Below are 191,994 nucleotides of genomic sequence, written 5' to 3'. Positions count from 1 at the left end.
GGTGCTGACTTTAGGCATGACCAACGGTGATTATCAGGAAGTGGTTTTGGGGTTTTATTACAGCCAGGATAAGTGTGAAGAAGCTGCAATTGAGCAGCATGTTAGTGGCGAATGTTATCCAGTTGATGAGATTATCCATTCTGGCGAACAACCAGCTATGACGGAATAGACTCCGGACAAATAAAACACCAGAAGTAATGTCGGCTAATAATGCGACGGGATTTCTACAAGCCAAATTTAAGAACTCCAAATATATGCCTTAATCGGCAGGGAATTACTCATTCTAAATAAAGGTTGGTTATGTTTTCTCAAATTTTTACGCTTAATAAAATCAGTCACGATGTTGCAGAAACAATTGCAGACGAAAATGTATTTTCTTATTTAGTTTTCAACAACGACAAAACTGTAACGGTTAAATTTCCAGGTGGGATTATTCACGACACATATCCCTGCCATCACTGCGCATTAGAAGAAGTAACTCGTATCTGGTTTTTAATTCGCGAGGCAGAAATTAAAGCGCAGCGCTGTACTACCTTGATTTTTAACTTAAGGAAATGGAAGCCATGAACAGAGCCTGTTCGTACTGCACCCAGGTCTTTGAGGAAGCAGCATTGACGAGTCGTCAGATTGGAAAGGGCTATTCCTGTAGAACAGTTTATTACTGCGCAGATTGCGTCGAAAAGAAAAACCAGCAAGCTCAATTAAAAGCCGCTCGCACAGCTAATAACAAATATGTATATGCACGCACGTTCCGTTAATTAAAAAAATCATTCAATGAAATTAATTAATACTGACCTTAAATCTAAAAAATAAATGATGCTCTTTCTGATTCCACTAAGAGGTAAATAACTGATGTACAAAATTACCGCCACCATCCTGAAACCTGGCGGGCTGCCTGTTGAATGGACCTGTATGTCAAAAGAAAGGCTAACCAGCACCCAATGCGAAAAGAAGTTCTCCCAGGTTAAAGAGGCCGGGAAAACTGCAGAAGAACGTGTGTTGGTGAAGAATTTTAAATGCGTCAGTGTGCCCCGCAAACGTAAGGCGGCCGCAAATGGCAAGTAAGCGCCGGCTGCGTCGTAAGCAATGCGATGGAAAGATGCGGCACCCTACTCTGGCAGGTGCGTTTATAGCGATAAAGATGCTTCACCGTCGTTATGGCCACCAGGGACAAATGCGAGCCTACCGCTGTCAGTTCTGCCACAAATTCCATATAGGGCATGCGCCAGGAAGAAATGGGATCGGTAGTGGCTGGCGGTAACGATACCCGGGCATCGGTAAATGTAGTGATTTTCAGTAATCAGTTTTACGCCGACCTGTGATTTACAGTACAGGTCGGTCATGAGGTGAATCATGGCGCAGATTGTTTTTAACGAAGAGTGGATGGTTGAATCTCGACTAACAGAGAGAACTGGCCTTAGTGAAGGCCAGATTAAAAACTACCGCCTGCAATTGTGGGTAGAAGGCGTGCACTTTAAGCACCTGACTGCAAAAGGTCAGACGGACAGTACCAAAGGCCTGCTCTGGTACAACCTCCCAAAGATAAATCAGTTAGTTCAGGATATATGATGAATTTCCCGACCGGCGTTGAATTACATAATGGCAAAATTCGCATTAGCTTCACTTATCGCGGCACTCGTTGCCGTGAAGTGCTTCGCGGATGGCTGGTATCAAACGCCAATATTAAAAAGGCAGGTAACTTTCGTGCGCTGGTCGTAAGTGAAATTCAAATGGGAACGTTTGATTATGCCCAGCGATTTCCAGAGTCTAAAGCCCTGAGCAAGTTCGGCACAAAAAAACGCATAAGCACCTTCGCAGAACTTTGCGATCTATTCCTCGAATCGAAATCTCTAGAAGTTTCCGCAGCATCTATGCAAACAATTACATCGTCAGTTAACACGCTTCGACGCACCGTAGGAAACCTGACATGCATAACAGACATTCAGCATGCTGATATGCTGAATTACAGGAGAGAGTTGCTGATTGGCCAGGTGCTAAACCCCGGGCTTCCAAATTTGAAAAAACAGGGCCGATCACCATCAAGAGTAAATACACTCATGAGTCTTTTGGCGGGAATGTTGAAGATAGCTAACCGCAGTCAATTTATCAGCCACTCTCCTTATGAAGGTGTCTCCGCGCTGAAAGTTTCAAAACGTTCGCCAGACCCTTTGAGCTTTGATGAATTCAATTCTTTTATGTCGGTACTCTCCCGGCATCATACGCTTATCTGGTTGGTAGCTATTCATACAGGCATGAGACACGGGGAATTGTGCGCACTTGCCTGGGAAGATATTGATCTACAGAAAGGTGAAATACGCATATCCCGCAACCTGACCCAAAGAGGTATTTTCGTTCCACCAAAAACGGAAGCTGGCATCCGTACGGTATCGCTACTGAAGCCAGCACTTGATGCTCTTACCGAACAGTTTAAAATCACGGGGGGTTTTCCGGGCCATGAAATTCTTTATCACCACCGTGAGCACGGTAGAACTGAAAAGCAAACCATCAGGACGGTTTTTGTCCCAACTTCGCACTCTAAGAAAAAGACGGGTTACTTTTCCCAGTCATCAATATCTTATGGATGGAGGTATGGGTTACGTCGCGCGGGTGTTCGTAGCCGTCACTCATACCAGTCAAGGCATACTTACGCATGCTGGTCGCTTTCTGCCGGCGCGAATCCTTCCTTTATTGCAAGCCAGTTAGGACATGAAGATTCACGGATGGTTTATGAGGTTTATGCCAAGTGGATTGGTGACATGGATCGGGATCAGGTGAACATGATAAACAATCGAATTCCATCAAGTTTGCCCCCATTACGCCCCAAAGGAGAATTGAAATTACTAAAAGTTGTTTAAAATTAGATGTATAAAATCATGAGCCGTAAATTTTCCTGATTTATTGATCCCACAGAGACTTATCACCTGTTTCATTCATCGCATATGGGTTAATCTTAATTTACAGACTGTGGTTAATCAGTTGTAAGGAGACCTGTATGGCAAAGTATCAAAACATGCTAGTCGCTATAGATCCTAATCAGGACGATCAACCCGCCCTGCGGCGTGCTGTTTATTTGCATCAACGGATTGGTGGCAGGATCAAAGCATTTCTGCCTATCTATGATTTTTCCTACGAAATGACCACCCTTCTGTCACCAGATGAACGCACAGCTATGCGCAAAGGCGTTATTAGCCAACGTGCAGCCTGGATAAAAGAACAAGCCCAGTACTACATCGATTCGGGTGTACCGATTGAGATTAAAGTGGTTTGGCATAATCGTCCCTTCGAGGCAATTATTCAGGAAGTGATCAGCGGTGGTCATGACCTGGTGCTCAAAATGACGCATCAGCACGATAAACTGGAAGCGGTAATTTTCACACCAACCGACTGGCATCTGCTGCGTAAGTGCCCAAGCCCGGTATGGATGGTTAATGAAAAACAGTGGCCTGAAGGCGGCCGAGCGGTCGTTGCGGTCAACCTTGCAAGTGAAGAGCAATACCACAACGCGCTCAATGAAAAGCTGGTTAAAGAGACCATTCGCTTAGCCGAGGATGTTAACCACACTGAAGTTCACCTCGTAGGTGCCTACCCAATTACTCCAATTAACATTGCCATTGAACTCCCTGATTTTGATCCAAGCGTTTATAACGATGCTATTCGCGGCCAGCATTTAGTTGCGATGAAAGCGTTACGCCAAAAATTTGGAATCGATGAGAAAATGACTCACGTCGAGAAAGGATTACCTGAAGAGGTTATTCCTGATCTCGCGGAACATTTGCAAGCGGGTATCGTGGTGCTCGGCACTGTAGGTCGCACCGGCCTTTCTGCTGCATTCCTTGGCAATACTGCCGAACAAGTTATCGACCATTTGCGTTGCGATTTGCTGGTCATCAAACCTGATGATTACCAAACACCGGTAGAAATGGATGACGAAGAAGACGATTAATAAGTCGTTTCCATAGAATGGAAAAGCCCGGTCATAATAAGTGACCGGTTTTTTTTGTTGGGAGGAGTGTTCAATCTCATATCAGGACTAGCCAACTAAAAAAAGCGGCATCAGGTATTTTGATACAAATCCCAGTGTTTCCCTGGTTGTGGAGTGTCTTTAACAAGTGTAGATCCAAGGTTGTTTGTGTAGTAATCAATTGCGCGATCGTAATCATCAACAACGATAGCCACATACCCCATGCATCTTTTCTGCACTCTCAAAATCCACTCCTACAATTTTGGATGAATCTACCAGCCATACTTATTTACGATAACGCTTCATTCCACACGCGTACCGAAATGAACTGCCGCCACGATTTACATCTTTTATAGCGAGGTGCTGACGAGATGCCAGCGAACATAGTCATAGAGCCAGTTAAAAACGACCGTATATGGCAAAAAGAAAAGTACAAGACCAATCTCTACTGCAAATGCACCAGCTAAAGGTAAGCTAAGCAAAAACATCGCAACTGGGGTCAGTACCAGGATTAAACCCGCTTCAAATCCCACAGCATGCAATATACGAACCAGCAGATTACGATTAAACTCATAGTGCTGCTGAAGACGGTCAAAAAGCATATTAAATATATAGTTCCATGCCATTGCAGTGAGCGCTGAAACACAGGAAAGGATGCTTGTTTTCAGCAATGGGATACGCAGAACGAATGCCATGACTACGGCAATGAGAATATTTGCAATAATCTCAAAAAGCACAGCATGAAATAACCGTTCTTTAGCACTTTTATTTAATTCAACTTTCATGGAGTTACAACTCTCAGATGTATAGATGGCCGATATATTACATTCAGCACCTTAGAAAAATCACTTCTTGATGCAACTGCAGTTATCCCCCTGCTTTTCCAAAGCGTCTAATTGTGCGCACCTCCGAAATTCCTTGCCGTATGAATCGGCCCCTTCGAGCTCTACGTATACAAGTACAGTTCGTAATGCTAAAGCTTTACTCCAGTAAAAAGCTGGCGTAAAAAAACCGCCACAACGGGCGGTTTTGGGAAGTCTCTCTTACGACTTAAAAACTAGAGCGCTTTAAGAATCGCTTCAACGCTGGCTTTGGCATCGCCAAACAGCATTTGAGTGTTCTCTTTAAAGAACAGCGGGTTCTGCACACCTGCGTAACCTGTGTTCATCGAACGCTTGAACACGATTACGTTTTGCGCCTTCCACACTTCCAGCACTGGCATACCCGCGATTGGGCTGCGAGGATCTTCAAGTGCTGCCGGGTTAACGGTGTCATTCGCACCAATAACCAGAACGGTGTCGGTATCGGTGAAATCATCGTTGATTTCATCCATTTCCAGAACCACATCGTACGGAACACGAGCTTCCGCCAACAGAACGTTCATGTGGCCAGGTAAACGACCAGCAACCGGGTGAATACCAAAGCGAACTTTGATGCCCCGTGCGCGCAGCTTCTCAGTAATCTCTGCCACCGGATATTGCGCCTGCGCAACAGCCATGCCGTACCCTGGAGTGATGATCACAGACGTTGAGTTTTTCAGCATGTCCGCTGTGTCTTCAGCTGTGATTTCACGATGCTCACCGACTTCGTCATCTTCACCAGTAGAAGAACCGTCAGTACCAAAACCACCGGCAATTACGCTGATGAAGGAACGGTTCATTGCCTTACACATGATGTAAGACAGAATCGCACCGGACGAACCAACCAACGCACCGGTAACAATCAGCAAGTCATTGCTGAGCATAAAGCCCGCTGCCGCTGCTGCCCAACCGGAGTAGGAGTTCAGCATTGAGACGACAACTGGCATATCTGCGCCACCAATTGACGCAACCAGGTGCCAGCCAACAATCAGTGCGATGATAGTCATCACCAGCAACGCTAATACTTGCAAGCCAACGCTTTCAGTACGCACGAAGATGATTAGCATAGCGAAGGAAACAACCAGCGCCGCGAGGTTCAGTTTATGACGATGTGGCAACATTAACGGTTTAGAGGAAATCTTGCCGCGCAGTTTACCAAACGCCACGATGGAACCCGTGAAGGTCACGGCACCGATAAAGATACCGAGGAAGACTTCCGTTAAGTGGATGTTTTCCATAATCGGCTCAAGGCCAGGAGCATGGTCCAGATAGCTGTTAAAGCCAACCAGAACCGCAGCCAGACCTACGAAGCTGTGCAAAATTGCAACCAACTCCGGCATCTCGGTCATTTCGACTTTCTTAGCAAGATGGATACCGATGGCGCCACCAATAACCATGGCAACGATAATCCAGACCACATTGCCAGTCTCTGGCCCGAAGATGGTCGCAACCAATGCGATACCCATACCGGCCATACCGAACAAGTTGCCTTGCTTAGATGTTTCGTGTTTTGACAGCCCCGCCAGGCTGAAAATAAACAGAATAGCGGCAACAATGTATGCTGCTGTAACTAATCCACCAGACATGTGTTACCCCTTAGTTCTTCCGGAACATTTTCAGCATTCGCTGAGTGACGGTGAAACCACCAAAAATATTGATACTGGCAATCAGTACGGCAACAAAGCTCAGGAAGCTAACCCAACCGCCATGACCAATTTGCAGCAATGCACCCACCACAATAATCCCTGAAATGGCGTTAGTGACCGACATCAGCGGGGTATGAAGTGCATGAGAAACATTCCAGACGACGTAGTAACCGACGACACAAGACAGCGCAAACACTGTGAAGTGGCCGAGGAACTCTTTAGGCGCAACGTCTGCAAGCCAGCCAAACAGAATGATCGCCAACGCCATAAACGCATATTTGCGCCATGGTGAAGCTGGTTTTTTATCTTCGACAGGAACAGCAGCTTTCTTCGCCGCAGCTTGAGGCTGTGCAGAAACCTGAATTGGCGGTGCCGGCCAGGTGACTTCACCATCACGAATAACCGTCACACCACGAATAACAACATCTTCAAAATCAATCACGGTATTGCCATCTTTCTCTTTGCAGAGCAGTTTCAGCAAGTTAACCAGGTTGGTACCGTAAAGTTGGGAGGATTGCGTTGGTAGGCGTCCTGGTAAATCGGTGTAACCAATAACTTTCACGCCGTTTGGCGTTACAGTCACCTGATCTGCAACCGTATATTCACAGTTACCGCCGTTCTGCGCTGCAAGATCGACAATCACGCTGCCCGCTTGCATGGAATCAACCATTTCACGGGTGATAAGTTTTGGAGCTGGTTTGCCTGGGATCAACGCCGTAGTAACAATGATGTCGACTTCTTTCGCCTGGGCTGCAAACAACTCCATTTCCGCTTTAATGAAGGCCTCAGACATCACTTTGGCATAGCCATCGCCGCTGCCTGCTTCTTCTTTAAAGTCCAGTTCAAGGAACTCAGCGCCCATACTTTGCACTTGTTCTTTCACTTCTGGACGGGTGTCAAAGGCGCGTACAATAGCACCAAGGCTGTTGGCTGCACCAATCGCCGCAAGGCCCGCAACACCAGCACCGATGACCATCACTTTAGCTGGTGGCACTTTGCCCGCAGCGGTAATCTGCCCGGTAAAAAAGCGGCCAAATTCATGAGCGGCTTCAACAATTGCGCGATAACCCGCAATGTTAGCCATTGAACTTAGGGCATCGAGCGACTGCGCACGTGAAATACGTGGCACGGAGTCCATCGCCATTACGGTGACATTTTTAGCGGCAAGCTTTTCAAGCAACTCAGGATTCTGAGCAGGCCAGATGAAGCTCACCAGCGTGGAACCTTCACGCAATAGCTCAATTTCGCTATCTTGCGGTGCATTCACTTTCAGAACGATGTCAGATTGCCAGACGTCAGCGGTATCTGAAATGGTCGCGCCAACTTGTACAAATGCTTCGTCATCAAAGCTCGCCAGTTTACCCGCTCCGCTTTCGACAGTGACGGTGAAGCCCAGTTTCAGCAATTGCTCCACTGTTTTTGGCGTGGCTGCCACGCGGGATTCGCCCGCCCACCGCTCTTTTGGTACCCCAATACGCATAGTATTCCCTTCCATCTGATTTTTTGTTGATGGTTTGTCAGACATTGCCTTGGCAATCGTCAGTTCCGTTACCAGTTCAATTAAAAATGCATCTGTAACAAACTATTTATAACCTACTGAAAATAACGCCTGTGATCTAGATCAGGATCTCAGTATTTGTATCATTATCGTAAAAATTTAGCTCCAGGGCCTTAAGACAGCTCTTTTCGACTAATTTTCATCTACAACACCTGATAATACGCTTCATCAGTGCGGCAATTCACGATTCTGCGCCGCTGCAAATTGCACATTTAACATTACGTTAACCAATTAAGTTGTAAGCTTTACCACTTTTACTGGTCAAAGCACTCTTTTATGAAGCTATAAATTTTCGTTATGGAAAATAGCTGGAATCAATAATTGCAGAGTGCAAGATGCCGCAGGTAGTTAGAGGTTGCAACCTTCAACCTTAAGCCTGCCAACTTACACAATTTTTTCCACTTTTCATGCCCCATTCGTCATAGAACACCGAATTCTAAGACCTTTTTCTGAAGCCCTAGTACGTGATAAAAACCATGAAACACACATTCTGTGAGCAATTAACACACACCATAAAGTTGCATGGATGACGAGAGAACATTACGATGAACTGATTAAAACACGCGCAATCTACAGACGTCTCAAGCAGCCGCCTTTTAGCAAATCCACTTTCAAATAAATTAGCCAATAAAAGCATGACCCTACAGTATCAATATCCAGAGCATCTCCGTCATACACTTAAAACTCTTCCATCAAGTCCTGGTGTATATATTTTCTACGGTTCGGATCAAAGCTTTCCTCTCTACATCGGGAAAAGCATCAACATTCGTAGTCGTGTTCAGTCGCATTTCAGAACGCAATCTGAAGCGAAATTACTGCACATGACCACTCGTATTGAATTTCACCAAACCATTGGTGAAATTGGCGCCCTGTTACTTGAGTCCCAGCTCATAAAGAATCACAGCCCACTCTTCAACAAAAGGTTACGGGTGACGAGAAAGCTTTGTTCTCTTCGTATTACTGATCAAACAACACAATTTGTATTCAGCAGCGAAACCGACTTCACAAATGTTAAGGGCTTATTTGGGCTGTTTAAAACCAGGCATGCAGCTATAGACCAGTTAAGAGAGTTGGCAGACAAGGAACAACTTTGTTGTGGGGTATTAGGCCTTGAAAAGTTGACTGCTGGCAGGCCGTGCTTCCGTTTCTCGTTGAACAAATGTGCGGGTGCGTGTTGCGGGAAAGAGACTATTGAGCGTCACCAGGAACGGCTTAGAAGTTCTCTTGAATCGATAAGAGTCCGGAGTTGGCCATACCCTGGACGCATTGCGTTAAAAGAGAAATCAGGAGATCAAACTGAGTACCATATATTGAATAACTGGTTGTATTTGGGAACGGTAAACTCTCTGGAGTCAGGTAAAGCAATGGTTACTCCTCCCTCACATTTTGACCGGGACAGTTACAAGATTCTTTGTCGATATGTTTTCCAGAGCGACGCTGTAAAAATCGTTGAGCTAGACTGACTCGCAAATTCTTCTGCTCTTTGCTTCACGTCTTTCTTGAGATAACCACCGTACTAACCAAACGCGTCATAAACACCCTTACAGGGCGCTTTCAGCTGGTGCAAATCCTGCTTTTATTGCCTGACAGTTGGGACATGAGAATGCGCAAATGGTATATACGGTCTACTCTGCATGAATTTCCGGATTGGACTCGGATCAAGTCAGCCTTTTGAACCGAAAAACAGCTAAAGTACATGACAGTTATTACACTATTAATATTCATTAATATCAATTAGTTAACCTGTCATGACAAGCTAAATCGATCAGTTGTAGATTAGCCACTATTTCAATGCAATAATCTGCGGCTAACAGGTAACCCTCAGAGAATGCGGTATTTGTATTCATTTTGCGCAAGGCGAAGGACTATTTTTATGAAGCTCAAGAACACCCTTCTGGCATCAGCACTGATTTCCTTAACGGCGCTGTCTGCTCAGGCAGCAACAGAACTGACACCGGATCAAGCTGCGGCTCTTAAACCATTTGATCGCATTACTATCACTGGTCGTTTTAATGCGATTAGTGACGCTGTCGATGCTGTTTCCCGTCGTGCAGATAAGATCGGCGCTGCATCTTTCTATGTTCAGAGCACTAACGATGCCAGCAACAGCGGTAACTGGCGCGTAGTCGCTGATGTGTATCATGCTGATGCCCCTAAAGCCGAAAATACGTCCAATCGCGTTATTAATGGTGTGACGGAGTTACCGAAAGACCAGGCATATGCGCTTGAGCCATTCGATACTGTGACCGTCCAGGGCTTCTACCGCAGCCAACCAGAAGTTAACGATGTGATTACCCGTGCAGCTAAAGAAAAAGGTGCGGACTCCTTCTTTATCGTGCGCCAGGTTGATGCAAACTCAGGTGGTAACCAGCGTATTACAGCTTTCATCTATAAAAAAGATGCGAAAAAACGTGTTCTGCAAAGCGCTGACGCGATTCCTGCTGATTCAGAAGCAGGTAAAGCAGCGCTGGCAGCCGGTGGCGCCGCAGCCGCCAAAGTTGAGATTCCAGGTGTAGCAAGCTCCAGCATGCCAAGCTCAGATGTTGGCCGCTTCTTTGAAACACAAACAAGCAAAGGTGGTCGTTACACTGTAACGCTGCCAGACGGCACTAAAATTCAGGAACTGAATAAAGTGACTGCCGCTCAAATGGTTCCATTTGATAGCGTGAAATTCACTGGCCATTATGGCAGCGGTACTGAAATTTCTTACCAGGTTGCAAAACGTGCGGCCAAGAAAGGTGCGAAGTTCTACCACATCACTCGTCAATGGGATGAACGTGGCGGTAACATGACAATTAGCGCTGATTTGTATAAATAAGCGCAGCTTTTGTAGCAAAAAGGGTGGCTATGCCGCCCTTTTTTTATTTCCCTGGCATTTTATGGCTCATGTCATTGCAAGCAGCGTCTACACTCCGTAAAATTCCGCGCCTTAGTGTTACCCACCATTTTTATGCATAAAAACATGATAATTATTCTGGGTCTTATTTGAATATCACGGGACTGCTATGGAAAAGAAACTTGGCCTCGCCGCATTAACTGCATTGGTATTGAGTTCGATGCTCGGTGCTGGTGTATTTAGCCTGCCGCAAAACATGGCGAGTGTGGCCAGTCCCTCAGCATTACTGATTGGCTGGGCCATTACGGGTGCAGGTATTTTGTTGCTGGCGCTGGCAATGTTGGTGCTAACCCGCCTGCGGCCAGATCTGGACGGCGGAATTTTTACTTATGCACGCGAAGGTTTTGGCGAACTGATCGGATTCTTCTCCGCATGGGGCTACTGGCTTTGTGCAGTGATCGCCAATGTCTCCTACCTGGTTATTGTTTTCTCCGCACTGAGTTTCTTCACCGATACGCCGGAACTACGCCTGTTTGGTGATGGGAATACCTGGCAGTCGATTATTGGGGCATCGGTGCTACTGTGGATGGTTCACTTCCTGGTACTTCGCGGCGTGCAAACTGCGGCCAGTATCAATCTGGTTGCCACACTTGCGAAGTTATTGCCTTTAGGTCTGTTTATCGTTCTAGCCGCTTTGGCCTTTAAACTTCGTACCTTCACCCTTGATTTTAGCGGGATTGCGCTGGGTGTTCCCGTTTGGGAACAGGTCAAGAACACCATGTTGATTACCCTTTGGGTATTTATTGGTGTTGAGGGGGCGGTGGTTGTTTCTGCTCGTGCGCGTAATAAAAATGATGTCGGGCGAGCAACACTTCTTGCAGTGACTGCTGCATTAGGCGTGTATCTGCTCGTCACATTGCTTTCGTTGGGGGTAATTGCCCGTCCGGAACTCGCCGGAATGCGCAATCCTTCGATGGCCGGATTAATGGTCGAAATGATGGGCCCTTGGGGTGAAGTCATTATCGCTGCTGGACTCATTGTTTCAGTATGTGGTGCCTATCTGAGCTGGACTATCATGGCCGCAGAAGTGCCATATCTTGCAGCCACACATAAGGCCTTCCCGAAGATTTTTGCTCGTCAGAACAAGAATAATGCACCGTCTGCTTCGCTGTGGCTTACCAATATTAGTGTCCAGATTTGCCTGGTTTTGATTTGGTTGACGGGCTCAGATTACAACACGCTGCTGACAATCGCTTCAGAGATGATTCTGGTTCCCTACTTCCTGGTCGGTGCCTTTTTGCTAAAAGTGTCGACACGCCCTCTGCATAAAGCAATTGGCTTTGGGGCATGCATTTATGGCTTATGGCTGTTGTATGCATCAGGCCCCATGCATTTACTGCTTTCGGTGGTATTGTATGCGCCGGGATTATTAGTCTTTATGTATACGCGCAGCACGCATACGCATGACATCAAACTTAACTTCAAGGAAAGATCTGTCATTTTCCTGATGCTGGTGGCTGCATTTCCTGCAACATGGGTACTGGTGAAGTAAATCACCAGATAACAACAGTAAGGAGTCGTCGATGGAGATAACATCATCCGCCAGCCCTATTTTGATTACTGGTGCCGGTAAACGAATTGGCCTGGCACTAGCGCGACACTTCCTGGCTCAAAAGCAACCCGTCATTATCAGCTACCGTACGCGTTATCCGGCGGTAGATGAGCTAGAACAGGCAGGGGCAACTTGCCTGTTCGCAGATTTCTCAACTAATCAGGGTATTGAGCAATTTGCCCTGAACGTCACACAGCGTTGCGACGGCCTGCGAGCCATTCTGCACAATGCCAGTGCCTGGCTTCCAGAGTCCTCTCACTCGTCGCACGCGCAGACGCTGGCTGAAATGCTACAAATTCACGTTAACACCCCCTATCTTCTCAATCATCTTCTTGAGCCACTATTGCGTGGAGGTGGGCATTCAAGTGCCGATATCATTCATTTCACAGATTACGTTGTAGAACGTGGAAGCGATAAGCACATTGCCTATGCCGCCAGTAAAGCTGCGCTTGATAATATGACTCGCTCATTTGCCCGCAAACTGGCACCTGAAGTCAAAGTGAATGCCATTGCGCCTGCAATGATCATGTTCAATGAGCATGACGATATCGAGTACCGAAAAGCTGCATTGAATAAATCTTTGATGAAAATAGCGCCTGGTGAACAAGAAATAGTTGGATTAGTAAATTATCTGTTGAACAGCAGTTACGTCACAGGCCGCACCCACTGCGTTGATGGCGGCCGCCCGCTTCGATAATTTTGTTTACCCTCGATTTATGGCATTAAAACCTTTTGCAGTGTATGTTTTCTTTTTGATCCAATGTATCGGGCTATGAACAAAATCGTATACGTAGAAGACGATCCTGAAGTAGGAGCGTTAATTGCCGCTTATCTCGGCAAACATGACATTGACGTTATTGTTGAAAGCCGCGGTGATTGCGCTGAGGCAACAATCCAGCAGCAGCGCCCTGACCTTGTGTTGCTGGATGTCATGCTCCCCGGCAAAGATGGTATGACATTGTGCCGTGACCTGCGTCCTCAATGGGATGGCCCGATTGTGCTACTGACTTCTCTGGACAGCGATATGAACCACATATTGTCGCTGGAGATGGGCGCTAACGACTATATCCTCAAAACCACGCCTCCAGCCGTTCTTCTTGCACGCTTACGCTTGCACCTACGCCAACGTGTTTCTGCACAACATACCGTTGAAAGTAGCCCTACAGCGCTTAAACCACACAAAGCTATGCGCTTTGGCGCATTGTGTATTGACCCGGTCAATCGTCAAGTTACGCTTGGTTCAGAGAACATCACGCTTTCTACTGCTGATTTCGATCTGCTTTGGGAACTGGCGACTCACGCAGGGCAAATTATGGATCGCGATGCGTTGCTTAAAAACTTGCGTGGGGTGACTTACGACGGTCTGGATCGTAGCGTTGACGTCGCTATTTCACGACTTAGAAAAAAACTCTACGACAGTGCTACTGAACCGTTTCGTATCAAAACAGTGCGTAATAAAGGTTATTTATTCGCCCCCCACGCATGGGAGAGCGAAGTTTAGGTGTTCTGTATTTTACTTGTTTAACGCTAGAAATAACCGTTCATTTAATGAGCGGTTATTTTGATTCAACGACTTCCTTTCGAAATCCTTCCTCATATATTTCACTACCCACCAGACTAGTTTTAATTCTGTAAACTTATGTATAGAAATACACCTAACTTATATGATAGATTTCTGTCTGTGATTTGCTTCAAAAAAATCAGATGAATTTTTCACAAAAAAACTATTTTCATTATTACTTTGTGTTCTTTTTGTTACTTATCTGAATTAACAAAAATAAGATTTAAACTTTATTCGCGGGAAAGCAACCGTGAATAATGTAGAAAAATAGCTAATCTCACCTTTCTGTTAACACCAGATAACTCGCTTTGACAACACAGTTATCTGTTTAAAAAACCATTACAAGCGTAATTGCTTCAGGTAATTTTGTGATAAAAGTGTGGCTACAAAACAATCTTTTACACCGTTTAAATAACAGCCAAATCAAGTTATTAAACAATCGCTATGCCCATGCCATTATTGCCAGCACTATGGCTATCGTTCCCTTATCGATTGTCCGTGGTTTAGTCATCACCGCATCGGTACTCTGTGAAACAGCAGGTTTTGACCAGGCAGCTCAGTGGTTTATACAGTTGCAAATTGGTTTTTTAGCGCTCGCTCCGCTGGTTATGAATATCTATGTGGCTGTTCACTGGGCTGTCAGAAACCGCCTGTCACAAATATACTGCATTGCGTTAAGTATCAGCACATTGATGATCTTCCGGCGAATACTGGATGATAATGCACAATTTTACCTGGATATCAGTATTCCTATGGCTTTGGCTTCCGGAATAATTGGTAATGTATTACAAGAAATAGTCAGTAAAAATCTGTTAAAACTTCGCCAGTGGCGCGATAACAATAACGTTACGATTGTTTCATTTTTTGTTACATTGATGATAGTTGCTCTATTCAGCAGCATTATAAAATTTGCTGCTGAAACTGGCTTGCATCATGCAATGAGTTTTTTCAGCCAACTGTCACTTTATTTTTACCCTACTAACTTTCTAAATGGCATTTTATACGTCCTGTTGCGCAGTGTTCCATGGTTCTTTGGTCTCCACGGCTATTATCTATTTATGGACATTGATGTTGCCTTTACTGCTGCTGCAAAATTAAATATTAATGATTGGTATTCAGGACGTGGTGCACTCAACATTCTCAGCCCAGTCTTCTACGACATGTGGTGTAATTCCGGTGGTACAGGAAATACGCTTAGTTTGGTGATCTGTATTTTAATGCAGAAAAACAGCCCACACCGCCGTCTGTTGACCATCGCTGGGCCGATGGCATTGTTTAACATCAACGAACCACTCATTTTTGGTTTTCCGATTGTTCTCAATCCGGTAATGATTATTCCGTTCGTCCTGACCCCGTTAGTCTCTTACATCGTGGCGTATGGCGCGACTTACTATAGTTTCATTCCAAGAATTACCGCTATCGTGAGCTGGTCAACTCCAGGGCCTATCAAGGTGTGGTTAGCCAGCGGAGAATCAAGTGCCGCCGTACTGCTATATATTGCTCTTGTCGCCCTGGGCGTGGCTATTTATTACCCATTTGTCAAAAGTACATTAAAACAAAAAAGCGCTGTAAATAATGACATGGACTTACTGACCGGTGAGATGAAAGTCGTTCAGCCGACTGATTTTGAGATGGTGCCAAATTATAGTCATATTGTTGAAGAAAACAGCTACATTGAAGCTCAGCGACAAATTGAAAAGCTACAATCCAGTGGTCAGTTCATTCTCTATTTCCAACCCCAAGTACGCTTATCTGATAACAAGGTTGTCGCTCTTGAAGTGCTGATCCGCCATCAGTGCGACAGTGGCAAGATTACTCCCCCTATTTTCCTGAAATATTATGAGCGTGCAGGTCTGATGCCAGAGATAGACTTCTGGGTGATGGAAAACGCACTGGATTACCTACGCGAAAATATGTCTGAGACAGAGAGCATGACTCTGTCAGTCAATATTTCGCCACAAACCTTAGTCGACTATCGACTTCTGCATATTGTGAACAAAGTGCTGGCCAAACCACTACCTGCTGGCTGGAGTCTGGAGTTTGAGATAACGGAGTCACAGAAGATTCAAGAGCCTGTACGTCTGGCAGAGGTGATGGAAAAGTTGCGCAGTCTAGGTATCAAAATCGCACTCGATGATTTTGGTTCAGGGTACTCGACGCTGCACTATTTGACCCGCTACCCACTAGACAAGATAAAGCTCGATAGATCGATGGTTCTCGGTCTGGCCAAGCCGGATGGCTTTAGCTTCCTGCAGCAGGTAGTTAAATTATGTATGGTGGTTCAGTGCGAAATACTTATCGAAGGTGTTGAAACTGAGCAAGAATTAGAGCTAGTAAAAATGGCCGGCATTGAGTTGTGCCAGGGATTCTTGTTCCACCGCCCTTTACCGGGAAAAATCGTGTGTCAACTTCTGGCGGAACAACACAAGATGGAAATGCAGCCGGGCCATTCTCTACCTGAGGTTGAAGCAATCGCTTAAGCCACCATTCTCATTAAACACCACACTAACACACACCAGATATTGTCAGCAGGGGCAAACCCTGCTTTCATAGCCTCCCAGATGGGGTATGAAAATTCTAGAATGACATCGCTCATATCCCGATAGCGCTCCTGTAAAGCAGGGGCCAGTCTTCAGATACGCAATAACCCGGTGATTTTCATTGAAAAAGTTATTTATACAATTCTATCTTTTACTGTTCGTCTGCTTTTTGGTGATGACCATGCTGGTTGGCCTGGTATACAAATTCACCGCCGAACGTGCAGGTCGCCAGTCGCTAGATGATTTGATGAAAAGCTCACTGTATTTAATGCGTAGCGAATTGCGAGAAATTCCTCCTCGCGACTGGAACCGCACCATTAAAGATCTCGACCTTAATTTATCCTTTAAGCTGCACATTGAGCCAATGGATAAATTCAAGCTTGATGAGATGACCATGCATCACCTGCGCGCAGGCGAAATTGTCGCTCTCGACGATGAGTATACATTTATCCAGCGCATCCCTCGCAGCCACTATGTACTGGCCGTAGGGCCAATACCGTATCTCTTTTTCTTACACCAAATGCGCTTACTGGACGTCGCACTGATGGCATTTATTGCCATCTCCCTCGCCTTCCCCGTATTTATCTGGATGCGACCGCACTGGAAGGACATGCTCAAACTAGAAACGGCGGCGCAAAGATTGGGGCAAGGACATCTGGATGAGCGAATTCATTTCGACAGTGCTTCAAGTTTTGAGCGTCTGGGCGTCGCGTTTAACCACATGGCCGATAGCATTAATGCGCAAATTGCCAGTAAGAAGCTCCTGATTGACGGAATTGCTCATGAACTGCGTACACCATTAGTCCGTTTACGTTATCGCCTCGAGATGAGTGATAATCTTACCGAAGCGGAGTCACTGGCGCTAAACCGCGACATTGGACAATTGGAAGCGTTAATTGAAGAATTGCTAACCTACGCACGTCTGGATCGCCCGCAAACGGAGTTACAACTGGCAAGTGTCAACGTTCCTCGGTGGCTTGATGAGCACATTGCCGACGTCAGAATTATTCATCCGCATCTCGATATCTTGTTGGATACCCCACCCAGCGGCAATTTTGGCCTGATTGACCTGCGTCTGATGGAACGAGTGACAGATAACCTGGTCAACAACGCACTGCGTTACAGTAACGAGAAATTACGCATTAGCCTGTGGCTTGATGGACAAACCGCGATTTTGCAGGTGGAAGACGATGGCCCAGGTATACCCGCAGAAGAACGCGAAAGAGTATTTGAACCCTTTGTTCGCCTCGACCCAAGCCGCGACCGTGCTACCGGTGGCTGTGGCCTTGGGCTGGCAATTGTGCATTCTGTCGCAACCGCTATGGAAGGCTCTGTAGTAGTTGATAGCGGTGCCTTGGGCGGTGCGCGTTTTCGCTTTAGCTGGCCAATTAAAACTGAATCCGCAATGACACTGGCATCCATCAAGCCAAGCCGCTAAAAATCACATTATCTCCTGCCTGACTATTGCAACACAGATGGTCAGGTTCATCTGCCTGTGTTATAAACAAACATTAGTATGTTGTAACTAATTTGGTGGCGAAATGACAAAATATGATTTGATTGAACGCCTTAACAGTACATTTCGCGAGCTCGAGCGAGATCTACGTCAGTTCAGTGAACAACTCGACAGCTACAGGTTGTTAGTTGGCCGTGTCTTTCAACTACCTACGGTTGATAAAGGGAATGAACACGATGCGGTAAGCAAAATCGAGGTGACACAACGACTAGGTAGAGAAGCACATCAGGCCACCCTCGCCCATTTCACTCATTTGTTTATCCAGCAGCAGTCCGAGAAAACCAGCAGTAAAGCCGCTGTGCGCCTGCCTGGTGCGGTTTGCTATCAGGTTGACGACACATCCCGCCTTCAGACTCAAACCCTGGTTCTTCGCATTAATCAGCGTAAACAGGAGCTTGAAAACATTATCAGCGTTGAGTCGGGACTGCCCAGCGTGCAGCGGTTTGAGTGGGTTCACCGCCAGCTTCCTGGGCTTATAACCCTTAATGCTTACCGCTCTATTACACTGTTGGAAAACCCTACTACGTTGAATTTTGGTTGGGCAAATAAACAAATCATCAAGAATTACTCACGCCGGGAAGTTATTGAAATACTGGAAAAGAGCCTCAAAGCGAATCGCGCTGTACCGCCCTATACCCGTGAGCAATGGGCGGAGCAAATTACCCGCGAGCTGAACTCCATTACCAACCTTTCAGATAACGTACGCCTGAAGATTAAACGCCCGGTAAAAGTACAGCCCGTTGCCCGCGCCTGGTACCAGGAGCGTAAAAAACAGGTACAACATGCCTGCCCGTCACCTTTGGTGGTGCTGTGTAATCTTGATAATGGCGAAATGCCACCGGATATGGGGGAGTTACTGAATTATGATGCGGAGAATATTCGTCATCGCTATAAGCCGGATGCGCAACCGCTACGGTTGGTAATCCCGCGCCTGCATTTGTACTGCGAGGAGTAAATGCAGGCGCGTCGGGCTTACTGTTTCATGCTGCCAACCATCTCTTCTGGCCGCACCCAGGCATCAAACTCGTCTTCACTCAGATAGCCAAGTTTCAGCGCTGAAGCTTTCAAAGTTAGCCCTTCTTTATGGGCTTTCTTGGCAATCTCTGCTGCTTTGTCATATCCAATATGTGGATTGAGTGCCGTCACCAACATCAGTGATTCGTTCAGTAATTGCGTAATGCGATCACGATTCGGCTCAATACCCACCGCGCAATGTTCATTAAAACTCTCCATGCCATCAGCCAGTAAACGCACCGATTGCAAGAAATTATGAATCACCATCGGGCGATAAACATTGAGCTCAAAGTTGCCTGACGCCCCACCCATATTCACCGCCACATCATTGCCCATCACCTGGCAGCAGAGCATCGTCACCGCTTCACACTGGGTAGGATTCACCTTACCAGGCATGATTGAGCTGCCCGGTTCGTTCTCAGGAATAGCGATTTCACCAATGCCACAGCGCGGGCCGGAAGATAGCCAGCGCACATCGTTGGCAATTTTCATAAGCGATGCCGCCAGCCCTTTTAGCGCACCATGCGCATGAACCAGCGCGTCACAGGTCGCCAGCGCTTCGAATTTGTTCGGCGCGGTGATAAACGGTTGCCCGGTAATTTCTGCCAGTTCTTTGGCGACACGTACTGCGTATTCCGGGTGGGTATTAAGCCCTGTCCCCACCGCCGTGCCGCCTAATGCGAGTTCGGCAACGTGCGGCAGACTGTTTTCAACATGCCTGAGATTATGCTCAAGCATCGCTACCCAACCGGAAATTTCCTGGCCCAGGGTAAGCGGGGTTGCATCTTGTAAATGAGTACGGCCAATTTTAACGATCTCGCGGAAGGCTTCCGCTTTACCCAGCAACGTCTCTCTTAATACGTTTAGCTGCGGGATAAGTTGTTCGCGTACCGCAATGACAGCGGCAACATGCATCGCCGTTGGGAAAACGTCATTCGAACTTTGGCTCTTGTTCACATCGTCGTTAGGGTGAACTTTTCGCTCCATGCCGCGCACGCCGCCGAGAATTTCGCTCGCCCGGTTTGCCAACACTTCGTTCATATTCATATTGCTCTGTGTACCCGAGCCCGTTTGCCAGATAGCCAGTGGGAATTCATCCGGGTGTTTACCCGCCAGAACTTCGTCGGCCGCCTTAATAATAGCGTTGCCCCGATCCTCCACCAGCAATTCGAGTTCCATATTTACCTTCGCGGCAGCTCGCTTGGTTAATGCCAATGCGTGGATCAGCGCCGTGGGCATTTTTTCGGTGGAAATACGGAAGTGCTCAAGTGAGCGCTGAGTTTGCGCGCCCCACAGTTTATCTGCCGGGACGTCGATTGGGCCCATTGAGTCTTTTTCACTGCGACTGGCTACCATTTCATTCTCCTTAGACGTTGAGCATCCCCCAAAATAATTCGAGGTGCGTCAAGGCGGCAAAGGAGCTTATCCCGATGAGCTTACATAAGTAAGTGATTCGGGTAAGCGAGAGCAGCCAACACAGACGTAACTCGAAGAATGAAGGGGGATAAAAAAACCGCCCTTGTGGGCGGCTTGAGTTATCTATTTCACACATCGCGTACATTGCGAGGCGTGTATTTTCTGGAAGAAGTCATTGCCCTTATCATCCACCAGAATAAAGGCCGGGAAGTCTTCAACTTCAATCTTCCAGATGGCTTCCATACCCAATTCCGCATATTCGACGCAATCAAGGCTCTTGATGCTCTGCTGCGCCAGAACTGCCGCCGGGCCGCCGATACTACCAAGATAGAAACCACCATGTTTATGGCAGGCATCCGTCACTTGCTGGCTACGGTTGCCTTTTGCCAACATCACCATACTGCCGCCGTTGGCTTGCAATAAGTCGACATAGGAATCCATACGCCCGGCTGTTGTTGGCCCAAGTGAACCTGATGCATAACCGTCTGGCGTTTTAGCTGGCCCCGCGTAATACACCGGGTGATCCTTGATGTATTGCGGCAAACCTTCGCCGTTGTCGATACGTTCTTTGAGTTTAGCGTGGGCGATGTCACGCGCCACAATTATCGTGCCGCTTAAAGAAAGGCGAGTTGAAACAGGATACTGCGCCAGTTGTTTTAGGATCTCACTCATCGGGCGGTTCAGATCGACTTTTACTGCCTCCCCTTCACCCGCCTGACGGAGTTCCTGCGGGATAAACTTACCTGGGTTGTGTTCGAGTTTTTCGATCCAAATACCATCGCGGTTGATCTTTGCTTTGATGTTGCGATCGGCTGAACAAGAAACACCCATGCCAATCGGGCATGACGCACCGTGGCGCGGCAAGCGCACAACACGGATATCGTGGGCAAAATACTTACCACCAAACTGCGCGCCAAGGCCAAGGTTCTGAGCTTCTTTTAATAACTCGTCTTCAAGTGCTACGTCGCGGAATGCCTGGCCATGTTCGTTACCTTCGGTTGGCAGACCATCATAGTATTTGGTTGAGGCGAGTTTTACGGTTTTAAGCGTCGCTTCAGCCGATGTACCGCCGATCACAAACGCCACATGATACGGAGGACACGCGGCAGTCCCGAGGCTACGCATTTTATCGACCAGGTAATCTTTAAGGCGGCCAGGACTCAGCAACGCCTTCGTTTCCTGATAGAGATAGGTTTTATTTGCTGAACCGCCGCCTTTGGCGATACAGAGGAATTTGTATTCAGCGCCATCAACACTGTAAAGGTCGATTTGCGCAGGCAGATTTGTGCCGGTATTCACCTCTTTGTACATATCCAGCGCCGCGTTTTGCGAGTAGCGCAGGTTATCTTCAATAAAGGTGTTATAGACGCCACGGGACAGCGCTTCTTCATCGCCACCGCCGGTCCAGACGCGTTGGCCTTTTTTACCCATGATAATTGCCGTGCCGGTATCCTGGCAGGTTGGCAAAATACCTTTTGCAGCGATTTCGGAGTTACGCAGGAATTGCAGCGCGACATACTTATCATTTTCGCTGGCTTCAGGGTCATTGAGGATATCGGCTACTTGTTGCTGGTGGGCCGGGCGTAACATAAACGAGGCATCGTGGAAGGCGTGTTTGGCGAGTAACGTGAGGGCTTTAGGATCAACTTTCAGGACTTCCTGCCCTTCGAACTCTGACACGGAAACATAATCGCTGCTGAGCAGGTAGTATTCTGTTTCGTCTTTTTTTAACGGGAACGGCTCTTGATAATGAAAGGCTTTGTTAGGCATTGTTCTCTCACTTACAACATCAAATACCCTTCATACTTCAAGCTGCAGGCGCGTTGGCTGCACTCAGTCGCCCGAATCACTTACTTCAGTAAGCTCATCGGGACTCCATCAATTGCCGCCTTCCTGCACCTCGAGTTATTTTGGGTATACGTTAGTTTTTATCTTTTCTGCGCAAAATGACACGCTGCGTTAGTAACACAAGTCAAAATATCCTACACAAATTTTTAACAAAAACTGAGACTAGTACGACTTTTTACTCGCCTGGTTACTTCATCTCAGATAATTGGTTTAATAGTCGGAACTTTATATACCTTACAACAGGGCTTGATAATGCAAAAACTCATTAACTCAGTGCAAAACTATGCCTGGGGAAGTAAAACTGCGTTAACGGAACTTTACGGCGTGGAAAACCCAGCAAACCTGCCTATGGCAGAATTATGGATGGGGGCTCACCCGAAAAGCAGCTCAAAAATTCTTGATAACGGCAAAGCTCGTTCACTGCGTGACGTGATTGATGCCGACAAACCCGCACTGTTAGGCAAGGCCGTTGCAGAGCGTTTTGGTGAGTTACCGTTCCTCTTCAAAGTGCTGTGCGCCGATCAACCCCTTTCTATTCAGGTCCATCCTAATAAAAAAGCGTCTGAACTGGGTTTTGCCAAAGAGAACGCAGCAGGCATTCCATTAGATGCCGCCGAGCGTAACTACAAAGATCCTAACCACAAACCAGAACTGGTGTTCGCATTAACGCCGTTCCTGGCAATGAACGCTTTCCGTGAGTTTAGCGATATCGTCTCTTTGCTCCAGCCAGTTTCCGGGGCTCACCCGGCGATTGCTCATTTCTTACAAGAGCCAAATGCGGAACGTTTGTCACAACTTTTCGCAAGCCTGCTGAATATGAAAGGCGATGAGAAATCCCTGGCACTCGGCGTGTTGAAGGCAGCGTTGAATAATCAGCAAGGCGAGCCGTGGGAAACCATTCGCGTGATTTCCGAGTTTTATCCGGACGACAGTGGCTTATTCTCACCACTGCTGTTGAACGTGGTGAAATTACAGCCGGGCGAAGCGATGTTCCTGTTTGCAGAAACCCCACACGCTTACCTGAAAGGTGTGGCTCTTGAGGTGATGGCAAACTCGGATAACGTCCTACGCGCAGGGCTCACGCCAAAATACATCGACATTCCTGAGTTGGTCGCAAACGTTAAGTTTGAGCCAAAACCTGCCGCTGAATTACTGACTCAGCCAGAGAAAAATGGCAGCGAACTGGACTTCCCTATTCCAGTTGATGACTTCGCCTTCTCATTGCACGATCTCGGCTCTCACCAAGTGCAGCTTGCCCAACCAAGTGCGGCCATTGTGTTCTGCACTGAAGGTGAAGCAATTTTAAGCAAAGACCAGCAGCAATTGACGCTCAAACCTGGTGAGTCTGCGTTTATTTCTGCGCAAGAATCACCGGTATCTCTCAGCGGTGTAGGTCGTGTGGCTCGTGTATTCTCTAAAATCTGAGTTTAAAGCAACTTACTGATCTTTTTGGGTAGGATTGCTAAGCTGTGTAGAATCAGTTTCTTCAATGCCCGCGGGCATTTCAATCATCTGCCGGAGGACTACCGGCAGATGCACTTAATATGGACTACGACAGAATGAAAAAATCACTGGTTGCAGTAGGTGTTATTGTTGCTTTGGGTGTGGTGTGGACTGGCACAGCCTGGTACACCGGTAAACAGCTCGAAGGCCGTATGGCGGAGATGATCAGCAACGCTAATACCGCATTGAACAAAGCCTCGCCCGAAGCTGGCTTGACGCTGGGCTACCAGGATTATCATCGTGGTCTGTTCAGCAGCACCATGCAGTTAGTCATCAAGCCAACCGCAGGAATGACAAGCGCGCTCCTCAAGCCTGACCAAACTATCGTATTTAACGAAACCATAGATCATGGCCCGTTCCCGTTCGCGCAACTGAAAAAATTCAATCTGTTGCCTTCCATGGCGTCAGTTCATACCACATTGATGAATAACCCAACCACCAAACCATTGTTTGATATTGCTAAAGGCCAGTCCTTTATTGATGCCCAAACGCGTATTGGCTATAGCGGTGACACCTCTTCTGATATCAACTTGCTGCCACTGAATTATGAAAATGGCGAACAAAAAGTTGCCTTTAGCGGTGGTGAGTTCAAGGCTGATGTGGATGCCCAGGGTGATAAAATTGCCGTGAGTGGCGAAGCGCAAAGCGGCCTGGTCAATACCGTCAACGAATACGGCCAGCACGTACAGATGACCTTTAACGGTATCAAAACCGAAGGCAATAGTGCGCGTAGCGAATTTATCGAGCGAATTGGTAGCCAGAAAGCCTCGATCGATAAGTTATCCATTTCCATCGAAGGAAAAGAAATGGCCGTTGTGGAAGGTTTTAACATCAACGCCAAATCTGAGCTTCAGGAAGATAAAAAGCATCTTACCGGCCAAATCGATTACGCGATTAATTCTTTGAAGATACAGAACAAAGATATTGGTAGCGGTAAGCTAACGCTCAAAATAGGCAATCTTGACGGAGCTGCGGTGCGCGAATTTAGCCAGAAATATAACGCTGAGTCGCAAAAATTACTGGCAGATCCTGCTTTCGCGCAGAATCCTGAAGCTTATCAGCAGCAAATTGTTGAGCTGTTTGCCGCCAACCTGCCGCTATTGTTGAAAGGTGATCCGGTGATTACCGTTGCGCCATTAAGCTGGAAAAATGCTAAAGGCGAAAGCAGCTTCAATCTCTCTTTGTTCCTGAAAGACCCGGCGCAATCAAAGGCTGAACCAACAACTCCGGAAGAACAACTGAACCGTGTGGTTAAATCTCTCGACAGTAAACTGGTTATTCCAGTCGATATGGCGACTGAGTTGATGACGCAAGTTGCACAGTTTGAAGGCTACCAGCCTGCCGAAGCAGCTAAACTTGCCGAGCAGCAAATCAAAGGTCTGGCCGCAATGGGCCAAATGTTCCGCGTGACCACTATGGAAGGCAACAATGTGGTTTCCAGCCTGCAGTACTCTAACGGTCAGGTGACACTGAACGGCCAGAAAATGGCACTGGGCGATCTGTTAGGAATGTTTGGCATGCCGACTATGAGTGAACCAGAAGCTGCCCCAGCACCAGAACTTGCAGCACCTGCCGCACCAGAAGCGCCAGCTGTTCCTCAGCAATAATTGTGAGCAATGCCTGGCTAAAGCCTCCCTTTAGGGAGGCTTTTTTAATTTTTTCTCACCACCAATCGTGCTGACATAATCTGACTGAGCGCACTGGTATCACCTTTCTGTGTACGTTGCAGGATACGCTGCCCAGCCATACGGCCTATCTCACGAGCAGGTGTAGAAACCCAGGTTAATGGCAAGTCATCCAGTTCATCGTCCATCACTTCAGCGAAAGCGGCCAATGCCACATGGCGGTCATAGTAACTATCGATACTTCCCTCGCCACTTTGTCTTCCAGCGCGCAGTAAACCAAACCATGCCCCCATCGCTACAGTGCTGTTGTGGCAGAGCACAGCAGTAATGGGCGGTGCCGAGAATATTGTTTCTCTCGATAACTGCATCACCCTCCTGCATATGTCATTGAAAGATATGGATTTGGTCGACAGTGCAGCACTGAAAAACCTCCGTGCCATCGGTGTGGTGCAACTCAACCAGTACAATCTGCAAGTGGTGATTGGTCCGCAGGTCCGGTCGGTGAAAGATGAAATGGCGCATCTGATGCAAACTGCTCAGGCGTAAACCATAACGGGCGCTACGGCGCCCGTTTGTTGCGAGGTAATATGTTCGATTTTTCCACAGTCGGTGACCGCCACGGAACCTGGTGTACTCAGTGGGATTATGTCGCTGACCGTTTCGGTGCCGCCGACCTCCTGCCCTTTACCATCTCCGATATGGATTTCCCTACCGCTCCAGTCATACTTGAAGCTCTGCAACAACGCTTATCTCACGGTGTATTAGGTTATAGCCGCTGGAAGAATGACGAGTTTCTTGGTGCGATCGTGCGTTGGTATCACACGCGTTTTAACAGTGTGATTAATAAAGAGTCGGTAGTGTACGGCCCGTCGGTTATCTTCTTGCATGGATAGATTTACGCCCATTGGGTATTGATGACAATGCGCTGCAAAAAGTGCTTATCGAGCAGCAAAAAGTCGCCATCATGCCGGGATATACCTACGGCGAGCAAGGAAAAGGATTTGTGCGACTGAACGCCGGCTGCCCACGAGTTAAGATTGAAGAAGGTGTGAAGCGCCTGATTGCGGCGATTAAATCTCTCCAGTGAAGTTAAGGGGAGAAAACTCCCCTTTTTGTTTGCGCAACGTAGCTATTTAGGTGCGTTTGTTCTTATACTGTTGCGCACTTAAATCAAAAAAAGAGTGCGACCATGATTGATACCACCCTGCCGTTAACCGATTTGCACCGCCACCTTGATGGTAATATTCGTGCTCAAACTATTCTCGATCTGGGACGCCAGTTTAATTTGCCGCTCCCGGCTGACTCCCTTGAAGCACTTCGTCCTCACGTACAAGTTGTGGAAACAGCACCTGACCTGGTGAGTTTCCTGCAAAAACTGGATTGGGGCGTTAAAGTCCTCGCGGATCTCGATGCCTGCCGCCGCGTAGCATGGGAAAACATTGAAGATGCAGCCCTGAATGGCCTGCATTATGTCGAATTACGTTTCTCCCCAGGCTATATGGCCATGACCCATAACCTGCCGGTTGCGGGTGTGGTGGAAGCGGTGATTGAAGGTATTCGCCAGGGTTGCCGTGATTTCGGTGTTGAAGCCCGCTTAATTGGCATTATGAGCCGTACTTTCGGCGAGGCTGCATGTCTGGCTGAGCTGGAGGCCCTGCTAGCACATCGCGATAGCATTACTGCCCTTGACCTTGCCGGTGATGAACTCGGTTTCCCGGGTAGTTTGTTCCTGAGTCACTTTAACCGTGCACGTGATGCGGGTTGGCATATCACCGTTCATGCCGGTGAAGCCGCTGGCCCGGAAAGTATCTGGCAGGCAATTCGTGAGCTGGGCGCCGAGCGTATCGGACATGGTGTTAAGGCAATCGAAGATCCGGCGCTTATGGATTTTCTTGCGGAACATGGGATTGGCATCGAGTCCTGCCTGACGTCCAATATCCAAACCAGCACGATAGCCTCAATGGATAAGCACCCGTTGATTACCTTCCTGGATAAAGGCGTGCTGGCAACGATAAATACTGATGACCCAGCCGTCCAGGGTATCGATATTATTCACGAATATAATGTGGCTGCACCGCAAGCAGGTTTGAGTGCGGCACATATCCGTACCGCACAAGAGAACGGTTTAAGAATTGCCTTCTTATCTGATGCAGAAAAACAGGCGCTGATTGCTAAGGTTCGCGCCGCGTAGCGCCAACAAGAGCTTGAGTCAGGAAGCTGACTCAAGCTCTCTTTTGTTGTTTGCGCGTAAATCCAATGCCATTAACACGAGTTTTTACCCTAAGTATCAATAATAATTGATGCTATTTTTAATCGTAAAACTTTCAACCTTCGGCGGTTTGACACTTTCATCGGTGATATTCAGTACACATTCCAGAGGGTTGAAATACCCGTCATAATCACAAGTTTGTTTGACCAAAGCGATAGACTTGCCGTTGAGGGTGCTTTCAGAGGTGTAATCGAGTTTTTTCTTATTGTCGCTACCGGATTTCGCCTTGATAGCCAAGGTGTCAGTTTTTGCTTTAGTTACCTTACCTAACGGATATCCATCAGCGTCGTAGTTGTAAACAATGGATGTCGCTTCACTGTGTGCTGCCACCACAAAACCTTTATCATCCGTCTCATAGGTAATAGCGCCACTCGGCAATTCTGCCAACTGGCATTTCCCCTGAAGCTTTACCCGTTTTTCACGGGTGATGGCGTCAAGATAGTAATTAGCATCCAACACCAGGGTTGCACCGGTATTGTTTTCCAGATCGTGAAATTCGAGCTCGTTGAAACACCCTTCTTCCGATATCAGGCCAACAATGCGTTTAACGACTTCGCCTTTTTCATTGATTAATGTCTGGCTGAAGTCTTTTACCGGCCCACGCAACGGGTCAAAATCAAATTCATTCGAGAAACTCGCCATTTCTGGCGTGTAAGAAAGCGTATTGTTCTGATTGTCACACCCGGCAACAGACGCTGCCAGCGCACAGAGGATAATGATTTTCTTCACGTAATTCCTGTCCCCGACTTGAAATGTAACAACAATGATATAAGCAAATACAACAATTTACACTGCAGATACTATTCTTACTACAGCCCCTCAACAGAAGGAAGATACGATGAAACGTTCAATTTGGCTTGGTGTATGCCTGTTGGTTGCAGCAACTCCCGTACTGGCCGCACAGACTTCCTGCGATACGGTCAAGGCTGACATTCAGCAAAAAATAATCAATAACGGTGTCCCTGAATCAGGCTTTAGTTTAACAATTGTTCCTAACGATCAAGCTGATAAGCCTGATGCCCAAGTTGTTGGCCATTGTGGTAATGATACGCAAAAAATCCTTTATACGCGTACCAGCAGCGGAAACTATCCGGTAAGCGGTGGTAGTACGCAGGATGGGTCACAAAGTGAGCCACAATAGCTATTAAAACGGATGTAGATGTCTAATGCATAGCAATTGCCAGGCAATCCGTAGAGAATGCGCGGCATAACTCGCGCAACAAGGAAGAGAATGATGTCTGAAACAACGCAACGACTGGCGACAATCGCCCTGACAGGAAGAGTGCTCGGTGCGCTTTTTTATCAAGAACCTAAAAGCCGGGATGTCGCATCACTGTATGCCTCACTTCAGGATCCATCCTGGACTGAGCAATGGCCAGTACAACATGAAGAACTGGCGAGTATCGCGCAGCGTATGGCGGAAGGTTTTAACTATGAGCCTGAGTCTTTGAGTGAAGCCTGGCAGCGCCTGTTCATCGGCCCGGATGCTTTACCTGCCTCGCCTTGGGGTTCGGTCTATCTCGATAAAGAACAAGTGCTTTTTGGTGATTCGATGCTTGAATTACGCCGCTGGATGCGTAAAAACGACATCTCCAACGAGCAAGATAACAACGAACCCGAAGATCACTTCGGTTTGCTACTGATGCTGGCCGCCTGGCTTGCTGAAGAAAGATTGCAGCCGAAAGTTGACGAACTTCTTGCCTGGCACATCCTGCCGTGGAGCGGGCGTTTCCTGGAGTTGTTTATCGCTAATGCTGAACATCCGTTCTATCAAGCGTTAGGCGAATTAACTCACCTGACACTTGCTCAGTGGAGTAAAGGTTTACAGATTCCTGTCGCACAAAAAGAGCTCTACTCCTAAGAATCTGAGTAACGGTGGAAGGCGTTCGCGCTTATCCACCGACTACTTTTCTCTTATCGATCCCGCGTATTAACCCCACATTATCCTACAGTTTCTCTCCGTCACTTCCCCTGCAAAAGTTACAACGTAACTTCACTCAGCTAATTTTAAGACAATTCTTTACAACCACGCTTTAAGCGAGGCGGCACAAGGCTAACTCGTTAATTTACACGCTAATCATTCACCAGGTAATTTCCCCATTTACTGGAATCATTCCCGCTGCGTTGCTATAGGTCAAAACACCCTGCCGACACAAGGCATAACAACAAGCGACCTCAAGGTTGCTATAACGTGCACCCAGGGAGACACACTGCAATGCATAATACTTCCATCGTAAAACGCACTTTTTTTGGTGCACTGGCAATAATCGTCGTCCTCGGATTATTGATTTGGGGAATTGGCCCCGAAACCATAGTCGCTCGTAAAGTGGATTTGCTTTATCTCGGGCAACAACACTTAATTTTGGTGTTTAGTTCGATGGCGCTGGCTCTGCTAGTGGGGATCCCAAGCGGAATTCTGCTCAGTCGCCCTGCTGCTCGCCGTTTCGCTGAATATGCGATGCAAATCTTTAACGTCGGAAATACCTTGCCACCGCTGGCCGTCTTAGCGTTGGCGATGGTGTTTATCGGGATTGGCGACAAACCTGCAATAATCGCGCTGTTCCTCGCCTCGCTGCTGCCAATTGTCCGTAATACCTACTCGGGTTTATCCGGTGTCCCTTCTTCGCTTATCGAAGCTGCCAACGGCATTGGCATGACTAAATGGCAACGCTTGCGCCAGGTTGAGTTACCCAACGCATGGCCAGTCATGCTTTCGGGCATCCGTATTGCAACAGCAATTAACGTGGGTACTGCGCCGCTGGCGTTTTTGATAGGTGCCAGCAGTTATGGTGAGCTTATTTTCCCGGGCATCTACCTCAATGATTTCCCGACACTGATTTTGGGTGCAGCTGCCACAGCGCTGTTTGCCCTGATCCTTGATGTTGCACTCGCGGGCTTAGGTCGCGTGTTAAGTCCCCACACAGTGAAATAAAAACAATAAAAAGGAGCCCGTCATGAAACCGTTTAAACCGTTACTTGCCGCACTCACCACAACGCTGCTATTCGCAGGTACTGCAAAAGCTGAACCTATCGTGCTGGCAACAAAAAGCTTTACCGAACAACATATTTTGTCTGCCATGACCACACAGTACCTGCGTAAGAAAGGCTTCCAGGTGACGCCGCAGACCAACATTGCCACCGTGATTTCCCGTAATGCGATGATCAACAAACAGGTGGATATGACATGGGAATATACCGGTACCTCATTGATTATTTTTAATCACATCAACAAACGTATGACCCCACAAGAGTCCTACGACACCGTTAAGAAACTTGATGCCAAACTCGGGTTGGTGTGGTTGAAACCTGCCGATATGAACAACACCTACGCCTTCGCGATGCAGCGCAAACGCGCTGAAGAAGAGAACATCAATACCATGTCGCAACTGGTGGCAAAAATTGAACAAATTCGCAAAACAGACCCGGATAAAAATTGGATGCTAGGACTGGATCTGGAGTTTGCCGGGCGTAGCGATGGCATGAAGCCTTTGCAGCAAGCCTACAACATGCCGCTCGACCGCCCGCAGATTCGCCAAATGGACCCGGGTCTGGTCTATAACGCGGTGCGCGATGGGTTTGTGGATGCAGGGTTGATTTACACCACTGACGGGCGCGTAAAAGGCTTTGATCTTAAGGTGCTGGAAGACGATAAGGGCTTCTTCCCAAGTTATGCCGTGACTCCTGTTGTGCGTAAAGAGACGTTAGCGGCGAACCCTGGGCTTGAGGAGGCTCTCGACACCCTCTCCGCATCACTCAATAACGACGTGATATCCACCTTGAATGCCAAAGTGGATATCGACCATGAAACCCCACAAAAAGTTGCGCAAGAATTCCTGCAGCACAAAGGCTTGCTCTAAGGAGGCATCATGGAAACGTTGCATTATATGATTGATAACGCAGGTTATCTTGGCAGCCTGACACTACAGCACTTGTGGTTAGTTTTATTAGCCGTGGGGCTGGCGATAATTATTGGCGTGCCGTTGGGGATTTTAATTGTGCGCCATAAATGGCTCGCCACACCGGTACTGGGTATCGCCACCATCGTGCTGACAATTCCTTCTATCGCACTGTTTGGTCTGATGATTCCGCTGTTTTCGCTGGTTGGACAAGGGATTGGCGTATTCCCCGCCATTACCGCCGTCTTCCTCTATTCGCTCTTGCCGATTGTGCGCAACACGCACACCGCTCTCGACAGCTTGCCTCCGGGCTTGCGTGAAGCCGGGCGTGGTATCGGCATGACCTTCTGGCAACGCCTGCGTTGGGTTGAAATCCCGATGGCCCTGCCGGTCATTTTTGGCGGCATTCGTACCGCAGTGGTCATGAATATTGGCGTAATGGCAATTGCTGCGGTGATCGGTGCTGGCGGCTTAGGTTTGTTATTGCTTAACGGTATCGGCAGCAGCGACATCCGTATGTTGATTGCCGGTGCGGTGATGATTTGTGTTTTGGCTATTGTGCTTGATTGGTTACTGCATCGTTTACAAGTGGTGCTGACTCCTAAGGGGATTCGATAATGATTAAACTGGAAAATCTCACCAAACAGTTCGTTCAGAAGAACGGCCAAACATTTAACGCGGTTGATAACGTCAGCCTGAATGTGCCTGAAGGCGAAATGTGCGTGCTGCTCGGCCCTTCTGGCTGTGGCAAAACCACCACACTGAAGATGATTAACCGCCTGATAGCCCCAACCGGCGGCAATATTCTGATTAACGGTAAAAACACTAACGAGCTGGATACCGTCACGCTGCGCCGCAATATTGGCTACGTTATCCAGCAAATCGGTCTGTTCCCGAACATGACGATTGAAGAAAACATTACCGTCGTCCCGCGGATGCTGGGTTGGGATAAAGCGCGCTGTAAAGAACGCGCCAGCGAATTAATGAGTATGGTGGCGCTCGACCCTAACCGTTTCCTGAACCGTTACCCACGTGAAATGTCAGGCGGGCAGCAACAACGTATTGGCGTGATTCGGGCACTGGCGGCGGATCCTCCGGTACTGCTGATGGACGAGCCGTTTGGTGCGGTCGACCCTATCAACCGTGAAGCTATACAGAATGAATTTCTGGAAATGCAACGTCAGCTGAAGAAAACCGTCATGCTGGTGAGCCATGATATTGATGAAGCTCTGAAATTGGGTGACCGTATCGCCGTGTTCCGTCAGGGGAAAATTGTGCAATGCGCCAGTCCCGATGAACTCTTAGCTAAGCCTGCCAATGAATTTGTGGGGTCGTTTGTTGGCCAGGATCGCACCTTGAAACGTCTGCTGTTGGTTCAGGCTGGTGATGTCACCGACCAACAACCGACAATTACCGCGCGTGAGTCCACACCGTTACCGGAAGCATTCTCTACCATGGATGATAACGACATGCGCTCGATAACCGTGGTGGATGGTGAAGGTAAGCCATTAGGCTTTGTGAAGCGCCGGGAAGCACGTGGTGCTATCGGCCCATGCTCTGAGTTACTGCACCCGTTCCGCGTGACCGGACGTGCGGAAGATAACCTGCGAATCGTGCTATCTAAGCTCTACGAGCACAACATGGTGTGGATGCCGATTACTGACGAAGATGGCCGCTACAGCGGTGAAATTTCGCAAGATTATATCGCCGATTACCTCAGTTCAGGCCGTACCCGCCGAGCGCTGAATATTTCGTAGTTTCAACGCCAATATTACTCTACTCCAGGTCGGATTAGCGCCAGCGACATCCGACAAAACAGCAACAAACGGTGGATGACGCTCACGCTTATCCACCTTACAATGCTTTGATGCGCCATCTAAACCACTTCCCCGATATGAAAGGCATGCTTCGACGGCTAATTTTCGCCGTCTGGATTGGCGTTGCCTCTGCATTGGTCGTCTGGCTGTTTCGCCAGTCAATGTATTTTCTTGAAGGCCTTTTCCTTGGCGATCATAGCGGAAGCCTGGTTGCCGCCGCTGCTGCACTATCGCCGTGGCGCAGATTACTCACTCCGGCTATTGGTGGTTTACTTGCGGGCACCTTACTTTGGGGCTGGCAACGCGCTACACGCCAGCGCCCTTCTGCTCCCACTGACTATATGGAAGCCATAGAAACCGGCGACGGGCGTCTTGATGTATCCGCAAGTCTGGTCAAATCGGCCGCGTCACTGATTGTGGTAGCAAGCGGTAGTGCCATTGGTCGCGAAGGCGCGATGGTATTATTGGCCACCGTTTTTGCTTCGGTATTTGCCCAGCGTTTCTCAAATAAAGATGAATGGAAATTGTGGGTCGCCTGCGGTGCCGCAGCCGGGATGGCAAGCGCCTACCACGCACCACTGGCTGGCAGTTTGTTTATCGCAGAGATTCTGTTTGGCACGCTGATGCTCGCCTCACTTGGCCCAGTAGTAATTGCTGCCGTCAGCGCCTTGTTGATGACTCATTTACTCAATGACGAACAAGCGTTGCTGTATACCGTGCGAGCGTTAAGCGCTCCGCAACCTATACAATACTTGCTGATGGCAGCATTCGGCCTGCTTGCAGGTCTTGCCGGGCCACTGTTTCTTTGGCTGATGTCACATAGCAGCAAGCTATTCCAGCGTTTGCATTTAATGCCTCCGCTACAGCTTGCGTTAGGGGGGTTGCTGGTTGGACTGCTTTCGCTGATTACGCCATTGGTTTGGGGAAATGGTTATAGCGTAGTGCAATCGTTCCTCTCACAGCCCCCGGCACTGCTGTTTGTCGCCGGTATTTTGGTTTACAAACTGGCGGCGGTGCTGGCAAGTAGCGGTTCTGGTGCGCCAGGTGGTGTCTTTACGCCAACGCTATTTGTTGGGGCGGCACTGGGAATGGTGGTCGGTCAATGGTTTGGAGTTTGGGAGTGGAGTGGCGATAGCATCGCTATTTTGTTGGCATTAACCGGAATGGCAACGCTTTTAGCGGCGACCACGCATGCACCGATTATGTCCACATTGATGGTTTGTGAAATGACCGGGGAATTTACTTTACTCCCCGGCTTACTGCTGGCGTGCGTAATTGCTTCTGCGCTTTCGCGCTGGTTACGCCCGCAAACGGTCTACAGTCAGAACGCTGCTAAGACGGGATAAATCGATGTAATTTGCCAGTTCACGCTGCTCTGCTCGAGGCAAATAAGGCAGTTCGCCCACCAGCGGTGCAGGCAATTTCTTGCTTAATACATCAATAATTTCTGCGTAGTGTGCAAGCCCTGGATTGATACGGTTTGCCACCCAACCAATCAGTGGCAAGCCATCATTGGCAATCGCCTGCGCTGTCAGCAAGGCATGATTGATGCACCCTTCCTGAATCCCAACCACCATCAACACCGGTAACTGTTCCTGAACCACCCACTCCGACAATGGACGTAAGTCGTTCATCAGGCTGCGCCAGCCGCCAGTGCCTTCGACAACAACATGATCCACCTGCCCGGCCAAACACTGCAGCCCATCAGACAGCAGCGAATAGTTAATCTGGCAGTTATGGCTCACGCTGCTTTCTTCTTCGCTAAGAGCGATAGGATTGATGGCTTCATAAGGTAAATTGACAGTGGAAACGCTTTGTAGAACTAACGCATCTTTGTTGCGTAGGCCCTCTGGCGTCTCTTTACTGCCTTTGGCTACCGGCTTATAGCCGACGACACTTTTGCCACTGGCTGCAAGAGCCTGCAACAAGGCGCGAGAAACCACAGTCTTCCCGACTGCAGTATCGGTACCCGTTATAAAGAAACGCGTAAGCATGACTAACTCCCAAGGTAATGCTTTAAGTACCCATCTAACTTCAAGTCGCAGGGACGGATATAGCCCGCCTGCAACTCAAATTATTTAGGGTATGAGTGATTAAAAATTGAATAATTCAGGAGTGAAAGTCTAAAAGAATAGTCATTCGACCAGATTGAGATAGCGCAATTTTTAGTGGATCAGGCAATGACATTAACCTTGCAGCAAGCGAATCAATAATGAACCGTTATACATTGCATCTTTTACCAGCGCCGCTCCTGCCATTGTTCCGCGATGATTGTACTGGGTACTTTCAACAACCATATGCTCGCTATACGCAGGGAGTGCTTGTTGGCGAATACAACTGGTGATTGCCGGATGCAGAATCTCTGCGGCTCGGTTAAACGGGGAACCAATCAGGATTTTTTGTGGATGGAACAGATTCACCATTATCGCAAGGATACGGCCAACGTTAGTACCAATACCGAGAATGATATCTTTCGCTAATAGATCGCCACTTAACGCAGCGTCACAGAGAGATTCGACCGTCAGAGGTTGTTCATGCAGCATGGAACCCATCGACTGACTCATGCGAAGCTGTGCTAATTCAAGCACGCTGTCGATACTGGCAATCGTTTCCAGGCAACCGTGGTTACCGCAATAACAAAGCTTGCCGTAAGGATCAACTTGCGTATGGCCAATCTCAACCAGGCTGCTACTGCCCGCATGGAGCAGGCGTCCATCGGTAATCACACCGGCACCGACGTTATTATCAATAACAACCTGAATCACATCACGAGCGCCCTTTGAAGCGCCAAACAGCCCTTCCGCCATCGTCCAGGCGCTGATGTCATGCTGAATATAGACCGGCACACCGGTGTAGTTTTCCAGAATCTCACCGAGCGGCATATCGCAGACTTCATAAAACGGCATCCGATGCACGATGCCGCGCTTGGTGTCGATAATACCCGGCATAGTGATAGCTATCGCCGTCAGGCGCTCAAGCTTTTGCTGATGGCGGATAAAGAACTGGTCAATCTGCGCGATGATGCGTTCAATAAGCGGTTGTGAGTCGTTAATAGCAAGGTCAACCGTATCTTCAACAATCAGCTTACTGCTTAAATCATGCAGGCCAAGGGAGATTTCCCCACGGCTAATACGCACGGACAAATAGTGCCATGCTTCAGTTTCCAGCATCAAGCCCACAGCTGGACGGCCCCGGCTACCAGGGTCTTGAATTTCCGTTTCCTGCACCAGATGAGCTTCAATCATTTCACGAACAATTTTCGTGATGCTGGCAGGCGCAAGTTGCGCCAGGCGAGAAAGATCGATGCGCGACACCGGCCCATGGGTATCAATCAAGCGATAAACTACGCCCGCATTGGTGGTTTGCTTGATCTGATCGATATGGCCCGGTTGACTATCAGCAACCACTTGCGACTCCCTTTATTTTCGCGCTTCGAAATAAACTTTGGGCTATGGTGAAACACTTCAAGTGAAGGAGTCAAATATTTAGGTAGGGTTGTGATTTACCGCACATAATCTGCTGTATTAACCACCTTTTAACGTCGTTATTGACTCAGTCAGCAGCGCAGAGATGCGAAGTGCCGCCGCAGAAAGTTCACGATGCTTTGGCCAAACGAGCCACATTTCAGATTGCGCTTCTGGCTCATCAATGGGTAGCCACACCACTTCCGATAGACGGACACGTTTAAATGACGCCGGAAGTATCGATACCCCTAACCCGGCGGACACCAGTCCAATGATGGTCATGGCCTCGCCCACTTCCTGGGTGATGTAGGGTGAAATCCCGTGGCGTTGCAGCAAGCCAAGAATATCTTCATACAGCCCCGTCCCAACGAGCGGATCAAAGAAGACAAAAGGTTCATTTGCGAGCTGTTGCAGAGAAACTTTTGACCAATGGGCTAACGGATGGTCACGGTGCACCATTGCCAGTAGTGGCTCACGCAGAACCAGACTCCAGTCGAGCGTATCCGGGAGCCGCGTGTTGCGCATTAAACCGAGTTCGAGTTCGCCGTCGTTTAACGGTGCAATTTGCTTGCGAGTGTTGATTTCCCGCATCTGGAGATGTACGTCCGGGTAGCTGCGGCGAAATGTCGAAAGGCTATCGGATACCGTTTTAATAAAGGGCGCGGATGAGGTGAAACCAATACGCAACTCGCCGGTCTCCCCTTGATGAAGCCGGGCTGCGCGCCCTGCCGCTGCATCAACCTGGCTTAAAATCTGCCGGGCATCTTGCAAAAACTGGCTACCTGCGGCGGTCAGATTCACGCTGCGATTAGTTCTCGCCAGTAGACGCGCACCAATTTGCTGTTCAAGGATTTGAATTTGCTGGCTCAGAGGTGGCTGAGAGATACGTAAACGCGCGGCAGCTCGCCCAAAATGCAGCTCTTCAGCAACGGCAATAAAGTAACGCAGGTGACGCAATTCAATATTCATACTTTTAAAATATCAATTGAGATTATTAATATATTAGACAGAACAATTACAATTTTCTACTCTGAAAAGAAGACTTCATTTGTGTATTTTTAAGGACCGATTTTGAGCCGTACAACCCTCGTCAACACCGCCCCGGCAGCAGATATTGACGAAAGACGATCTCCCCAGCCGGTCACTTACATCAAGCGTGGTTCACCTCAATTTATGCGCGTTACGCTTGCGCTCTTTTCCGCAGGACTTGCCACCTTCGCGCTACTTTATTGTGTACAACCGATACTGCCGGTTCTTTCTCATGAATTTGGTGTCTCACCGGCCAGTAGCAGTATTTCGCTATCTGTTTCAACTGCTATGCTGGCGATTGGGCTGCTCTTTACTGGCCCACTGTCCGATGCTATCGGTCGTAAACCCGTAATGGTTACGGCGCTATTACTCGCCTCATGCTGTACGCTGCTTTCAACCATGATGACAAGTTGGCATGGCATATTGGTGATGCGTGCCCTGATTGGGCTGTCTCTTAGCGGTGTTGCCGCGGTGGGCATGACCTATCTGAGTGAAGAAATCCACCCAAGCGTGGTGGCATTTTCGATGGGGCTGTATATCAGTGGGAACTCAATTGGTGGCATGAGTGGCCGCCTGTTAAGCGGCGTGTTGACCGACTTCTTTAACTGGCGGATTGCGGTTGCGGCTATTGGCTGTTTCGCTCTGGCATCAGCGTTAATGTTCTGGAAAATACTGCCCGCCTCAAAACATTTCCGCCCCTCTTCGCTGCGGCCCAAAACGCTGTTTATCAACTTCCGGCTGCACTGGCGCGATCAGGGGCTACCTCTGTTATTTGCGCAGGGCTTTTTGCTGATGGGGGCGTTTGTCACCCTGTTTAACTACATTGGTTATCGCCTGATGCAGGGGCCATGGTATTTAAGCCAGGCGGTGGTCGGGCTTCTGTCTGTAGCGTATTTAACCGGAACATGGAGTTCGCCAAAAGCCGGGGCCATGACCGCAAAATTTGGCCGTGGCCCGGTGATGGTCTTTTCCACCGCGGTGATGCTGGCAGGCGTGGTGTTAACTGTCTTTTCACCGTTGCCGATTATCTTCATCGGCATGCTGCTCTTTTCAGCTGGATTCTTCGCCGCACACTCTGTTGCCAGCGGCTGGATTGGCCCGCGAGCTAAACGCGCTAAAGGGCAAGCCTCGTCACTTTATTTATTCAGCTATTACCTCGGTTCAAGTCTTGCCGGAACGCTCGGCGGAGTGTTCTGGCACCAGTTTGGCTGGCCGGGAGTCGCCAGTTTTATTGGCTCACTTTTGGTCATATCCTTACTGGTGGGGACGCGTTTGCATCATCGCGCACAATAACCCCGTTACGGCCTCGTTTTCGGGATGGCTTTTTGCTATTTTCGCAGCGTAAACCATCTCTTTATGAGGCCCTATGGAAAAGCAAAACTATAATCATCTCACCCGCACCTTCCAGCGTCTTTCACGTTTTGGACATCTCTCGGCCATCGCTGGCTGGGATATGTTCACCAATATGCCACCAAACGGCAGCACAGCACGCGGCGAAGCCCTGGCCGAACTGAGTGTTTTGCAGCACCAAATCCTGACCGATAAAAAAATCGCTACGCTATTGCAGGCCGCGGTTCAGGAAAATTTGGATGATGTTGAACGTGCAAACCTGCGTGAAATGACACGCCAGTACCAAGAAGCCATTTTATTACCCGCATCACTGGTAGAAGAAAAATCGCTGGTTGGGACGCGCTGTGAACATGGCTGGCGCACGCAACGCCCAGCCAACGACTGGCAGGGTTTTTCCACCAATTTAAAAGAAGTGGTTCGTGTTAGCCGTGAAGAGGCGAAACTGCGCGCAGAAGCAAAGGGGAAATCCCCCTACGACGCGCTGTTAGACATTTATGAACCAGGGATGACCAGCTCTAAACTTGACGTTCTGTTTGGCGACTTGCGCACCTGGCTGCCTGAGTTGCTGCAAAAAGTTGTCGATAAACAAGCAAAAGAGTCGGTTATAACTCCTGTTGGCCCATTCGCTACGCACGATCAGCGCGAGCTTGGTCTGGAAACCATGAAGCTGCTGGGCTTTGATTTTAACGGCGGCCGACTTGATGTCAGTGCGCATCCGTTCTGCGGCGGCGTGCCGGAAGATGTACGCATTACCACGCGTTACGATGAAACAGATCTGGTAAGCGCACTGTTTGGCGTTATCCACGAAACGGGCCATGCGCGTTACGAGCAGAACCTGCCACGTGAATGGCTCGGCCAGCCTGTTGCTCTGGCGCGTTCCACGGCGATTCATGAGTCACAAAGTCTGTTCTTTGAGATGCAATTAGGGCGTAGCAAAGAGTTTCTTAAACTGCTGCTACCGATGGTCACTGAGCGTTTTGGCAAACAACCCGCATTTGAAACAGCAAACTTTATTGCCGTTAACCAGCGTGTCGAGCGTGGTTTTATTCGCGTTGATGCAGATGAAGTCAGCTATCCGGCCCACGTAGTTTTACGTTACGAAATCGAACGTGCGCTGATTGATGGTGAAATTGAAGTGGAAGACATCCCGGCACTGTGGGATGAAAAAATGCAGCAATGGTTGGGGCTTTCCACCAAAGATAACTTCCGTAATGGTTGTATGCAGGATATTCATTGGACGGACGGTGCTTTCGGTTACTTCCCTTCGTACACGCTGGGCGCAATGTATGCTGCTCAACTGTTCAATGCGGCAAAACTCGCACTGCCACAGCTCGAAAGCGATATTGCGGAAGGAAACTTCAGCGCATTGTTCGATTGGCTACGTCAGAATATCTGGCAACACGGCAGCCGCTTCACCACTTCAGAGTTGATTACCAACGCTACCGGTGAAGACCTTAACCCGTTGTATTTCCGCAAACATTTAGAAGCGCGTTACCTTTAATCTTCCTCACCTGTCCGCGCCCTAAATAATTCGGGTTTTATAGGGGGGGATTAGCGTTAGCGTTAGCGACATCCACCATTGACGCAGGTTATGTCGGATGTCGCTGCGCTAATCCGACCTACCACGAAATTTCTTCATCAATTCCCCGGCGTGTACAAACCGTTACACGCCGAAACCAATCACTCACTGAACGCGTTGATCCACAAGTCTATAGTTCATCTCAACGGCCCCGCAGGGCTTCAAACAAACATGAATTCAAACATGAATTGAGGATGTCGAGATGAATAAAGTATTAGCTCTGGTTGTTGCCGCTGCAATGGGTCTGTCTTCTGCTGCTTTCGCTGCTGAGACTACTGCGACTCCAGCTCCTGCTACCACTTCTGCTGCAGCTAAAGCTCCTGCTGCAAAAACTACTCATCATAAAAAACACAAAAAAGCAGCTACCGAGCAGAAAGCACAAGCCGCTAAAAAACACAAAAAAGAAGTGAAGAAAACTGAAGCAGCAAAACCAGCTGCACAGAAAGCCCAGTCTGCTAAAAAGCACCACAAAAAACCTACCGCTAAAACTGAAGCAGCAAAACCTGCAACTCAGCCAGCTGCATAAGGTTATCGGGGTTATCCCGAAAGCATAGCCACACTACTAACCTGCATAATTTGAGTTGTCGGCAGGTGGCAAGCAAGTGAGTCCCCAGAAGCGTAGATAACTATGTGACTGGGATGAACTACCGACGCCAACACACCGATAACGTGAAGTATGACGGTTAAAAACACCCGGTTCGCCGGGTGTTTACTTCCGGAGTCTGGATGATGTTGCGACGCTACAGCTTTGAAATCATCCTCACGCTGCTTATTCTTTGCGGCATTATTACGCTAAGCTTCTGGCTGTAATGACTTTTTACTCCCACTTTTTGTGCGACCCGTCTATAGTTAGTCCATTCGCTGGGTTTATATAACAATCAAAATTAATCGCCCCACAGAGAGTGATATGCGCAAAAAAGTTGTGATGTTGTTAGGTGTACTGTGTTTGTTGCCTGCCCTTTCTCATGCTGATGACGAAAGTGCTGCGAATGTCAAAACGCTGTTTTTTGGCAAGGATGACCGCACAAGAGTGAATGATCCCGCAACACCGCCGTGGGATGCTATCGGTCAACTTGAGACGGCGAGCGGCAATCTTTGCACCGCGACCTTAATTTCCCCTCACCTGGCACTTACCGCCGGGCACTGTTTGCTGCAACCACCCCATGGGAAACCCGATAAAGCCATCGCTTTGCGCTTTGTGTCTAATAAAGGCAAATGGCGTTATGAAATTCATGATATTGAAGGTCGGGTTGAATCAACGCTGGGTCGTCGCCTTAAACCCGATGGCGACGGTTGGATTGTCCCTGCCAGTGCAGCACCTCATGATTTTGGTCTGATTATTTTGCACAACCCGCCTTCAGGTATCACGCCGTTGCCATTGTTTGAGGGTGATCGTGACGCACTAACCGAAGCGCTTAAAAATCAGAATCGTAAAGTCACGCAGTCGGGTTATCCCGAGGATCATCTGGACGATCTCTATACGCATAATGATTGCCTGATTACCGGCTGGGCACAGAAAACTGTTCTCTCGCATCAGTGCGATACATTGCCTGGTGATAGTGGCTCACCCTTGATGCTGAAAACGGAAAATGGTTGGCAGCTGATTGCGGTGCAGAGCTCAGCGCCTGCGGCGAAAGATCGTTATCGTGCAGATAATCGGGCGATTTCTGTGACGGGGTTTCGTGACCAGCTACAGAGTTTAGCCAGCCAATAATTTCACCGCCGGGTATCACGCCCGGCGGTTTGCTTTTATGCAAGTTTGATAAGCACCATGCCCGCTAGTAATAAAACCAGCCCCACCCAGCCTTTATGGTTAAGACGCTGGCCGAATAAAATCCAGCCAGCCGCCACGGTAGCGATAATGCCGAAGCCACCCCATAGTGCATAAGCGACCGACAGTTCAATTCCTTTTACTGCCTGCGCCAGCGCGCTGAAAGCTGCCAGAACTGCACACAGCGACAATATGCCGTAGCCAAAACGGCGAAAACCATCAGAGTGTTTCAAGAAAATATTAGCGGCAATTTCTAACACGATTGCCAGGAACAGCCATAGCGCGTGAACCCATTCAAACGATTGCATGTTCGCTCTCCTTTGCTGGTTTTACCGTTCGCGTTTTTTTAGCGCTGGTTCCCGATTTAATCAAAGCAATCCCCACCACTAACGTGGTCAGACCGATGATTTTCAGTAGTGAGATCGATTCGTCGAACAACAAAACACTGAAAAGGGTAATAAATAAAATACCAATTCCTTCCCACATGGCATACGCGACACCAAGGGCGATTTTTTTAACCGAAAATGATAATAAAATATAAGACAAGGTGATCATCAACAGCATAAAAATATAGCCGAGATTATCATCACTGACGCTGGACCATTTCATGGATAACGTGCCGGTAATTTCGGCAATAATAGCCAATGCTAATAATATCCAATAGATCATGATTCCTCTCCTGATAGAGAAAATAGCCGTACTAATGCTTGTAAGGTGCTAAATAAAGCGCACAAGCTGAATAAAAAATAAGCTTATTTACCCGGAATAATTCGTGTACCAGTAAGGCGACAAGACCGTAAGCAAGCCGGTGCAGTCAACGCAACTGGGCGCGAAGTATCAAGGGAAAAACAGGAGAGTGAATCTACAGCGCGTTACGCCAGTGTTGTTCACCGGAAAGCGAGAAAGCAGAAGAGAAAGATGGGGCTTGATGGGTTAATAACGTTTTGAACAGCTTGTTCGTAAGCATAATGTCCATAGTTTTCACAACGTATCCGCGGTGTTGCTTCTCATCAGTTGCGGATAGTAAATTGTCCTCAGTAGTCAAACACGCTGAATTTGTACCATATTTCGCAAGATGCCTGACTTCCATTTTCAATTCTTTACGCTTGTGTGGCAGAAAATAAGTGTATACCCCTCCTTTCCCCCCCCCGTACTATATAGCCAATTAAGGAACGGATTATTCTGATGGAGACCGTCAATAATGGCAAAACCCATAATTACGTTAAGTGGATTAAAAGTAGTCATTATGTTGGGGATGTTAGTCATCATCCTTGTGGGGATAAAAGTGGCTGCTGAGATAATCGTGCCATTTATTCTGGCACTGTTTATTGCCATTATCCTCAACCCAATGATTCGTCGTCTGGAGCGCATACGTGTCCCGCGAGTGCTGGCGATCACCTTCGTCATTTCAGTAATTATTTTCTTCATGGCTGTACTGCTCGCCTACCTGGGAACCACGCTTAATGAGCTGACGCGTACGCTGCCGCAATACCGTTCCTTGTTAATCTCCCCTCTGCAAACACTTGATCCGTGGCTACAACGGGTCGGGATTTCTGTGTCGGTGGATGAACTGGTTAAGTATATCGACCCGAATGCGGCAATGACGTTAGTCACAAGTCTTATCACTCAGCTTTCCAATGCGATGACCTCAATCTTTTTACTGCTTCTGACCGTAGTATTTATGTTGATTGAAGTACCGCAATTGCCGGTAAAACTTCAACAATTGATGTCCCGACCGGCAGAAGGTATGGGTGCTATCCAGCGAGCTTTGGACAGCGTCAGCCATTATCTAGTGCTAAAAACCGCTATCAGTTTGGTGACGGGGTTGGTGGTCTGGATAATGTTAGCCATGCTGGATGTGCGTTTTGCCTTTGTCTGGGGGCTGCTCGCCTTCTCACTCAACTATATTCCCAATATTGGATCCGTTCTCGCCGCAATCCCACCGGTTGCGCAGGTGCTGGTATTTAGTGGACTGTATGATGCACTGCTTGTCGTTGCCGGTTATCTGGCCATCAACCTGGTGTTTGGCAATATCATCGAACCACGCATGATGGGGCGAGGATTAGGTTTATCTACTCTGGTGGTTTTCTTGTCGTTGATTTTTTGGGGCTGGCTGCTGGGCCCGGTGGGAATGCTACTGTCGGTTCCACTGACTATCGCGGTGAAAATAGCACTTGAACAAAACGAGGGTGGCAAGAGTATTGCCGTGCTGTTGAGTGATGTGACCAATAACTAAAGAGCCATAGCCGCTCCGGATAACAGAGCGGCTATGTAGTGACACTACATACTGTAACCCGGTTTTTTGGCCAAAGTATCCAGTGCCGGAGCTATCTCTTTATCGTAGACATCCTCTTTCCAGCGATCTTTCTGGATAGGGGTTAGCGCAACAGAGAGCGACTCGTCAGATGAATCAAAGTGCTTCTTCAGCACGGCACAAATATCAGCGGCAAGCGCTTCTTTTTGTTCTTCAGTCAACTCACGCGGAAAGTGCTTTACGGTAATATGCGGCACAACAAATCTCCTTTGAACGGCGAACTCTATTCTTACGTTAAAATACCAAGTTATAGCAATAGAAAATCATTTGGGGCAGATGGAGGCAAACTCATCAAAGCTGATGCCGTACTGCTCGTGGTCCAACCGCAAGCCAAACTTTTCTTGCAGTAGTTGATACACCGCCCTCTCATCAGCCATATCCTCGCGTTGCTCGCCGCTAAACTGCCGGTTACTCAGCGTTAACGTCGTGCCATCGGGTTTATGCAAACACAACATTAAATGATGACGGAAATGCGATTCAGGCCAGGTCGAAACATAGTGATTTGCGACCTGAAAATCACTGAAATATTGGGGTTGCAGATCAAACCGATACAGAGGCATCCAGCCATCTTGTTGTTTGATGCTCAGCAAGTAATCGCCGTCCAGATGCGTTAAGCGATAGACACCATGCGCCGTAGGCTGCTCAACATCAGTTTCCAGCCGCAAAGGGGAAGTCAGTGTTTTCCCACCAAATCCTACATCTGCCAGATAACGCTGTTTATTTATCGTCACCAGCAATAGTCGGTGCGTTCTTGCTGGCATTTCAGGCGGTTGCGTGATCAACACTCTCGCCGCCAGGTCTTCCACTCCAAAACCAATGTCTTCAAGCGCTGCGCGCAGCAAGGCATTTTGCTCATAGCAATAGCCTCCTCGCCCAGCGACAACAAGCTTTTCAAAAACATTATCGAGCTCAAGCCTGATGGTTCGACCAAGAAGCGCATCCAGGTTTTCGAAAGGAATGGAACAAGTATGCAGCAGATGAATATGTTGCAAGGTTTCTAAGGTGGGTACGGCTTCACCATGAAAACCGATACGCGCAAAATAGGTTTGTCGATCGAAAGTCATCATCTCAACCTCTTAAAATCCGATGTCTTTACTATAAAGCGTTTTTTTCATGGCAAATGATCGATAATGCTCTGGCTACAACAGGCCTGTAGACTATTCCCCGGAAATTAAGTGCCAGAAGGATGCGCCATGAAACCCAAGTCGATGACTCTCTATGATGTGGCAAAACATGCCAATGTTTCCTATCAGACCGTTTCGCGGGTTATCAATCAGGCAGAGCACGTTTCTGATAAAACGCGCCGTAAAGTCGAAGCAGCGATGCTGGCACTTAACTACGTTCCTAACCGGGTGGCGCAGCAACTAGCCGGAAAACTGAGCCATACGATTGGGCTTGTGACCAGCAATTTGTCCCTCCATGCCCCGTCGCAAATCGCCGCAGCCATTAAGTCTCAGGCCAGCAAACTCCACTTTAACGTGGTGATATCGATGATTGAGCAGCCTGATTTGAGTGCCTGCAAAGGTGCAGTGAATAGCCTGCTTTCCCAGCGGGTTGATGGGCTGATTGTGAATATTCCTCTGGAAGATGACCAGGTTCGAGCCATCACTGACATGTGCGGCAATGTGCCGGTATTGTTCCTCGATGTATCCCCGACTCTCAATATCCACAGCATCACATTTGATGCCACCACCGGCACGCAGTTGGCAGTAACTCATCTCGTCCAACAAGGCCACCAGCATATTGCTTTACTGAGCGGGCCGTTGACCTCAGTTTCAGCCCGCCTGCGCCTGGAAGGTTGGCAACTGGCTCTGGCAAAGCATCATCTGATGGCTGTCGCACAATTGCAGGGCGACTGGAGTTCAATCTCAGGTTATCTCCAGACACTGGCGCTCATTAGTACGGGATCGAAGTTCACCGCCCTGCTGGTCGCTAACGATCAAATGGCGTTAGGTGCATTACGTGCACTCAATGAATCAGGGTTATCCGTTCCTGGGCAAGTCTCAGTGGTGGGTTATGACGATACCGAAGACAGCGCCTGTTTTATCCCGCCGCTCACTACCATCAAGCAAGACTTTAAAGCACTGGGGAATACCAGCGTTGACCAACTGATTGCCCAAATCCACACGCCCGCTTTACCGGGCCATGCCACCGTCCTTCCCGTCACACTTATTGAGCGTAAAACGACGGCGGCACCAGATTCTGAAGCTGTGTCACCACAAACCCTGGCCGACGCGCTTGCGGTGCTTGCCCGTCAGGTCGCGCGTCTAAAGTAATTTTTGTGAATCGCCTCACCTGAAGTTGTTTTACTGCTTTACATCTGCGCAGGTAAAAAACATATTAATTAATAATTGTGAGCGCTTCGCAAAATGTAAAGGAACATCAAGTATGACCATCAGATCGGGTTCTGTTGCGGCCACTTTGGCCGCGATCCTTGGGCGACGCGACTGGGAGAACCCAGCAGTGACGCAATTAAATCGCTTGCCTGCCCACCCACCATTTTCCAGTTGGCGTGATGCGCTCGCCGCGCGCGACGACTCATCATCTGAAAGTCTGCGCAGTCTTAATGGTGAGTGGCAGTTTAGCTACTTCACTCAGCCCGAGTGTGTTCCCGAAAGCTGGCTTGAGGATGATTTAGCCGATGGTCAAATCTTACCAGTCCCATCAAACTGGCAAATGCATGGCTTTGATGCCCCGATTTATACCAATGTCACTTATCCCATCCCGGTTACACCGCCATTTGTGCCACAAGACAACCCAACTGGATGTTACTCGCTCACATTTAATGTCGAACAATGCTGGCTTGATCATGGTCAGACGAGGATTATTTTCGATGGTGTGAATTCGGCATTCCATCTTTGGTGTAACGGCCACTGGATTGGCTACGGTCAGGATAGTCGCCTGCCCTCTGAATTTGACCTCAGTGAAGTCCTGCACGCGGGGCAAAACCGCATTGCGGTGATGGTGCTACGTTGGTGCGATGGAAGTTATCTGGAAGATCAGGATATGTGGCGTATGAGCGGTATTTTCCGCGATGTGACACTACTGCATAAACCTTCCACCCAGTTGAGCGATGTGCATATTGCCATCCATTTAAACGAAGATTTCAGCCATGCGATACTGGAAACAGCTGTTGCGGTGAAAGGCGAAACCGACGGCGCGTTACAGGTAAAAGTGCAGCTGTGGCGCGGCGAAGAATTCGTGAGTGAGCGGCAACAAACGCTGGTCAGCGAGATTATTGATGAACGTGGAGCCTATAACGACCGCACCACTATCCGAATGCCTGTCGCAAACCCTTTGTTGTGGAGTGCGGAAATCCCCAACCTCTATCGTGCTGTCGTTATTTTGCTGGATAGCGCAGGCGTGACAATAGAGGCAGAAGCCTATGACGTGGGCTTTCGTAAAGTCGAAATCCATCAAGGGCTGTTAAAACTCAACGGCAAACCTTTGCTCATTCGCGGTACCAACCGCCATGAACATCACCAGGAATTTGGCCAGGTGATGGATGTCGAAACCATGCGCCGCGACATTATTTTGATGAAGCAGCACAACTTTAATGCGGTGCGCTGCTCGCATTATCCGAACCATCCGTTGTGGTATCGCTTGTGCGACCGTTACGGTCTTTACGTGGTGGATGAAGCGAACATTGAAACCCATGGCATGGTGCCGATGAATCGCCTGAGTGACGATCCTGGCTGGCTGCCCGCGATGACGGAACGTGTCACTCGTATGGTGAAACGCGATATAAATCATCCATCAATTATTATCTGGTCGCTTGGTAACGAGTCCGGTCACGGTGCCAATCATGATGCACTTTATCGCTGGATAAAATCTGTCGACCCCGCCCGCCCGGTGCAGTACGAAGGTGGTGGTGCCAACAGCGCGGCAACCGATATTATTTGCCCTATGTATGCGCGTGTTGACCAGGATCAGCCCTTCCCGGCAGTGCCTAAATGGTCCATTAAAAAGTGGATTGGCATGCCCGATGAAACCCGTCCGTTGATCCTTTGCGAATATGCCCACGCCATGGGCAACAGTTTTGGTGGTTTCCATAAATACTGGCAGGCATTCCGCCAGCACCCGCGTCTGCAAGGTGGTTTTGTCTGGGACTGGGTCGATCAGTCGCTGATTAAACACGATGAAAATGGCGAGCCCTTCGCAGCCTACGGCGGGGATTTTGGCGACAAACCTAACGATCGTCAGTTCTGCATGAACGGCCTTGTCTTTGCCGACCGCACAGCGCATCCGGCACTGTATGAAGCACAACAAGCACAACAGTTTTTCCAGTTTGAACTTCATCGTGAAACCCCGTTACGCCTCGAAATAACCAGCGAGTACCTGTTCCGCTACAGCAACAACGAACGCCTGGTTTGGCAGATTTCGCAAGTAGGTGAATCCCTCGCAGAAGGTGAAATGCTGCTCGATATTGCGCCAGAAGGTAAGCAGACGATGACGTTCGATTCCCTCCCTGCAATCAGCGGTAGCGGTGATGTGTGGCTGACGGTAAAAGTACTGCAAACCAACGCCACAGACTGGTCTGATGCCGGTCATATTTGTGCATGGGATCAGTGGCAACTGCCGAGTATCCTCAGCGCAAGCCCGCTGCCTTTTAATGGTAAAGCGCCTGAACTGGTAACCAGTAACTGCCATTTCGATATTCACCTCGGCCTGCATCACTGGCAGTTCAACCGCGAAACTGGTTTGTTAAACCAGTGGTGGAAGGCACAGCAGCCTGCACTATTAAAGCCACTACAAGATCAGTTCACCCGCGCACCGCTTGATAACGATATTGGTGTCAGCGAAGTGACGCGCATTGACCCGAACGCGTGGGTCGAGCGTTGGAAGGCAGCAGGAATGTATGAGCTTGAGCCACGTGTGGAGAGCTGCGAAGCGGAGGCTTTGGACAATGAAGTGCAGCTGCGCACCGTTCATAGCTGGCAGCACAACGGCAAAACGCTGTTTATCAGCCGTAAGCTCTGGCGAATTGATTGCCAGGGCGAACTCCACGTCAATGTTGATGTTGAAATTGCTTATGGCACACCTCCACCTGCGCGCATCGGTCTGACCTGCCAACTGGCGGAAGTCTATCCTGAAGTGAACTGGCTTGGTCTGGGTCCACATGAAAACTACCCCGATCGCAAGCAATCTGCGCTCTTCGATAGTTGGCAGCTTCCACTTGACGAACTGTACACACCGTATGTTTTCCCAACGGAGAATGGCTTGCGCTGCGATACCCAAATACTGGAATACGGCGACAACCAGTGGCGCGGGAATTTCCACTTCAATATCAGCCGCTTTAGCCAACAACAATTGCGCGAAACCTCGCATCGCCATTTGCTTGTCGCAGAAACAGGCACCTGCTTAAATATGGATGGTTTCCATATGGGTGTTGGTGGCGATGACTCCTGGAGCCCAAGCGTTTCACCGGAATACTTGCTTGATAAGCAGCATTATCACTACCAGTTAAGTTGGCAGCGCCGCTAACATCCCTCCTTCAACAATGGCCTGTGTAGTCGCAGGCCATCTTCGAATAACCGCTACAATCTCTACTCTTTGAAAAAAGGCATTAGCGTCCTTAACCATTTATGGATAGGATCTGTCGCCCGATTTTGTCATGGCGTGGAAGTTATAAAACGTCAGGCATTACGTAGGGGTCTTTTTAACAAAGGAACAGGGTCTACATGAACACAACACACAAAACGGAAGCGGAAAAGCACGCAGCTAAACGCCGCTGGCTAAATTCGCATGATTCCGGGTATCACAAAGCAATGGGTAACCGCCAGGTACAGATGATTGCCATCGGCGGCGCAATTGGCACAGGGCTTTTCCTGGGTGCTGGCGCACGTCTACAAATGGCTGGCCCGGCTCTGGCACTCGTCTATCTGGTCTGCGGCATCTTCTCTTTCTTTATTTTACGCGCGTTAGGCGAACTGGTGCTCCATCGCCCTTCGAGCGGTAGTTTCGTTTCTTATGCCCGTGAATTTCTCGGTGAGAAAGCCTCCTACGTGGCAGGCTGGATGTACTTCGTGAACTGGGCAATGACGGGCATTGTCGATATCACCGCAGTGGCACTTTATATGCACTATTGGGGCGCTTTTGGTGATGTGCCACAGTGGGTATTTGCTCTCGGTGCGCTTGGTATTGTCGGTGCCATGAATATGATCGGTGTGAAATGGTTCGCAGAAATGGAGTTCTGGTTTGCGCTGATAAAAGTCCTCGCAATCGTCGGCTTCCTGGTAGTGGGAACGGTGTTCCTTGGCAGCGGGAAAATGCTTGATGGCAACACGACAGGTTTCCATTTAATTACTGATAACGGTGGTTTCTTCCCGCATGGGTTACTGCCTGCATTAGTGCTTATTCAGGGCGTGGTGTTTGCTTTTGCTTCAATCGAACTGGTGGGTACCGCGGCGGGTGAATGCAAAGATCCAAAGAAAATGGTGCCAAAAGCGATTAACAGCGTTATCTGGCGTATTGGGCTTTTTTACGTCGGCTCCGTGACATTGCTGGTTTTATTGCTGCCATGGAACGCCTACCAGGCGGGACAAAGCCCGTTTGTGACATTTTTCTCTAAACTCGGTGTGCCATACATTGGCGACATCATGAATATGGTGGTTCTGACTGCTGCGCTTTCCAGCCTAAACTCTGGCCTCTATTCCACCGGGCGTATTTTGCGTTCAATGTCGATGGGTGGTTCAGCACCTCAGTTCATGTCGAAAATGAGCAAGCAGCACGTACCCTATGCCGGGATATTGGTTACGCTTGGGATATATGTGATTGGTGTGGTACTGAATTATCTAGTGCCATCACAAGTGTTCGAGATAGTCCTCAACGTTGCCTCGCTGGGGATTATCTCTTCCTGGGCATTTATCATGGTTTGCCAGATGCGCTTGCGTAAAGCGATTAAAGAGGGGAAAGCTGAAGACGTTAGTTTTAAATTACCTGGCGCACCGTTCACCTCATGGTTAACCCTGCTCTTCCTGTTTAGCGTATTGGTGTTGATGGGATTCGATTACCCGAACGGAACTTATACCATTGCATCTATTCCGCTGATTGCTTTGTTGCTGGTGATTGGCTGGTTTGGCGCACGTAAGCGCGTTCAAGAACTTGCCCACAATCCCGACGCTACCCCTGAGGAAGCGCCGCACAAGGTCAAGTAAACCCATACTGAGCCAATGTTTCGTAGCGAAAAAGGGCAGAATATTTTCTGCCCTTTTTGCTGCTATTTACAATGTCCCGCTAAATATCACTGGCCCGGTCGGTTGCCCCGTTGGAGAGCCGCCTTGCGGTTCGAGGCTGATTGCAATCGTCGTGCCTGGCGATAAAGCCACATTGGTTGCAGTAAGTTGTGTCGGCTCGCTGGCATTCACTAAGCCAAGTGAAATCGGTTTTGCACCCGAAGGTATCGCCCATAACTGCAAGCTGTTATTGGCCGCAATGGTGCGAGGCTGAACCGAAACCAACTGCAGCGTTTTACGTTCACTGTCAGCACTGACAACCCATTGACCTTTGGTTGCATCGCTACTGTTTAACACCACCAGCGGTGTGAGATCGGGTGATCGGCTGGTGAAATACGGCACCAGAATAACCGCGGCAAGTCCAGCTGCCAGCGCCCATCCCAGGTAATTCCAGTTCCACAATGACGTAGGTCTTTGCGGCGGTAAGCTGAGCTGTATTTTTTTCCATACTCGTTCTGGCGGAATCTGTTGCTGTGTATTGTTTTCAAATGGTGCCAGCAAGGTTTGCCAACGACCAAGTTGCTGTGCCAACTCTTGTTCCTGCGCAAGGCGTTTTTCGAAACGCAGACGCGCATTACCACGCAGGGTGCCCAGGGCATACTGCGCGCTCAATGCGCTGTCGATATCGTGTCTGCTTTTCATAATCCTACGCAGTCCTTAAGGTGGTCCAGAGCCCGGCGCACCCAACTTTTTACTGTACCAAGCGGTTGATGCAACCAGGTCGCAATTTCGCTGTGAGACATCCCCTGATAGTAGGCCAGCACCACGCTTTGCCGTTGTTCTGGCGGCAGATGAGCAAGGCAATGTGTCAGTTTGTCGACCTGCTTATCATCGTGCTGGCTATCTTCATTTTGATAACTCGTTACTGGAGTATATTCAGTCAGTTCATCTTCCAGTTCACTACTACGAGCGGTGCCACTTCTTAGCCAATCGATACAACGATTGCGCACAATATGCGTAAGCCAGGTCATCGGGGAGCTGGAGGCAGGATCATAAGTTGCAGCGCGATTCCAGACGGCAAGAAAACTGTCATGCAGAACTTCTTCGGCCCATGATGAGCGGCGCAACATACGTAACGCTACCGGGAAAAGCATCGGTGACGTCTGGCGATAAAGTTGTTCAAAGGCGCGGCGGTCACCATCGGCAACCGCCCGCACAAGCGCTACCTGTTGTTGCACTTGCTGATTATCCATATCTTTCCTGATTGGGTGTGAGTCAGTCACTCACACCGAGTATAGACAGGATTTATTTAGGCATCAGGACAGTATCAATAACGTCAATTACACCGTTTTTCTGATTTACGTCATAAGTACTGATATTCGCGATATTTCCCTGGGCATCTTTCAACTGGATGTTATGCGGGCCGTTACTCATTACCCATAAAGGTTGCCCGTTCACGGTTTTCAGTTCCGCATGGCCACCACCCTCTTTAATTTTTTTCTCAAGCTGCTTCATGTCGTATTTTCCAGCCACGACGTGATAAGTCAGAATGTTGGTCAGTACCGCTTTGTTTTCCGGTTTCACCAGATTCTCAACGGTCCCTGCGGGCAGTTTTGCAAACGCTGCATTAGTTGGCGCAAACACCGTAAACGGCCCTGTTCCCTGAAGGGTATCGACCAAACCCGCGGCTTTTACCGCTGCAACCAGGGTTGTGTGGTCTTTAGAGTTGATCGCATTTTCTACGATGTTTTTTGAAGGATACATCGCAGCGCCACCCACCATCACGGAGTCTGACATCATGGCAGCCATGCTGGCGGCACTAAACAGTAACGAGGTAGAGATAGCAGCAGTAAGGATTCTGTTCATGGTTATTTCCTCATTGAGTCAGGAGCACGTTGTTGGCTCACACTCTGATATACGTACGAGGAAATGAACTGGATGCAGGAATATGAAAATATTTTTTCACTCCGGAAAAATCGCTCCAATCGCCGCGGAAATCCTCACAAAACACTTTCGCTAATAAAAACTTGCATTAACTTTATGTGCCGTTAACACTTTTCAAGCATTCATCACAAGTATTAACATAGCCTCTTGAATGTTCCAGATGGTTCGTCCGGAACGTAAAATGCTCCCACCTGTGAAAATGTCTGATGAAAATTGTGTACCATGGAAAGATCTCCCTGCCACTGATATTAGTCCCGGCCCTTTCGTCTTTTGCCCTTCCGGCACTTGCCGCCGAAGAGACGATGGTCGTTACCGCAACACAAGGCACGATTTCCGAGCTGGATACACCAGCGGCGGTGAGTGTCGTCAATGGCGACGATATGCGCCAGGCGGCGCCACGCGTTAATCTTTCAGAAAGTCTTAGCAGCGTACCGGGTCTGCAAGTCCAGAATCGCCAGAATTACGCGCAGGATTTACAGCTTTCTGTTCGTGGCTTTGGTTCGCGTTCCACTTATGGTGTGCGCGGGATACGCATGTATGTTGACGGTATTCCTGCCACCATGCCTGACGGACAAGGGCAAACCTCAAATATCGACATCAACAGCGTTGAAAGCATTGAAGTGCTGCGCGGGCCATTCTCCGCGCTTTACGGCAACGCGTCGGGTGGCGTGATTAATGTCACGACCACAACAGGCACGCAGCCGCCAACACTGGAAGCCAGTACCTATTACGGGAGTTTTGCAAGCTGGCGCAATAGCGTTAAAGCCACTGGCGCTACCGGCGACGGCACCCAGGCGGGCGATGTTGACTACGCTATCTCAGCGTCACGCTTTACCACTCACGGTTATCGTGACCACAGCAGCGCACAAAAAAATCTCGGCAATGCCAAACTGGGCGTGCGCCTTAACGAAGCGAGTAAGTTAACGCTTCTGTTCAATAGCGTGGATATTGATGCCGACGATCCCGGCGGTTTAACCGAGCAGGAATGGCATGACAATCCAACTCAGGCTCCTCGCGCTGAACAGTACAATACGCGCAAGAGTACTCAGCAGACTCAAGCCGGACTGCGTTATGACCGCCAGCTCAGTGCCAATGACGATCTGAGCGTGATGATGTATGCCGGTGTGCGAGAAACCACGCAATACCAGTCAATTCCTGTGGCTCCGCAGTTGAACCCTACCCATCCAGGCGGCGTGATTGAGTTGTCCCGGCATTATCAGGGGATTGACTCACGCTGGACGCATCGTGGAAACCTGCTCGCGGTTCCGGTGACGTTTACCACCGGGCTGGATTACGAAACGATGTCGGAAAAACGCAAAGGCTATCAAAACTTTGTCGTCGAAAATGGTACGACGGTTTTGGGCGAGAAAGGCGACCTGCGACGCGATGAGCGTAACCTGATGTGGAATGTCGATCCTTATTTGCAAACCGCATGGCAATTCACTGACAAGCTCAGTCTTGATGCTGGGGTGAGGTTTAGTTCGGTCTGGTTCGACTCGAATGATGAATATATTGTCGGTAAAAATGGCGATGACAGCGGAGACGCGAGCTACCACAAATGGTTGCCAGCGGCAGCGCTGAAATACGCAGTCACCGACGCCTGGAATATTTATACCTCTGCGGGCCGGGGCTTTGAAACACCGACCATCAACGAGCTTTCCTATCGTGATAACGGGCAATCAGGTTTGAATTTCGGTTTAAAACCGTCCACCAGCGATACGGTTGAGATCGGCAGCAAAACGCGTGTCGGCAATGGTCTGTTGAGCGCGGCACTTTTCCAGACCGATACCGATGATGAAATTGTCGCCGACCAGAGCAGCGGTGGGCGTACGACGTATAAAAATGCCGGGAAAACGCGTCGTCAGGGTGTGGAGCTTTCTGCTGATAGCCAGTTTGCCAATGACTGGCGCGTGAAAATGGCGTGGACTTATCTGGACGCGACTTATCGCAGCAACGCCTGTGGCGCTGAAAACTGCGAGGGTAATCGCATTCCGGGTATCGCTCGGAATATGGGGTACGCGTCGCTTGGGTACGCCCCGCCTGAAGGTTTCTACGCAGGTGCCGATGTGCGTTATATGAGCGATATTCAGGCTAATGATGAAAACACCGCAAAAGCGCCTTCATATACCGTCGCGTCGCTTAACAGCGGCTATAAATTGCGTATTCAGGAAAGCTGGTTGCTGGATATTTGGGGGCGCGTTGATAACTTGTTCGACCGCGAATACGTCGGTTCCGTTATCGTTAATGAAGGTAATAATCGCTATTACGAACCGGCACCAGGCCGCAATTACGGTGTGGGCGTGAACCTGAGTTATACCTTCATGTAAGGTTATAGAGTAAGCATAAAAAAACGGAACCAGCTGGTTCCGTTTTTTTATGGCCAAAGAGTGTGATTACTCCATGGTCGCACTGCCGTTAAGCTTGAATATTACGTTAACCGTCATGCCACGCGAAGGCTTACCACTTTCGTAGCGCCACTTTTTCACTGCCATTTTCACTTCGCGCGCAAACAGGTTTGAGTTCTTCCCTTCCAGCACGTTGATGTTAGTCACGCTGCCATCAGGTTCCACATCAAATTGCACGCGGACGTTACCGTCAAGGCGCAGTAAGCGCGCGCGCGCAGGATACACCGGCGAATTGCGGCTCAGCGCGCGAGGCCCTGTTGCAACTGGTGCCGTGGAAGTCACAGGTGCAGCTTTCGCCACCGGTGCCGGGCGTGCAGGTGCGGTATTTGTCTGAGCAGCCGGACGCGGTTCAACAGGCTTAACGTCGCGTTTCGGCTCTTCAACCTTTTTCACCGGTTTCGGTTTTGGCTTAGGTTTAGGCTTCGGCTCTGGCTTATGAATGACGACCGGCGCTTCTTTCGGCGGCTCAGGGATCGGTTCAGGCTCAGGTTCGGCTACCGGCTCTGGCGGTGGCTGAACAACTTCAGGTTGTGGTGGTTCTAGCTCAGCCGGAGTCACCATAGTGATACTGATAGGCTGCGCAGGTGCTGGCAACTCAACAACCTGATGATGTACCGAGGTATAGAGAGCCGCCGCGACAATAGCACCATGAAGTACGACAGAAAGTGCGGTCGGCCACGGAAAGCGGCGGCGAGGTAAATCAAGGGTCATTGACGTCATAATGTCTTAGGTCTCTTAAACAGGCGTCAATTTTAAATGCAAATAGCAATCATATTCAACAACGCATCGAACAAAGTCGCTCATTTTCCTGCCAGGCGCTGGATTTTCCCACATTCAACGTAGTGATTTAACATCTTGTTAATACGCAATAGATTTCAAGTTGCAGTCTTAGCTCCATTCACTTACCGTGTTTTACATATCTCATATCTATATAAGGAGTGCTGCACGTGCTGTATGTCATTTATGCGGAAGATAATGCCGACTCTCTCGAAAAACGCACGGCTGTGCGCCCTGCCCACCTGGCCCGTCTACAACTTTTACGCGATGAAGGTCGCCTGTTAACTGCCGGGCCTATGCCTGCTGTTGACAGTAATGATCCTGGTGCTGCGGGTTTTACCGGTTCAACGGTGATTGCTGAGTTTGCATCTCTTGAAGATGCCCAAGCCTGGGCTGAAGCAGATCCTTATATTGCGGCGGGTGTGTACAAGCAGGTGGCGATCAAACCATATAAAAAGGTATTCTGATTCAACTATTCGTACGGTGAATGAAGTTATCAGGAATTTTTTATGGATTTGTTTGATGAGTCTTATGAGCGCCACAAGCAATCTGTGGGTAATCAGGAAGCGCGCTGGAACGCCTGGCTTGCCAAACATCCTTTGGTGATTGTCGCGGCGGCATCGGTCACAGTGCTGATTATTTTACTGGCAATGCATTTCTCGTAAGACCGAGATTTTGAAGATACTGGGCACCGCAAGCGGTGCCCTTTTCTTTACGACGCCCATTGATCGTGAATGGCAAACAGCAAGGAGTTACGCTGGCGGTTTGTCTGGCACTTTCTGATGGCGTGAATGCGCATGTTACGGCGTGACTGACCTTCCAGCCAACGCGATCTGCGCCGTTGTGTCTGACGCAGCATCCGCCACCGTCCGACCTCAGTTCTACTACGCCTCATTTTTACGACTCGGGTTGCATTTAAGACGCGCCATTATAGAGCGTTCTTCACGCCAGACCAGTCGTTTTACGATTATACCCGTCATACTTAAGTTGTCGGTTCGCAGTCTTACTACAACTCAAATTATTTTGGGTATAGTTTTAGTGTCAACCTCTGGCGGTTGTGCGTAAACTCAAAAGCATACGGTTTCTAAAGGATTTTTGAACTATGACAACCTTCTATACAGTTGTTAGTTGGCTGATCATTTTAGGTTATTGGCTTCTAATAGCCGGCGTAACGCTGCGAATTTTAATGAAGCGCCGCGCAGTTCCTTCGGCCATGGCATGGCTGCTGATTATTTATATTCTTCCTCTGGTAGGGATAATCGCCTATCTCTCGTTTGGTGAGTTGCATCTGGGCAAACGTCGTGCCGAACGCGCGCGTGCTATGTGGCCATCAACGGCAAAATGGCTTAACGACCTTAAAAGCTGCAAACATATTTTTGCCGAAGAAAACAGCGAAGTCGCGACATCGTTATTCCAATTGTGTGAACGTCGCCAGGGGATTGGTGGCGTTAAGGGCAACCAGCTACAACTGCTCACCACCTCTGATGAAACGATGCATGCGTTGATTCGTGATATTCAGCTGGCTCGCCATAACATCGAGATGGTGTTTTATATCTGGCAGCCAGGAGGGTTAGCAGACCAGGTGGCTGAATCGCTGATGGCCGCAGCTCGCCGTGGTATTCACTGCCGCTTAATGCTCGACTCAGCTGGCAGCGTCGCCTTCTTCCGCAGCCCTTGGGCGAACATGATGCGTAACGCCGGCGTGGAAGTCGTTGAAGCACTCAAAGTTAATTTGATGCGTGTGTTCTTGCGCCGTATGGATTTACGTCAGCACCGTAAGATGGTGATGATCGATAACTATATCGCTTACACAGGCAGTATGAATCTCGTCGACCCACGCTTCTTTAAACAAGATGCAGGCGTTGGGCAATGGGTCGATTTAATGGCGCGTATGGAAGGCCCGGTTGCCACAGCAATGGGGATTGTCTATTCCTGTGACTGGGAAATCGAAACCGGTAAGCGCATTTTACCTCCCGCGCCAGATGCCAATATCATGCCGTTTGAAGAAGCGACCGGGCATACTATTCACACGATTGCTTCAGGCCCAGGCTTCCCGGAAGATTTGATTCATCAGGCACTGCTGACGTCAGTTTATGCGGCACGTGAATACCTGATTATGACGACCCCCTATTTTGTGCCGAGCGACGATTTGCTTCACGCGATTTGTACTGCGGCACAACGTGGCGTCGACGTCAGTATTATTGTGCCACGCAAGAACGACTCATTACTGGTGGGTTGGGCAAGCCGGGCATTCTTTACCGAATTGCTGGAAGCTGGCGTTAAGATTTACCAGTTCGAAGGCGGCCTGCTGCATACTAAGAGCGTACTGGTCGATGGGCAACTCAGTCTGGTGGGTACGGTTAATCTGGATATGCGTAGTCTTTGGCTCAATTTCGAGATAACCCTGGTTATCGATGACTCCGGTTTTGCCAGCGACCTTGCCGCCGTACAGGACGATTATATCTCCCGCTCACGGCTGGTTGATCTACGCTTGTGGTTGAAACGCCCAATGTGGCAACGTGTGGTAGAGCGACTGTTTTACTTCTTTAGCCCGTTGCTGTAAAACGTGGCGCATCAGCACTCGATAAGTGGAAATAGACATGGAAATGGATCTGAACAACCGCCTGACAGAAGATGAAACTCTCGAGCAGGCTTACGATATTTTTCTCGAACTGGCGGTTGATAACCTCGACCCGGCAGATGTGATTTTATTTAACCTGCAATTTGAAGAGCGTGGCGGTGCCGAGCTTTTTGACCCCGCTGAAGACTGGCAGGAGCATGTAGATTTCGACCTGAACCCTGACTTCTTTGCCGAAGTAGTGATTGGCCTTGCCGACACAGACGGTGGCGAAATCAACGATATCTTTGCTCGTGTGCTGCTGTGCCGCGAAAAAGATCACAAGCTCTGCCATATTCTCTGGCGCGAGTGATGCTTTTTAGCGCGGCACTGCTGCCGCGCTACTCTTCTTTCCCTATTAGCGGTAATCGCCCACCACACGACTTACAATATTGAGCGTTAGTCTCATGATCTTGCTGGTGACATAACGGGCATTTTCGCTCCAGCCTTTTGCGTTGTAATTCCGTCGTCATTTGCGCGGTCAAAATCCCCGTTGGGATAGCAATCACCGAGTAACCAATCAAGATAAGTAATGACGCCACGAACCTTCCTAACGGAGTATGAGGCGTAATATCGCCGTAACCTACTGTCGCAACCGTCACTACAGCCCAATAAACCGAAACGCCAAGACTTGTAAAGCCGTTAACAGCCCCTTCAATTCCATACATTAATGCGCCAGCGGTGACTAATACGATGGCGATAAATGAATAGAATAGAATGAGTTGGTGACGGGAATTGACTACCGCACGCCATAAGCTATTTAACGCAGGCATTAAGCGCAGTAATTTCAGGATACGTAGTACGCGAATTGCCCGCATGGCACGCCATGCAAAGAAATAGTGTATCGCCAGCTCCGGCCACAACCATAAAACATAAAGCGGCAGAATTGTCGCAAGATCGATAAACCCCCAGAAACTGAATACATAGCGCACTGGCTCAGGCCAGACAAGCACGCGCAATACGTATTCAAGGGTAAAGACCAGGGTAAAACCGATTTCGATGGCGATAAACATCCGCCACTGTTCAGGTGTGAAAGTGACTTGATTGCCGATGCTGGATTCAATAAAAACAGTGATGACACTAAGCAGCGCCAGCAAACCCCATAATACTTCGGAGCGGCGCCCTGAGCGGGTTCGTTGGTCAAATAAAACGTGGTAACAACGTTGTCTTAAAGAACTCTTATTCCCTGTCACGAAAACCTCGCCTGTAAAAAAAGGGCTGGCGTAATGCCAGCCCTGCGAGATTATAACGGGTCAACCTTCAGACAGGAAACGGCATGCTTGAAACTGCCTTCCAGAACTGGGCGAGTTTTCGCACATTCTGGCCCTGCAATCGGGCAGCGCGTACGGAACACGCAGCCTGACGGCGGGTTGATTGGCGAGGGCAACTCCCCTTCGAGAAGTTGTATCGTTTTATTTCTTTCCAGATCCGGGTCAGGAATTGGTACCGCAGACATCAACGCTTTGGTGTAAGGGTGCAGCGGGTTGTGATACACCTCATCATAGGTGCCCAGCTCAACGGCATGGCCCAGATACATCACCAGAACGCGGTCAGAGATGTGTTTTACCACTGCTAAATCGTGCGCGATGAAGATCAGGGAAAGCCCCATTTCACGTTGCAGTTTTTGCAGCAGGTTCACAACCTGAGCCTGGATTGATACGTCGAGCGCAGAAACCGGTTCGTCACAGATAATCAGTTTTGGCTCAAGGATCAAAGCACGGGCGATCCCGATACGCTGGCACTGGCCACCTGAAAACTCGTGCGGGTAACGGTTGATGAGGTTTGGCAGCAAGCCCACTTTCATCATCATCGCTTTTACGCGGTCACGAACTTCCTGGCGCGGCATTTTCGGGTGATAGGTGCGCAGCGGCTCAGCGATAATATCGCCGATATTCATACGCGGGTTGAGCGACGCGAGCGGGTCCTGGAAAATCATCTGGATGTCGCTACGCACATCGCGCCACTCGTCCTGATTCATGCCCAGCAAATCTTTACCCAGCCATGCAACGCGGCCTTCCGTCGCTTTCACCAGGCCGATAATCGCACGGGCAAATGTCGATTTTCCGCAGCCCGATTCCCCTACCACGCCCAGCGTTTCGCCTTCGTATAAACGCAGCGTCACGCCATCAACCGCTTTCAGGGTTTTAGAGGGTTGCCAGAACCACTGCCTGCCGTCTTTGATATCAAAGTGAACTTTAAGGTCAGCGATTTCTAAGAGGACTTTTTTCTCTTGCGTCACGGCGTTCATACTAACTCCTCCACTGGCTTAAAGCAGGCGCGTAAGCGGCCCTCACCAAATTGTTCCAGCGGCGGTGCTGTGTTACAGATTTCCATCGCATGTGGGCAACGAGGCTGGAACGGGCACCCCTTCGGCAAACGCAACAGGTTTGGTGGGTTGCCAGGAATAGTCAGCAGTGATTCACCTTCAGCATCCAGACGCGGTACCGCATTTAGCAGACCGATAGAATACGGGTGAACCGGGTTGTAAAACACATCCCGCGCCTGACCATACTCCATAGTACGGCCAGCATACATCACCAGTACTTTGTCGCAGATCCCGGCAACAACACCTAGATCGTGGGTGATCATGATAATCGCGGTGTTGAACTCACGTTTAAGCTCGTTCAGCAGCGTCATGATTTGTGCCTGAACGGTCACATCCAATGCTGTCGTTGGCTCATCTGCAATCAACAGTTTTGGACGGCACAGTAACGCCATGGCAATCATTACGCGCTGGCGCATACCGCCGGAAAACTCATGCGGGAACATACGCATGCGTTTCCGTGCTTCAGGCATTTTAACCGCATCGAGCATACGAACAGATTCTTCAAACGCTTCCGCTTTGCCCAATTTTTTGTGCAACATCAGCACTTCCATTAACTGCTCACCTACACGCATGTAAGGATTCAGTGAGGTCATTGGGTCCTGGAAGATCATCGAAATCTGTTCTGCACGCAGGCGGTTAAGCTGGCTTTCGGGCAGGTTCAGAATCTCTTTGCCATTAAACTTCGCTGAGCCACCAATACGGCCATTTGCCGCCAGCAAACCCATCAAAGCAAAAGCCGTTTGCGATTTACCGGAACCGGATTCGCCCACAATACCCAGTGTTTCACCGGCACGCAGGCTGAAATTCAGATCGTTTACCGCAGTAACATCACCGTCTGGCGTACTGAAGGTGACGCGCAGATCTTTTACGTCTAACAACGTAGAAGCCTGGCTCAGTGGAGTAACCACCGCAGGATTTTCAATTGTGCTCATCGCGGCACTCCTTAACGATCTTTCGGGTCGAGGGCATCACGCAGACCATCGCCGATAAAGTTGAAACAGAACAGAGTGATAACCAGGAAGCCTGCCGGGAACATCAGCAACCATGGGGAAACTTCCATGGAGTTGGCACCATCGCTCAGCAATGCACCCCAGCTACTTAGTGGCTCTTGTGTACCCAGCCCCAGGAAGCTCAGGAAAGATTCGAACAGGATCATGCTTGGCACCAGCAGCGAGGCATAAACCACCACTACGCCGAGTACGTTTGGCACAATGTGACGAACAACAATGTTAACGGTAGAAACACCGCCAACCTGGGCTGCTTCAATGAACTCTTTACGTTTCAGGCTCAGCGTTTGGCCACGCACGATACGTGCCATATCCAGCCAGGAAACCATGCCGATTGCGACAAAAATCAGCAGGATGTTTTGCCCGAAGAATGTCACCAGCAAAATAACGAAGAACATGAATGGGAAGGAGTTGAGGATCTCGAGCAGACGCATCATCACAGAGTCGGTTTTGCCACCCAGATAACCTGCAAGCGAGCCATACAATGTGCCAACGACTACCGCGACCAGTGCCGCCGCAACACCCACCATCAATGAGATACGGCCACCGATTGCGACACGAACCAGCAGGTCACGACCTGAAGAGTCCGTACCGAAATAGTGACCAGAGGTCATGTCCGGTGCGGCCGACATCATTCCCCAATCGGTATCAAAATAGCTAAACTGCGACAGCATTGGCGCGAAGGTCACGAACAGCGCGATAAGTGCCAGGACAATCAGACTCGCTACCGCTGCACGGTTATGCATAAAGCGGCGACGGGCGTCTTGCCAAAGGCTACGGCCTTCTACTTCTAGTTTTTCACTGAAGTTTTCCAGCGCCTCGCTGTTTTTATTACTCAACATCATGGCGTACTCCAGCGTCAGTAACGGATTTTCGGATCGATAACGGCATACAGCACATCAACAATCGCGTTAAAGAGAATAGTTAGCGCGCCAACCAGAATGGTCAGGCTCAGAACCAATGAATAGTCACGGTTCAACGCTCCGTTTACGAACAACTGGCCGATACCCGGTAATCCGTAAATGGTTTCAATAACCATCGAGCCTGTGATGATACCGACAAATGCCGGGCCCAAATATGACAGAACGGGTAGCAGTGCAGGTTTCAACGCGTGGCGCAAAATAATGCGGCGCATCGGCAAACCTTTCGCACGGGCGGTACGGATAAAGTTGGAGTGCAGAACTTCAATCATTGAGCCACGAGTGATACGCGCGATACTGGCAATATAAGCCAAAGACAACGCGACCATCGGCAGGATCATGTATTGAATAGCCCCTCCGTTCCACCCGCCTCCGGGCAACCACTTGAGGGTTATCGCAAAAATCAGAACCAGTAATGGCGCAACCACGAAGCTCGGGATAACTACCCCGGTCATGGCTATCCCCATTACGGCGTAATCCCATTTAGTATTTTGATTCAGTGCGGCAATAACCCCAGCGAAAACCCCTAAAACAACGGCAAAGATAAATGCAGCAGCACCCAGTTTTGCCGAGACTGGGAAGCTTGAAGCCACCAGGTCGTTCACTGAATAATCTTTATATTTAAATGACGGGCCAAAATCACCGTGCGCCAGTTGTTTCAGATAGCTGAAATACTGGGTCGAGATCGGATCGTTTAAATGGTATTTGGCTTCAATGTTCGCCATAACTTCCGGCGGCAGTGCGCGTTCGCTGGTAAAAGGGCTACCTGGCGCAAGGCGCATCATGAAGAATGAAATTGTTATAAGAATAAATAGTGTCGGAATTGCTTCCAGACAACGACGCAGAATAAATTTCAACATTGCCCGTACCTTCTGGCTGTGCCTTTAGAGTGCGATAAAATAAGACACGATGGGGCAAGCTCTACCCTTTTATCTTAAATAATTCACGTTGCAGGAAGGCGACAAGCTCATGAATCCCCAGGAACATAGACAAACTATGTGACTGGGGTGAATGAGCGCAGTTAACGCACCTGCAGCGTGAAGTATGAGGGATAAAACTTGCCCCACGAATTGCCATTAATGTTTGATGATATACATATCTTTAGTATAGATATTATCCATCGGGTCTTTACCGGTATAACCGCCAATCCATGGTTTCACCAGACGGGCATTCACATAGTAATAAACCGGAACGATTGCAGAATCTTTGCCCAATTGCTGTTCCGCTTTATCGTATGCGGCAGAGCGTTGCGCATCATCAGTCGCTTTCAGCGATTCAGCCATAATGGCGTCAAAGGCTGGGCTCTTATAATGCGCGGTGTTCATTGAGCTTGTAGACAGCATCGTATTCAGGAAGGAAGTCGGTTCATTGTAATCCGCACACCAGCCAGCACGCGCAACGTTATAGTTGCCCTGATGACGCGTATCGAGGAAGGTTTTCCACTCCTGGTTTACCAGCTTAACGTTCACACCGAGGTTTTTCTGCCAGATAGAAGCAGCTGCAATAGCCAGTTTCTTGTGCAGATCGGAGGTGTTGTACAACAGGTCGAAGGTCAGCGGTTTATCTTTGGTGTAACCCGCTTCAGCCAGCAACTTCTTAGCTTCTTCGTTACGTTTTTCCTGAGTCCATGAGAACCACTCAGGTTTTGTCAGTTTTGCACCGTCAGTATAAGGAGGGGTATAGCCATATGCTGGCAGATCGCCCTGCGCCTTCACTTTATTAACGATAATGTCACGATCCAGACCCAGTTTCAGCGCGGTACGGACACGCGCATCGTTAAATGGAGCTTTCTGGTTGTTAATTTCGTAGTAGTAAGTACACAGATACGGGTCAACGTGTACTTCAGTTGGAATTTCTTTTTTCAGCTTCTGGAACAGCTCGATTGGCAGGTTGTTATACGTCATGTCAATCTCACCGCTGCGGTAGCGGTTAACATCCGTGACTTCGGAAGAGATTGGCAGATAGGTAATTTGCGAAATAACGGTTTTCGCGTTATCCCAATAATTGGTATTACGCTCCATGACGATGCGTTCGTTAACAACCCAGTCTTTCAGTTTATAAGCACCGTTGCTCACGATGTTTGCAGGCTGGGTCCACTTCTCACCAAACTTCTCAATGGCGGTTTTATTCACCGGGGACATCGCCGGGTTAACCAGAAGTTTATAGAAGTAAGGAACAGGCTCGCTCAAAGTGACTTCCAGAGTGTGGTCGTCAATGGCTTTTACGCCCAGTTCACTTGGTTTCATTTTTCCGTCGATGATAGCATCAACGTTTACGATATGGCCGTATTGCGGGTAGCTTGCGTATGGGGAAGCAGTATTTGGATCAACCAGACGCTGCCAGCTATAAACGAAATCTTGTGCTGTGACTGGCTCGCCGTTAGACCATTTCGCATCTTTACGCAGATGGAAGGTCCAGACTTTGAAATCTTTATTATCCCAGGACTCTGCTACGCCCGGAATTGGGTGACCGTCTTTTGGAGAAGTAATCAATAAACCTTCAAACAGGTCACGGCTCACGTTTGACTCAGGAACACCTTCAATCTTATTTGGGTCCAGAGACTGTGGTTCAGCACCGTTATTTCGGATCAACGTTTGCTTTTCTGACAGTTGAACACCTGCAGGAACTTCGGCCGCCATGGCCACATTGCCTACGATTAGCGCGGATAAAATACTTGCTGCTACCAGACTTTTTTTTGTGATGATGGACATTGTGTTGTTACTCCACTCATTATAATTACCGACCCGAAAGCCAGCCTCTTCCCCTTAGGGTTCCTTAACAGCGCAAGAGCGTTATGCGACTGTCCGGATTAACTTCTTGTCTTACTTGCTATCACCGACTTTATTTTTGGGGACGCTCTTATTGGCACCCTGCTCCGTCGATTCTTAATCAACCTACCCTGTACTCAGGTTGATTTTTATGAGTCATCTGTAAATGAAACATTTCTCAGATAATTGTGTTGCCCGGAAAGTATCAAAAGCCTCTGACGCTCGCCAATACAATTTGCAAATTTGTTAACCATTTCTCTTTTATCTATTCGGAGACTGGTTCGTAACGATGCTTTTTCCGTGTAAAACACTCGGTTAACTCTTTAAAAATAAAAGATATACCGGTGATCAAAAAGATGAATTTCGCGCAGACTGACGGCACCCACCCCTAATTCACGAAAAATTAACAATTGGTTATTTTCTAGCACATTCATCTGCTGGATAGCATGATTAACTAATATCATCTCAATAAAGCGGCAGCAAGCATCATTGTGTAGTGTGAGTTAAATAACGAACTGATTGTCAGTTTTATGTACAGCGGGGAAAAGTGAAGGTAGTTAATACGCGGTTTCCAAAGCATTTTCTTATGAATAATTTTCTTATGAAAACTGAAAAAATGCTTATGCTTTATTGGTATTGGTGTGAAATTAACAAAAAAAAGCAGAATAATTATTCTGCTTTTTCATACGAACCTTTCAGCAGAACTAACTTAACAGTCCCGGGAAGATCGTTTTCAGGCCAGTCACAATAAACTCTATACCCAGAGCCATCAGCAACAGACCCATTATACGGGTAATGACGTTGATGCCGGTTTGACCTAGCAGGCGTACTAGCCATGGCGCAAGGCGGAACACCAACCAACAACAAAATGCAAAGAGTGCAATAGCGATTGTAAAACCGACCAGATAATTCCAGCTATGGTAACGCGTGCCCCATACGATGGTCGAACTTATTGCACCAGGACCTGCCATTAGAGGCAATGCTAATGGCACAACACCTACACTTTCACGAATGGCGCTTTCTGATTTTTCTTGTTTGTTCTGTTTATCTTCCCCAAGCTTACCGCTGATCATCGACATCGCAATGGTGACTACCAGAATACCGCCGGCAATGCGGAAAGAATCAATTGATATACCAAATAATTGCAGAATACCGTCACCGAGGAACAACGATGTCCATAAAATAATCGCTACCGACAGGTTGGCGGTAAGGTTTGTTTTATTCCTGGCCAACGCCGTTTGGTAGCTGGTCATACTAATGAATACAGGAATGATCCCCACTGGGTTTACCAGCGCGAACAAGCCAATAAAGAACTTAAAATAGGTAGGCAAATCGAACAAGGGTTGGGCCACTCAAAACTCCGCGAATGAACGTAGCAAAGGCCGGCGTAATGTAATGGAAAACAGGTGCTGGCGCCACGCACTTTCGCAGCATAGATAACTACTTTTATTAGCAAATGCGATATTAAACGATATTGTTACCCACTTGTTGAAATTATGGTAATTTGTTTTATCTTTGCTGTGACTAAAATTTTAAAGACTTATCCGTTACCTGAATCCTCCCTGCTGAATGGAGTCAGCCTTAAAATATTGTGATTTACATCACAAAAAACCTACTCAGAAGTGAGTACTCTTGATGCATCTGAAGAGCAAATGATTCAGAGGATGAATAGGTTTTTTTAGGTAGGCTCTTTTAGTAAGTCAGTAAGATGTTTTGGGAAGTTTTTGGATAGTCGTGGCTCGTGTCTTACGCAAGCTGTTGCCCGCTGACTATACTGTCGTCTCGAGCAGCTCATTTACTAAAAGAGTTTAAACATTATCAGGAGAGCATTATGGCTGTAACTAATGTCGCTGAACTTAACGCACTTGTAGAGCGCGTCAAGAAAGCCCAGCGTGAATATGCCAACTTTACTCAAGAGCAAGTTGATAAAATCTTCCGCGCCGCCGCTCTGGCTGCCGCAGATGCTCGAATCCCTCTCGCGAAACTGGCCGTTGCCGAATCTGGCATGGGTATCGTTGAAGATAAAGTGATCAAAAACCACTTTGCTTCAGAGTATATCTACAACGCCTATAAAGATGAAAAGACCTGCGGTGTTCTGTCTGAAGACCACACGTTCGGGACTATCACCATCGCTGAGCCAATCGGTATCATCTGCGGTATCGTGCCAACGACTAACCCAACTTCAACGGCTATCTTTAAGTCTCTGATCAGCCTGAAGACTCGTAACGCAATCATCTTCTCTCCACACCCACGTGCAAAAGACGCGACCAACAAAGCAGCGGACATCGTTCTGCAAGCTGCGATCGCTGCTGGTGCACCTAAAGATCTGATCGGTTGGATTGACCAGCCATCTGTCGAACTGTCAAACGCTCTGATGCACCACCCAGATATCAACATGATTCTGGCTACTGGTGGCCCTGGCATGGTTAAAGCAGCATACAGCTCCGGTAAACCAGCAATCGGCGTAGGCGCAGGTAACACCCCTGTTGTTGTTGACGAAACTGCCGACATCAAACGTGTAGTTGCTTCTATCCTGATGTCTAAAACCTTCGATAACGGCGTAATCTGTGCTTCCGAGCAATCAGTTATCGTTGTTGACTCTGCTTACAACGCAGTGCGCGAACGTTTTGCATCCCACGGCGGCTACATGCTGCAGGGTAAAGAGCTGAAAGCTGTTCAGGACATCATCCTGAAAAATGGTGCACTGAACGCAGCTATCGTTGGTCAGCCAGCAACTAAAATTGCTGAACTTGCAGGCTTCACAGTACCGGCTGACACCAAGATCCTGATTGGTGAAGTTAGCGTTGTTGACGAGTCAGAGCCATTTGCTCACGAAAAACTGTCTCCAACCCTGGCTATGTACCGTGCTAAGAGCTTCGAAGACGCTGTTGTTAAAGCTGAGAAACTGGTTGAGATGGGCGGTATCGGTCATACCTCTTGCCTGTACACAGACCAGGACAACCAGCCAGAGCGCGTTAAGCACTTCGGCGACAAAATGAAAACTGCACGTATCCTGATCAACACCCCTGCTTCTCAGGGTGGTATCGGTGACCTGTACAACTTCAAACTCGCGCCTTCCCTGACTCTGGGTTGTGGCTCATGGGGTGGTAACTCCATCTCTGAGAACGTGGGTCCTAAGCACCTGATCAACAAGAAAACCGTTGCTAAGCGAGCTGAGAACATGTTGTGGCATAAACTTCCGAAATCTATCTACTTCCGCCGTGGCTCTCTGCCAATCGCGCTGGACGAAGTGATTACTGATGGTCACAAACGTGCGATGATCGTTACCGACCGTTTCTTGTTCAACAACGGCTATGCAGACCAGATCACTTCTGTTCTGAAAGCAGCTGGCGTTGAAACTGAAGTATTCTTCGAAGTAGAAGCTGATCCGACTCTGTCCGTAGTACGTAAAGGTGCAGAACTGGCGAACTCCTTCAAACCAGACGTGATTATCGCGCTGGGTGGTGGTTCACCGATGGATGCTGCGAAAATCATGTGGGTCATGTACGAGCACCCAGAAACTCACTTCGAAGAACTGGCTCTGCGCTTCATGGACATCCGTAAGCGTATCTACAAGTTCCCGAAAATGGGCGTAAAAGCGAAAATGATCGCGGTTACCACCACTTCCGGTACTGGTTCAGAAGTGACTCCGTTTGCAGTTGTAACTGATGATGCAACTGGCCAGAAATACCCACTGGCTGACTACGCTCTGACTCCAGATATGGCGATTGTTGATGCCAACCTGGTGATGGATATGCCTAAGTCCCTGTGTGCATTCGGTGGTCTTGATGCCGTAACTCACGCACTGGAAGCTTATGTTTCTGTTCTGGCGAGCGAGTTCTCTGACGGTCAGGCTCTGCAAGCACTGAAACTGCTGAAAGAAAACCTGCCAGCATCTTACAACGAAGGCTCTAAAAACCCAGTTGCTCGTGAGCGTGTACACAACGCTGCGACCATCGCGGGTATCGCGTTTGCGAACGCCTTCTTGGGTGTGTGTCACTCAATGGCTCACAAACTGGGTTCTCAGTTCCACATTCCTCACGGTCTGGCGAACGCCCTGTTGATCTCCAACGTTATCCGTTATAACGCGAACGACAACCCAACTAAGCAGACTGCATTCAGCCAGTATGACCGCCCACAAGCGCGTCGTCGTTATGCTGAGATCGCTGACCATCTGGGTCTGAGCGCACCGGGCGACCGTACTGCTGCTAAGATTGAGAAACTGCTGGCATGGCTTGACAGCATCAAGGCTGAACTGGGTATTCCTAAGTCCATCCGCGAAGCTGGCGTTCAGGAAGCTGACTTCCTGGCTCACGTTGATAAACTGTCTGAAGATGCGTTCGATGACCAGTGTACCGGTGCTAACCCACGTTACCCGCTGATCTCTGAACTGAAACAAATTCTGATGGATACCTTCTACGGTCGTGAATTCTCCGAAGAAGGCAACGAAGCACCATCTGCTAAAGCAACTGCAGCTCCAGCCGTTAAAGCTGACAAGAAAGCGAAGAAAACCGCTTAATTGTAAAGCCTAATAAAAAACCCGCTTCGGCGGGTTTTTTTGTTTCTGTTTTCTAAAAACGTCGCACAAAGCCTCTCACGACGATGATTGAGAAAGGCAACCCTTTGCCCTTCCCGTTTAATTTTATTCGCTCTGAATGCCTTCCAGAGAGCCTGTCTGCAGTGCTTCTTTATAGTGTTTACGGCAAACAGATACATAGCGCTCGTTCCCACCAATCACAACCTGCTCTCCCTGGTTATACGGGCGACCTTCCTGGTCGAGGCGCAAAACCATGCTGGCTTTACGTCCACAAAAACAGATAGTTTTTAATTCCACCAGTTTGTCTGACCACGCTAATAAATATTGGCTTCCGCCAAATAACTCGCCCTGAAAATCAGTGCGTAGGCCATAACATAATACGGGAATATCTAATTCATCTACGACGTCTGATAACGCCAAAACTTGATCACGTGTGAGGAATTGGCATTCATCTACCAGAACGCAATGCACAGCGTCCCGCTGATGCTCTTCACGTATTTCATTGAATAATTGGGTTGAGCCATTGTAGAGCTTTGCAGGAGACGATAATCCAATACGCGAACTCACCTTTCCAGAACCAAACCGATTGTCAATTTCTGCGGTATACACCAATGTGCGCATTCCGCGCTCTTGATAGTTGTATGACGATTGCAGTAATGCCGTAGATTTACCCGCGTTCATTGCGGAATAGTAAAAGTAGAGTTGTGCCATTGGTCAGCTAGCCTGAGTTAAAATGTAAATATTATTAACACAGGATTATATCATAAGCCGTTAGGGAGTTGCTTTTACCTTATGACTCCTGGAAAAATTCATAGAGTGTTCGAGAGATATATAAACCATAGCGTGGAATGCCTGAAATCGGCAGAGGGTTGATGTTCATCACGTTGCACTTAACTTACGGAGTTTTCAGTGTTTTTGCTGCAATTCCAAGAAACCTATTGAATCGCTAATAATAATTATCTATTAAAAATATCCACCATTACAGGCAATAATACCAAAGGTTGATATTTCACCATTAATGCGTTTATGTCTCAATTTACTCCTTCGGCAACCCTGAAACTATCAGGGTTGTTGTAGAAAAAGTGAGTTCCCCACGTTTTGTTTACCTTAGATGCAAGCCAAAATTTAAGTTAATACCCTTTTATAAATCGACAAAATATTATGGAATTTTGAATTCCTTACATTACTTCCTATTGCAGAACTTAATTTAAGCCTCTATTATTAGCCCAACAAGCCAACCATCAATATAAGTTTGAGATTACTAAAATGAGCGAAGCACTTAAAATTCTGAACAACATCCGTACTCTTCGTGCACAAGCCAGAGAATGTACCCTGGAAACGCTGGAAGAAATGCTGGAAAAATTAGAAGTTGTTGTTAACGAACGCCGTGAAGAAGATAACGCTGCTGCTGCAGAAATTGAAGAGCGTACTCGTAAACTGCAACAATACCGTGAAATGCTAATTGCTGACGGCATTGATCCTAATGAATTACTGAATAGCATGGCTGCTGTTAAAACTGCAGGCAAAGCAAAACGCGCTGCACGTCCAGCTAAATATCAGTACATCGACGAAAACGGCGAAAGCAAAACCTGGACTGGCCAGGGCCGTACTCCAGCTGTAATCAAAAAAGCAATGGAAGAGCAAGGCAAGAAACTGGAAGACTTCCTGATCGCCTAATTTTCGCTTTTAGTGCTGCTTATTAAATCCCGCTTCGGCGGGATTTTTATTTTGGGTACATCATTAGCAAAATCTTTGTTGCTACAAATAGCGCTCATAAAAAAGGAAGCCAGGCTTCCTTTTTCTTTTAACTTCTCAGCAATCTCAGCATCAGCTGACTTTATAGAATGCCTTATACCAGTCTACAAAGCGCTGTACGCCATCCTGAACCGATGTCTGTGGTTTAAAGCCAATGACATCATACAACGCCTTCGTGTCCGCACTGGTCTCCAGAACGTCTCCTGGCTGCATAGGCATCATATTCTTCTGGGCAACCTTACCTAACGAGGTTTCAAGCGCAGTAATATAATCCATTAACGTAACTGGATTACTGTTCCCAATATTATAAACTCGATAAGGCGCTGAGCTTGTCGCCGGAGTTCCTTCCTCTACTGTCCACATGGCATCGGCTTGTGGAATGACATCCTGCAAACGAACAATCGCCTCTGCAATATCATCAATATAAGTGAAGTCACGACGCATTTGCCCATGATTATAAACGTCGATACTCTTTCCTTCGACAATCGCACGGGTAAATTTAAATAACGCCATATCCGGGCGGCCCCATGGACCATAAACGGTGAAAAAACGCAAGCCGGTCGTCGGTAACCCATATAAGTGAGAGTACGTATGCGACATCAACTCGTTAGCTTTTTTGGTTGCCGCATATAATGATATTGGATGATCAACAGTGTCATCAGTTGAGAATGGAAGTTTGCGATTTAGCCCATATACTGAACTTGACGAAGCATATAACAGATGCCCCACTTTATTATGGCGACAACCTTCAAGAACATTTAAATGCCCCACAAGGTTTGAATCGGCATAGGCGTGAGGGTTATCGATGGAATAACGTACACCTGCTTGAGCAGCAAGGTGAATCACACGATCAAATTTCTCTTTGGCAAATAACTCTGCCATGGCATTACGATCGGCAAGGTCAATTTTATCGAAACGGAATGAAGAATGTGGTGCGAGAAGATCAAGGCGAGCTTGTTTAAGATTGACATCGTAATAGTCATTCAGGTTATCGATACCGATAACCTGGTGACCGGCTGCCAGCAGACGTTCACTGACATGAAATCCAATAAAGCCTGCACTGCCGGTAACCAAAAATTTCATATAATCCTCATTTATACCCGTCATACTTCAAACTGCATCTTTGTTGGTTTTGTGAACTTACCCGAATCACTTACTGATGTAAGTTCATCGGGATGTGTTCACTTGCCGCCGCGATGCAGCTTGAATTATTTAGGATATATTACGCAATATTGATGGACGCTCCGCGGCCGATTGCATAATAAACAAAGCCGCGTTTGTTAAGTCTCTCAGGATCATACAGGTTACGACCGTCAAAGATAACTGGTTGCTTTAGGGATTTCTTGATTGCATCAAAATCAGGTGCACGGAAACTTTGCCACTCAGTACAAATAACCAGAGCATCTGCATCTTGTAATGCAGCTTCTTTAGTTCCCATCAATTTCAGATCTGGGCGATGTCCGTAAATGCGCTGAGCTTCGTCCATTGCTTCCGGGTCATACGCCTGCACCTGAGCACCGCGTTCCCACAGCGCTTCCATCAGGACGCGGCTAGAGGCTTCACGCATATCGTCGGTATTCGGTTTGAAGGAAAGTCCCCACAGCGCGAAGGTTTTACCTTTCAGATCTTCACCGAAATGACGAGTAATAAACTCAGGGAGTTTTAACTTCTGGTCGTGGTTGACCTCTTCTACCGCTTGCAGAATACGTGGCGTGTAGCCAATCTGCTGAGCGGTACGAATCAGAGCCTGCACATCTTTAGGGAAGCAGGAGCCACCATAACCACAGCCAGGGTAAATAAAGCTGTAGCCGATGCGGGAGTCTGAACCAATACCCATACGCACTTTTTCGATATCTGCGCCCAGGCGTTCTGCCAGGTTAGAGATTTCGTTCATAAAGCTAATTTTAGTCGCCAGCATGCAGTTAGCGGCGTACTTGGTCAGCTCGGCACTACGGATATCCATCAGGATCATGCGATCGTGGTTACGGTTGAACGGTTCGTATAGTTCACGCAGCAAATCCACCACATCATCGTTATCAGTACCAATAACGATACGCTCAGGGCGCATACAGTCAGAAACTGCCGCACCTTCTTTCAGGAATTCAGGGTTAGAAACCACATCAAATGGAATGTCTACGCCACGGGCTTTCAGCGTCTCTTCCATTACGTTGCGCACTTTGTCTGCGGTTCCGACAGGAACGGTAGATTTATCGAGCACAACTTTGTGGGATGTCATGTGCTGCGCGATAGTACGCGCCACAGCGGTGACATATTTCAGGTCAGCAGAACCGTCTTCATCCGGTGGCGTACCAACGGCAATAAATTGCATTTCACCATGATGGACGCCCAATTCAGCATCGGTGCTGAACTGTAAACGGCCTTCTTCATAGTTTTTCTTCACCAGCGGCGTTAAGCCGGGTTCAAAAATTGGGATCACGCCGTTTTTCAGATTTTCGACTTTCTTCGCATCGACATCTATGCACATTACATCGTGACCAACTTCCGCAAGCACTGCTGCCTGAACAAGTCCAACATAGCCGATACCAAATACAGTAACTTTCATCTTTCTATCCTGCGTTGAAATGAATTACTTTTTCGCGCCAACTGTCTCTTCTAGCCAGGCTTTGAAATCTGCGCCCAAAGTGCTGTGACGGATACCGTACTCCACAAACGCCTGCATATAACCGAGTTTGTTACCACAGTCATGGCTCACGCCTCTCATGTGATAAGCTTCAACAGTCTGTTTTTCCATCAACATAGCAATGGAGTCAGTCAGCTGAATTTCATCACCTGCACCTGGAGGTGTTTTGGACAGCAGCGGCCAAATATCAGCAGTCAGCACATAACGGCCTACAACTGCAAGATTAGATGGTGCAACGTTGGCTTTAGGTTTCTCAACGATACCGACCATTGGCACGCTATCGCCTTCGTTTAACTCAACACCTTTACAGTCAACAACACCGTAAGCGGTAACATCTTCTACCGGCTCAACCATGATTTGGCTGTTGCCCGTAGCGTCAAAACGTTTGATCATTTCTGCCAGGTTATCCTGGGAAAGATCGGATTCGAACTCATCGAGAATTACATCTGGCAGAATAACGGCTACTGGCTCATCACCCACCACCGGGTGCGCGCACAAAACAGCGTGACCCAAACCTTTCGCCAGGCCCTGACGAACCTGCATAATAGTGACATGCGGAGGGCAAATAGCCTGGACTTCATCCAGCAACTGGCGCTTAACACGTTTTTCCAGCATGGCTTCAAGTTCAAAGCTGGTATCGAAGTGGTTTTCGATGGAGTTTTTCGAAGAGTGCGTCACCAACACAATTTCAGTGATGCCTGCAGCGATACATTCATTTACCACATACTGAATTAATGGTTTATCAACCAGAGGCAACATCTCTTTTGGAATTGCTTTGGTCGCCGGTAACATACGCGTACCTAATCCCGCGACAGGGATTACTGCTTTTCTTACTTTAGAATTAATGGCAGCCATTGAAAAATCTCCTGGACTGTTCAAGTTTTCACTTGCAAGTCAATTAAAAAAACGTCTCGAGTATATCAGCTTAAAAGTGAGATCTACGGCTGTTTACCCGTTGCGTTGGCAATTTAAGATAAATACGAATGAGTTGAATACGATATTACCACCAGCAATGATAGGGGAGAAAACCTAAATGATTTCAACCATTCAAATGCTCACTCCGCAGACAACATCAGGCGTAATCTCCCGCCCGTCCCCCATACCTGACACTGCCAGGACTCACAACGCTGGCTGATTTGGTTGAGATAAGTATTGCCCAGCGTCCCTAATGGCACACCATTGCTGACCTGAATTTGATGCTCACCGGTATTTAAGGTGGCATTTAGCCCCGCAGATACCAGAATCAGGTTTTTTAACTCACTATGATAATAGCCGACCATCAGGGGAAACTGCCCCGTGAGATTGGCCTGGCGTAATAATTGATTCACTTGTTTGAGTAAATTACCGAGCTCAGGTAAACGTTGGTTTTGTTTAGAAAGTTGTTCCTGCAATAGCCCGTTAAATAGTGCTCGTAATAACAGTGCCGCCAGCACCCCATTATCCCCTGCTCTTGTCACATCAAGGCAATAAAAAGCCAGGTCGTTCTCTGACAACGCAGCAATATCCAGAACAAGTCCTGGTTGATTATGAGTAATTAACTGGCGGTAATTCACCCGGCAATGCGAAATCACCTGTTGTACAGGAGGTTGAAGTTCTTGCAGTAGCGTTGATGCAGCCTGCGGGTCGCTGACTAACGCATCCCAGTCCTGAAATAGCCTTTCTTCTTCCTCAACACGCGAATTAAACATGTTGGGATAGAGGCAGGCGAAAACGGTTTCACGCAGACGATTGAGGTCTTTAATTGGCTTGAGTAGGACATCCTGTACCCCAAAGCGCAACGCTTTAGCGATATCAGACATGTTTTCGGTGGCGGAGATCACCAGTATTGGGGTCTGCACGCCTTCATTGCGCAAGTGCTCTACCAGCTTCAACCCATTCATGCGAGGCATAGCCAGATCGCAAATCAGCAGATCGGGCGCAAAACTGGTCATCTTTTCCAGAGCATCTATACCATCAACGGCAACAACAATGACCGCACCTAAGGAAGAGAGATAATTTTCCAGTAAAGAGCGGAAAACGGGCTCATCCTCAACAATGAGAATCAGTTTTCCAACGAGTGGCTGTGTCATTTTCGCTCCCCTGACTGGCGATAGATCAATAGTGGCATGGTATGACAATCACCGCCTGTCAGAATTGCCTGAAGATGCGAGTTTTCACCATACTCAATCATGGGTACGAACCAATGGTAGCAACTCATCCATCTTTTTCTCGACAGCTAAACTACCCGCACTTATCGCTTCCGCGGCACGGTGGAAATCAAGTGTTGAAATCTGGGGGCAAAAAGGTTGCAGCAAAATATCGGGTGGGTCACCTGCCATACGGTTACGCTTTAAGCGGTTTTCCAACACCTGTATGGAGGTGGTCATGATTTCCATGGCCGTTGGCGTGGTATTGGCACGACGAGTAGTGATTTTGCCGAGTTGTTCGCGCAAACGACCACGCCATGAATCAGGCTGCACCAGGTTTTCCGCCAGTGGAGTCGTCATATTGACGGAGAGTAAATCTTGCTGCATCAAATGCGCATCATGTTGCAGGTCGACGGCAATCACGATATCGGCACCCAACGCACGGGTCAGCGAAACAGGCACCGGGTTAACCACTGCGCCATCCACCAGCCAGTAGCCGTTATACCCGACAGGCGACAATAGCCCCGGCATACTGCAAGACGCTCGAACAGCCTGGTGCAAATCACCATCCGTGAACCACAATTCACGTCCAGTACTTAAATTGGTGGCAACAGAGCCAAAACGCAGCGCGCAATCTTCAATTTTCTCTTCGGTAATGATTTTGCGGACGTTATTGAACACTCTTTCGCCACGCAACAAACCGCCACGACGCCAGGAAAGATCCATTAGTCGCAGTACATCCCAATAGCCGAACGAGCGCACCCATCGTTCCATCATAGGTAAGCGATTACTTGCATACGCGGCACCGACCAGTGCCCCAACCGAGCAGCCAGCAACGATATCAACCTGAATGCCAGCCCGCTTTAACGCATTAATGACACCAATATGCGCCCACCCTTTTGCTGCTCCCGACCCTAATGCAAGGCCGATCTTTACCTGTCTCATTTCGCCTCGGTCTTTCTTCCCCGGTTTATACCCATCATTTTTCAAGCTGCGGGGGTGTTGATTGCAACTCAAATGCCAATGGATATATCACCTCGTGGCGAACTCGCCACAGCTCAGTTAACATAACTACCCCGCGTATTTACGCCGACTATTTTTTTGTAACCAAGGAGATGCTGTGTCGCAACTTTGCCCTTGTGGTAGCGGTCAGGAGTATAGCTTATGTTGCCAGCCTTACCTACGCGCGGACCAGCTTGCGCCAACCCCATCGCAGCTCATGCGTTCACGTTATAGCGCTTATGTGATGCAGGATGCAGACTATCTTGTTGCCACCTGGTACCCGCAAACACGCAGTCCTGCTCTGACAACAGATCTTTTGGGAAGTTTTGGGAATACTCACTGGTTGGGCCTGACAGTTTATGAAGCCGCCGCAGGTGAGAATGAAAACGAAGGTTACGTTAGTTTTGTCGCGCGCTTTGAAGAACAGGGCAAAGAAAGTGCGATTATCGAGCGTTCTCGTTTCTTAAAGGAAAACGGCCGGTGGTACTATGTTGATGGAACCCGCCCGCAGTTTGGTCGAAATGCCCCCTGCCCTTGCGGTTCTGGAAAAAAATATAAAAAGTGTTGTGGGTAATGACTCGTCATGGCACAAATCAATTAGCAAACACACGTACAACAGGACTTAGCCTGCAATGCAAGCATTACAACGAAAAGTACTACGCACCATTTGCCCTGACGCAAAGGGCCTGATCGCCAAGATCACCAATATTTGTTACAAGCACGAACTGAACATTGTTCAGAACAATGAGTTTGTCGACCACCGCACCGGGCGCTTCTTTATGCGTACCGAACTCGAAGGTATTTTTAACGACAATACGCTGCTGGCAGATTTGGATGGCGCATTGCCTGAAGGTTCGTTGCGCGAACTGATTCCTGCGGGCCGTCGCCGCGTGGTGATTCTGGTCACCAAAGAAGCGCACTGCTTAGGTGACCTGTTAATGAAAGCTAACTACGGCGGCCTGGATGTCGAAATCGCTGCGGTAATTGGTAACCACGAGACTTTGCGTACCCTGGTTGAACGTTTTGATATTCCGTTCGAACTGGTGAGCCATGAAGGGCTGACGCGTGAAGATCACGATAAACAGATGGCTGACGCTATTGAAGCGCACAAACCTGATTATGTGGTACTGGCTAAATACATGCGCGTGTTAACTCCTGAATTTGTTTCACGCTTCCCGAACCAGATTATCAATATCCACCACTCATTCCTGCCTGCATTTATCGGTGCTCGTCCTTATCACCAGGCCTATGAACGCGGAGTGAAGATCATCGGTGCCACTGCGCACTATGTGAATGACAATCTGGATGAAGGCCCAATCATCATGCAAGATGTTATTCACGTCGATCACACCTACACTGCAGAAGATATGATGCGTGCCGGGCGTGATGTTGAGAAAAATGTTCTCAGCCGCGCACTGTATCAAGTACTGGCCCAGCGTGTGTTTGTATACGGTAATCGCACGATTATTCTGTAGATCAATCATGTAATTGCTTAGGTTTGCGACGTTACGTGTAAAAAAACGGCAAACGATTCATTTTCTTACAGTGAATGCTTTACAGCGGCGCTTCATTTGATATGATGCGCCCCGCTTCCAGACGAAGGAGGCGAGTAAGAAAGCCAACAAAATGTTATACCCCTGGCGGGGTTCCCGAGCGGCCAAAGGGAGCAGACTGTAAATCTGCCGTCATCGACTTCGAAGGTTCGAATCCTTCCCCCGCCACCATTCTTAACCACTGGCTGTGGTTAAGACGATAAGCTCTCATCAACATGAGCACTTATCAAAATTCAGTAGTACCTATACCCCTGGCGGGGTTCCCGAGCGGCCAAAGGGAGCAGACTGTAAATCTGCCGTCATCGACTTCGAAGGTTCGAATCCTTCCCCCGCCACCATCTTCTGGTAATACCTCCAAACAAATCCAAATCGCACAAACTTTCATATTCCCGTTGGGGAAGAAGTGTAGGCTGGTAATAGCTGTCTTTACATCGCAGGCAATCGCCGCGTAACTGGCGAACTTTTCACAATCGCCGTATTAGACTGAGCCTGTTCGGCAAGCCCATCGAGCAGCGTGTCCAACTGCGCAATATCTTTTACTACCAGTCTCACCACAAAACAGTCTTCTCCAGTCACTTTGTCACACTCAATGCATTGGGGCATGGCTTGCAGATATTTTTCCACCTTCTGCAGCATTCCTGGCAGCGGTTTCACTCTGACCAGAGCCTGCAATGTATACCCCAGCGCCGCCAGATTCACTCGCGCGCTATAGCCCTGAATAATCCCCCGCTCTTCTAAACGCTTCAGTCGCTCTGCCGTACTCGGCGAGGTTAGCCCCACTCGCGCACTCAGTACTTTAAGCGACAACCTGGCATCCTGCGCCAGGCAGGTCACAATCGCCCGGTCGATATCATCAATAAGGAATTCCATCTAATTTACCTTCATAAAAAAAGAAATTATCTCTTTTTACCTTACAACAACTCTGTAAAGCACACGTCGATTTTTTCACAATAGAGACATCTGATTCGGGAGGTTTCTATGAGTGAATTTAAAACGGGTATCTGGCAAATGTGCCTGGCAATGCTTATTTCAGGCTCCATTGGCGCATTTGTATTGTTGTCAGGTTTACCCGTTATTGACGTCGTATTCTGGCGTTGTGCGATCGGCGCTGCAGCGCTTGGATTTTTTATCCTGGTGAGCAAACAGCCTTTCAGCCACTTTACACGTCGCACGTTATTGCTGTCCGTAATCGGCGGGGTGGCTTTGGTCATCAACTGGTTACTGCTGTTCGCCGCCTACGACCAGATTTCCATCGGCATGTCGACCGTGGTCTACAATACCCAGCCGTTCATGCTGGTTCTGATAAGCATTTTAATGGGTGAGCGGGTGACACTGATAAAGTGGGGTTGGCTGCTGCTGGCGTTTATCGGCGTGGCGATTCTACTTTCTAGTGAGCTTATTAAGGCGCATAACGCTAACTTGATAACAGGTATTGCCATGGCGCTTGGTGCCGCTTTCTTCTACGCGTTGACGGCAATCATCACCCGCAAATTACGCCCTCTTCCACCGCAACATATTGCCTTTATCCAGGTGCTGGTTGGTGTGGTTATATTGTTGCCGCTGGCCCATTTCGTCACTCTCTCGGAAAGTTTCCCATGGGGAATTTTACTGACGCTCGGAATCGTTCACACCGGAGTGATGTACCAGTTGCTTTATAGCGCGATTCAGAAACTACCAACGCCGATCATCGGCTCACTCTCTTTTATTTATCCTTTGGTGGCGGTCACAGTAGATAGCCTGATGTTTGGTCATACGTTGAGCGTGGTGCAATTTATCGGGGGTGCGCTGATTTTGCTGGCTGCGGCAGGAAATAATCTCGGCTGGGGCACAAAAGAAAAGGCCCTGCTCTCGCAGGGCCTGGAACAAAAAACGCGATAATTAGCGGCGTGCGCGAACAACCTGATACTTACGCGTCAAATACTCAACCGGTGCACTCCACACGTGCACCAGACGGGTGAACGGGAACAATAAGAACAACGTCATCCCCAACACCAAATGCACGCGGAAGATAAACGCCACGCCATCCAGGTGCTCAGATGCACCACCGTGGAATGTCACCACCGCCTGCGCCCAGCCCACTAATTTCATCATTTCGCTGCCATCCATATGCTGCGCTGAGAATGGAATGCTAAACAGACCGAGCAGGCACTGAATGACCAACAGGCTAAGAATCAGAATATCCGCCACGCTCGATGTCGCACGGATACGTGGATTAAACAGACGGCGCTTGAGCAACAAGAAGCCACCCACCAGCGTCATCACACCGCTCGCGCCACCGGCAAACATCGCCATTTTCTGCTTCACATCAATTGGCAGGAATGACTCGTACATCCAGTGCGGCGTTAACATGCCAAGGAAGTGACCGGCGAAAATCCCCAGAATCCCGATATGGAACAGGTTGGACGCCAGATTCATCCCTTTGCGATCCAGCATCTGACTGGAACCGGCTTTCCACGTGTACTGCCCGTAGTCATAGCGCAGCCAGCTGCCCAGCAGGAATACCGTCCCGCAAATGTACGGATACATGTCATAGAAGAACACATTGAGAAAATGCATGATTACTGTCCTCCGATATTCAAATACTGCGGAGCGACAGCTCCGGCAAAACGACGCTGATGGCTGCTGATTTCAGACTCGCCACACCCTGCGTCTGCCACAAATTTCACCTGCTCTTCTTCCCACACCGCATCCAGCGCCTGCGGCGTATCATCGCGGGCTTCGTTGGCGATTTGCTGGCTCACACTTTCCACCGCCACATCGCTTTGCGATAACCCCAACAGCACATCAAACAACACCGCATAATCACTTTCACGCTGTTTCAGGCGTGCTGCCAGCAGCGCCAGAATCGGCGCTACATCCTGCAAACCGCCACGCGCTTCACTTTCCTCGCGCTGCGACAGATATTCCAGATACAACGGCAAATGGTCCGGCAACTCACGGCTGTCGATTTCCATTCCCGCCTGCTGATACTGGTTCATCAGGTTGACCATCGCCTGCCCACGGTCGCGGGATTCCCCGTGTACATGTTCAAACAACAACATAGAAGTGGCACGACCACGATCGAACAGCTCGCTGTAGCTTGCCTGCGCATCCAGCAAATCACCGCCACACAGCGTCGAAATAAAATTATTAAGCTGAGCGGCCTGTTGCAAATTAAGCGCCCCGCCCTCGGCTAACGCATCGCGCAACTCCTGTTGGTGCTGCCATAAGGCAGCATCCGGGTACTCGAGCAGACGGGAAATCACCAGAAGTTCAATCATGGTTTTGGCTCCGTTTTGCTGGACACATCAATCGCATCAATGCGTTTACTGTTGAACAGGTTGAATTTGCTGTCTGAGCCGTGGCAACCATCGCCAAAGCTGAACCCACAACCTTTACTTTCAGGGAACGCATCCGCCGCCAGTTCACGGTGGCTCGATGGCACCACGAAGCGATCTTCGTAGTTCGCAATGGCCAGATAGCGATACATTTCCTGCGCCTGAGCTTCAGTCAAACCTACTTCTTCCAGCGCGCTAATATCGTGAACACCTTCCACCGTTTCAGCACGTTTGTAATGACGCATCGCCATCATGCGTTTCAGGGCGCGCAGAACCGGCGCGGTGTCGCCCGCCGTCAGCAAGTTCGCCAGGTATTCCACCGGAATACGCAGGCTTTCAACATCAGGCAGAATACCGGTATGCGGCAGTTCACCTGCGTCAGCCGCAGACTGAATTGGCGACAACGGCGGCACATACCACACCATCGGCAGCGTGCGATATTCCGGGTGCAACGGCAGCGCCAGTTTCCAGTCCATCGCCATTTTATAAACTGGCGACTGTTGTGCGGCGTCAATAACACTCTGCGGCACGCCATCTTTCAGTGCCTGCTCGATAACCGCTGGGTCATTCGGGTTAAGGAAAATACCCAACTGGCGCTCGTAGAGATCTTTCTCGTTCTCGGTACTCGCCGCCTGTTCAATGGCATCTGCGTCATACAACAACACACCGAGATAACGAATACGGCCCACACAGGTTTCAGAACACACCGTTGGCTGGCCCGCTTCGATTCGCGGATAACAGAAGATGCACTTCTCAGATTTACCGCTCTTCCAGTTGAAGTAGATTTTTTTGTACGGGCAACCGGTAATGCACATGCGCCAGCCGCGGCACTTGTCCTGGTCAATCAGCACAATGCCGTCTTCTTCACGCTTGTAAATGGCACCGCTCGGGCACGTCGCCGCACACGCCGGATTCAGACAGTGTTCGCACAAGCGCGGCAGGTACGCCATAAAGGTGTTTTCGAACTGGCCGTACATCGCCTTTTGCATATTCTGGAAGTTCTGGTCTTTGGAGAGCTTTTCGAACTCGCCACCCAGATCGTCTTCCCAGTTCGGGCCGGCTTCGATTTTGTTCATCCGTTGGCCGGTAATCAGCGAGCGTGGGCGCGCAATCGGCTGATGTTTGCCTGCGGGCGCGTTATGCAAATGCTGATAGTCGAAATCAAACGGCTCGTAGTAATCGTCGATACCCGGCAGATGCGGGTTAGCGAAGATTTTACCCAGCAGCATCGCTCGGTTACCCATGCGCGGTTGCAGTTTGCCGTTGATTTTACGGATCCAGCCGCCCTTCCATTTTTCCTGGTTTTCCCAGTCAGTTGGGTAGCCGGTTCCTGGTTTGGTTTCGACGTTGTTGAACCACGCGTACTCCATCCCTTCGCGGCTGGTCCAGACGTTTTTACAAGTCACAGAACAGGTGTGACAGCCGATGCATTTATCAAGATTCAGCACCATGCCGACTTGTGAACGAATTTTCATTTTACGCTCTCCTGTACCTGGTCACGCCCTTCACCGTCTAACCAGTTAATGTCTTTCATCTTACGCACCACGACGAACTCATCACGGTTTGACCCGACGGTGCCGTAGTAGTTAAAGCCGTACGCCAGTTGCGCATAACCGCCAATCATATGCGTCGGTTTCGGGCTAATACGGGTGACCGAGTTATGGATACCACCACGCTGACCGGTAATTTCAGAACCCGGTAGGTTCACGATACGTTCCTGCGCGTGGTACATCATGGTCATGCCTTCCGGCACACGCTGGCTCACCACCGCACGTGCGGTCAAAGCACCGTTATTGTTGAACACTTCAATCCAGTCGTTATCGACGATACCCAACGCTTTGGCGTCGATTTCACTCATCCAGACAATCGGCCCGCCGCGCGACAGCGTCAGCATCAGCAAGTTGTCGCTGTAGGTTGAGTGAATGCCCCATTTCTGGTGCGGCGTCAGGAAGTTCAACGCCTTCTCCGGGTTACCGTTGGATTTTTTACCCATCACACCTTTGACGGAGCGGGTATCAATCGGCGGACGGTACACCAGCAGGCTCTCGCCAAAATCACGCATCCACTGGTGATCCTGGTAAAGCTGCTGGCGGCCTGACAGCGTGCGCCACGGAATCAGTTCGTGAACGTTGGTATAACCGGCGCTGTAGGAAACGTGTTCATCTTCCAGACCCGACCAGGTTGGGCTGGAGATAATTTTGCGTGGCTGCGCCTGGATATCGCGGAAGCGAATCTTTTCATCTTCTTTATTAAGCGCCAGGTGCGTGTGGTCACGACCGGTAAATTCGCTCAGCGCCGCCCAGGCTTTAACAGCAACCTGGCCGTTAGTTTCAGGTGCCAGGGTGAGGATCATTTCAGCGGCGTCGATTGCCGTGTTGAGAGTCGGCTGGCCTTTTGCCGGGCCTTCGGTTTTGGTGTAATTGAGCTTACGCAGCAGATCCATTTCAGACTGCGTATTCCACGCAATACCTTTACCGCCGTTGCCGATGGTTTCCATCAACGGACCAACCGAGGTGAAACGCTCGTAAGTCGCCGGGTAATCGCGCTCAACCGTCACCAGATGCGGGGCGGTTTTGCCCGGAATCAGGTCACATTCGCCTTTTTTCCAGTCCATCACGCCAAACGGCTGCGCCAGTTCTGCGGCGGAATCGTGCTGAATTGGCAGCGTCACCACATCGGTTTCTTTGCCCAAATGGCCGACGCACACTTCGGAGAATTTCTTCGCGATGGCTTTATAGATTTCCCAGTCGCTTTTTGAATCCCAGGCTGGGTCAACAGCTGCAGAAAGCGGATGAATAAACGGATGCATATCCGAGGTATTCATATCGTCTTTTTCATACCAGGTGGCCGTTGGCAGCACGATATCTGAGTACAGACAGGTGCTCGACAGGCGGAAGTCCAGCGTCACCACCAGATCCAGTTTGCCGTCCAGCCCGTTATCTACCCACTCAACTTCTTCCGGCATGACGCCGCCTTCTTTACCCAGATCTTTACCCTGAATACCGTTCTCAGTACCGAGCAAATATTTGAGCATGTACTCGTGGCCCTTACCGGAAGAACCCAGCAGGTTTGAACGCCAGACGAACAAGTTGCGCGGATGGTTGTTGCCCGCATCCGGCTGTTCTGCGGCAAAGCGTATATCGCCACTTTTCAGTTGCTGTGCGGTGAAATCAGCCGGGCTCATGCCCGCCGCTTTCGCCTGCTTCGCGATGGTCAGCGGGTTGGTATTGAGCTGTGGTGCAGATGGCAGCCAGCCCATGCGTTCAGCACGCACGTTAAAGTCAATCAGGTGGCCGCTATAGCGGGATTTATCCGCCAGCGGGGAAAGCAATTCTTCCGCGGTCAACGACTCATAGCGCCACTGACTTGAGTGGTTATAGAAGAACGAAGTGCTGTTCATCTGGCGCGGCGGGCGCTGCCAGTCGAGTGCGAACGCCAGTGGTGTCCAGCCGGTTTGTGGGCGCAGTTTCTCCTGGCCGACATAGTGTGCCCAGCCGCCGCCGCTTTGGCCGACGCAACCGCAGAAGATCAGCATATTGATCAGACCGCGGTAGTTCATGTCCATGTGGAACCAGTGGTTCATCCCGGCACCGACGATAATCATCGAGCGGCCATGGGTTTTATCAGCGTTATCGGCAAATTCACGCGCAATGCGGACGATGTTCTGGCGAGAAACACCAGTGATTTGCTCAGCCCACGCAGGGGTATACGCTTTTACATCGTTATAACTGGTCGCGCAGTTTTCATCATTCAGGCCGCGATCGAGGCCGTAGTTCGCCAACGTCAGGTCATAAACGGTGGTCACCAGTGCGGTGGAACCGTCAGCCAGTTGAATGCGTTTCACCGGCAGTTTGTGCATCAGCACGTTATCAAGTTTAACGTTGCTGAAGTGTTCAGTGCTTTCGCCACCAAAATATGGGAAGCCAACATCTGCCACTTCGTCGTGGCTGCCCAGCAGGCTCAGGCGCAATTCGGCTTCTTCACCGCTGGTGCCATCACGCTGTTCGAGGTTCCACTTGCCCTTCTCGCCCCAGCGGTAACCGATGGAACCGTTTGGTGCCAGCAGTCCGCCATTCTGGCTATCCATCGCCACCGTTTTCCACTGCGGGTTGTTTTCCTGGCCAAGACCATCCACCAGGTCAGAGGCACGTAACATACGGCCTGCGGCGTAGAATCCTTCACGCTCCTCTAACATCACCAGCATTGGCATGTCGGTGTAGCGGCGTACATAATCGGTGAAGTATTGGCTTGGGTTATCGAGGTGGAATTCACGCAGCATCACGTGGCCCATCGCCAGTGCCATCGCGGCATCGGTACCCTGTTTTGGTGCCAGCCACTGATCGCATAATTTAGCGATTTCAGCGTAATCCGGCGTCACCGCTACGGTTTTGGTGCCTTTGTAGCGCACTTCGGTAAAGAAGTGGGCATCTGGTGTACGGGTCTGCGGAACGTTAGAGCCCCAGGCGATGATGTAGCTGGAGTTATACCAGTCGGCAGATTCCGGCACGTCCGTCTGCTCGCCCCAGGTCATTGGCGACGCTGGCGGCAAATCGCAATACCAGTCGTAGAAGCTCAGGCAAGTCCCGCCAATCAAGGAAAGGTAACGTGCACCTGACGCGTAAGAAACCATCGACATCGCCGGGATCGGCGAGAAGCCCGCGATACGGTCCGGGCCGAAGGTTTTTGCGGTAAACACGTTTGCTGCGGCAATCAGTTCGTTTACTTCAGCCCAGCTTGAACGGACAAAACCACCGCGACCACGGGCTTGTTTATAGCTTTTGGCTTTTTCCGCGTCGTTGATGATGGAAGCCCAGGCATCGACCGGGTCTTCATGCAGGGTTTTCGCTTCACGCCAAAGTTGGATCAGGCGCTTGCGCATCAATGGATATTTCAGGCGGTTGGCGCTGTAGAGATACCAGGAGTAGCTGGCGCCGCGTGGGCAGCCGCGTGGCTCATGGTTTGGCATATCCGGGCGGGTACGCGGGTAGTCGGTTTGCTGCGTTTCCCAGGTCACCAGGCCGCTTTTAACATAGATTTTCCAGCTACAGGAGCCCGTGCAGTTTACACCGTGAGTGGAACGAACCACTTTATCGTGCTGCCACCGCTGGCGATAACCTTCTTCCCAATCACGATTGGTATCGAGCAGTTGGCCATGTCCATCGGCAAAAGTTTCGCCCTTCTGTTTGAAGTAACGAAACCGGTCAAGAAATTTGCTCATCGGGGTTCTCCTGATGTGGAGCCTGGAGGCTCTATCTTATGAAAACGAGATTACTAACGATGGCGGCACGGTAACGCGCGCATATGAAGGGAGAATTGATAACGATCAACTGTGGCGGAGGAAGATTTGCACGCGAACGGTCGATATACCACCAAAGTGGCAATCGAATATTTATAATTAATTAATTGATATATAAACAAAATACCCATTATCTACATTCTGTAAGGAGTAGAAATCAGGGCGACTGGGTATTAAGGGGTAAGTCCGCCAATATGGAGGGCGTGAAACCAAAAATGGGGCATCCCCTTTCAGAGAAGCCCCATGTTGAATGGTGTCACAATCAGACAGAGATTAGCGGTTCAGCTTTGCGCTGCGCACGAATGTTTTTGATAAGCAGACCCGAAATCACAATCCCGGCGCAGGCGAAAACAGCCATCAAACCAAACACGATTTTATAGCCCAATAACCCTGGGTTGGTATCTAAGATGTAGCCATACAAGCTGTAGCAGAACATCGCTGGGGCATAACCGATAAAACTTCCCAACGCCATTGCCGCACCGGTGTTTTTCTCACTGATTCCCGCCTCACCGATAGGGGCGAAGAATACCGCTCGCTGAGTAAAAATGACCGCGCCAAACATCAGGGTACAGGCCATGCCTAAATAAACAGGCATTTGTTCATGCGGCAATAATATCAAGGCAACCAACGCCAGAGCGCTAATAATAAAGGTATAGAACAAATACTGGCTTGGAGACTTTAAAACCTTGTCAGCAATTAAACCACCAATAGGGCCGCCTACCATTTTCAAACAATATTGATTTATAATCCCATATGCCCCTACCAATGCAATCGGTAGCGCGTAGACATTTCTTAAGAATGGAATAAAGAATGTCAGACCACAATACACCGCATAAACACAGAACACGCTAAAAGCGATTAACCAGACAGTTTTGTTTTTTAATACATTACCCAAGCCTGGATTAGCTTCTTTTTTCTCTGCTTTCTCTTGTTTAGCCACTTGTTCTTCCGGGCTTTCTTTTAATACAAAGAAAATAACCACGCCGACCAGAATTGCGATGAAAGAGTAAAACAATATTGCGGCTTTAAACCCGAAATAGTCGCTACCAAACCAGGTGAACACCGCCAGGGCGCTAAATGCGATAACGGTATCGACAATCCCTCGCCCGGTTTCAAAGAAGCCAAACAAGCGCCCCTGTTGAGTGTTGTCACCCAGCAAACTCACCGACTTTAGCAACACCGGCCAGTTGAGCATGTCGCAAGTCACGCCAAACAACGCCCAGACAAAGAGTATCCCCCAGTAGCCCGGCATCGTAGAGAGGTAGATGCCCAGCAGACCCGTCGCAATCAACGAAAGCGACATGGTAAAGCGGCGCGGTAATTTGTCAGAAAAGTAAATTGATAAGAAGAAACCAATGGTCGTGACAATGGAGTTAACCGACATCGCATTACCAATCTCACCGTTGGTCAGGTGAAAATACTCCTGCATAGGAACATAAAATGCGTCTTTCAATGACGGCAATTTATATATTGTGCCACCGCACAGAACCAACAAGCTAAATATAGTCCATCTTTTTTTGGATAGCATAAGACACCCCACCCCTGAATTAGCGGAATTAATTATTATATTGAGAGCACAGTGACCTCACGAAAGGTGAGACAGCTGAATTTAAATGTTTTGGATTAATTATTATCTTAAAATAGCTACAGCATCTTTATGAAGATCGCCAAGAATATTACGCACATGCATTATTTGATTCATAGCGTCGTCAATTTCTTTATTTAATCTTTCTTCCAGTCCGGAGGTTGGCAACGGGGTTTCACTCATCTGGCGCAATGGAATCCACGGGTTTTTATCTTCGTTGGTAAAACGAAATGCCGGAGCGTAATAATCCACTTCTTCTTCCAGACCGAATGCGGTGACTTGCGGTTTATCTTCGCCCAAACAAATTAATTGCAGTAATAACTCTTTAAACGGTAATTCACCTTCCCCAGAAATACAGGCCGTATGCCCGCGCCCTTCACCTTCGTGATTGATTAACGCATCTTTGATATGCACCTGAGTGACTTCTTTTCCCATCACCGCCAGCGCGTCAAGCGGCTCTTCGTTGGCATTAATCATGTTGGCAAAGTCAAACAGCAGGGAAAGCTGTGGAAAGTCAGCCTGTTGAACCAGCTTCACCAATTCGTGGCTTTGCAAATCTTCGTGTTGCTCAAGCGTAAATGTCAGGCCGCTATGCTGGTATTTCGCTTTAATGTATTGAATATCCTGGGCAATGATTTCCATTACCTCAGAAAGTGTCCCTTCATAGCGCGGATAAAACCGCACCGAAGTCGCACCCGATTTCAGCGCAATTCTCACGGCCTCGTCAATCGTTCGGGCATCTGAGGCGCTGGTTTCGATGTGAACATCCAACCCCAACTGGCGCGATTTATCTGCAAAATTCGCAAGCCGCTCATCACTGGCATGCCTTAAAGACTGGCTTTCTCCATCCACAACATGAATTTTCACCCCTTTCAGTTGCTGTTGGCTGGCAATATCCAGCAAGTCTTCCGGCAGAATCTTCTCCATACGCATGTTTAAATGAAACGCATAGGCATGCAGATACAGCGGCAAATTTGCAGCGCGATCGACAATTTTTGTAGCCTGGATGTTGTTCATGGAAACTCCTATAAATCGATATAAAACTCTACTGATTCAAAACGCCAATATTCGATATCAACCTGAATAACTTGCCCGGCTTCGTCGGCGCGGTATTTTTCAACCCGGATAGACGGAGTCCCCGCCGTGCCGCCCATCCCCTTGCAAGCGCCTGCCGAAAGTCGTGTCGGTTTAAACGCTAAATGCTGCGTGTGCGAGCTTTTGCCGAAGGCTTCTTGCCACACATCAACAAAAGAACGATCGCCTAATTTGTCGATAAAACCGGGAGCGGACTGCGCGTTGATAAAGGTTTCGTGATAGAAAACTTTATGGTTATCAAGCGCTCCCCAACCGCAGATTTTGTAGATTTCATCACCGTCTTTTACATTCAGCTGCGACAAAATCTCCGGTTCCGCTGCGTAAACCCGTTCTTTTTCCAGAAAGCCCCAGGACGGCAAACGCCCCTGCTCCAGAGCTGCTTGCTTAAAACTGGTCGAAGTGTTCGGGGTGTATTTGAAACACGGCAAGGCCACAAACCAGCCGCGACGATCTTTACGAAAGATCTTTTCTTCCCCTTCAAGAAACAGCAACGCCTGTCGCAGTGTCATGCGCTTGATGCCCAGTAATTCTTCCAGCTCACGCTCGGAAGGTAATTTACCGCCCGGCTGGACGACCCCTTTGCTCAGCCAGTCATTGAGCATCTCTTTTGCCGTCTCTACGGTGGAATGGCTTTTCATGCTTTAATCCATTTGGTTTAAACCAGATTTGTCGTCACGGTACTCTTAGCCAACGAATGTGACAATGGTGTCTGGTGGGGTAGTTATTCTAAATGTGAGGTTTCTCTCAGAATAAAGGTGGATCGAGGGGGAATTAGAAACAAAAAAAGCGCGACCGAAGTCGCGCAAGGGATAACCAAAATGGTCAAAACTTATTTCGCTGATTTCCGGCCATAAACAGCCCAGGTAATCACCACGCAAACAATGTAAAACACGAGGAACACTTTCATCGCGCCCGCAGGCGAGCCGGTTAGCGCGAGGGATGTACCAAATGCTTTAGGAATAAAGAACCCGCCAATTGCGCCTATTGCCGAGATAAAGCCCAGTGCTGCGGCTGTATCGGTTGCCGCTTCACGCAATGCACGCTCTTCAGTGCCGCCCTGCGCTTTCACGCGGTCCATGGTCAGCTTGCGGAAGATAACGGAGATCATCTGGAAGGTAGAACCACTCCCCAAACCGGCCGTCAGGAACAGCATCAGGAATACGCCGAAGAAGGCAATAAAGTTACCGCCCACGCCATTGTGTGGCAGCGTGGTAAACAGCAGCGCACTGAAAATCGCCATAAAGATGAAGTTCAGCAGGGACACACGAGTACCACCAAAACGGTCAGATATCGCTCCACCCGCCGAACGCGCCAGTGCGCCAAACAGCGGGCCGAAGAAGGCGAAGTGCAGAATATTGATATCAGGAAACTGGGTTTTCGCCAGCATCGCAAAACCGGCAGAAAAACCGATAAATGAACCGAAGGTCGCCAGATACAGCACACCCATAATCCACAAATGCGCACGTTTAAGAACCGGCAACTGCTCTTTTAAAGAAGCTTTGGACGTTGCCAGGTCGTTCATTCCAAACCAGGCTGCAACGGTAAAGATTGCCAATAGTGGTACCCATACCCACGCCGCATTTTCCAGGAACAGCATAGTGCCGTCGGCCTGCTCAACACCTATTCCACCGAACACAGCAAACATGGAAAGTGAAATCACCAGTGGTGCAACCAACTGCATAACACTCACACCGAGATTACCCAGGCCGCCGTTGATACCCAGCGCTCCCCCCTGCTTCGCCTTCGGGAAGAAGAAACTGATGTTCGCCATACTGGAAGCAAAGTTTGCGCCCGCAAAACCACACAGCAATGCAATGATGATAAACACGCTAAATGATGTTGATGGGTCTTGCACCGCAAAACCCAACCACACACAAGGGATAATCAGAATCCCGGTGCTGAATGCCGTCCAGCGGCGGCCGCCAAATACCGGCACCATAAAGGAGTAAGGCACACGCAACAATGCGCCGGAAACAGACGGCAGCGCGGTTAACATAAAGAGTTGGTCAGTGGTGAAGCTAAACCCTACTTTGTTGAGGTTTACCGCAACCGCACTGAAGAGCATCCATACACAGAATGCCAGCAGCAAACAAGGAACGGAAATCCATAAATTGCGGCTGGCAATACCATGGCCTTTGCTTTGCCAAAATACTGGGTCTTCAGGTCGCCATTCGGTAATGAGCGATCCCGTTTTTGGGCTGTGATCCGGGGACTGAGACATAAACACCTCAAAAAAGTGAGAGTAATTGCCGCCACCTTAGGTGCTAATGGGGAATAAAAATTGATGTGAATCAAGGGATAAACCATCTTGCAGACGGCTAAAAATCAACTGTCATTCTTTATGGGTAACCATAAAAAACATAAATAGTGTGGCTTTTCACAAACCTGAACGCAGGTGTTAGTAACCTTACAGCGCTTCATGCTCCTTCCGGCAATTAGTGGGTAATCCTTAAGGGGTATGGGTATACTCCTGGGGATGGCTGAGAATACCCGCAATAGATTTCCTTTACCCCGGAGTAGACCTGTCAATGCTAAAACGCCTGCTTTCCCCCCTCACTTTGTTCAACCAATTGGCACTGATTGTGCTGTTGTTGGCACTGTTGGGGGTCGCGGGGATGAGCCTTGCAGGCTGGTTGGCACAAGGTATTCAGGGAAACGCGCACGCTATCAATAAAGCTGGTTCGATGCGCATGCAAAGTTATCGCCTGCTGGCCGCCATTCCGCTAACCGAGAAAGACAACGTTCTGTTAGATGAGATGGAACAAACCACCTGGAGTACCGATTTACAAGAGGCGGCACAGCAAGACGGGCAGGAAGCAAAATTAGCTGCACTGCAGCACTACTGGCGTGAAGAGTTAGAACCCGCTCTGCGCAAGGCACAAAGTGCAGAACAAGTTAAGCCGCATGTGGCCGGATTTGTCGGGCGAATCGATCAGTTGGTCACCACTTTTGATCACACCACAGAAATGCGTCTACACCGCATTATCCAGCTGCAGATGGGAATGGCAGCCTTAATGGGCTTGCTGATTATTTTCACCGTCATCTGGTTACGCAAGCGATTGTTGCGCCCGTGGCAGAAATTATTGACGATGGCCCAGGCCATTGGGCAGCGAGATTTTACCCACCGGGTGAACGTTCGTGGGCGCAATGAAATGGCGACTCTCGGTGCTGCACTAAACAGTATGTCTGCGGAACTGGCCGAAAGTTATGCAAGCCTTGAGCAGCGTGTGCACGAAAAAACCGCCGGGCTTGAGCAAAAAAACCAGATACTCTCATTTCTCTATCAGGCTAACCGCCGGCTGCACTCTCAGGCCCCACTGTGCCAGCGCTTATCTCCCGTACTCAGCGAACTACAACACTTAACACCGCTGCGTAATATCGAACTACGGGTTTATGAGTATGAGGATGAAGAGAATTACGAAGAGTATACCTATCAACCTGATAGCAGTTGTGAAGCCAGCGGCTGTAATCTTTGCCCGCGCGAACCCATCCTGCAACCTTGCGAAACCACCGCACAAAAATGGCGTTTAACAGACAACCATATTCAGTACGGTTTGGTGTTGGCCCAATTGCCAATTGGCCGCAGCCTGACACACGATCAGCAACAGTTAATTCTGACACTGATGGAACAGCTGACAGCGACACTTGCGCTAGAGCGGCAATATGAACATCAGCAGCAGTTGGTGGTGATGGAAGAACGTTCCGCTATCGCCCGCGAGCTGCACGACTCCATTGCTCAATCGCTCTCTTGCCTGAAAATGCAGGTGAGTTGTCTGCAAATGCAAGGGGCGACACTGCCTGAGCAGATGCAGACTCTGCTGGGTCAAATGCGCAGCGAACTCAATACTTCGTGGCGTCAACTCAGAGAGTTACTGACCACGTTCCGCCTGCAATTAACCGAACCTGGACTGCGCCCGGCACTAGAAGCAAGCTGCCGCGAATTTAGTGAGAAATTGGGTTTCCAGGTGACTCTTGATTATCAAGTGCCACCACGCCTTGTGCCGTCGCATCAGGCAATTCATCTGGTACAAATCACTCGAGAAGCACTTAATAACAGCCTGAAACATGCCTGTGCCAGTTCATGTGGAGTCAGTGTTTTATATCACGACAAGCAAATTACCTTAACCATATGGGATAGCGGTCAGGGCATTGCCGACAACGGTGAGCGCCGCAACCACTACGGACTTATCATTATGCGAGACCGCGCACAAAGCTTGAAAGGTGATTGCCAGGTGCAAACGCGCCCGGGTGGCGGTACCCAGGTCATCGTGAGTTTTATCCCCGAAATAGCCACAGGAGCAAATCATGAGTAACCCGGAAGCTTCAACCATACTGCTTATCGACGATCATCCCATGCTGCGTACTGGCGTTAAGCAGCTCATCAGTATGGCTCCTGAACTTGCAGTTGTTGGTGAGGCAGGCAATGGTGAGCAAGGAGTGCTGCTTGCCGAAGAGCTCGACCCTGATTTGATCCTGCTGGATTTGAATATGCCGGGGATGAACGGACTGGAAACACTCGATTGTCTGCGTGAAAAACCGCTGTCTGGTCGCATTGTGGTATTCAGCGTTTCAAATCATGAAGAAGATGTGGTTACCGCGCTAAAACGTGGGGCTGATGGCTATCTGTTAAAAGATATGGAGCCAGAAGATTTGCTCAAGGCACTGCAACAAGCCGCCGCTGGCGAGATGGTTCTAAGCGAAGCGTTAACGCCAGTATTGGCCGCAAGCCTGCGTGCCAACCGCGCCACCTCAGACCGAGATGTGAATCTGTTAACGCCACGCGAGCGCGATATCCTGAAGCTGATTGCCCAGGGTTTGCCAAATAAGATGATTGCTCGCCGCCTGGATATCACCGAAAGCACGGTGAAAGTGCACGTTAAGCATTTGCTGAAGAAGATGAAGCTAAAATCCCGCGTTGAAGCTGCGGTTTGGGTGCATCAGGATCGGATATTTTAAGTTTACCAATGGTGAATGTGGTGGATGACGCCTGCGGCTTATCCACCCAACAATACCAAACCGTATCCCGACATCACACGTTACTTCGGTAACAACTCATAACGCGGATCGTCCACAGGGCTGACCACCAGCGGCTCCGCCAGTTTCAGCGTAATCCAGTTCGACGTGACCTTCTGGCCTTTATCATCCTCAATCACCACCGAAAGACGATATTCATTCGGGCCGTTTTCGTTCCACATCGGCATGATCATGCTCCAACCGCTGGTGTCGCGGTTATCCGCAGGCGGCGTCAGGCTTAACGCCTGGGTATCGCCCTGCCAGGTAATATTGCGAATCTTGTGGCTGGCACGGATTTGCAGCTTAAGCGCCACGGTTTCGCCCGCGTGCAGTTCCCAAGGCGGCGTCGCCAGAAACACCGATAAAGTTTTGCGCTGGCGATACTCCATCACCGGCAGAGAATCACGTTCCACGTTGTCATAACGGCTGCCGCGTAATGAACTGGTGGTCGCCACTTCGGCGGCAGAAAGCTGTTTTGCCACCGGGACGCCAAAACGGTAATTCAGCTTCAGACCAAGATTGTCCTGTGAAACGCCGCTTTCCCCCTGTTTATGCTGCGCGGTAAGCGTCAGCAGCGGGATCGGCGTGTAGCTGAGTCCCATAGTTACCGCCACCGGGTTGCGATAACCGGTGCCGCTATCAAACAAATCCACACTGTTACCGTAGTATTTCTCAAAACTGAGGCTGGTATTGATATGTCGATAAAACGGCAGCCACGCCTGCGCGGTAATGTCATAGCCCCGCGCCAGGCGTTGTTCCAGCGTTTCATTATCGCCGTCCTGCCAGCTGGTTAACGGCTGATAATAGTTCGCGGAGAGACGTAAATACTCGCCCCATGCTTCGGTACCGAATCCGGCACGTTGTAATTGAGTGGCAAGCTGATTGTCATAAAACGCGTTGTAGCCCAGCAGCCAGTCGCCCGCCACCCAACGCTGCCCGGCACCGATATTGCCAATCGTGCCTTCGTCTTTCTGCGTAAAACCCACCTGGCTCCAGGTCAGATAACGATTGTTATCTTCCCACGGCGTAAATACCGAGGCACTGCTGCCGTTCCAGTTTCCGTGTTCATCGACCAGTAAATTGATGTTTGCTTTGCCGAGCGGCGATAGCAGCGACTCCGCTTCACTGGTTACTTTGTCGGTCAACACATCACGCAGACGAGTAAACGCCAGCAAGCGCGCCTGATCCCCTGCATCCAGCCCGTCATCAACCATACTCGCTTCGCCGAATTTCTTCGCCATCGCAGCAATTTCACGCGCGGCGGCATCGGTTTCTGGGGCAATGCCCATATCGGGAAGCTGTTCGGTAGATTGACTGAATGGGTTTTGGGCTTTCTCGGTAAAGGTCTGCTGGGTACTGGCAGCTCCTCCCGAGCTGAGGAGTGCAAATGATACAGTGACAAATGGAACAGCTTTTCTGAACATCTGGAAATTATAACATACTGTATTTCCGGATTTCAGTAACGTACAGCCTGGGTGCTGATTTCAGATAACACTCAATGTAGGATATGCACAACCGTCATAACTGATAAGACAAGGAGAGAAAATGCAGAAGATTGTGATTATTACCAATGGGGCTGCTTACGGCAGCGAATCTCTGTTTAACAGCCTGCGCCTGGCGATTGCGCTATGTGACCAGCAGCCACAACCAGAAGTGAAATTGTTTTTGATGTCTGATGCGGTGACTGCCGGATTAAGCGGTCAGAAACCGGCTGAAGGTTATAACATCCAGCAAATGCTGGAGATTTTAACCGCGCAAAATGTGCCGGTGAAATTGTGTAAGACCTGCACCGACGGGCGTGGCATCACGTCATTACCGCTGGCTGATGGTGTGGAAATTGGCACGTTGGTGGAATTAGCTCAGTGGACATTGAGTGCGGATAAGGTTTTAACGTTCTAATAAACGAGCTTATAACTCTGGCCTGAAACCAAATTTAATGATGACCTGACGCTAATTATCCGTATAAAAAACCATCAGCTGAATGGTTTCAGGTACATCTGCATTTTTGTTTAATCCTTATGGCATTTTTTGATCAAAGTCAGCATTTGTGAGGCTGGGGTCTGGTGTTATGCATGAAGTGTAATTTGTGAGCAGCATCACTGATTGCAAGGATAACCCGGCGCATGGATGTCTAACTTTGATGTGATAGCGGAGTATAAAAATGCCAGTAGTGAAAGCCAGTTTGCATCTTTTTGGCGGTGACACAGTGGTGGTTCACTGTTCAAACAAAAGCCATATTCATTTGATGAGCGACACCAGTTCTGCGGGTAAACCACAAGCTGATATTCTTAGCGTGGAAGATAAGCAGACTGCTTACTTGACGGTGCCGTACAGCGGGACGTGGAAAGTGTTGATTGATAGCCACAGTAAATCGCTTGAGCACTCAATCAGTTATGTAGCAGCATAAAAACCTCATCCCGGCCCTCTTTTTGAGGGCTACTTTTTTGCAGGATGAGGCTCAGAAATGGTCAGGCAAAGCCGGGCTGCAACTCCCCATCCTCACCTTTCGGTTGCAACCAGTCTCTGACTTTATTCACCAGTTCATCAAGACAATCATCGTGCATGCCCCGCTTTATCAGTTCTTGTTCAAGTGAGAACAGATACTGTGCGTTGGTACCCAATGGACCACTGGCGGCGGCAATCAACGGCGCGATAATGTCAGCACGCGTGTCAGCTTCATAGAGTGGATGACGCGGGTCCATAATAAACACCAGCGCATTCACCACGCGACTATCATCCAGCTCGAGTTTGCACCAGGTAGGCAAATAACAGCCGGTGATCATTTCACGCTTCCACACCAGCGTCAGTTCGTCTTCAAGAATGGCCTCTGGCAAACGGTAAGCAAGCCCTGTAGTGCGCCCACCTTCTTTCAGGGCGAGCATGCGACCAGGCTGGCATGCAGTTCCGCGCCCTGCCGTCAAACGCAGACAAAAGGCCCGATGCCAGCCAACAAGTGTACCTGCCGCTGACTCTTCATATTCAAATGCAGGGTTCCACATCAGGGAACCATAGCCAAAAATCCACACAGGACTGCTATCGGGACGGCAAGCGAGCGTTGCGGCGAGTGATGCCGATCGCTGCTCAGGGGTCCACAACAGCGATTCCTCAATGGAGCCAAAAGCTGTCTTACAATCTGCTTTAATTAAGAAATCACGCGTTAACACCATACACCTCCGCCACTGTATACTTCCGTGTGACTACGTCAGATGCGCCTTCCGGGCTTTTTAGTTACTGCTTACTATTAGAGCAGCATATCAGTGAACATAAGCAATTAGCGACACGCTGGCAAGTTTGATGACGATCACAAAACAATAAAAATGTCATATTAACTTGCCATACTGGAGTGTGAGGGGAAGATTGAAGATGAATATCAATACATTGTGCAAGGTTTAAGTTTTCTTATGCCATTTATCATCATCACCCTTTTGGTAACTGTGTTTCACGGCAGCCCACGCAACTTTATGGGCGGTTTCTTCACGGGTGGCATCATCCCGCCGGTCTTCTTTATCTTTGTACTCATCCCACGCGCTGTTAAACGCCTCTTTGTAGATATCCTGGGCATGAGCGGGAAGGACATTTTGTACGCTTTCCGGGAGGTCATTTCGGCTTTTATAAGGCATCACGTTATCCTGAATCAGTTAAACCTAAAGTTTGAAACACGAGGTCCGATCCTGCCAGCTAAAATCAATAATTGTGTTTATTGAAAATACATCATTATGTTTTGTATTGATTAATATCAGAAAACATCTATTTTCATTCATCAGAAATACTATTGCTGTCAAAGCGGTAAAACTGAGTAAATTTTCTCAGAAAACGCCCGTTCTTTGCTATTTTAACGGGGACATAATGTCCGACTATAATCAATAAATAGCTTAATGCCTGCACAGATGGAGATGTATTTTGACCAAAACACAACATGAGGCGGTGAAAACCCGTCATAAGGAGAGTTCGCTCATTTTCCCGGTATTAGCGCTGGTCGTACTGGTGATGTGGGGAGGGAGCCAGTCTTTTCCAGCGGTTATTGGGATCAATATTCTGGCCCTGGTGGGCATTTTAAGTAGCGCATTTAGCGTCGTTCGTCACGCAGACGTACTCGCCCACCGTTTGGGTGAACCTTACGGTTCTCTAATTCTTAGTCTGTCCGTTGTTATTCTTGAAGTCAGCTTAATTTCCGCATTAATGGCGACAGGCGACGCAGCGCCAACACTGATGCGTGACACGTTGTACTCGATCATTATGATTGTGACGGGGGGGCTGGTCGGTTTCTCTCTTCTGCTGGGTGGAAACAAATTCGCGACGCAATATATGAATCTGTTTGGCATCAAACAGTACTTAATTGCTTTGTTCCCACTAGCAGTCATCGTGCTGGTTCTTCCAACTGCACTGCCAGAAGGTAACTTCAGTACCGGGCAGGCATTAATGGCTGCGGCCATTTCCGCTGCAATGTATGGCGTGTTCTTACTGATTCAGACTAAAACACACCAAAGCCTGTTTGTTTACGAGCATGAAGACGAGGCTGACGATGACGACCCGCATCATGGTAAACCATCGGCACACAGCAGCACCTGGCATGCCATTTGGCTGATCGTGCATCTGATTGCCGTAATTGCCGTCACCAAGATGAACGCAGTGCCACTAGAGTCATTGCTCTCGACGCTCAATGCGCCAGCGCAATTTACCGGTTTCCTGATAGCGTTGTTAATTCTCTCCCCGGAAGGTTTAGGGGCGCTGAAAGCAGTGCTAAATAATCAGGTTCAGCGCGCAATGAACCTGTTCTTCGGCTCTGTACTGGCAACTATCTCACTAACAGTTCCGACTGTGACGATAATTGCTATGCTGACGGGCAACGATCTGACCTTTGGTTTAGGAATGCCGGAGTTGGTTGTGATGTTGACTTCGCTTGTGTTGTGCCAGATTTCATTCTCGACAGGGCGCACAAATGTCCTCAACGGCACCGCGCACCTTGCGCTGTTTGCCGCTTATCTGATGACGATATTTGCCTGACGGGTCAGCATCATAAAAAAAGCCCTTATCGTGAGATAAGGGCTTTTTGTTTTGGTGGCTAACAGCAACGCCAACCGCGATTCATTCATTCTTACTTGCTGGTATCCAGCGGCTCGAAGTTCTTCACCAGGTCATCAATAGCTTTAATTTGCTGGAGGAACGGCTCAAGTTTCGCCAGTGGCAGTGCTGATGGGCCATCGCAACGCGCTTTATCTGGATCCGGGTGTGCTTCGATAAACAGACCAGCAAGGCCAGTCGCCATACCCGCACGTGCCAATTCAGCAACCTGCGCACGACGGCCGCCAGATGCTGCGCCAAACGGGTCACGGCATTGCAGTGCGTGAGTCACGTCGAAGATAACCGGTGAGCCATTAGAAACTTGTTTCATCACGCTAAAGCCCAACATGTCGACAACCAGGTTGTCATAACCGAAGTTCGCACCACGGTCACACAGGATGATCTGGTCGTTGCCACCTTCGTGGAATTTATCAACGATGTTACCCATTTGGCCAGGGCTTACGAACTGAGGTTTTTTGACGTTGATAACCGCGCCAGTTTTCGCCATCGCTTCAACCAGGTCAGTCTGGCGAGCAAGGAAAGCAGGCAACTGAATCACATCAACCACATCCGCAACAGGTTGTGCCTGGCTTGCTTCATGAACGTCGGTGATGATTTTCACGCCGAAAGTTTGCTTCAGCTCCTGGAAAATCTTCATCCCTTCTTCCAGGCCGGGACCACGGTAAGAGTTGATGGATGAACGGTTGGCTTTATCGAAAGACGCTTTAAATACGTAAGGGATGCCCAGTTTCTGGGTCACAGTGACATAGTGCTCACAAATACGCATCGCCAGGTCACGTGATTCCAGCACGTTCATGCCGCCAAACAGTACAAATGGCAGGTCGTTTGCGACGTTAATATCGCCAATGCTTACGACTTTCTGTTTCATCTTAATCTCGCCTTGTTGGGAAACATTTAAAAATTTGGCATCAGTGCAGAATGATCTGTTTTTGCGAAATAGAGTTAATTTGCGCTTTGATCATCTCGCTTATCGGGTCTTCCGGGCATTGTTCAACAAAGTAGCTGAGGTCGTTGAGTGCCACATGTTCGCAATCGAGCTGAGCATAGATCAAGCCACGGTCACGAATTTCATAAGGATCTTCCGGGTTAAACTGGAGCAAGGCCTCGCTTGTGCGCAGCGCCAACTCCATCTGACGCTCTTCCATCAGCGCGGACTTCATGGTGTCGAGCAATTTACGCACCACTTCCGCGTTGTCTGCTTCATCTAAATCTTCATCGAACAGCTCGGCTGTCGGCCCGACATTACCTTTCAACCACACTTCCAGCGTGTGTTCGTTAAGCGTGTCACCGTTGAATGGGTTGATGAGCCACATTTCACCGTCCATCCAGTCGCCGCGTAAAATCAGCTGAGTGGGGAAAATTACCGGATTCAACGGGATATCAAGACGGTCGGCTATCCACAATAGAATAGCACCCAGAGACACTGCACTGCCCTGACGCTTGGTCAGTACGTTATCGAGCCACAGTGCATCGGATAAACGGTAAACGCCGCTGGAGTCTTTAAAACCCCAGGTGCCATAAAACAGTTCGACTAATTTTTCGAGCTGCACATCCTGGTGGAGACCTTCGCAGATCTCTTCACGCGCAAGGCGGGCCAGGCTTTCCAGTTGTGCTCGCACTTCTTCTGCCGGGAAATCATCACGGATCAGCTGCGAGACTAAAATCATGCCCTCGCATAACGGCGCCTGATTGAATTCGAAATCGGCTAACGACCTCATGACTTACCCCAGTAATGGTATTTTTGTGGTGGCGAGTTTAATGATGATGTAAAGCACCACCAGGGCCAACAGAAAGGCAAACCACCGTATCTGTTGGCTGCGTGGGCGTTTGCCCAACACGATAAACCCTAAAACGATATAGATAATAACGCCAAATAGCTTCTCAGTCAGCCATGCACCTTGTGGCGTGAAGGGATAGAAATGCGTAATCATCACAAGAGCGATGCCGCTGACCAGCAATACGGTGTCATTCACATGCGGCACAATGCGCACCCAGCGCTTGTTTGACATGGTTGATTCACGGTATTGCCACCAGTAGCGCAAAACGAACAGACTCACGGAAATGAAGACCGTCAGAATATGCAAATGCTTGAGCGCGAAGTAAGTAGCCATTTTGCTCAGTTCCTTATTTAGAAATAGCGTCCTACTGTCAGTCGGTCATTACCACCGTAATCCTGACAGCTTTGTATCTCGGTATATCCTGCTTGTGTAAACAATTCGCGGACTTGCGCAGCCTGAAGCCAGCCGTGTTCGAGTAATAACCAACCACCAGACTCAAGGAAATTGCGAGCTGATTCGACAAGAATGCGCAGATCAGCCAAACCGTGATTATCTGCCACCAGAGCGCTACGCGGTTCAAAACGAACATCACCCAGTGAAAGATGCGGGTCTTCCTCGTCGATGTAAGGCGGGTTGCTGACTATCACGGAGAAACGTTGGGTATTGAGAGCACTAAACCAATTGCTTTGCAAGACCTTAACATTGGTTATTCCGAGGCGGCTCGCATTATCACCCGCAAGTTCTACCGCCTCAGGAACCAGATCAAGTGCTGTCACATGACAATCCGGGCGCTCACTGGCAATCGCCAGAGCAATTGCGCCTGTACCCGTGCCTAAATCCAGCACGGAACATGCAGCTGCAGGCATTCTGGCGAGGGCTTGTTCGACAAGGCATTCCGTATCCGGGCGCGGGATAAGCGTCACGGGAGAGACACGCAGCGGCAGCGACCAAAACTCACGCTCGCCCACCAGATGCGCGATGGGCTCCCCTTTCACACGGCGCGCCAGCAAAACATCCAGCTGTTGCTGTTGTTGCACGGTCAATTCGGTCTCACCGAATGCCAGAATGAAGGTTCGCGCTTTCCCGCAGACAAAACCCAGCAGGATTTCCGCGTCACGACGCGGGCTTTCACTATCCTCAAGCTGGGCAATTGCCTGTTTTAACCAGTGTTGAAAATCCATTAGTCCTGCTCAGACAGCGCCGCTAGTTGGTCTGCCTGGAACTCCTGTACGATTGGCTCAATAAGTCCGTCGAGCTTGCCTTCCATCACTTCATCCAGACGATATAACGTCACGTTGATGCGGTGGTCTGTTACGCGGCCCTGCGGGAAGTTATAAGTGCGGTTACGGTCTGAACGATCGCCACTGCCAAGCAGGTTACGGCGCGTTGACGCTTCTTCCTGTTGACGTTTAGCCATTTCGGCAGCACGAATACGTGAGCCCAATACAGACAACGCTTTGGCTTTGTTTTTATGCTGTGAACGTTCGTCCTGACATTCGACCACGATGCCAGTTGGCAAGTGTGTGATACGGATTGCAGAGTCGGTGGTGTTAACGTGCTGGCCGCCCGCCCCCGAAGAGCGGAAGGTGTCGATACGTAAATCACCAGGATTGATATCTGGTAATTCCGCTTCAGGAATCTCTGGCATTACCGCAACGGTACACGCTGAAGTATGAATACGCCCTTGGGATTCAGTCGCAGGAACACGTTGCACGCGATGGCCACCGGACTCAAATTTCAAACGACCATACACACCATCACCGCTGATTTTGGCGATCACTTCTTTGAAGCCGCCGTGCTCACCTTCGTTGGCACTAAGAATTTCGACTTTCCAGCGACGCGACTCCGCGTAACGGCTGTACATACGGAACAAGTCACCAGCAAAAATTGCCGCTTCATCACCACCAGTACCTGCGCGAACTTCAACAAACGCGTTACGCTCGTCATCCGGGTCTTTTGGCAGCAACAACACTTGCAGTTGTTGTTCTAATTCTTCGCTGTCGCTTTTGGCCTGGTTTAACTCTTCTTGCGCCATTTCGCGCATTTCTGGGTCGTCGAGCATGCTTTGTGCGGTTTCAATATCTTCCTGCACCTGGCGCCATTGCAGGAAGCAACGGGAAACGTCGCTTAACTGGGCGTATTCGCGGGACAATGCGCGAAAACGGTCCTGGTCGGCAATGGTGGATGCATCTCCAAGAAGCGCCTGAACTTCTTCATGGCGCTCTTGCAGGGCTTCTAGTTTGGCAACGATAGAAGACTTCATGGGCGGTGTTTCACCTTGTAATAAGAGTTTATTTGCTAATCCAGCCCGAGGCTGTTGCGCAGAATCTGCAGGCGTTCTTCATCCCCGTCACGGGCAGCCTGCGTGAGCGATTTAGTTGGTGCATGGATCAGGCGATTGGTTAATTTCCACGCCAGATCCTGGAGAACGGTTTCGGCATCGGCACCCTGTTGAAGAGCGGCGATAGCCCTGGCAGCCAGGTCATCACGAACCTGTTCAGCCTGACTGCGATATTCGCGGATGGTCTCTGTGGCGCTTTGAGCGCGCAGCCAGGCCATAAATTCACTGCATTCCTGCTCAACGATAGTTTCGGCTTCAACTGCAGCAGCTTTGCGCTGCGCAAGATTGCTTTGAATAATCGCTTGCAGGTCATCAACGCTGTAGAGATAGGCATTCGGCAGTTTGCCGACTTCGGGTTCTACATCGCGAGGAACGGCAATATCCACTAACAAAAGCGGCTGGTTGCGGCGAGCTTTCAGGGCGCGTTCTACCATACCTTTGCCAATAATAGGCAACGGGCTGGCGGTGGAACTGATAATAATATCGGCTTCCTGTAACCGTGAATCGATGTCACTCAGGCTAATAACCTCTGCGCCAACTTCATCTGCCAGTACTTGAGCACGTTCCCGCGTGCGGTTGGCGATGATCATTTTCTGGACATTGTGTTCGCGCAAGTGGCGCGCCGCCAGTTCGATAGTTTCACCGGCACCGACCAGCAGCACCGTCACAGTCGATAAGGATTCAAAGATTTGACGTGCCAGGGTACAGGCCGCGAAGGCTACGGATACAGCACTCGCGCCGATCTCTGTTTCGGTTCGTACGCGCTTGGCAACCGAGAAGGATTTCTGGAACATGCGCTCCAGTTCGTTGGAAAGCGAATGTCCTTTTTGGGAGTCGGCAAAGGCTTTTTTGACCTGCCCTAAGATTTGTGGCTCGCCGAGCACCAGGGAGTCAAGACCGCTGGCAACGCGCATTAAATGCGTTACCGCTTCATTATCGTGATGCCAGTAAAGGCTTTTACGCACTTCCTCTTCTTCAAGGTTGTGGTAGTTACAAAGCCAACGCACCAGTTGTTCGTGGAGGTTTTCCTGTTCTTCAACACTTAGATATAGCTCGGTACGGTTACACGTCGACAGCACCACCCCACCCTGTACCATCGGTTGTTCGAGTAGGCTGTTCAATGCCTGGTCGAGCGTGTCCGGCGAAAACGTAACACGTTCTCGCAACGATACAGGAGCTGTTTTGTGGTTGATACCAAGAGCTAAAAGGGTCATTGAGCGACTGTGAGTAACACCGACGTTGATAAGGATTAACTCGGCGCATCATACAGGATGCGCGCAGTCAATAAAAGGGAGCCACCCCATGGGGAGTATCGTCGCAATTTATGATTTAAGACAACTTGAACGTAGACGACCTCGCTATGCGCCGCTAGCATAAACAGTTAACAACTAAAATTAATGAGAAGGATCCGCTGCCACTATGTTTATGACGAAAGCCCGTCTGCTGCGCCTTGCGCCACTGGCAAGCCTTGTTTTGGCTGCTTGTTCTATTCATCAACCAAGCGGTCCGGCAAAAAGTCCTGACTCTCCGCAATGGTTACAACACAAGCAACAAGTACAAAAAATCACCCAATACCAGACGCGAGGTGCTTTTGCTTATCTTTCCGATAGCCAAAAAGTATATGCACGTTTCAACTGGCAACAGACTACGCCAGAACGCTATCGCTTGCTGCTGACTAACCCATTAGGCAGCACTGAGCTTGAACTGAATGCGCAACCGGGCGTTGTACAACTAACCGATCGCAATGGTAAAAAATACGTTGCTGATAACGCCGAAGAGATGATTGGCAAATTGACCGGGATGCCAATTCCGCTCAACAGCCTGCGCCAATGGATTCTCGGCCTGCCAGGCGAGGCGACCGACTATAAAATCGACTCGCAATATCGCCTGAGTGAAATCAACTACACCCAAGACGGTAAAACCTGGAAAGTGGTTTACAGTGATTATGACGACAAGGTGCAACCTGCCCTGCCATCTAATATGGAACTGCGCAAAGGGGATCAACGCATCAAACTCAAAATGGACAGCTGGACGGTTAAATAATGAGAAAGCGTTGGCCATCACCAGCAAAACTGAATCTTTTTTTGTATATCACGGGTCGTCGTGAGGACGGCTATCATAATTTACAAACTTTATTTCAGTTCCTCGATTATGGCGACACAATCATCATTGAGCCGAGAAACGATGGTCAAATTCGTCTTGCGACACCGATTGAAGGCGTGCCAGATGAAGAAAATTTGATTGTCCGCGCCGCCCGATTATTGCAAGACACAGCATTGTTAATGGGCACATTACCGCAAGGTGCTGGAGCCGATATCAGCGTTGAAAAACAGCTGCCAATGGGTGGTGGATTGGGTGGCGGTTCGTCAAACGCAGCAACAGTTCTGGTGGCGCTTAACCATATCTGGAACACCGGCCTGACTGAAGATCAGCTTGCTGCACTGGGAGTGACTCTTGGTGCTGATGTGCCGGTATTTGTCCGTGGGTTTGCCGCTTTCGCAGAAGGTGTTGGTGAGAAGCTCACGCCGGTTTCACCAGCGGAAAAATGGTACCTTGTTGCACATCCCGGAGTCAGTATTCCCACTCCGGTCATTTTTAAAGATCCAGAGCTACCACGAAACACCCCGATCAGATCAATTGACACGTTATTAAACTGTGAATTTGGTAATGATTGTGAGGTTATCGCAAGAAAACGTTTTCGTAAGGTTGATGAGCTGCTTTCCTGGCTGTTAGAATACGCGCCGTCGCGCCTGACCGGCACCGGCGCTTGTGTGTTTTCTGAATTTGACACCGAGGACGCTGCCCGCCAGGTGCTTAAGCAAGCCCCGGAATGGCTGCATGGGTTTGTTGCGCGAGGCGTTAATGTCTCCCCGCTGCATCAGGCCATATCCGGGAAAGCTGAGTATTGGTGACAACGTCACCTTGTTTCAGACGTTGCATCAAGCTCTTTATACACCGCCTGGATGGCGCTACCCCGCCCGCATAAGCTGCGGTAGTACCATCCGCCACTGGACGCATGCCTGAGGTTTTTCTCGTGCCTGATATGAAGCTTTTTGCTGGTAACGCTACCCCGGAACTAGCACAACGTATTGCCAACCGCCTGTACACCTCCCTTGGTGACGCCGCCGTCGGTCGTTTTAGCGACGGAGAAGTAAGCGTACAAATCAACGAAAATGTACGCGGTGGTGATATTTTCATCATCCAGTCCACCTGTGCACCAACGAATGACAACCTGATGGAATTGGTTGTTATGGTAGACGCCCTGCGCCGTGCTTCTGCAGGTCGTATCACCGCTGTTATCCCTTACTTTGGTTATGCTCGTCAGGATCGCCGTGTGCGTTCTGCCCGTGTGCCGATCACCGCGAAAGTGGTTGCTGACTTCCTCTCAAGTGTTGGGGTTGACCGTGTTCTTACCGTGGACTTGCACGCAGAACAGATTCAGGGATTCTTCGATGTACCTGTAGATAACGTCTTCGGTAGCCCAATCCTGCTAGAAGATATGCTGCAAATCGGCCTGGAAAACCCAATTGTGGTTTCTCCAGATATCGGTGGCGTTGTGCGTGCTCGTGCTATCGCAAAACTGCTCAACGATACCGACATGGCTATCATCGACAAACGTCGTCCTCGCGCTAACGTTTCTCAGGTTATGCATATCATCGGTGATGTATCTGGCCGTGATTGCGTACTGGTAGACGATATGATCGATACCGGCGGCACTCTGTGCAAAGCAGCTGAAGCTCTGAAAGAACGTGGTGCTAAACGTGTATTTGCTTACGCAACTCACCCGATTTTCTCTGGCAATGCGGTTCACAACCTGCGTAACTCCGTTATCGACGAAGTTATCGTATGTGACACCATCCCACTGTCTGAAGAAATCAAAGCACTGCCAAACGTCCGCACCCTGACTCTGTCCGGTATGCTGGCTGAAGCAATTCGCCGTATCAGCAATGAAGAATCAATCTCTGCGATGTTCGAGCACTAATAGAACTCGCATAAAAAAACCCGCTGCGGCGGGTTTTTTCTTTTTATAGCATGTAAAGCCACAAGGTAACTGGAGCTGTAGCAAGGTCGCTACGGCGCTAAGTAGTATGTAATTAAGTTTAGCCTCCTTCACCTGCCTTAATGACAGATGATGCGCTCACGGATGGAATCAAAGTGAAAAACGTATCTTCTTCTGTATTACCTTTCCGCGCTCTGGTAGACGCTTGTTGGCGCGAGAAATACACAGTTTCCCGTTTTAGTCGCGATATTATTGCCGGTATTACCGTTGGGATTATTGCCATCCCGCTCGCGATGGCTCTGGCTATCGGCAGCGGTGTCGCCCCACAGTATGGTCTATATACCTCGGCTATCGCCGGGATTGTTATCGCATTAAGCGGCGGCTCACGCTTTAGCGTCTCCGGGCCGACCGCTGCGTTCGTCGTGATCCTCTACCCGGTTGCTCAACAGTTTGGCCTTGCCGGTTTGCTGATTGCGACACTGATGTCTGGCGTATTTCTAATCTTATTTGGTCTGGCGCGATTTGGCCGTCTGATTGAATACATCCCACTTTCTGTGACACTCGGTTTTACCTCCGGGATTGGGATTACCATCGCCACCATGCAGGTAAAAGATTTCTTTGGTCTGACGCTGGAACACGTGCCGGAACACTACCTGAATAAAGTGGCTGCTCTGGCGATGGCGATGCCAACGATTAATCTTGGTGATGCCGCAATTGGTGTGGTAACGCTCGCCGTGCTGATTCTATGGCCACGCCTGGGTATCCGTTTGCCGGGTCATTTACCAGCGCTTTTGGCTGGCTGTGCGGTAATGGCGATTGTCCATGCTGCAGGTTTCGATGTAGCAACTATCGGCTCTCGTTTTCACTATGTGCTGGCTGATGGCACACAAGGTAACGGTATTCCGCAATTACTGCCGCAATTGATGCTGCCATGGAACATTCCTGACTCGAACTTTACCCTGAGCTGGGATTCACTTAGTGCCCTGCTGCCTGCGGCATTTTCTATGGCGATGCTCGGCGCGATTGAATCGCTGTTGTGTGCCGTGGTGTTAGACGGCATGACCGGCACCAAACACAACGCCAACAGTGAACTAATTGGCCAGGGGCTGGGTAATATCATTACGCCATTTTTCGGTGGAATTACGGCTACTGCGGCCATTGCGCGCTCGGCGGCAAACGTGCGTGCTGGTGCAACATCACCTGTTGCCGCAATTATTCATGCGCTGCTGGTAATTATGGCGTTGTTGGTGCTAGCCCCATTACTTTCATGGCTACCACTTTCCGCCATGGCGGCTCTGCTGCTGATGGTTGCGTGGAATATGAGTGAAGCGCACAAGGTACTGAGCCTTCTTAGGAGGGCACCAAAAGATGACATCGTGGTAATGCTTATCTGTATGTCGTTGACGGTGCTGTTCGATATGGTCATTGCTATCAGTGTTGGGATTGTACTGGCATCGTTGCTGTTCATGCGCCGTGTCGCGCGTATGACGCGGCTCGCCCCTGTCAATGTCCATACACCGGAAGGCGTGTTGGCGCTGCGTATAACAGGCCCGCTGTTTTTTGCCGCAGCCGAGGGATTATTCAATGACCTCGCCCAGCGTGTTGAGCAAAATCAGCTGATCATTTTGCAATGGGATGCCGTGCCGGTGCTTGATGCAGGCGGCCTTGATGCGTTTCAACGCTTTGTAGAAAAATTGCCGGATGGCTGCGAATTGCGGGTGACGAATCTGGAGTTCCAACCTCTAAAAACGCTGGCACGTGCTGGTGTTCAGCCGATTCCAGGTCGTCTTGCTTTCTTCCCGGATATCCATGCAGCTCTGGCTGAATAAGATTTTTGCCAAAAAAAACGGTTCATGACCAGAACCGTTTTCACTTCCAGACTTTTTTAGCTGTGGCGATGATTATCGTCGCGGCGGCAACGTTTATCAAAGTGGCGAACCCACCAATAACGGTCACCAACTTGTTCATGCCCACCTACACGAGCACCTGCCAGCCAAAGAACCGCACCAACAAATATGCTTAAAACAGCACCGTGGGCGAAATATTGCGGGAAGTTGAATTGAGGGAGTTGGTTTAAAATGGAATAACCTACGCCACCCACCATAACGACAAGCCCCAACCCCATGAAAATGTTGCCGAGTAATGAAGCGTTTTTGCGTTTCATATGTCACCTCCGGGTGTTCTTGGGTCGGTGGGGAAAATCCCCATTCCTTGTGTGTAAAGTATAGACAACACCGCTTCGGATGATGTGCGTCAGCGATCACAATAACGAATGAAAAAGCTACAAAAGTTTACAAATAACTCGCTGAATAGCATCAAATTCTAATGGTTCATTCATTGAACTATTCAAGAATTCAATAGATGACACATTGGCTCTTTGTCAACGCGTCTTGAGCACAGTAAACTACGCGACTCTGGTCTGTTTTCAGGAAATTAAACGTGAGTATTAAATTAATAGTTGGCCTGGCAAACCCAGGTGCGGAATATGCGGCTACCCGCCATAACGCTGGAGCCTGGTATGTGGATTTGCTGGCTCAGCGCCATAACCAGTCGCTTAAAGAAGAAAGTAAATTCTTCGGCTACACGGCGCGCATAAACCTTGCCGGAGAAGATGTTCGCCTGTTAGTGCCAACCACGTTTATGAACCTTAGCGGTAAAGCGGTCGGCGCGATGGCGACCTTTTTCCGCATTGCCCCCGATGAAATTCTGGTCGCACATGACGAGCTAGATCTCCCTCCAGGCGTTGCGAAATTTAAGCTCGGTGGTGGTCACGGCGGACACAATGGTCTGAAAGACATCATTAACAAATTGGGTAATAACCCTAACTTTCACCGCTTACGTATCGGAATTGGCCATCCGGGTGATAAAAACAAAGTTGTCGGTTTTGTATTAGGTAAACCGCCACTCAGCGAACAGAAGCTGATTGATGATGCGGTAGACGAAGCGGCACGTTGTACTGAAGTTTGGCTAAAGGAAGGCTTAACTAAAGCCACTAACCGTCTGCATACCTTTAAGGCGCAACCCTAGCCTGAACAACCGCCAACGAGGATTTCTGCGCCCGTTATATGCTGTTTGCGTGTATAATGTGGAAAGTTATGATCATTTTATCAATGAGGCATCATCAACTCATTGAATATCAAGTAATTAAGGTAAATTAAACCATGGGATTCAAATGCGGTATCGTCGGCTTGCCGAACGTTGGTAAATCAACCCTGTTCAACGCGCTCACCAAAGCGGGAATCGAAGCAGCAAACTTCCCGTTCTGTACTATTGAGCCGAACACTGGTGTGGTACCAATGCCGGACCCACGTCTGGATAAACTGGCCGAAATTGTTAAACCACAGCGCATCCTGCCTACTACCATGGAATTCGTCGATATCGCCGGTCTGGTAAAAGGCGCTTCCAAAGGTGAAGGCCTGGGCAACCAGTTCCTGACCAACATTCGTGAAACCGAAGCTATCGGCCACGTGGTGCGTTGTTTTGAAAACGACAACATCATTCATGTAAATAACAAAGTCGACCCGGCTGACGATATCGAAGTTATCAATACCGAACTCGCTCTGTCTGACCTCGATACCTGCGAACGCGCCATCCATCGCGTGCAGAAGAAAGCTAAAGGTGGCGATAAAGACGCAAAAGCTGAATTGGCTGCGCTGGAAAAATGTCTGCCACAGCTTGAGAACGCCGGTATGTTGCGTGCGCTTCCTCTGACTGAAGAAGACAAAGCAGCTATCAAATACCTGAGCTTCCTGACGCTGAAACCAACTATGTACATCGCAAACGTCAACGAAGACGGTTACGAGAACAATCCTTACCTCGACAAAGTGCGTGAAATTGCCGCCGCCGAAGGTTCTGTGGTTGTTGCAGTGTGTGCCGCTGTTGAGTCTGACATTGCTGAACTCGACGATGCTGACCGTGATGAATTCATGGCAGAAATGGGCCTGGAAGAACCAGGTCTGAACCGCGTAATCCGCGCGGGTTACGAGCTGCTGAACCTGCAAACTTACTTCACCGCTGGCGTGAAAGAAGTACGAGCATGGACTATCCCTGTTGGCGCAACCGCTCCACAAGCCGCAGGTAAAATCCACACTGACTTCGAAAAAGGCTTCATCCGTGCTCAGACCATCGCCTACGAAGACTTCATCACCTACAAAGGTGAACAAGGCGCGAAAGAAGCAGGCAAAATGCGGGCAGAAGGCAAAGACTACATCGTTAAAGATGGCGACGTAATGAACTTCCTGTTCAACGTCTAATAGTTTTGTTACCTCATGAGATTTCATTGAATCTCGTGAGGACTGACAAGCACCATAAAACCCACGCAATTGCGTGGTTTTTTTTATTTCATCGTGTCTCACATAATATCGAGAAAGCGTATTCCCGGTGAGTACAGCAACGGTATCAATAATGGGGGGTATACCCCCATTTACTACTCCGCAGTCTTATGCTTTTCGAATAATAGTATTAATATTTTTGATATACATTATTAGAACCATTCCCGCAGCCAGAAGATGCCAGAGATATTCTCCATCGCTTGCGCCTGAAAGTGTCTGGCTAAACAACATCACACTGGTAACAAATAGTGACGCCACAGCACTTTTCATCAGCCATGGACGGGCATTAGCATCCGTCAGGAATTCCAGTTTCAGAATAGAAACAATAATAAAGATGAAAGGAAGGCACTGCAGAATAATCAAAACAGGGAAAAGCGCATCAAATAACGGACTTAATACTACATGGGCAACCTGACTCTTATCCCAGGTTCCAACGATGTACTCCTTCCAGCCAGCCCATGTATCCCCATGGTAAGCCGTCGCTGGCGAGATGAGACCATTGAAAATGCCACAAACCTTATCAATGAACCCATTTTTAAACCAAAAGATACCAAGGAAAATTTGTACCGGGATAATGTGAAAAGAGAGTTTTTTAAACATATAGGTAACATCCTCGTAATACAGATAGAGTACAGTTAAAGTAATGGCTGGATACTTTTATAAAATTAAAATGCATTTTAGCAGGCGTTTATCCTGAGTATTAAGCATACATCCTTAAAAATTTTAAATATATTCTCTGCAATAGGTAATAATAGACATGACTTTATTCATGCAATAGACAAAAACAGCATATTAATAAACCAGACATCGAACCAACCTATCTAAAAATATCTTTCAAAGTGCTTTTTTGTTAACTTAATGTAGCGAAATGCCCATATAAAAGATAAAGCCTCGCTCAGTAAATGTAATCTCACATCATTTAATTTTTGCGTAAGTTAATACGAGTATGGAGCACTGATTATATTGGGAGTAATATTAACTCAATTCATCATACAAATGGTTTATCATGAAATTCCGCGCAACCTCTCTCCTGGTCATTGGACTCCTGGCCTCACAGTCTTCATTCGCCTCAACATTTACTCTCCCTTCTGACGGCAGTCGTTTGGTTGGGCAAAATGCTGTTGAGCAAATCCCTTTCCTCAACCAGCAGCCGCTGGAAAATTTTGCAGTTAAGTACCATGTGGGTTTAAGCAATATGCTGGAAGCGAACCCAGGTATAGACCCCTGGTTGCCGCAATCGGGAACTGTTGTCACTTTCCCTCTCCAAGTGATTCTGCCTGATACGGTACATGAAGGAATCATCATTAATACTGCTGAAATGCGGCTTTACTATTACCCGCAAGGCAAGAATGCAGTTGAAATTTTCCCGGTAGGTATAGGTCAGGTTGGCCACGATACACCTGATCATTGGGTGACAAGCATACAACGCAAAAAAGCAGGGCCAACCTGGACTCCTACGCCAAATGAAAGGGCTGAGTTTGCAGCAGAAGGACAAATATTGCCTGCGGTTGTTCCTGCTGGGCCAGAAAATCCAATGGGTTTATATGCGATGTATATCGGTAATCTTTTTGCCATTCATGGCACAAACGCAAACTTTGGGATTGGCCTGAGAGTCAGCCACGGTTGCGTTCGTTTAAGGGCTGATGATTTGAAAAAACTCTTTAATGAAGTCCCTGTCGGCACTCGCGTTGAATTGATTAACGAACCGGTGAAAGCCACTGTTGAGCCAGATGGATCTCGTTATGTAGAGGTTCATAACCCACTGTCTTCAAATGAAGCAGAATTTAACACGGCAAACGTATCACCTCTTCACCTGTCTCAGAAAATTGAATCCGTCTTGCGGGATAAACAGGTGCAACCTGACGTTGTAGAAAAAGCATTGGCAATGCGCGCAGGCTTGCCTGTACAAATTAACATCACAAAATAAATCTCATCACGGCTGATCATAGGCTGGCCGGCAGAATAGGTGGCGTTGATATGGTTGTTTAAACCAACACCCACCTTTTTGTTATATTTTGTTGCACTTCACCTTAAAATAACACACCTGTCTTAATTATGTTTCTTTTGTGCATTGGCATGTTTCAGATAAATTTATTCAGAATTACCAATGTTATTTTTTTTGTGTTTATTATTCCTAATTAAACCCCTGACATGCAAAATACATAGCCTTTTTGATTAAGGTTTCTGGCTACTGGTTTAGCTCATTTGCATAAGAAAATAATTAGGAATATACATCCATTCAAATTCAGAGAGTCAACTATTTAACAAAGCAAGAGTAAAATGCTATACACCCATCTTTCCGGGTATCCCTTGCTTAGCAACACCACCTTTAATAAGGGGAGCGCATTTAGTAACAGTGAATGTAATGAATTTAATTTACATGGCCTTATCCCAACAATTGATGAAACAATAGATGAGCAAAGCGATCGAATACGCTTCTAGCTAAATAAGTTCATTAATGATGAAGACAAGCATGTTTTTTTGCGTAGCCTGCAAGATACAAATGAGGTTCTTTTTTATCATTACATCACATCTGATATCGAAGCTTCCCTGCCGTTAATTTATACGCCAACGGTTGGTTATGCCTGTCAGCATTTTTCGAATATCTGGCGTAAAAACCGAGGAGTATTTATTGCCTGGGAGTCCGCGACGCGCGCATTTCCGAAGCAGAATATTTTGAGTTCATTGATATTTTCGTGTCGGCAATCGAGCGTCGTTGGTCAGGTGTGTTATTGCAGTTTGAGGATTTTGCATTGCAACATGCAATGTCATTGTTAAAAGAATATCAGGATAAATTATGTTGTTTTAATGATGATATTCAGGGAACTGCAGCTGTAGCATTAGGTTCTGTTCTCGCGGCCTGTCTGCGTAATAAAGTATCGCTTTCCGAACAGCGTATTATGTTCGTCGGCGCGGGATCTGCTGGCTGCGGCATTGCCGAGCTAATTGTTTTAGCACTTAAGTGCCGATGGCGACGATAGAGGAATTGCTTTAATCATATAAAATCGCATCTGGTGGCGGAGGTGCTGCTTCATAGCGCGAGGGCGATACGCCAAATAATTGGCGGAATGCATAGGTATAAGCTGACGTACTACCGTAACCCAGCATTAACGCAATCTCGGTCACGCTGCGCGACTGGCGTAGTAAAATAATTGAATGCAGTAAACGATGGCGTTGCTTCCAGTTACTGAACGTTATGCCGGTTTCTTTAATGAAATGTCGTGAAAAAGTACGTGGCGACATTCCTATGCGCTCAGCCCACTCTTCCATTAAATGGGGTAAATCGGGTGATTCACTGATTACCTGGCACATTTCCAGCAACGCCGGTGCCGTAGGCCAGGTCATTGCAAATCCTGCGGCGGGAAGATCGTTTAGCACGTCGATCAAAGTGGACACCAGGCGCCCTTCTTTACCGTTAGCATCATAAAACTCAGGGATAGTCTGCGTTGCATGGTGGATAAAACTGCGCGCAAAGTCAGAGACAGTAACCAACTTTAGCTCCGCTGTACAACCCGTAGCAGCATAGTAATCCGGGTCGATATCAAGGTTCTCCAGCATCACTTCACTGGCAGTTTGCACCCGATGAGGCATAAATGCGGGTATCCATAACCCATAACAGGCAGGAATAATGTATGAATTATTCTCCACGGAAATGTATAGGGAGCCTTCACGGGCGTAGTGGAACTGAATGAAAGGATGAGAATGTAGTTCTGATTGCACATTTTCCGCCAGCATAAACGAACGGAAGAAAACAGGGCGGGCAAGTTTAGCCCCTGTTACATCGCCCGTGTAGCGGAATGAGTGCAGTACCTTTTTTGTTTTAACCATCTACCCCACCTAAATTGACGCTTATTCGACACAACTTGGCATCCCTTCATGATACACAATCCCTCTTAGCTGCGATAATTAATTCATCAGCCCAGTCAATGAGTAATCAATAAAGTAGTAACGTGCAATATTTAATCGCACTCAGAATAAAGCGTTGATTGACATCGCCATTAGTTTAGCCAATAAAAAATTCAGAGGTATTTAAAATAAGCCACTCTACTATTTATAAAATAAATAGTTAGCATGAGTTAATTATTTATATCGCAGCAGTCAATCAATAACAAATTTAAATATTTGTTATTCAATCTTTCTTTTAACGAAACATAAATGAGTTCAGATAGTCGAGTAGAAATTTAGCTTAGGCTTTTATTGAGGATGAGATATGAGTGTTGAAGTTGAAAGTGCACCCGTCGTACGCAAAGACAACTGGTATCGGATTGCGGAAGAACTTTTGAACCAGGCTGATGTCCGTTTTAACGGCAGTCGCCGCTGGGATATTCATGTAAACAATCCAGACTTTTACAAACGTGTTTTGCAGGAAGGTTCTATTGCTCTTGGTGAATCCTACATGGAAGGTTGGTGGGACTGCGCCGCGCTGGATGTTTTATTCGAGAAAATCCTTCGTGCAAAGCTCGATGAAAAAGCACCAAAAAACTTCAAGGATTTAGCCCGGGTCGCGGGTATGCGTTTGTTTAATTTACAGACACGCAAACGTGCCTGGATTGTCGGCAAAGAACATTACGATATCGGCAACGACCTGTTTGCTAAAATGCTAGATCCGTATATGCAGTATTCCTGCGGTTACTGGAAAGATGCAACCAATCTGCGCCAGGCACAAGAAGCCAAGTTGAAAATGTTATGTGAAAAATTGCAGCTTAAATCCGGTATGAAACTGCTGGATATTGGCTGCGGTTGGGGCGGTTTGGCGCAATACGCCGCAGAACATTACAACGTCCATGTTACTGGCGTAACCATCTCCGAAGAACAGCAGAAAATGGCGCAGGAGCGTTGCACCTGGCTGGATGTTTCCATAAAGCTGATGGATTATCGCGATCTTGACAGCCATTTTGACCGCATCGTTTCGGTCGGGATGTTCGAACATGTTGGGCCAAAAAATTACGACACCTATTTTGAAGTGGTAAATCGTTGCCTTAAACCGGACGGAATTTTCCTGTTGCATACTATCGGCGCAAATAAATCAGTTAACAACGTCGATCCGTGGATTAACAAATACATTTTCCCTAACGGTGTCCTGCCTTCTGTAAAACAAATCGCCTGCGCCTCGGAACCCCATTTTATCGTCGAAGACTGGCATAATTTCGGTGCCGATTATGACTTGACGTTAATGGATTGGCACCAGCGTTTTAATAGCTTCTGGCCTGAAATTCAGGAAAATTACAGCGAGTCTTTTAAACGCATGTTCAATTATTACCTAACGTCTTGTGCGGGGGCTTTCCGTGCGCGTGACATTCAACTTTGGCAAGTCTTATTTAGCCGTGGTGTTGATGGCGGCATGTATGTTTATCGTTGATATTGGTTACTGTCTGAGCCGTAAAATTAACTTCGATAATATAGCCCTCTATTTTTATTATCAGAATTAAAGAATTTAGTTATTAATTTAAGGATTTTGTATGTCACAACAGTTATTCACCTCAGAATCTGTTTCTGAAGGGCATCCTGACAAAATAGCCGACCAAATTTCTGATGCCATTCTCGATGCCATTATTCGACAAGACCCCAAAGCACGCGTGGCCTGCGAAACGCTGGTTAAAACCGGCATGGTTTTGGTGGGTGGGGAAATTACTACCGACACTTGGGTCGATATAGAAGAGATTGTGCGCCGCACGATCCACGACATCGGCTATAACAGCTCAGAAATGGGGTTTGATTCCCACACTTGCGCAGTCTTAAGCGCGATTGGTAAGCAGTCTCCCGATATTAATCGCGGAGTAGATCGTGAAGATGAAGCGAATCAAGGTGCAGGCGATCAAGGACTTATGTTTGGTTATGCGTCCAACGAAACCGATGCACTAATGCCTGCGCCTATTACCTTCGCTCACCGTTTAATGGCACGCCAGGCTCAAGTGCGGAAAAGCGGTTTATTGCCATGGTTAAGGCCAGATGCGAAAAGTCAGGTCACCTTTGAATATGACAACGGTAAAATAATCGGTATTGATACGGTAGTTATTTCCACTCAACACAGTGAAGCAGTCACTCAGCAAACCCTGCGTGAAGGCGTGATGGAAGAGATAATTAAACCTGTGTTACCGCAAGAGTGGCTGACGCGAGATACCAAATATTTTATTAACCCAACAGGCCGATTTGTTATTGGTGGCCCAAGGGGTGACTGCGGACTCACTGGACGAAAAATTATTGTTGATACATACGGCGGTATGGCGCGTCATGGTGGCGGCGCATTTTCCGGTAAAGATCCTTCTAAAGTTGATCGTTCAGCCGCATATGTTGCCCGCTATGTCGCTAAGAATATTGTCGCAGCCGGGTTAGCTGACCGCTGTGAAATTCAGATTTCTTATGCCATTGGTGTTGCGGAACCCACCTCAATAATGGTGGAAACCTTCGGTACTGGAAAACTGGATAATGAAAAACTGATTATGATTATTCGCGAGTTTTTCGACCTCCGCCCACATGGGTTAATTCGCTCGCTGAATTTGCTGCAACCGATTTATCAGCAAACAGCGGTCTATGGTCATTTTGGACGTGATATTTTTAGCTGGGAACAGACCGACAAAGCTGACCTGCTGCGCCGCTTCCTTTAAGTTTTCACGCTCTATAGGGCCAGGTTTTAGCGCGAATTAATTCTCATAGCGAACAGTTAACATCAGGAAATCCACGCTTTTGCGTGGATTTTTCTTTCATTCAGTCAGACTGCGGCATTTCCATTTGATATAAAAGTCACTCGAACACCTCTGGATATATACTGCACAAATAATTTTAGTTAAGTAATTAATAAACTCCAGAGAGTGCGAGATGAACCACCGAGCCGGCACTGTCTGCCAATGAATTGCATCAAGTCCTGGTTTCACTGAGGAAAAATGGAAAAAATCGCCCACGGTAACGCCGGGAAGTTGTTCACCCTAAAAATAGACCGTGTTTCCGGGTGTGCTTGAGGTAGGCAAGCACGGCGGCACTGGGTTCGTCTTTACGACTAACCATCATCAAATTAGCCGCCAGCTCCTTCGAATCAAGAACCCTATACACCACCCCGGGAATCGCCACCTGTGCTAATGGTGCTGGGACCAGGGCGATACCCAACCCGGCTCCGGCCATGGCGAGCACACTCAGTGAACTGGATATCCGATAAGCAATATGCAAAGAGTCGCCAAGCAGTTTACGGAGTTGCGTATCCAGTTGTGAATCCATGTCATTGATTGCGTAAATAATCAAAGGTTCATGGGCCAGCATATCTACCGTCAGACTCTCTTTACCGGCGAATCTGTGCTCGCTGGACATCACCACAACCCGCCCCCATTCGCCCACAGACTCGTAGACAAGAGTTGATTCATGGTCCGGGTAGTAATCAGGCATATAGCCCACATCCAGCGTCCCGTTCTGAATGGCTTCATTTTGAAGCTGTGGCGCAAGCTCCTGGCAGATTATTTCAGCGTCCGGGTATGCCTGATGAAAAGATCGCACATCCTGCATCAGCCTTCCGCTGAAGACAGCATTACCGGCGAACCCTATCCGCACCCGGCCTGTTTCACCGCGAATAGAACGCTCCACGGCAAGCCGGGTATTTTCCACTTGCTTCAGCGTACGCGTGGCCTCCACCTGCAAGAGCATGCCGGCTTCGGTCAGTTCGACACGACGACTGGTACGAATTAACAGTGGGCCACCCAGCTCAGCCTCAAGGGCTTTAATCTGCATGCTCAACGCGGGTTGCACAATGTTGAGCCGTTCTGCCGCCCGGCCAAAGTGCCGTTCTTCTGCGACAGCCAAAAAATACTTCAGGTGGCGTAAATCCATCAATGGCTCCATTAATCATTAAAAATGATTAATCAGTAAAATCTATATATTTGAGCTTATCTTACTTTGCGTCCAAACTGAATCCAGTCAACTAAACAGGAACTAAAAATATGCAAAACCAACTTCAAGACCGCCAGCAACTTAACGACCTGATGAATGGCTGGATGCACCGTGATTTAGGCGAATGGGATCAGTTACGAAACTTGTTCCACCCTGACGGCACGATTGAAATAACCTGGTTTGAAGGCTTGGGAAGCGATTTTGTTGATGGTTCAATGCGTATGGGTGCTTCCGACCTGCGCACCAAACATCTTATCGCTTCTCCTGAGGTGACGTTCAATGAAACCGGAAATAAAGCCATCCTTCAAACTAACGCCATCATCATCGCTGAGAACGTAAAACTGAACATTGGTTGTGAGTGTCATAACCGTTTTTACGACCTGGCAGAAAAACGAGATGGAGTGTGGAAGTTGTTCCACCGTCAGAGTGTTTACGATATCGGCACCTTCACCTTCCCTTTAGGTCCTGTGGAAATTGACCAGGCGGTTGTGACGAAGTATCCGCGTGAATATGCAGCACTGGCCTATTTACTAGAGCAGAGCGGTTTCCCACTTAGCCGCGTATTTGCCACCCGCGGCAGCGAACTGGAAGCAAAAATGAAAGTTGAAGGTAAGCGCTGGTTGGCTGCCTGATCCAGACTCAAAAAGAGGTGAGCATATCACCTCTATCCAAGTGCCTAAATTCAGTGTATCACTCCACTTCAATGACCTAATATTTACCGAAGTTATTTGTTTAAGAGTTCTCTACGTACAATTTCCGCGCCTGCACTTAATGCACTTAACTTGCCTCTTGCGACCTGGCGAGATAACGGGGTCATGCCGCAGTTAGTGCTTGGATAAAGCTTGTCTGCATCTACAAATTGCAGTGCTTTTCGTAGCGTGTTAGCGACTTCCTCTGGTGTCTCAATGATATTGGTTGCCACATCAATGGCCCCGACCATGACTTTTTTGCCCCGGATGAGTTCAATGAGATCCATTGGAACACGAGAGTTTTGACATTCAAGCGAAATGATATCGATATTAGAGGCCTGCAGCTTCGGGAAAAACTCTTCATATTGCCGCCATTCCGAGCCCAATGTCTTTTTCCAGTCTGTATTGGCTTTAATGCCATAGCCATAGCAAATATGCACCGCAGTTTCACATTTAAGCCCTTCAACGGCTCTTTCTAAAGCGGCAATCCCCCAGTCATTCACCTCGTCAAAAAACACATTAAATGCCGGTTCATCAAACTGGATAATATCGACACCTGCAGCCTCTAATTCTCTGGCTTCTTGATTAAGAATTGTGGCAAATTCCCAGGCCAGCTTTTCACGACTTTTATAATGGCTATCATAAAGCGTATCGATCATGGTCATCGGACCTGGCAGCGCCCATTTAATAGGTTGGCTGGTTTGCTGGCGTAAGAATTTGGCATCTTCAACAAACACAGGCTTCTGGCGGGATACAGGGCCAACAACCGTAGGAACGCTGGCATCATAGCGATTGCGAATTCTAACTGTTTCACGTTTTTCAAAATCAACGCCACTGAGGTGCTCAATAAACGTAGTGACAAAATGTTGGCGCGTTTGCTCGCCATCACTGACGATATCAATACCGGCCTGTAGCTGATCTTGCAGGCACAAACGCAGAGCATCTTGCTTGCCGTCAATTAATTCATTGCCCTGCAATTTCCACGGTGACCAAAGTGTCTCAGGTTGTGCAAGCCAGGAAGGTTTCGGTAAACTACCCGCAGTCGACGTCGGTAATAATATTTTCATAATAGATGACCTTATATTTTTAGTTAATCAAAGAACGTAGTTAGCGGACCATTGCTCAAGGAGAGTTCGGTATGGTTTGATGAAGTTCTCTTCTGTAAACCTGCCCTGTTCAATCGCTAAATGGCTGCGTTCTTCTCGATCATAAACAATTTGAGTTAATGAATAATCCTGTTGATTCAAGCTAGGTTGATACTCTTTTCCTGCTACAGAATTAGCATTATAAATTTCAGGACGATAAATCTTTTGAAAGGTTTCCATCGTACTAATAGTACCTGTCAGTTCAAGATCCGTGTAATCGCCAGTTAAATCACCTACAAAATAGAAAGCCAGCGGCGCAACACTATTTGGCGGCATAAAATAGCGTGCCTGTAAGCCCATTTTATTGAAATAGTGGTCGGTCATAGAGGGTTCATTTTGTTGATACTCTACGCCCAATACAGGATGCTGATTATCAGTGCGGTGGTAAGTGTTTTTACTGGACACGCTTAAACATATAACCGGCGGTTTCTTAAAGCGCTCTGTGTAAGCACTTGAGTTAATGAAGCATTTGAATATGTTGCCATGCAAATCACCAAAATTATCTGGCGTGCTAAATCCAGGTTTATTCTTGTTATGATCTAACAGCAATACGCTAAAGTCGTAATCTCGTACATAAGAGGAAAAGTTATTCCCCACAATGCCTTCAATACGCGCGTTAGTTTTTTGATCGACAATATTCGTTTTCAATATTTCAATCACCGGGAAGGTGTCGCCCTTGCCTTCAACATCTATCTCAACGGAAATGATTTCAAGTTCGACGCAATAACGGTCCCCTGCTGGGTTATCGGAATGCGCTAGAGAATTGAAACGGTCATCAATCATCTTTAAGGTATTGCACAAATTCTGCTGGCGTTGACTTCCTCTGGCTAAATTAGCGAAGTTAGTCGTAATGCGTGTATTTTCAGATGGATTGTAATTCTCATCGAAAGAAAGGCTTTTAATAGTAAAGGTAAATTCTTTATTCATCGCGATGGTTTCCTGATTTCTGATAAAACCTGAATTTATTTTTGCTTTTTCAGCATCGCCAAATTTCTTTTCAGGTGATTTATTCAGTACTTTTCATATTGTCTGTAGCGAATTGCAGTGGGTAATTTATGCCAGAGTCATTGATTGAGGAAAAGTGATTAAATTTCAGCGAACATGAATTATCTTCATGTTGAGGGGAAAGGTTATAGTCGATATCAGGAACGTAGTCTCCTTCCCATAGGATTCACCGCTGGAATCCATCGGGCCGGGAGCGGTTAACTGGGTAGACTTGTGGGGAGGTTACAAGGGAATGCGCAACCGCCTATTATTATGATATATATAATTATATCATCTTATTATCGAACGTCCTCGCCCTGAAGCAAGACCATAGCCTCACCCCGATTCAGCCCCAGTTTAATAATAACCATAAATAACCAAGGGTATTAATCGCCTTCTGATTCTAAGTGAAAAAAGCGCAGATAATGGAGGTGAATTTTATTCTGCTTTAATTTCATCAAGAGTTGGAAAAATGAAAACCTGCTGGTACACCTCAGCTTTAAACCTTATTAGAAACATGGATAAAGCCACGTAGGTAAGCAAAACATCCTTCACTTGATGCTTGAGAAGTGCTGAAGGCGGTAAAGCATGAGCTCGAAAAAGTGAGCTAACAGCTACTATTTCAAATGCAAATGAACCTTAGCCTCGCTCAAATTATAGAATTTCAATCAACTTAAACTCTTCTGCAACAAGTTCCATATCATCAGAATAATAGCCTTCCCGGGTGAAAAACGCTTTATGCTCTTTCCTCCAATATTCAAGGCTCATATCCCCCTCACCTTCTTTTCTGGCAAATTCTTCAGTTATGTCAGAAAAACACATCAGGCTCATCGAAATTATTCTGATGACACATACCGGGGCACCTTCTCCATTGAGAACAATATTATAACTGCCTATTTTTGGGGAAGGTTCTTCCGACAGAAAAGAGGAAAGAGAACCACATGACGCAGTTTTAATTCCTTTCAAGACTAAGTCGGCAAGCTCATTTGCCATATCAGGATTGTCACCAAAGGACCACGCCGGTGCTCCCGGATATTTCGTCTTCAATCTTTCAATCACACTCATTATAAGGTCCCTTACCAGATTCAGTTAATTCAGGTTTCCATAACCCGGTTATTGTTCGTGTCTTTATTCACCTAAGGGAACTATATCCCAACTCTTGTCGCAAAATCTCAGTCGAACTGCCAGTAAAGCGGCGTGCCATAAACCTCTACGAAATAATCAATGACTGCCCGAACATTAAGCGGGGGATGGCGCGCGTTGGGATAGATAGCTGCGATATGCTGTGGCTCGGTATTGATCGCGGCCTCAAATCCCTCCATCAATCTGACAAGGTCACCTTTTTTAAGACTGTCACCAATAAGCCAGTCGGGAAATAACACCATTCCCATGCCGCTAAGTGCGCTGGTAAGAAGAGATTCAGCATTGTTGGAGGTCAGTAACCCAGTAATGGGATAGTGAGTCCAGGAGCCAGCAGGTTCCCTGAACAACCATCGGTTAGGACCCGATGACCCTCTGTAAACCAGGCATTTATGGTCATTCAGTTGGGCTGGGAATTCCAGTTTTCCAAATTTTTTTATATAGCCGGGAGAAGCGACCAGATGATAGCGCTGAGTTCCAAATACGCGTGCGTGGAAAGAAGAATCCGTCAGCGTGCCGATTCTGAAAATTACATCTGAGGCATCCCTGAGAGGATCGATGTAATCATCAGTCTGCGTCAGTTCAATCAGCAATCGGGGATAGCGAGCTGAAAGTTCGCTAAGCCAGGGGGCAATATGACGCTGGCCAAAAAATACAGGCGCATTAATCCTTATCAGCCCTGCAGGTTCAAGGGCTCTATCCTGCATCTCTTTTCGGGCTTCGCTCAGTTGCTCAGTCATGGTACGGGCATAGCTAATAAATAACCGCCCAGCTTCAGTGGGAATAACTGCTCGGGTATTTCGATAAAAAAGCTGCTGACCGAGCGCGTCCTCCAGTTGAAGGATGACACGTGAAATCATTGATACTGAAACCCCTTCACGCCTTGCTACGACTGAAAAGCTTTGGGTATCAAAGACACCGATAAAAAATAACAGTGTGCGAAAATTTATGGCGCTTGGGTCGTACATTATCCCGCCTTCTGCAAAGGTGTTTCCTGGATTATACCGTTTTTCATTACACTTCACTGCTATAGGATTCTCCACCTCAACCATTGGAGACTGTTTTAATGCAGCTTTTATTTATATTACTCGTCGTTGCAGGCGGGATGGGGCTATCCGTAGAAGCCGGATTGTTAGGACCACTGGGCGGCGAAGTCGGAGACTTATGGGCGACGTTCAGTATTTTCGGAGTCGGAGCTGCGCTGACATTCTTGTTAATGCTGTTCTTTAGTCCACGAAACAGCCCTTCCTTCTTTACCCAACCATCATGGACTCTGCTGGGCGGCATACTGGGCCCTGTGTATGTCGTGATCCTCACCATTGCCGTTCCCACTATTGGTATTGCGATGACCATGATTGGTATTTTGGCAGGGCAGGTCTCCAAAAGTCTGGTCATTGACCATTACGGGCTGTTTGGTTCTTCTCATCGAAAAATTGACAGTAAGCGTATTATCGCGCTGATTTTTATTATTGCCGCCCTATTCCTCATGGCAAAGGGCTGAGGTGAACTCGTGAATATATTAATGATCATTTTGGCTGTCGTTGGCGGTGCGTTTCTTAGCATGCAGGCTGCAATTAATGGCAAGTTGGGTAGCAATGTTGGAGTATTTCGCAGTGCATTTCTGACTTTTTCGGTTGGCGCACTGGTGACTGCCCTGCTCATTTTCTTCTTCGAACCAAAGCATGCTGTGACCTTGCTGGATGTGCCGAAATGGCAATTGCTTGGCGCTCTTTGTGGTGTTCCTTACATTGTCATTATGGTTCTGGCTGTTCAGCGAATTGGAGCGGCTGTTGCTACTGTTGCGGTTATCTTTGGCCAACTGGCAATGAGCATGCTCATTGATAATTTTGGCTGGTTAGGAAATGAAGCGATTCACTTTTCTGGGACGCGCCTTGGTGCAGTGGTCTGCCTGGGAATAGCGCTTTTCTTTATTTACTCCAGTAATAAAGCCAATGCAATGCCCGCGAAAAACATCGCCAACTGAACGATAGCTATCGGCAGGTCCATTACATTGAAATAACAGGATCTAACATTTAGACGGTCACCACAAAATCATAACCAGTTTGTGGTGACCGCAGATTAACACTGCATCAGGTTATTAACTGCTCCGCACGGCTGGCTTCTGCCCTCGGGTATGTCGCCTTGCCAGAAGTGGGAAAATGAACCCCAGCCCAACCAGCACTACTGGTGTGGCAATGTTAAGCGACAACTGGAAAATCCACTCAGGCGTAAATGCATCCAGCTTTTTCGGGAAAATCCCCGTCAGGCAGGCAAAAGCCGTAAAAGCAAAACACCAGATACCAACGGTGAGTGCCAGCTTGCGATTTCGGATAAAAACATACTCTGGTGAGTATTTCTCCGCGAGGCGTAGTACCGCAATAAAGGCCACAAAGACCCATAGATAACGCAATGGCATAACCACGGAATTAAGGTTCAGTAGCCATTTATACAGGTCGTTCATATCCCCGATACCCAGCGTTGGCAGCATTATCAAAATAGCAACCAGTACCAGTGTCATCAGATAGCCATTCACAGGCGTACCCGCATCATTTGTCCGGCATAGTTTCTGAGGAATATAGCGGGAGTCAGCGTCGCCCAGTAATACTTTCAGCGGCGCATCAATGGAGAATACCAGTGCAGCAATTTGACCAAGCGTGTTAGCCACCGCGTAGATAACCATTAACCAATTCCCCAGATGATAATATTCGCCCAGTTTCTGGAAGGCGTAGTATTGGCCATTCGTCATCAGGTCATCGGGAATATTATTCGAATCGAACATCATCCCCATCGCCAAAGAGCCAAGGATCGCGCAGACGGCCACCATCACGGCTAGTATTAGCATTCCACGGGGAAACTCACGGCCCGGGTTGCGGGTACTGTTGACATAAGGAGAGATTTTTTCCGCTCCACCGACAGCAAATACCAGCATCGAAATGGTCGTGATATAGGTGAAATCAATATGAGGGATGAATGTCTCCCATGTGATATTGGTCGTGGCAATATGCACCTCTGTGATGGCGGGTGCGGTTACTGCCATCACAACATACAGTAGCGACATGACAAACATGGCGATACCGGCAACCGATCCCACTATCTTCAGTGATTTCATTCCTCGGGAGGCCACCCACATAAACAGGACAAATAGCGCAAGCGTAATCCCCTGCAAGGCAACCACACTGTATTCTTTGATAAGCGAACCATCGCCATTAATGGCCCACCCCAGGGCTATCAAAATTGCCTGCGGTTTTTGCGCAAGATATGGAACATGCACCACCCAGTAAGTCCATGCCGCCAGATAAGCCAGACCAGGACCCATGGTATGTTTGATCCAGGTACTGACGCCCCCTTTACCATCTTTAAATGTTGCCCCCAGTTGCCCAACAATCAGCGCGTAGGGAATAAAGTAAAGTGCAAAAATAAACACCCAGGAGAAAACAACCACCAGCCCTTGGTTGGCATAGTTATTGACAACATTGCCAAATCCCCAGACGGTAATAAACGACATCAGCGCGATGTTGTACCATCGCAACTGTTTTTGCTCTGACTGCGCCATAAACGACATCCCTTAACTGTATATTTATTATTACTTGCAGTAATTTATTGACCGGGGGAATTATGCACATTAATAGTGGGGACAATATAACTATATCGTGTAAAAGTTCGGCTCTCCGCACAATATATTTCAGTATCAAGGTTAGAAACAGCCCAACAGAGTGTTGGAACTGCCACTATGCCCAGCCTTTGCGGTTTTCTGCTAATCTTGATGCCGTGGATTGTGGCATAGCCAGACGCTCCAATTTTTTAACATGCCTGTAAAAAACATAAAACATCAGGTGGATTTACTTCAAGTCATGACCGAAACTTAAATATAGTCATGTTTCAAGAGTTTTGTTACCAAACCCACCTATAAATAAATCACCTCTGAATAAATGTGTATTTTTGGATAAGAAACACATCAGGTCGGATGACTGTTCAAACAATATAACGAATAATCAATAACCGCCTTGCTTAATTAGCACCAGTAATAAAATTCAATATCGTCACTTGGCATATGGTGATATAGTAACTTTTGACACTGTAACAACAATAACAAATCAACCCACAATTAAGTAACGAATGAATTACACTATAACTAAAAGAAACGCGATTAGCATATTTCACAAATTAAAATTAAATTTCATTAACAATCGTATTTCACAAGCAGTCCTCAGTTGCACTATGGCAATTATGCCATTTTCTGTGTTACGAGGATTGGTTATTGTTGCAAGCACGTTATGTCTGAATTTTCACTGGGTTAAAACTTCAGTTTGGTTAGAAAACCTGCAACAAAGCATGTTGGTATTCCTTCCTATACTTTTAAATATCATTTTTTCCCTACAATGGGCTGTCAGATATCGTTTATCTATAATGCTCAGCATTTCTCTTAGCCTGACTGTATTACTTGGTATTACCGGTCTTGAGCATAACAATAATGAAGCTAACTTTTTTATTGGTGTAAGCCTGCCAGTCGCTCTATTGGCTGCGATCTTTACCAACTTAATTTTAGAAAAAAACATCAAGCTATTCCGCACCAATAGAATAAAATTTAACTGGATTTCAATAAAAACATTATTAATATTTATCAGTAAACTGCTTGCTCTTGTACTGGTTGGTCATCTCATTTTACATGCTAGTGATTGGCTGACTCAGGATATTTCCAAAGTAATATATCCTGATAATTTTACTCATGGACTTTTTTATGAGCTAGTGCGTGAAGGCGCCTGGTTCTTTGGTGTGCATGGTATTTATATCTTCCAGGATATCGGTTTGAGATTATCGAATGAAACGATATCTAATATAGCCGCATGGAAAGCTGGCAAAGAATCATTAAATATATTAAGTGTTCCCTTTTATGAGACATGGTGCGCATCTGGTGGCAGCGGAGGCACGCTTAGCCTCTTAATTTGTTTACTCATTAGCCGCAATCCTTCGAATCGACATTTAATCAACGTCTCCTTGCCTCTGGCCATCTTCAATATCAATGAGCCCCTCATCTTTGGTGTACCGGTAGTATTGAATCCGGTGATGTTTATCCCCTTCGTAATGACTCCCGCAGTGGATTACATCATTGCCTACTACGCTACCTTTTGGCACATTGTACCGCCTCTTCAGCAAATGGTGGGTTGGGCAACGCCTGCCATCATTAACGCCTGGTTGGGCACAAATGGCGCAATAAGTGCCGTGTTGTTCCAGATGTTTTTAATTTGTACCGGAATTGGGATTTACTGGCCTTTCCTGCGTTATATGGAAAAACGTGATTATAAAGAGATCACTCTGCCCTCTGGCAATACAAGCTTTGTTCCATTGAAAGGAAATCAGTTTCAATTACCTGTGCCTGGCTATCGTGAAGCTGAATCACCACATCATTATCTTTCCGAAGTAAATGAGTATATAGATGCAAGGCGTAATATTAATGACCTGCAGAACAGTGGTAATTTTGTACTATGGTATCAACCACAGATAACTGTTGATAGTCAGAAAATTGTAGCCATGGAAGTGTTACTTCGTCATCAAAGTGATGATGGGAAAATAACACCGCCCTACTTTTTAAAATATTATGAACGAATTGGTATGATGCCGGAGGTGGATTTTTGGGTACTTGAGAATGCTGTTGAAGCCATTCATCATGAACTATCTCGTTTTCCAGGCATGACACTTTCGGTGAATATTTCGCCACAAACATTACTTGATCCTAGTTTCCTAAGTCTGGTGAGTAAGTTATTGCGCAATCCGTTGCCATCAGGGTGGAAGTTAGAAATGGAGATTACTGAATCACAAAGAGTTAAAGAACCCGAGCAAATTATTGAGGTTCTCGCTGAACTACGGCGATTGGGTATTAAAATTGCTCTTGATGATTTTGGTTCAGGCTATTCCACATTGTCTTATTTAACACAATATCAGCTGGATAAAATCAAACTAGACCGTACGCTTGTGCTCGGATTAGCACGTGAAGGCGGTGAAGCATTTCTCCACCATGTTGTGCAACTTTGCAAAAGCTCAGGCAGTCAGGTATTGATTGAGGGTGTAGAAACAGATGAAGAACATCAAATAGTTAAGAACTGTGGTATCCATTTAGCACAAGGGTTCCTGTTTCATCGACCACAGCCCATTAACAAATTATGTAACCTTTTAGTAGTTAATACTTAACTCTGTTCATCGTGAATAATGGATATTCTCATTTTCAATAAATCTATTTTTTGGATATTTCGTTTGTTATGAGAAATTTAAAATGTATGTGCAGAGTCATGGATATGTTAATGTTTATCGTTGACGCATTAATTAGCCAACTCTATACTCCGTGTTTTATAATAAACCTACGACCTGGCCGTACGAGCATGTCTTCTAAAAAGCATGACTCACTGGCAAGTTCACAATGCGCTAACATTGAAAAAATAACGCATTAACAAATATCGTCATATAAACCACAATGAAAATAATAGTTTATATAATTAAATATCCCTCTTGAGCCTTCTTTAGTCGCTTAAAAAAGAGTACGAATAGAAAAATGGTAGATAAAGAGCTCATTCAACATGAGGTTGTTCCTCCTTGTAAAAAGGATTCTAGCTTACGTGGGGAATATCACTGGTATCATTCGATTACTGGAAAAGTTGCTATCTACCTTATGTTGGGGATTCTAATTGCCTATGGAGTTGGCTCTGGGGCGGGCCTTTTCGAGGTTAACCGAATATCTCATGAACAATGGTTTAAACAGGCATCAACTAATTCGCAAATTACCAGTTATATCATCCGCAATATCTACACCTCAGTAACGGTAAAATCCAACCACGAAGGGCAGGTCATTTCCATCGAATCCGAACGCCCGCTCTGCGATGACGAGACCGTAATCCAGACAGGCTTTGATCCAGCCGATATGCTGACCCTGGTTTCAACACAAACCCATAATCCGACGTGGCTATTGCTGTACGACAAAAACAAAGGTTTTACCGACACTCAAACAGTGCAAAAAATTACCGCCGTTGACGACACCGCAAATGGTGCTGCACTAGAAAAGTATTACCGAGGCTTTGTATCTATTGGTGGGAAAGAGTACTTCGTAGGCTCAATTCCCATCGTTAATCTTTCAGGCGAGTTGATCGGTGCAGTTGTCAGTAGCATTGGTGAGCGCAATGCCCTGTTTGCTACTCATAATCAGTTGTTGAAAAATACCTTACTGATGCTGATTTTGATCCTGGGTATTACAGTTGTGGTCGTTAATTGGCTAGTGCGTAATCTTTTCCGCCCGGTACCTCGCCTTGTGCAGGCAGTGACGTTGATAGCTGATGAGCAAACTGACCAGGTCACCCCGTTCCAGAATCAAGAAGATGAGATAGGTGAACTGGCAAAAGCGATTGAAAAACTACGCGTGGCAATGGTTGACCGCGGTTATCTACAACGCATGCAAGAGATGGCGCAAAAGATGGAGTACATGGCACACCATGACTCTCTGACATTGCTGCCAAATAGAGTGGCTTACCGCAACTCCATCGACGATAGGCTAATAAGATTAAGAACTGAAGGCTGTATCTTCAATCTGCTATTGATAGACCTGGACAATTTCAAACCCGTTAATGACACCTATGGCCATGTCGTAGGTGATGAACTGCTGGTCGAATCTGCGACACGTCTAACGGACTTACTTAATGATGGGGATATGGCAATCCGTCTCGGTGGAGATGAATTTGCGATTCTTCAGAGAGTTAACAAGGACTCGATTTCTGAAGCTGAAACATTGGCTAGAAGAGTTTTAGAGGCGCTCAGCCAACCTTTCACCTGTAGTGGGCATACTTTCTCTATCAGTTGTAGCATTGGGATTTCCTGCGCACCTCGGCATGGTAATACCCGAGAAGATTTGTTCACTCACGCAGACCTTGCGCTCTATACGTCCAAAAGTTTCGGGCGAAATTGCTTCCATTTCTATTCCCACGGAATGACGATGAATCCATCCAATAACCTGCTCTTTAGTCAGGAAATTGAAGATGGCATCAGAAATAATGAGTTCTTCCTTCATTATCAAAAAATTACCAGCCTCGGAAATTACGCCATCGAAGGTTATGAAGCTCTGGTTCGCTGGCAACATCCGACTAGAGGCCTGCTACAACCACACCACTTTATTTCCGTCTCTGAAGATATTGGACTTATCACCAGGTTAGGTGAATGGCTGATCCGCAGCGCCTGTATGGACGCCGCTAACTGGCCAACGGCTAAAACAGTGGCGGTGAATGTCTCTCCACACCAACTGCGTAGTCCAAGAATACTGGACATCATTCGCAACGCATTACAAGAAAGTGGTTTAGATCCCGCGCGGCTGGAAATTGAAATTACGGGCTCTGAGCAACTCGATCGCGAAATTATCCTGCCAGCCTTGAATGCAATTCAGGCATTAGGCGTTGGCATTGTACTGGACGAATTTGGAACAGGTTTCGCCACACTGGACTACCTGATTATTTTCCCATTCAGCCACATTAAAATTGCTCGCTCTCTTATTGATGTACTCGACAAGTGCGAAGACAGCCAGGTGTTGGTAGGTATGCTGGTTCGTTACGCACTACAGCGCGGGTTGAAAGTCACCGCCAAAGGCGTTGAAACACAACAACAGTATGAGTTTTTAGCCACCCTTGGTGGAGAAGAAATAACTGTTCAAGGATATTATTTTAGCCGGGCGGTAGAGAATGCCAGTGTCGTGGCTGAACTGGAGCTAGAGCTGGAGCTGGAGAAAATGGAGAGCACATGCAACTTATAACCACTCATTTGTATCAGACGCTATTTTCTCTGGCAGTAACCATTTTAATCAGTGTTGGCCTGCTGACACCTTCCGATAGCCGCGCCGATGACCTTTTATCACGTATCGTACAAACCAGGACTATCACGCTTAGTTACCAGACTGATGTATTTCCATTTTCATATGTTGAAGGTCATAAACCGCAAGGCTTCTCCATTGAAATATGCAATCGACTGGTCGATATGCTTAAGCAGGAGCTACAAATCCCAGCATTGAAAATTAATTGGGTGCCTGTCACCACAGCAACTCAATTTTTAACCATTGAGAACAAAACTATCGATATGGGGTGCATTCCCACGATCTACACAGCGGAACGCCAAAAAATAGTGACGTTCTCGGAACCCTATTTTTTCTCCGCAACCCGTTATGTATCACGCAAAGAAGATCGGATTTCGGCTATCAGCGAGCTCAATGGCCATACCGTGTTGGTAAAAAGCGGCACCGTGTTTGTCAGACACATCCAGCAAGCTAATTCTGAGCATCAACTCTCACTGAATATTGATCTTGGAACCGACAATATTAAAGCTTTCTCCGCGCTTGAAAGCGGGCAAACTCCCGCGATAGTCTCAAGCGATATTCTGTTACTTGGGCAAATAGCACTTTCTGGGCACCCCCAGGCTTTTGCTATATCGGCTGATACCCTTAGCCCACAACTGCCCATTGGTATGCCGATGCAAAAAGATAATGACCATTTTGCCGATCTGATTAACCACTCCATGAAGCAGCTGATGTTGAGCAAAGAGTTCATCAGCATTTATAATAAATGGTTTTTTGAGCCCATCATGCCTCAAGGGATTACTCTCAACTGGCCAATGCCACCTGAATTAAAACAGTCACTTTCCTCGACGGAACTTTATTCTTATTAGCTATTATTCGCTTATACTCCACCGAGAAGATAGCGATCAACCATAAAAAAGATAAATGAAAAAGAAACACTTTCTTAACTACGTACTGAGCTTATTATTGTTTTGCTACGCCGTCTTTTTGAAGGCAGAGACGAACATGTCCACGCTGGAAAGAATATCTAGCCATAAAGTTGTTAATATTGGTTATCGTGATGCACCGCCCTACTCTTATAAAACTAGTGAGGGGCATGTGGTGGGTTATGTCATTGACTTATGCAAAGATGTAACTGAATCTATGAAAAAAGATCTGCATATTAAAGATTTGGTTGTTAATTTCATTCCAACACCAGTAACTATGCGTACCACGATGCTAAATCATAATATTATTGATATGGATTGCTCCGTTAATACGGATACAGTGAGTCGGGAAAACGTCGTTCTGTTTTCCCGTCATTACCTGTCCGTTTATACGCGATTTGGTTCATTTAAAGGAAATATTAGTTCCTATTCAGATTTAGCAGGCAGAACGATCAGCGTAGCAAAAGGTACAACTGATTTAATTAATATGAATAGCCTTAACCGTTTGCAGAAGCTTAACATTATGGTCTTTACTCAACCCACGATGAAAGACGCATTTGCTGCGATGAGTAGCCATAAAAGCTACGCCACTGCGATGAATGAAGTTTCTCTATGACAACTCATTGAAACTAGTGAAGATATGAAAGAATATCAGATATCTACACTGACATTAGGGACGCCGCAAGACTTAGGTATAATGCTGCGTCATAATGACATTGAACTAAAAAATCTTGTTGATAAGAATCTTGCTGCACGCTTCAATCGTAGCGATTTTAAGCAATTTTATGAGCAATGGTTTAACAGTACGTTACCTGGGAAAAATATTAATCTACACCTTCCTCTTTCCACGGAAATGTATCATTACATTACTCGAAAGTCTTAACCCTATTCCGTAACTTCCCCATAATAAAAAAGGGAGAAAGGTAACTTTCTCCCATAATACATCGATGCTAATTACATCAATTGTAGAAGCATGCAGAATGACATTCCGCACAATACACCATATAACAAATTATTCTGGGCCGTTTTACGTACGCGTTTTTGAGAATGGATGGTGACATCTTCCAGTCTTTTACGCACGTTACGAGATGCCTGAACATGGTGCGTTATTACATCTTTTGAACAGTGCCGGAACCTTGCGATATCATCCCGAATAAACTCATCAACAACGCCTTTATTAGCTTTGAGTTCGCGGACAATCCCTTCAAGCATTTTTTCCATGCCTTTTACCCGCAGGACAACATCTTCTTCCATTTCCAGTGACAGCATAATCCAAATCCATGATTAATATTAACACTTGGGGGTAATTCATTTACCGCCCTTCCCTTACAAGATAATAATGTAGTTAAGAAATAACCTTATCAAGCTAATAAACATTAATAAAACTTAAGTTGAAAATATTTCAGGTGGATTGGCGTTATATTGTTCACTTAGAAATAATCTTTAATCACGCTCCCCGTTGGTTATGGCATCAATGCTATCGGGTAACAAACGAATTTCTGCCGCACGGCGATGAGCCTGCATCCCTTCAGTACGACTTTGACGCACGGCGGGTTGCGCTACAGCCGCAATGCCTTGGTCGTCAATCCACTGATGAGTGCAAATCTTCACATACGCGCCCACCCACAATCCGCCGGTATAACGAGCGGCTGCCATAGTCGGCAAAGTATGATTGGTACCGCAGCATTTGTCGGAGAACACCACGCTGGCGTTTTGCCCGATAAACAACGAGCCGTAGTTGCGGATTTTGCTCGCCGTTGCGTGCGGGTCGCGGGTATGCACCTGCAAATGCTCTGTTGCCATATGGTCGGCCCACGCAATCAGTTGCTCTTCATCGCGGCAGATAACAATTTCGCCCTGCCGTTTCCAGGCTTCACCGGCGGTTGCCGCCGTTGGTAGATTCATTAACTGGCGTTCAATTTCAGCAAGCGTAGCGCGGGCGATTTGCGGGCTGGTTGTCGCCATACCGACACGGGTATGTACATCATGCTCGGCCTGAGCCAGCAGGTCGGCGGCCAAAATACGCGGGTCGGCGCTGTCATCTGCAATCACATAAATCTCGCTTGGCCCCGCCAACGCATCAATACCGACTTTGCCAAACACCTGGCGTTTAGCTTCATTAACAAACGCGTTGCCCGGCCCGACAACTTTGTCCACCACCGGGATAGATTCCGTTCCCCAGGCCATGGCGGCAATGGCCTGCGCGCCGCCCACTTTAAAGATGCGATGCGCGCCCGCAAGGTGACAAATGGCGATCATCGCCGGATGCGCACCCGGTGGCAGGCAGGCTATAATCTCATCGCAGCCTGCGACCACCGCCGGAACAATGGACATCACCGGCGCGGATAAAATCGGGTAGCGCCCGCCAGGCACATAACAGCCCACAGTTTGAATCGGGATAATACGGTGCCCCAAATGCACGCCCGGCAGCGTTTCAATCTCCAGCGGCTGCATGGTTGCCAACTGCGCCTGCGCAAAACGCTTGACCTGGGCAATGGCAAACTCACTGTCCTTGCGAGTTTGCGGATCTAGCCCCGCCAGCGCGCTGGCGATTTCATGCTCTGAAACTTCAAATTTGTCCGGTGTCTTTTTATCAAATTTGGCCGAATAATCGCGCAGCGCGGCATCGCCACGCTCGCGCACCTCGTCAATAATATTTTGTACCGTCTCGGTTAGCGTGCGGTCAGCCTGAACATCTTGCCCCTGAGGGTGTTTGATAAACTCAACATCAGCTTCAGAAATCGTACCCATCTCTTATTCCCCCATTTGTCCCAGTTTGATTTGCGCCAGCAGTGCCAGATGATCGTAAACCACCCATTCGTCGATGATTTTGCCATTGACGATGTGATAGTGAGACATGCCCATCACGAACAGGCGTTCACCGGTTGGTTTGCCTAATTCGCCATAGCCGAGGTGATGGCCTTCCATAATCCAGCGCACCGCCACTTTGGTGCCGCCTTCGTCGCAAGGGTTAGAACAGATGTGCTGCGGCATCCACGCACCGTCCGGGATCATGCCAATCAGCGCCAGCGTCTGGTGGATAACCGCCGCCTGGCCGTAAAGCTCTTTCATTAATGGACCGTGCCACTGCACGTTCGGCGCATAGACATCTTTAATTTTGCCGAGCATGCGGCGGTTATAAATTTCGTGCAGCCAGCGCAGGCACTGTTCTTCGGTATCGGTGTGGGCGATTGAAACGTCGCATTCCGTTTCCGGCGGATATTGCCCGACCATGCGGCGGTTTTCGCCAATATCGGTGACGCGGAAGCCCTTATCGAACTGCTCTTTAGCCATGCCGTGCGCTATCACATCGGTATCAAGCCCCAACTGGCGCATCATCGCCATGTTGTCACTGACCACCCACTCACGGTAAATCTTGTTTTCGTGGATCATGCAGTCCGCCACGGTGCGGGTAACAAAAGTGCGGTTGGTCGGCTTACCGAGATGGCTGTATTGCGTGTGGCGGCCCGTGCCGGTCACCAGGTGGGAGGTGTAAAAACCTTCAACGTCGTTACCATTCCAGATAACTTGAGTCGCCATGCCGCGGCGTTCCGGGAAGGCAATTAAACGCTGTAGGGTATCCTGTACTACCTGTTCGCGGTTATACATGGTGCCAAGCGCATTATATAAAACGCAGTTGTGAGTGTAATGGGAATAAATTAAACCAACATCGCGTTCGTCCCATATTTTATGGGTGCAGCGCACGATGTAATCGACAATATCGGTATAACAATCGTCAAAGCCGCGTAATGATTGCACGCGCGGGCGTTTCTCAGGGACTAAATCCACAAAGTCGCGGCGTTCGACTTGTAATACAGGTTCATCGCGAGTGGGTTTGGTATTACTTTTCTCTGAAGCTACTGGCGTTTTATTGGTTGTTTCAGTTGAAGACATATGACCTCCTGCGTTATTTGAATACACTGAGGTTATTACAGTGCATATTATTTGGGGATGAAGATGCCCCTCACCTGCAATGGCGATAATCATTAATTAAATATTCAGGCGATAGAAACACCTGACAAATTAATTGTCATTATCAAGTGTTTTATTTATTTGGGGATGGCCTCCCCACAACTAATTTTAATTCAGAATCTGAGACCAGATAGCTAATTCATCTACACCCAGATATTCACGGATAATTAAACCATCACGTAATTCCAGCTGGCTTATACCGGTAATAGAAACCGGGCGACGCGTCGGCGTACCGAATTTCCCGTATCCGTCGTGCCAGGTTAACAGCGACCAGCGCAACGAAAGACGCACCGGTTCATTGGCGTCGCGGCGCACAACCAAATGATGGAGATGCGTTTCGCTGTCGGCAAACGACGCGCGGTATCCCGACAGGAAACCGCCGATATCCTGCTCGCCGGTGCATAAAGCATGGCCTGGCCCATGCAGCGTTGCTGCTGGGTGGTACAGCCCCGGCACCACGCCGCTGTTGCCGCCCGCCCACATAGACAAATAGCGCTCTACCAGTCCCGCCAGCGGGCCATCGATGTCATCGCCTTCCGGACCGCCCGCCCAGCGCGCGTCCATCTCTTCGGCGCTGATATTTTCCAGCCCGGCTTCACGGCGCGAATCTGCGAGTTGTCTCGCAAAATCACGCACTTCTATTCCGGTTTGCAAAATGATGGCGGCACGATCCTGTAGCAACCATTCCTGGCGCACCGCGCCATCTGCACACACTCGATCGGCCCAGGTACGCACCCAAATAGATTTGCCGCTCGGCTTCCCAAAGAACCCTTCGCCCTGGTGCTGAATACAGGCCACGGTGCGCTGGGCGGCGTAATGTTCTGAATGCGGTGAATGGGAGCAGAGAATATCTTCGGTCAGCACCGTGCGCTGTGGAAAGCTGTGCATCGCTTCAAGCGTCAGGCGCATAAACTGCGAAAGGTCGTTGAGCTGTTTTTCAGGCGTATTAAACACCACCGGAGTGGCGTAAAAATCCGCCAGTTGGCCGATGTCTTTTTGCTCCCACACCACATGGGTCAGCGTCAAAATAAACTGCTGGATAGAGTCAAACTGAGGGCTAAAGCCCGGCAACCTGGTCATTCAACCTCCTGCGGCTGGAATAAAAACAGCCCATCTTTTTCGATAACGCCAGAGCGTGGACGCCTTGCGGAGTGTCGCACCACCAGCACGCCGGGAACCACAACCTGTTCCGGCTCAATGTTTTCACTTTCAATTTGTTTCATCAGCAGTGCTAACGTGGCACTGACCATGGCATCCACCGGCTGCGAAGCCGATGTCAGCGCATAAGACGGCCAGCCGGACGGGCCGGTGTCGTCATAGCCAATTACCGAGAGATCTTCAGGAATGCGCAGGCCAAACTCAAAGCGGGCGACATCCATAACGGTGAGCGCCATATGATCGTTGGCGGCAAAAATGGCATCTGGCGGATTGGGCGATGAAAACAGCTCCCACGCCGCTTTTGCCGTTGTTTTGGCATCGTAATCGCCCTGCACCACGCGTACATCCTTGATTCCATTGCGTTCTAAAGTGCTGATAAACCCGTTCTGGCGCGCCACGTTAACCGAAGAATCGGAAAGCCCGGCGACATAAGCAAAGCGCTGGTGCTCCCCCGCCAGTAAAAATTCGGCAATCTGACGCGCGGCGGCTTCGTTATCGGTATTCACGCTCGAGGCCGTGGCATTTTCTTCACTGCGGTTAAACAGCACCACCGGGATCCCGGCAGCGACACACTCTTCTGAAAGCTCAACGGAAAGCGAAACCGAAGCCAGCACGATACCGTCAACCCGGTATTGCATGATCTGGTCGAAAATCCGGTCGACATTACCATCGCGGTCACCCACAAACAGCAGCAGGTGGTAGTTCAGCTCATCGAGCTTTTGCGCCAGCGCTTCCAGCACCTGCGGGTAAAACTGGTTATCAAAATAGGACATCACCACGCCGACGATGCGCGAACGAGCCGTGTTCAGCGAACGGGCGATGGCATTTGGCCGATAGCCCAGTTCACGCGCCGCCTTCAGAACCTTTTCACGGGTGGCTGGCGAAATGCTCGCCCCCGGAGTGAAAGTTCGCGATACCGCCGATTGTGATACTCCCGCCACTTGCGCCACCTGCTGTGAAGTCACGGGGCCAAAAGTCTTACGTTTCATGATTTGGTAGTCCTTATCCACATCCCTCTGGAATGCCTGTTTTTTATACTTACACCATCTTTGCATGCGTATGCAACAGACAAAATTATTTTTTTCACATTTACATTATCAACCTTTACAAATCTGAAACCTTTTCGTAACTTCAACTTTTGAATACGTATGCAGAAAACAAAAAATACGCCGTCAGTTTTACCGGTGACGCAAATGAGCGACAAAGGACTGCACCGGTTAATGCCGTACTTGATTGGTTATAACCCATTAATATTTAAGAGGTTCACCACATGTTTCGTGCACTCTTTAGTCGTTCCGAAGTCAGACTTTTTTTTACCATTAGCGTGTTGTTCTTCATTTGCATCCACAGTATTGATGCCTTCCTCGCCCCGATGTTAATCAGCGAAGGAATGCAGCCAGAAGTGGTGGGAATGATTATGGGCGCCAGTGGGTTAGCCACGTTGTTTATCCGTTTCCCGATTGGCATTTTGTCGGATGTGGTAAAGAGCCGAAAAATATTTATCCAGTTCAGCCTGCTGCTACCGATGGTGACCTGGCCGATAGCCTACCTGGAACCCACCGCCATGACGTTATACCTGGCTAAAGCCGCCGATGGATTCACTGCGGCGACATGGGTTTTATATAACATCCTGTTTATTCGCTATTTTGATAAAAAAGATGCGCCTGCCGCTGTGGCATTACTGGCACTTGCCGGGCCATTAGGGGTATTCCTCGGCAACTGTATTGGTGGCGCGTTAATCCACTTTTTTGACAAGAACATCGGTTATTTTGTCTCAAGCGTCTCGGCGCTACTGGCATTGATTCTGACGTTTCGCATTAAAGAATTTCACGATGCTGCCCGCGCACCCACACTTAAAGCCTGTATCAATAGTGCGAAGCGCCAGCTCGCGGACTCTTCCGTATGGTTTATTGGCCTGCTGGCCACCATTGTCATCCTGGTGCCTTTCGCCACACGCGACACGCTAACGCCAATTTACGCACAGCAGCTCGGCGCAAAAGCAGGTATTTTGACCTTGCTCAGCAATATTCATCTGATTTTCTACGCGCTGGCGATAGCGATGTGTAGTTCTGTGTTTTATAAACGCCTCGGGCTGGTGAAAACCGCCGTTATCGGCATTATCCTGCAAGTGATTTCCAGTATCGGCATTCCTTTCACCAGCAATATGTACCTGATCTATTTCTTACAGGCGATGGCGGGCTTCTCGTTTGGTATGGCGTTCGCCGTGTTTATGTCTTTAAGCGTGGTGAATACGGTTGAGGATGAACAATCAACGCGCATGGGCTTATTCCAGACCATTTATTCTGTCGGCATGTTTGTCGGCCCTGTAGCAATGGGTTTGATGTTGCAACACATTAACTTGTCTTCCGGGTATCTGATGATTGGCGCGCTGTGCGTGATTGCAGCTTTCCTCACACCGATGGCGGCACGCAGTGTGGAGCAGCGCCAGATTAAAGCGGCGCAAAAGAGTCTACCGAAAGTTTCATCGGCACAGGAATATGCCAATAAAACCAGCCAGTAAATTTAACCCGTAGTCATTTATTTAATCCGATTCACCCCATTCACCCGCGATGCCGGGCGGGATAAACACGCATTAAAAATCAAAGGAGAGCGTCATGGCGCAATATTTAAAAACCAGTAAGTCTTTATCTGAACGTCAGCAGGCCAATAAACAAATCAGTATTGTGGTTGAAAATACGCTGGCCGATATTGAGCAACGCGGTAACGAAGCAATTCGTGAGCTATCCATTAAGTTCGATAATTACGACCGCCAGGATTACCGTTTATCGCAAAGTGAAATTAATGCCTGCATTAAACAATTAAGCCGTCAGGATATTAAAGATATTGAATTTGCCCAGCAGCAAGTTTTCAATTTCGCCACGGCGCAAAAAGGTTGCCTGACCGATCTTGAAATTGAAACGCGCCCCGGCGTTATTCTTGGCCACAAAAACATTCCGATTAATGCGGTCGGCTGTTATGTACCTGGTGGTAAATATCCGCTATTAGCCTCCGCGCATATGTCGATTATTACCGCCAATGTCGCCGGTTGTTCACGCATTATTAGCTGCGCGCCGCCGTTTAATGGTCGCCCTGCCCCGGCGATTGTTGCCGCACAGGCGATGGCAGGCGCAACCGAGATCTACGCACTCGGCGGGATTCAGGCGATTGGCGCGATGGCCCTCGGCACCGACACTATTGCGCCTGTTGATATGCTGGTTGGCCCGGGTAACGCTTTTGTAGCAGAAGCCAAACGCCAGCTGTTTGGTCGCGTGGGAATCGACTTGTTCGCCGGGCCAACGGAAACGCTGGTGATTGCCGACGAAACGGTAGATGCCGAAATGTGCGCCACCGACCTGCTCGGCCAGGCCGAACACGGTGTAACCACGCCTGCGATTTTGCTCACCAACTCGCTAAAACTGGCGCAGGAAACGATGCGTGAAGTCGAACGACTGCTGACTCAACTGCCAACCGCAGAAATTGCCCGCCAGGCGTGGCGCGACTACGGCGAAGTGATTGTCTGCGACAGCTACGAAGAGATGTTGCAGGAAGCCGACCGCATCGCCTCCGAACATGTGCAGGTGATGACTAACCGCGATGACTGGTTCCTCGCCAATATGACCAACTTTGGCGCTCTGTTCCTGGGGCCGCGCACCAACGTCGCTTACGGCGATAAAGTTATCGGCACCAACCACACTTTGCCAACGCAAAAAGCCGCGCGTTATACCGGCGGACTGTGGGTCGGCAAATTCATGAAAACCTGCACCTGGCAGAAAGTGCTCAGTGATGAAGCTTCCACGGAAATTGGCAGCTACTGCTCGCGCCTGTGCCAGTTGGAAGGTTTTTCCGGCCATGCGGAACAAGCCAATATTCGCGTACGTCGCTATGGCAACCAGGATGTGCCATACGCTGGTAGCGTTCCGGCAGTGGATATCGAGAAGGCGTCGTAATGATGGCGCTTCCTCGCACACCGGAATTTCGACTCGATAATCACCGGGCTTTAGTGACTGGCGGTTCCCGTGGTATCGGTTTTGCGGCGGCCATAGCTCTTGCGCGAGCTGGGGCGCAGGTGTGGATTATCGCCCGCCAGCCCGAACAGCTTGACGAGGCGGTCAAAAGCGCCGCCGCAGAAGGCCTGCAATTAAACAGCGTGGCGCTGGATATTACCGATACCACGCAGGTTGGCAAAACGCTGATGGAGTTGCCGGGCTTCGACATTCTGGTGAACAGCGCCGGGCTTGCGCGCCATCAACCCTTCCTTGAAGTGAGTGAAGAAAATTTTGATGCGGTGATGGCGCTGAATTTGCGGGCCACTTTCTTTGTGAGTCAGCAAGTTGCCCGCAGTATGAAGCTGCGCCAGGTAGCCGGTTCCATCATTCATATTTCTTCGCAGATGGGCCATGTCGGCGGGCCACAGCGCAGCGTGTATTGTGCCTCTAAGTTTGCCCTTGAGGGTTTGACTAAAACGATGGCACTGGAGTTGGGCGAATCAGGGATTAGGGTGAATACCTTGTGCCCGACGTTTATCGAAACCGAGCTGTCGCGCGCGAATCTCGCGGACCCGGCGTTCAGTCGCTATGTGCTGGATAACATCAAGCTGAAACGGCTGGGAACGCTGGAAGATGTGATGGGGCCGGTGGTGTTTCTCGCCTCGCCTGCTTCCGCCCTAATTACCGGCACAGCATTAATGGTCGATGGCGGGTGGACAGCAACATGAATACTTCTCCTTTGCTGGAAAATCATGACGCGCCACTGATTCTGCTAGGCGGAACGCTGTGCAACGGGCGGCTATGGCAGCCGCTCATCGAGCAGCTAAATGTCGCGCATTATAGCTGCGTCACGCTGAACGACGGCAATTCCACTCACGCGCTGGCTCAGCGATTACTTGACGTGCTACCACCGCGTTTTTGCCTGGCGGGATTTTCCCTTGGCGCGATGGTCGCGCTGGAAATGGTGGCGCTGGCACCGCAGCGAATTGCCGGGCTGGCATTGTTGTCTGTCAATCCGCTGCGGGATTTGCCGGAAAATGTGGCCACGCGCCGGGCAGCAATAAAGGAAGCCGCAAGCCTTGGGATCACATCGTGGCTCACTAAAAATTTGTGGGCGAAGTATGTTGCGCCGCATCGTCTGGATGATGCGGTACTTCACCAAACGATAGTTCAGATGGCGGAAGAATGCGGTATCGACGTTTTTGCAAGACAAACAGAAGTGGCGATTTCCCGCGATGATCGTCGTGCAGCGTTGGCAGCTTTTAACTCGCCGATTCTGATTATCAACGGCGCTTATGACGCTATTTGTACCCCACAACATCATCAAGCGGTTGTTGCCACCGCTCCGCAATCCCGCTGGTTAACGCTACCGGAAAGCGGACATTTCCTCCCCCTTGAGTCGCCGCAATTAGTGGCAATCGCCATGCGCAACTGGATACAGGAGTCAGCATCATGAGAAAAAATCCGCTCAAAGCGGCCTTTCGTCAGCAGCAACCGATTATTAACGGCTGGCTGGCGATCCCTTCAGGCTATAGCGCCGAGATAATCGGCCATCAGGGATATGATTCGGTCACCGTCGATATGCAGCATGGCATGATTGATTTCGCCAGCGCGTTGTCGATGCTTCAGGCGATTTCCGCGACGCCTGCCACTCCGCTGGCGCGTGTGAACACTAACGAACCGGCACAAATTATGCGCCTGCTTGATGCTGGAGCCTGGGGAATTATCTGTCCGATGATTTCGACGGCAGAACAAGCGCAGCAGTTTGTTTCAGCCTGCCGCTACCCACCGCTCGGTAACCGCTCTTTTGGCCCGGCGCGCGCCCTTTTATACGGCGGTAAAGATTACCCGCAGTATGCCAATGAAGAGATCCTGACGCTGGCAATGATTGAAACCCGCGATGGCCTGCAAAACCTCGATGCGATTCTGGATATCGACGGGCTGGACGGCGTGTTTATCGGGCCGAACGACCTTTCTTTAACACTCACGGGCAGCGCGAGTGCTGAGTCGCAGCACCCGGAAATGCTGGCGGCTATTGAGTTAGTGCTTGGTCGCTGTCGCGCCCACAACAAGCTCGCCGGAATTTTTTGCACTTCCGGGGAGGCAGCCGCGAATCGAATTGCGCAAGGCTTTAACTTTGTCACCCCGGCAAATGACGTCATGCAACTCGGCAGTGCTTCGCGCATTGCCATCGCCGCCGCACGAGGTGAAACCCCGCCAGCTAGTGGCGCATCTGGATATTAATGGAGAACATTATGCAAACCATCACTCTGACCCAGGAAGAAGCCCAACGCCGCCTGGTACGCCCTGAAGATCGCGTTTCCTGTAGCGTGGCATTTATCGACTGCAAGCTGCCGGGTTCGCACCTCAAGCAAAACTATTCATTTATTGGCCCAGGCGTGACGCAGTCGGCTTCACAGGTGGTGAATATTCCCGAGCCGCACGGCTTTAATATCGGTGCGGCGGCGATGCCAAAAGGCGTGACCAACAATCTGCATCTGCATTTCACCGCCGAAGTGTTTTTGATTCATGAAGGAAGCTGGCGTTTCCGCTGGGGCGCTAACGGTGAACATCAGGCAGAATTTAGCGCTCCTGCTATTTTGTCGATACCAACGTGGATTTTCCGTGGCTTTACCAACGTCAGCCCAACGGATACCTGCGGTATGGTGTTCACCGTGTTGGGCGGCAATAACACTGGCGGGATTATCTGGCATCCGTCGATTCTCGACGCGGCTCGCGAATACGGCCTGTATCTGAGCCGCGACAATATGCTGATTGATGTCGAGACGGGGGGTAAAACCCCTGATGAAGCTGACTTGTTAAAGCCGCTGGGCGAGGAGCATATCGCCGCGTTGCGCGATTATTCAATAGAGGAAATGAGCCAGCGTGCTGTGACTGGCGAGCAGCGGACATGGTCGGCAAATGCACTGCTGGATTCCGTTCTGCCGGGCCACGGTGGCGAAATCGCACCGGTGATTGGCTACGGAATTTCGCAGGACTTACATAACACGCCGCCGATTATTAACCCACATGGTTTCTCTGTTGAGTGGTTGCGCATTCAGGACCAACATCGTGTTGGGCTGCATTCCTGCCCGGATGTTCAGGTGCTAATGGTGTTTAAAGGGACGCTGGAAGTCACGTGGAATCGACCAGGTGAAGAAGTGACGATTGTGGCGGAAGAAGGCTCGGTGATTTCAGTTCCTGCAGGGAGCTGGCGGAAATACCGCGCGGTTGACGGCGTAATGGAGGCGACGCTGACTACTCAGGGCGATCAGCGTAAGAAAATTTACTGGGATGCCGAAATTATTGACCAGGCGCTGGAGCGGGATCGCTGTCTCGATCCCGATGGCTATGTGGCTACGGCAAGTATTTTGCCTGCAACCGCACGTCGGGCGGGTGAGAAAATCGCTCGTATGCCGTAAGCGATATTTTCACAAGTTCGCCAAGGATGCATGGAGGCTGTAAGAAACCCGCGTACCGGCTTACTTCTGAGCGGTAACGCGGCTTGCAAGTGTTGATAGGTCGTTATCGGGGAATGGGCTTTCCATGGAAAAATCCCATTCTTGCGCAGCACAAACGCCGTCACTGTTGCCGTGGTTCTCACATTGCGCAATCCGTTTCGCCGGGGCATTCCCACAAGCAACAAAAAAAGCAACTGCGATGACAGCAGGAACCATAAACTTAATCATTAATTGTTTTCTTCATTTAATAAAAACACTGAATGAGGAGGGCTGTTTGGTTGCTGATTAACTCATTCAAAAAAATATTATATTATACAAATATATTTTAAGTAAGTTTTCTTATAAGAAAAAAACCGCTTCCTACGTTTTTGCCTACCAATTTAATTCATGTTTTTGCAACCCACCGATAACACCTCGCTGTATTTATGCGCATTCTGAATTTGAAACAGCGTTTTCAATTCCTTTCAGTGCAAGTTACCTCTATAATGTGCGCGTCTTGACTTGAATGGTTTCAGCGCATTGAACTGTCCTAATACAATAGAAAGCAATCAATATCCTCGGCAGGCTGAACCGCAAGCACACTTTCCTCTGCACGCTTTATTTCTGTCACCTATCCTTACCGGGTGGCACATGAACAATACCAGCTTTAGTTTGCGCTCCGGCGCCCGTATCGACCGGAACCGAATTTTCACAATCCTTCTCAACTTACAGATAAGACTGTCATGAAAAAGACTAAAATTGTTTGCACCATCGGTCCAAAAACCGAATCCGAAGAAATGCTGAGCAAAATGCTTGATGCTGGCATGAACGTTATGCGTCTGAACTTCTCCCACGGTGACTACGAAGAACACGGTCAGCGTATCAAGAACCTGCGCAACGTGATGGAAAAGTCTGGTAAGAAAGCAGCTATCCTGCTGGACACCAAAGGCCCTGAAATCCGCACAATCAAACTGGAAGGCGGCAACGACGTTTCCCTGAAAGCGGGCCAGACCTTTACTTTCACCACTGACAAAACTGTTGTGGGTAACAGCGATATCGTTGCTGTAACTTACGAAGGTTTCACCAGCGACCTGAGCGTGGGCAACACCGTACTGGTAGACGATGGTCTGATCGGTATGGAAGTAACTGCAATCGAAGGCAAAAACGTTGTTTGTAAAGTACTGAACAACGGCGACTTGGGCGAAAACAAAGGCGTTAACCTGCCAGGTGTTTCTATCGCTCTGCCAGCACTGGCTGAAAAAGACAAGCAAGACCTGGTCTTCGGTTGCGAGCAAGGCGTTGACTTCGTTGCTGCGTCCTTTATCCGTAAACGTTCTGACGTTGTTGAAATCCGTGAGCACTTAAAAGCTCATGGCGGCGAAAACATCCAGATCATCTCCAAAATCGAAAACCAGGAAGGCCTGAACAACTTCGACGAAATCCTCGAAGCTTCTGACGGCATCATGGTTGCTCGTGGTGACCTGGGCGTTGAAATCCCAGTTGAAGAAGTTATCTTCGCTCAGAAGATGATGATCGAGAAATGTGTTCGCGCTCGTAAAGTTGTAATCACTGCAACTCAGATGCTCGACTCCATGATCAAAAACCCACGCCCTACCCGTGCAGAAGCTGGTGACGTTGCTAACGCCATCATCGACGGCACCGACGCAGTAATGCTGTCTGGTGAGTCTGCTAAAGGTAAATACCCACTGGAAGCTGTGACCATCATGGCTACCATCTGTGAGCGTACTGACCGCGTGATGACCAGCCGTCTGGATAACAATCAAGACAGCCGTAAACTGCGTATTACTGAAGCAGTTTGCCGTGGTGCAGTAGAAACTGCAGAAAAACTGGATGCTCCAGTTGTTGTTGTTGCCACTCAAGGCGGTAAATCTGCTAAAGCTGTGCGCAAATACTTCCCTAACGCAACTATCCTGGCTCTGACTACCAACGAAGTCACTGCTCGTCAGTTAGTTCTGAGCAAAGGCGTTATTCCTCAGCTGGTTAAAGAAATCGCATCTACTGATGATTTCTACCGTCTGGGTAAAGAAGTTGCACTGGAAAGCGGCCTGGCTCGTAAAGGCGACATCGTAGTGATGGTTTCTGGTGCTCTGGTACCAAGTGGCACCACCAATACTGCGTCTGTTCACGTACTGTAAATTTCCTGTGAACGAATAATTTGCTTAAAAAGCGCCTTCGGGCGCTTTTTTTATTCGGTTAAATAGACAATTTGCACTAAAAAGCAAATCGGCTTGCTCTATTTAAGTCGCAATTTAGTAAGATGAATCCGATTAAAATCCTCTGTTTTTTCTATTTTTTTAGTTTTTAGCCCCGGTTCGGTGCTTCTTTGAGCGAACGATCAAATTTAAGTGCATTCCCATCAAAAATTTATTCTCAAGATAAAAAACTTTGTGTAATACTTGTAACGCTACATGGAGATTAACTCAATCTAGAGGGTATTAATAATGAATCGTACTAAACTGGTACTGGGCGCGGTAATCCTGGCTTCTACTATGCTGGCAGGTTGTTCTTCTAACGCTAAAATTGATCAACTGTCTTCTGACGTTCAGACTCTGAACGCTAAAGTTGATCAGCTGAGCAACGACGTGAACGCAATGCGTTCTGACGTTCAAGCTGCTAAAGACGACGCAGCACGCGCTAACCAGCGTCTGGACAACCAAGCTCACTCTTACCGTAAGTAAGAGTACTTGTATTAAAATGGCGCACATTGTGCGCCATTTTTTTGCCTGAAATTCCTGCAACACGAAATACCCCGCTAATTCATCACCACGCTGCTTTGCTCACTTATCACACTTGCACCACTACTTGTTACGGGCGCACTGCCTGTCGTCGTCCTGACGCTCTGTATTGGCGTGATATTCACCGGTTGTGACGGCACACCCTGCGGCGCGTTCACCAACACCGGATAACCCGACCTTCTCGAGATAGCACTATCGACCTGCGCTTTGTCACTCATTGGGCTGTCGATAAACGACCCAAACGAAGCTGAAATCGCAATCGGGACGGTCTGTGGGTTTTCCCAGTCGTTGCGCGACAGTGGCTGATGCACTTCCACATAGCGCCTGCCATCAGGCTCAGTGCTAAATTTCACCGGTTCGTTGATGATTTGCACACGCGTGCCCCAGGCCACCTGGCTAAACAGTGCCTTAATATCGGGTGCTCGCATGCGCATACAACCCGAACTCACCCGCAAACCGATGCTATTACGCGCATTAGTGCCATGAATCAGGTATTCACCACCGCCCTGCTCAAGACGTAAAGCATAGCGACCCAACGGGTTATTTGGCCCCGCAGGCACGACAGCAGGCAGCGTAATACCCTGCGCTGCGGAACGCGCACGAATGTTAGCAGTTGGTGTCCAGGTTGGATTTGGGATCTTTTGGCTGATACGGGTCACCATCACGGGGGTTTCACGCCCCAGTTGACCAATACCCAATGGATAAACCTCAACACGATTCTGTCCTGGCGGGTAGTAATAGAGCCGTAACTCAGCAAGGTTAATAACAATCCCCTCTCGCGGCGTATCTGGCAGGATCATTTGCGATGGAATCGTTATCTCACTGCCCGCTTTTGGCAGGAAGGGATCGACCGTATTGTTTGCCTCAAGCAGTAATAACACGCCGGTATTATATTTCGCGGCAACCGCTTCAAGGTTTTTACCATCATCAGGCACGATATAAGTCTGGTTTTCGCCGATTATCCGGCTACCCGGCGGCGGGAGTAAATAATCGACAGCCCACGCCGACTGGTTTGCCGCCAGGGCGCTAATCAAAAGTAATGTTATTTGAGAGAACGCGCGTTTCATACTGAATTCCTGTATTCACCGGCTGAATGCCGGAATGCTGAAAGCCATGCGAGGTAATAGAATTACCTCGCGTTAACAGGATGAAAGCTGTTCTTTGAGTTTAGCTAAGATTGGCGGATTTGGTGCGAATAGCACGGATCATTGCTTCAAGCCCTTGAGAGCGAGACGGCGTAAGATGTTGAGCCAGTTCAAGTTTCTCAAACCACGGGCGAACATCAAACGCGACAATATCCTGCGAAGTCATCTGTTGGTAGAGAATAAACACGATAGCAATCAGGCCTTTGACGATAGCAGCGTCGCTGTCACCCTCAAGGGTAATCACGCCATCGGGTTGCTGATGCATCACAATCCATACCTGACTCTGGCAGCCCTGAATGATATTTTCTGGCTTGTGTTCAGCTTGCGCTAATTCAGGAAGGCGCGCACCCAGCTCAATAATATAGAGATATTTCTCTTCCCAGTTGCTACAGCGGCTGAAGTTTTTCAGCAATTTATCTTTATCTGGCAACGTAGCCATGGCTTTCTCCCTGTTAGCCCAGAAGGCGATGAATGCGCTGTAAACCTGCCACCAGGCGGTCGACTTCTTCTTCGGTGTTGTACATAGCAAATGAAGCGCGGCACATTGCTGGCACTTTGTAGAACGCCATCAGCGGCATCGCACAATGGTGGCCGGTGCGCACTGCAATGCCGTAGTTATCAAGGAAGCTGCCCACGTCATAAGCATGATGCTTACCAAGATTAAAGGCGATAACCCCAAGACGATGTTCAGGGCCATAGATGGTCAAATCAGGAACCGCCTGTAGTACCTGCTGAGCGTAGCGCATTAGCGAGTGCTCATACTCACTGACCTCGGCAAGATTCAGGCTCTCCACGTAGCGTAGAGCCGCTCCCAGCCCGATAATCCCGGCAGTATTAGGTGTGCCAGCCTCGAAACGCCACGGCGCTGCGGCATACGTGGTGCCTTCTGTCAGACTAACGCTTGCGATCATCGACCCGCCCCCTTCCCACGGTGGCATGTTTTGTAGGATCTCCTCGCGCGCATACAGCACACCAATCCCGGTCGGCCCATAAATTTTGTGGCCGGAGAAAAGATAGAAATCGCAATCCATCGCCTGCACGTCAATGGCGTGGTGCATAATCGCCTGGGCGCCATCCACCAGCACTTTCACGCCTGCCTGATGCGCGGTAGCAATCATTTCACGTACCGGGTTTTCGGTGCCGAGCACATTGGAAACCTGGGTAATCGCTAACAGTTTTGTGCGCTCATCAATCAACGTCGGGAACACATCAAGCTGCAAGGTGCCATCTTGATTGAGCGGAATAACGCGCAGCGTAGCGCCCGTCTGCTCGCAGAGCATTTGCCATGGCACGATATTGGCGTGATGCTCCATCGCGGAAATAATGATGTTATCCCCGGACTGGATATTGGCGCGCCCCCAGCTATTAGCAACCAGATTAATCCCTTCGGTTGTCCCGCGAACAAAGACAATTTCTTCCGGGGTTCGTGCATTAATGAAGCCTGCAACCTGATTACGCACGTTCTCCATCAGCTGGGTGGCTTCTGCACTCAGCGTGTGGATACCGCGATGCACCGCCGCGTAACCATGGCTGTAAAAATCCAGTTCGGCATTAATCACCGCCTGTGGTTTTTGCGCACTGGCAGCACTGTCTAAATAGACCAGCGGCTGCCCATTCACTTCCCGGCTCAGAATCGGGAAATCAGCACGCACCCGTTCTATGGAAAAACTCATGCAACGCCTCCTGCAAAGCGCTGGCCGATACGCTCCAGCACCTGCTGTTTTAATGCCCCGTCACTGATGCTTTCCGTAAGCTGCGCGGCAAAGGCAAAAATAATCATCTGAAGTGCGGCTTGTTCTTTGATCCCACGTGAGCGCAGATAGAACATCTGTTCGTCGTCAATACGGCCAATCGTGGCACCGTGACTGCATTTCACATCATCGGCGTAGATTTCCAGTTGCGGCTTGGTGTCCACTTCCGCAAGTCGCCCGAGCAGCAGGTTATTGTTGGTCATCTGCCCGTCGGTTTTAATCGCGTGCTGCGCCACTTTGATCATACCGTTAAATACCGCACGACCTTTGTCACGCACGATAGTTTTATGTAACTGGCGGCTATTACAGTAGCCCTTGTTATGTTCAAGCCAGGTGCGGGTGTCGCACACTTCGTTGTTGATTGGCAACGCCAGGCTGTTCATATGCAGTTGTGTGTTCTCGCCGTTTAATTGCGAACTGGTGTTGTGGCGTAATACCGCAGCCCCCAGCAAGAAGCTGTTGCTTTCAACTGTCGCATCCTGACCAACGATTAAATCATTATGGGCAAAGTGGTAGCTTTGAGCATTTTCAAAAGCCATTTTGTCGTGATGCAACTGGCTGTTTGCACCAACTTCAGCCGTAAAACGCGCCCCGGTAAAATGGGCGTGCTCATCGAGGCTGACGTAATGCTCAATCACCGTTGCCTTAGCACCTTCGCCAAGCGACAAGTGGTGGCGATAATGCGCGGTATTCATCTCGCCCTGCTCACTGCCCCGGCTAATGTGCATCAGCAACAGTGGTTTCGTCGGGCTGTGATTACGCGCCACGCGAATGTGGGTCACCGTTTCTGCCAGGCTTTCAGTCAAATGCAAGAACACTTCGCCCTGCACTGCCGCCGGTAGCGAGTCGCGCGCTTCGTCAACCGTCACCTCAAAACCACTTTGGGTTAAGTCGTCACTCAATTGCGCACTGAAGCGCCCGTCAACAAACACCAGCCGCCACGCATCCACTGACAACGCCAGCGCATCGCGTTGAATCTCAGTTAATGCCTCTGGTGCAGGCAAGACAAACTGGTTATTGAGCAGCCCATCAAGCGGGGTGTATTTCCAGTTCTCATGTTTACGAGTCGGCAGACCCAGGCGCAGCATTTGCTGCATATGTTCCTGAGCTTCTTTGCTGCGTTTCTCGCCCTGCGTTTCAAACAGGTGGTGCCACTGTTGCAGGGCGTTGCCGTTACTGCTGTTCGGTAAGCCAGCCATAACCCTGCTCCTCCAGTTGTTTCACCAGACTGAAATCACCCGATTTCACAATTTTCCCCTGATACAACACATGAACAAAATCAGGCTTGATGTAATCAAGAATACGCTGGTAGTGAGTAACGATAATGAACGAACGGTTGCCATCACGCAGGGAGTTAACCCCTTCCGCCACGATTTTTAAGGCGTCAATGTCCAGCCCGGAGTCGGTCTCATCAAGAATGCAAAGTTCAGGTTCAAGAACCGCCATCTGCAAAATATCGTTGCGTTTTTTCTCACCGCCAGAGAAACCCACATTCACCGAACGAGTCAGCAAATCTTCCGGCATTTTCAGCAGTTTGATCTTCTCTTCCATCAAATCCTGAAAATCAAAACGGTCGAGTTCTTCAAGGCCTCGATACTCTCGCACCGCATTCAGCGCGGTTTGCAAGAAGAACTGGTTGCTAACGCCGGGAATTTCCACCGGGTATTGAAACGCCATAAAGATGCCTTCGCCCGCGCGATCTTCAGGTGATAACTCCAGCAGGTCTTTGCCTTTAAAATGAACCTCACCCCCGGTGACTTCATAGTCATCACGCCCGGCAAGCGTTGCGGAAAGCGTACTTTTCCCTGAGCCATTCGGCCCCATAATGGCGTGCACTTCGCCGGGTTTCACTTCAAGGCTCAAACCGCGCAGGATCTCTTTGTCCTCAACGCTTACCTGTAAATCTTTAATGCTCAGCATAATTTTCCCTTAATCCTTAACCAACACTGTGCTCAAGGCTAATCGCTAATAGTTTTTGTGCTTCCACCGCGAATTCGAGCGGCAACTCTGAGAACACGTCTTTACAGAACCCGTTGACGATCATTGAAATGGCATCGTCCTGGGCTATCCCACGTTGCAGGCAATAGAACAGCTGGTCTTCACCAATGCGCGATGTAGTTGCTTCGTGCTCAAGCTGGGCGGTGTTGTTGCGGCATTCAACATACGGGAAAGTATGCGCGCCGCTGTCCGGCCCAATAAGCATGGAATCGCACTGGGTGAAGTTACGGGCATTTGTCGCCGTTGGCATAATTTTCACCAGGCCGCGATAGCTGTTCTGGCTGTGCCCGGCGGAGATCCCTTTCGAGATAATGGTCGAGCGGGTGTTTTTACCAATATGAATCATCTTGGTGCCGGTATCGGCCTGTTGATTCCCTGCCGTCAGTGCCACCGAGAAGAACTCACCAATCGAGTTATCGCCGCGCAGAATCACACTTGGGTATTTCCAGGTGATCGCCGAGCCGGTTTCAGACTGCGTCCAGGACATTTTGCTGTTCGCCCCTTCGCACAAGGCGCGTTTGGTCACGAAGTTCAGAATGCCGCCAGTGTTGCCGTCGCCCGGGAACCAGTTTTGCACCGTGGAATATTTCACTTCAGCATCTTTATGGATGATGACTTCCACCACTGCGGCGTGAAGCTGGTAGCTGTCGCGCACCGGTGCCGAGCACCCTTCGATATAGCTGACGTAACTGCCTTCGTCGGCCACTAAAATGGTACGTTCGAACTGGCCTGTTTTCTCAGCGTTGATACGGAAATAGGTGGACAGTTCCATCGGGCAACGCACACCTTTCGGCACATAAATAAACGTCCCGTCGGATGCCACTGCTGCGTTGAGGGCCGCAAAAAAGTTATCGTTACTCGGCACGACGGTGCCAAGATATTTCTGCACCAGCTCCGGAAATTCATGAATGGCCTCGCCAAAAGAGCAGAAAATAATGCCCTGTTCAGAGAGTTTTTCACGGTACGTGGTCGCCACAGAAACAGAGTCAAAAATCGCATCCATGGCGATATTCGAGCCTTCGCGCACCGGAACACCGAGCTGTTTAAATGCCTCTTCCACTTCACCGGTCAGATAAGCGTTGCTACCAGGCTTCTGGACCGCGCCGGGTTGCGATTCACAATTATCATCGCAACTGCCGCACGACGGTGCCGAGTAGTAGCTGTAATCCTGATAGTTCAGCTTATCGTAATGTGCCTTCAGCCAGTGCGGCTCTTCCATCTCAACCCAGGCGCGATATGCACTCAGACGAAACTCAAGCATCCACTCAGGCTCATTACGCCGCGCAGAGATTGCCCGCACCACATCCTCATTGATGCCGTGAGCCATTTCGTCGGTTTTCAACTGGGTGAAAAAGCCTTCTTTATAAGAGTGGCCACCCGCCCAGGTTTGCACTTCTTCAGACGTTTCAGTATTACGTGACATAATCCCGCCTACACCCCAAAGCTTTCACCACAGCCGCATTCGTGCTGTGCTTTCGGGTTGTTGAATTTGAATATTTCGTTTAATCCTTCGCGCACATAATCGACTTCCGTTCCGTCGATGAACGGCATTGCTGAAAGTGGCACCCACAGCTTTGCACCGTCCGTTTCAAATAGGAGGTCGTCAGATTTAGGCTCTTTGACGGTATCCAGCACATAGCCGAAACCCGCGCACCCGGTCTGTTTAATGCCCAAACGTACACCGAGGAAATCCGGCTGCTGGCTGGCCAGTTTGCGAATATGAGCCACAGCATCAGGGGTTAACGTCAGTCCCTTCCAGGCAAACTCACTGGGATCGAAGCTACCGGTTTGCACATCCATAGTTCACCTCTTTATGTTTTGCCGCCCAAAGGCCAATACCCTATGTTAATGATAACTATTATCAATACAACATCCTGATAACAGGGGTATTCACGAAATGCGCTATTTTTAGGCGTCTTAACTAAGGATAGACCCTGCTGAAAGTCTTGCAGGCGGTGAAATGAGCTATTTAACCCAATGAAATTAAGAGAATTTAACTGGAATAAGAAAGCTTAGGTGATAGAAAGTAAAAGATGTATAGAGAATACCGATTTATGCGATTGGTAGCTCCAGTGAGCACGATGATGTTCATCGACAATGCATACATGCGCATTCTAATAAACGTCAGGCACATGATGTTCACCTGGCGGAGTGGTGCACAGTCACAACTTAGGCTATTTTCATTTTCATCAAATAAATCTCACCCTTATTTTGTTTAGGGGTTATCTGGCTAGAAATGGGGCTTTAATGAAAAACTTGATACTGGGTGTGATAGCAAAAATTTCTAAAATGGATGCCGAAGCCAAGCAACTGGCGGCAAAAGTCGAAGCTCAATCTTTGCTTATAGGAGCATTGTTACTGACCATTGGTAAAAATGGCGGTATGAATGAAATGCTTGAGAACGTCAGAAAAGCAATCAATGCAGCTTTAGATGCGGCTGATACTCCCCTGAAGACTGACGCTGAGATACTTTTAAATGAATTCAATAACCTACTTTTGTTAACGCAACTGCTGGAAACAAACGATGCTGAGATTGATCTTGAAGCTTTGAAAAGTATGCCTGGTGAAACGGCTGCTGAATGAGTTTACCCCCAGGCTAGAAGTCATGCTTTTAGCCCTTTACTCAGAACGTCGAGGCTGGGTAATGAAAGCGAGATGGGATTACTTTTTAGACTAGAAAGCCCTGTTTTTTTGGATAAAAACGTAAAAGATAAATTAATGACAATCATTGAAACGGAAAGATTAATTTTACGTCCTCAAACCATTGCAGATTTTGATGTGTGGTTGCCCATGTATGCGGACCCTGAAATTTTCCATGTGACCAATTCTCCAGGGTTTACACCGGAAGAAGGATGGAATCGTATTTTGAGAAACATCGGGCACTGGTCAACATTTGGATTCGGGATCTTCTCCATCTTCCAAAAATCTGATGGTGTTTTTTTAGGGGAAACGGGGCTGGCTAATTTTCATCGCAACGTTGATGAAGCGTTTGATAAGTGCGCTGAAGCTTCATGGGTCATTACGCGCGCGGCCCAGGGCTGCGGGATTGCAAAAGAGGCTGCCGATGCCGCACACCATTGGTATGTCGATTCGTTTTCGCCATCCAAAACCGTGTGCCTTATTGTGAAGCATCACCCGGCTTCAATTCGCGTTGCTCAACATATCGGTTACCGTATTTATGATGAGTGCTTATATAAAGGAGCGCAGTGCTTCAAGCTCGAACGCTTATATGAAAAATAATCAGCTTTTCAGACGCAATTAACTTCATCAATATTCCTCTTCTTACCCAACACGTTCAGAAGAGGAATGACTTAATCCACTTTTATAGTTTGTTTAAATCTTATGGTTTGAAATCTAATGGCGCATTTTTGAAAACTTCATATATAGCCTTATTTGGTGGTGCTGGTATATGAGCCTGACTGGCTGCCTTTAGGGCTGCCTGGCACAAAGAAGCGTCACCACGTTCTGCTCTGATTACCATGAGTAAGCCATCAGGTGCCAGATTAACTCGGACATAGCAGGTCATTCCATTAAATGAAACGTGATCATAAAACTTGCTCTCTATTGCCGTTTTAATCTCGCCAGCGTAACTCCCAACCTCACTATTTAATTTGTTATGATCTTCGCTCGATGAAAGATCACCTAATAAATCATCCACTTCTTTAGGTGATGGGTATTCAATTGAAGCACCGCCTTGCAGTTTAAATGTCACCGTTCTCCAGACTTGTGCTGCCGTTCCTTCAGGAAACTTGCACCGTTTAAGTGCGTTTACAGTCTCACGGAAAAATAACTCATCACCTGATGTGTCCACTGAAGTAACTTTCCCGCCAGAATCGACATGCATTACGGCATGAACAATACCTTCTTGTTTCGTTGCATGTGCCCTGGCTGGATATTGAACCTGTGGGCAGGCACGCCATTCTAGAGGCTGCAACAAAGGGGTGCTTGGTTGACGTTTAACACATCCAGATAATATTACGGTACAGGCAATCACGATTAATACCAGGCCAGACCCGCTGAATCTGAAATTAAAATTCTTCACTTTCCCTTCCATAAAAAAAGCCACAAAGAGGGATTGTCAGCGAAATGAAATACTCACGAGTAGATTGAAATCAACTTTTGTATCCAATTGAAATAATTTCACTTTTATAAAACTGTCACTCTCGAGCAGAACCGCATAAGGCGGGTTCGTGCTTATCACGTATTGCCAGTGCATAGCCCAATGAGTTCCATGAGTTCCATTCGAAGCATTGAAGATGAACTCTCAACTTTCAAAGGCGCTTGATAGCGCCTTTTCCCATTTTATAGTGGACTATTTTCAGTCACTTCTTTAATCGTCCAAACTTTTTCTTGTTCTGACAATATCTGATATGTCCTTAAAGATGCATATGTACCGGAGAGTGGGAAAGAAGATAAAGTTATAAATGAATACATCTTCCCGGCACTATCTTCGAAAGCCCGACGATTCCAAACCATGTAGCCGCTATCCGTTTTTGTAGAAATCATGCGCCCACCGTCGGATTTTAAATCTGGCGCAGTATCAATAATTGTCTTGCCGATAAAGTTCTTTTTCAGTTTTGCAACTTCTTCATCACTTATCGCCAGGGCAGCTTGAGCTGGAAAATGTTCAACAACGTTTGCTACCGATAAAGTCGTCAATGAAGGCGTAACTTCCTTTAAACCATTTTCATTGGCATATGCATCCAGATAACAATTTTTCAGTGCATCCTGCGCCTCCCTGAAATCCGGGTCAGAAAGACCTGGGTAATCGTTGACCGTCCCGCCCTCCTTTCTCAACGCAACGTATTCAGCACAGTTTGAGATACTTGCCGTACCTTTGTTGCTTAAATTAACTGATATGGGCTGACCATTAGACATTAGTGTCTCACTATAGGCATTACCCACAGCAGCCATCAAAAACAGGCCTGTAACTAGTTTGAGCTTCATGATTCCTCGCGCATAAAATGTTATTAACACAATGATAGTTATGAGATTATTCGTATGCTTTAATTTTACACATCGTATAATACGAAGACTACCAGCACTTGTCATTACAAATAACATGGATATAACCCAAGCCGGGCAACGTTTGTCTTATCGCTCTCGTCTTCTCTTTTTGCGATAATGTTGTAGTCAGTCAATTGTTGCTCAGAGATATGAGAAATATGTTTCCCATATGAGCAAAATATATGAGCAGATGAATTTAAACGGCAATAATTGCCCGGTTTAATTACATTACTTTAGTGGTAGATTTCATCTACGGAAGGATATTTAATGCGCTATATACTTTTTATAATTGTGCCTTTATTAAGCGCCTGTAGTTTTAGCTTTATGAAGTTTGATAATGAACCTGTGGTGCAAGCAACATACGCAAATAGCGCGACAAAAAGTACGGTTATTGCTGCAGGAGGGGAACCAGATAGTGAGATGAATGTTCCAGAAATCAACGGAACTTGCATTAACTACAGACTAAAAAAAGATACAGAGACAATGCCTTTCTATGTCGCTTTCGATAAGAATGGAAACCGAAAGCATTATGGCTATATCTCGTGCCAGGAGGCGAGAGCTAAGGGAGTATTTAGTCAGTAAAAGATCATTCCTCTTCTTACTCAATACGTTCAGAAGAGGAATGACTTAATCCACTTTTACAGTTTGTTTAAATCTTAATAACCCGCAGCTTTGTTAGCCGCTTTTATGCGCTTATTTCTTGAATCTTTTTCACTTTTATCAGTAGCCTGCATTATTCCACCAGCAGCATCGACCCAATCGCTCGCGGTGCATCCGGATAATGTCAGACTCAACATAAGCGCGAATATATACTTCATTTTAACTCCCTTACTTCTCATCAATGTATAAAAAACGTCCGTGTAATACGCAAAGTATTTGACGCTGAATACATTATTTTGACAAATAATCTCAACAGGGGCAAAGAAGAATATGTTGCACAAGTGGATTTACGCATGACGTTGCACGCCACAATACGCCTACAACGTCATGAAACTCGATATCAGGATGCGTTGAGGGCTGCTTTATTTGCCTCTAGCGCATCAACGGCACATTGCTGATGCAAATGGCCGCCTGGTGCACCGCCAATACCAATGGCACCGATGGTTTGGTTATCAACTTTCACCGGTATTCCGCCGCCCAATAATAAGAAGCCCGGGATAAATCAATTAACAAAGAACCTTGTGGTGAATTTCTTCTGCACTAAGGCCGGGTCGCTACTGTTTGAAAGCAAGGCGAGAATGACATCGTTTTGCGCAAGTTTGACCGTGATATCGCGATACAAAATACGGAACTCAGCGCTTTGTTCCTCATACTGCTGATGCAGAGCATAGACCACCACGCCCCGACACAAAGCGCAGTGAGAATCAGCCAGATGAGGACTTTACGCATCGGGTTCCTTAATTTCGGAGCTGTACAATAGAGATCAAAGCCAGCCTTTTTTGCTGAAGGTCGCTCGTGTCGCTTCATTCAAATCATAGTTGCCCAGTTCTGAATGTTTAACCCAGGCGATCTCCTGAAATTCTTCGTTAAACGTGACATGGCGATTGGCGCTCACGCAGTCAAACAACAGATAAATCATGTAGATTTCTTCTTTGCTGCCATCAGCATAGGTCTTCACTCGCACGTCGTCGGCAAAGGTCCAGGGCTTAATGGTGATTATCTGGAGTTCAACGCCCAACTCTTCACGAATTTCTCGTAGCAACGCCTCTTCCATTTGTTCACCCGGCTCCATCCCGCCGCCGGATAACGCCCATTGCCCGGGAAACACTCCGCGATCGTCTGCCATCTTACACAGCAGTACTTCACCGTTATTTTCAATAATTGGACAAACGATAACTCTCTGGCGCATACGACCTCCTGATGTCTTTAGTTTTTCTGACGTTAGCAGAAATGCGCTCGTGAGTCTCAGCGAGAATAATGGCTCTGACGATGATAATTAGATATTTGCGAGGAGAACGGTAATTAGAATTTATCGAAATGATCAGAAATTTTGGCATTCTAAGCATACGCCAGAATGCCCAATTTAATTATTACGCTAGTTATTTTTAATGACGTCGACAGTATTAGAGACATTATGACCCACGCTTTGAACGTTCGCTTTTGTCTGCTTCACATCAGAAACACCATTTTTCACCGCATCAGGTGTCTGGTCTTTTACGGTTTCTTTTGCATCACAACGGCCGCCTACGCCGACAGTCGCTTTCATCGCGGTGCTTTTTGCCGCTTTAGATACGGTGCAGTCTGGGTTGATTACACCGGCATAGCAAAATTGAGTGGCAGTAATTAAAAGCGTGGCGATGAGCAATGAACGGTGGTGCATAAGAGATTCCTTCATGAGTCTATTTTTTGAACAGCAATCGTTGATAATCTCATAGCAACTTTAAGATTGCAGGCCAGTTTATATGGCAAAATGTGATATTTATCACATTTTAAAACGTATTGGGTTGCTGTAACTCTTTATGATCTAATGATTTTACTGATCTTCATATTTCACGAATCATTTATGCTATTTATTGTTAGAAATATTTTATTCGTCCGAATACGCTAATTTTTACTCAACGAAAAGTGGATATCGCTTGCACTAATCCACCTTGTATCTTGAAACGGTTTCGGGTTAGCGCAGCGTCATCCAACATTAGTTCCTTCTATCGCTGCCATTCACGACCACGCAAATGCAATGTCTCAGAAGGCTTTTCCAGGAACAAGCGTTGATAGTCAGTGGCGAACTGTCCGAGGTGCCAAAAGCCCTAATGCATCGCCGCCTTCACCGTATTCCACCGATACCCAGTACTGCATGGAAACCATTTTGCAAAGTACGGCGGCTAACATGTAACTCATTGCACAGTTTCTAGTACCGTTACCTGCGCGACTGCCTCACTCGTCAAGCCATGAACTGGCTGTAACTGCTCCTGCGCTTCAACAAAAAGCCTTCCGTCGTCATCCTGAAATTTCACCAATAAATGGCGAGCGTCAATCAACTCACGGGCAGATGGCGTCATACGACTGCCAGCAGGCAGACGAATTTCGCTCCCTTCGCTGAGGGTATGGTTTGCCCGCAGCCAGTCTTCAGTGATGAAGGTGCCATCAGGCTTTCCGTGAACTTGCCCTCAGGTAACTGAGAGATGATTTCTTCACGAATACGCTGGCGTTCAGAACGAGGCGGCGTATGGTCTGTTGCCACTGGGCCTGCACCCTCTTCGACTAAGGTTATCTCGAGTTGGTCGGCAACCACGCGGGCTTCGGGCGTGATAATCGATTCTTTTAGCACGAAAGCGATAGTTTTAAGGCAAGGAGCCTGGGCTTCACGAACATCGTTTGCAGTAATCAGCTTTTTCATTGAACAGGTTCCTTCAGGCCTGCGACTTCGGCCAGATAATCCTCAAGCTGCCTGACGCTCTCAGCATTCAGGCAATTCAGTGCAAATATTGGCGACGTAAATCCTGAGTCAATTAACATCGCCTGCGTTTGGGCAATATTTGCATCGGGCAAATCAATTTTGCTTATTACCGCAACCTGTTGCAGGTGCGGGTAAATACCCAGTAAACCGGCGGAAATACGGCACTGCGAATCATTGGCAGCATGGACATATATCAATAAACCCGCATCAATCAGGGTATTTATTAATGCGCAATATAAACGTGGGTGGCTGATAAATCCCCCCGGCGTATCAATATTCCCTGCATCGCTAAATTCAACCGCCTGAGTTTTTCGCGCCAGTGAATAATTTCCCAGTAATGCGTTAAACAGCGTTGTTTTTCCCGCGCCCACGGTGCCGACAAAAACGATGCGTTTCATCAGGCCTAGCTCCGCGTCATGGTACAGACGGTATAGCTAAGAATGCTGCTCAGGCCGGTAATCGTTTGTTGTAAGGCTTCTTCTATCGAGCCGACCGAACCGTAAACCACCAGAGCGCCGCTAAATCTGTCCAGAAAACCTATTTGTACGCTGGCGGCTTTTGTGGCGAGATCACCTGCTATCATTGCCGTTTCACCGGGAGTCAGCGTCGTAATGCCAATGGCTTCAGCGCCGGGCACACCTATTTTCTTTGCCAGTTCTTCGCCTGGGTGGGCAATTAAATGCGCCAGTGTTACCTGTTTTCCAGGAACAAATTCCTGAATAATGCGTTCCTTTTCCATTGCGCCTCCTGAAGAATTACCGCCATGCTGACAATAAACCGCAAAAGGGAATAACAAATTTCGGCAACTGATGGGGAAAGGTGAAGTGGATCACTCAATAAATACAGAAAAGCACGGTTATTCATTTCAGGATGTAAATAAAAAGCGGCGGGATAATATCCCACCGCCATTATTGTTTATTTTTGAATAATTCCAGGCTCAGGCTATTTATCACACCACGGCAGTTGTTAAGCGCGATGTGCAGCAAAGCCGCCCTTGCTCGTCGCTGATTTCGATTTGCCAGACCTGGTGCCTACGCCCAACATGCACTGCAGTACAAACACCGCGCACGATACCTTCACGCGCGGAACGCAGATGGTTGGCGTTAACTTCAAGCCCGACAATTTTCTGCTCGCCTTCGGTACACAAGTACCCGGCCACAGAACCGAGTGTTTCAGCTAACACCACCGACGCACCGCCGTGCAGCAGGCCAAACGGCTGACGGGTGCGGTTATCAACCGGCATGGTGGCTTCCAGCTCGGTTTCTGTAATGCGGGTAAATATGATACCCACATGCTCCACCATATTGTCGGCACCCATTTTATTAAGCGCGTCCAGATTTACTTCACGTCGCCAGATCATCCCATAATCTCCAGTAGTGCCTGTAGCGGATGACGAACACCGTTGCCTTCCACACGCTTGACCTGGCTGCGGCAAGAATAGCCGGTTGCCAGGCAGCGTTGGCGCGGTAAGCGTTGCATTGCTTGATGCCAGGACAGCTCGTAAATCCCCAGGGAACTCGCATGGTTTTTGACTTCATGCCCATAGGTTCCCGCCATGCCGCAACAGCCAACGCTAACGTTTTCAAGTTTTGCGCCCAGACGTGCAAATATCGCCGCCCACTGGTTTGGCGCAGTGGGTAGCGCGGTGACTTCGGTACAGTGACCAAACAGATACCACGACTCACCACCAACGCTTGTCATTTCACGGTTTTCCAACACAGCAGGCAGCCATTCGTGCACTAACTGAACGTGGAAATCACCGCGTTCTTCACCGAGCGTCTGCTTATATTCGTCGCGATAGCAGAGCACCAGAGCCGGATCGACCCCCACCATTGGCATTCCCAATTTCGCAATGCGGTTGAGGAAGTCCGACGTTTTACGCGCGGTGCGAGCGAATTTTTGCAGGAAGCCTTTGATGTGTTGCGCTTTACCATTAGGTGAGAATGGTAGAACTACCGGTTCCAGCCCTAGCTTCTCGACCAGGCGTACAAAATCCGCCACTACTTGCGCATCGTAGTAACTGGTAAACGGGTCTTGCACTACCAGCACCGTTTTAGCTTTCTGCTCAGCGCTGTAGCTCTCAAGCTGTTCAAGTGTGGTATTTGCTGAGGTGTGCCCTACTAACTGCTGTTGCAACGATGGCGTTGAGAGCATTGGGAGATCGATCATGCCGATATGTTTAGCAGATAGATTGCGTACCCACGGCTGACTCATAAAGAAGTTGAAGGTCTTTGGCGCACGCGCCATTAACGGTGCGTAGCTTTCGACGGTTGCCACCAAATGGTCGCGCACCGGGCGCAAATAGCGGGTGTGATACAGCTGCAAGAAGCGAGAGCGGAATTCCGGCACGTCGATTTTAATTGGGCATTGCGTTGAACACGCTTTGCAGGCCAAACAACCCGACATCGCCTCTTTCACTTCATGAGAGAAATCATATTCGCCTTTACGGGCATGCCAGGTATTGCGTGTACGTTCGATAAGCGTACGCAGGCTGGCGCGTTTTTCCGGCATCTGTTTTTCGAGTGCATCCGGGTCAACGCCACGATCGGCAAGCAAACGCAACCATTCACGAGTTAACGTCGCCCGCCCTTTTGGCGAGTGAATACGGTTGTTGGTGATTTTCATCGACGGGCACATCGGGCTTTTCACATCGAAGTTAAAGCACAGACCATTGCCGTTACACTCCATTGCACCGCGCCATGAGGTGCGCACCGCAATCGGGATTTGCCTGTCGAAAGTACCGCGCTTCACAGCATCGACCTGCATCATTGGGTCATCCACACCTAACGGCGGGCAGATTTTCCCAGGGTTCAGGCGGTTGTTCGGGTCGAATACCGCTTTAATACGGCGTAACTCTTCATACAACGTTTCGCCAAAGAATGCCGGGCTGTATTCGGCACGGAAACCTTTACCGTGTTCGCCCCACAACAAACCGCCATATTTCGCGGTGAGCGCAACTACATCGTCAGAAATGCGCTTCATCAGCACTTCCTGATGCGGGTCAGTCATATCCAACGCCGGACGCACGTGTAAAACGCCCGCATCGACATGGCCGAACATGCCGTAACTCAGGTTATGGCTATCAAGCAACGCGCGGAACTCAGTGATGTAATCGGCCAAATATTGCGGCGGTACACAGGTATCCTCCGCAAACGGGATGGGTTTTGCCTGCCCTTTCGCGTTACCCAGCAGGCCAACGGCTTTTTTGCGCATATTATAAATGCGCTCAATGCCTGCCAGTTCACTACAAACCTGCCAGCCGATAACGCCGCCTTCGCCTTGTGAAATCAGCGAGTCGAGACGCTCACATAGTGAAGCAACCTGACCTTCGATGAGCTCGAGGTCATCACCGGCAAACTCCACGATATTCAGACCCAGCATCTCTTTGCCAGGAACGTCGGTGATTAATTCACTGACCGAATGCCAAACAATATCCTCACGCGCCAGGTTCAGGACTTTTGAATCGACGGTTTCGACGGAGAGCGCACGGGCTTCTACCATAAACGGCGCGTTACGCAGCGCAGAGTCGAAGGAGTCGTACTTGATATTCACCAGGCGACGCACTTTTGGCAGACGCGTGATATCCAGTTTCGCCTCGGTAATAAACGCGAGCGTGCCTTCTGAGCCGCAAAGAATACGTGTCAGGTCGAACTGCGAAAGATCGTCGTTGAATACGTGGCGCAGATCGTAGCCGGTCAGGAAGCGGTTAAGTTTCGGGAATTTATCGATAATCAACTGGCGATGTTCGCGGCAACGCTCAAGCACCGTGCTATAAATCCTGCCGGTTGGGCTTTCATCGCGCCCCATTTCTTCCGCAAGCATTGTCGCCATCGGGTGTGTGTCGAGAATATCGCCCCCCAATAACACAGCACGAACGCCCATAACATGGTCAGACGTTTTACCGTAAACCAATGAACCTTGCCCCGAAGCATCGGTATTAATCATCCCGCCGAGCGTGGCCCGGTTACTGGTGGAAAGTTCCGGTGCAAAAAAATAACCGTACGGCTTCAGGTATTGGTTAAGCTGATCTTTAATGACGCCCGCTTCGACCCGCACCCAACCCTGCTCGGGGTTAATTTCAATGATGCGATTCATATAGCGCGACATATCGACAACGATGCCTTTGTTCAAAGACTGACCGTTAGTGCCGGTGCCGCCACCGCGTGGTGTGAAGACCAGAGTTTTGAAGCGTTCTTCAGAGGCCAGTCTGGCAAGTAATGCCACGTCTGCTGTAGAACGAGGGAATAACACCGCATCTGGCAACAGCTGATAAATACTGTTGTCAGTGGCCATAGTAAGCCTGTCAGCGTAGCTGGTGGCGGTATCGCCGGTAAAACCTTGTTGTTCCAGTGCCTGCAAAAAATTGAGCACCAATTGAACAAGACCTGGTGCCTGAGAAATTTGTGGGATCATTGACTTTCCGACCCTGCCTGACGTTGTAAGAGTTGTGAGTTATCGTTTGCGTTTATTAATTCTAATACCCTAAATAATTCGAGTTGCGGGAAGGCGACAAGGCCGTAAGTCCCCAGGAGCATAGATTGCTATGTGACTGGGGCACTCGGGTGCAGTCAACACACCTGCGGCTCGAATTATGACGGGTATTCGTTTTTAACACATTTTATTCAGACATTCCCGTCTGTTTTGTACCTGTCCAAAATCGAGGAAATACATCATCATTAACACATCCGCTTCGCGGTTTTAACGTGGCGTTTTGCCCGTTATCAGTAATTAAGGGATTTTATCTATGGTTAAAGTGAGTCAGCCAAAGGATCTGCTACAAATCCTGCTGTCGGTGTTGTTTATCTCGGTGATGATCATCGCCTGTTTGTGGATAGTCCGCCCATTTGTTCTTGGTTTTGCCTGGGCAGGTACAATTGTGCTCGCCACCTGGCCACTGATGCTCAAAGTTCAGAAATTATTGTGGGGAAAACGCTCGCTCGCCGTTCTGGTGATGACGCTATTGCTGTTGATGTTGTTTGTTATTCCGGTGGCGTTGCTGGTGAACAGCCTGGTGGATAACAGCGGCCCGGTTATTGATTGGGCCACCAAAGGCAATATGGAGTTACCGAAGTTTGAGTGGCTTAATACCATTCCGCTTATTGGCGACAAACTCTACGCAGGCTGGAATACACTGGTCGAGAGTGGTGGTAGTGCCATTATGGCGAAAGTGCGTCCATATATCGGCACCACAACAACCTGGTTCCTGGGCCAGGCGATACACGTAGGCAGTTTCCTGATGCATTGTGGTCTGATGCTGCTGTTTAGTGTGCTGCTGTATGCGAAAGGTGAAACGCTAGGTAATGGGATTCGCCACTTTGCATTCCGCCTCGCGGGAACGCGTGGTGATGCCGCTGTATTACTTGCTGGACAAGCGATCCGCGCTGTAGCACTTGGTGTAGTTGTCACCGCACTGGTTCAGTCGGTTTTAGGTGGCGTGGGGCTTGCCATCTCCGGTATCCCAAATGCGACACTGCTAACCGTAGTGATGATGTTATGTTGCCTGGTGCAAATCGGCCCATTGCTGGTGCTGGTGCCCTCAATCGCCTGGTTGTACTGGACTGGTGATAACACCTGGGGCACGGTGCTGCTGGTATGGAGTTGCGTAGTCGGCACGATGGATAACTTTATCCGTCCGGTACTGATTCGTATGGGTGCGGACTTGCCGATGATCCTGATTCTTTCCGGCGTTATCGGTGGGTTGATTGCCTTTGGCATGATTGGCTTGTTTATCGGGCCAGTTCTACTTGCAGTCTCTTACCGTTTGATTTCGGTATGGATGCATGAGGCACCAGCGCCGCAGGATGACCCGAATGAAGTCGTGGAAGTCCTTGAAGAGCACGAATAAGTACACCACCTAAAACGAATGTTGCTCCTACAGTTGTAGGAGCAACATAACCAAACTGATTAACACTACTTATCAATTTCAGGCTTGAATCCCTCCCCAGAACTCCTTGATGCATCAAACATCCCGTAATGTGACCCCAACCGTTTACTTTCTATTAACTATTGAGACGAATCCGAGTGACGCTCCAGGATGAGATGCCTACTATTACTTCACGGCTATGAATCAACACATTGATTTATAAGCATGGAAATCCCCTGAGTGAAACAACGAATTGCTGTGTGTAGTCTTTGCCCATCTCAACGATGGGCTTTTTTTTGCGTGCCGTTTTGCCCGTCATACTTTGCGCTACAGCGGCGTTCAACAGGCTGAAGCACGAATTATTTAGGGCATGCATTATTTAGGGATAATTTAAAACCTCGCAACGACTCACCATCCGCCACTTGCCGTTAATAACCCGCGTATCGCCGGTCACCCGCACAACGCCCGTGCTTCTGATATCGCCACTTGATGCGCCTACGCGGATTTCAAATTCGCCAGGTTCGACAACACGCTCCCCATTGCGGCGGGTGAAATTCAGCATATCGGTTGGAATGTTAAACGTGAGTCGTGCGCTGCTACTCGGCTCAAGATGCACGCGCTGGAACGCTTTGAGTTCCTGAACAGGGCGCACCATTGACGCCACTTTGTCATGAACATATAGCTGGACTACTTCGCTGCCTGCTACCGTTCCGCTGTTGCTGACGGTAATACTCGCACTCACCACACCGTTCTCATTGGGAATCTCATTACTGGCAATTTGCAGCGCCCCATAACTGAATTCAGCCCATGTTTTACCGAAACCGAACGGGTATCGGGCGCCAAAGTGGAAGGCAAATGGCGTACCACCACTCTTCAGTTTATGGTTGTAGTAATACGGCATTGCCCCGGCGCTTTTAGGAATGGACACCACCAGGCGGCCGCCTGGTTCAGCACGCCCGGTAATAATATCGGCAATTGCATGGCCTCCCTCTTGCCCTGGAGCCCAGGCCATCAATAGCGCAGCAACGTTATCTTCCTGGCCGCCTAAGTTGTACGGGCGCCCTCCAGTCATCACTACGATCACCGGTTTGCCGGTAGCAACCAATGCATCGAGTAGTTGTTGCTGCACGCCCGGTAGTTCCAGGCTGTCAGTATCCGAACCTTCGCCGACTGTTCCGCTCTGGAATAAGCCGGATAAATCTCCCACGCACAGCACCACAACATCGCTTTGATCAGCGGTTTTCACGGCGTCCGGAATCAGCGAGGTATCGTGTGAAACCGGAGAGGCTTGCATCGGTTTTCCACCGCTGTCACCGGGGAAAACTGGCGCGCCAGCCATGCGTTTTTCGATGATGTGGCAGCCTTTGGCATAACGCACGTTATCGCGACCAAGTTGCTGTTGAAGGGCGTCTAACGGCGTGGTGACTTGCGATGTTTGTTCAAGCATATCGCTAATAATCAGATGCACCGGGAAGCTGTAGCCGCTCAGCAGCGCGAGCGGGTCATCAGCCGTCGGGCCAATCACCGCCACGCGCGGGTACCCTTTCAACGGTAATATGCCGTCGTTTTCAAGCATCGTGATTGAACGTGTCGCCACCTCACGCGCAATCTGTACGGTAGATTCACTTTGCAGCACGACACCGTTTTCATCGCGGTAAGGGTGTTCAAATAAGCCCAGCCGGAACTTCTCTTTTAATACCCGAGCCACGATCTCATCGATTTTTTGCATCGTGATGAGGCCGCGTTCTACCGCTTCAGAGAGATGGCGCGCGCAATCATCTTTTGGTAATTCCACATCCAGACCGGCATTAAACGCCAGCGCCGCAGATTCCGCTGCATCATGTGAAATACCATGATGTTGATGCAACAGACTCACACCGCCGTAATCCGCCACAATCAGGCCGTCAAAGCCCCATTGCTCGCGCAAAATTGTGGTCATTAAGAATTCGTCAGAATGCCCTGGCTGATTATCAATATCGTGATAAGCCGGCATGACCGAACCGGCATTTGCGAGCTTCACCGCCATCTCAAATGGCAGCAGGAAGGTATCGTTTAGCTCGCAAAAACCCAGGTGAACCGGGGCGTGATTGCGCGCACCTTCGCTAAATGAGTGACCAACATAATGTTTGAGCGTGGCGAGCACAGAGCGTTTTTCACCCTGCAAACCTTTGACGTAATGTGTCGCCATCATGCCCACAAGCCACGGGTCTTCACCGAATGTTTCTTCCGTGCGCCCCCAACGTACATCGCGCGAAACATCCAGCACCGGAGCCAACCCCTGATGGCAGCCAGTTGAACGCGCTTCTTCGCCAATCGCAGCAGCCGCGCGCTCAATCAGATCCAAATCCCACGTCGAGCCATAGTTAAGTGATGACGGAAATAAGGTGGCATCTTTGCACAATAGGCCCACCAGACACTCTTCATGAAACAGCGCCGGAATGCCCAGCCGCGTTTCTTCTACCAGTGTTTTCTGTAAGCGGTTAGCGGCACGCACGCCCTCTTTAGCATCAACAATGTGGGTTCCCAGTGGCCGGGTAATTTGCCCCACACCCAGTTTGAGCCGTTCGGCAAGTGCAGATTGTTCTGTCACCCCTGAAAATTCATCGCTTAAATCTGTGCGCTCCCGGTGGTTACCATCGCTCGATAAAATCAGCCAGTACGCATGCATTTGGGCAAATTTTTCTTCCAGCGTCATGCGTGACATCAGGTCAGCGACACGTTCATCTACCGGGCGGCGAGCATCCTGATAAATTGCAGGCATAATATTCCCCTTTCGAGTTCAGCCATCCGCGACACTGTTCGCGGAGATGATTTTTAATCATCAATATGGGTGATGAGTGCGGGTGCAAACAATTGCCAGAATAACCTGCAAGATTACGTTTTTTGGTTTTAAGTGATAAATGTGATGGGTTTCAAAAATATCCATGAAATAAAACCCATTCACGACGAGGAGAATCAAATAAGAGATAACTCCGTCACAGTTGGTAAGAAACATAAAACACAAATAAAAAATTACAATACTCATCTTAACTTTCACCACATATAACTAAGGGCATATTCCGGCTCTTAATAAAGGTGAATGTATGTCGGTGTTAACTGAAAAAATTACCATCAAAGAAAAACTGGGTTTTGGGCTGGGCGATGCGGCAAGTCACATTGTCTTTGACTCTTCCGTTGCTATTCTCGCTTATTTTTATACCAATATTTATGGTTTACCCCCTGCGGTCATGGGGACTCTATTTTTACTCGTCAGAATACTGGACGCGATTACTGACCCTATTATGGGTGCGATTGCCGACCAGACAAAAAGCCGCTGGGGGCGCTTCCGCCCATGGTTATTGATTATCTGTATCCCGTTTGCAGTCAGCTGTGTGCTGGTTTATTCAACGCCTGATTTTGAGCAAACCGGTAAAATTGTTTACGCCGTATTTGCGTATATATTCATGACGCTAATGTACACCGCGATCAATATCCCTTATTGCTCATTAGGTGCTGCGATTACTTCTGACCCTCAGGAAAATCTTTCCCTGCAATCATGGCGTTTTGCCATTGCGCCAATCGGCGGTGCGATGGGTACGGCGCTGATTCTGCCACTGGCTGATTTCATCTCACCAACTGACAGAGCTACGGGTATGCAGTGGGCAATGGGCATCTTCGGTGTGATCGGCTGTATCATGTTCCTGGTCTGTTTTTTCACTACTCGCGAACGAATTACGCCAGTGAAAGAAGAAAACCTGAATATTATGCGCGACGTAAAAGTTTTATTAAAAAACGATCAGTGGCGTATTTTGTCTGTTTATAACCTTGCGATGTTGTGCGGTGTCGTCGTTCGCGGGAGTTTACTGGTCTATTTCGTACAATATATCCTTAATCAGGGCAGTGGCATTATTTCGATGTTCATGCTTGCCACGACTATCGCTGCCGTATTCGGCAGTTTATTTGCAAAGCATCTCGGTAGCTGGATGTGTAAAATTCGCGCCTCCATTTGGGTGAACGTGTTAAGCGCATTAATCGGTTTATTGTTCCTCGTACTGCCGACAAACTACTGGATGCCCGCATTCATCGTGCATATTGCCCTTAATATATTGCAGGGTATAAATGCCCCTCTGCAATGGTCAATGATTACCGATGCTAATAACTACGGTGAATGGAAAACTCAGCGTCGAATTACCGGAATGAACGTCGCGGCGAATATATTCATTATTAAGTTAGGTGTGGCGATTGGTGGTGCATTAACCGGATGGGGTCTGGCCTGGTTTGGTTATCAGGCAGGAGTAGAACAGCAATCAGCTGAAGCCGTCCGTGGTGTATTGATTCTGTTTACCGTACTACCGGCAATTTTCTACATCATTACGGCTATTTCGATTCACTATTACAAACTTACCGAAGAGAGAATGAACAGTATTGTGGGTGATTTGCGAATGGGTAAATTCCAGAGCGAAAGCGGAGTTACCGGAGTAATGACACCGAAAGCATTATGATAAAAAAGGCTCCTCAGCAATGAGGAGCCTTACTATGATGAATATTAATTATTTTTGAGATTCCGCCAGACTTAACCAGGTTTGCACCACGGTATCCGGGTTCAGGGAAAGACTATCGATCCCCTCTTCCATCAACCAGGCAGCAAAATCTTCATGGTCAGATGGGCCCTGGCCGCAAATACCCACATATTTACCCTGCTTCTTCGCCGCTTTAATCGCCATCGACAGCAGTGCTTTCACCGCGTCGTTGCGCTCATCAAACAGTTCAGAAACCACACCAGAGTCGCGGTCCAGCCCCAGCGCCAACTGAGTCATGTCGTTTGAACCAATGGAGAAACCATCAAAATATTGCAGGAATTCATCTGCCAGCAAGGCGTTAGATGGGATCTCACACATCATGATAATTTTCAGTCCGTTCTCACCGCGTTTCAGCCCCTGGCGTCCCAGTTCTTCAACCACCGCTTTGGCCTGCGCCACAGTTCGCACAAACGGCACCATTACTTCGACGTTAGTCAGGCCCATGTCGTTACGTACCCGTTTCATTGCAGCACATTCCAGCGCGAAACAGTCGCGGAAGCTGTCAGCTACGTAACGGCCTGCGCCACGGAAACCAAGCATCGGGTTTTCTTCATGCGGCTCGTAACGCTCGCCGCCCACCAGGTTGGCGTATTCGTTAGATTTAAAATCAGAAAGACGCACGATAACGCGCTTCGGCCAGAATGCCGCGCCGAGTGTCGCAATCCCTTCCGTCAGGCGACCGACGTAAAATTCAACCGGGTCGTCATAACCTTTCATCATTTCGCTAATTTCTTTTTGCAACGCAGGCTCTTGCTGGTCAAATTCCAGCAGCGCACGCGGGTGCACGCCAATCATGCGGTTGATGATAAATTCCAGACGCGCCAGCCCCACGCCTTCGTTCGGCAGGCAGGCAAAATCAAATGCGCGATCCGGGTTACCGACGTTCATCATGATTTTCAGCGGCAAATCCGGCATGGTATCGACCGTAGAACTTTTGATGCTGAAATCCAGCAGTTCCTGGTAGACATAACCGGTATCCCCTTCGGCGCAGGAAACCGTCACGTTCTGGTCTTCGCTCAGGCGTTCTGTCGCGTCACCGCAACCCACTACCGCTGGAATACCCAATTCACGGGCGATAATCGCCGCGTGACAGGTGCGCCCACCGCGGTTGGTGACAATTGCCGCCGCCTTTTTCATGATCGGTTCCCAGTCCGGGTCAGTCATGTCGGTGACTAAAACATCACCTGGCTGAATGCGGTTCATCTCACTGATGTCATGAATGACTTTGACCGGACCGGCACCGATGCGATGGCCGATGGCACGTCCTTCAGCAATGATTTTTCCCTGGGAATGCAGCTGGTAACGCTCCATCACCTGCCCCTGAGAACGGACCGTTTCCGGGCGAGCCTGGACGATAAACAGCTTGCCGGTGTGCCCATCTTTGGCCCATTCGATATCCATCGGGCGGCCGTAGTGTTTCTCAATTTGCACCGCCTGCTTCGCCAGTTCCTGCACCTCTTCAGGCGTGATAGAGAACTGGTCGCGGTCGGCTTGCGGTACATCTTCAATACGCACCTGCTTGCCATGCTCCTGGCTTGGAGCATAAACCATGCGGATTTTCTTCGAGCCCATATTGCGGCGCACAATCGACGGTTTACCGGCAGCAAGCGTAGGCTTATGAACGTAAAACTCGTCTGGGTTAACAGCACCCTGCACCACCATTTCACCCAGGCCATAAGCGGAGGTGATAAACACCACCTGGTCAAAACCGGATTCAGTGTCGATGGAGAACAGCACACCGGATGATGCGAGATCTGAACGCACCATGCGCTGCACGCCAGCCGAGAGCGCAACGCCACGGTGGTCGTAACCCTGATGAACGCGATACGAAATAGCGCGGTCGTTAAACAGGGAAGCAAAGACGTGTTTCACGGCAACCAGCACCGCGTCATAACCTTGTACGTTGAGGAAAGTTTCTTGTTGTCCGGCAAACGACGCATCGGGCATATCTTCGGCGGTTGCAGAAGAACGCACGGCAAAAGAGGCATCTGCATCGTCTGAAGAAAGCTGTTCGTAGGCATCATGGATGGCTTTTTCAAACTCAGGCTGGAATGGCGTATCAATTATCCACTGGCGGATTTGGGCACCGGCTTTGGCAAGCTCAGTCACATCATCAATATCCGTTTTATCCAGTAATTCATAGATACGCTGGTTCACGCCACTTTGGTCAAGAAACAAGTTAAATGCTTCGGCCGTGGTGGCAAAACCATTCGGCACGGAAACACCCATACCTGAAAGGTTAGTAATCATTTCACCCAGAGAGGCATTTTTGCCCCCGACCCTGTCTACATCATTCATGCCGAGTTGGTTGTACCAAAGCACCAGCGGTGACGAGTTGGACATCGAAACAATCCTTTTGTGATATATGAATGAGAAATACATTACCTCCCTTTTAGATTGGCATAATTAGATGAGGGAATAAAACAGGTGAATCGTTCAAGCAAAATAAAAATTTGAATTTTTCAGATATATTTACATACTGCCTAACTTGTTGATTCTTAATTTAATCCCTATATTAATAAAGGTTTATTAAGATAAGTAAAAATGAACCGTGCATTTCATTAAAAATAAAAACTACGTTTCAGTTTTAAAAATGAAATGAGATTGCTCCAGAATGTAAGGTTTTAATTTATGCTTCAGCCTATGTGAAATATTTTAGGAAAAAAAATGGATAACTCAGCAGACAGGCAAGTTTTTTATATCTCCGATGGCACCGCAATTACCGCCGAAGTCCTTGGACACGCGGTTATGTCACAGTTTCCTGTTGCGATTAACAGCATCACGCTGCCGTTTGTTGAAAACGAAAGCCGGGCCAATGCGGTGAAAGAACAAATCAATGCCATTTATCAACAATCTGGCGTGCGCCCATTAGTGTTCTACTCCATCGTTTTACCGGTCATTCGCGACATTATTTTGCAAAGTGAAGGTTTTTGTCAGGATATTGTGCAAGCGCTGGTTGCCCCTTTGCAGCAAGAATTAAAACTTGAACCCACGCCGATTGCTCACCGAACTCACGGTCTTAATCCCGGGAATTTAATCAAATATGATGCGCGTATCGCCGCCATTGATTACACACTCGCGCATGATGACGGCATTTCAATGCGCAACCTCGATCAGGCACAGGTGATTTTACTGGGTGTTTCGCGCTGCGGAAAAACCCCCACCAGCTTGTACCTCGCCATGCAGTTTGGTATTCGCGCCGCAAACTACCCGTTTATTGCCGACGATATGGATAACATTCAGCTGCCAGCGGTACTCAAGCCTTTGCAACATAAGCTCTTTGGTTTGACGATCAACCCGGAGCGCCTTGCGGCAATCCGTGAAGAACGCCGGGAAAACAGCCGCTATGCCTCGATGCGCCAGTGTCGTCTGGAAGTGGCGGAAGTCGAAGCACTGTTTCGCAAGAACCAGATTCGCTACCTGAACAGCACTAATTATTCGGTTGAGGAAATGGCGACCAAGATTCTGGATATCATGGGACTGAATCGTCGCATGTACTAACAAACTAGTTCACAAGTTCAATTTTGTATGTCAGGCTGTACGCAATCTGGTGGTAACGATTCAGTTTTACGGTTGAATTCAACATAGATTGGTTTATCGTGACAGCCATCACTTCCCGGTACTCCTGCCGAGCTGAAGACAAAATTTTTGAGACACCCAATGAATAAAACAGATGAATTGCGCACCGCGCGCATCGATAGTCTGGTCACACCTGCGGAGCTGGCACAGCGTCTGGCTGTTTCCGAGGAAGTTGCGCAAAACGTAACGGCCTCACGCCGTCGTATCGAAAAAATCCTTAATGGTGAAGATAATCGCCTGCTGGTGATTGTTGGTCCTTGCTCCATTCATGATCTGGATGCGGCAATGGATTACGCCCGTCTATTGCAGACTGCGCGTGAGAAACACCAGCATCGTCTTGAAATCGTGATGCGTACCTATTTCGAAAAGCCGCGCACCGTGGTGGGCTGGAAGGGGCTGATTTCCGATCCAGATTTAAACGGCAGCTACCGCGTCAACCACGGCATCGAACAGGCACGCCGCCTGTTGTTGCAGGTCAATGAACTGGGTGTTCCGACCGCAACAGAATTCCTCGATATGGTGATCGGCCAGTATATTGCCGATTTGATTAGCTGGGGCGCCATTGGCGCACGCACTACCGAAAGCCAGATCCACCGTGAAATGGCCTCCGCCCTTTCATGCCCGGTCGGCTTCAAAAATGGCACCGATGGAAACACGCGTATTGCGGTAGACGCGATTCGTGCCGCCCGCGCCAGCCATATGTTCCTTTCGCCGGACAAACACGGCCAGATGACCATTTACCAAACCAGCGGCAACCCGTACGGCCATATCATCATGCGCGGCGGCAAACAGCCGAACTATCACGCAGCCGACATCGCCGCTGCCTGCGACAGCCTGCATGAGTTTGATTTGCCAGAACAACTAGTGATCGATTTCAGTCATGGCAACTGCCAGAAGCAGCACCGTCGCCAGCTCGAAGTTTGCGAAGATGTCTGTAACCAGATTCGTAATGGTTCGCGGGCAATTGCGGGTGTGATGGCTGAAAGTTTCATTCGTGAAGGCACACAGAAAATTGTTGCCGGACAGCCACTGGTGTACGGCCAATCAATTACCGACCCTTGCCTGAACTGGGAAGACACGGAAACGCTGCTCGATATGCTGGCAGACGCAACGGATAGCCGTTTCTAAATTTTCGGTGGATGACAATCATCTGCCCTATAACCGCATTTCCGAGGTCGGATTAACGTAAGCGACATCCGACCTTTTCCCCTCTTCCGCTCAAAATTGATCCATTCACAAATTTCTTACAAATAACACTTGATGATGAAACATAGTTTATTGATAATGATTATCATTGTTACATTGATTGTCATTTGTAAACAGAGTGAAACATGGATAAAGCATTCACCCCTACGAATCCGCAATCTGCGGCTGGCCCTCGTCAGATAGACAGTAAGCTTTTGCTCGGCCCTGACGGGCGCGTGGTTATTGTCCACGAAGGCCAGCAGTATCATTTACGACAAACTCAGGCCGGGAAGCTAATCCTGACCAAGTAAATCCCTTTCATACTTCAAGTTGTTGATGCGTTGGCGACTAGCCTTCCTACAACTCGAATTATTTAGGGGGAACAGAACCGAAATACAACCCAAATTATTTCTCCGAAATAGTTCGAGTTGCATCGCAGCGGCAAGGGAACGAATCCCGATGAGCTTACATAAGTAAGTGATTCGGGTGAGTGACGCAGCCAACAAAGATGCGGCTTGAAATATGAAGGAGAAACGCAAGCCACCCAGGTTTTTCCCAGGCAGCCAGCGCTTTTAAATTTTCTTATGGAGATTTGCGCATGCCTGCTTTACACACAGTCGGCTTCCGTCTGTCATTACTGACTGTTGCGGTTTTTTCTGCCCTGCCCGCTTTCGCGAAAGACGATCAAATGACCGTGGTGGCCACCGGCAACCAACGCAGCACATTTGAAGCGCCAATGATGGTCACCGTCATTGACGCCACTACCCCTGAAAGCCAAACCTCATCATCTGCCGCTGACATGTTACGCCGGGTGCCTGGGATCACCCTTTCCGGCACCGGCCGCACCAATGGTCAGGACGTCAGCATGCGCGGTTACGATCGCCGTGGCGTGTTGATGCTGGTTGATGGCGTACGCCAGGGCACGGACACCGGGCATCTAAACAGCACGTTTCTTGACCCGGCATTAATCAAGCGTATCGAAGTGGTGCGCGGCCCGGCAGCTCTGCTATATGGCAGCGGTGCACTCGGCGGCGTGATTTCTTATGAAACAGCCGATGCCAGCGATTTGCTGTATGAAGGCCAGAACAGTGGTTTCCGCGTGTTTGGTAGCGGTGCGACGGGCGATCACAGTGTCGGAATGGGTGCCAGCGCCTTTGGTCGCACGGATGACCTTGATGGACTGGTTGCGTGGTCGAGTCGCGACCGTGGCGACATTCGTCAGAGCGACGGCGAAACTGCGCCAAACGACGAAAACATCGGTAACTTCCTGACTAAAGGCACCTGGTATATCGACCCGGCACAGTCACTTGCAGGCTCTTTGCGTTACTACAATAACGCCGCGCAGGAGCCTAAAAACCCGCAAACCACGAATGCAGACCCGAGTAACCCGATGGTTGACCGCTCGACCATTCAGCGCGACGCACAGCTGAAATACCACATTGGGCCGGACCAAAGCGATTGGCTAAATGCCGATGCTACCGCCTACTGGTCTGAAGCGCGCATCAACGCGCAGGGCCAAACTGATGGTGCTGAGTTCCGCAAGCAAACCACCACTGGTGGAAAAGTCGAAAACCGCAGCCGTGCATTTACCGACAGTTTCGCAGCCCACCTGCTGACTTACGGCGGTGAGTATTATCGTCAGGATCAAAAACCTGGCGGCAACACTACGGGCTTCCCACAGGCCAACATCGACTTCGGCTCCGGCTGGTTGCAAGATGAAATCACCCTGCGCGACCTGCCTGTTTCCCTGTTAGCCGGTACGCGTTATGACAATTACAGCGGCAGCAGCGACGGCTATGACGATGTGAATGCCGATAAGTGGTCATCGCGTGGCGCACTTTCCATCACACCAACCGAATGGTTGATGCTGTTTGGTTCTTATGCCCAGGCATTCCGCGCCCCGACTATGGGCGAAATGTATAACGACGCGAAACACTTCTCTATCGGTACGCGTTACACCAACTACTGGGTTCCGAACCCGAATCTGCGCCCGGAAACTAACGAAACGCTGGAAGGCGGTTTTGGTCTGCGCTTCGACGATTTGATGCTGGCGGATGATGGCCTCGAATTTAAAGCCAGCTACTTCGATACCAAAGCAAAAGACTACATTTCTACCACCGTCGATTTCGCCAAAGCGACCACCATGTCCTATAACGTTCCTGATGCCAAAATCTGGGGTTGGGATATGACGGCGAAGTACACCAGCGCGTGGTTCAGCCTTGATCTGGCTTATAACCGCACCCGTGGTAAAGACACCGGCACCGGCGACTGGATTTCAAGCCTGAACCCGGACACTGTCACCAGCATCCTCGATGTTCCTGTGGCACAAAGTGGCTTCTCCGTAGGTTGGGTTGGCACTTTTGCTGAACGCTCAACGCATATTAGCAGCAGCTACAGCGCGCAGCCGGGTTACGGCGTGAACGATTTCTATGTCAGCTATACAGGCCAGCAGCAGTTGCGCGGGCTAACTACTTCCCTGGTACTGGGTAACGCCTTTGATAAGGAATACTGGTCGCCACAGGGGCTCCCACAAGATGGCCGTAACGGCAAAATCTTCGTTAGTTATCAATGGTAAGGAAGCAATATGACTCAGCGTTATGAAAACTGGTTGCAGCTAAAACAACAGCACCCTAAAAAATATGCTCGTGACATCGCAAAACTGATGAACATCAGCGAGGCCGAACTAACTCATGCTCGCGTAGGGCATGATGCATGGCGCTTAAAAGGTGAAGTTCGCGACATTCTCGCCTCCCTTGAAAACGTGGGCGAAATCAAGTCCATTTGCCGTAACGAATATGCAGTGCATGAACAAGTTGGACGTTTTGAGAACCAACAACTTCATGGCCATGCAGGGCTGGTTCTTAACCCCCGCGCGCTGGATTTGCGTCTGTTCCTCAATCAATGGGCTTTCGCATTCCATATTCGTGAGGAAACTGCTCGCGGCGAGCGCCAGAGCATTCAGTTTTTTGACCATCAGGGCGATGCGCTGTTGAAGGTGTACACCACCGACAACACCGATTTCGCCGCCTGGGGCGATATGCTGGCGAAGTTTATCTATGCCGATAACCCGGATCTTGAACTGAAAGCCGCTGAAGAAACCGTGATGACGCCAGCGGTAGATGGCCAACAGGTTGATGCTGAATGGCGCAGCCTGCGCGACGTGCATCAGTTCTTTAGTCTACTCAAACGCCACCAGTTGACTCGCCAACAAGCATTCCGTCTGGTGGCTGAAGACCTGGCCTGCCAGGTTGATAACAGCGCACTGGCACAACTGCTCGCTCAGGCGAAACAAGATCAAAATGAAATTATGATCTTCGTCGGCAACCAGGGCACCGTGCAGATTTTCACCGGCAAGGTGGAAAAAGTTGTGCCAATGGATAACTGGATCAACATCTTCAACCCGCAATTCACCCTGCACTTGATGGGCGACACCATCGCTGAAAGCTGGGTGACGCGTAAACCAAGCGGCGATGGCTTCGTGACAAGCCTGGAACTGTTTGCGGCTGACGGCACGCAAATCGCGCAGCTTTACGGTCAACGTACAGAAGGCGAGCCTGAGCAGCAGCAGTGGCGCTCACAGTTGGAAGCATTGGTAAGCAAAGGGCTGGCCGCATGAAACGCTGGTTAATTGCCCTGCTTGCAATGCCAGTGATTGCGAGCGCCAATGAACGAGTGGTGGCAATTGGTGGCGATGTTACGGAAATTGCCTTTGCACTAGGTTCGGGTGACCAGCTGGTCGCCCGGGACAGCACCAGTCTGCACCCGCAGGCTGCAACAAAGCTGCCGGATGTCGGGTATATGCGCCAGCTTAATGCCGAAGGGATTCTGGCTATGCGCCCGACGCTGGTACTCGCGAGTGCACAGGCCAAACCTTCGCTCGCACTTGAGCAAGTCGCCAGCAGCCACGTCAAAGTCGTCACTATTCCGGCGGGTAATTCGCTGGATGCTATCGATGAGAAGATTGACGCAGTCGCGCAAGCGATGGGGAAAACAGCTCAGAGCGATGCTTTGCGCAAGCAAGTGCATAGCAAACTGGCGTTGATTCCGGAAAAACCATTGCCGGTGAAAGTGCTGTTTATCATGAGTCACGGTGGCATGACTGCCATGGCTGCCGGGCAAGAAACGGCGGCAGATGCCGCCATTCACGCCGCAGGTTTGCAAAATGCGATGCAAGGTTTCAAACGTTATCAGCCAATGTCGCAGGAAGGCGTTATTGCTAGCCAGCCGCAATTGATACTGGTGACAGCAGACGGTGTGAAAACGTTGGGAGGTGAAGATAACGTCTGGAAACTGCCGGGGCTTGTGCAAACTCCCGCAGGGAAAAGCCGGCAGCTGTTAGTCGTGGACGATATGGCGTTGCTTGGTTTCGGCCTGCAAACACCAGATGCGATCCTTGCATTACGTAAAAAAGCGGAGCAATTGCCTTGATACGCCGTCCCCTGCCCCAACGCGCTCTGCTCGCCATGATTCTGGCGTTACTGGCGCTGTCTTTGGTTGCTGCCAATTTAGGCGCTATGCGCCTTTCTATCGCCGTGTTGTGGCAAGCCCAGGATGAAGCGTTGCGCCATATCTGGCTCAATATTCGCTTGCCGCGCGTGCTGCTGGCGACGCTGGTTGGCGGTGCACTGGCGCTTTCAGGCTGCGTGATGCAGGGGCTGTTTCGCAACCCGCTTGCTGACCCAGGTTTACTTGGGATCAGCAGCGGTGCGGCACTGGCAGTCGGGTTTTCAGTAGTTCTGCCAATCGCACTACCGGCAGTCCTGGCATTATATGTCCCAATGCTTGCGGCATTTGTTGGCAGTCTCGCGGTCACGCTGGTGATCTTCTTCTTAAGCCGCCAGGGTAACAACAGTCTTTCTCGTCTGTTGCTGGTGGGGATCGCCATAAATGCATTATGTGGTGCGGCGGTCGGCGTACTTTCCTGGATCAGTAACGATGCCCAATTGCGCCAGTTATCGCTTTGGGGCATGGGCAGTCTTGGGCAAGCCCAGTGGTCAACCTTACTTGCTACCGCTTCGTTTATTCTCCCGGCTTCGCTGGCTATCACGTTTCTGTCCAGACGCCTTAACCTGTTACAGCTTGGAGATGAAGAAGCCCATTATCTTGGCGTAGATGTCAAAAAAACCCAACGGCACCTGCTGATTTTAAGCGCATTGTTAGTCGCAGCAGCCGTTGCCGTAAGCGGTGTGATTGGCTTTGTTGGTTTAGTCGTTCCGCACTTAGTACGGATGTGGCTAGGTGCCGATCATCGCTGGCTTATTCCCGGATCAGTGCTGGCTGGCGCAATGCTCCTGTTGGTTGCCGATACCCTCGCTCGCACGCTGGTTGCACCCGCTGAAATGCCCGTTGGACTGCTTACCAGCCTGCTTGGCGGCCCATGGTTTTTAGCAATGATTTTCCGCCCAGGGAGGGAAACTGATGGCTGATTTACTGCAGGCGAAAAACGTTACGTTTCGCCCAGGCGAGCGAAAATTACTCGATGACATTAATTTGACGCTGGCTGCCGGTGAAGTCGTGGCACTAATCGGCCCTAACGGTGCCGGAAAATCTACGCTGCTGAGGGTACTGACTGGTTTCCAGCCACCAGACGGTGGCGAAATTACCCTTGCTGGGCGTCCACTAACGGCATGGACTGGAGATGCTCTGTCGCGTAAACGTGCAGTCATGCGCCAGCGCAGCGGTATGGCGTTCAGTTGGGCTGTTGAAGATGTGATTGCTATGGGGCGTGCGCCGTGGCCGGAGAAAGAGACTAAATCTGTCGTCCAGGAAGTGATGGCGCTAACGGGGTGCGATACGCTTGCCGGGCGCGATTTCTGCCAGCTTTCTGGCGGTGAACAACAGCGCGTGCAACTGGCTCGTGCACTGGCGCAACTATGGCTGGATGGGCAACCCCACGGCTGGCTGTTTTTAGATGAACCGACCTCTGCGCTCGATCTTTATCATCAGCAACATATCTTGCGTTTACTGCGCCGTTTATCGCTGATGGGAACATTGTCGGTTTGCGTGGTGCTGCATGATTTGAATTTGGCCGCACTGTGGGCTGACCGGATTATATTGCTACATGAAGGGAAGCTGGTGGCAAATGGTACGCCGCAACAGGTGCTGGAAGAGTCCACGCTACAGCGTTGGTATAAGGCGGATTTACGGGTATTCAATCATCCAGAATACCCGGTGCCTCAGGTTTGGTTACAGCAGTGACATCCACCATTTTTAGCTTGAGCAGCTCACTTCTAACCGTTTGCCCCAGTCCGGCGGACGTTGTGTTAAATCGTCCGAATGTTCAGCAAATGGCTGGCGCAGTGCTTCATGTAGTTCAGCCAGAACACTTACATCACCTTTATCGGCGGCATCGATAGCACGCTGAGCCAACCAGTTACGTAGAACAATTGAAGGATTTGCAGCTTTCATTGCCTGCTGCCGCTGCTCGTCACTGACCTGCTCGATTTGCAGACGAGTACGATAGCGGGTAAACCAGCTATCAAAAGCGGCTCTGTCGATAAATTCATCCCGTAGCGGTGAGCTTGCTGAATTTTGCTCAGTCAGGCTTAGCATTCTGAAAGTGCGCGTGTAATCGCTACCCTCTTTTGCCATCAGGCCAAACAGTTCCGTGAGAATTTCATTGTCTGCCGTTTGTTCGGTTAACAGGCCCAGTTTGCCGCGCATTAATTCCCCGAATGCTTTCATCAGTGCGAACTGATAGTGGTCGAGCAATTCATTTAGCCATTCGACCGAGATGAACGGTGACAGCGTCTGCGCCAGGCGTTGTAGGTTCCACAGACCTACTGCAGGTTGATTATCAAAAGCATAACGCCCCTGATGATCGGAATGGTTGCAGATAAAATCAGGCTGATAGTCATCAAGGAAACCGTACGGGCCGTAATCCATCGTCAGCCCGAGAATCGACATATTGTCAGTATTCATCACGCCATGGGCGAAACCGACAGTTTGCCAGCTAGCAATCATCTGCGCGGTACGCTCGACAACATCGCGGAACCAAAGCTGATATTTATCTTTTTCATCAACCAGATGCGGCCAGTGATGGGCAATCACATAATCTGCCAATTGCTGTACCTTTTCGGGTTCACGGCGATAGTAGAAATGCTCGAAGTGACCAAACCGGGCATGGCTTTGCGCCACACGAATCAGCATAGCACCTTGCTCAGTGCTTTCGCGGCGTACCGGAGTGTCGCTGGTGACGATACTGAGCGCACGCGTGGTTGGGATCCCTAACCCATGCATCGCTTCACTGGCGAGAAATTCACGTACCGTTGAGCGCAACACGGCGCGGCCATCGCCCATACGCGAATAAGGCGTTAAGCCTGCACCTTTCAAGTGCCAGTCAAATTTTCGCCCATCATCCAACTGTTGTTCACCGAGCAAAATACCGCGCCCGTCGCCAAGTTGCCCCGCCCAGACACCAAACTGATGCCCGCTATAAACCTGAGCTAAAGGCTGCATACCCGGAAGCAGCATTTCGCCACTCCAGATACCTGCATGAGATTCGTCAAACAATGAGGCATCAAGCCCGAGGTCATCAGCCAATGGACGGTTATAATAAAAAAGCCGGGAATGATGTAGCGGCGTTGGCTTCAGAGCCGTATAAAAGCCGGGCAACTCATCGTGCCAGCTATTGTTAAATACAGGTTTATTGGTCATGTTACCTCCTGCCGATAGTGTAGTGCTTGTACGGGGTTTTAAACACAGCACGTTGGCAGGGGTATTTACTCGAGCGGGTTAATTAGAATGAAACCAGTCGGTTAATGCCTTAGGTGCAATGGCCGGCCAGCAATTACCCTGCATGGCGAGGGGAGTTAATGAGAGGATTTTCTTGCGCGCTGCATCGTCATCAACTCCCGTTATAACTAATGTCTGGCAAAAAGGAGTCAGTTGGGCAAGCATTGCTAGCATAAAGGGTTCAAAAGAACGTTGTTTAATTTGTTTATGAATAAATAATTTATCCATAAATACACGTTTAAATAGCCCATCAAAAATCGGTTTAGTCGTCGCTACTCCCGCACCAAAATTAGCTAACACTAATGAATAATGCTTACACATTGTTACCAAACGCGTATTTTCATTGCCACGATTTAAATCGGGGAAGCTTTCATTGATAGAAAACTCAATGAACGGAAGCTGCGCCAGGCGGGAAGCCAGCACCGAATTGGCTAAAACGTCATCAACAATTACCGCACTTATATTTACCCAGACAACCATGCTCTGAGCCTTAAAGAATTCTTGATAGTTTTCGAGTAATTCTATTTGCTCATGAAACAATATTAATTGCTGTTCTGGTTTAATAACTGGCGTAACTAATTCTGTTGGAATACGCACCGGCGCATCGACCCCAACAAAATTAACCAATAATTCAACACCTAAAACTTCGCCCTTCGGCAAGTAAACAGGCTGGAAATAAAAATCCGAACGATATTGTGCATCGAGTGAGAGGATCATGTTGCCAGCCGTGTTTCAAATGAGGTGGATGGCATCGTGACACGATGAACATCCAGCGTTAACTGGATTGATTTGATTGTATTTAGACGCAAGGTCATCCTTGATATGTGTATCAGATTCTTTTCGAATATAATTATATTATCCTGGTTATCCTCCTATCGCCAGTTTTAGCGAATATGACGGACAGAATCACGGTGGATTATCGCGGGAGAAAAAGATTCATTCTCATAATCATTTTCCAATAATTTACGGATCGCAAAACGCGCCATTTCACTTATCGGAAAATGAACACTGGTAATTGCAGGTCGAACAAACGAGGCTCTTTCTCCACTGTCGTAGCAAACCAGTGAGATATCCTGGGGAATTCGCAGCCCACGCTCAGTGATTGCCAGCATCGCACCTACTGCCAATTCCTCATTACAACAATAAATAGCCGTCGGTTGGGCACTTTCAAGTAACTGAGATGCAAGCTGATAGCCACCCGGCATGTCGTACTCCCCACCCAGCACCGCAATGGGCACAAGCTGCGCCTGATTCATGGCATCAATAAAGCCCTGAAGACGCAATAAGCTTGAAGATCGCCCACTCGGCCCATGCAAACAAGCAATTGCAGTATGGCCGGCATCAATAAGTACCTCAGTGGCAAGAGCACTCGCCGCACGATGGTCAAACACCACACAGCGTGGTTCAAGCCCTGGTACATCTCGGTCCAGAATAATGAATTTACGGTCTTGTTCAGCCAAATGCACAAGAGTGGCATCGGTGATAGCGCGGACATGTAATATCAGACCGTCGCAACGTAAATTAAACAGTCGCTGAATAGCATTGAGTTCTTTCTCAGCAGTATCCCGCCCTTGAGTCACTAATAGCTGTTTGCCCTGTAATTCAGTTTCACTCTGAATGGTATCCATTAGTGCCCCGAAGAAACCGCCGCGATAAGAGGTCGTGACAAGCCCTAAGGTATTGCTTTGACTGGACGCTAAAGCTCGGGCCGCAGGATTCGGCGTGTAGCCTAATTCAGTGATCGCCGCTTCAACTTTGATTCGTGTCTGCGCATTAACTTTACTATCGCCATTCACCACGCGCGAGACGGTCGCCCGGGATACACCTGCGCTGGCGGCAACATCTTCGAGAGTAACCATGAACTATCCTTTAGTGGGAGCGAAATGCTGCCAGATATTACCTGATATTGTGAAACGCACCTGGGTTAGCCACTGAATTGCTGAAGGGAGTCACGTTTAGGGCCAATAGCGCGGCCCTGCCCGAGAAAAAACGGTGCTAGATACGGCGGGCCTGCCAGAATTTCTTGCTCCAGTAGACATTATCGAGCGACGAACGCATCACGCCGCGGCTGGTCGAGGCATGAATGAATTGGTTGTCCGTATCGTAAATACCAACATGCAGGCCACTTTCACCGGACCCCGTCTTAAAGAACACCAGATCGCCCGGGAGTAAATCATCTTTATCAATTTCAGTGCCAATTTTGGCCTGCTGGCGCGTTTCGCGTGGCAGTTGAAGATCAAACCGGTCGCGGAAAGTAATTGAAACAAAACCGGAGCAATCGACGCCACGACGACTCATGCCACCATAACGATACGGAGTGCCATGCCAGCCACTGAGTTGATCATTAAGCCTGGCAATTACCGTTATCGAGTCTGAGAGACGAGAATTTGGAGGCGGCGCATGATGACTACACCCAGCGAGCACCAGACATGCCACTACAAGAATCCATACACGCATTTTCAGGCTAATCCTCACCCGTTTATAATTTCCAGTAATTTAGCGCTTACCTATGATTTGGTGCAAGTTTTTACCAGCAACTAAAGTGTGGCTATCAGCATGCTATGCCCTTCAACCTGCATTCTGCGAAAGTGCATGTTATAGGCTGTCGCTAAATGTTGCACAGACAGCACATCATCCCGCTTACCTTGAGCAATCATTTTACCCGCACGCAATAACCAGACAGTATGTGCATGACGTAAACTGTGGTTCAAATCATGGCTGCTCATCACTACCGCAATGCCCGCTTCGCATAACGCCATCAGAATTCTGTCCAGCGCAGTTTGCTGAGCAATATCCAGACTGTTCATTGGCTCATCCAACAGCAGCAAGCGCCCATGCGGGTTAATTTCAGGGTGAATTTGCAACACAACTGCTGCCAGGCGAACACGCTGCCATTCGCCACCAGAAAGCTGGTTAACACTGCGAGTGAGTTTATCTGTCAGACCCAGACTGCCAACGAGCTTGAGCATCACGCTATCATCAGGACTGACTTGCTGATGCATTTGCAGGTAGTGCCAGACAGGCATGGAAAATGGTGGCATTTGTTGCTGAGAGAGATAAGCACGATGGCGAGCCAATTGCGTGGGTTGCCATTCATTCAGGTTACTGCCGGCGAAGGCTATTTCTCCGCCCCCCAAACTCAACCCCGCAGCTCTCATTAACAATGTGCTTTTCCCCGCACCGTTTGGCCCGACGAGATGCACCAGTTCGCCCGTGTATACAGTGGCGGAAATCGGCCCAAGCCGCTCCGCCACAACCACATTGTTAAGCTGTAACAACGACATTATCTCGCTAGCGCCGACTTAATAGCATCAATAATCGCTGGATCATCAGGCGTCATATCAGGTGAAAAACGTTGAATAACCTGGCCATCGCGCCCGATAAGGAATTTTTCAAAATTCCACAGAATATCGCCAACATGAGCGGGCGCACGACCTTTGCTGCTCATGCGTTCAAAAAAACCACTCCCATCAGGCGCAATTGCATTTGGCGCAGCAGCCACTAATTTTTGGTACAACGGGTGGCGATTCTCTCCGTTGACATCCACTTTGCTAAACATCGGGAACGTTACACCATAAGTGGTGCTGCAAAAGGTTTTGATCTCTTCTTCGCTACCCGGCTCTTGACCCAGGAACTGATTGCATGGGAAACCGAGAACCGAGAAACCTTCGTGCTGCAGCTCTTTTTGCAGATTCTCTAACTGTTCGTATTGCACCGTCAGACCGCATTTAGAGGCTACATTTACCACCAGCAGTACTTTACCTTTCCAGTTTTCAAGCGTTGTCGCTTCACCGTCAATGGTGGTGACTTCAGTATTCAGAATGTCTTGCATTGTGTTCCCTTAAATTGAAATCAAACGATGGATTATTTCCCAGCTTTTAATAGTAGCCATATAAAGAAACCAATTCCAGAATCTCTTGATAATCATAAATTTATACTTAAAACAAAGGATTAGAAATTACCTCAACAGCAAATAGCGGCAAATAACAGCTAATTAAATGCCCCTATTCTTGTCCCTAACGCAAGATTTGCCCCCAATTCTGCCCCCAAACGAGCTCTTTTTCTAACTCATACGCGTGATGACTGCATAGATAAATCAGATGATTTGGTCATGTTTTGGATGGGTGGGATTAAAGGGCTTTACTGATGAAGGGATTACGCGCTGTGTAAATTTTCAGGATTATGGTTGGTCCGGATCAGCTTGTGCTTCCTCCGTCGCTTTGCGGGCTGCTTCCTCTACTGCAAGTCGCTCGGCTTCCTTCCTCTCTTTTTCCGCTGCACGCTTCTTCTGGTTATAAATACTTCCTTCTGGCATTTCGACACGCACAGAGACGAACTGGTCAGCAGGGATATCAATAGGCGCACCATTCATCACGGTTTCAGTAAATGAACCATCATCATTTTTGTGTCCAACTTTGTTTTGCGCAAATTCTGGGGCTTCCGGGTGAGTACGATGATAGGTTTTCACCAGAATTGAACCATCAGGCTTAATCTCGTAATCCAGCCAGACGAGAGCC

At 48.7% G+C, this 191,994-nt stretch carries 180 protein-coding genes, 2 tRNA genes, 1 other RNA gene and 9 pseudogenes; 94 read left to right on the top strand and 98 right to left on the bottom strand.

Translation table 11 applies throughout. The annotated features are described in order from the left end of the window. Position 1 precedes the first annotated feature (1 nt). The 6 genes from M977_RS20580 (at position 2) to uspE (ending at position 3,943) form a co-directional block, all read left to right on the top strand. Positions 2-169: a DUF1482 family protein gene (locus tag M977_RS20580; RefSeq protein ID WP_280643835.1), complete on the top strand. Its 168-nt coding sequence runs from the start codon at positions 2-4 to the stop codon at positions 167-169. A 131-nt stretch (positions 170-300) separates the two neighbouring features. Next, positions 301-567: a hypothetical protein gene (locus M977_RS20575; protein WP_064518608.1), complete on the top strand. Its 267-nt coding sequence runs from the start codon at positions 301-303 to the stop codon at positions 565-567. A 285-nt stretch (positions 568-852) separates the two neighbouring features. Next, positions 853-1,065 (top strand): DUF1187 family protein, encoded by a 213-nt coding sequence (locus M977_RS20570; RefSeq protein WP_064518607.1) that lies wholly within the window; start codon positions 853-855, stop codon positions 1,063-1,065. A 288-nt stretch (positions 1,066-1,353) separates the two neighbouring features. Next, positions 1,354-1,569, top strand: a complete 216-nt coding sequence (gene xisR / locus M977_RS20565; protein WP_064518606.1) for an excisionase family protein — start codon at positions 1,354-1,356, stop codon at positions 1,567-1,569. Next, complete coding sequence (locus M977_RS20560; protein WP_064518605.1) at positions 1,569-2,855, top strand: site-specific integrase; 1,287 nt, start codon at positions 1,569-1,571, stop codon at positions 2,853-2,855. Before xisR ends, M977_RS20560 begins: the two co-directional genes overlap by 1 nt. Positions 2,856-2,992: 137 nt before the next feature. Continuing rightward, positions 2,993-3,943, top strand: coding sequence for a universal stress protein UspE (gene uspE / locus M977_RS20555; RefSeq protein WP_064518604.1), 951 nt, complete (start codon positions 2,993-2,995; stop codon positions 3,941-3,943). A gap of 131 nt (positions 3,944-4,074) precedes the next feature. Here uspE and M977_RS24635 read toward each other — a convergent pair. The 4 genes and pseudogenes from M977_RS24635 to pntA all read right to left on the bottom strand — a co-directional run. Next, positions 4,075-4,206 (bottom strand): annotated as a pseudogene (locus tag M977_RS24635) (VOC family protein); the annotation flags it as partial. A gap of 105 nt (positions 4,207-4,311) precedes the next feature. Then, on the bottom strand, positions 4,312-4,746 hold the full coding sequence (locus M977_RS20550; RefSeq protein ID WP_064518603.1) for a PACE efflux transporter: 435 nt from the start codon (positions 4,744-4,746) through the stop codon (positions 4,312-4,314). Positions 4,747-5,018: 272 nt separating this feature from the next. After that, positions 5,019-6,407, bottom strand: a complete 1,389-nt coding sequence (gene pntB, locus M977_RS20545; RefSeq protein ID WP_064518602.1) for a Re/Si-specific NAD(P)(+) transhydrogenase subunit beta — start codon at positions 6,405-6,407, stop codon at positions 5,019-5,021. A 10-nt stretch (positions 6,408-6,417) separates the two neighbouring features. After that, a complete protein-coding gene (gene pntA / locus M977_RS20540) occupies positions 6,418-7,947 on the bottom strand; it encodes a Re/Si-specific NAD(P)(+) transhydrogenase subunit alpha (RefSeq protein ID WP_064518601.1) in 1,530 nt (509 codons plus the stop codon). Between the two features lie 713 nt (positions 7,948-8,660). Here pntA and cho point away from each other — a divergent pair. The 8 genes from cho to tus all read left to right on the top strand — a co-directional run bounded on the left by cho (position 8,661) and on the right by tus (position 19,045). Continuing rightward, entirely contained in the window at positions 8,661-9,488 is an 828-nt protein-coding gene (cho, locus tag M977_RS20535) for an excinuclease Cho (RefSeq protein WP_064518600.1), read from the top strand. A gap of 410 nt (positions 9,489-9,898) precedes the next feature. Then, on the top strand, positions 9,899-10,843 hold the full coding sequence (gene ydgH / locus M977_RS20530) for a DUF1471 family protein YdgH (RefSeq protein WP_064518599.1): 945 nt from the start codon (positions 9,899-9,901) through the stop codon (positions 10,841-10,843). Positions 10,844-11,030: 187 nt separating this feature from the next. Beyond that, entirely contained in the window at positions 11,031-12,413 is a 1,383-nt protein-coding gene (locus M977_RS20525) for an amino acid permease (RefSeq protein ID WP_064518598.1), read from the top strand. A 31-nt stretch (positions 12,414-12,444) separates the two neighbouring features. Then, positions 12,445-13,170, top strand: a complete 726-nt coding sequence (folM, locus tag M977_RS20520; protein WP_064518597.1) for a dihydromonapterin reductase — start codon at positions 12,445-12,447, stop codon at positions 13,168-13,170. Positions 13,171-13,245: 75 nt separating this feature from the next. Then, positions 13,246-13,974, top strand: coding sequence for a two-component system response regulator RstA (gene rstA, locus M977_RS20515; protein WP_064518596.1), 729 nt, complete (start codon positions 13,246-13,248; stop codon positions 13,972-13,974). A 428-nt stretch (positions 13,975-14,402) separates the two neighbouring features. After that, complete coding sequence (locus M977_RS20510; RefSeq protein ID WP_064518595.1) at positions 14,403-16,514, top strand: EAL domain-containing protein; 2,112 nt, start codon at positions 14,403-14,405, stop codon at positions 16,512-16,514. Positions 16,515-16,695: 181 nt separating this feature from the next. Next, positions 16,696-18,012, top strand: a complete 1,317-nt coding sequence (gene rstB, locus M977_RS20505; protein ID WP_064518594.1) for a two-component system sensor histidine kinase RstB — start codon at positions 16,696-16,698, stop codon at positions 18,010-18,012. Between the two features lie 103 nt (positions 18,013-18,115). Next, positions 18,116-19,045 (top strand): DNA replication terminus site-binding protein, encoded by a 930-nt coding sequence (gene tus / locus M977_RS20500; RefSeq protein ID WP_064518593.1) that lies wholly within the window; start codon positions 18,116-18,118, stop codon positions 19,043-19,045. Between the two features lie 17 nt (positions 19,046-19,062). On the opposite strand, the gene fumC is transcribed toward tus, so the two are convergent. Together fumC and fumA are read right to left on the bottom strand one after the other, a co-directional pair. Next, entirely contained in the window at positions 19,063-20,460 is a 1,398-nt protein-coding gene (gene fumC / locus M977_RS20495) for a class II fumarate hydratase (RefSeq protein ID WP_064518592.1), read from the bottom strand. Between the two features lie 183 nt (positions 20,461-20,643). Further along, on the bottom strand, positions 20,644-22,290 hold the full coding sequence (fumA, locus tag M977_RS20490) for a class I fumarate hydratase FumA (RefSeq protein ID WP_064518591.1): 1,647 nt from the start codon (positions 22,288-22,290) through the stop codon (positions 20,644-20,646). A 330-nt stretch (positions 22,291-22,620) separates the two neighbouring features. On the opposite strand from fumA, the gene manA reads away from it, so the two are divergent. Next, positions 22,621-23,793, top strand: a complete 1,173-nt coding sequence (gene manA / locus M977_RS20485; protein ID WP_064518590.1) for a mannose-6-phosphate isomerase — start codon at positions 22,621-22,623, stop codon at positions 23,791-23,793. 134 nt (positions 23,794-23,927) lie between these two features. Continuing rightward, on the top strand, positions 23,928-25,478 hold the full coding sequence (locus M977_RS20480; protein WP_064518589.1) for a YdgA family protein: 1,551 nt from the start codon (positions 23,928-23,930) through the stop codon (positions 25,476-25,478). 44 nt (positions 25,479-25,522) lie between these two features. Here the strand turns inward: M977_RS20480 and M977_RS20475 are convergent. Further along, positions 25,523-25,831, bottom strand: a pseudogene (locus tag M977_RS20475) (Mal regulon transcriptional regulator MalI); the annotation flags it as partial. Here M977_RS20475 and M977_RS20470 point away from each other — a divergent pair. From M977_RS20470 to add, 3 genes and pseudogenes are all read left to right on the top strand, one after another. After that, positions 25,824-26,042 (top strand): annotated as a pseudogene (locus M977_RS20470) (PTS transporter subunit EIIB); the annotation flags it as partial. The pseudogenes M977_RS20475 and M977_RS20470 overlap by 8 nt on opposite strands. A gap of 41 nt (positions 26,043-26,083) precedes the next feature. After that, a pseudogene (locus tag M977_RS25020) lies at positions 26,084-26,583 on the top strand (aminotransferase class I/II-fold pyridoxal phosphate-dependent enzyme). 102 nt (positions 26,584-26,685) lie between these two features. Beyond that, the gene (gene add / locus M977_RS20455; RefSeq protein ID WP_064518584.1) at positions 26,686-27,687 is read left to right on the top strand and encodes an adenosine deaminase; all 1,002 of its coding nucleotides are present in this window, start codon (positions 26,686-26,688) and stop codon (positions 27,685-27,687) included. 96 nt (positions 27,688-27,783) lie between these two features. On the opposite strand, the gene M977_RS20450 is transcribed toward add, so the two are convergent. Further along, positions 27,784-28,494, bottom strand: coding sequence for a YnfC family lipoprotein (locus tag M977_RS20450; protein ID WP_064518583.1), 711 nt, complete (start codon positions 28,492-28,494; stop codon positions 27,784-27,786). A gap of 109 nt (positions 28,495-28,603) precedes the next feature. On the opposite strand from M977_RS20450, the gene M977_RS20445 reads away from it, so the two are divergent. The 7 genes from M977_RS20445 to clcB all read left to right on the top strand — a co-directional run bounded on the left by M977_RS20445 (position 28,604) and on the right by clcB (position 34,824). Further along, positions 28,604-28,906: a DUF1161 domain-containing protein gene (locus M977_RS20445; protein ID WP_064518582.1), complete on the top strand. Its 303-nt coding sequence runs from the start codon at positions 28,604-28,606 to the stop codon at positions 28,904-28,906. 90 nt (positions 28,907-28,996) lie between these two features. Then, positions 28,997-29,626, top strand: a complete 630-nt coding sequence (dmsD, locus tag M977_RS20440; RefSeq protein ID WP_064518581.1) for a Tat proofreading chaperone DmsD — start codon at positions 28,997-28,999, stop codon at positions 29,624-29,626. 354 nt (positions 29,627-29,980) lie between these two features. Further along, positions 29,981-30,697: an osmoprotectant ABC transporter permease OsmY gene (gene osmY / locus M977_RS20435; protein ID WP_064518579.1), complete on the top strand. Its 717-nt coding sequence runs from the start codon at positions 29,981-29,983 to the stop codon at positions 30,695-30,697. Positions 30,698-30,719: 22 nt separating this feature from the next. After that, positions 30,720-31,622, top strand: a complete 903-nt coding sequence (gene osmX, locus M977_RS20430) for an osmoprotectant ABC transporter substrate-binding protein OsmX (RefSeq protein ID WP_064518577.1) — start codon at positions 30,720-30,722, stop codon at positions 31,620-31,622. Between the two features lie 9 nt (positions 31,623-31,631). Further along, the gene (osmW, locus tag M977_RS20425) at positions 31,632-32,279 is read left to right on the top strand and encodes an osmoprotectant ABC transporter permease OsmW (RefSeq protein ID WP_064518575.1); all 648 of its coding nucleotides are present in this window, start codon (positions 31,632-31,634) and stop codon (positions 32,277-32,279) included. Then, positions 32,279-33,418, top strand: a complete 1,140-nt coding sequence (gene osmV / locus M977_RS20420; protein WP_064518573.1) for an osmoprotectant ABC transporter ATP-binding protein OsmV — start codon at positions 32,279-32,281, stop codon at positions 33,416-33,418. The genes osmW and osmV overlap by 1 nt, the downstream gene beginning before the upstream one ends. 110 nt (positions 33,419-33,528) lie before the next feature. Next, on the top strand, positions 33,529-34,824 hold the full coding sequence (clcB, locus tag M977_RS20415; RefSeq protein ID WP_064518617.1) for a voltage-gated ClC-type chloride channel ClcB: 1,296 nt from the start codon (positions 33,529-33,531) through the stop codon (positions 34,822-34,824). Here clcB and bioD read toward each other — a convergent pair. From bioD to M977_RS20400, 3 genes are all read right to left on the bottom strand, one after another. After that, on the bottom strand, positions 34,777-35,472 hold the full coding sequence (gene bioD / locus M977_RS20410; RefSeq protein WP_064518571.1) for a dethiobiotin synthase: 696 nt from the start codon (positions 35,470-35,472) through the stop codon (positions 34,777-34,779). The genes clcB and bioD overlap by 48 nt on opposite strands. A gap of 192 nt (positions 35,473-35,664) precedes the next feature. Next, complete coding sequence (mlc, locus tag M977_RS20405; protein WP_064518569.1) at positions 35,665-36,885, bottom strand: sugar metabolism global transcriptional regulator Mlc; 1,221 nt, start codon at positions 36,883-36,885, stop codon at positions 35,665-35,667. Between the two features lie 117 nt (positions 36,886-37,002). Continuing rightward, positions 37,003-37,911 (bottom strand): LysR family transcriptional regulator, encoded by a 909-nt coding sequence (locus M977_RS20400; protein ID WP_064518566.1) that lies wholly within the window; start codon positions 37,909-37,911, stop codon positions 37,003-37,005. 102 nt (positions 37,912-38,013) lie between these two features. On the opposite strand from M977_RS20400, the gene M977_RS20395 reads away from it, so the two are divergent. The 5 genes from M977_RS20395 (at position 38,014) to M977_RS20380 (ending at position 42,614) form a co-directional block, all read left to right on the top strand. Beyond that, positions 38,014-39,264 (top strand): MFS transporter, encoded by a 1,251-nt coding sequence (locus tag M977_RS20395; RefSeq protein WP_064518564.1) that lies wholly within the window; start codon positions 38,014-38,016, stop codon positions 39,262-39,264. 73 nt (positions 39,265-39,337) lie between these two features. Further along, positions 39,338-40,822: a carboxypeptidase M32 gene (locus M977_RS20390; RefSeq protein ID WP_064518561.1), complete on the top strand. Its 1,485-nt coding sequence runs from the start codon at positions 39,338-39,340 to the stop codon at positions 40,820-40,822. A gap of 280 nt (positions 40,823-41,102) precedes the next feature. After that, the gene (gene asr, locus M977_RS25015; protein ID WP_064518560.1) at positions 41,103-41,426 is read left to right on the top strand and encodes an acid resistance repetitive basic protein Asr; all 324 of its coding nucleotides are present in this window, start codon (positions 41,103-41,105) and stop codon (positions 41,424-41,426) included. Positions 41,427-41,605: 179 nt separating this feature from the next. Next, positions 41,606-41,710: a small membrane protein YdgU gene (ydgU, locus tag M977_RS26210; protein ID WP_456061802.1), complete on the top strand. Its 105-nt coding sequence runs from the start codon at positions 41,606-41,608 to the stop codon at positions 41,708-41,710. 97 nt (positions 41,711-41,807) lie between these two features. After that, positions 41,808-42,614: a trypsin-like serine peptidase gene (locus M977_RS20380; RefSeq protein ID WP_064518558.1), complete on the top strand. Its 807-nt coding sequence runs from the start codon at positions 41,808-41,810 to the stop codon at positions 42,612-42,614. Positions 42,615-42,649: 35 nt separating this feature from the next. Here M977_RS20380 and mdtI read toward each other — a convergent pair whose 3' ends face one another. From mdtI to M977_RS26020, 3 genes are all read right to left on the bottom strand, one after another. Further along, entirely contained in the window at positions 42,650-42,979 is a 330-nt protein-coding gene (gene mdtI / locus M977_RS20375) for a multidrug/spermidine efflux SMR transporter subunit MdtI (protein ID WP_064518555.1), read from the bottom strand. Continuing rightward, positions 42,966-43,343 carry a multidrug/spermidine efflux SMR transporter subunit MdtJ gene (gene mdtJ, locus M977_RS20370; protein ID WP_157092095.1) on the bottom strand — a complete coding sequence of 126 codons (378 nt, stop codon included), beginning with the start codon at positions 43,341-43,343 and terminating at the stop codon, positions 42,966-42,968. The genes mdtI and mdtJ overlap by 14 nt, the downstream gene beginning before the upstream one ends. A 190-nt stretch (positions 43,344-43,533) precedes the next feature. Next, positions 43,534-43,647 carry a protein YdgV gene (locus M977_RS26020; RefSeq protein WP_471683231.1) on the bottom strand — a complete coding sequence of 38 codons (114 nt, stop codon included), beginning with the start codon at positions 43,645-43,647 and terminating at the stop codon, positions 43,534-43,536. Between the two features lie 225 nt (positions 43,648-43,872). On the opposite strand from M977_RS26020, the gene M977_RS20360 reads away from it, so the two are divergent. Continuing rightward, a complete protein-coding gene (locus tag M977_RS20360) occupies positions 43,873-44,907 on the top strand; it encodes an AI-2E family transporter (protein WP_064518548.1) in 1,035 nt (344 codons plus the stop codon). 44 nt (positions 44,908-44,951) lie between these two features. Here M977_RS20360 and pptA read toward each other — a convergent pair whose 3' ends face one another. Continuing rightward, positions 44,952-45,182 carry a tautomerase PptA gene (gene pptA, locus M977_RS20355; RefSeq protein ID WP_064518545.1) on the bottom strand — a complete coding sequence of 77 codons (231 nt, stop codon included), beginning with the start codon at positions 45,180-45,182 and terminating at the stop codon, positions 44,952-44,954. Positions 45,183-45,248: 66 nt separating this feature from the next. Then, positions 45,249-46,052, bottom strand: coding sequence for an arylamine N-acetyltransferase family protein (locus M977_RS20350; RefSeq protein WP_342446878.1), 804 nt, complete (start codon positions 46,050-46,052; stop codon positions 45,249-45,251). Positions 46,053-46,178: 126 nt separating this feature from the next. Between M977_RS20350 and M977_RS20345 the strand changes: the two genes are divergently transcribed. From M977_RS20345 to ansP, 3 genes are all read left to right on the top strand, one after another. After that, positions 46,179-47,261, top strand: coding sequence for a LacI family DNA-binding transcriptional regulator (locus tag M977_RS20345; protein ID WP_064518542.1), 1,083 nt, complete (start codon positions 46,179-46,181; stop codon positions 47,259-47,261). A gap of 112 nt (positions 47,262-47,373) precedes the next feature. Continuing rightward, on the top strand, positions 47,374-50,469 hold the full coding sequence (locus M977_RS20340) for a beta-galactosidase (RefSeq protein WP_064518539.1): 3,096 nt from the start codon (positions 47,374-47,376) through the stop codon (positions 50,467-50,469). Between the two features lie 197 nt (positions 50,470-50,666). Further along, positions 50,667-52,142: an L-asparagine permease gene (gene ansP / locus M977_RS20335; protein ID WP_064518537.1), complete on the top strand. Its 1,476-nt coding sequence runs from the start codon at positions 50,667-50,669 to the stop codon at positions 52,140-52,142. Positions 52,143-52,208: 66 nt separating this feature from the next. On the opposite strand, the gene M977_RS20330 is transcribed toward ansP, so the two are convergent. Genes M977_RS20330 through M977_RS20320 form a run of 3 tightly spaced genes read right to left on the bottom strand, consistent with a single transcriptional unit; the run spans position 52,209 to position 54,026 of the window. Beyond that, positions 52,209-52,862, bottom strand: coding sequence for an anti-sigma factor (locus M977_RS20330; protein WP_064518534.1), 654 nt, complete (start codon positions 52,860-52,862; stop codon positions 52,209-52,211). Next, positions 52,859-53,413, bottom strand: coding sequence for an RNA polymerase sigma factor (locus M977_RS20325; protein ID WP_064518530.1), 555 nt, complete (start codon positions 53,411-53,413; stop codon positions 52,859-52,861). Before M977_RS20325 ends, M977_RS20330 begins: the two co-directional genes overlap by 4 nt. A gap of 52 nt (positions 53,414-53,465) precedes the next feature. Continuing rightward, complete coding sequence (locus M977_RS20320; RefSeq protein ID WP_064518527.1) at positions 53,466-54,026, bottom strand: fasciclin domain-containing protein; 561 nt, start codon at positions 54,024-54,026, stop codon at positions 53,466-53,468. 284 nt (positions 54,027-54,310) lie between these two features. On the opposite strand from M977_RS20320, the gene pqqU reads away from it, so the two are divergent. Further along, positions 54,311-56,431, top strand: coding sequence for a TonB-dependent receptor PqqU (pqqU, locus tag M977_RS20315; protein WP_064518524.1), 2,121 nt, complete (start codon positions 54,311-54,313; stop codon positions 56,429-56,431). Positions 56,432-56,497: 66 nt separating this feature from the next. Here pqqU and M977_RS20310 read toward each other — a convergent pair whose 3' ends face one another. Then, positions 56,498-57,220, bottom strand: coding sequence for an energy transducer TonB (locus M977_RS20310; RefSeq protein WP_064518522.1), 723 nt, complete (start codon positions 57,218-57,220; stop codon positions 56,498-56,500). A gap of 236 nt (positions 57,221-57,456) precedes the next feature. On the opposite strand from M977_RS20310, the gene M977_RS20305 reads away from it, so the two are divergent. Beyond that, positions 57,457-57,753, top strand: coding sequence for a YciI family protein (locus tag M977_RS20305; RefSeq protein WP_034494998.1), 297 nt, complete (start codon positions 57,457-57,459; stop codon positions 57,751-57,753). Positions 57,754-57,795: 42 nt separating this feature from the next. Next, on the top strand, positions 57,796-57,951 hold the full coding sequence (locus tag M977_RS25325; RefSeq protein ID WP_154150139.1) for a hypothetical protein: 156 nt from the start codon (positions 57,796-57,798) through the stop codon (positions 57,949-57,951). 47 nt (positions 57,952-57,998) lie between these two features. Here M977_RS25325 and M977_RS24615 read toward each other — a convergent pair whose 3' ends face one another. Beyond that, positions 57,999-58,181, bottom strand: a complete 183-nt coding sequence (locus M977_RS24615) for a YciY family protein (protein WP_072009405.1) — start codon at positions 58,179-58,181, stop codon at positions 57,999-58,001. A gap of 207 nt (positions 58,182-58,388) precedes the next feature. Between M977_RS24615 and cls the strand changes: the two genes are divergently transcribed. Further along, positions 58,389-59,849, top strand: coding sequence for a cardiolipin synthase (cls, locus tag M977_RS20300; RefSeq protein WP_064518519.1), 1,461 nt, complete (start codon positions 58,389-58,391; stop codon positions 59,847-59,849). Positions 59,850-59,886: 37 nt separating this feature from the next. Continuing rightward, positions 59,887-60,216 carry an HI1450 family dsDNA-mimic protein gene (locus tag M977_RS20295; RefSeq protein WP_034455830.1) on the top strand — a complete coding sequence of 110 codons (330 nt, stop codon included), beginning with the start codon at positions 59,887-59,889 and terminating at the stop codon, positions 60,214-60,216. Positions 60,217-60,244: 28 nt separating this feature from the next. Here M977_RS20295 and M977_RS20290 read toward each other — a convergent pair whose 3' ends face one another. The 7 genes from M977_RS20290 to M977_RS20260 form a co-directional block, all read right to left on the bottom strand. Beyond that, positions 60,245-61,096, bottom strand: coding sequence for an ion transporter (locus tag M977_RS20290; RefSeq protein ID WP_064518516.1), 852 nt, complete (start codon positions 61,094-61,096; stop codon positions 60,245-60,247). Positions 61,097-61,146: 50 nt separating this feature from the next. Further along, positions 61,147-62,151, bottom strand: coding sequence for a murein tripeptide/oligopeptide ABC transporter ATP binding protein OppF (gene oppF / locus M977_RS20285; protein WP_064518513.1), 1,005 nt, complete (start codon positions 62,149-62,151; stop codon positions 61,147-61,149). Then, positions 62,148-63,161 (bottom strand): ABC transporter ATP-binding protein, encoded by a 1,014-nt coding sequence (gene oppD / locus M977_RS20280; RefSeq protein ID WP_064518510.1) that lies wholly within the window; start codon positions 63,159-63,161, stop codon positions 62,148-62,150. Before oppD ends, oppF begins: the two co-directional genes overlap by 4 nt. An 11-nt stretch (positions 63,162-63,172) precedes the next feature. Continuing rightward, positions 63,173-64,081 carry an oligopeptide ABC transporter permease OppC gene (gene oppC, locus M977_RS20275; RefSeq protein WP_064518507.1) on the bottom strand — a complete coding sequence of 303 codons (909 nt, stop codon included), beginning with the start codon at positions 64,079-64,081 and terminating at the stop codon, positions 63,173-63,175. Positions 64,082-64,095: 14 nt separating this feature from the next. Then, positions 64,096-65,016: an oligopeptide ABC transporter permease OppB gene (oppB, locus tag M977_RS20270; protein WP_064518504.1), complete on the bottom strand. Its 921-nt coding sequence runs from the start codon at positions 65,014-65,016 to the stop codon at positions 64,096-64,098. 216 nt (positions 65,017-65,232) lie between these two features. Further along, a complete protein-coding gene (oppA, locus tag M977_RS20265) occupies positions 65,233-66,867 on the bottom strand; it encodes an oligopeptide ABC transporter substrate-binding protein OppA (protein ID WP_064518500.1) in 1,635 nt (544 codons plus the stop codon). Between the two features lie 761 nt (positions 66,868-67,628). Next, on the bottom strand, positions 67,629-68,276 hold the full coding sequence (locus M977_RS20260; RefSeq protein ID WP_064518498.1) for a YchE family NAAT transporter: 648 nt from the start codon (positions 68,274-68,276) through the stop codon (positions 67,629-67,631). A gap of 479 nt (positions 68,277-68,755) precedes the next feature. Between M977_RS20260 and adhE the strand changes: the two genes are divergently transcribed. Then, a complete protein-coding gene (gene adhE, locus M977_RS20255) occupies positions 68,756-71,443 on the top strand; it encodes a bifunctional acetaldehyde-CoA/alcohol dehydrogenase (protein ID WP_064518495.1) in 2,688 nt (895 codons plus the stop codon). Between the two features lie 123 nt (positions 71,444-71,566). On the opposite strand, the gene tdk is transcribed toward adhE, so the two are convergent. Then, positions 71,567-72,172: a thymidine kinase gene (gene tdk / locus M977_RS20250; RefSeq protein WP_034455842.1), complete on the bottom strand. Its 606-nt coding sequence runs from the start codon at positions 72,170-72,172 to the stop codon at positions 71,567-71,569. 555 nt (positions 72,173-72,727) lie between these two features. On the opposite strand from tdk, the gene hns reads away from it, so the two are divergent. Continuing rightward, positions 72,728-73,138, top strand: coding sequence for a histone-like nucleoid-structuring protein H-NS (gene hns / locus M977_RS20245; RefSeq protein ID WP_034455843.1), 411 nt, complete (start codon positions 72,728-72,730; stop codon positions 73,136-73,138). A gap of 150 nt (positions 73,139-73,288) precedes the next feature. On the opposite strand, the gene M977_RS20240 is transcribed toward hns, so the two are convergent. From M977_RS20240 to rssA, 5 genes are all read right to left on the bottom strand, one after another. After that, on the bottom strand, positions 73,289-74,299 hold the full coding sequence (locus tag M977_RS20240) for an NAD-dependent epimerase (RefSeq protein ID WP_064518492.1): 1,011 nt from the start codon (positions 74,297-74,299) through the stop codon (positions 73,289-73,291). Positions 74,300-74,438: 139 nt separating this feature from the next. Then, positions 74,439-75,779 (bottom strand): UDP-glucose dehydrogenase family protein, encoded by a 1,341-nt coding sequence (locus M977_RS20235; RefSeq protein ID WP_064518490.1) that lies wholly within the window; start codon positions 75,777-75,779, stop codon positions 74,439-74,441. Positions 75,780-75,803: 24 nt separating this feature from the next. Then, a complete protein-coding gene (gene galU, locus M977_RS20230; RefSeq protein WP_064518488.1) occupies positions 75,804-76,712 on the bottom strand; it encodes a UTP--glucose-1-phosphate uridylyltransferase GalU in 909 nt (302 codons plus the stop codon). A gap of 200 nt (positions 76,713-76,912) precedes the next feature. After that, positions 76,913-77,926: a two-component system response regulator RssB gene (gene rssB / locus M977_RS20220; protein WP_064518485.1), complete on the bottom strand. Its 1,014-nt coding sequence runs from the start codon at positions 77,924-77,926 to the stop codon at positions 76,913-76,915. A 93-nt stretch (positions 77,927-78,019) separates the two neighbouring features. Further along, complete coding sequence (gene rssA, locus M977_RS20215) at positions 78,020-78,928, bottom strand: patatin-like phospholipase RssA (RefSeq protein ID WP_064518483.1); 909 nt, start codon at positions 78,926-78,928, stop codon at positions 78,020-78,022. 175 nt (positions 78,929-79,103) lie between these two features. Between rssA and M977_RS20210 the strand changes: the two genes are divergently transcribed. From M977_RS20210 to M977_RS20195, 4 genes are all read left to right on the top strand, one after another. Next, the gene (locus M977_RS20210; RefSeq protein ID WP_064518481.1) at positions 79,104-79,559 is read left to right on the top strand and encodes a YchJ family protein; all 456 of its coding nucleotides are present in this window, start codon (positions 79,104-79,106) and stop codon (positions 79,557-79,559) included. 58 nt (positions 79,560-79,617) lie between these two features. Beyond that, positions 79,618-80,460 (top strand): formyltetrahydrofolate deformylase, encoded by an 843-nt coding sequence (gene purU, locus M977_RS20205; protein ID WP_064518478.1) that lies wholly within the window; start codon positions 79,618-79,620, stop codon positions 80,458-80,460. Between the two features lie 164 nt (positions 80,461-80,624). Next, positions 80,625-80,709, top strand: a tRNA-Tyr gene (locus M977_RS20200). Positions 80,710-80,791: 82 nt separating this feature from the next. Then, positions 80,792-80,876: transfer RNA gene (locus tag M977_RS20195), tRNA-Tyr, on the top strand. An 88-nt stretch (positions 80,877-80,964) separates the two neighbouring features. Here M977_RS20195 and M977_RS20190 read toward each other — a convergent pair. Next, entirely contained in the window at positions 80,965-81,408 is a 444-nt protein-coding gene (locus M977_RS20190; protein WP_064518476.1) for an Lrp/AsnC family transcriptional regulator, read from the bottom strand. A gap of 108 nt (positions 81,409-81,516) precedes the next feature. On the opposite strand from M977_RS20190, the gene M977_RS20185 reads away from it, so the two are divergent. Further along, complete coding sequence (locus tag M977_RS20185) at positions 81,517-82,416, top strand: DMT family transporter (RefSeq protein WP_064518474.1); 900 nt, start codon at positions 81,517-81,519, stop codon at positions 82,414-82,416. Here the strand turns inward: M977_RS20185 and narI are convergent, their stop codons facing one another. The 8 genes from narI to M977_RS20145 all read right to left on the bottom strand — a co-directional run bounded on the left by narI (position 82,417) and on the right by M977_RS20145 (position 94,052). Continuing rightward, positions 82,417-83,094: a respiratory nitrate reductase subunit gamma gene (gene narI, locus M977_RS20180; RefSeq protein ID WP_064518472.1), complete on the bottom strand. Its 678-nt coding sequence runs from the start codon at positions 83,092-83,094 to the stop codon at positions 82,417-82,419. It lies immediately after the preceding gene. Between the two features lie 2 nt (positions 83,095-83,096). Next, a complete protein-coding gene (gene narJ, locus M977_RS20175) occupies positions 83,097-83,798 on the bottom strand; it encodes a nitrate reductase molybdenum cofactor assembly chaperone (protein WP_064518469.1) in 702 nt (233 codons plus the stop codon). After that, complete coding sequence (gene narH, locus M977_RS20170) at positions 83,795-85,330, bottom strand: nitrate reductase subunit beta (RefSeq protein WP_064518467.1); 1,536 nt, start codon at positions 85,328-85,330, stop codon at positions 83,795-83,797. The genes narJ and narH overlap by 4 nt, the downstream gene beginning before the upstream one ends. Next, positions 85,327-89,073: a nitrate reductase subunit alpha gene (locus tag M977_RS20165; protein WP_064518465.1), complete on the bottom strand. Its 3,747-nt coding sequence runs from the start codon at positions 89,071-89,073 to the stop codon at positions 85,327-85,329. Before M977_RS20165 ends, narH begins: the two co-directional genes overlap by 4 nt. 340 nt (positions 89,074-89,413) lie before the next feature. After that, a complete protein-coding gene (locus tag M977_RS20160; RefSeq protein ID WP_064518463.1) occupies positions 89,414-90,679 on the bottom strand; it encodes an MFS transporter in 1,266 nt (421 codons plus the stop codon). Between the two features lie 102 nt (positions 90,680-90,781). After that, positions 90,782-91,753, bottom strand: coding sequence for a sugar phosphate isomerase/epimerase family protein (locus M977_RS20155; protein WP_064518461.1), 972 nt, complete (start codon positions 91,751-91,753; stop codon positions 90,782-90,784). A gap of 8 nt (positions 91,754-91,761) precedes the next feature. Next, the gene (locus M977_RS20150; protein ID WP_064518459.1) at positions 91,762-92,469 is read right to left on the bottom strand and encodes a GntR family transcriptional regulator; all 708 of its coding nucleotides are present in this window, start codon (positions 92,467-92,469) and stop codon (positions 91,762-91,764) included. A 191-nt stretch (positions 92,470-92,660) separates the two neighbouring features. Continuing rightward, positions 92,661-94,052: a NarK family nitrate/nitrite MFS transporter gene (locus M977_RS20145; protein WP_064518458.1), complete on the bottom strand. Its 1,392-nt coding sequence runs from the start codon at positions 94,050-94,052 to the stop codon at positions 92,661-92,663. A 307-nt stretch (positions 94,053-94,359) separates the two neighbouring features. Between M977_RS20145 and narX the strand changes: the two genes are divergently transcribed. Both narX and narL read left to right on the top strand, forming a co-directional pair. Next, a complete protein-coding gene (narX, locus tag M977_RS20140) occupies positions 94,360-96,144 on the top strand; it encodes a nitrate/nitrite two-component system sensor histidine kinase NarX (RefSeq protein ID WP_064518456.1) in 1,785 nt (594 codons plus the stop codon). Then, a complete protein-coding gene (narL, locus tag M977_RS20135; protein WP_064518454.1) occupies positions 96,137-96,787 on the top strand; it encodes a two-component system response regulator NarL in 651 nt (216 codons plus the stop codon). Before narX ends, narL begins: the two co-directional genes overlap by 8 nt. Positions 96,788-96,867: 80 nt before the next feature. Here the strand turns inward: narL and M977_RS20130 are convergent, their stop codons facing one another. Next, on the bottom strand, positions 96,868-98,268 hold the full coding sequence (locus M977_RS20130; protein WP_064518452.1) for a YchO/YchP family invasin: 1,401 nt from the start codon (positions 98,266-98,268) through the stop codon (positions 96,868-96,870). Positions 98,269-98,389: 121 nt separating this feature from the next. Here M977_RS20130 and M977_RS20125 point away from each other — a divergent pair, with 121 nt between their 5' ends. Together M977_RS20125 and M977_RS20120 are read left to right on the top strand one after the other, a co-directional pair. Continuing rightward, entirely contained in the window at positions 98,390-98,743 is a 354-nt protein-coding gene (locus M977_RS20125) for a DsrE/DsrF/TusD sulfur relay family protein (protein ID WP_064518451.1), read from the top strand. Positions 98,744-99,005: 262 nt separating this feature from the next. After that, entirely contained in the window at positions 99,006-99,251 is a 246-nt protein-coding gene (locus M977_RS20120; RefSeq protein WP_064518449.1) for a DUF1883 domain-containing protein, read from the top strand. A 61-nt stretch (positions 99,252-99,312) separates the two neighbouring features. On the opposite strand, the gene M977_RS20115 is transcribed toward M977_RS20120, so the two are convergent. Continuing rightward, entirely contained in the window at positions 99,313-100,008 is a 696-nt protein-coding gene (locus tag M977_RS20115; protein ID WP_064518615.1) for a gamma-glutamylcyclotransferase, read from the bottom strand. 225 nt (positions 100,009-100,233) lie between these two features. Next, a complete protein-coding gene (gene chaB, locus M977_RS20110) occupies positions 100,234-100,464 on the bottom strand; it encodes a putative cation transport regulator ChaB (RefSeq protein WP_064518447.1) in 231 nt (76 codons plus the stop codon). A gap of 280 nt (positions 100,465-100,744) precedes the next feature. Here chaB and chaA point away from each other — a divergent pair, with 280 nt between their 5' ends. Beyond that, the gene (gene chaA / locus M977_RS20105; RefSeq protein WP_064518444.1) at positions 100,745-101,848 is read left to right on the top strand and encodes a sodium-potassium/proton antiporter ChaA; all 1,104 of its coding nucleotides are present in this window, start codon (positions 100,745-100,747) and stop codon (positions 101,846-101,848) included. Positions 101,849-101,939: 91 nt separating this feature from the next. Here the strand turns inward: chaA and kdsA are convergent, their stop codons facing one another. The 6 genes from kdsA to hemA are packed head-to-tail and all read right to left on the bottom strand — an operon-like array spanning position 101,940 to position 107,259. Next, complete coding sequence (gene kdsA / locus M977_RS20100) at positions 101,940-102,794, bottom strand: 3-deoxy-8-phosphooctulonate synthase (RefSeq protein ID WP_064518442.1); 855 nt, start codon at positions 102,792-102,794, stop codon at positions 101,940-101,942. A gap of 40 nt (positions 102,795-102,834) precedes the next feature. Beyond that, on the bottom strand, positions 102,835-103,644 hold the full coding sequence (sirB1, locus tag M977_RS20095) for an invasion regulator SirB1 (protein ID WP_064518440.1): 810 nt from the start codon (positions 103,642-103,644) through the stop codon (positions 102,835-102,837). Positions 103,645-103,647: 3 nt separating this feature from the next. Next, on the bottom strand, positions 103,648-104,037 hold the full coding sequence (gene sirB2 / locus M977_RS20090) for an invasion regulator SirB2 (RefSeq protein WP_064518438.1): 390 nt from the start codon (positions 104,035-104,037) through the stop codon (positions 103,648-103,650). Between the two features lie 17 nt (positions 104,038-104,054). Further along, the gene (gene prmC / locus M977_RS20085; protein WP_064518436.1) at positions 104,055-104,885 is read right to left on the bottom strand and encodes a peptide chain release factor N(5)-glutamine methyltransferase; all 831 of its coding nucleotides are present in this window, start codon (positions 104,883-104,885) and stop codon (positions 104,055-104,057) included. After that, the gene (gene prfA / locus M977_RS20080; RefSeq protein ID WP_064518434.1) at positions 104,885-105,967 is read right to left on the bottom strand and encodes a peptide chain release factor 1; all 1,083 of its coding nucleotides are present in this window, start codon (positions 105,965-105,967) and stop codon (positions 104,885-104,887) included. Before prfA ends, prmC begins: the two co-directional genes overlap by 1 nt. Before the next feature lie 35 nt (positions 105,968-106,002). After that, positions 106,003-107,259: a glutamyl-tRNA reductase gene (gene hemA, locus M977_RS20075; protein ID WP_064518432.1), complete on the bottom strand. Its 1,257-nt coding sequence runs from the start codon at positions 107,257-107,259 to the stop codon at positions 106,003-106,005. 205 nt (positions 107,260-107,464) lie between these two features. On the opposite strand from hemA, the gene lolB reads away from it, so the two are divergent. The 4 genes from lolB (at position 107,465) to dauA (ending at position 111,874) form a co-directional block, all read left to right on the top strand. Next, a complete protein-coding gene (lolB, locus tag M977_RS20070; RefSeq protein WP_064518431.1) occupies positions 107,465-108,088 on the top strand; it encodes a lipoprotein insertase outer membrane protein LolB in 624 nt (207 codons plus the stop codon). Next, positions 108,088-108,957, top strand: a complete 870-nt coding sequence (ispE, locus tag M977_RS20065; protein WP_064518429.1) for a 4-(cytidine 5'-diphospho)-2-C-methyl-D-erythritol kinase — start codon at positions 108,088-108,090, stop codon at positions 108,955-108,957. Before lolB ends, ispE begins: the two co-directional genes overlap by 1 nt. Positions 108,958-109,079: 122 nt before the next feature. Then, complete coding sequence (gene prs / locus M977_RS20060; RefSeq protein ID WP_034494941.1) at positions 109,080-110,027, top strand: ribose-phosphate diphosphokinase; 948 nt, start codon at positions 109,080-109,082, stop codon at positions 110,025-110,027. A gap of 140 nt (positions 110,028-110,167) precedes the next feature. Then, positions 110,168-111,874 (top strand): C4-dicarboxylic acid transporter DauA, encoded by a 1,707-nt coding sequence (gene dauA, locus M977_RS20055; protein ID WP_064518427.1) that lies wholly within the window; start codon positions 110,168-110,170, stop codon positions 111,872-111,874. Between the two features lie 56 nt (positions 111,875-111,930). Here the strand turns inward: dauA and ychH are convergent, their stop codons facing one another. Further along, a complete protein-coding gene (ychH, locus tag M977_RS20050; protein ID WP_034455878.1) occupies positions 111,931-112,209 on the bottom strand; it encodes a stress-induced protein YchH in 279 nt (92 codons plus the stop codon). Positions 112,210-112,484: 275 nt separating this feature from the next. Between ychH and pth the strand changes: the two genes are divergently transcribed. Together pth and ychF are read left to right on the top strand one after the other, a co-directional pair. Continuing rightward, positions 112,485-113,072, top strand: a complete 588-nt coding sequence (gene pth / locus M977_RS20045) for an aminoacyl-tRNA hydrolase (protein WP_064518425.1) — start codon at positions 112,485-112,487, stop codon at positions 113,070-113,072. 134 nt (positions 113,073-113,206) lie between these two features. Then, on the top strand, positions 113,207-114,298 hold the full coding sequence (ychF, locus tag M977_RS20040) for a redox-regulated ATPase YchF (protein ID WP_064518423.1): 1,092 nt from the start codon (positions 113,207-113,209) through the stop codon (positions 114,296-114,298). A 186-nt stretch (positions 114,299-114,484) separates the two neighbouring features. Here the strand turns inward: ychF and M977_RS20035 are convergent, their stop codons facing one another. Beyond that, complete coding sequence (locus M977_RS20035) at positions 114,485-114,976, bottom strand: hypothetical protein (RefSeq protein WP_064518422.1); 492 nt, start codon at positions 114,974-114,976, stop codon at positions 114,485-114,487. 406 nt (positions 114,977-115,382) lie between these two features. Here M977_RS20035 and M977_RS20030 point away from each other — a divergent pair, with 406 nt between their 5' ends. From M977_RS20030 to M977_RS25870, 3 genes are all read left to right on the top strand, one after another. After that, complete coding sequence (locus M977_RS20030) at positions 115,383-116,303, top strand: L,D-transpeptidase family protein (RefSeq protein ID WP_064518420.1); 921 nt, start codon at positions 115,383-115,385, stop codon at positions 116,301-116,303. A 554-nt stretch (positions 116,304-116,857) separates the two neighbouring features. Beyond that, positions 116,858-117,154, top strand: coding sequence for a hypothetical protein (locus tag M977_RS25875; RefSeq protein ID WP_074392083.1), 297 nt, complete (start codon positions 116,858-116,860; stop codon positions 117,152-117,154). Then, positions 117,073-117,357, top strand: coding sequence for a malic enzyme-like NAD(P)-binding protein (locus tag M977_RS25870; RefSeq protein ID WP_064518418.1), 285 nt, complete (start codon positions 117,073-117,075; stop codon positions 117,355-117,357). Before M977_RS25875 ends, M977_RS25870 begins: the two co-directional genes overlap by 82 nt. A 10-nt stretch (positions 117,358-117,367) precedes the next feature. Here M977_RS25870 and M977_RS20020 read toward each other — a convergent pair whose 3' ends face one another. Then, entirely contained in the window at positions 117,368-118,204 is an 837-nt protein-coding gene (locus M977_RS20020; RefSeq protein ID WP_074392082.1) for an AraC family transcriptional regulator, read from the bottom strand. 382 nt (positions 118,205-118,586) lie between these two features. Between M977_RS20020 and cfa the strand changes: the two genes are divergently transcribed. Both cfa and metK read left to right on the top strand, forming a co-directional pair. Continuing rightward, complete coding sequence (cfa, locus tag M977_RS20015; protein WP_064518416.1) at positions 118,587-119,735, top strand: cyclopropane fatty acyl phospholipid synthase; 1,149 nt, start codon at positions 118,587-118,589, stop codon at positions 119,733-119,735. A gap of 100 nt (positions 119,736-119,835) precedes the next feature. Beyond that, positions 119,836-120,981, top strand: a complete 1,146-nt coding sequence (gene metK, locus M977_RS20010) for a methionine adenosyltransferase (RefSeq protein WP_064518414.1) — start codon at positions 119,836-119,838, stop codon at positions 120,979-120,981. 313 nt (positions 120,982-121,294) lie between these two features. Here the strand turns inward: metK and M977_RS20005 are convergent, their stop codons facing one another. Continuing rightward, positions 121,295-122,188: a LysR substrate-binding domain-containing protein gene (locus M977_RS20005; RefSeq protein ID WP_064518411.1), complete on the bottom strand. Its 894-nt coding sequence runs from the start codon at positions 122,186-122,188 to the stop codon at positions 121,295-121,297. 110 nt (positions 122,189-122,298) lie between these two features. Between M977_RS20005 and M977_RS20000 the strand changes: the two genes are divergently transcribed. After that, entirely contained in the window at positions 122,299-122,880 is a 582-nt protein-coding gene (locus M977_RS20000; RefSeq protein ID WP_064518409.1) for a nuclear transport factor 2 family protein, read from the top strand. Positions 122,881-122,972: 92 nt separating this feature from the next. Here M977_RS20000 and M977_RS19995 read toward each other — a convergent pair whose 3' ends face one another. The 4 genes from M977_RS19995 to M977_RS19980 all read right to left on the bottom strand — a co-directional run bounded on the left by M977_RS19995 (position 122,973) and on the right by M977_RS19980 (position 127,174). Further along, positions 122,973-124,004: a methionine synthase gene (locus M977_RS19995; RefSeq protein ID WP_064518407.1), complete on the bottom strand. Its 1,032-nt coding sequence runs from the start codon at positions 124,002-124,004 to the stop codon at positions 122,973-122,975. A gap of 27 nt (positions 124,005-124,031) precedes the next feature. After that, positions 124,032-125,009 (bottom strand): DUF1852 domain-containing protein, encoded by a 978-nt coding sequence (locus M977_RS19990; protein ID WP_064518405.1) that lies wholly within the window; start codon positions 125,007-125,009, stop codon positions 124,032-124,034. A 711-nt stretch (positions 125,010-125,720) separates the two neighbouring features. Next, a complete protein-coding gene (locus tag M977_RS19985) occupies positions 125,721-126,131 on the bottom strand; it encodes an ASCH domain-containing protein (RefSeq protein WP_064518404.1) in 411 nt (136 codons plus the stop codon). A 107-nt stretch (positions 126,132-126,238) separates the two neighbouring features. Beyond that, positions 126,239-127,174 carry a LysR family transcriptional regulator gene (locus M977_RS19980; protein WP_064518402.1) on the bottom strand — a complete coding sequence of 312 codons (936 nt, stop codon included), beginning with the start codon at positions 127,172-127,174 and terminating at the stop codon, positions 126,239-126,241. Between the two features lie 98 nt (positions 127,175-127,272). Here M977_RS19980 and M977_RS19975 point away from each other — a divergent pair, with 98 nt between their 5' ends. Both M977_RS19975 and M977_RS19970 read left to right on the top strand, forming a co-directional pair. Then, a complete protein-coding gene (locus M977_RS19975; protein WP_064518401.1) occupies positions 127,273-127,707 on the top strand; it encodes a DMT family transporter in 435 nt (144 codons plus the stop codon). A 9-nt stretch (positions 127,708-127,716) separates the two neighbouring features. Continuing rightward, positions 127,717-128,190 (top strand): DMT family transporter, encoded by a 474-nt coding sequence (locus M977_RS19970; RefSeq protein WP_064518399.1) that lies wholly within the window; start codon positions 127,717-127,719, stop codon positions 128,188-128,190. 114 nt (positions 128,191-128,304) lie between these two features. Here the strand turns inward: M977_RS19970 and M977_RS19965 are convergent, their stop codons facing one another. After that, entirely contained in the window at positions 128,305-129,759 is a 1,455-nt protein-coding gene (locus M977_RS19965; RefSeq protein WP_064518397.1) for an APC family permease, read from the bottom strand. 665 nt (positions 129,760-130,424) lie between these two features. On the opposite strand from M977_RS19965, the gene M977_RS19960 reads away from it, so the two are divergent. The 5 genes from M977_RS19960 to M977_RS25320 all read left to right on the top strand — a co-directional run bounded on the left by M977_RS19960 (position 130,425) and on the right by M977_RS25320 (position 136,830). Continuing rightward, positions 130,425-132,392, top strand: a complete 1,968-nt coding sequence (locus tag M977_RS19960; RefSeq protein WP_074392081.1) for an EAL domain-containing protein — start codon at positions 130,425-130,427, stop codon at positions 132,390-132,392. Between the two features lie 358 nt (positions 132,393-132,750). Then, a complete protein-coding gene (locus M977_RS19955) occupies positions 132,751-134,985 on the top strand; it encodes an EAL domain-containing protein (protein WP_064518393.1) in 2,235 nt (744 codons plus the stop codon). An 8-nt stretch (positions 134,986-134,993) separates the two neighbouring features. Continuing rightward, positions 134,994-135,890 carry an amino acid ABC transporter substrate-binding protein gene (locus M977_RS19950; protein WP_167351107.1) on the top strand — a complete coding sequence of 299 codons (897 nt, stop codon included), beginning with the start codon at positions 134,994-134,996 and terminating at the stop codon, positions 135,888-135,890. Positions 135,891-136,026: 136 nt separating this feature from the next. After that, the gene (locus M977_RS19945; protein WP_064518389.1) at positions 136,027-136,563 is read left to right on the top strand and encodes a transporter substrate-binding domain-containing protein; all 537 of its coding nucleotides are present in this window, start codon (positions 136,027-136,029) and stop codon (positions 136,561-136,563) included. A 24-nt stretch (positions 136,564-136,587) separates the two neighbouring features. Continuing rightward, positions 136,588-136,830: a hypothetical protein gene (locus M977_RS25320; protein WP_157092094.1), complete on the top strand. Its 243-nt coding sequence runs from the start codon at positions 136,588-136,590 to the stop codon at positions 136,828-136,830. A gap of 71 nt (positions 136,831-136,901) precedes the next feature. Here M977_RS25320 and M977_RS19940 read toward each other — a convergent pair whose 3' ends face one another. The 5 genes from M977_RS19940 to M977_RS19920 all read right to left on the bottom strand — a co-directional run bounded on the left by M977_RS19940 (position 136,902) and on the right by M977_RS19920 (position 142,066). Continuing rightward, the gene (locus tag M977_RS19940; protein ID WP_064518387.1) at positions 136,902-137,216 is read right to left on the bottom strand and encodes a hypothetical protein; all 315 of its coding nucleotides are present in this window, start codon (positions 137,214-137,216) and stop codon (positions 136,902-136,904) included. 174 nt (positions 137,217-137,390) lie between these two features. Beyond that, on the bottom strand, positions 137,391-138,698 hold the full coding sequence (gene hisD / locus M977_RS19935; protein WP_064518385.1) for a histidinol dehydrogenase: 1,308 nt from the start codon (positions 138,696-138,698) through the stop codon (positions 137,391-137,393). 3 nt (positions 138,699-138,701) lie between these two features. Further along, positions 138,702-139,841, bottom strand: coding sequence for a nuclear transport factor 2 family protein (locus M977_RS19930; RefSeq protein WP_064518383.1), 1,140 nt, complete (start codon positions 139,839-139,841; stop codon positions 138,702-138,704). Between the two features lie 186 nt (positions 139,842-140,027). Beyond that, the gene (locus M977_RS19925; protein ID WP_064518381.1) at positions 140,028-140,999 is read right to left on the bottom strand and encodes a nuclear transport factor 2 family protein; all 972 of its coding nucleotides are present in this window, start codon (positions 140,997-140,999) and stop codon (positions 140,028-140,030) included. Beyond that, positions 140,996-142,066 carry a LacI family DNA-binding transcriptional regulator gene (locus M977_RS19920; protein ID WP_064518379.1) on the bottom strand — a complete coding sequence of 357 codons (1,071 nt, stop codon included), beginning with the start codon at positions 142,064-142,066 and terminating at the stop codon, positions 140,996-140,998. Before M977_RS19920 ends, M977_RS19925 begins: the two co-directional genes overlap by 4 nt. Positions 142,067-142,347: 281 nt before the next feature. Between M977_RS19920 and M977_RS19915 the strand changes: the two genes are divergently transcribed. The 6 genes from M977_RS19915 (at position 142,348) to M977_RS19890 (ending at position 148,485) form a co-directional block, all read left to right on the top strand. Beyond that, positions 142,348-143,598 carry an MFS transporter gene (locus M977_RS19915; RefSeq protein WP_064518377.1) on the top strand — a complete coding sequence of 417 codons (1,251 nt, stop codon included), beginning with the start codon at positions 142,348-142,350 and terminating at the stop codon, positions 143,596-143,598. Between the two features lie 94 nt (positions 143,599-143,692). After that, positions 143,693-145,024 (top strand): histidinol dehydrogenase, encoded by a 1,332-nt coding sequence (gene hisD / locus M977_RS19910; RefSeq protein ID WP_064518375.1) that lies wholly within the window; start codon positions 143,693-143,695, stop codon positions 145,022-145,024. Next, entirely contained in the window at positions 145,024-145,791 is a 768-nt protein-coding gene (locus M977_RS19905; protein WP_243839575.1) for an SDR family NAD(P)-dependent oxidoreductase, read from the top strand. Before hisD (M977_RS19910) ends, M977_RS19905 begins: the two co-directional genes overlap by 1 nt. Beyond that, a complete protein-coding gene (locus tag M977_RS19900; RefSeq protein ID WP_064518373.1) occupies positions 145,788-146,519 on the top strand; it encodes an alpha/beta fold hydrolase in 732 nt (243 codons plus the stop codon). Before M977_RS19905 ends, M977_RS19900 begins: the two co-directional genes overlap by 4 nt. Beyond that, on the top strand, positions 146,516-147,307 hold the full coding sequence (locus M977_RS19895; protein WP_064518372.1) for an HpcH/HpaI aldolase family protein: 792 nt from the start codon (positions 146,516-146,518) through the stop codon (positions 147,305-147,307). The genes M977_RS19900 and M977_RS19895 overlap by 4 nt, the downstream gene beginning before the upstream one ends. Positions 147,308-147,318: 11 nt before the next feature. Beyond that, positions 147,319-148,485 carry a cupin domain-containing protein gene (locus M977_RS19890; RefSeq protein ID WP_064518612.1) on the top strand — a complete coding sequence of 389 codons (1,167 nt, stop codon included), beginning with the start codon at positions 147,319-147,321 and terminating at the stop codon, positions 148,483-148,485. A 60-nt stretch (positions 148,486-148,545) separates the two neighbouring features. Here M977_RS19890 and M977_RS19885 read toward each other — a convergent pair whose 3' ends face one another. Further along, the gene (locus tag M977_RS19885; RefSeq protein ID WP_064518370.1) at positions 148,546-148,752 is read right to left on the bottom strand and encodes a hypothetical protein; all 207 of its coding nucleotides are present in this window, start codon (positions 148,750-148,752) and stop codon (positions 148,546-148,548) included. 273 nt (positions 148,753-149,025) lie between these two features. On the opposite strand from M977_RS19885, the gene ynhH reads away from it, so the two are divergent. The 3 genes from ynhH (at position 149,026) to M977_RS19875 (ending at position 151,202) form a co-directional block, all read left to right on the top strand. Further along, positions 149,026-149,250 carry a protein YnhH gene (ynhH, locus tag M977_RS26170; protein WP_425339052.1) on the top strand — a complete coding sequence of 75 codons (225 nt, stop codon included), beginning with the start codon at positions 149,026-149,028 and terminating at the stop codon, positions 149,248-149,250. Next, on the top strand, positions 149,247-150,659 hold the full coding sequence (gene pykF, locus M977_RS19880) for a pyruvate kinase PykF (protein WP_064518368.1): 1,413 nt from the start codon (positions 149,247-149,249) through the stop codon (positions 150,657-150,659). Before ynhH ends, pykF begins: the two co-directional genes overlap by 4 nt. Positions 150,660-150,965: 306 nt before the next feature. Then, on the top strand, positions 150,966-151,202 hold the full coding sequence (locus M977_RS19875) for a major outer membrane lipoprotein (RefSeq protein ID WP_034455915.1): 237 nt from the start codon (positions 150,966-150,968) through the stop codon (positions 151,200-151,202). Positions 151,203-151,276: 74 nt separating this feature from the next. Here the strand turns inward: M977_RS19875 and ldtE are convergent, their stop codons facing one another. The 7 genes from ldtE to sufA all read right to left on the bottom strand — a co-directional run bounded on the left by ldtE (position 151,277) and on the right by sufA (position 157,953). After that, the gene (gene ldtE, locus M977_RS19870; protein ID WP_064518366.1) at positions 151,277-152,326 is read right to left on the bottom strand and encodes a L,D-transpeptidase LdtE; all 1,050 of its coding nucleotides are present in this window, start codon (positions 152,324-152,326) and stop codon (positions 151,277-151,279) included. Between the two features lie 100 nt (positions 152,327-152,426). Then, positions 152,427-152,843 carry a cysteine desulfuration protein SufE gene (gene sufE, locus M977_RS19865; RefSeq protein ID WP_064518364.1) on the bottom strand — a complete coding sequence of 139 codons (417 nt, stop codon included), beginning with the start codon at positions 152,841-152,843 and terminating at the stop codon, positions 152,427-152,429. Between the two features lie 13 nt (positions 152,844-152,856). Continuing rightward, positions 152,857-154,077, bottom strand: coding sequence for a cysteine desulfurase SufS (gene sufS / locus M977_RS19860; protein ID WP_064518362.1), 1,221 nt, complete (start codon positions 154,075-154,077; stop codon positions 152,857-152,859). After that, positions 154,074-155,354, bottom strand: a complete 1,281-nt coding sequence (gene sufD / locus M977_RS19855; protein ID WP_064518359.1) for a Fe-S cluster assembly protein SufD — start codon at positions 155,352-155,354, stop codon at positions 154,074-154,076. Before sufD ends, sufS begins: the two co-directional genes overlap by 4 nt. Beyond that, positions 155,329-156,075, bottom strand: a complete 747-nt coding sequence (gene sufC, locus M977_RS19850; protein WP_064518357.1) for a Fe-S cluster assembly ATPase SufC — start codon at positions 156,073-156,075, stop codon at positions 155,329-155,331. The genes sufD and sufC overlap by 26 nt, the downstream gene beginning before the upstream one ends. A 16-nt stretch (positions 156,076-156,091) precedes the next feature. Then, on the bottom strand, positions 156,092-157,576 hold the full coding sequence (gene sufB / locus M977_RS19845; protein WP_064518354.1) for a Fe-S cluster assembly protein SufB: 1,485 nt from the start codon (positions 157,574-157,576) through the stop codon (positions 156,092-156,094). Between the two features lie 8 nt (positions 157,577-157,584). Further along, complete coding sequence (gene sufA / locus M977_RS19840; protein ID WP_064518352.1) at positions 157,585-157,953, bottom strand: Fe-S cluster assembly scaffold SufA; 369 nt, start codon at positions 157,951-157,953, stop codon at positions 157,585-157,587. Between the two features lie 447 nt (positions 157,954-158,400). Here sufA and iraP point away from each other — a divergent pair, with 447 nt between their 5' ends. Together iraP and M977_RS19830 are read left to right on the top strand one after the other, a co-directional pair. Next, a complete protein-coding gene (gene iraP, locus M977_RS19835; protein ID WP_064518350.1) occupies positions 158,401-158,736 on the top strand; it encodes an anti-adapter protein IraP in 336 nt (111 codons plus the stop codon). A gap of 72 nt (positions 158,737-158,808) precedes the next feature. Then, positions 158,809-159,393 carry a GNAT family N-acetyltransferase gene (locus M977_RS19830; RefSeq protein ID WP_083962966.1) on the top strand — a complete coding sequence of 195 codons (585 nt, stop codon included), beginning with the start codon at positions 158,809-158,811 and terminating at the stop codon, positions 159,391-159,393. A 100-nt stretch (positions 159,394-159,493) separates the two neighbouring features. On the opposite strand, the pseudogene tolA reads toward M977_RS19830, so the two are convergent. The 3 genes and pseudogenes from tolA to M977_RS19820 all read right to left on the bottom strand — a co-directional run. Beyond that, a pseudogene (tolA, locus tag M977_RS25865) lies at positions 159,494-159,811 on the bottom strand (cell envelope integrity protein TolA); the annotation flags it as partial. A 57-nt stretch (positions 159,812-159,868) separates the two neighbouring features. Further along, positions 159,869-160,207, bottom strand: a pseudogene (locus M977_RS25860) (energy transducer TonB); the annotation flags it as partial. A 248-nt stretch (positions 160,208-160,455) separates the two neighbouring features. Next, positions 160,456-161,100 (bottom strand): hypothetical protein, encoded by a 645-nt coding sequence (locus M977_RS19820; RefSeq protein ID WP_064518346.1) that lies wholly within the window; start codon positions 161,098-161,100, stop codon positions 160,456-160,458. Between the two features lie 327 nt (positions 161,101-161,427). Here M977_RS19820 and M977_RS19815 point away from each other — a divergent pair, with 327 nt between their 5' ends. Beyond that, positions 161,428-161,742 (top strand): hypothetical protein, encoded by a 315-nt coding sequence (locus tag M977_RS19815; RefSeq protein ID WP_064518344.1) that lies wholly within the window; start codon positions 161,428-161,430, stop codon positions 161,740-161,742. A gap of 74 nt (positions 161,743-161,816) precedes the next feature. On the opposite strand, the gene M977_RS25535 is transcribed toward M977_RS19815, so the two are convergent. From M977_RS25535 to ydiJ, 12 genes and pseudogenes are all read right to left on the bottom strand, one after another. Then, positions 161,817-161,978, bottom strand: coding sequence for a hypothetical protein (locus M977_RS25535; RefSeq protein WP_167351106.1), 162 nt, complete (start codon positions 161,976-161,978; stop codon positions 161,817-161,819). 182 nt (positions 161,979-162,160) lie between these two features. Beyond that, positions 162,161-162,319: pseudogene (locus tag M977_RS24600) on the bottom strand (heme-binding protein); the annotation flags it as partial. A gap of 3 nt (positions 162,320-162,322) precedes the next feature. Further along, the gene (locus M977_RS25315; protein ID WP_157092093.1) at positions 162,323-162,496 is read right to left on the bottom strand and encodes a hypothetical protein; all 174 of its coding nucleotides are present in this window, start codon (positions 162,494-162,496) and stop codon (positions 162,323-162,325) included. Positions 162,497-162,583: 87 nt separating this feature from the next. Further along, positions 162,584-163,009: a nucleoside triphosphatase NudI gene (gene nudI / locus M977_RS19810; protein WP_064518342.1), complete on the bottom strand. Its 426-nt coding sequence runs from the start codon at positions 163,007-163,009 to the stop codon at positions 162,584-162,586. A 186-nt stretch (positions 163,010-163,195) separates the two neighbouring features. Further along, on the bottom strand, positions 163,196-163,480 hold the full coding sequence (locus tag M977_RS19805; protein WP_064518340.1) for a hypothetical protein: 285 nt from the start codon (positions 163,478-163,480) through the stop codon (positions 163,196-163,198). A gap of 325 nt (positions 163,481-163,805) precedes the next feature. Further along, positions 163,806-164,005 (bottom strand): annotated as a pseudogene (locus M977_RS25005) (hypothetical protein); the annotation flags it as partial. A gap of 31 nt (positions 164,006-164,036) precedes the next feature. After that, positions 164,037-164,234, bottom strand: a pseudogene (locus tag M977_RS24595) (ethanolamine utilization cob(I)yrinic acid a,c-diamide adenosyltransferase EutT); the annotation flags it as partial. Beyond that, positions 164,156-164,497: a cupin domain-containing protein gene (locus M977_RS19800; protein WP_064518337.1), complete on the bottom strand. Its 342-nt coding sequence runs from the start codon at positions 164,495-164,497 to the stop codon at positions 164,156-164,158. The gene M977_RS19800 and the pseudogene M977_RS24595, both read right to left, overlap by 79 nt. Then, the gene (gene eutP, locus M977_RS19795; protein ID WP_064518335.1) at positions 164,494-164,955 is read right to left on the bottom strand and encodes a EutP/PduV family microcompartment system protein; all 462 of its coding nucleotides are present in this window, start codon (positions 164,953-164,955) and stop codon (positions 164,494-164,496) included. Before eutP ends, M977_RS19800 begins: the two co-directional genes overlap by 4 nt. A 5-nt stretch (positions 164,956-164,960) precedes the next feature. Then, the gene (eutS, locus tag M977_RS19790; protein ID WP_064518333.1) at positions 164,961-165,296 is read right to left on the bottom strand and encodes an ethanolamine utilization microcompartment protein EutS; all 336 of its coding nucleotides are present in this window, start codon (positions 165,294-165,296) and stop codon (positions 164,961-164,963) included. A 210-nt stretch (positions 165,297-165,506) separates the two neighbouring features. Beyond that, a complete protein-coding gene (gene menI / locus M977_RS19785) occupies positions 165,507-165,917 on the bottom strand; it encodes a 1,4-dihydroxy-2-naphthoyl-CoA hydrolase (RefSeq protein WP_064518332.1) in 411 nt (136 codons plus the stop codon). Next, entirely contained in the window at positions 165,914-168,970 is a 3,057-nt protein-coding gene (ydiJ, locus tag M977_RS19780) for a D-2-hydroxyglutarate dehydrogenase YdiJ (RefSeq protein ID WP_064518329.1), read from the bottom strand. The genes menI and ydiJ overlap by 4 nt, the downstream gene beginning before the upstream one ends. A 331-nt stretch (positions 168,971-169,301) precedes the next feature. Here ydiJ and ydiK point away from each other — a divergent pair, with 331 nt between their 5' ends. Both ydiK and rprA read left to right on the top strand, forming a co-directional pair. Continuing rightward, positions 169,302-170,402 carry an AI-2E family transporter YdiK gene (gene ydiK / locus M977_RS19775; RefSeq protein ID WP_064518327.1) on the top strand — a complete coding sequence of 367 codons (1,101 nt, stop codon included), beginning with the start codon at positions 169,302-169,304 and terminating at the stop codon, positions 170,400-170,402. A 211-nt stretch (positions 170,403-170,613) separates the two neighbouring features. After that, positions 170,614-170,720: antisense sRNA RprA (gene rprA, locus M977_RS19770), an RNA gene on the top strand. A gap of 79 nt (positions 170,721-170,799) precedes the next feature. Here the strand turns inward: rprA and M977_RS19765 are convergent. Continuing rightward, positions 170,800-173,181: a glycoside hydrolase family 3 N-terminal domain-containing protein gene (locus tag M977_RS19765; protein WP_064518325.1), complete on the bottom strand. Its 2,382-nt coding sequence runs from the start codon at positions 173,179-173,181 to the stop codon at positions 170,800-170,802. Between the two features lie 322 nt (positions 173,182-173,503). Between M977_RS19765 and M977_RS19755 the strand changes: the two genes are divergently transcribed. Beyond that, positions 173,504-174,901 (top strand): glycoside-pentoside-hexuronide (GPH):cation symporter, encoded by a 1,398-nt coding sequence (locus tag M977_RS19755; protein WP_064518320.1) that lies wholly within the window; start codon positions 173,504-173,506, stop codon positions 174,899-174,901. A gap of 48 nt (positions 174,902-174,949) precedes the next feature. On the opposite strand, the gene ppsA is transcribed toward M977_RS19755, so the two are convergent. Next, positions 174,950-177,361 (bottom strand): phosphoenolpyruvate synthase, encoded by a 2,412-nt coding sequence (ppsA, locus tag M977_RS19750; RefSeq protein WP_064518318.1) that lies wholly within the window; start codon positions 177,359-177,361, stop codon positions 174,950-174,952. A 285-nt stretch (positions 177,362-177,646) separates the two neighbouring features. Here ppsA and ppsR point away from each other — a divergent pair, with 285 nt between their 5' ends. The 8 genes from ppsR (at position 177,647) to M977_RS19710 (ending at position 185,941) form a co-directional block, all read left to right on the top strand. Beyond that, entirely contained in the window at positions 177,647-178,480 is an 834-nt protein-coding gene (gene ppsR / locus M977_RS19745) for a posphoenolpyruvate synthetase regulatory kinase/phosphorylase PpsR (RefSeq protein WP_064518316.1), read from the top strand. Positions 178,481-178,639: 159 nt separating this feature from the next. After that, positions 178,640-179,686 (top strand): 3-deoxy-7-phosphoheptulonate synthase AroH, encoded by a 1,047-nt coding sequence (aroH, locus tag M977_RS19740; RefSeq protein ID WP_064518313.1) that lies wholly within the window; start codon positions 178,640-178,642, stop codon positions 179,684-179,686. Positions 179,687-179,889: 203 nt separating this feature from the next. After that, positions 179,890-180,054, top strand: a complete 165-nt coding sequence (gene hemP, locus M977_RS19735; RefSeq protein WP_064518311.1) for a hemin uptake protein HemP — start codon at positions 179,890-179,892, stop codon at positions 180,052-180,054. Positions 180,055-180,341: 287 nt separating this feature from the next. Beyond that, positions 180,342-182,318 carry a TonB-dependent hemoglobin/transferrin/lactoferrin family receptor gene (locus tag M977_RS19730; protein ID WP_064518309.1) on the top strand — a complete coding sequence of 659 codons (1,977 nt, stop codon included), beginning with the start codon at positions 180,342-180,344 and terminating at the stop codon, positions 182,316-182,318. 9 nt (positions 182,319-182,327) lie between these two features. Further along, positions 182,328-183,359, top strand: coding sequence for a hemin-degrading factor (locus tag M977_RS19725; RefSeq protein ID WP_064518307.1), 1,032 nt, complete (start codon positions 182,328-182,330; stop codon positions 183,357-183,359). Beyond that, on the top strand, positions 183,356-184,171 hold the full coding sequence (locus M977_RS19720) for a heme/hemin ABC transporter substrate-binding protein (RefSeq protein ID WP_064518305.1): 816 nt from the start codon (positions 183,356-183,358) through the stop codon (positions 184,169-184,171). Before M977_RS19725 ends, M977_RS19720 begins: the two co-directional genes overlap by 4 nt. Positions 184,172-184,182: 11 nt before the next feature. After that, positions 184,183-185,169, top strand: a complete 987-nt coding sequence (locus M977_RS19715) for a FecCD family ABC transporter permease (RefSeq protein ID WP_280643834.1) — start codon at positions 184,183-184,185, stop codon at positions 185,167-185,169. Further along, a complete protein-coding gene (locus M977_RS19710; protein ID WP_064518303.1) occupies positions 185,162-185,941 on the top strand; it encodes a heme ABC transporter ATP-binding protein in 780 nt (259 codons plus the stop codon). Before M977_RS19715 ends, M977_RS19710 begins: the two co-directional genes overlap by 8 nt. Positions 185,942-185,953: 12 nt before the next feature. Here M977_RS19710 and selO read toward each other — a convergent pair whose 3' ends face one another. From selO to M977_RS25530, 7 genes are all read right to left on the bottom strand, one after another. Then, positions 185,954-187,399, bottom strand: coding sequence for a protein adenylyltransferase SelO (gene selO / locus M977_RS19705; RefSeq protein ID WP_064518301.1), 1,446 nt, complete (start codon positions 187,397-187,399; stop codon positions 185,954-185,956). A 78-nt stretch (positions 187,400-187,477) separates the two neighbouring features. Next, on the bottom strand, positions 187,478-188,194 hold the full coding sequence (locus tag M977_RS19700) for an EAL domain-containing protein (protein WP_064518299.1): 717 nt from the start codon (positions 188,192-188,194) through the stop codon (positions 187,478-187,480). Positions 188,195-188,361: 167 nt separating this feature from the next. Further along, positions 188,362-189,336 carry a LacI family DNA-binding transcriptional regulator gene (locus M977_RS19695; protein ID WP_064518296.1) on the bottom strand — a complete coding sequence of 325 codons (975 nt, stop codon included), beginning with the start codon at positions 189,334-189,336 and terminating at the stop codon, positions 188,362-188,364. Positions 189,337-189,472: 136 nt separating this feature from the next. Continuing rightward, positions 189,473-189,934: an NlpC/P60 family protein gene (locus M977_RS19690; RefSeq protein ID WP_034455965.1), complete on the bottom strand. Its 462-nt coding sequence runs from the start codon at positions 189,932-189,934 to the stop codon at positions 189,473-189,475. Between the two features lie 80 nt (positions 189,935-190,014). Then, complete coding sequence (gene btuD, locus M977_RS19685; RefSeq protein WP_064518294.1) at positions 190,015-190,761, bottom strand: vitamin B12 ABC transporter ATP-binding protein BtuD; 747 nt, start codon at positions 190,759-190,761, stop codon at positions 190,015-190,017. After that, positions 190,761-191,309, bottom strand: coding sequence for a glutathione peroxidase (locus M977_RS19680; RefSeq protein ID WP_064518292.1), 549 nt, complete (start codon positions 191,307-191,309; stop codon positions 190,761-190,763). Before M977_RS19680 ends, btuD begins: the two co-directional genes overlap by 1 nt. Before the next feature lie 348 nt (positions 191,310-191,657). Beyond that, positions 191,658-191,994: phage tail fiber protein (locus tag M977_RS25530; RefSeq protein ID WP_483413594.1), on the bottom strand; the 337-nt coding region annotated here is incomplete at its 5' end.

Origin of the sequence: Buttiauxella gaviniae ATCC 51604, assembly GCF_001654835.1 — a bacterium.
GTDB classification, from domain to species: Bacteria; Pseudomonadota; Gammaproteobacteria; order Enterobacterales; family Enterobacteriaceae; genus Buttiauxella; species Buttiauxella gaviniae.
The sequence above is the reverse complement of the archived record's forward strand: the minus strand, read 5'-3'. Positions and strand labels throughout refer to the sequence as shown.

Bases quoted from the DNA above. Each gene is read 5' to 3' on its own strand.
- M977_RS20575 (WP_064518608.1), top strand. From the start codon at position 301: ATGTTTTCTCAAATTTTTACGCTTAATAAAATCAGTCACGATGTTGCA.
- M977_RS20570 (WP_064518607.1), top strand. From the start codon at position 853: ATGTACAAAATTACCGCCACCATCCTGAAACCTGGCGGGCTGCCTGTT.
- xisR (WP_064518606.1), top strand. From the start codon at position 1,354: ATGGCGCAGATTGTTTTTAACGAAGAGTGGATGGTTGAATCTCGACTA.
- M977_RS20560 (WP_064518605.1), top strand. From the start codon at position 1,569: ATGAATTTCCCGACCGGCGTTGAATTACATAATGGCAAAATTCGCATT.
- uspE (WP_064518604.1), top strand. From the start codon at position 2,993: ATGGCAAAGTATCAAAACATGCTAGTCGCTATAGATCCTAATCAGGAC.
- M977_RS20550 (WP_064518603.1), bottom strand. From the start codon at position 4,746: ATGAAAGTTGAATTAAATAAAAGTGCTAAAGAACGGTTATTTCATGCT.
- pntB (WP_064518602.1), bottom strand. From the start codon at position 6,407: ATGTCTGGTGGATTAGTTACAGCAGCATACATTGTTGCCGCTATTCTG.
- pntA (WP_064518601.1), bottom strand. From the start codon at position 7,947: ATGCGTATTGGGGTACCAAAAGAGCGGTGGGCGGGCGAATCCCGCGTG.
- cho (WP_064518600.1), top strand. From the start codon at position 8,661: ATGACCCTACAGTATCAATATCCAGAGCATCTCCGTCATACACTTAAA.
- ydgH (WP_064518599.1), top strand. From the start codon at position 9,899: ATGAAGCTCAAGAACACCCTTCTGGCATCAGCACTGATTTCCTTAACG.
- M977_RS20525 (WP_064518598.1), top strand. From the start codon at position 11,031: ATGGAAAAGAAACTTGGCCTCGCCGCATTAACTGCATTGGTATTGAGT.
- folM (WP_064518597.1), top strand. From the start codon at position 12,445: ATGGAGATAACATCATCCGCCAGCCCTATTTTGATTACTGGTGCCGGT.
- rstA (WP_064518596.1), top strand. From the start codon at position 13,246: ATGAACAAAATCGTATACGTAGAAGACGATCCTGAAGTAGGAGCGTTA.
- tus (WP_064518593.1), top strand. From the start codon at position 18,116: ATGACAAAATATGATTTGATTGAACGCCTTAACAGTACATTTCGCGAG.
- fumC (WP_064518592.1), bottom strand. From the start codon at position 20,460: ATGGTAGCCAGTCGCAGTGAAAAAGACTCAATGGGCCCAATCGACGTC.
- fumA (WP_064518591.1), bottom strand. From the start codon at position 22,290: ATGCCTAACAAAGCCTTTCATTATCAAGAGCCGTTCCCGTTAAAAAAA.
- manA (WP_064518590.1), top strand. From the start codon at position 22,621: ATGCAAAAACTCATTAACTCAGTGCAAAACTATGCCTGGGGAAGTAAA.
- M977_RS20480 (WP_064518589.1), top strand. From the start codon at position 23,928: ATGAAAAAATCACTGGTTGCAGTAGGTGTTATTGTTGCTTTGGGTGTG.
- add (WP_064518584.1), top strand. From the start codon at position 26,686: ATGATTGATACCACCCTGCCGTTAACCGATTTGCACCGCCACCTTGAT.
- M977_RS20445 (WP_064518582.1), top strand. From the start codon at position 28,604: ATGAAACGTTCAATTTGGCTTGGTGTATGCCTGTTGGTTGCAGCAACT.
- dmsD (WP_064518581.1), top strand. From the start codon at position 28,997: ATGATGTCTGAAACAACGCAACGACTGGCGACAATCGCCCTGACAGGA.
- osmY (WP_064518579.1), top strand. From the start codon at position 29,981: ATGCATAATACTTCCATCGTAAAACGCACTTTTTTTGGTGCACTGGCA.
- osmX (WP_064518577.1), top strand. From the start codon at position 30,720: ATGAAACCGTTTAAACCGTTACTTGCCGCACTCACCACAACGCTGCTA.
- osmW (WP_064518575.1), top strand. From the start codon at position 31,632: ATGGAAACGTTGCATTATATGATTGATAACGCAGGTTATCTTGGCAGC.
- osmV (WP_064518573.1), top strand. From the start codon at position 32,279: ATGATTAAACTGGAAAATCTCACCAAACAGTTCGTTCAGAAGAACGGC.
- clcB (WP_064518617.1), top strand. From the start codon at position 33,529: ATGCGCCATCTAAACCACTTCCCCGATATGAAAGGCATGCTTCGACGG.
- bioD (WP_064518571.1), bottom strand. From the start codon at position 35,472: ATGCTTACGCGTTTCTTTATAACGGGTACCGATACTGCAGTCGGGAAG.
- M977_RS20400 (WP_064518566.1), bottom strand. From the start codon at position 37,911: ATGAATATTGAATTGCGTCACCTGCGTTACTTTATTGCCGTTGCTGAA.
- M977_RS20390 (WP_064518561.1), top strand. From the start codon at position 39,338: ATGGAAAAGCAAAACTATAATCATCTCACCCGCACCTTCCAGCGTCTT.
- asr (WP_064518560.1), top strand. From the start codon at position 41,103: ATGAATAAAGTATTAGCTCTGGTTGTTGCCGCTGCAATGGGTCTGTCT.
- M977_RS20380 (WP_064518558.1), top strand. From the start codon at position 41,808: ATGCGCAAAAAAGTTGTGATGTTGTTAGGTGTACTGTGTTTGTTGCCT.
- mdtI (WP_064518555.1), bottom strand. From the start codon at position 42,979: ATGCAATCGTTTGAATGGGTTCACGCGCTATGGCTGTTCCTGGCAATC.
- M977_RS26020 (WP_471683231.1), bottom strand. From the start codon at position 43,647: ATGGACATTATGCTTACGAACAAGCTGTTCAAAACGTTATTAACCCAT.
- M977_RS20360 (WP_064518548.1), top strand. From the start codon at position 43,873: ATGGCAAAACCCATAATTACGTTAAGTGGATTAAAAGTAGTCATTATG.
- M977_RS20350 (WP_342446878.1), bottom strand. From the start codon at position 46,052: ATGATGACTTTCGATCGACAAACCTATTTTGCGCGTATCGGTTTTCAT.
- M977_RS20345 (WP_064518542.1), top strand. From the start codon at position 46,179: ATGAAACCCAAGTCGATGACTCTCTATGATGTGGCAAAACATGCCAAT.
- M977_RS20340 (WP_064518539.1), top strand. From the start codon at position 47,374: ATGACCATCAGATCGGGTTCTGTTGCGGCCACTTTGGCCGCGATCCTT.
- ansP (WP_064518537.1), top strand. From the start codon at position 50,667: ATGAACACAACACACAAAACGGAAGCGGAAAAGCACGCAGCTAAACGC.
- M977_RS20330 (WP_064518534.1), bottom strand. From the start codon at position 52,862: ATGAAAAGCAGACACGATATCGACAGCGCATTGAGCGCGCAGTATGCC.
- M977_RS20325 (WP_064518530.1), bottom strand. From the start codon at position 53,413: ATGGATAATCAGCAAGTGCAACAACAGGTAGCGCTTGTGCGGGCGGTT.
- M977_RS20320 (WP_064518527.1), bottom strand. From the start codon at position 54,026: ATGAACAGAATCCTTACTGCTGCTATCTCTACCTCGTTACTGTTTAGT.
- pqqU (WP_064518524.1), top strand. From the start codon at position 54,311: ATGAAAATTGTGTACCATGGAAAGATCTCCCTGCCACTGATATTAGTC.
- M977_RS20310 (WP_064518522.1), bottom strand. From the start codon at position 57,220: ATGACCCTTGATTTACCTCGCCGCCGCTTTCCGTGGCCGACCGCACTT.
- M977_RS25325 (WP_154150139.1), top strand. From the start codon at position 57,796: ATGGATTTGTTTGATGAGTCTTATGAGCGCCACAAGCAATCTGTGGGT.
- M977_RS24615 (WP_072009405.1), bottom strand. From the start codon at position 58,181: ATGAGGCGTAGTAGAACTGAGGTCGGACGGTGGCGGATGCTGCGTCAG.
- cls (WP_064518519.1), top strand. From the start codon at position 58,389: ATGACAACCTTCTATACAGTTGTTAGTTGGCTGATCATTTTAGGTTAT.
- M977_RS20295 (WP_034455830.1), top strand. From the start codon at position 59,887: ATGGAAATGGATCTGAACAACCGCCTGACAGAAGATGAAACTCTCGAG.
- oppF (WP_064518513.1), bottom strand. From the start codon at position 62,151: ATGAACGCCGTGACGCAAGAGAAAAAAGTCCTCTTAGAAATCGCTGAC.
- oppD (WP_064518510.1), bottom strand. From the start codon at position 63,161: ATGAGCACAATTGAAAATCCTGCGGTGGTTACTCCACTGAGCCAGGCT.
- oppC (WP_064518507.1), bottom strand. From the start codon at position 64,081: ATGATGTTGAGTAATAAAAACAGCGAGGCGCTGGAAAACTTCAGTGAA.
- oppB (WP_064518504.1), bottom strand. From the start codon at position 65,016: ATGTTGAAATTTATTCTGCGTCGTTGTCTGGAAGCAATTCCGACACTA.
- oppA (WP_064518500.1), bottom strand. From the start codon at position 66,867: ATGTCCATCATCACAAAAAAAAGTCTGGTAGCAGCAAGTATTTTATCC.
- adhE (WP_064518495.1), top strand. From the start codon at position 68,756: ATGGCTGTAACTAATGTCGCTGAACTTAACGCACTTGTAGAGCGCGTC.
- tdk (WP_034455842.1), bottom strand. From the start codon at position 72,172: ATGGCACAACTCTACTTTTACTATTCCGCAATGAACGCGGGTAAATCT.
- hns (WP_034455843.1), top strand. From the start codon at position 72,728: ATGAGCGAAGCACTTAAAATTCTGAACAACATCCGTACTCTTCGTGCA.
- M977_RS20240 (WP_064518492.1), bottom strand. From the start codon at position 74,299: ATGAAATTTTTGGTTACCGGCAGTGCAGGCTTTATTGGATTTCATGTC.
- M977_RS20235 (WP_064518490.1), bottom strand. From the start codon at position 75,779: ATGAAAGTTACTGTATTTGGTATCGGCTATGTTGGACTTGTTCAGGCA.
- galU (WP_064518488.1), bottom strand. From the start codon at position 76,712: ATGGCTGCCATTAATTCTAAAGTAAGAAAAGCAGTAATCCCTGTCGCG.
- rssB (WP_064518485.1), bottom strand. From the start codon at position 77,926: ATGACACAGCCACTCGTTGGAAAACTGATTCTCATTGTTGAGGATGAG.
- rssA (WP_064518483.1), bottom strand. From the start codon at position 78,928: ATGAGACAGGTAAAGATCGGCCTTGCATTAGGGTCGGGAGCAGCAAAA.
- purU (WP_064518478.1), top strand. From the start codon at position 79,618: ATGCAAGCATTACAACGAAAAGTACTACGCACCATTTGCCCTGACGCA.
- M977_RS20190 (WP_064518476.1), bottom strand. From the start codon at position 81,408: ATGGAATTCCTTATTGATGATATCGACCGGGCGATTGTGACCTGCCTG.
- M977_RS20185 (WP_064518474.1), top strand. From the start codon at position 81,517: ATGAGTGAATTTAAAACGGGTATCTGGCAAATGTGCCTGGCAATGCTT.
- narI (WP_064518472.1), bottom strand. From the start codon at position 83,094: ATGCATTTTCTCAATGTGTTCTTCTATGACATGTATCCGTACATTTGC.
- narJ (WP_064518469.1), bottom strand. From the start codon at position 83,798: ATGATTGAACTTCTGGTGATTTCCCGTCTGCTCGAGTACCCGGATGCT.
- narH (WP_064518467.1), bottom strand. From the start codon at position 85,330: ATGAAAATTCGTTCACAAGTCGGCATGGTGCTGAATCTTGATAAATGC.
- M977_RS20165 (WP_064518465.1), bottom strand. From the start codon at position 89,073: ATGAGCAAATTTCTTGACCGGTTTCGTTACTTCAAACAGAAGGGCGAA.
- M977_RS20160 (WP_064518463.1), bottom strand. From the start codon at position 90,679: ATGCTATCCAAAAAAAGATGGACTATATTTAGCTTGTTGGTTCTGTGC.
- M977_RS20155 (WP_064518461.1), bottom strand. From the start codon at position 91,753: ATGAACAACATCCAGGCTACAAAAATTGTCGATCGCGCTGCAAATTTG.
- M977_RS20150 (WP_064518459.1), bottom strand. From the start codon at position 92,469: ATGAAAAGCCATTCCACCGTAGAGACGGCAAAAGAGATGCTCAATGAC.
- M977_RS20145 (WP_064518458.1), bottom strand. From the start codon at position 94,052: ATGTCTCAGTCCCCGGATCACAGCCCAAAAACGGGATCGCTCATTACC.
- narX (WP_064518456.1), top strand. From the start codon at position 94,360: ATGCTAAAACGCCTGCTTTCCCCCCTCACTTTGTTCAACCAATTGGCA.
- narL (WP_064518454.1), top strand. From the start codon at position 96,137: ATGAGTAACCCGGAAGCTTCAACCATACTGCTTATCGACGATCATCCC.
- M977_RS20130 (WP_064518452.1), bottom strand. From the start codon at position 98,268: ATGTTCAGAAAAGCTGTTCCATTTGTCACTGTATCATTTGCACTCCTC.
- M977_RS20125 (WP_064518451.1), top strand. From the start codon at position 98,390: ATGCAGAAGATTGTGATTATTACCAATGGGGCTGCTTACGGCAGCGAA.
- M977_RS20120 (WP_064518449.1), top strand. From the start codon at position 99,006: ATGCCAGTAGTGAAAGCCAGTTTGCATCTTTTTGGCGGTGACACAGTG.
- chaB (WP_064518447.1), bottom strand. From the start codon at position 100,464: ATGCCTTATAAAAGCCGAAATGACCTCCCGGAAAGCGTACAAAATGTC.
- kdsA (WP_064518442.1), bottom strand. From the start codon at position 102,794: ATGAAACAGAAAGTCGTAAGCATTGGCGATATTAACGTCGCAAACGAC.
- sirB1 (WP_064518440.1), bottom strand. From the start codon at position 103,644: ATGAGGTCGTTAGCCGATTTCGAATTCAATCAGGCGCCGTTATGCGAG.
- sirB2 (WP_064518438.1), bottom strand. From the start codon at position 104,037: ATGGCTACTTACTTCGCGCTCAAGCATTTGCATATTCTGACGGTCTTC.
- prmC (WP_064518436.1), bottom strand. From the start codon at position 104,885: ATGGATTTTCAACACTGGTTAAAACAGGCAATTGCCCAGCTTGAGGAT.
- prfA (WP_064518434.1), bottom strand. From the start codon at position 105,967: ATGAAGTCTTCTATCGTTGCCAAACTAGAAGCCCTGCAAGAGCGCCAT.
- hemA (WP_064518432.1), bottom strand. From the start codon at position 107,259: ATGACCCTTTTAGCTCTTGGTATCAACCACAAAACAGCTCCTGTATCG.
- lolB (WP_064518431.1), top strand. From the start codon at position 107,465: ATGTTTATGACGAAAGCCCGTCTGCTGCGCCTTGCGCCACTGGCAAGC.
- ispE (WP_064518429.1), top strand. From the start codon at position 108,088: ATGAGAAAGCGTTGGCCATCACCAGCAAAACTGAATCTTTTTTTGTAT.
- dauA (WP_064518427.1), top strand. From the start codon at position 110,168: ATGACAGATGATGCGCTCACGGATGGAATCAAAGTGAAAAACGTATCT.
- ychH (WP_034455878.1), bottom strand. From the start codon at position 112,209: ATGAAACGCAAAAACGCTTCATTACTCGGCAACATTTTCATGGGGTTG.
- ychF (WP_064518423.1), top strand. From the start codon at position 113,207: ATGGGATTCAAATGCGGTATCGTCGGCTTGCCGAACGTTGGTAAATCA.
- M977_RS20035 (WP_064518422.1), bottom strand. From the start codon at position 114,976: ATGTTTAAAAAACTCTCTTTTCACATTATCCCGGTACAAATTTTCCTT.
- M977_RS20030 (WP_064518420.1), top strand. From the start codon at position 115,383: ATGAAATTCCGCGCAACCTCTCTCCTGGTCATTGGACTCCTGGCCTCA.
- M977_RS20020 (WP_074392082.1), bottom strand. From the start codon at position 118,204: ATGGTTAAAACAAAAAAGGTACTGCACTCATTCCGCTACACGGGCGAT.
- cfa (WP_064518416.1), top strand. From the start codon at position 118,587: ATGAGTGTTGAAGTTGAAAGTGCACCCGTCGTACGCAAAGACAACTGG.
- metK (WP_064518414.1), top strand. From the start codon at position 119,836: ATGTCACAACAGTTATTCACCTCAGAATCTGTTTCTGAAGGGCATCCT.
- M977_RS20005 (WP_064518411.1), bottom strand. From the start codon at position 122,188: ATGGATTTACGCCACCTGAAGTATTTTTTGGCTGTCGCAGAAGAACGG.
- M977_RS20000 (WP_064518409.1), top strand. From the start codon at position 122,299: ATGCAAAACCAACTTCAAGACCGCCAGCAACTTAACGACCTGATGAAT.
- M977_RS19995 (WP_064518407.1), bottom strand. From the start codon at position 124,004: ATGAAAATATTATTACCGACGTCGACTGCGGGTAGTTTACCGAAACCT.
- M977_RS19990 (WP_064518405.1), bottom strand. From the start codon at position 125,009: ATGAATAAAGAATTTACCTTTACTATTAAAAGCCTTTCTTTCGATGAG.
- M977_RS19985 (WP_064518404.1), bottom strand. From the start codon at position 126,131: ATGAGTGTGATTGAAAGATTGAAGACGAAATATCCGGGAGCACCGGCG.
- M977_RS19980 (WP_064518402.1), bottom strand. From the start codon at position 127,174: ATGTACGACCCAAGCGCCATAAATTTTCGCACACTGTTATTTTTTATC.
- M977_RS19975 (WP_064518401.1), top strand. From the start codon at position 127,273: ATGCAGCTTTTATTTATATTACTCGTCGTTGCAGGCGGGATGGGGCTA.
- M977_RS19965 (WP_064518397.1), bottom strand. From the start codon at position 129,759: ATGGCGCAGTCAGAGCAAAAACAGTTGCGATGGTACAACATCGCGCTG.
- M977_RS19960 (WP_074392081.1), top strand. From the start codon at position 130,425: ATGGCAATTATGCCATTTTCTGTGTTACGAGGATTGGTTATTGTTGCA.
- M977_RS19955 (WP_064518393.1), top strand. From the start codon at position 132,751: ATGGTAGATAAAGAGCTCATTCAACATGAGGTTGTTCCTCCTTGTAAA.
- M977_RS19945 (WP_064518389.1), top strand. From the start codon at position 136,027: ATGTCCACGCTGGAAAGAATATCTAGCCATAAAGTTGTTAATATTGGT.
- M977_RS25320 (WP_157092094.1), top strand. From the start codon at position 136,588: ATGAAAGAATATCAGATATCTACACTGACATTAGGGACGCCGCAAGAC.
- M977_RS19940 (WP_064518387.1), bottom strand. From the start codon at position 137,216: ATGCTGTCACTGGAAATGGAAGAAGATGTTGTCCTGCGGGTAAAAGGC.
- hisD (WP_064518385.1), bottom strand. From the start codon at position 138,698: ATGGGTACGATTTCTGAAGCTGATGTTGAGTTTATCAAACACCCTCAG.
- M977_RS19930 (WP_064518383.1), bottom strand. From the start codon at position 139,841: ATGTCTTCAACTGAAACAACCAATAAAACGCCAGTAGCTTCAGAGAAA.
- M977_RS19925 (WP_064518381.1), bottom strand. From the start codon at position 140,999: ATGACCAGGTTGCCGGGCTTTAGCCCTCAGTTTGACTCTATCCAGCAG.
- M977_RS19920 (WP_064518379.1), bottom strand. From the start codon at position 142,066: ATGAAACGTAAGACTTTTGGCCCCGTGACTTCACAGCAGGTGGCGCAA.
- M977_RS19915 (WP_064518377.1), top strand. From the start codon at position 142,348: ATGTTTCGTGCACTCTTTAGTCGTTCCGAAGTCAGACTTTTTTTTACC.
- hisD (WP_064518375.1), top strand. From the start codon at position 143,693: ATGGCGCAATATTTAAAAACCAGTAAGTCTTTATCTGAACGTCAGCAG.
- M977_RS19905 (WP_243839575.1), top strand. From the start codon at position 145,024: ATGATGGCGCTTCCTCGCACACCGGAATTTCGACTCGATAATCACCGG.
- M977_RS19900 (WP_064518373.1), top strand. From the start codon at position 145,788: ATGAATACTTCTCCTTTGCTGGAAAATCATGACGCGCCACTGATTCTG.
- M977_RS19895 (WP_064518372.1), top strand. From the start codon at position 146,516: ATGAGAAAAAATCCGCTCAAAGCGGCCTTTCGTCAGCAGCAACCGATT.
- M977_RS19890 (WP_064518612.1), top strand. From the start codon at position 147,319: ATGCAAACCATCACTCTGACCCAGGAAGAAGCCCAACGCCGCCTGGTA.
- M977_RS19885 (WP_064518370.1), bottom strand. From the start codon at position 148,752: ATGATTAAGTTTATGGTTCCTGCTGTCATCGCAGTTGCTTTTTTTGTT.
- pykF (WP_064518368.1), top strand. From the start codon at position 149,247: ATGAAAAAGACTAAAATTGTTTGCACCATCGGTCCAAAAACCGAATCC.
- M977_RS19875 (WP_034455915.1), top strand. From the start codon at position 150,966: ATGAATCGTACTAAACTGGTACTGGGCGCGGTAATCCTGGCTTCTACT.
- ldtE (WP_064518366.1), bottom strand. From the start codon at position 152,326: ATGAAACGCGCGTTCTCTCAAATAACATTACTTTTGATTAGCGCCCTG.
- sufE (WP_064518364.1), bottom strand. From the start codon at position 152,843: ATGGCTACGTTGCCAGATAAAGATAAATTGCTGAAAAACTTCAGCCGC.
- sufS (WP_064518362.1), bottom strand. From the start codon at position 154,077: ATGAGTTTTTCCATAGAACGGGTGCGTGCTGATTTCCCGATTCTGAGC.
- sufD (WP_064518359.1), bottom strand. From the start codon at position 155,354: ATGGCTGGCTTACCGAACAGCAGTAACGGCAACGCCCTGCAACAGTGG.
- sufC (WP_064518357.1), bottom strand. From the start codon at position 156,075: ATGCTGAGCATTAAAGATTTACAGGTAAGCGTTGAGGACAAAGAGATC.
- sufB (WP_064518354.1), bottom strand. From the start codon at position 157,576: ATGTCACGTAATACTGAAACGTCTGAAGAAGTGCAAACCTGGGCGGGT.
- sufA (WP_064518352.1), bottom strand. From the start codon at position 157,953: ATGGATGTGCAAACCGGTAGCTTCGATCCCAGTGAGTTTGCCTGGAAG.
- iraP (WP_064518350.1), top strand. From the start codon at position 158,401: ATGAAAAACTTGATACTGGGTGTGATAGCAAAAATTTCTAAAATGGAT.
- M977_RS19830 (WP_083962966.1), top strand. From the start codon at position 158,809: ATGGGATTACTTTTTAGACTAGAAAGCCCTGTTTTTTTGGATAAAAAC.
- M977_RS19820 (WP_064518346.1), bottom strand. From the start codon at position 161,100: ATGAAGCTCAAACTAGTTACAGGCCTGTTTTTGATGGCTGCTGTGGGT.
- M977_RS19815 (WP_064518344.1), top strand. From the start codon at position 161,428: ATGCGCTATATACTTTTTATAATTGTGCCTTTATTAAGCGCCTGTAGT.
- M977_RS25535 (WP_167351106.1), bottom strand. From the start codon at position 161,978: ATGAAGTATATATTCGCGCTTATGTTGAGTCTGACATTATCCGGATGC.
- nudI (WP_064518342.1), bottom strand. From the start codon at position 163,009: ATGCGCCAGAGAGTTATCGTTTGTCCAATTATTGAAAATAACGGTGAA.
- M977_RS19805 (WP_064518340.1), bottom strand. From the start codon at position 163,480: ATGCACCACCGTTCATTGCTCATCGCCACGCTTTTAATTACTGCCACT.
- M977_RS19800 (WP_064518337.1), bottom strand. From the start codon at position 164,497: ATGAAAAAGCTGATTACTGCAAACGATGTTCGTGAAGCCCAGGCTCCT.
- eutP (WP_064518335.1), bottom strand. From the start codon at position 164,955: ATGAAACGCATCGTTTTTGTCGGCACCGTGGGCGCGGGAAAAACAACG.
- eutS (WP_064518333.1), bottom strand. From the start codon at position 165,296: ATGGAAAAGGAACGCATTATTCAGGAATTTGTTCCTGGAAAACAGGTA.
- menI (WP_064518332.1), bottom strand. From the start codon at position 165,917: ATGATCTGGCGACGTGAAGTAAATCTGGACGCGCTTAATAAAATGGGT.
- ydiJ (WP_064518329.1), bottom strand. From the start codon at position 168,970: ATGATCCCACAAATTTCTCAGGCACCAGGTCTTGTTCAATTGGTGCTC.
- ydiK (WP_064518327.1), top strand. From the start codon at position 169,302: ATGGTTAAAGTGAGTCAGCCAAAGGATCTGCTACAAATCCTGCTGTCG.
- M977_RS19765 (WP_064518325.1), bottom strand. From the start codon at position 173,181: ATGCCTGCAATTTATCAGGATGCTCGCCGCCCGGTAGATGAACGTGTC.
- M977_RS19755 (WP_064518320.1), top strand. From the start codon at position 173,504: ATGTCGGTGTTAACTGAAAAAATTACCATCAAAGAAAAACTGGGTTTT.
- ppsA (WP_064518318.1), bottom strand. From the start codon at position 177,361: ATGTATTTCTCATTCATATATCACAAAAGGATTGTTTCGATGTCCAAC.
- ppsR (WP_064518316.1), top strand. From the start codon at position 177,647: ATGGATAACTCAGCAGACAGGCAAGTTTTTTATATCTCCGATGGCACC.
- aroH (WP_064518313.1), top strand. From the start codon at position 178,640: ATGAATAAAACAGATGAATTGCGCACCGCGCGCATCGATAGTCTGGTC.
- hemP (WP_064518311.1), top strand. From the start codon at position 179,890: ATGGATAAAGCATTCACCCCTACGAATCCGCAATCTGCGGCTGGCCCT.
- M977_RS19730 (WP_064518309.1), top strand. From the start codon at position 180,342: ATGCCTGCTTTACACACAGTCGGCTTCCGTCTGTCATTACTGACTGTT.
- M977_RS19725 (WP_064518307.1), top strand. From the start codon at position 182,328: ATGACTCAGCGTTATGAAAACTGGTTGCAGCTAAAACAACAGCACCCT.
- M977_RS19720 (WP_064518305.1), top strand. From the start codon at position 183,356: ATGAAACGCTGGTTAATTGCCCTGCTTGCAATGCCAGTGATTGCGAGC.
- M977_RS19710 (WP_064518303.1), top strand. From the start codon at position 185,162: ATGGCTGATTTACTGCAGGCGAAAAACGTTACGTTTCGCCCAGGCGAG.
- selO (WP_064518301.1), bottom strand. From the start codon at position 187,399: ATGACCAATAAACCTGTATTTAACAATAGCTGGCACGATGAGTTGCCC.
- M977_RS19700 (WP_064518299.1), bottom strand. From the start codon at position 188,194: ATGATCCTCTCACTCGATGCACAATATCGTTCGGATTTTTATTTCCAG.
- M977_RS19695 (WP_064518296.1), bottom strand. From the start codon at position 189,336: ATGGTTACTCTCGAAGATGTTGCCGCCAGCGCAGGTGTATCCCGGGCG.
- M977_RS19690 (WP_034455965.1), bottom strand. From the start codon at position 189,934: ATGCGTGTATGGATTCTTGTAGTGGCATGTCTGGTGCTCGCTGGGTGT.
- btuD (WP_064518294.1), bottom strand. From the start codon at position 190,761: ATGTCGTTGTTACAGCTTAACAATGTGGTTGTGGCGGAGCGGCTTGGG.
- M977_RS19680 (WP_064518292.1), bottom strand. From the start codon at position 191,309: ATGCAAGACATTCTGAATACTGAAGTCACCACCATTGACGGTGAAGCG.